The organism is Hymenobacter sp. FMD4 (assembly GCF_058932745.1).
Window position 1 is genome coordinate 1 of sequence record NZ_JBZYWH010000006.1, and the last position, 230686, is coordinate 230686.

A 230686-nucleotide genomic window follows, 5' to 3' on the forward strand; every position below is an offset into this window, starting at 1 on the left:
ACCTTAATCACCAACCATGGCTTCGTTTAGGAAGCGTATGAGAGGCTGAGTGGCCTGCCACGCTGCAGTGACGCGGTCAGGAAAATCGGGGCGGAGTACTTCTTTGTCGGGAATGCTGCGCCATACGAAGAAGCTCTTGAGGCGCAGCCATTCGATGTCAGGGTCGTTGCGGTCGTAGCCTTTGGGAGCGGTGCGCAACGCTTGGCTCATGTCGAGCCCCTGCGGGAATTCCTGCAGCAGGGCCGGGTCCTGGCGTACGGCGTGAAATGCATCAGCATTGTAATGAATTTCCTGCCGGATGCGGGCCAGCTGCTGGGGCTCGGGTTGCCAGCGGCCAGCTCCTACGTAGGACTCGCCATTGGGCTCAATGGCAACAAAAAAGCCGGCCCATGGGCTCTGACGGCCGTCGCGTTTAAGGCCGGCACCCATGTGGCGCTTGTAAGGCTCGTCGCTCTGCTGAAACCGGTCGTTCTTGTTGATGCGGTACATCACGTCGGAAGGCGTAAGCGGGAGCAGGGCGGGCTCGAACTGTTGTGCCCGCTGCAATAGCTCGGCTACCAGTGCGGTGTAGGTTTTGCGGGCGCGTTGGTATTCGGCGCGGTGCGCGTCCATCCAGGGCTTGTTGTTGTTCTGGCCCAGTTGGCGCAGAAACTCGAGCAGAGACGTTAGGTCGGTCACGAGGGCAAGAAGAGTGCGGTGAAACGGCTTGGCAAAAATGGCCGAAAAACAAAACAGCCGCTTCGGGCGAAGCGGCTGTCGGGTTCTACGTGTTAGCGGCGGCGTTCGGCCATCACGCCTGGTCCGCGTGAGTCGTTCAGCGTCCAGTCGTAGGGCACGTACGTTATGGTGGCCGCTGGCGCAATGGGCTTCTGCGCGTAGCGGTTCAGAAACTCAATCAGCTTGGCTTTCTCTCCAAACTCTGCCGCATACCAGTCGAAGATGCTGGAAAGCTGCAGGGCTTCGGTGGAAACCTGGTTGCGCAGCGGATCGTTGATGAAACGGCGCGTCTGAAGTTCAAGCTGAGTCCCGAGGCTGGAGCCGCTATAGGCCTCAGGCAGCAGGGAAGGGCTGGAAACGGCGGCGCAGTGCAACGCCAAGTAGCGCCGTGGGTCGCCGGGCAACAGGCGAGGCAGGATTTCACGCTCAATCTGCTTCAGCGAGTAGACTTTGCCGCCTACCTGTACCTCGGGTGCATCCCATGCCGACAGGTTGCCGCCCACAGTTTTAATCTTGATGTCGCTCATGCGCTGCACCGGGTAGTATTGTACTACTAGGTACGCTGTGTACGCATTGTAGGTATTGATCCAGAAGGCTGCCTGGTCGGCGTTGCTCCAGGTGTAGGAAGGCGTGGTGCGTCGTAGCACCTGCAGGTAACTAAGCAACTGGTTTTCGTCCTCGGCCAACCCCTCGTAGTTCACCGACCCATTGGGTTGCACGTGCCGCTTCAACAACTCATCCCAGGGGCGGTGCAGGGAATCATTTCCTTGAGCCTGGGCGGTAGTGGCTAGTAGCACCAGCCAGAGCAGAAAATACGTGAAGGTGTTGTTACGGTGCATGTAGGTGCGGGGTCGGGTCGGGAGTCGGAAGGTGCGGAGCTGAGCACTGAGAACAGGATGCTCAGTGCTTAGCACTATTTCCGGAGGGCTTGGATTATCAAAAATAGTAGGCGCGCAGCATTTATCAAGAATTATTGTCTTTTTCTCTAAAAATTTTGAATGTATAAGCCTTTGAAATTACGTTTCTTGAAACTCAACCATTGGCCAGCGGTGCAGGCCGAAGCGCTTCCAAACCTGTTCCACCAATCCCGCCCGCACAACTAGCACTAAGTTTAGAGGAGTCGGTGCGTTGGCTAGGATGGCTTCCAAAGCGGGTGCCAAGCCTTCCCCACGCAGCTCAAGTGGTCCGACTTCATCCAGCACCACATACGGTTTGCCATCCTGTATAGCACCTAGCAGGGCGGTACGGGCCCAGTAAAAAGCAGCCGGTGAAAATCGAAACCGGCCTACTTGCAAGGCTCGCCAATCGGCGAAATGAGCAGTGGCGGGCCACTGCAGTCCCGTGCGCAAATCCAGGAAGTGCCGCAGCTGATGCATATCTGCCAGCATCAACACGCCGCCCACATCGGGGCGGTGCTCGCCCCATTGGCGCAGTCGGGTGGTTTTGCCGCTGCGCACGGGGCCGGTAAGCAGATGAATCAGCACGTTAACCTCACTGAGTGGGAGCCTCAGCAAACATATTCACGGCCAAAGCCCGCCCAAACCAGCGCAACCGGCGCCGGCCCCGGTGCCCGGCCGATAAGCGCCAGCACTGCGTCACCAATTGGCGCGTGGCCGGCAGCAGGGTTAAGGTATGCTGCAGGTCGGTGGCCCAGCGGCCACGCGGACGAGTCAGCCACTGACGGAGCCATTGACTAAGCACTGGAGCTACCACCATCAGCCAAGCTCCATATACCAGCACTGAGCGCAACAGCAGTCCGCCAAGCCTGTGTTCGTTAGCTGCCACGGCAGGGCCCCAGCCCCACTGGGCCGCCAGCCATAAGAACACACCCAGTGCCCACGGCCACAGCAGCACCTGATTGATGCGGCGTCGGCCGCCCCGATGAGCCGACACAGGAGCCAACTTGTCCTCGACCTCTTCCTCATCGGGCCAGATGCGTAGCCAGGCATACTGCTGTGCAATGCGCGGGAGGCGAGCCGGCAAGCCGCCAACCCACCAGCCCAAGGCCGCCCCAACCAAGGCATGAGCCGCGAAGTAGGCAGCCACTAACCACAGCGCGTAATCGGGCCCGCTCTTGGCAGCCGACTGACCGACCAAGCCCTGCACGAAGGCATTGAAAGCAGCGGGCAGGGCCTTGCCGCCCAGCAGCCACAGAGTGAGTACACGCTGGCCTGCCGATTCCACCATGGTCAGGATACCAAGCAGCATGCCCCGCCAGCGTGGAAATGCTTTGGTCCAGCTCAACAGCTCGCCCACCAAGCCCTGAAACGCTACGGCCACGTAGGCATTGGGCGATGTATGCGGGCTGAGCAGCGCCTTGATGGTGAGTACTACCAGCAAGCCGCGGAGTACGGTGCCTCGCTGCCGGCTGTAGTGTCCCAGTAGGTGCACTACTACTACGGCCGCTCCGCCCACCAGCAAACCCGTAACCGGCAGCTTGAAAGCGTGTAGCACGCCGCCCAATAGCGCCTCGCTCAGTGCCCAAAGGGCCACCAAACGGGCCAGCAGCAACGGTGGCGCCGATACGGGTGCTACGGTAGTGGCGGAAGCCGACATGATGGCGCCTAACAGTTAATGCGAAGCGCGGTGCCCCAGTACCTGTACCGCGTCGCCTACGCGGATCAGGCCCTGCTCCGGCCCGATGGTGTTCAGGCCAAACATTACTTTGTTGCCGATGGCGCGGTAGCCTGATAACGTGCGCAGCGGTTCGGCATTGCGCTCGGCCGTCTGCTGATCCGTGGTGATAAGCACGCAGCGGGCGCAGGTTTTGATGCCGGTAAAGGCTACCTCTCCAATGCGGAAATCCTGCCATGTATCTTCCGCATAAGGCTGGGCGCCGCTTACCACGAGGTTGGGCCGAAAGCGGTTCATGGGCACGGGTTGGGCAAGGCGCTGGTTCAGGTCGTCGAGCGAAGACTGGCCGATGAGCAGGAAGGGATAGGCATCGGCAAAGCTGACGAGGCTGGGTGCTTCGCCGCCGTCGGCGGAGCGCAGGGCGGCTTCGGGCATGTGCACCAGGCGGCAAGGCTGCTCCAGGGCTTCCGACAACCACTCATCGTGCTCTTTCAGGCCGCGGAACGCAAACACCATGTCGTCCCAGACGGTCACGAACTGCGTGCCTTTGTGCTCGGCTTCGAAGGGCACGAACAGGGGGCGCAGCTCGGGGCGCTGAATGTGGCGGATAATGAAGCCGTTGTGGGCGTATTCAAGGTGCAGCAGCGCCATCTTGGGCAAGGTACGCTGCGTCATAAAGCGGCCGCTTTGGTCCACGATCAGCCAGCGGCGGTCGTAGCGCAAGCCGCGGGAGGTAATCTGCCCTTCGGGGATGCGCACGCCGCCGAGGGACTTGATGGGGTAGAGGTAAAGGTCGGTAAGCGTGAGCGGGGCAAAGGTGTCAGCCATAAGACGAAGGTAGTGCTTGCGCGGGAGTCAGAAAGCAGGCCAAATGCATAGGTGGTGCCTAATATTCCAGACTTCCGGTATGTCCTCCTTCAGCCTATCTTCCCAGGCCCTCGCGGCCGTGCACAGCGCGGCGGCATACGTTGCGCCGTTCAGATTATACTGATTGCGGCGTTGCTGGGCTAGTTCTTGCTCCTCAAGCGTGAGCCGGGCAGTACCACCGCGCTCTTGCCAGTGTGTATCTAGGGTGTGTGGATAGTAAGCCAAAAGAACGTCATGCTGAGCTTGTCGAAGCATCTCTACGGAACAATTTCGCCTAAGCGAAGCGGTAGAGATGCTTCGACAAGCTCAGCATGACGTTCTAAAAGGCTCAGAAAGGCCTTCTTCGGTTGCTGTCCATGCAGCCTGTTGTACTTTGTTTGAATAGGCCGGCAAGGGCTGACGCTGACTTGGGCAGGGGCCCTGCTGCGGGCGCTGCTCATTATGCTGCTAGCCGGTGGCTTGAACGTTGGGATGAACATGCTGACTTTTCGCTGGTACGTGTGTGGATTGTAGCACACAAATCCGCCGTCTCTAGTGCAGCGGCCGTTTTTTGATCAGCCCGCCGTGCGTGTCCTTGATGCTGTGCATCAGAATAAAGGCTTGGTGGTCGATGGCTTCCACCTCGCTTTTCAGCCGGGTGACTTCCAGGCGCGTCACGGCCGCAAACACGATGTCGATGGAGTGGCGCTGGGAGCCATAGCCGGTACGGCCGGTATAGAGGGTTACACCGTGGCCCAGCTTCTCGGTAATCATCTGCCGGATAGCCTCGCTACGCTTCGATATGATGGTGACGCCGGTATACTCCTCGATGCCGTCGATCATGAAATCCACGGTTTTGGCCGCGGCCAGGTAAGCCAGGATGGAGTACATGGCCGATTCTACAGACAGCACCAAGGCCGCCACGGCGAAAATCAGGATGTTGATAATCAGAATGACGTCGCCGACGCTCAATGGACTTTTGCGGCTGATGGATACCGACAGGATTTCAGTGCCATCGAGCACGCCGCCGCCCCGGATGGTGAGGCCGATGCCCGCCCCGAGGAAAAAGCCGCCGAATACCGAAATCAGCAGCTTGTCGTGCGTCATGACCGGGAAGGTGACCAGCCACAGTACTGTGGCCAGGCCCAGAATGGCTAGTAGGGTTTTCAAGGCTACCACGCGGTCGAGCTGGAAATAAGCCAGCACCACGAAGGGAGCATTTATCACGATAATCAGCACCGATAGCGGCCAGCCCGTGACGTGTGCCGTGAGCAGCGACATGCCCGTCACGCCGCCATCGATAAAGCCATTGGGCAGCAAAAAGCCTTTCAGTCCTAGCGCCGCCGAAAAAATGCCCGCCACAATCAATGCGGCATTGATCAGCTGGCGCCGCAGCAGCCGTAGCGCAAAGTGCCATACTGGCCCGCCGCTGTGGCCGGGAGGTAAGCCTTGGGGATACTTGTTACGCAGAACATTGCGAATGATTAGTTGCTGGATCAGCATGTAAGCGGCGCGAAGTGAGCAAGTGAAGGAAGGATCGTACCGGAGCCCGGCCAGCTGCCAGCTCTTGCGTACGGAACCCCCGGCAAGGGTATAAATAGACAGTTATAAAGCAAACGGGCAACGACTTTCGTCGTTGCCCGTGGCGTTGGGTTTTGTTGTCGCTGCTTAGCGGCCCGAGGCCGACGACGAGCCGCCGCCCGAGCCCTGCTGCTCGGCCAGCTGCACTGCGCGGTATAGGTTTACCACGCCGCCCGTGCTCGAAAGCGTAGTAAAGTCTACCGTGCCTTTGCCGCCGGGTTTGCGCACCTTCGTGCGCACCGGCTCGGCCGATTGCATGATAATGCGCTTCAAGTCGGCAGCTGAAAGCTGAGGATAATACGATTTGAGCACGGCCGCTACGCCGGCTACCGTGGGCGCCGCCATGCTCGTACCACTTTCGTTGCCGTATTTGCTGCCGGGCAGCGTGTTGTAGATGTTAACGCCGGGCGCAAATACATCCACGCGCTTGCCGTAGTTGGAAAACTCAGCGGCGAGCTTCTCGTCGTTGGTGCTGCCCGAGGCACCCACGGTCAGCAAGTTGGGGTAAGCCGCTTTGGCCTTCTCCGCCACTGCCGAGGGAAAGTGCGTCATGTTGTCGATGTTGTTCGACTCGTTGCCGGCTGCATGAATCAGCAGCACACCCTTCTGACCAGCGTAGCGGATGGCATCCTCCACCGCTTCGCGGTCCGGCGAGTAGTACTTGCCGAAGCTCATGTTGATGATCTGCGCACCGTTGTCCACGGCATAGCGAATGGCGTTGGCCACGTCTTTGTCGTGCTCGTCGCCGTTGGGCACGGCGCGCACAGCCATGATGCGTACCGACGGCCCGGCTACGCCCAGCACACCAAGGTTATTTAGGCGGTCGGCGGCAATAATGCCCGAAACGTGCGTGCCGTGCGTAGGGTCGGGGCCCATCACGTCGGGGTTGCCGTAGCCGCGCTCCTTCAGGTTATCCGGGTTGTCCTGTACGATTTCAGCCCGCGGGTTGAAGTCGAGGTTGAGCGAATATTTCACGCGCTTCTCGGCATCCTGGGCCGCGTCGCGCATCTGCACCACCACTGACTCCATGTCGGGCGAGCCGGAGGCTATCAGGCTTTGGTAGAGCTGGGCGGTCATCTGCTTGAGCTGGGCGTCCTGCGTGGGCGGGCGGCGCAGCACAGCCGTATCAAGGCGCTCCACGGCCAAAATCTGCTTGAGCTGTGCTGTAATACCTTCCAGCTGCGTGGCCAGTGGACCGAGTTCCTGGTACTGCTGCGAGTCGTCCTTCAGCTTCTTGTCATAGTCTTTCTTGACGCGCTGGTAGAGGTCGTACTCGGCCTGCTTCTTTTTGGGAAGCGACGAGCGGGACTTGCCCTCGTACAGGGGCTTGAGGCGGGCCATCAGGCGCGTCTCCTCGTAGGTGTCCACGTCCACGTTGCGGCCGTCTTTGCCGCCGAGGAAGTTCCAGCCGTACACATCGTCGACGTAGCCGTTGCCGTCGTCGTCCTTGCCGTTGCCGGCTATTTCCTTGGGGTTGCGCCACAGTACGCTTTTCAGGTCGGCGTGGGCCGTATCTATGCCCGAATCAATCACGGCTACCAGCACCGGCGCGGCCGTGCGGCTTTTCAGCAGCTCATCGTAGGTGCGCTGGGTGCTGATGCCCATCACGTTGTTGGCCTTCGGGTCGAGGTGCATCCATTGCTGCTCCAGCGGCGCCACCACTGGGGCAGGGGCGGGGCTCTGGGCAAGCGTAGCGGCTGGCAGCAGCAGCGTCAGACCTAATGCGGATAGCCAGGGACGGGGGAATAGGCTCATGCAGAAAAAGCAAGGTTGGAATGACCGCATACGCGAAATGCGGCGGAAGATATGGTACCGACGGCCGCGAGTAGGCAACCGTTGCGGCGCGGGCGGGTTTTTATCCCGCCTTCCTAAACCGATACCTTTACGCTCCTCGTTCCAATAGCCGCTTTCGAATGCCGCTAAATAGCCTACTTCGCGCCGCCTTTGCGGCCTTGCTCATTCTTTCTGCTACTTTCCTCGTTGGCAAAGCTCACGCCCAGGCGCCCAAAACGTATTCCTCCTCGGAAATCCTGCTGGGCCTGAAAAAGCTCAATGTGCTGGGCTCGGTGCTCTACATCGCCGCCCACCCCGACGATGAAAACACCCGCCTCATCGCCTACATGGCCAACGGCCGCCTCGTAGAAACCGGCTACTTCAGCTGCACCCGCGGCGACGGCGGCCAGAACCTCATCGGACCCGAGCTGCGCGAGCAGCTGGGCGTTATCCGCACTCAGGAGCTGCTGGCCGCCCGCCGCATCGACGGCGGCCGGCAGTTTTTCAGCCGCGCCAACGACTTTGGCTTCTCTAAAACGCCCGAAGAAACCTTTACCCTCTGGGACCGGGAGCAGGTGCTGGCCGACATGGTGTGGGTTATCCGCCAGCGCCGCCCCGACGTGCTCATCACCCGCTTCCCGCCCGATGCCCGCGCCGGCCACGGCCACCACACCGCCTCCGCCATGCTGGCCATCGATGCCTTCGACGCGGCCGGCGACCCGAAGCGCTTCCCGGAGCAGCTGAAGTACGTGCAGCCTTGGCAGCCCAAGCGCCTGTTCTGGAACACGGGCTCGTTTTTCGTCAAGCCCGGTGAGGACATGAGCGGCTACTTGAAGATTGACGCCGGCGGCTACAATGCGCTGCTGGGCCAGAGTTACGGTGAAATAGCTGCCCGCAGCCGCTCGCAGCACCGCTCGCAGGGATTCGGCTCGGCCGCCACTCGCGGCGAGGCTATCGAGTATTTGCAGCTGATGAAAGGGGAGAAGGCTACGAAGGACCCACTGGAAGGGGTAGATATGACGTGGAGCCGGGTGAAGGGTGGGGCCGTGGTAGGGAAGCTGGTGGATGAGATAATTCGGAAGTATGACCCGAGCAAGCCAGAGGCGTCAGTGGCGGGGTTGCTGAAGGTCCGGACAGCATTAGAAAAAGTTGTTACCGATGCTGTAGCAGGAGAAGGAACAGTAAAAGGAGTTAGTTACTTCTGGTATAATGAGAAGCGGCTCGAAATAGAAAAGCTTATTCAAGCGTGCTTAGGATTGCATATAGAGGCCGTAGGAACAAGTCCCACGGTAACGAAAGAGGAGCTTTTTCAAGGGAAAAAATCAACTGCCACTTACATCCTTTATGAAATAATAAACCGTTCAACACTACCTGTACAACTTATCGATGATAAGGTCTATCCCTACTCGCTAGAAAATGATGCGAGCTTCGCAAGGGGTGGAATGACAGGTATGCACGGGTATGGCTCCCGCCGAATCGAATTGCCATCTGGAAGGCGTTATACTGACACAGCCATGGTTACCGAAGGCGTACAAGCCTTGGACGCTTCTCAGCCTTATTGGCTAGCAGATAAAACAACCGTTGGTATGTATAGCATCAAAGAGCAACTTGAGCGTAGCAAGGCAGAAAGTGAGCCAGTATTAAAAGCTCGTTTTGCATTTTATGTTCTTGGACATAGAGTGATGTTTACCGTCCCCGTCCAATACAAGCGCGTCGACCCCGCCTACGGCGAGATATACCGCCCATTGGCCGTGGTGCCGCCCGTGGCCGTGAACGTCATCGGCCAAGCCTACGTCTTCGCCGACAATCAGCCCAAGACTGTGCCTGTGACCGTAAAAGCTGGTCGCGCCGATGCCCGCGGTACCTTGGCGCTGCAGGTGCCCGCCGGCTGGAAAGTGGAGCCGGCCAGCATTGCTTTCGACATCAAAAACAAGGACGAGGAGCGCACCGTCCTGTTTCAGGTGCAGCCGCAGGGCAACCAGGAAAGCAGCGGCCAGCTGCGCGCCGTGGCCACCATGGACGGCCAGCAGTACACGCGCGGCATCCAGCAGATCAGCTACGAACACATTCCCACCCAAACGCTTTTCCCCGAAGCCGTAGTGCCGCTGGTGCGCCTCGACCTGAAGCGCCGCAAGCAGGAAATAGGCTACCTCATGGGCGCCGGCGACGAGGTGCCCGACGCCTTGCGCCAGATCGGCTACAACGTAACCCTGCTCAAGTCCGAGGACCTGAACGCCAACAAGCTCAAGCGCTACGACGCCGTAGTGCTCGGCGTACGCGCCTACAACACCATCGAGCGGCTGAAGTATCAGCAGAAAGAACTGCTGGAATACGTGGAGCGCGGCGGCAACCTGGTGGTGCAGTACACCGTGAGCCGCGGCACCGTGCTGCCCGAAATCGGGCCGTACCCGATGAAGCTTTCCAACGACCGCGTGACCGTGGAAACCGCCCCAGTGAAGTTCCTGAAGCCCCAGCATCCGCTGCTGAACGTGCCCAACAAAATCACGGAGCGTGACTTCCAGGGCTGGGTGCAGGAGCAAGGCCTGTACTACCCCAGCTCCTGGGATGCCAAGTATCAGCCCATCATCAGCAGCAACGACCCCGGCGAAACACCCAAGGAAAGCGCCATTCTGGTAGCTGAGTACGGCAAGGGACACTACATCTACACCGGCCTGTCGTTCTTCCGCGAACTGCCGGCTGGCGTGCCCGGCGCCTACCGCTTGTTTACTAACCTGATCGAGCTAAGCAAGCAGAAAGCCAACTAGCACGATCAAACCTCCCTAACGGCGAACAAACCCGCTGCTTAGCTTCTGCAAAAAGCGCGGAGCTGGTTCATGCAGCGTTGCGCTGGCTTCTACGTTCTTGCATTACATCTTTTCTCCCCATGCCCCATACTCCCGACGTTCCCGAAACCGACAAGTACCCGCCGCTGCTGCCTACGTGGCGGGCGTGGTACGTGCTGGTGCTGGCCGCGCTGGCCGCTGAAATCGGGCTATTTGTGTGGCTTAGCCGTTATTTCGCTGCGTGAGTGGGTTGGATTGGGCGGTGCTCACGGGCACCTTGGCATTTATTATCGGCTATGGTACCTGGCGTACCCGCAAGGCTGGCAGCTCGCTCGATGGCTACCTGCTGGGCGGGCGCCAGACGCGGTGGTGGGGCGTAGGCCTGAGCATCATTGCCACCCAGGCTTCGGCCATCACATTTCTCAGTACCCCCGGCCAAGCCTTTGCCGATGGGATGCGCTTTATTCAGTTCTACTTTGGCTTGCCGGTAGCCATGGTGCTCATTGCCATCGTGGCGGTGCCCATCTACCAGCGGCTGCGGGTATACACCGCTTACGAGTACCTGCAGAGTCGCTTCGATCGGCGCACGCGCACGTTGGCGGCCAGTTTGTTTCTGCTGCAGCGAGGACTGAGCAACGGATTGTCGCTGTACGCGCCGGCGCTGGTGCTATCAGCCATTTTGGGCTGGAATACCACCGTCACGGTGTGTCTGCTCGGGGCGGCTATCATCGGCTACACCGTGAGCGGCGGTACACGGGCCGTTACGGTTACGCAGCAGGGCCAGGTGGCCGTGATATTCAGCGGCATGGCCATAGCGGGCTATTTACTGGTACATTACCTGCCTCCGCAAGTTGGTTTCGGCGATGCCATGCACGTAGCTGGCCACCTCGGCAAGCTCAATCTCGTCGATTTCAACTTCAACTGGCAAGACCGCTACAACTTCTGGACCGGCATGACCGGTGGCTTGTTCCTGGCCCTCTCGTACTTCGGCACTGATCAGAGCCAGGTGCAGCGCTACCTCTCGGGGCAGAGCGTAACCGAAAGCCGCCTGGGCCTGCTCATGAATGGCCTGATTAAGGTGCCCATGCAATTCGGCATTCTGCTGATCGGTGTGCTGCTGTTCGTATTCTACCTGTTTCAGCCCGCTCCGCTCACATTTAACCGGCCCATTTACGAGCAGGTGATGAACAACCCCGTGGTGGCCGCCGAAGCCCGAAAGCTGGAGCAACAGCACGCCAATGTGCAGCTCGCCCAGCAGCAGGCCACTACTGACTTGGTGGCGGCCCGCCGCAGCGGTAGTCCCGAGGCTCAGACCGCAGCCCGGCTGCGCCTCCAAACCACCCAGGCTGCCGCTGAGGGCGTACGAGCCTCCTGGAAAAAGCTGGCACAGCAAGCCGCGCCCACCGCCGATGCCAAGGATACCGATTACGTGTTCATCTCCTTCGTACTGCGCTACTTACCGCGCGGGCTGGTGGGCCTGCTGGTGGCAGTGGTGCTGAGTGCGGCCATGAGCTCGGCGGCTGGCGGGCTAAACTCGCTTGGCTCTACCACGCTCGTGGACTTGTATCGGCCGTTTACCAAGCGCGTTATCTGCACCGAAGAGCATTTGGTGCGGGTGTCGCGTTGGGCCACCATCGGCTGGGGCGTTTTGGGTATCGGCTTCGCGCTGTTTGCCGCTCGAATGGAGAATTTGATTCAGGCTGTGAACATCCTCGGCTCCCTCTTTTACGGTACCATTCTGGGCATTTTTGCCGTGGCGTTTTTCCAAAAGCACGTGCATGGCCGGGCCGTATTCTGGGCAGCGGTGATTACGCAGCTACTGACATTCGCCCTGTTTATCGGCACCGACATTGCTTACCTGTGGTACAACATCCTGGGTTGCGCGATGGTGATGCTGCTAGCAGAGGTCTTGCAGCGTTTCAGGCCGGTCAAGGCTCACCCGGCGGCTCCTTTGCTGGCTACTCCTGCTGGTGGGGCCTCACCGCCCAGCCTCGGCTCCTAATAGGGGGAAGCCAGAAGTCAACAACGATTCCGTTTAACGTTGCACCGTCAAGCGCCGTCGTTCAAACCTGCCTTTCAGTAATGGGAGAAAAGCCAAGCGGGGCCGCCGAACTAAGTTCGGCGGCCCCGCTGTCGTTGCTGCTATCAAACTTTCCTCTCCATGGAAAAGGAGAACTTGATAAGGCACTTTAGCTCTTCTTTGCGTCGGCTTTCTTGGTTTCTTCAGCCTTTTTCGGCTCCGAGCCACCTTTCTTAGCCTCAGCAATCAGGTCTTCGTTCATCTTCACGTAGTCAGCATTCTTAGCGTCGAGGGCCAGTTTGCGCGACTGTTCAGCCGTGGTAGTGGCACCAGCGTAGTCCTTAAGCTTCATCTGGATTTTGGCCTGCGTGTGCAAGTTCCAGAACTTCGGCTCGTTGGCGTTGGCCTTCTGAATCCACTCCAGGGCCTGCTTGGGGTCCTTGTTGGTGTCGAAGTAATACACAGCGGCGGCAGCCAGGTCGTTGGCGCTGGGGCTGGCGTTCTTGATTACTTTCTCTTCGATCTGGGCCATCACCTTGGGCTCCACGTCCGAGGTGATTTTGAACTTAGCACCGGTCATTTCCCACTGCATGTCTACGTTGGCCGTAGCGGGGGTCAGGTCGGTGAAGTTGATGGTAAAGGCTTCGGCCTTGGTAGCCAGTTTGTAGGGCTTGATGGAGAAGCGGGCTACATCCTCATCGTCCTTGAAACCGTCGACGTTGGCACCCTGCTTGGTGTTTTTATTTAGTACCACCATCCATTCGGCCTTGTTCGGGATGGTGTAGATGCCGTACTCACCGGCGGGCACTTTCTTGCCCTCCACCGTTACGTCGTCCGAAAACTTGATGGTCGTGGTCTGGTTGGCACCAGTGCGCCACCGCTTGCCATAGGGCACCAGCGTACCGAATACGGCACGGCCTTTGGCGCTCGGGCGCGAATAAGTGACGGTGACGTCGGTCAGGCCCACGCGCTGCTGCACAGTGCTTTTGGGGCTGGCGGCCGGCGTATTGAGCTGGGCTTGGGCGGCCGGAGCCGAGAAAAGGATTGCGCCTGCCAATGCAGTGCCGGCAAGCAGCGAAGTCCGGTTCTTTAGCAACATGGAAATGGGTAAAAAGGGTTGATTAGCTGGAGTAAAAGTACGCTTTTTGAGCAAAGCGCGCGGGAAAAGAATGCTAAAAAAATTGGCCTGATTGCTAGTTCGTTTAGACCCTGTACAACTGGCCGTCTACCAGCAGCCGGGCAAAAGGGTCGTGCTGGTGCAGGAGCCGGTAGAAGCGCAGCAGCGAAAGCTCGGTGCACAAGCCGTAGATGACGAATGACACGCATGTGGGCGAATTGCCCCAGCCGCGCCCGATGCGCACTCGGGCATCCATGCACTCGTAAAACATGGCCCGCACTGTGGGAGCATCCAGGTAGTTTTCGCTGAAATGGGCGCTTACGCGGGTTTGCATAAGGCAGCAGAGGCCGTGTTATTTAAGCTCAAAGCCTTTGGCCCGAACCAGTTCCAGCAGCACGGCTTCGGTAGCCGGCGCCTGCACCCGCCGCAAGTCTACGATGTGCGTGGCCGGCACCTGCGTGATCAGCAGCAGCCAGTGCCCGTGGCGCTGCGCTTCCGTCACTGCGCCCCAGGGTACATCCAAAGCAGGCGCCGAGGGGCTGCTCACCGTGAAACGGCGCTGGTCGAATTGGTAATCCATCGATTCCGAAGCCAGCGGCGACGCCTGATAGCCGCTTTGGATGCGGTTCAGGTAATACACGAAGCCGGCCGCCACCGAAGCCAATACCAACAACAGCGGCGGACCGTAAAACCAAGGCGTAGCCAGAAGCTCGACAGTACTTAGCGCGTAGATCAGCCCCACAATGATTGCCACCGGCAACACGAGCCAGACCAGGGAGCGGGAGGTCAGCCGGAAGTAAAGCTGGCGGTAGTCAGCAAGGGAAACGCGGACCTGGGAAACAAGAATCGGCTGCATGCGGCGAAGGTAGCCACAGGCAGCCGATTTGAACTTCTCAGTGAACGGGTGAGGTGCTGACTACTGACTGCTGCTCTCTACCTGTACGCCTTTGGCGCGCAGCAATTGGAGCAGATCGGGCACCTGATGAGGCGGCATCAGTCGGTTCATATCCAGATACAATGCGTTATTGTTAGGAAGAAACACCAGTATCCAATTTTTGAAGGGCCATACCCGTTGCACCGCCGGCCATTCAAATTCAGTGCGAGCGGCCTCGTTTACGCCAATAATTCCAGCGTTTGATAACTGATAAGTTGTAGGGAATTGCAAAGTAGGGAGAACGGCGTGCTGCTTACGCAGTGTGCCTCGCAGCCTACGAAGTATCAGCCAAGGCATGGCTATCATTCCTAGCAATAGCACCGTTAAAAAAATTGGTGGATCCGCCTCACCTATGGTGTACTTCTGCCACGTTATTACTAGCTGAATAATGAGTAACACGATAAGCACAAGGAATATGGCAATCTGCCCGCGAGACTTGGACAACTGCTGTCGAAGCAGGGCAGTATTGATTTGAACGTAGTCGTCAATAGAAATTCGAATGTCTTTTACCTCTACCATGACTGCAAAGTAACGTACTCTGCAAAAACGAAAACGGGGCCGCAAGCCCCGTTTTAGTCTTACGTCAGCTCAAATTGCAGCTTTAGCAGGTTGGCGTACAGGCCGTTTTCGTTGTCGCTGAGCTCCTCGTGAGAGCCTTGTTCCACGATGCGGCCGCCGTCGATGACGAGGATCTTGTCGACTTTGCGGATGGTGCTCAGGCGGTGCGCGATGATGATGCTGGTGCGGTTCTGCATAAGCTCGTCCATGGCCTGCTGCACCAGCTTCTCGCTTTCGGAGTCGAGGGCTGAAGTGGCTTCGTCGAGCAGCAGGATGGCCGGGTTTTTCAGGATGGCGCGGGCAATGGCAATGCGTTGGCGCTGTCCGCCGGAGAGCTTGATGCCCCGCTCGCCCACCACCGTATCCAGGCCCTCGGGGAAGCTCTGGACGAACTGCCAGGCATTGGCCCGGCGGGCCGCGTCGATGACATCAGCTTCCGGCGCACCGGGGCGGCCGTACAGAATGTTCTCGCGGATGGTGCCGCCAAACAGCAGTGTTTCTTGCGGCACGATGCCGATGTGTTGGCGCAGTTCCGTCAGGTCCAGGTTGTTGATGTCGTGCCCGTCGATGCTGATGCGGCCGCCGCTGAGCTCGTAGACGTGCATGAGTAGCTGCACAATGGTGCTTTTGCCGGAGCCCGAGGGACCTACCAAGGCCACCTTCTCACCCGCCTCAATGCTGAAGTTGATATCCTTGAGCACCGTAAGGTCGGGGCGGGTGGGGTAGTGAAACTCCACGTGCTGGTACTCGATGTCGCCGCGCAGCCGCAGCGGAAGGGTGCCAGCGGGCCGGGCCCGGTGTACTGGCTCCGATTCCTCATTGAGGATTTCCAGGATGCGTTCCGAAGCGCCCAAGGTGCTCTGGACTTTGCCGTATAGCTCGCCTAAACCGCCCACCGAAGCACCGATGAAAATGGTGTAGAGCGCAAAAGACGTAAGGTCACCAATGGTCATCTGGCCAGCGGCCACCAAGGTTGCGGCTCGCCACAGCACCAGAATAATACCCCCGAACAAGCCGATGATAACAAAAGAGACAAAGCCGCCGCGGTACATATTGCTGCGCAGCGCGGCCTGTACCGTCCGGGTCAGTGAGCCAGTGTAGCGCTGGGTTTCGTACAGCTCATTGGTGTAGGCCTTCACGGAGTGGATGCCCTGCAGGGTTTCCTCCACGATGACGTTTGTTTTGGCCAGCTCATCCTGGGTGGCTTTGGCCAGTACCCGAATCTTGCGGCCAAATAGCATGGCTACCAGTACGATGGGCGGAAAGGTGAGCAGCATAAACAACGACAACTTCACCGACACCATCATGATGAAGAACACGCCTACCACCAGCGTCATTACCTGCCGGAATAGCTCGGCCAGGGTCAGGGAAAACGAGTCCTGAATCTGGGCCACATCAGAGGTGATGCGCGAAGTGATGGCCCCAACGCGGTTTTTTTCGAAAAACGGAATCGGCAACGATACGAACTTGGCGTAAAGCGCCTGCCGGATGTCGCGCACGGTAAATTCGCTGACCTGGGTAAAAAACCAGATGCGCCCAAATGAAAACAAGCCTTGCAACACAATCACCCCAAACAAGCCCACGGCAATGTCGTTGATGCTCAGTTGCTGGCCGGTGGCCAGTGTAAAGGGCTTGCCAGTGGCCGTATCTGCCAGTTTACCGATAACCCACGGAAAGCACATGACCGTAGCGCTGGATAAGGCCAGCAGCACCATGCCGATAATAAAACGCCCGCGGTAAGGCAATACGAAGCGGAAGATCCGCAGCGCGTGCCGAAATGTTTCTTTGGTAAGCTTGACTTTGGCCGCGTCGCCATCGACGCTGCCGCTGGTATTCAATCCGCTTCTGGCTGCCATTTATATCTGATGCGAAGAATATGCTGTCACATGGCGTCGGCCCGAGGCCACTGAAAGGTGGTGAAATCGGGCTAACGGTAATTGTAGCGCTTATCTCTTCAGTCGTCGTTACTCGAATTTTACTTTACTCTTTTCCACCTTCAGATTCGAAGAACTGCCGAAAGGTATCGGTACCTGTACCTGCACGGGTACCGGCTGGCCCTTGCGCGTGGCCGGTTTCCAAGCGGGCATAGCGGCCAGCACGCGCAGAGCTTCCGCGTCGCACTCCGGGGAGAGGCCCTGAGTCACTTTGGGCTCGGTCACACGGCCGTCGGCAGCCACAGTGAATGTGGTAAGCACCGAACCGCTGATTTGTTTGCTTTTGGCAGCCTCGGGATACTGGGCGTTTGTCTGAATAAACTCACTCAACGCCTGCGGACCGCCCGGAAACTGCGGGGCCACGTCGGGCCGGTTTGCGGCAGGCTTGGCCTGCGGCTGCATGCGGCCAGGACGGAGCACCATGGGCTCTTTGGAAGAAGCCGCCGGGGCCGTTTGGGCCGGGGCGGCGAAAGCCAAGAGCAGCAGGGCGAAAAGTAAATGGTATTTCACGGGCTAGGGCAATAGGCGACGAGGGGTAGCCATGTGTGGCGCAGACTTCAGCCCGCATCCGCAGACAGCGCTTTAACCGTTGAATGCCTTCACGATTAAAGAGTACTATCCAAGGACACGGGCCGAAGTCCGCGCTACAGCGGGCGCAAAGGTACGCCCTAGCTAACCATTTCGCGGGCGGCGGGGTTCATCTCGGTGCTTACTTCCGCCGAGCGCGAAATAGTCAGCAAACCAATGAAGGTAATCAGCCCGTTGAGGATAAGTTTTTCGAAGCCGATTTCGTAGCCGCCGAACCACTCTTTGGAGTTCATCACCAGCACATAGGTAAGGATGGGTGCTAGTACGCACACCAGCGGTACCCACCGATCGGCGGGGCGGCGGCTGGTGTACAGGCCGAAGGCGTAAAGGCCCAGCAGCGGCCCGTAGGTGTACCCGGCGGCATCAAACACCGCGGCCACCACGCTTTGGCTATTGATGGCTCGGAACAGCAGAATAATCACAATCAGCACGACCGTAAAGGCCAGGTGCGTGTTGCGGCGCATGGTGTTCTGCTGCGCTTCGGGGTAGCGGCTGATGCCGATGAAATCCACGCAGAAGGAGGTGGTCAGGGCCGTAAGGGCCGAGTCGGCGGAGGCGTAGGTGACGGCAATAATGCCGAGAATGAATACGATGCCGGCAAACAGGCTAAACTGGGTGGTAGCCAGATAAGGGAACACGCGGTCGGTGACCAGCTTGCCGTTGTTGAGCAGCTCGGGTAGTTCGGTGAGCTGTACGCCGCGGGCAGCAGCGAACTGATAGAGCAACACGCCCAGGGCCAGGAACAGCAGGTTTACAAACACCAGCACGATGGAAAACCAGAACATGTTTTTCTGGGCGTCGCGCAGGTTGCGGCAGCTCAGGTTTTTCTGCATAAGGTCCTGATCGAGGCCAGTCATGGTGATGGTGATGAACATGCCCGCCGCGAACAGCTTCCAGAAGTACTTCTTGTCGTTGGGGTCGTCGAAGAACAGCAACTCCGACATCGGGCTGGTACGCACCGTGTCGATCAGCCCGCCCATGCTCAGCTTTAGCTCTTGGCCGATCAGCAGTATGCTCACCACCACGCACAGCAGCATGGCCATGGTCTGGAAAGTGTCGGTCCAGATAATAGTTTTCAGGCCGCCCTTAAAGGTGTAGAGGTAGATCAGCAAAATGCTGACAATCACTGTGACAGAAAACGGTACGCCCAAAGCGTTGAACACGGCTAGCTGCATCACCTCGGCTACGAGGTACAAGCGGAAGCCGGCCCCGATAGCGCGGGACAGCAGGAAGAAAAAGGCGCCGGTTTTGTAACTCCAGTACCCGAAACGCTGCTCCAGGTACGTGTAAATGGAAACCAGATTGAGCCGGTAATACAGCGGCATCAGCACCGTAGCAATGACCACATAGCCGGCCAGATAGCCCGCTACCATGCCCATGTAGCTCCATTGGGCCGTGAGCACCTGCCCCGGAATGGAAATGAACGTGACCCCCGACAGCGAGGTGCCGATCATGCCAAACGCCACCAGATACCATGGCGCGTTGCGGTTGGCAATAAAGAAACTCTCGCTGGTGGCTTTGCGCGAGGTGAGTACCGAAATGATGATCAGAACGGTAAAGTAGCCGGCAATCAGGCTCAGGACGAGCGTGGGGGACATAGGCAGGAAATAAGACGGTAAAGATAATGGTTATGTGAAGCGCAAGAGCCCAAACTTCAGTCCTCAGCATGCCGCTTCCATTCTTATTCCATGCCTGCCAAATCCAGTGGTTGACCCACGGCAGGCACGTGGAGCTGAGCGCTCAGCCAGCCCTCGGCGGCAACCTGCTCCAGCGTGCGAATGGGTTCCGAGGCTGGCTCGTCGGACAGGTCGAAAGTGCCGTAGTGCATTGGGATGAAGTGCCCCGCCCGAAGCTGGTTGCTGACTTTGGCTGCCTCGTTGGGGTTCATGTGGCTGCGGTACATCATGAAGCTAGGCTTGTACGCCCCGATGGGCAGCAGCACGATGTCGAGCGGGCCAAACTGCTCTTCGATCTGGTAGAAGTGCGGCCCCTCGGCCGAATCGCCGCCGAAGTATAGGGTGCGGCCCGTGGCTACTTCGCGCAACAGGAAAGAGCCCCAGAGCACAGTGTTCAGATCACCTACGCCGCGGCGGTGCCAGTGCGCGGCGGGCAGGTAGAAGATTTCCAGCGCGGCATCGGGGCCGAGGTGGAACTGCTGCCACCAGCCGGCTTCCTGGGTGGGCGGCAGCAGGCCGGCCGTGCGCTTAAGCAGGCCGGCCACGCGCAGCGGGCCGAGTACCTGCATCTTGGGGTTTTGCTGAGCCAGTAGTCGGATGGAATCGTCGTCGAGATGGTCGCGGTGACCGTGAGAGAGCAGCAGGTAGTCAATGCCGGTGAGGTCTTGGGGGGCACAGGGGAGGGGGTGACGGCGCTTGATCAGCGGCAAGCTGAACAGGACGGGGTCGAACAAGATGGTGTGGCCGGCCCAGCGCAGCCAGAACGTGGCGTGGCCTAGCCAAATCAGCGTATCGGGGCGGCGCTGAGCCATTACGTCGGTGCAGGGCTGCACGGCGGGCGCCCAGGTGTCCTGCTTTTTTTCCTGCGCCTGCGGGTTCTTTGTCAGCAACTTCCAGCGCAGCACGTCCGAGAACTGGGGCGTGTACAGTTCCTCATTGACGTTGGCAAACTGATTGCCGATCATCAGGTTGCCGGGGTAGTTTTTGCGGATGGTACGGAGCTTATCGTTGCGGACGTGGCGCGAAGCGGGCATAAGAAAGTAGTCAGAAACAGCAGCGGTAAGCCATTACCCAAGCGGGACTTACCTTGTCGGCACAAATAACAACTATCCCCGGCCAATGGCTAAAGCCGAATTTCAAACCTACCAGCAATTTCCCTCCAACGAGGCCGCCCTACCGCTGCTGGCGCTGCTGAACGAGCACGGCATTCCGTACGAAACCAAGTCCGACCGTCCGGCCATCGACCCCAGCTTCGCCTTCAATGCCGTGCACAGTGCTTTTTTGGTGAAGATTCGGCCCGAAGACAAAGTCCGCGTCGACGCTTTGCAGGAAGCCGAAGACCAGCGCCTCGTGGCTGAAATCGATTCGGATCATTACCTCTTCTCCTTCACCGATGCCGAACTGATGGATGTGCTGGTGAAGCGGCAGGAATGGAGCCGCCTGGATGTGCTGCTGGCCGAAAAGCTGCTGCAGGAGCGTGGCCACGCCACCGATGCCGCGGCCATGGCCCAACTGCAGGATTACCAGGAAGCCCAACCGCCCGCGCCGGAAAAAAGTCATACCGGCTGGATTATCGCCGGCTATATCATGGCCTTACTGGGCGGCATAGCCGGCATCCTGATCGGGCTGCACCTGTACGCGCACCGTCGCACCCTGCCCGACGGCCGCCGCGCCCCCGCCTTCTCCGCCTCCGACCGCGTGCACGGCCTCTGGATAGTAGGCCTGGGTACGCTAGCTCTGCTGGGTTGGACGGCCGTGCGCGTGTGGCAGTAGGCAGACATAAGGGAAGAATTATAGCGGATTCACGAACAGTGTAGCCTGTAGCGCGGGCTTCAGCCCGCGTCCACCCGCGCCACTTGGGCATCGTTCAATGCAATCGTCCTGACAAACGCGGGCTGAAGCCCGCGCTACACCGTTCGCGAAACTGCTATAGTATGCCAGCCTATTGTTCGGTAAGCCAACTAATAATTTGTTTATTTGTGAGTTCTAGTTGCTTGTGGTGCATTGCAAATGCAACCTCTGTTTTTTATAGAATCTAATGCAAAGTGATTTAAATGAAAATAATGTTTGATATTTTAGTATGGATTAATTTTTATATCTATGCAGTTTATAAGTTTAGAGATGATTACCCTGAAGTATATTCATTGATGGGTAGTGCAGCGTTGCTGACTTTTAATTTGCTTATGAGCTTAATATTTCTGGAGTATTTCAGTGAGGCTACTATACCAGTATCTTTTATTTCACTTCTCTTCTTTGTGTGTATAGTGGTAGTAATGTATTTATCGATCTATAGAAATCAGAGATATTTGACATTGTTTCAAGCTTGTGAAGCTAGACACAAAACAAATTATATTTATATTTTTGTATCGTATTTTGTTCTTAGCTTGTTGTATATAATATTAGGTATAATTTGGATTAGGTTCAAAAAATTTGGTTGGGGAAATATTTGATATAATTGTTTGTGGTATTATTAAGCGTGGTATATAAAGTGTTTATCGATTTTTGACCTTGGCCCTATACCTGCGCACCAGCCATGCCACGCCCGCAAGGCACAGTGTAAACCACGCCCACGGCAGCCGCAAATCCAGTACTGATAACGCCCCGAAAATGATAGTCGAAGTAAAGCTGGCCAAGCCTTGCACGGCTTGGTTTAGGCCGAATATCTCGCCGCGGTCTTCATCGGTGGTGCGCTGGGCGAGCAGGCCTTCCAGCAAGCCCGGAATTAGGGAAAGCGTGAGGCAGTCGAATACTACGATAATGAACAGCGCCGTGCGGGAACTGCCCACCAAACCGTAAGCGGCCAGCACCGGCAAACCTAGCAGCGAGAGCCAGAAGATGGCGCGGCGCTGGTTGATGCGGTCGGCTAGGAATGTGAAAAACAAGTAGTTGATGCCGATGCTCAGCGTGCCGAAAAACATAAAGAAATAGGCAATGCCACGCGCGTCCATCTGCAGCTCGCTTAGGCTGGCATAGGGCACAAAATAGAAGTAGTAGCCGGTGCTGAGCGTGAGCAGGGCCTGCGTCCGAACGAGCTGAAGCAGGCCGGGATGAGTCTGGTTTTTGGCTTGGAGCCGACGCCAGATGGTGGGCAGATTTAGCGCTTCGCGCACGGAACTGCGTAGCTCCATAGGCGTTACGCCGGTGCGCTGCCCATGCGTTTCGCGCAGCAGCAGGCTCAGGCCGATGTTGGCTGCTGCCAGCGCTACGCCCATGCCCACCACGTAGCGTACCTGCAAGTGCGGCGGCACATTGGCGAAGGTGAGCAGCAAGCCGGCCGCCATCGGCCCGATGACAAAGCCCAACGACACGATGGCCCCCTCCAAGCCCAGGTTGCGAAACAGCCGTTCGGGCGGGGAAAGGTCGGTAATGGCCGAGCGGATGGTAGAGTACATGCCGTTGGTCAGACCATCAGAAGTCCGGTTGGCGAAGTACAACCCGGCCCGCACCGGCAGCAGCAGGCAGTTGGCCAGCAAAGTGCCCACGGCCGACAGGATGAGGATGGGCCGCCGGCCGTAGCCATCGGAAAGCTTGCCAAGCAGCGGCGCCGAAAACAGCTGCACCCCCAGAAACAGCCCCGTACCCACCGATAGCCACAACTGCGGCTGCCGCAGCCCGCGCACAAACTCCGGCATGACCGGCCCGATGGCCGAGCCCGCAATGACATCAATCAGAATGATGGCATATACCAGCAGCAGGCGACGATCGAGCGGGGGCATGGGTGCTAAAGGACAAATAAATAAGAGGATTATCAGCAAGTACGGCTCGCGGTAGGCCGTGCGGGTGTTCAAGGTGCAGGGTAACGATACTAACTCCTTAAAAAGGACCGTCTTGTGCAGCGGCAGCTGGCAGTAGTACTACGCTGACCTTGGCGTGTTAAAGGTATTCGCCGATTTGACTTGCTTTACACGTTAACACCACGACGGGCGCCTACTACTGCAGTAGGCGCCCGTCGTGGTGTTGAATGCTATTCAAACAACTGCTTTGCCAGGTACATGGTGACGGTACGGTACAGCAGCCAAGCCAAAACCCCCATGAGCCACGGCCACCGAACCAGAAGCTTACCCAATGCATAAAACCCCTGAATTGGCCAAAGAAAGAGAGCTTCTATTATCCGTTGTTTGATGTTCGGTTTAATGTGCGGCCATGCGCGGCCCAACGTCAATAACTCCTGGCGCGTAGCTTCATCCGCAGAGTACAGCAAGATCTTCTCATGAATTTGCTTGGCTGTGTCAGGCGGTACTTGGTCTCGCACTACCAGTGAAACGTCCTGCACAAGACTATCTATCAGCTGCCAGTCAGCCCCGTCGATGGCGTCGGTCTGACGAGGGTAGTTATAGCGCACCCATAAGTCAGAGTCGCCCGAGTAAAACCGGTAAACCTTGAGCTTATCTAGCGTAATCATAAGCAAAAGAGGTCGACAAAATTATGTTTCGGTTCACCTGTGGCCACACTGGTGGGTTGACGGCAGCAAGTCAACACTACTTGACCTTCGAACCCAGCCAAGCTGCCCGAAACGCGAGCTGTTCGGGTGCGGGCTGCTGGCCGGCCTGCTCAGCGGGTACTACCTCCAGCGTGGGCGCAGCCGAGAGGGCTACCTGTACGGTACGCACCTGGCCGCGCGAACGGAATTCCAGCGGCACCGTGTCGCCGGGCTTGTGCTTTTTGAGGATGCCGGCCAGGGTTTTCTCGTTCTTCAGCTCCTTGCCGTCCAGCTTCAGAATCTGGTCGTCGCGGTCGAGGCCGGCTTGGTAAAGCGGCGTGCCGATGAGCGTGTTGTAGCTTACCACGAAGCGCCCATCCACAAAAGCCACCTGACCTGGCATGCCTAGCGTGGGTGCGTTGGGGCGGGCCGGTCGTACCACGAAGCCGGCCGGGGCTAGTAGGGCGGCGTAATCGTGGGGTGTCGCATTGTAGATGTGCTGGCGGAAAAATTGCCCGGCAAAGGCCGTGTCGCCGCTTACCTGGCCCAGCACGCGCTGCAGCTCCGCTACCGTGTAAGGGCGCTCCGGGGCGAAGTTGGCCTGAGCCTTGCCGTGCTGTGCCCACACGGCGCGCATGTACGCATCGAGGTCGGTGCGGAACCGGTGGCGCAGCATCAGGTCCAGCGCCAGGGCATTGGCGCCGCCCACGTAGTAGTAGGACTGGTAAGTATTGGGCCGGTTGGAGGGGTCGATGGACTTGGCCGCATCCACGAACGGCGCCTGCTGGCTCATGTACACCGCGCCGTAGCGCTGGGCACCCGGCGCCTGCATGGAGTTGACGAGCCCGTTCAAAGCCTCCTGGCAGTACTGCGCATCGGTGGCGTAAGCACCGGAGCGGCGCAGCAGCAGCTCGCCGTAATACTGGGTGAAGCCCTCGGCAAACCACAGTCCTTCGCTCATATTGGCCCGCTCGAAGTCAAACGGCTCCAAATCCCGCGGGCGGATGCGCTCCACGTTCCAGGCGTGGAAAAACTCGTGTGAAACGGTGCCCAAGTTGTCCAGCATGCCCGGGCCGCTCAACGAACGGGGAGCGGTGAGGGAGGTGGAGTTGCGGTGCTCCATACCGTCGCCACTGGCCTGGGGTAGGTAGTTGGCAATGAAGGTATAGCGGCCGAAGTCGTACTGCGGTAAGCCGCCAAACACGGCGGCGGCTTCCTTCACCACTTTTTTTGTCAGGTCGGTGTAGCGGTCCAGGTCGGCCACCGAGCCGTTGTGGAGCACCTGCAGCTCAATGGTGCGGTCGGCTTCCTGCCAGCGACGTACCTGGTGCGCGCCGAGCGAGGTGGGGCTGTCCATGAAGTACTGCAAGTGCGGCGCCCGCCACACTCCGCGCACCGAATCCTGCTGCAGCTGCGAGGCCACGCGCCAACCCGGCCGCAGCTCGAAGCGCACTTCCACCGGCCGCTGATCGAGGCCGCGGGCGAAGGCAAACGTGGCCGGAATGTTCAGGTGCGCATGCTGCTCATCGATGCCCGCGTAGGTGCCGTCGGTTCGGTCGCCGTAAAGCGTATAGCTGAAGCGCACCGTGCCATCGGGACCGGGCGTCACGTCCCAGCCGTAAGGATCGGGGCGAGTGATGGGCAGTGGCTTGCCCTGGCCGTTGGTAGCGCGCACGTCGTACACGTTCTTGGCAAATTCGTGCAGGGCATAGCGGCCCGGTGAGGAGCGAGCCATGCGCACGCGCAGCGGCTGGTCCGTTGGCACCTGGCTGAAAATAGCCACCACCTGGGCCTCGTGGTGCACGGCATTGGGGAAGCTGATGGAGTAGCGCACGGGCTCCTGAGCCTGGGCGGCCAGCGGAGCCGACAGCAGCACAAGGCCCAGCGCCGACTGGGCAATAAATGAACGCAGCATAAAGTAGAGTAGGGGAAGGCTCGAAAGTACGCAGCCGCCGCCCAATGTGCGGCAAAGCCGAGACACAGCTTTTGAGCTAGAGCTATATCTAGTTTCCCACCTCAAATGAGGAGGGCATGAGGGGTTGACTACCCCTCATGCCCTCCGCTCAACAAAAATCTAACTGCCATCCTTGCGAGACAAAGCACCCTTTGGTGCTACCTCGGGCGGACGGCAATACACGGCTGCTTCCACTAGCCCGCTGGCCCATTGCTGCTGCCATTCGGGCTGCTTGCCCACCTTCGCCAAGGCCGCCGGAATATTGGGTAGGCGCCGGCCAGTCACGCCGGAGGTCAGCCGGAAGAAGAAGTACATCAGCCAGTGCAGCAGGCGCTGCCACTGGCGGCGCGGCGGAGCAAAGTCTGCCACCAGCCAGCGGGTGTCGGGCGAAGTGTTACGGTTGAGCTTGTTGACCAGGTCCGCCAGTTCGCCGTCCGTAAAAAGGTCGAACAGAAAAAATGCCACCACCGCGTCGAACTGCTCGTTGGCCCGCAACGAGCTTTCGGTGCCGTGCCGGAACGTGATGCGCCGCCCCGAGCCGGGCAGTTGCTCCCGCACTAGCTCCTGCGCGTGCTCCAGCATATGGGCCGATGCTTCCAGGTACAACACCTCAGCCGTGGGCCGCAGCCGCAGCAGTTCGGGCAGCACCTGCCCCGTGCCGCCGCCGATAAACAGCACCCGCGGGGAGCCCGGCGGCAGGCCCGCCGCCAGCGTCGCATGCTGAGCCCGCAGCAGCCGTCGGCCAAACACCAACCGGGCCAACGAATCGTAAAATCCAGCTACGTTATCAAAATTGGGGGCTGACACGGCGGCATCGGGCTAAATCTTCGCAACATACGCAACCGGTTGCGCTTGGGGCCATATCCTTAGCCCGGCCGTTTGCGTTTTGTCAGCAGCCACCATCCCTGCGCCTTGCATGACCAGTCAATTGCGCCGCCTCATTGCCGGGGCCGCTCTCTTCATCACCGAATTTGCCCTGATTCTGCTCATCGGCACCGTCGGGGTGGTGGTGTTCCTGCTCTTGGGGCGGCAAGTACTGGGCGATGGGCAGCTTGATTTTGATGAATCGGCTTTCGCTTGGTCGCACGATTTTCTGGGCAAAGACAACATCGACTTCGTCAACGTGATGACGTTTATGGCCTCGCGTAACTTCATCGTGGTGGCGGCCCTTGGCCTGATTGGCTACTTTCTGCTGGTGCGGCAGCACCGCTGGTACTCACTCAAGGTGCCAGTAGTAGCCTTGGGCAGCATCAGCCTGAATCTACTGCTGAAAGCGTTCTACAACCGGCCCCGCCCGGTGCTGCCGCTTACCTCGGCTTCGGGCCTGAGCTTTCCCAGCGGGCACGCCATGATTTCGGCCTCCTTCTACGGCCTGCTGATTTATCTGGTGTGGCGGCACGTGCCCAGCCGCGGGGGGCGCTGGCTACTCACAGCCCTGCTTTCAATGCTTATCTTGCTCATCGGACTGACGCGGGTATATCTGCGCGTGCACTATGCTTCCGATGTATTGGCAGGCTTCGCGGCCGGGTTTCTATGGCTGCTCCTAGCCATTCCGCTGCTGAATAGGCTCGAGGAACTCATCAAAGTCCGCGTGCGCAGCACCCCGTCCAGCCAAACCATCTTGCCGGAGTGAAATTTTTACGGCTGATACTCAGTGGTGAATTACCGCTGGGTTAACTTTTTTTAGCCCTGGACTTGACAACTTCCCCCGGCTTGCCCTACTTTTGTACCACGTTTCGCTTCTGACCTACCAGCGGAGGCAAATTAGAAACGACAAGTTGCGCTTGTGGCGAAATTGGTAGACGCGCTGTCTTCAGGCGGCAGTTCCGAAAGGTGTGAGAGTTCGAGTCTCTCCGAGCGCACCACTAGAAAGCCGGTTCCGAAAGGGCCGGCTTTCTTATTTCCAGCCCGTACAGTAAAACCAATCGGAAGCCCAAGCCGCAATCATTTTGAGCATTGACTTTTGATAGTGATGCGTTTCGGCTAGGCAGCAACCGTATCGGAAACGGTAGCTTACTAGCCCCTTAGCTGCTTTGCATGAATCGACTTGCGCGCTTTTTTGTCCGCCTTATCGGACAGCTGTCGGCTGAGTTACTGCTGCTTGGCGGCGCCTTTGCCCTGTCGTTTCTGACGTTTCTGTACCTGACCAAACTGGTCTTTCTCGACGGCCCGGAACGCTTCGATGAAGCAGCTTTTGCGGCCTGCGACGCCCTGCGGGCCGCCGTGCCGGGCCTCACCGCTTGGGTGCTGCGCATTACATTGTTTGGCTCGGCGCTGTGGTTTGTCATTGCCGGGCTGTCGTTGCCGGGGTTGCTGTGGTGGCGTGGGGGGCGGCGCGAAGCAGTGGAAGTGTTTGCCACGGTGGGTGGAGCTGCGCTTCTGAATCAGGCCTTGAAAGGGGCGTTTGGGCGGGTAAGGCCGCTTACCTCGCTTATTTATCAGCCCGGATTGAGCTTTCCCAGCGGCCACGCCATGATCGGGCTGGCGCTGTACGGCATGCTGGCATGGCAGCTGTGGCGCCACGGGCGGCATCAGTTCTGGGCGGCGGCGCTGCTGCTCTGGGCATTGCTGATCGGTGCTACGCGCGTGTATCTGCACGTACACTACGCCACCGATGTGCTGGCCGGCTTTGCTGCGGCCATTGTGTGGGTGGTGCTGGTACACCTGACGGTGCGGCACCGGCTCAAGCGGGATTAAAAGCGCCGGGGTTAGAATAGAATTCCAGCCCCGGCGCTTAATAGGTTGAGAGTTTGCTTGCTAATTCAGTTTCACCTTCACCCGCAGGGCTAGCAGGCCTTTTACACCTTGTAGCTCCTCTAGTTCCAACTCTTCCACTTCCTGCTCCAGCAGGCCGCGGTCTTGCAAGTAATCTACGTACTCGTGGTATTCGGTGGCTTCGCGGGTTTGGGCGTACACCAAGGCAATGTGCCCAGGCTGCGTCAGCCGTTCACCCGTGCCCAGTACTGTGGCTTTATCAATGCGCTTCTTGATGATTTCGTAGCGGATATTGTAGGCTCCGTCCACGTCGAACTGGCGCTCATCGGTGCGGAAACGAATGCTCAGCGGCTGGCTGTGAATCAGCACGAGCTGGGTGGTTTCCAGGGGTACAGGGAGGGTAGGCTTGAGCCGGTGCGTGAGGCGGGCCACTTCGCAGCTTACCAGCAACTGCCACAGCCGCAGGTTTTTCAGGAAAATGAGGTCGAATGGCTTTTCGTGTACCAGCGAAGCGCCAATGTAGATGTTGTACTCCACGCCATCGGTTTTGAAGCGCTGGAAGTAGTGCGGAAACATCTGCTGCGCCCGCCGATTTTCCTCATCCAGGTAGTCGCCCACAGCGTCGTTTAGCAGGGTGAGGCTCTGCTCGAAGTTGCGGCGGCGTTTGTACAGAATGCCCAACTCGGGGTCGATATTCGACCAGTACTCACTGATGACGGCCCGCAGCTCCGGCGTGTGCTGCGCCAGGTACTCAAACAGCGGCTCCACCTCGGTTTTGAGCGACTCCAAAATGCTTACCTCGTCACCAGACAAAATCCCCTGGCGCAAGCGGCGCAGGTTTTTGCTGACGTAGAACTTCAGCTCGTCCAGAATGGGCAGCGCCTGGTACTCGGTAGCTTTTTTGAGCACGCGGTTGGCCAGCGTCAGGTGCTCCACTAGGTCGCCCTGGATAGCTTGGTTACGAGCCGTACTGGAGCCGCGCACATCGGAAGAGCCGTAGAGCGGGTACACATCGTGAAACACGATGGGCTCCATTTCCGCGTTTTTATTGCCCTCATCGATTTTCTCCAGCAGGTTCAGGGCGGCGTCGGTAAAGCGCCACTCCAGGCTAGGATGGATGGCCGTGAATTTCTCCTTGACGATGGCCTGCACACGGGTCTGAATTTCCTCGGCGTTGCGCTTTACGGCCACCGCAAACAGTGGCAAAAACGCGTTGACGTTGTCGAGGGCAAACTCATCTAGGTCGCCGGGATTGGGCGAGCCAAGCTCCAAGAGGCCCACGGCATCATCGCCATAGGGAAGTAGGGCCAGAATGGCTGAGCGAATACCGATGCTGGTTAGCTGCTCGCGTAGGTCCTCGGGAATATCGGCCGTGGTGACGTCTTCCAGCACCAGCGGGCGGCGCTGCTGCGTCACTTGCGCGTACACGCGGCGGAACCCCGAGCTGGCATCCTGGCGCTGCAACTGCTTCATCAGAAAGCTGTGGTTGATCTTCCGCCCGAAGTCCACAAAAGCTTTTTTCTTGTCGTCGTAGGCCGCGATGCCGAGCTGCAGAAACGGCCGCTCGAAAAGCACGCGCAGTTTCTCCTGAATCTGCTCCAAGCGGTCGGAGGCTTGTAGCACGTCGCGCTCCAGCAGGTCGTACTTCAGCTCCGACAGGATTTCCTGGCGCGTCACGTCGGTGAGCTGCAGCAGGTGAAAGCCTTCGAGTACAAAGTTTTCGGGCGGCAGCAGCTCCCGCCACAGCTCGATCTGGGAGGGGCGCCGGCGCAGGTCGGCCAGTTGTTCGGCCGTGAGGTCGGGCCGCTCGCCTACCACCCGGATGTTTAAGAATTCTGAGTTAAACACCACATTGTAGTGCCGGTACAGCCCGATGCGGTAGTCAGGTACGGTAAAGACGATGGTACCGGCATCGGGCAATTCCACGCCGTAGAGCTTCTCCAGAATCTGGGCGTACACCATTTGCACCATGTAGAGCTCCATGGTAACCGAGCTGATGTTCAGCGGCTGCTTGATGCGCTGATCGGAAGTCAGCAGCACCCCGGCAAAGCCTGGGGTATGGTAGAAGCTCTGGCGCTGAAATGGAGGAATGGCACCGATAATGTCTGTTTCGAAAGACGCGGGCGGAAACACGGCCACCATAAGGGCCTGCACCAGTTTCTGGTGAGCCTCCAGCACGGTGGGGTCGGCTAAAGGCTCGCGCAGTTCGGGCACGCGCTCCACTTCGCGCATGATGCCACGGGCCAACAGGGCCAAGCCGGGATTGGCGTCGTCGATACGCTGCTGCCACCACGCAATGATGGGAGCGAGGCTAAGAGTGGTTTGAAAAAAGAAGACGGGCGCAGGCGCCGTAGAAACGTCGGAAGGAGTAGGCATAGAAACGAGGCCGTGGCAGCAGGACTGCTTGGTGCTGCATTTGCCTAAATACGCAGTTTAGGCTCGTGCGGACGTATCTGATGCCGCCGGCCCGTTACCGCCGCAACGTCGTCACTTTCAGCGAATCGGCACCGGACGCGTCCCTGGCATCGATGCGGGTATTGTCGAGGTAAAAAATCTTGCTGAGGTTCTGGTAGCACACGCAGCAAGCGTCGCTTTCCAAGGTGCCCCGAACATCAATGGCGCCGATGTAGTAGCGCCGCAGCGGCGGCTGGCCACGCCGGTTGCCGGGCACGATGATGGCGTAGCGGTAACCGCCGAGCTTGCGGCCGCCGCGCGCAGCAAAAGGTTCGGTGTTGTCGATGACGACGGGCGTCGTAAACAAAACGTCGCGCGGCCGCGTGGGGCGCGCTACGCGCACGGTGTCGGGCCGGCGGCCCGCCGAATTGACTGCGGCCGCAATAGAGTCTTCGCGGTTGGGGTAACGAACGAGGATGATTGTATCGATCTGTGATGCCCGAAAGCCTGTACCACCAGTGGAATCAGAGCTAAAGCGGAAAGCCAGCGCATCGGCCCGGTAATCCCGGCAGTCGCAGATATTGGAGCCGCAGCAGCCTGTTAGGAGTACAGCCGACAGCAGCGGCACCAGAAGCATTAGTAGCGGACGTAGCATAGTGCGAAGGTAACGCCTGAGGCGTGGCTGCTAGTACCCGCCACGTATATCTGGCCACAAAGCAAAAAGGCCGGCCACAGGGGCCGGCCTTTAAGGCAGCAGTGCCTACTGTCTTATTCCTTCACAAAGCGGCGGGTTTCGGTGTTGCCCTTGCTGGTGATTTTGTAGAAGTAAGTACCACGGTTAAGGTCCGACAAGTTTACCTCGAGTGCCTGGCCACCTTTGTCCTGCTTGGCTTCAAAGATGGTACGCAGGGTTTTGCCGCGTTCGTCGAGCAGCTCCACTTTCACGTTGCCTTCCTTTTTTACCTCGTATTCGAGGCGCTGTGTGCTGCTGGCGGGGTTGGGGTACATGGCGGCGCGGCTGCCACGGTCGGCGCGGTCAGCTTGTGCGGGGGCGTCAGGGTCCATCAGTAGGAAACGTGCCGGGGCGAAGTACTTGTGCCGCTTGGCACCGGCAAAAGCAGATTTGCCCTGCTGGCCGCGCTTCTGCTGCCACTGTTGCATGCGCTGCTTTTGCTCGGGGGAGTCGTTTTTCTCGGCCAACGCCTGCAGGTCAGCCGCCCATTGTTCGCGCTGAGGCTTCACTTCGTCGGCCAGGCTAGTGATTTGAGCATCGTACTTCTGAGCCAACTGCTTTACGTTTTGCATGATGGCCTGGCGCTCGGTGCGCAGTTGCTGCATCTGCTGCTTTTGGGCATCCGTCAGCTCGGGGCGCTGGCCTTGCGGGGTGCCCTCGGGGTGGAAGCTTTGGCGCATGGTCTTGCCCTTTTCACGCAAGGCTTTAAGCTGAGCACGGTAGGTGTTGAGTTGGGCCTTGTCAGCGGTGCTGAGCTGGGCTTCCAGCTTCTGGCGCTGCTGGCGCACCACGGGCAACACATTTTGCTGCAGGTAGGCACGTACTTCGGGGTTGCCTTTGTGGCCGCGGCCGCGGTGGCCACCGTGCTGGTCAGCCGCGAAGGCATCCGGGCCTTGAAGCAGCGCCGAAGCAAAGCTCGGGGCAAGCGGCATCAAAGCAAACGAAAATGCCATGGCTTTGAGGATGGGGCTGGTTTTCATCTTGTTTATGTGAGCAGGTTGGAAGTTTACTTTCTGCTCTCATAGATGAGGGCTGCGGGTAGTGGTTTAATCTAGCTCTTTGGTTTTTTAATAGCTGCTGCTAGCTAAGATAGATGCACTCGTAGCTCCAGTGCCGCAGTTTGGATGCGCCTCTACTTTTGCGCTACATGGCAAGTATGTTGCTCGGCCTTCCCTTTTTCTATACTGAGGCCTGTATAGCTAGCGCCGACTGCTGCACGGAGTAGCTCGTAGCCTTTTCTATTTAGGCCGGAGGGTCATCAAGCGCCAGTATCCTTGCGACACCATGGAAGCCATGCTGTTTGTCATCGCGCCGAGATTCTCTAAAGCGGAATTAAGCATCGTGGATTTATCGGGGTGTTTGTTAACTACACATTCACAGGTAATTGATTTTGCGAAAGGCCGTTGTGTCTGTTGATATGGGTATGTAGAATAAAGCCGCCCCCACTGCATGATGCAGTGGGGGCGGTTACTAAAAGCTACCTAGTAATTTGATAAGGCGGCTTATCTGAATGTGTCCTTCGTGTCGACAATCTTCACCTCGGTCACGTTCACCTTGAACTTGGCCACTTCATCGTCCTCAGCCAGCACTTCCTTGGGCAGGCCTTCGCGCACCACTTTGGCGTAGCTCATGGGCGAGGGCGTGTTGTTCTTGAGTACGTCGGCTAGGGGCTGGGCTTCGCTGTCGTCGGTAACAATGGTGACGTACATGTTTTGCGTCTGCCAATGCTTTTTAATGGCCTTGTTCACGTCAGCGAGGGTGAGCTTGGCGAGTTGGGCGTCCACTTCCTGCAGCCAGTCTTTGCGGCCGTAGAACTTGGAGTCGAGCAGGAAGCCGAGCTGCTTGGCGGGCGTCATGCCGTAGAGCTTGGTGTAGGAGCGCAGGAAGGTGCGCGTTAGTTCGAAGTCTTCCTTGCTCATGCCCTTGTTCACCAGCTGATCCATCTCGCGCAGGGCCAGGCGGAAGGCGAAGGGTGCGTGGCCCACTTTCAGGTCGCCCAGCTCGGTAGGGTACTGCTTGCGCAGGCCTTCGGCAATCTGTACCGGCCGAATCCAAAGGCTGGCATAGTTGGCCTGGCGCGGCACGCCGGGTACGGGCAGCATATTGGAGCCACCGGCCTCGTACCACTCGATGTAGCTGTAGTCGCCGTAGTTCATCGAGCGTGTAGTGCGGATCTTATCGTAGAGCTTACCGTAGCTCTTGCGGTGCTCCCCGAGGTAGGAATTGGCTACCATCAGGGCTGCGAAGTCGTCTTTGGCGCGGGTGGTTTGGATGGGAAAACCGGCATACACGGCCGAACCAAGCGCATCTGACTTGGTCACGATTTCAACCTGGACGCCTTTGGGCTTGGTCACTTTAGGCACAGCAGGCTTCACAGTTGCTTGCGGCAGCGTATTCATGTCCTTCTGCAACTGTTGCACAAAGGCGGCGGGGTAGTTGCCGGCCAGCCCGATGGTCAAGTTGTTGTTGCCGTACGCCCGGGCATAGTGCTGCTTCACATCATCGAGTGTGATGCTCTTCACACCAGCCGCCGTGCCGCGCGTCATGTGCTGGTAGCGGGTGCTGCGGAACAGCTGGTCTTCCAGCGCAAACTTACTGTAGTCTTCATCGGAAGAAGCCCGGATAACCTGCTCCACGTAGTTGAGCTGGTTGGACTTGAGGCGGTTGAAGTCGGCTTCAGTAAACGAGGGCGTCTGGATCAGGCCTTTCAAGACAGGGTAAAACTTGTCCAGATGGTCGCGGTGCACCTCAAAGGAGAAGGTGGTTACTTCTTTATCGGTGCTGGCACCGTAGCGTGCGGCCATGGGGTAGATCAGATCCTTGATCTGGGCCGAAGTGAGGGCTTTGGTGCCGCCTTCGGTCATGAGTTGGGCCGTAAGGTAGCTTAGGCCTTCCTTGCCTTTGGGGTCGGAGGCCGAGCCGTTGTTGAAGCGCAACATCACCACCACTTTGGCAGAGTTGGGCTGGCGCAGCTCGACCACATCGAGGGCGGAGGCGGGCAGGATTGGAAGCGTAGCCGCGCCAAGCAGCAGAAAGGAGGCGCGGAGAAGTATATGTTTCATTAGAGAAGTCGAAGGATGAAGCGCGCAGTAGCGCGGCCTTTGTAGGCCGCGTCCCCGGAACGGGAACGTGCGGACGAATGAGTTACTATTGGAGGACGCGGACTTGCAGAGTCGGCGCTACAGTTGGGCTGCTACTGAACGCCGCCGTTTTCTTTCGGGCCGATGGTGCCCACCGTCAGCTTTTCAGGCACGAAGTATTTTTTGGCCACGGCCTGAATGTCGGCGGGTGTTACCTGGTCATAGAGGGCCATGTAGCGGTTGATGGACTGCACGTCGCCGGTCAGCCAGATAAACTGCGACAGGGTGTTGGCGATGTTGTCGGGCGAGTCGAGACTCATCAGGTTGCCGTACTTCAGTGCCGATTTGGTGTCAGCCAAGCGTTTCGCATCGGCGGGCTTGGTTTTCATTTCCTCTAGGGCCTGCGTGATGCGCTGCTTCACGTACGGAATGTCGTCGGCCTTCACCACCGAGGCACGCACGCCTATGAGCTGCGGGTCGCGGGTGTAATTGGGCGAGCCGCCCACGAAACGCACTTTCTGTTCCTTTACCACCAGTTGCTGGTAGAGGTCGGAATTTTCGGCGAAGAGCATGGTCAGCAGCACGTCCAGGGCGGGCAGGTCCTTGCTTTGGTCCGAAAAGGCAGGGCCTTTGTAGCTTAGGCTGAGGTAGGGCGGGAAATTCGGGTTCTGGATGTGCACGAAGCGAGGGGCCGTCTGCTCGGGCTCGGGCGTCATGTTGGGCACATAAGAGCCGCGCTTCCAGTTGGCGAAATACTTCTGCGCCAGCTGATTTACCTCGGCGGCTTTTACGTCGCCTACTACCAGCAGAGTGGTATACTCGGGGCGGTAGAACCGGTCGAAAAACACTTTCGAGTAGTCATACTGGTTGGGCATGTCCACCACGTCTTTGAAGAAGCCCATGGTGGTGTGCTCGTAAGTGTGCTTGTCGAAGGCGGCGTCCAGGGTCTTCTCGTACAGCTGGGTGTAGAGCGAGGCCGAGTTCTTGGTGTACTCGCCTTTCACGGCACCGGCTTCGGTTTTGAAGTCGTGCTCGGAGTACTTCAAGTTTTGAAAGCGGTCGGCTTCCACCTCAAACATCTTTTCCAGCATGCGGGCGTTGCCGGTCATGTGGTAGATGGTGCGGTCTAGGGAAGTGTTGGCGTTGGCAGCGGCGCCGAGGCTTTTCAGCACCTCGTCGTACTTCTCCTTGGAGTACTTCTCGGTGCCACGGAACATTACGTGCTCGAAGAAGTGCGCGAAGCCGGTTTTGCCGGCCTCTACCTCATCGCGCGAGCCGGCTCGAACTACTAGAAAGAACGAAGCCAAACCAGGCGAATCATAAGGCACGGTCACCACTTTGAGGCCGTTGGGCAGCTGGCTTTGCTCGATGGGGTAGGGGAAAGCAGTGGCCGAGGAAGTTGCCGCCGCGGCTTGCTGCGCTACGGCAGTCGGCGCGGCGGCTCCGAGCAGCATGGCTGCCATGAGCAGCGCCCGAAACGTGTGTTTCATGTGGAAAACAAAGGGTAAGAAAATGAAGAACGCGCCGCCTCGTTGCCGGGGCGGCGCGCCTAAAGAAACGGCAGCGCAATGAAAGTTGCAGTGTACTTTAACCGGCCAGCACAGTTGGCTTAGGCTACGCAAGCAGACTGCTGCGCCAATAATGATGTGTGTTTGCCACTGAGCGGGATGGTATGATGGTGGACAAGTCCAGCGGAATTATGCGGGCAGACTTTTTCTTGAGCGAAGTAAAGGCTGCAGATGTCACATGAAGCCGTAGGCATTCCCTTAGGTCTCTGAATGCAAGGGCCACAGCTAAAGTTACCGAGGGCTAAGTTGCGCCGTTCGCAGGCTGTGCTTCGGTATCAGGCGGGAATAATCCTTAACGGCACCCGTCCTTAGCAACTCTTCCCGTAGGCGCACCGCATCGGCATCCAATTGCGGCTTTATGTGTGCCAGGGCTTGGCGGAGCGCCGCTACATCGGCCAGGCGTGGCGCTTCGGCCTGCGAATAGCCGTGATACAGCGCCACCCGGATACGCGAAGAGCCTTTGCCCATGTAAGTAGCCAGTTGCTGGCCGTTTGCATCCAGAATGCGCACCTGAGCGGTGAGCTCCGTTTCGTACCATTCCAACGGCACCCCGAGCAACGAGGGCGTCATCATCGTAACCAACTGCAGTAACTGCAGGCCACGACCAGTGCGTTTGGTATTGCTTTCCTGAATCCGCAGCGTGGCAAAGCCGTAACGGGCGGTGTCTTCAGGATCGGAGAGGTTCATGCGTACTTCGCGCTCGAATAGCTTTTCTACGTCGTCGGGTAGCGCATCATCTTCCGAGTTGAGCGCACCCGGGTCTACCACTAGCTCCATCGAGGGCAGTCGATTGGCTAGGGAAGCGCGCGTGGGTTGCGCCAGGATTTTGTCCATTGACTGACAGCTGCTCAGCCCCGCTGCAGAACCCAAGCAAATCAAAAAAATGCAGAGTAAGTGTCGCATTGGGGTGAACTGATACAGGTACTATCTGGCAGGGCCGGGCAGGGAGCAGTTGATTTGAGTAAATGTAGGATAAATATTAAATATTATAGTAATGGTCATATGTTTTCGAATGAAAAATAAAATTTGCTCGATTTTACTGTACGTAGACAAGTTTTGGAGGCTGGGCATACCGCGGCAGGTGAATAGGTAAGCTCAATAGCTTTGTCTAAATCATAACTAGTGATAACCTGTAAAAAGAAGCCGCCCGGACTTTGCTAAAAGTCCGGGCGGCACAGGGCAGAGGTAACAGCACTGGGCTACGGCAACTGACCGTGGGTGGCAGCTACGGCGGCGGAGTCCTCTTCGAACAAATCATCGATGGGCTCACCGTGGTAATCGTCGATGAACTCACCTTCCCAGCGGGCAATAACCGCCGATGCCAGGCAGTTGCCGATTACGTTCACAGCCGTGCGGGCCATGTCCATCAGCGCATCAATGCCCAGGATGATGAACACTGGCCAGGAAGGCAGGTTGAACGAAGCCACCGTGGCCAGCAAAATGACCAAAGAAGCGCGGGGTACGCCAGCTACTCCTTTGGAAGTCAGCATCAGCGTAAACACCATCACCAATTGCTGGCCCAGCGTCAGCTCGATGCCAGCGGCCTGCGCAACAAACACCGCCGCCAACGACAGGTACAGCGTGGTACCATCGAGGTTAAACGAATAGCCCGTAGGCATCACGAAGGCTACCACACGGCGCGGCACCCCAATGCTTTCCATGGCCTCCATGGCCCGGGGCAGCGCTGCTTCCGAAGAAGTGGTAGCGAAGGCAATGCTTACCGGTTCGGCAATGGCCTTCACAAACCGCTTCAGCGGGATGCGCGCCAGCAGGGCCACGGGCAGCAGAATGACAATCAGGAAGGCAATCAGCGCCGCGTACAGCGTCAGCAGCAGCTGGGCTGCGTTGATCAGCGGGGCAAAGCCCATCTTGCCCACGGTGTAGGCAATGGCGCCGCCCACGCCCAGCGGCGCGAAAAACATCACCACGTTGGTGAACTTGAACATAACCTCCGACAGGCTCTCCGACCACTCCACCATGGGCTTGCGGTGCTTCTCCGATACCATGGCCAGGCCGATGGCGAAGATGATGGCAAACACCACCACCTGTAGTACCTGTCCCTCAGCGATGGATTTGGCGATGTTGTCGGGGAAGATGTGCAGAATGATATCCGCCACGCTTTGCTTGGGCGCTGCCGCAATGGTTTCGTTCACGTTATTGCCGGCCCGCGCAGCGGCCAGCACGTCGGGGTCGAGGCGACCGGCCTTCGTGAGGTTGATAGCCGCCAGGCCGATAAACAGGGCAAACGTGGTAACTATCTCAAAGTAGATGAGGGCCTTTACGCCCATGCGGCCTACTTTCTTTAGGTCGGCGTGGCCGGCAATGCCCACCACCAGCGTGGCAAATACCAGCGGCGCAATAATAGTCTTGACGAGGCGCAGGAAGACGTCGGAAAGTACCTTCAGGTTTTGGGCAGGACCCGGAAAGTCAGCCCCCGCCTCGGCCCCTACGAGCATGCTCACCACTATCCAGAAAGTAAGGGAGCGGCGGGCGGCGGCCCAGGTAACAAGAGCCAGCAGGGCAATCCAGCGGGCAGCCAGAGGAACTGCCGATGGCAGGGCTACCAGTCCGTAGTGGGACAGAGCAGTTAGCAAAGCAGCTAGCAGCAGCAGGGCCAGCGCCGGCACGGCAAAGCGCGTCAACTTCATAAGAGCAGGAATGGCAGAAAAAGCTTCGGATGGGATGGACGAAGCTCAGCAAAGATAGCCGATTGAGCCGCAGTGGCCCCGCCAGCCCGCCGCCAATTATGAATTACTGATTAGGACGTGTTAATTTCCCCCGATGCTATCCTGGTCTATTCAACCGCTTGAGCTTCCACTACGCTATACGTGGAAGATTTCCCGCAGTGCTTCTACCCTTAAAACCAACCTATTGGTACGCGTTGCCAAGGGCGCACTGGTAGGGTGGGGGGAAGCGGCACCCAATCTGCGCTACGGCGAAACGCCGGAGCTGCTGCTCACGCAGTTTTACGCCCTGGAGCAAGCCGGGCTGGGCAAGGTAAAAGACCTGGACGACCTCACCGCCGTGCTCGATGCCGCCCAGCCAGCACACGCGCTGCGGTTTGCGCTAGAATCAGCATACGTGCATTTGCAAGCCCTGAGCGAAGGGAAAACGGTACCGCAACTGCTGCAGCTGCCGCCGCCTGCCCCGGTGGTGCCCACGGCATTTTCGTTGCCCATCATGGAGGTCGGCGCCGTAGCGTGTTTTGTGCGGGAGCAAGGCATGGTTCGTTTCCCACTGCTGAAAGTGAAGGTCGACCGCGAAAGCGGCGTGGAGCTGCTGCGTGAGATGACGCGCCTGCTGCCCGGCCACCCGCTCCTAGTAGATGGTAACGAAGCCTGGTCCGATGCCGATAGCCTGCTGCGCTTCACCGAAGCGGTGCAGCAGCTACCGGGCAGCAACGTGAAGCTACTGGAGCAGCCGCTGCCCGCGGCCTGCACCGACGACTACCGCTATCTGCACAACCGCAGCCCTTGGCCGCTTATCGCCGACGAATCGGTAACGGACTCCGCTGATTTTAACGACATCGCCCAGCAGTTCCATGTGCTCAACATGAAACTGATGAAGGCAGGGGGCTACCTGAATGGTCTCCGCTTGTTGCGCGAAGCACAAGCCCACGGCCTCGATACCATGATTGGCTGCATGGTGGAGACAACGTTGGGCATCTGGTCGGCAGTGCAGATCAGCTCACTAGCCAGCGTTTGCGACTTGGATGGGTTTCTCATCGTGCGCGACGAGGCATTTGGGCTGGTGCGGGAAGTGGAAGGCCACTTGGCGGCGCAATTGCAGTTGCCCCAGTTGCGTCTGAACTAGGTATACACCTGCGCTAAAAAAGACACCCGGCTTGAGTAGGGTTCAGGCCGGGTGTCTTTCTATCATTCAAAACGAACGTCTATTTTACTTGTCGGAGCTGCTCGTCCAAGGCCTTTATCTGGCCGTCGAGCTGGCTGGTATCGGTTGGTTTGGCGCTGCCTTGGCTCAGCAAGGATATTTTCTGGTTGAGCAACTGAATTTTTTGCGCCATCAGATCCACGCGGCGGTTGAGGTCGGCTAAGCGTTGGTCTACATCGGCGGTGCTCACGGTAGTGCCGCGGTCTACTACTTCGCCAAAACGGGCATCGGCTGGGGCCGTCTCGCCGCGAGCCGCGGCAGCACTCTGGGGCGTGGCGTACACGATGCTGCCGTCGGCCTTCACGTAGTCGCCTTCTTTGAGCGTGGTGATTTTGCCGCCGGGCAGCTCCACAATGCCGCTTTTCACGTTCACCTTAGTGCCGTTGGATAGGCGCACGTTCTGCGTGAGGCCGGAAGCTTGGGAGCCACGCCGGCGAACTACAGCTCCGTTTTGCATGACAAATTGGTCGTTGGGCTGCAGCTCTATCTGGGCATTTGCGGCATTATTCGTTTTGGCGGTGCCGGTGCGTGCCTGAGCTTGGGCATCAGGAGTCAGTAGCAATAAAGTACCAAACACAAAAAGGACGGATAGCTGTTTCATAGGGAAGATGGTCTGATTTATGCAGACAACGCTTCGCATACGGGAATGAGCAGAGGAAAGACTATCGAGGCATAATGAAAAAAAACACGGAACTGTGTTGCAACATATAATGTATGTACATATATTTGCATCATAATTGGTTCCCCGATGAAGATCGAAGAAGAAATTCAGCAGCGTGCCTTTAAGGATGCCTACCAGAAGGCCTATCTGAATATAGTCTTCACGGCAGGCTGGCTTCAGCAGCGCATGGCTGCCAAGCTCAAGCCTTATGGCCTTACGCTTCCTCAGTATAACGTTTTGCGCATTCTGCGTGGGCAGCATCCCAAGCCTGCCACCGTTAACCTGCTGATTGAGCGCATGCTGGACAAAACCAGCAACGCCTCGCGCATCGTGGATAAACTCGAAGCCAAAAGCTTGGTGACGCGCCAGATATGCCCCAGCAACCGCCGCGCCGTGGACATTCGCATCACCGAATCCGGCCTCGATTTGCTGTACCGTACCGATGATATAGTAAACGAGCAGGACATGAACGGCCTGCGCAAGCTTACCGCCGAAGAAGCCGCTCTGCTGAGCGACTTGCTCGATAAAATCCGCGACTGACGGCCGCATCAGTCAAACTCTCTCAGAACCCATTTTACTCTCATCATGAAAAAGTTAGTTCTTTCCCTGTTCGTAGCTGGTGCTCTGTTTGCTGCTCCGGCCCACGCTCAGAAATTCGGTGCCAAGAGCACCAACCCCGGCACCGCTAAGGCTGCCAGCAACGCCTACCAGGTACAGCCGCAGCTGAGCACTCTCGGCTGGGTAGGCAAGAAAGTAGGTGGTCAGCACAACGGCAGCGTAGCCTTGAAAGACGGCCAAATACAGGTGCGCGGCAATCAGGTAGTAGGTGGTACGTTCACCTTCGACATGAACGCCATCAAGGTTGACGACATCAAGGATGCCGATTACAACGGCAAACTGGTAGGTCACCTCAAGAACGATGACTTCTTCGGCTCGGAGAAGTACCCCACGGCTACCTTTGTCATCACCAACCTGAAGTCCATCAAGGCCGACGCCAATGGCAATAACGCCGAAGTGACGGGCAACCTGACCATCAAGGGCAAAACCCACAGCATCACCTTCCCGGCCAAAGTGGGCGTGAAAGACGGTGTGGCTGCTGCCTCAGGCACGGCTACGGTCGACCGCACCAAGTATGACGTGAAGTACGGCTCGACGCTGTTCGGCGCCGCGGCTGACAAAGCCATCGACGACAACTTCACGCTGAGCTTCAACGTGATTGCCAAGCAGCAGGCACAGTAATCGAGCTCGTCTCAGTCCGAACAAAAGCGAAACGGCCCTTCCCGCACAGTGCGGGAAGGGCCGTTTCGCTTTTGATTCAGCAGGGCAATTATAACCCCGATTGGCTACTGGTTTGAGGAAGCTAAACCTACTGGCCGCCGTTGCTGGTTGGGGCTGGCGCCGGCTGCGTTGGCACAGTCGAGGGCATGGGCGTAGCCGGCACGGTCTGAACGGCAGTGCCGTTACGCAACGTTAGGCGCAACGGAGCCACGTTCATTTCGCGCAAGCTGATGATGCCGTACACCGTTTCACCGGGGCGCAATACCTTGTTGGTCATTTCAAACGAAGCAAACTCATTGCGCATGTTGGTGTTGGCGGTGCCAGCGCCAATCATGTTGCCAGCAGCGATAAACGGGCCCGTGGGTATAAATGTACCTCCTGAGGTTTGGCCTGTCATAGGATTGTAAGTGCCACCCACACGGAAATTTAACAGCACATACAGAAGGTAAATGGCCACACCTTGCTTCATGTCGTTGGTGGCTTGCACCGCTGGCACGGGCATAACGGGTCGGTCGCCGAAATACAACTCCAGGTCGCGGGAGAAGTTGAGCTCAGTGGCCGTGTTGTTTTTGATGCGGACGGCAACGGTCTGGTAGCCGCGTTTACGCTCTTTTTTTGAATATTTCTTGTTAGCTCCGTTGGTAAGCAGGGCGCCGTAAGTGTAGCTGAATTCTACCGGAGCATTGGCAGCAGTGACCGACTGATAAGTAGCTATGCGAGCCGGACGGATGGGCGAGTAGCTGCCGGCACAGCTGCTAAGAGCTAGGGTCGAAGCAATTGTCAGAAAGCGGGTAGCGTTCAAGGACATAGATAGTGGAATGGTAGACAAGGAAATGGGAAAACCAACCTTCAAATTTATCCTGTCCGTTACCACACTACCATGTTATGTTTACAACATGTTGAATAATTTATAAAGAATATTAGTAGCCTTACCTAGTGTGGCAACTCCAGCTCCTGTGGCAGTGCGTAGCGCAGTTGCCGGTGCTTGTCGTGCGCCCGCAGCGTGGCTAGGGCCTCATCGATTTCAGGCTTGTATTCCAGCCATAGATCCTCGTGTAGCTTCGGAACAAGCTTAGCGGTGCGCAGCACGAGGCGCACTGTGGCTACATAGAACGTTTGGAAATAACCGTCGAAGAACTGGCGGTAGTCATCCAGCACCAAGCGTAGCGTGTATAGGTTCAACTCTACTTCCAGGCGCTTGTCTTTGGTGATGCGCTTGGCGCGAGCTATTTCCTTAGCGGCTTTGCCGAGGGCACGAGACAGGGCTCGGTTCATCACACGGCCATTGGCGTTTTGGAGCAAAGCTGTAATGCGCTCAGCATGCTCGTCCTGCACCGTACGCAGGTCCACTTCCGGCAGTATTTCATAGCGCAGCAAGTCGTAGAGCTCCGCGTCGCGGCGCACAGCCTTGAGCAGCAGGTCTTCTTTCTCTTTATCGGAAAGTTGCTTGAGGGCGCGCTTGAAATCAGTGGAAGGAGCGGGCATTTTCAATTATGAATTGATAATCAAAAAGTAAAAATAGGCAGGCGGATGTAGTTTCGTTTGTCATCCTGACGAAGGAAGGACCTTGCCACGCCAGAACAGAAGTTATTGTAACTACTCGTTCAGCGGTGATAAGGTCCTTCCTTCGTCAGGATGACAATTCCGAATTACTGCCCGCTGGCCCCGGCACCAGCGGCTGGCGCTTCCGGCTTCAGGTACATGTCCAGGTAGTTGGTAATTTTAGTGTAGAGGTGCACCCGGTCCTTGCCGCCTACGTTGTGCGGATGGCCGGGGTACATGAAGTAATCGAGCTGTACACCTTTGTCCACAGCGTTCTTCACGTAGTTGAGGCTGTGCTGCCACACCACCACATCGTCCACGGTGCCGTGAATCATTAGCAGCGGGGCCTTCAGGTTCTCGACGTAGTTCAGCAGGTTGGCCTTCTGGTAGCCCTCGGGGTTTTCTTGGGGCGTATCCATGTAGCGCTCGGTATACATCACTTCGTACAGGCGCCAGTCGATAACGGGGCCGCCGGCCACGCCTACTTTAAAGGTGCCTTGCGGCGCGCGGGTAAGCATGGTGGTGGTCATGAAGCCCCCGTAGCTCCAGCCGTGTACGCCAATGCGCGCCTGATCCACGTAGGGCAAGGACTTGAGGTAATCCACTCCTTTGAGCTGGTCGGCCATTTCCTGGGTGCCCAGCTGTCGGAAAGTGGCCTGCTCAAACGGCAAGCCGCGGTTGCCGGAGCCGCGTGAATCGACGGTAAACACTACGTAGCCTTTTTCGGCCATCATCTGCATCCAGAGGTTGCCGCCGCCCAGCCACGAGTCAGTCACGAGCTGCACGTGCGGGCCACCGTACACATAAATCACTGCCGGGTACTTCTTGGTGGGGTCGAAGTTAGGAGGAGTGATGAGGCGGGCATAGAGGTCCGTTTGTCCATCGGCCGCTTTGATTGGGAAGAGCTTGGTCTGCCCCAGGCTATAAGCTGTGAGCGGATTGGGTGCATTGAGCAGTTGCTGCTGGCTCTTGCCATCCTTAGTGCTGATGATGCTCACCACCCGCGGGGTAGTTTGGCTCGAGTACGAATCGAGCAACAGCTCGCCCGAGGGGCTTAGCGTGCCGGTGTGCGTGCCCGCGCCGGTCGTAAGCTTACGCGGCTTGCCGCCGTTGAGGCTCACGGAGTACAGCTGGCGCTGCAATGGACTGTCAGCATTGCTGGAGAAGTAAGCGGTTTTGCCTTTCGGATCGAAGCCCAGCAAATCAGCCACGAGCCAGGAGCCGCTGGTAAGCTGACGCAGCAGCTTGCCGCTGGTATTGTAGAGGTAAAGGTGGTTGTAGCCGTCGCGCTGGCTTTGCCAGATGAACTGATCGGGGCGGCCGGGCACGAAAGCCAGCGGGTGCTGCGGCTCCACGTACTCGTTGTCGGTTTCCTCAAACAGCGTCTTAACCAATGCGCCGGTACCGGCATCGTACTGACGCAGCCACATGTGGTTCTGCTCGCGGTTGAGCACAGCCACGTAGATGGATTTTTCGTCGGGGCTCCAGGAAACGTTGGTCAGGTACTGCTCTTTTGGCTCGCCGGTTTGTAGAAATACCGTTTTACCAGTGGCCACATCGTACACGCCCACAGTCACCTCGTGGCTTTTGTCGCCGGCCATGGGGTACCGGATAGGATCGGGCTTGGCGGGCACCGCGGCCACCGTCACCAGTGGGTATTCGGTCACCATGGACTGATCCATGCGGTAATAGGCCAGCTTGTTGCCCTTGGGGCTCCAGAAGGTGCCTTTGGTGATGCCAAACTCGGAGCGATGCGCCGCCTGCCCATTCACGATGGCCGGGTTGCTCTCGTTGGTTATGGCTACGTTTTCCTTGCCGGCGAGGCTGATAAACAGGTTTTGATCCTGCGTGAAGGCCACCCGCGACTTGGTGGGGTCGAAATCGACGTTGTCGGCGCCCGCGGCGTAAGCAAATAGCTTGGCAGCCTTGCCATCGGCAGTAGAATAGCGAAATACCTCGCGGCTGGGCATGGTCACCAGGAAGGCATCGGGACCGGTCCACTGCACAGCGGGGAAAGCCGATGCCTTAACGGCCGGAGCCCCTGCGGCTTGCAGCGCTTGGCTGAGCGACGCAAGCGACACCACCGGTTGCTGCTGACCGGTTGCACGGCCACGCACCAACTCGTCTTGCCCGTTTTGGGTGCGCACATAACTGAACTCATCTTTCGAGCCCGGAATCCAAGTGAGTTGCTTGAGCGAAGCGGGGTTGAGCGCCGGGTTGCGGAAGGCGTCTTCCACGGTGAGCATTTTCTGCTGGGCCTGCAGGGCCGTAGGGGCGCCGGCCAGCGTCAGTATCACCAGGGGCAGCGAGAGCCGCCGGAACGTCAGAGACATACGATAGAAAGAAGGAGTGGGGCAGTGCAACAAGGCCCGTAAATTACAGCGGAAACAACAGACGAGCGGCATCACAAATTCCGCTGCATCAGCAACTATCCCCCTTTGGGGCGTGTTATGCAGTATCCTTACCCCACTTCACAACCTACCACCTGAATCTGTACTTTTACGTCATGAATACAAAACCGCAGATTGCACACGACGAAGAGGTTCTGCTGCTGGAGGAGACCACCGACCTGCGCGACCTGATAGTCTACAACGACGACGTCAATACGTTCGACCACGTCATCAAAACGCTCATCGATGTATGCGGCCACGAGCCCATGCAAGCCGAGCAGTGCACGCTGCTGATTCATTATAAAGGTCAGTGCACCGTGCGCATCGGTGCCTACGAGGAGTTGGAGCCCATGTGCACCGCTATCCACGACCGCGGCATTTCGGCCGACGTTGTTTGAGCTTGTGCTGATGTGATTGAATGTGGCAAATGTGCTGATGCTTGGAACGCTCCAGCGGTGCATTTCCTCCGTCGGCACGTTAGCACGTCTGATCTTATTTGCACATTAGTTCTGAATGGAATTTCCCTCGAAACTCATCGAAAACGCCGTTGGCGAGTTGTCGAAGCTGCCCGGAATCGGGCGCAAGACGGCGCTGCGCCTGGCGTTGCACTTGCTGAAAGCCGAAACCGAAACGACCAGTTCTCTGGCCGAGGCGCTGGCCAAAATGCGCTTCGACATCCGTTACTGCAACACCTGCTTTAATATCTCCGATACGGAGCAGTGCTCCATCTGTGCCAACCCTCTGCGCGACCACAGCACGCTGTGCGTGGTATCGGACATCCGCGACGTTATTGCTATTGAAAACACGGGCCAGTACCAGGGCGTGTACCACGTGCTGGGCGGCGTCATCTCGCCCATCGAAGGCATCGGCCCAGCCGATCTGCACATTGAGCCGCTCGTGGACCGCATGAAAGGGGATGAGAGCGAGGTAAAAGAAGTTATCCTAGCCATCAGCCCTACAATGGAAGGCGACACCACAGCCTTTTACCTTACACGCCGCCTGCGCGAGTTTCCGGAGGTGCACATCAGCAGTATTGCCCGCGGTATTCCGGTGGGCGGTGAACTGGAGTATGCCGACGAAATCACGCTGGGACGCTCGATTGTGGAGCGGCAGCGGCAGGCGCGGTAAAGAGCCTCTTTCTGGGGCTATAGCCTCGAAAAGAGCGAAAGCCAGTAACTACAGCGGGGCCGCCGAACTTAGGTTCGGCGGCCCCGCTTGATTTAAGGCGGGGTAATTTGCTTCCATCGCGGATGGGCAGCGTTGCAGGTGCCGGTTTCCTTTTGCCTGGGCTTCTGAGGTACTTGTTATTCCTTTGTGAAGGGGCGAGGTAATAAGGTGGCGTGATACTCCAATTCCGTAACTTTCGCGGCCCACACCCGCCCCGCCGTGCCCGCGCCCGTCAAGCTTTCCGTCGTCATCGTTAACTACAACGTCTGCTACTTTCTAGAGCAGACGCTGCTATCGGTGCGGCGGGCAGCTCGGAAAATGGCTCAGCCGGTGGAGGTGTTTGTGGTCGACAACAATTCCGTGGACCGCTCGGTGTTCATGGTGCGGCAGCGCTTCCCGGAAGTAATCCTGATCGAGAACAAGGATAACCCGGGCTTCTCGAAGGCCAACAACCAAGCCCTTCGGCGCGCGACCGGCGAGTACGTGCTTCTGCTCAATCCCGATACGGTGGTGGAAGAAGACACCTTCCACTTGTGCTGCGAGTTCATGGACACGCACCCGGAGGGCGGCGGCTTGGGCGTGAAAATGCTGGATGGCCAGGGGAAGTTTCTGCCCGAGAGCAAACGGGGTTTGCCCACACCGTGGGTGGCGTTTTACAAGATATTCGGCTTGGCCGCGCTGTTTCCGAAGTCGCGTACTTTTGGTCGTTACCACCTTGGGTTTCTCGATAAGGACCAGACGCACGAAGTGGAAGTGCTGAGTGGCGCCTTTATGCTGATGCGCCGCAAGGCCCTGGAGCACGTGGGCCTGCTCGACGAAGACTATTTCATGTACGGTGAGGACATCGACCTTTCGTACCGGCTGATGCAGGGCGGTTGGAAGAATTACTACTTCGCCGATACTCAAATCATTCACTACAAAGGCGAAAGCACCAAGCGCACATCGGTGAACTACGTGTTCGTGTTCTACCGTGCCATGGTCATATTTGCCCGCAAGCATTTTGCGCCGGAGCGGGCGGGTACGTTTTCGCTGCTGATCAATTTCGCCATCTGGTTTCGGGCCGGCGTGGCGGTGGCGCGGCGCTTTTGGGACCAAGCCTGGCCCATCCTGCTCGATGCCCTGATCATCTTCGTGGGCATGTACTTCCTCAAGACGTACTGGGAGCGAAACCACAAGTTTGTGCCCACGCCATACCCCGTGCAATACATGCTGGTGGCCGTGCCGGCGTACATCATTATCTGGCTGAGCTCGGCTTACCTCAGCGGTGCTTACGACGAACCAGCCAAAACCTCGCGCATTGCGCGCGGCGTGTTTTTCGGGACCATCATCATTTCGGCCGTGTCCAATTATTTGGATGCCTGGCGTTTCTCCAAGGCCCTCATCGTGTTGGGGGGCGTATGGGCCGTGGCGGCCATGGTCGGGCGGCGCATCGCGCAGCACTTGGTTCAGTACCGTGACCTGCGCTTGTCGGAGCGGCGACAGAAGAACATCGCCATCGTGGGTTCGGAGGTGGAAAGTCGCCGGGTGCGCCAGCTGCTCGAGGCTGCGGGCGTTCAGGCGCGCATCATCGGCTTCGTCAGTTCCGCCGACGACAGCTCCGCCCCAGATGCCCCCGACGACCTGCTAGGGTCTCTGCGCCAGCTCGATGAGGTACTGCGCATTTACGCCATCGATGAGCTGATCTTCTGCGGCAAAGACCTTTCAGCCCGCCAGATAATGGGCCGCATGGTACAGCTGCAGCACACGCACAAGGATGTGGCATTCAAGATTTTGCCCGAAGACAGCGAGTACATTATCGGCTCTTCGTCCAAGGACTCGCCCGGTGACTATTACGCCCTTGATATCGAGCTGAATCTTTACAAACCCCAGCAGCGCCGTGCCAAACGGCTGGTAGATATTCTGCTGAGTCTTGGCTTACTGATTGTGGCCCCCATCTTATTCTGGCTACAGCGCCAAGCCGGCGGCTTTCTGCGCAATTCCGTACGTGTGCTACTCGGCCGGCGTACCTGGGTGGGGCTGCGGTACATGGCCCCTCGTCGCGGCACGCCCAGTGCCGTGCTTTCGCCCGCCGATGGCGCTGCCGACGCTTCCTTGCCGCTTAGTGACGCCACGAGGCGCCGCTTAGAGTTGCTTTATGCCCGTGATTACTCGCCCGCCGACGACGTGCGGCTGGTGCTGCGCAACCTGCGCGGGCTGGGGCAGGAATAGCCCAACGACGCTGAATTAGCCTTACCTTTTAGAAACCGAACGCTCGTTCGCCACGAGGCTGCCGATCTGCGTACCTTTGTAGTCTTTCCCCATCTCCCATTCTCCTACCCCAGCTTCCCACATTCCCCTATGTCTACCGCTGACGTTATGCTTGCTCCCTCGTACCTGTCCGACCGCATCAACGCGCTACAGGAGTCTCAGACCATCGGCATGGCCAAAAAAGCCCGGGAGCTGGCAGCCCAGGGGGTAGATGTCATCAGCCTGAGTTTTGGCGAGCCGGACTTCCAGACGCCGCAATACATTAAGGATGCGGCCAAGCAGGCCATTCAGGACGGTTATACCTTCTACACCCCTGTCCCTGGCTACCCCGAGTTGCGTCAGGCCATCGTGGAGAAGTTTAAGCGCGACAACCAGCTCGACTACAAGCCCGAAAACATTGTGGTAAGCACCGGCGCCAAGCAGAGCATTGCCAATGCGGTACTGAGCCTGGTAAACCCCGGCGACGAGGTAATCATCTTCTCGCCTTACTGGGTAAGCTATGAGGAGATAGTGAAGCTGTCGGAAGGCACACCAGTCAATCTCGTGGGCACGCTCGAGAACGATTACAAAGTGACGGCCGCGCAACTGGCCGAGGCCATCACGCCGCGCACCAAGCTCATCATGTACTCCTCGCCCTGCAACCCCACCGGGTCGGTGTTTTCGCGTGAAGAGTTGGCGGCCATTGCCGAGGTAGTGGCCCGCCACCCGCAGGTGTTCGTTATTGCCGATGAGATTTACGAGTATATCAACTTCGTAGGGGAGCACGTGAGCCTGGCGCAGTTTGACGAGGTAAAAGACCAGGTAATCACCATCAATGGCTTCTCGAAGGGCTACGCCATGACAGGCTGGCGCATTGGTTACCTAGCGGCTCGTAAGGAAGTGGCTGCTGCCTGCGAGAAGATGCAGAGCCAGATTACTTCCGGAACCTGCTCCATTGCCCAGCGCGCCGCCTTGGCCGCTCTGCAAGGAGGTCGCAGCTCTGCCGATGAGATGGTGGATGCCTACCGCCGCCGCCGCGACCTGGTGCTCGATATTGTGAAAGACATTCCGGGCATGAAGACGCCCACGCCCAGCGGAGCATTTTACGTTTTCCCGGAGGTGTCGTCGTTTTTTGGCAAGACCACGCCCGATGGCCAGGTTATCGAAAACGCCTGCGACCTAGCCATCTACCTGCTCAACGACGGCCACGTGGCCACGGTAGACGGTGGCGCCTTCGGGGCGCCGCAGTGCCTCCGGATGAGTACCGCTGCCGCCGATGAAAAGCTGCAGGAAGCGTTCCGCCGCATCAAGGTCAGTCTGGCTAAGCTTCAGTAAACGGCCTTACGCCGTTTCTGGCAGCCGCTTTCCCACCCGGAAAGCGGCTTTTTTTGTTAAACTGCCTGCTCATCTGTTCTCGATAGCCGCTATGAGCCAACCTACCGCAGCACCGCTACTCGATGAGCACCTACGCTATCCGGTTGGGCGCGTGGTGCTGCCCGAAACCCCGCTCACTTCCGCCGAGCGCCTTACATACATCCAGCAGATTGCCGATCTGTCGCCCCAGTTGACGGCTGCGGGCAAAGCGGCCGGTGGCGTGCGGCTGGAGCAACCCTACCGGCCCGGTGGCTGGAATGGGCGGCAAGTCATTCACCACTTGGCGGATGCCCACCTGCACAACTATCTGCGCTTCCACCTAGCCTTAACCGAAGACCATCCTACCATTCCGGCGTGGAACCCTAATAGCTGGATAGAGCTGCCTGATGTGGCTGCCACGCCCGTAACCGTGTCGCTGGGCATTCTGGAGCACGTGCACGCCCGTTGGGTAGTACTTCTTCACCACCTAACCGAAGCTGATTGGCAGCGCACTTTTTACCATCCGGTGTTCGACCGCGTGTACACGCTGGAGCAGGCACTGGTGCAATACGCCTGGCACGGCCGGCACCACCTGGGACATCTGCAACTGCTCGGGGAGCAGCAAATGGGAAGCGCGAGGTAGTAATGCCTTGAGCGAAATAGGCACCGAAGTGCGTTTTGAACAGCGCGGCTTGACTGCGGCTTTAACTGCCCACGAAGCGACATACCGCGTCCATATGCAGTCCTTTGAAAGTATGGGGGCGGCCTGTTCTGCGCCGTAGCCGGTTCACAAGTTATCTTTGCCGCTTCATTTGCTTCTCCGCTTGCCAATGCCTGCTGCCGCGCCGTCGTCACCTGCCACGCTTACTGATCTTTTTACTGCCTTCAGCGACCTGACCGTACTCATCGTGGGCGATGTGATGGTGGACGCCTACGTGTGGGGCAAAGCTGGCCGCCTCTCGCCCGAAGCCCCAGTGCCCATTGTGAATGTGACGCGTACCGAGCAGCGCCTCGGCGGCGCCGCCAACGTGGCCCTGAACGTGCAAGCCATGGGCGCTACGCCGTTGCTCTGCGCCGTAATCGGCGATGATGCGGGCGGCGACCAGATGCTGCGCCTGATGCACGAGCGTCAGCTACCGGCTGATGGCCTCGTGCGCAGCGCCGAGCGCCCCACTACGGTTAAGCAGCGCATTCTGGCCCAAGGGCAGCATCTGCTTCGTATCGACTCCGAAGTAGAAACTGACCTTTCCACTACGGAAGACGCTGGCCTTTCGGAAGCCTACGAGCAACTACTTGACCGCGCCGATGTGGTCATCTTCGAGGATTACGACAAGGGAGTGCTCAATGCTGAGCGCATTGCTCGTTTCATTGCCCTGGCCCGCACAAAAGGTGTTCCAACGGTAGTTGACCCGAAGAAGCGCAACTTCTTGGCCTATCAAGGTTGCACGCTTTTTAAGCCCAACTTGAAAGAACTACGTGAAGGCCTCAAGCTGGAGTTTGCCGACGGTGACAACGCCGGACTGGAAAACGCCGTGAATGTGCTGCGTCAACACCTCGCACCCGAAATGGTGCTGGTGACTCTGTCCGAGCGCGGCGTCTTCTGCGACGCACCCAGCGGCCCGGTGTACCTGCCAGCCCACGTGCGCGCCATTTCGGACGTATCTGGCGCCGGTGACACGGTTATCAGCATAGCGGCGCTGTGCGTGGCACTGGGCACTAGCCCGACCACGATGGCAGCACTCGCCAACTTGGGTGGGGGTTTGGTGTGCGAGCAGGTAGGAGTGGTGCCGGTGGAGAAAGCAAGGCTATTGGAAGAGGCTGAAGCAGCAGAGGTGCTGTAGAGGCCTGACCTCTCTGGCTTTTTACCTTCTCAACGAGCTACGTCAAGGAGATAGAAAGCCAGCCATCAGCAACGACAGCGGGGCCGCCGAACTCACGTTCGGCGGCCCCGCTAGCTTTTAAAGTCAAAGCATGCGTAGGGCTGAAGCAGGGGCGCAGGTGCAGCAATCGTTGCACGGAAAAATGCTGACGCCTCGCTGCCCTTTGCAAGGGAAGGGGCCTTACGCCAGATCTTGGCGCATACGCAGGCTATGCTCCTTCACCGTCTCCACGAACACGCGCACGCGGTCGGGGTTGGTGTCGGGGTACACGCCGTGGCCGAGATTGGCAATGTGGCGCTGCGGGCCAAACTGCTCCAGCATGGCGATGGTGGCGGCGCGCACCTGCTCCGGCGAGCCATAAAGGGCACAGGGGTCTAGGTTACCTTGCAGCGTTTTGTCGCCGACGAGCTGGCGGACAACCTGCGGGTTCTCATTCCAGTCCAGTCCGATGGTGCGGCAGGGCATCTGGGCAAAGTCCTGGTGGGCAAAGAAGGCACCCTTGGCAAACACCGTCACGGGCACGTTGGCGGGCATGGCGGCGCAGATTTCGCCAATGTAGCTGGCCGAAAACTCGTGGTAGTGTTGCGGATTCAAGATGCCGGCCCACGAGTCAAACACCTGCAGCATGTTGGCGCCGGCTTCTACCTGAGCCTGCAAGTAAGCAATGGTGGTATCGGTGATTTTGCGCAGCAGGCGGTGCGCTAGTTCCGGGTCTTGGAACAGCATGCGGCGGGCCTTGCTGAAGGTTTTAGAGCCGTGGCCTTCCACCATGTAGGCTAGGATAGTCCACGGAGCACCGGCAAAACCGATGAGCGGTACCCGTCCGTTCAGGGCCTTTTTGGTGACGCGCAGCGCATCGAGCACGTAGCCCAGGTGTTCGTGCGGATCGGCCACACGCAACCGGTCTACATCAGCCGCTGATTTTACTGTTTCGGGAAACAACGGGCCGCGGGCTTCTACCATTTCGTAGGTCAGGCCCATGGCTTCGGGCACCACCAGAATATCGGAAAAGATGATGGCCGCGTCGACATCCAGCGCGTCGATGGGCTGAATAGTGACTTCGGCGGCTAGATCCGGCGTCTCAACCAATTCCTTGAACCCGCTCAGGCGGCCGCGCAGCGCGCGGTATTCGGGCAAGATGCGGCCGGCTTGGCGCATCAGCCAGACGGGCGTACGTTCGGTTTGTTCGCCGCGGGCGGCGCGCAGGATCAGGTCGTTCTTCAGCATGAGCAGCAGTGTGGGCCGCAAAGGTACAGCCCGAAGTGCTTTCAAGCAGAATGACACTTGTCATTCTGTACAATTCGGAGTCAGGAGCCAGCTTGCAAGCACTACACTTCCTTGGCAGATTGCGCCACTACTCTTGGCAGCAGGCAGCTACCCCTGAAACAGCGCCTTGATGGCCGACATGATGAAATTTACGCCCAGGGCTAGGGTGATAAAACCCATGATGCGCGCCAGCGCGGCCATGCCCGGCCGGCCCAGGAAGCGCGTCAGTCGCAGCGAGAAGAGCAGGATGAGGTAACTGGCGGCCGCTACCAGCACAAAGCCCAGGAAAATCAGGGCCATGTCGGGGTAGCTTAGCTTTTCAGTGAACAGGCCGATACATACGGCAATGGAGCCCGGGCCCGAAAGCATGGGCATGGCCAGGGGCGTAAACGAAATGTCGTCCTTATGCATGCTTTCTTCCAGCGCGGCTTGGCCGACTCGGTCGCGGTTGCCGCCTGGCGTGAGCAAGTCAAAGGCTGAGCGCATCAGCAGAATGCCCCCCGCAATGCGCAAGTGGTGAATGTTGATGCCGAAAAAATTGAGCACGTACTGCCCCGCAAAGAATGACACCGACAGCACCCCCACCATGTAAATGCACGCCCGAAGGGCCGTAGCGGTGCGCTGATGGCCAGTTTCTGCTTCGGTTAGTGTCAGGAATACCGGCATGGCTCCGAAGGGATTCACGACGGAGAAAAGAGTAGTGAAGGTGGCAATCAGTATTTCCATACCAGCGGAGCAAAAGCGCACTAAAGGTAGGCGAGAAGCGCATACAGAACCGGGCAAAGTCTGAGGGTGGCGCCCGTGGAGTGCTATGCGGCTGCAAATACGGAGCTCCGACATATCAGCGTCGTCGTCTTACTAGCTGCCGTGTTGTTGCACGCAAGCCATTAGCTGATAGGTGGTTATATTGATACTTGCAAACGATTGAATAGCCCGGTTAACGCCGGGCTTCTGCAATTTTTGTGGGCCTCGCAACTTAGTTTTCGAGGTGTAGTACAAAGCTCAACCGCTCCCCTCTGCCTTTCCCGTGCTAACCTTAGTTGCAACCGTATTTATGCGCCTGCTCGACGTCCTGGTGGCGCTGCTAGGCGTGGCCGCCCTTGGGGCGACGCTCCTGCCGTTGTTTCGGCGGGAAACGTGGTGGATTCGCATGTTTGATTTTCCGCGGCTTCAAGTGGTCGGACTGGCGGCCGTGGCGCTAACGGGTGGCCTCCTGCTCGACTTTTGGCACGTCAACTGGGAAGGTAAAGCGCTACTGCTCGCATTGGCAGCGGCCATCATTTACCAGCTGGCGCGCATTCTGCCCTACACGCAGTTTATGCCCAAAAAAGCACTCAACAGTACCCGGCCCGCCGCCGATAACGACCACCACCTGAGCCTGCTGGTGACCAATGTGCTAATGACCAACCGCGACGCCTCGCGTTGCCTCGGTGTCATCCGCAACTGCAATCCCGACATCATCCTGGCCGTCGAGACCGACGAGTGGTGGCTGGAACAGCTGCGGAGCCTGGAAAAAGATTATCCCCACACGGCCTATGCGCCGCTGCCCAATACCTACGGCATGCTAGTGTTTTCGCGCCTGCCGCTGCTCAATCCCGAAATCAAGTTCTTGATCGACGACGACATTCCCTCGTTTCACAGCTTGATTGAAATGCCTAATGGGTTGAGGGTGCGTATGTACGGACTGCACCCCAAGCCACCGGCGCCGCAGGAATCCAAAACCAGCACCAAGCGCGACGCCGAGCTGTTGCTGGTAGGCCACGAAATCGAAGACCACGACGGGCCTACCATAGTGGCCGGCGACATGAACGACGTGGCCTGGTCGCACACGTCCGAGCTATTCCGCCGCATCAGCCGTCTGCTTGATCCGCGTATGGGCCGCGGCCTGCTGCCCACGTTCCACGCCGACCACCGACTGCTGCGTTGGCCTTTGGACCACGTGTTTCATTCCGGGCATTTTAAAGTAGCCGCCATTGAGCGCCTGCCGCACATCGGCTCCGACCATTTCCCAATTTTCATTCGCCTCAGCTACGAGCCCCACGCCAAGATGGAGCACCTAGCTAATATGGAGCGCCCCGACGAAAGCGACTTTGAAGAGGCAGCCGAGAAAATTAAAAAGGGTTTTGAGGAGGAAAACGAGCAGGAAAACGCCGAGGCCAAAGGCCAGTCCAAGCCAATCCCCATAGAGCTACAACGGCCAATAAAACCGGATTAGCGCAGATTCATAACAAGGAAGTGGCCTCACTCTCGGCTTTCCCATCAGGGGAAGAGCCGAAAGTGAGGCCACTAATGTGAAGGTGAAATGCACCTTCACTCAGCACCAGTAAGTTAGTCCACCACTACGCGCTGCGCGGCGGGAGCCTGATTGGGAGTTTCCACGATGAGTAGATAAGTACCCTTGGCCAAGCCCGAGGTAAGTACCGTAGTGCCAGCGCCGCTGAAACGGCGGGTGCTTACGGTGCGGCCCAGCATGTCGCGAAGCGTTACGGTGCCCGCGGCCACAGCCTTGCTAAGCAACACATTCAGCTGAGCCTGCTGCGTAGCAGGGTTAGGCCATACGGTGAATTGCAGCGCTGAGGCAGTGGGGGTAGTAGCCGTAACGGAGCCAGCCCGGCCCAATACCAGTGCGAATCGGCTTGGAACGGTACCTGCCTGTGCCAAAACAAAGGCATAAGTCGGTTGCTGCCGCAAATCGGTGTAGGTGTTCAGGTCAGCATCGTGCAGCAATACTTCCTGCATCGGAGCAAAGCCCGCCAATGTGGCCGCGCTCAGGCGGAAGCTTCCACTGGCCGCCGCGTGCAGCACAAGTGGGATACGCGTGGCTGCGTTCGAGGCTGCTATCAGGGGCAGGCCGTTGATGGTCAGCGGTTCGGCGCCTGGCATTTGCGTGGCCAGACTTACCGCTGCGCCGGGATTCGGAAGCTTGGCGGCATCGAAGTGCACATCGGTGCCGGTAGTGGTGGCACCGGCTTGCAGGTATACCACGGCTTCATCGGTAGCGCCACCGTTGGAGGCCGTTAGGCGTAGGTGCAGCTGCGGCCGCGTATCCGTGGTCGTGCCACGCAGGAAAGCCGGGTCTTGGTAGCTGCTGAGGCGGAAAGCGTTCTGGAAGGTGAAGCCATCGGGCACTGGCTGCATAGCCCGAATAAAGAAGCCCTGCATAGCCGGCAGTACGCCCGAGAAACCACCAACGCCAATACCATTGACGAACGCCCGGTAGGTGCCTCCGTACTGGCCAGTGGGCTCATAAACGTAAATGGCATTGGCCAGGCCGGTTGGCAAGGCGCCCGGCGTGTTGGTCACGCGGGCCCAGTCCAGCGGGGCGGGGTAGGGGTTGCCCAGCAAATGCCAGCCCGATTCGGTGGTAGCCCCGCGGCTGAGTGAACCAGTGTTGAGCGCGCCCGAATTGAGCTGACCGCGCATGTCTACTACCGCGCTGGCGGCTATGTTTATGGTATAGCCACGGGTGGGCGTCAGCGCATCAGCCGTAGTACCGGGGCTGCGCCAGCCAGTATCGAAGCCGGAGAAGCCGGTCGTGAGGCGTCCCTCTTCATAGTCGAACACCGTGGGGAACTGAGCAACGGGCAGTTGCGGCGTGGGCAAGGCGTTATAAGCAGCATTGACCAGCGGCGAATATTGCCCGGCCACAGCCAGATCAGCTACGGTAGTATTGCCTACTGGGGCGGCGTAGTGGTGGTAGCCCGGGCCGGCGTAATTGGTAGCGCTGATATAGCGTTGTACCACGGCCATACCACTGCCGGTATTGAGCACCCTGCCTGCTCCCGCATTGACTACCAAGGCTGTACCGGCGGCTGATGATGGCAGCGTCAAATCGAAGGAGCCCAGTGTAAGGTCTCCGACATTCAGGGTGAGCACCTGGCGCACTGTCAGGGGCTGCGACAGGCCCACGGCAGCAGTATTTGTGCTGCTCAGATTCAGTACCGAAGTTGGTAGGCCCGAGCCGGTGACCTGCGCGGTGGTGCCATCGTACACGTAGCTCGCATCGGGGCTGAACGAACGGGCCCCGCTTACCTGGATGCTACCCGTGGTGCCGGTTGTGCTGATACCTTGTGCATTACAGATATGGAGCGTAGCCCCGGCAGCCAGGCTGAAGGAGCCGGCGCCCGAAAGCACCTGGCAGCCGTCATCGAAAGTACCGCCAGTTTGCACAGTGAAGGTGCCGGCCACTGACGTAGCGCCGGTAAGCGCAGCCGAGCCGGTACCAGTCACGGTAATGTTGTTGTAAGCACCAGCAGGAATAGTGGCAGTAGTTGAAACCACCAGATCCTGCAGGGGCGCAGGCGAGACGGTGAAGGCCAACCCGTTGGTGGTGCCGTTTGGCGTAGTCACTGTCACGTTGCCGGTAGTGGCACCGGTGGGCACCGTGGCTGTGATAGTCGAGGACGAGTTTACTGTAAAGCTGGTGGCAGCAGTGCCATTGAAGCTCACTGCTGTTGCTCCCGTCAGATTGCTGCCCGTGAGGGTTACGGTAGCACCTACCAAGCCACTGCCCGGACTGATGGAGGTTAGTGCGGGAATAACCTGCGTGGTAAAGGACTGGGTGGCGGCGGTGGAAGTAGCGCCGCCGGCGCAGTTGCCCACGATGTTTACCGTGTAGTTGGTACCCGGCGTGAGCCCCGTCAGCGTGGCTGGGGAGGCGGTGACGGTTTGCGTGCTGCTGGCCGGCGTGGTCGTCACGGTGTAGCCCGTGGCCGTGGCGCTGGGCGTGAAGCCCACCGTGGCCGAGGTCTGCGTGATGCTGCCCACACTCAGGTTGGAAGGGGCATTGCAGGCGGCAGGGGCCGTGATGGTGAAGTTGGTGTTCGAAATGTCGAAGAAGTAGTTATCGGCTGCCTCCACCATGATGCGGGCCGAAGAGGTGGTCACGCTGGGCACCGTAATGCTTTGGGAGCCGTCGTTGGGCGTGCCGCTCACCAAAGTGGTGGGGTAAGTCAGCCCGCCATCGGTGGAAAGCAAGATATTGACCGTGGCGCAGTTCACGCCATTGGCTGTGGTGCCGGCCACGTCCCAGGTCACGGATTGGGTGGAGCCACCCGTCCAGTTCACGGCGGTGTTAGGGGCCGTCACCACGAACGGTCCAGCCGCGCTGGTGACGTTCAGGTTCACATCCACGCTGTGATTCACCCCGCCAATGACGCCGGCCGGGCCGTTGTGCTGGTCGCGGGCCGTGCAGCGGAATTTCATGGTGCGCGTCACCGTAGGCAGCCGCTCGCTGCTGCTGGCCGTGTTGTTGATCAGGTTGCTCAGCCGCGGGAAATACCGCATTGGGGAGGTGCTCGGCGACAAAGAGCGGAACAGCGGTACGTTGGAGCCGGCCACCTGCGCAGTGGCAAGTGTGGCGAAAGGTCCCGGGTCCATTTGCTCCCAAGAGTACGTCAGGGCGTCATTTTCCCCATCGGTGGCATTGGCCGTCAGGCGGAAGGGAGTACTGATGGGCAGCGTTTTGGAGCCCGTCACGCTTACTACCGGAGCAGTATTGCCAGTGGCCGTGGTGGTAGCGCAGGTCGTGGTGGCAATAAAGGCCTGCATTTCCTGAAAGGAGCCAGCATGGAAGTAGGCGTCGGAAAAGCTCTGGGTGTTATCGGCGCCACAGATACCGGCATAGGCCATGATGCTAGTGCCCGAGCCCGGCTCGAAGGCGGTGGCTGTGTTGCCATTGCCGGAGCAGGAGCCCGTGGGGCTGTTGAAGGTGTGGTTACCGCCGAACTGGTGCCCGATTTCGTGAGCCACGTAGTCGATGTCGTACGCGTCACCAACGGGGCTGTTGGTACCGGTTTCGCCGCGGGCCTTGTTGCCAGCGCGGCACACCACGCCCAGGCCCGCCAATCCGCCGCCCGCTGTGCTGAACACGTGGCCGATGTCGTAGTTGGCACTGCCGATAACGGCGTCGATATTGGCCTGATTCTGTGAGAGCAGCGCCGATGAGCTGTTATTGGTGTAAGGGTCAGTAGTAGCGTTGGTGTAGATCAGCTGGTTGTTGTTGGCTACCAGCACCAAGCGCACGGCTAATTCCTTTTCGTACACACCTACCACGCGGTTGATGCTCGTCACCACGGCGGCCAGTCCACTGGCTACCGTGCCGCCGTGAAAAGTGGTGTATTCGCCTGTAGTGGCTACGGCCAATCGGTAAGTGCGTAGCGTAGAGCCAGCCGAAACCTGTGTCCGTTGCTGACCGTTGCTGGCCAGCCGTTGGCGGGCCTCCGTCAGTTCGGCTGGCGTGGGCTTGAATTCGCATATTGGCACCGCGCCAGCCGCCGTGCGATTCATGTCGCGGCGGTAAAAGCTTAGGTAATGGTGCGTGTCGGTGCGTGAGGCCGGGTCCACGTAAATCGTGCCCGTGGTGGGCGACAGAATCTGGGCGTGGAAGCCTTGCGGCGTCATATCCAAGCGTACGGTAGCCGTTGGGTCATCCACGCCCACACCCCGGTACGTTTTAATCTGCGGAAACTGCGCGGCCAGCGCCGGGGCCATTACGGCCGTTTCTACCAAGGCAAATCGCCCGGTGCTGCCGTCGGGCAGAGGCAGTGCCAGTACTAAGGGTGCGGCACCGGCACGGGCCTCCGGTGGAGCGGCTGCCAGCGCAGTCCGTAGCCCGTTGGCATCCAGCGTCAGCGAACGGCTGTGCAGTAGCGTTGCGCCCAACGGGGAGCGGACCGCTGTGGCATCATCGCGAAAATAAGGCGCGGCGGCGCGGTTTTGTGCCTGCACACCATGGCTGGGCCAGCTGCCAAGTGCCAGGCTGCACGCTGCAGCCAGCACTCGGTAGTAGAGGTTTCTCATATGATAAACTTGAGGGGGAGGATTCTTAAATAAAGGCTGAAAGATAAAGACTTATGAATATTCGTTTGGCTTTATATGTTTAAGCATTGGATTATTTATTTACCGGGCTTGGTGCCGAAGTTTACCCCAAATGCTTGGGGCACGTCGTAGTTGCATGCAAGCAGAATAAAACCAACCTACAGCAGCATGGGAATGCTTAGCTGGGTGGCTGGTGAATTGGAAGGTATTTACCAGCGGCAAAAGGTCCTTGGCAAAGCCGGCTTTACTCGGCATACAGAAAAGCCATTTGCCGGGTATTCACCCATTCGGGCACGCGCCGCATCACGGCGTTGCGCAGGCTTACCAGCAGCGGGCTCTGCCATTGTGCCACCTTGCCCAGCTGCCACGACTGATTGACAATGCGCGTGGTGCGCGGCCGGCGGCGCTGGTCGAAAAGCCGGAAGGCGGCCGTTACATCGGGTTGTTCTTGCAGGCAGCGCGCCAGCATGGCGGCATCTTCCACGGCCTGCCCGGCGCCCTGGCCCATGTTGGGAGTGGTGGCGTGGGCTGCATCACCTAGCAGCAGCACCCGGTCGTAGGCAAACTGCCGAATGGGTTTCAGGTCAATGATGTCTCCCCAGATGACCTGCTCGTTGGAGGTGAGGGCCAGCAGTTCGGGAATGGGTGAGTGAAAATCGGAAAAGTGGCGCTGCAAGTCAGCCAAGCTTAGGCTTCGAAGCTGCGGGTCCTGGGGCTTGTCGCTGTTCAGGCAAGCAAACCAGTACACCTGCCCATTGCCCAGCGGCACCATGCCAAAGCGACCAGCCGCTCCCCACGACTCGGTGCTACGCCCGGCCGGCAGGTTCAGCGACGAGCCATCGATGACGCCACGCCAGCAGGTATAGCCCGCAAAGCGCGGCTGCGACCCGGGCAGCAGTTGCTGGCGCACCCGCGAGCGAATGCCATCGGCCCCGATCAGGGCATCGGCCGTTGCTTGGCTGCCGTCAGCGAAGTACGCCGTAACCTGTTGCCCGCGCGGCTCGAATCGCTCCAGGACTTTGCCTAGGTGTAAGGTGCCTTCCGCCAGATGCTCCAGCAAAACCCGTTGCAGGCTAGCGCGGTGAATGGCCAGGTTATCGTAGCCGAGGCGGCTGGTAAAGGGACGTGTGTCTACTTCATTAAGTACGCGGCCGCGCTGGTCGAGCAAGTTGACGCTGGTAACCGCAAAACCCGCTGCGTGTACTGCTGCGTGCACGCCCACGCGGTCGAGGGCCCGCATGGCATTGGCACCCAGTACTACGCCTGCTCCTATTTCGCGCAGTTCCGCTGCTGCTTCAAACACCTGTACGGTGTGGCCTTGTTGCTGCAGTGCCAGCGCCGTGGCCAAGCCGCCGATACCGCCGCCAATAATTAAGAATGTCATGAGTAATTGGTTGAGCTGCGCGCTGCTGCCTGCTTATGCAGGGCTTGGCCAGCAATACTTCGGCAACTTAGCCGCTGCTGGCCGGATGCGTGCCACATAATGATGTGATGCCTATTGCTTAGGCTGGCTCTGCGGGCTAAATTGAGAATGTAGGGAGCGTGAAGCGGCTCAAATTGGGAAGGCAGAAATTGAACTTAAGCCTCAGAGTTGCCCGTTGGGGCCGATGAACAGGGCTTGTTTACGCTTCCGAATATGACTATTTTATTTACTGCTTGGGTTGTTGGATTAACCGGCCTGTGGGCAACTCCTCCCGACAATATCTCGGCCTTCAAACCCGAATTACTCCCCGTCAAAGCGGCCCGTACTGCCGCCTTTGTGCCTACCGGCTGGCTGTTGGAGCGCCAAGTAGCCGGTGACCTCAACGGCGACAATCGCCCCGACCCGGTGTTGATGCTGATTGAGCGCCCATCTCCCACGGCACCGGAAGCCCAGCGCGAGCGGGCCTTGGTAGTGTTACTAGCCGACAACACCGGCCAGTTGCGCCGCGTGGCAGCTTCCAGCGGGGTGCTGTACTGCACCGGCTGCTTCGAGTCGGCCCGGGATGCCAGCGGAGCGCCGCAGGTCACCATCTCCAAAGGTGTGCTGAGCATTCGTCATATCTCCGGCAATAACCAGACGCTGGAACTCACCCAGCGTTTTCGCTTCGAGCCGGCCGACAACCGCATGCGCTTCATCAGCGAAGACCAGTCGCGCAGTGAGCGGGGAACAATCAACACTACGCTCCGGCGCACCGATTACCTCTCCGGCCAGCAGCAAACCGAGCGCATTTACGCCGACCCCAACGATAAAAGCGGGACGCGCCAGCTTACCTCGCGGAATAGCGCCAAGGTGCCCACGGCGCCTCGCTACTTGGAGGATGTTCGCGTGAGCGAGGCCAGCAAGTAAGAAGCAAAAAGGTCAGGAGTGACCCTGGCCTTTTTGTAGCTATCAACCCATTTTAAGCGCAAAAGAGGCTGGGGCATGACTTGCAAAATTTATATTTGCAGTCCTTCTCATCTCGTCTCGTGCGTATCGCCCAAATTTTACTTCAATTTTTCCTGTTTGCGCTGATCCTGCCCGGGACGCTGCTTGCCCAGTCCGTCGGTAGCGGTATCGATGCCCAGCAATTACCCGCTACAGCCCGCCAGCCAGCCGCCTTCGTGCCCAAAGGCTGGAAGGTGGAGCAGGAGCTTTCGGCCGACCTCAACGCCGATAAGCTGCCAGATCGAACCATGGTGCTCATCGAGCAAAACGCTGCCGGCCAAGTGCCCGCTGATGCGCGCCGGAGCTTGCTGGTGCTACTAGCTGCCGCCGATGGGCAATGGCAGCGCGTGGCGGCCGCGCCGCAGGTGCTACTGTGCAAGAGCTGCTTCGGATTGCTGGATGGAGCGCCGAAGTTGAGCATCAAACAAGGTGTCCTGCTGGTACAACAGGATGCCGGCGCCCGCTACGCCATCTTCCGCACCCAGCGTTTCCGCTACGAGCCCGAAACCAAGCGCCTGCGCTTCATCGGAGAGGAACGCCGCGTGCTAGACCGCACCGACGGCGAGCGGCAAACGGTGTACAGCACCAATCTGCTCACCGCCCGCCAAACCATCAAAGTGCTCAACCCTGGCATGTCCGACGAGCAAGCCAAACTGCTCAACCGCCAGCGCATCCTAATGCTCGGGCCGCTGTACTTGGAAGACGTCAACAACCAGGAGGACGAAGCCGACAGCTTGCCGTGGCTGCCCAGCAGCTACGATGATTATCAGTAACCGCTGAATAGCAGGAAAATAAAAAAGGCCGGGAGCAGCCCCGGCCTTTTTCACCACAGTTCGTGGCTGGCAAGCATTACTTCTTGCCGTCCACCTCTTCGTAATCTACGTCGGTCACGTTGTCGTGGCTGGCGCCTTGCGGTTGCTGGCCGTTGCCGCCGGGCTGTCCGCCCTGGAAGCCGCTGCCGTCGCCTCCGGGGTAGCCCTGGGGCTGTCCTTCAGCGCCGCCCTGGGCGTACATCTCCTGCGAAGCCGTCTGCCAAGCAGCGTTGATAGCGGCCATGGCCGAATCCACGCGGGCTACGTCCTTGCTTTCGTGCGCGCTGCGCAGCTCGGTCAGGGCCGATTCGATGGCCGATTTATTGCCGGCGCTCAGCTTGTCGCCGTACTCTTTCAGCTGCTTCTCCGTCTGGAAGATCATCGAGTCAGCCTGATTCAGCTTGTCGATCCGCTCCCGCTCGGCCTTGTCGGCATCGGCGTTGGCCTGAGCTTCCTGGCGCATCCGCTCGATATCAGCGTCCGACAGACCTGACGAAGCTTCGATGCGAATCTTCTGCTCCTTGCCAGTGCCTTTGTCCTTGGCTGTCACGTGCAGGATACCGTTGGCGTCGATGTCGAAGGTTACTTCGATCTGCGGAACGCCGCGGGGTGCCGGCGGAATGTCGCTCAGGTGGAAGCGGCCGATGGTGCGGTTCTGCGAAGCCATCGGACGTTCGCCCTGCAGTACGTGAATCTCTACCGAAGGCTGGTTGTCCGAAGCCGTCGAGAAGGTTTCCGATTTCTTGGTCGGGATGGTCGTGTTCGACTCGATGAGCTTGGTCATCACGCCGCCCATCGTCTCGATGCCGAGGCTCAGCGGAGTCACGTCGAGCAGCAGCACGTCTTTCACCTCGCCGGTAAGTACACCGCCCTGGATGGCTGCGCCCACGGCTACTACCTCGTCGGGGTTCACACCCTTCGAAGGCTTCTTGCCAAAGAACTTCTCCACTTCTTCCTGGATGCGCGGAATGCGGGTGGAGCCACCTACCAGGATTACATCGTTGATGTCGGAAGCAGACAAGCCAGCATCTTGCAGGGCCTTGCGCACCGGCTCCATCGAGCGACGGATCAGCGAATCGGCCAGCTGCTCAAACTTGGCGCGGCTGATCTTTACCACCAAGTGCTTCGGGCCGGTGGCCGTGGCAGTGATGTAGGGCAGGTTTACTTCCGTTTCGGTCGACGAGGAAAGCTCAATCTTGGCTTTCTCAGCGGCTTCCTTCAAACGCTGCAAAGCCATGGCGTCTTTGCGCAGGTCCATGCCTTCGTTTTCCGAGGCAAACTGATCGGCCAGGAAGTTGATGATAACCTGATCGAAGTCGTCGCCGCCGAGGTGGGTGTCACCGTTGGTGCTCAGTACTTCGAACACGCCGTTGTCGAGCTCGAGGATGGAAATATCAAACGTACCACCGCCGAGGTCATACACGGCTACTTTGTGGTTCGAGTGGTCTTTGTCGAGGCCGTAGGCCAGGGCAGCAGCCGTGGGCTCGTTGATGATGCGCTTTACATCGAGGCCCGCAATGGCACCGGCTTCCTTGGTAGCCTGACGCTGGGCGTCGTTGAAGTAAGCCGGCACGGTGATAACCGCTTCGGTTACGGGCTGACCGAGGTAGTCTTCGGCGGTTTGCTTCATTTTCTGAAGCACCATTGCCGAAATCTCCTGCGGGGTGTATTGACGGTCGCCAATCTTAACGCCTACGGTGTTGTTGGAACCACGCTCGAGCGAGTAGGCTACGTGCTTGGTTTCTTCGGTCACCTCGTCGAAACGACGGCCCATGAAGCGCTTGATCGACGCAATCGTATTATGCGGGTTGGTAATAGCCTGGCGTTTGGCAGGGTCGCCTACCTTACGTTCGCCTTTGCCATTATCGAGAAAGGCCACAATCGACGGCGTCGTACGGCGGCCTTCGCTATTCGGAATTACAACGGGCTCGTTGCCTTCCATTACGGCCACGCACGAGTTGGTCGTGCCGAGGTCAATACCGATAATCTTTCCCATTGGTATGGATGAGTAGAGTGAAGGTGTCTTAGTCCTGAAAACCACTCGACTGAGTGGCTGCCGGCATGGTTACAAGCAGTGTACCAAGGCCTAAAACTGCCGTTTTGGCTGTCAGATTGTCACCGGCCGGTACTGTCAGCTAGCTGCTTGCTGACGGAAGTTGCGTTACGGGAAACCCAGTCGGACAGATGTTCCGGCTCTAAACCTTGCTGCTCAGTTAATGAAAAACGGATAAAATAGCTTTTAGAATTAGCTATGATTTCTTGGGACAAGGAGCCACTAATAGTTTCTTCAACATATTCACACGAGACTCTTCAATGAAGGGTTCAACTCTATCGCCGACTGTGTAGCTGACTTCTAGAGTAGGAAGCTCAGCGTTGTTTAGAGCTCCGTATTCTTCATCGTGCAATTCTTCGTAGGAGCTAATCTCGCGGCCGTCGTGAATGACCACAAGCTCTAGCACAGATTCGTTTATTACCCGACCCTCAGCTCGAAGCCAGAGCCGGTTCTCGTAGTTCTTTACTGGTAAGTAGACATCGTATAGTGTTTCCGAATCTGCTTGCTCGGGCAGCAGCACATCCAGAAAGTAAGCTAGAATCTCAGAAAGATTTTCGGGACCACCTGAAGCCACGAACTGCTGATTTTCGATGTGCCATGACACCCAATTAGTGGGTGACCGTTCAACAGTCGGCTGCTTGGGCAGCACAGCGTTGCGCAGACAGGTTTCCTGTAAATCAATGGTAACCCACCAACCAGGATTATCCACGTTCGTGATAGACAGACTGTAAGAATGCTCCCAATCACCATTGCAGTTGATGGTGTACCAGCGCTGAATTCTTTGCAGTAGATCCATAGGTCTAAATCGAAAAGTATTGAATTAGGAGTCGCCTCCGCATCAGCTGCTGCCAACTATCCGTGCGTTTACGTTAGCAGAGCTTGAGCCCATTGTAAGCAAAATCACCTCTATGCTTCTGAGCTGGCTGCTCCACAATAGTAGCATGCGTTTCTTACCGTGTCACGTTACATTGCGGAAGCGCTGAAGCAATTGGCGCTACTCGGCACGATAATATTTTGCCCGCATGCATCCGTTACGCACTTATTTGCTCCGGTTCGTGCCCGGCCTTGCAGAGAATGAATGGACACCGCTAGCTTCTGCGTTGCGAACCGTGCAGCTAGCGCGTGGCAGTCATTTCGTGCAGGCCGGGGAATACCGGCCGCAGGTGGCGCTGGTGCTCAACGGCGCGCTACGCCTCTACTACCCGCGGCCCGACGGCGAAGAGCGCACCACCTACTTTTTCTTCGAGAATCATTTATTGGCCGATTACCCGGGCTGCCTGACTGGCCATCCCAGCCAACTCAGCATTCAAGCCCTGACCGAGGTGGAACTGGTTGTATTCGATTACGCCGTGCTGCGCGGCCTCTACGAGCAATTTCCGGTGTACGAGCGGTTTGGCCGGCTCGTGGCCGAATACCACCTGCTTGGTACTGATGCTCGTTTGGTGGAGCAGCTATTGCTCTCGCCCGAAGAGCGGTACCGGGCTCTGCTGGCCTCGGGTAAAACGAAGATTCTGGAGCGCATCCCGCAGCATTTGGTCGCCAATTACCTGGGCATTACGCCGGTGTCGCTGAGCCGCATCCGGGCGCGGGTGGCGCGGGGCGGCTAGGCGCGGCGCTTTCTTATCTTTTGTTATCGTCGGCGAGTGGCTGTTGACGAGACCTTTGGAATGTTGATGCTGTCACATCCAAAACCTGTCGAACCCATGAAAACCCTGCTGAAAACCGAAGAATTGGCCGAGCTGCTATTGGCCGTAGTCGTGTTTGCCCAGTTGCCCTACGCCTGGTGGGTGCTTCCCGCCGTGTTTCTGCTGCCCGACCTGAGCGCCTTGGGCTACCTGGCCGGACCGCGCATCGGGGCCGCGAGCTATAACTTCTTTCATCACAAAGCTGTAGCCGTAGCCTGCGGAGCCGCCGGCCTGTTGATCGGGGAGCCGATGCTGATACTGGCCGGCACTGTGCTGCTCGGCCACGCTGCCTTCGACCGGTTGATGGGCTACGGCCTGAAGTACCCGACCGGCTTCCACGACACGCATCTGGGGCGCATAGGCCGGAGTGGGGTTCCAGTAGCTTAAGCCGTATCAAGAGCATAAGGCATCAGCCCCGGCTCCTCTTTGAAGAGGAGCCGGGGCTGATGCTGTAATGGGGCGCAACGAACTGCTAAGGCCTAACGTCTAAACCTATTTGGTGCGGCGGGGTGGGCGGCCACTGGGCGAAGCGGAGCGCCCCGTAGCACCAGCTGCCCCAGCGCCACCCGGCTTGCCGCCTGAGCGTGGCCCAGCTGCGCCACGCGGCGCGGCGCCGGCCGGACGGCTGCCCCGTGAGCCGGCCCCAGGCCCGTCAGCCGGACGGCTACTGCGGCCACTGGCTTTCTGGCTCTTTGGGCCGCGCGTCGGGCCGAACTTCCCGGCTGCCGCTTTATTGGCCTGAGCAGCTTTGCGAGCCGCTACCTTCTGCTCAAAGTTGGGGTCGTATTTCTCGGTAGGCTTCTTGCGCGCCGGTTCCGAGCCGCCTACTTGTCGCGCCGTGGCCGTGAGGCGCTTAAGCTCCTGCAGCTCGGCTTCCGTCAGTTCGCGCCACTGGCCGGGTTCCAGCTTATTAAGGGTAAGCGTGGCAATGCCGGCGCGGATGAGGCGCAGGGTGGGAAAGCCCACAGCGGCCGTCATTTTGCGCACCTGCCGGTTCATGCCTTCCGAAATGGTTAGCTCGATCCAGCTCGTCGGGATGTTAGCGCGGAAGCGCACAGGTTTGCTGCGTTCCCATACCTGGGCGGGCTGCTCGGGCAGCAGACGGGCTTCGGCAGGCGCAGTGAAACCGTCTTTGATTTGTACGCCGCGGCGCAACTGCTCTATGGCTTCTTCCGTTGGGATGCCTTCTACTTGCACCCAATAAGTCTTGGGCACTTTGTAGCGCGGCTCGGCGAGGCGGAACTGCATCTGCTTGTCGTCGGTGAGCAGCATGAGGCCCTCCGAGTCGAAATCGAGGCGGCCGACAGGGTACACGTCGGGAATCTGGACAAAATTTTTGAGGGTGTCGCGGCCGGCCTCGTCGGTAAACTGGGGCAGGACTTCGAAGGGCTTGTTGACGAGGAGGTAACGCATATCAAAGCAAAGGTACAGCCTTCCGGATGCCCGTACGCCATGTAGTGGAAGTTGAGTACGTCGGCTCTTAGTCTAGCCAAGTAGCTACTTCGCGCCGAATGTCGTCGAACTCACCAGCCAATACGAAGTTCCAGCCAAGTTCGATGGCCTGCACAGCACGTTGCATTTCATGCACATCGGCCGGGGCAAAACCGGATTCTAGCTGCATCCAAGTGGCGTACTTGCGGCCAGTTGTCAGAATACTATTCACGGCGTACACGAGCGTACGGTCAAGGCTTTGGGCCTTGGTTTCGTCGGGGGCTTCGGAGGGCTTTTCGCCGTTGAGGTGCCGGTTAATTAACTCGAAACAAGCAAGAACATCGTCGGCCAACGGCTGCATCGGGCGAAAGGCTTTCTTGTCGCTGATGACGTAAAGCGTGTATTGAAAGTCCTCGGCGTTCGGTTTCTGCTTGGAGAGGCCGGCGTGGCGAAGGAGCTTTTCTAGTGCTGCAGAGTATTCCATTGTCTGGGTCAGGCTGAAGAATGTTTCGCGCAGAGGTTCGCAGAGTAAGACGCATACATACGCCGGGCCGTTCGATGACCACTGCGTGCCGCAGCGTTGCATCTGCGAACCTCTGCGCGAAATGTGGTATTAGATTAAATACTTCCCGAGTACCTACGCACCGTCCACTCGGCTACTGCCAAAGCCAGCAGCAGCGCGAACAGCCACCATTCGTCAATCAGGTCTTTTAGCTCTTCCTGCGAGTAAATGACGGGCTTAAACTTGGCTTGCAGCAATTGTTGCTCCAGCTGCGCGAGCTGCGTGGGGTAGTAAAGGCGGCCGCCACTGCGCTGGGCAAGCTGGTAGAGCGTGTTGTGGTCGGCGCGAGCGGCGGTGGCTTCCAGCTGCTGCTCCTGCACCAGCACCTCGCCGCGTTCTTCCTGCGGTTGGCCGGCAACGGTGGCGCGCGCGGTAAAGCGGTAAAGACCGGCGGGCAATACACCGAGGCGCATGGGGCCGCCGTTTTCGCGGTTGGTGTGCGAGGAAGTGCGTGGCCGGTTCTGCTCGTCGGTAAGCGTGAGCGTGACCTGCTGGCCGTACACGCGCTCAAACACGGCGTTGTAGGTTTCGACGCCGAAGGTCACTTCCTCTGTCGTGTCAAAAGCGTCCTGCGTGGGATACACGTCCAGGCGCTTGCGGCGGCTGTCCTGGGTGAGTAGCTGCAAAAGGCGCGTCATCAGGCCGTCGTAAGCAGTGGCGCGGTCGTCGTGGGTAGCGGCTTCCTGAAGGCGCCACTGCCAGCTGCCGTCGGTGAGCAAGGTGGCTTGGCGCTGGCCGGCCTGGCCCGCAACCACCAGCAGCGGGCGCGTGGTACGCGTGCGACCCGCCTGCTGACGCAGAATTACCTCGGTCCCGCCGCCCAATTGGGCATTGCCGCCTACCACCGATACGGGCGGATAGTCGGCGATGCGCGCAGCCGCATCAGCATCGAGAGCAAAGCGGGTAAAGTTGGGGTTTATAAGGGGTGAGGCTTCATTGCCCGCGCCGCCGCTTATGCGCAGGCCGGTATTGCCGAGGCCGTTGTAGCCCGCCACATCGGTTTGGGCACCGATTACGTGCAGGGCCGGCAGACGGCGAGTGCGCACGTACTGCACAATGTCGCGGCCCTCGCCGGTGCGGCTGGGTAGCTGGTGCAGCACAGCCACGTCGTAGTCCTGATCGGCGCGGAAAGGCGTGATGCCGGGCAAGGCCAGCGTCACGTCGAAGTTGTCGTTTTGGATAAGCGCAGCGCGCAGGGCTTTGAGGTCGGGGTGGGGCACGGCGCCGGCCAACAGCACGCGCAGGCGGCCTTTTACCACTTCCACGTAAGCATTTCGGGTGTTGTTGAGCACGGTGAACTCGCCGGTTTGCTGCTCTACCACCACTTCGTAGCGGTGCTTGCCAGGGGCAGTCGCCGTGAGCAGGAACTGCGCACGCTGCAGGCGGCTGTTGGGATTGAGACGCACTTGCTGGCGGGCCAGCACGCGGCCGTTTTCGCGCAGCAGCACGTTGGCAGTGCCGCCCGTCGGGAAGCCGTCGTAGCCGATTTCAGCTTCCACGGGAAAGCGGTTGCCAGAGAAAGCCACGCGGTTGTAGCGCAGGTCGGTTACGCGCAGGTCACGGCGCGGCACGGTGTCGCCGAGGGCCAGCGGGTAGATGGGGTAGGTGATGTCGGCGTACACGGGCGGGCGGCCCTGGTTGGCAAGGCCATCGGAAGCCAGCACCACGGCGGCGAGGTTGCGCCCCTCGTAGTCTTCCTGCAGGCGCGTAAGCAGCTGGTCCAGATTGGTGGCCGACTGGCGGAAGCGCAATTGGGCAACCCGGGCTGGTGCGGCGGTGTCGAGGGTGCGCAGCTGCACCTCGTAGCCGGCGTCGCGCAGGCGCTGGGCGGTGGCATCGAGGCCGGAAAGCGTGCGGCGCAGGGAGCTGGAATCGGCGGTGTACAGCGGGACGGAACGCGAATCATCAACGGCCAGCACCACGGTGGGGGCTTCTTCGGTGGTGGTGTTGCGGCGCAGGATGGGCCCGAGCAACAGCCAGCACAGCAGGCTCACAAGGGCAAAGCGCAGAAATGCCAAACCGTAATTGATAGCTCGGCTCCACGGCGCACGTTTGGAATACAGCAGCGCCGCGTAGCCCGCCCCGACGGCCAGGCACAGCAGAATAAACCAGGGGGAATAAGCAGTCGTCAGCAAGGACAGGAGTCAGCAGATGGAGTACCAAGAACTCCGCCCGTAGCTAAACAGTTGCGTGGGGCAGAGCAGTACGAGGCGCAAATAACGCCCAATGCGCTAAGTTAGGTCGGATGAATTACGTCGGGCTAATGAATACTGAGTTACACCAAGCCATAGAAAAGCTGTATCAAGTGTTTGCGCGATACCCGCTAAACCCCGCAATGGATGGTAGTCCACTGTATGCTGAGTTGGATGAATGGAATCAGCAGCTTACCGCTAAAGAGTTAAGGGAGTTATCGGAAGATGACTTGCATATCTTCCACTTCAAAGCCATGACAACCTGGGGGAGTGTAGCTGACTTCAAACACTTCCTGCCTAGAATTTTCGAGGTGCTAACCCAGTTCCCGCTGGATTTTGAGGTATGGGTAGCTCTTGACAAACTCAACTACGGTAAATGGAATACTTGGCCCGAGCAGGAACGAGTCGCTGTAGCAGAATACTTGCTGGCATTTTGGAGTGAAATATTGACGACTACCGACGAAAGGGCTGATGCATTCTGCAACGACTACTTCGGGGCTATTGCCAACGTGTACCCAGATTTAAATGAGTTGTTGCGCCGCTGGGAACAGGCACCATTAACTGGTCTGATTCGTCTGGGGCTGTTCGTAGACTTTGAATTTGACTTTCTGCGGAGAAAACGGCGATTATCCGAGTATGATCAGCGGCCTGATCTTGCGCCAGCTGTTTTGGAGTGGTTGGCAACAGACGCAACAGTAGCCCGGTTGGAAGAAGGTTTCTTTGCCACATCGAACCCGTATTTGGCAGAGCGTATATCAGTAGCAGTACAAATTCTGGAGAATTACCGCCGGGAGCAGGCTAAGAATCCCTAGTGCTGCACCACTGTCACCAGCTCCGGGCTGTCGAACATGCGCACTGGCGAAATCACTTGCTCGTCCAACGGAATGCGCCGGCCGTACCGCTCGCGCATCTTCTGTTGCACGGCCGGGTGGGAAAGGTCAAATTCGCGCAGGCGCTGCAGCTTCCCGATTTCCCGGCCGGTGGCCTGCTTGTACATCTTCCAAAGCAACTCCGAGCAGTAGATCCGGTCGTCGGACCATTCAAAATACAGGTCGTAGCCCTTGCCGCGGAACTGCTGGCCGGCTTGCTTGAGGCGTTGCAGCGCGGCAGGCGTCAGCACTTGGTCTGCATCGCGCAGACGCTTTACTACGAAGTGGCCGCCTGCACCGCGGGCAATCCAGCGAGTGAGCGGCGTGCTGCTGACGGGCTGCACGGCTTCGAATACTTGCCATTCATTGCCTTGCCGATACAGGATGCCGCAATGGCTGTATTTGGAATGCGTAGCCAGCTGAATGGCCTTGCTTTGGGCTGATAAAGAGGTGTGGAAGATCAGGTCGCCTTCGCGGAACTGGTCGGCTCCGGTCGTTTTGGCGGTTTCAGCGCGGCGTAAGCGTTGGTCGCGGAGTAGGCGGTGTGTGACGCTCGGGTAGGCGAGGACAGCAATCAGGGCTAGTAAGGGCAGCAGAAGGAGTACTCGACCTGACATAAGAAAGCGGATAGAAAAACAGTGCGGGCTTCAGTCCGCGTCTGCTGGAACGACACCGTTGTACATCCATTGTTCAACGACTATCGTCCCAGCAGACGCGGACTAAAGCCCGCGCTACATGGTAGTTCTAAAATGTTACGTCAGCATGCCGCCGTCCACCTGCAGCACCTGGCCGGTGATGTAGGCCGAGTCGTTGGAGGCGAGGAAGGCGGTGGCTTTGGCCACGTCGTCGGGGGTGCCGCCGCGCTTGAGCGGAATGGCCTTGCGCCACTCGTCCACCACTTTCTGGTCCAGCTCACCGGTCATTTCGGTTTCAATGAAGCCCGGCGCAATGGCGTTGCAGCGGATGTTGCGCGAGCCCAGCTCCAGGGCTACCGACTTGGTGAAGCCGATGATGCCCGACTTAGAAGCCGCATAGTTGGCCTGGCCGGCGTTGCCTTTGATGCCTACCACCGAAGTCATGTTGATGATGGAGCCGGCTTTGGCGCGCATCATGGGCTTGGTAGCGGCCTTGGTCAGGTTGAATACCGACTTCAGGTTCACGTTCAGCACTTGGTCCCATTGCTCTTCGCTCATGCGCATGAGCAGGCCATCTTTGGTGATGCCCGCGTTGTTCACGAGCACGTCGAGCTTGCCGAATTCGGCCACTACGTCGTCGATCAGCTTTTCGGCCTGCTGGTAGTCCGAGGCGTCGGAGCGGTAGCCTTTTACTTTGGTGCCGTGCTGGGCCAGCTCCTGTTCGAGCTGCTGGCCTTTCTCCACGCTGGAGAGGTAGGTGAAGGCCACCTGAGCGCCCAACTGGGCAAAATGCTGGGCAATAGCCCGGCCAATTCCTTTCGATGCGCCCGTAATCAGCGCTACTTTTCCGTCGAGCAGTTTGGTCATGAAGGCAAAGCTAAACGACGGATGCGACGGATTAGTCGGATTGCGCCGATTTTGTGGGCTGTAGTCGAATGTTCGTGATGGCTCGGCGCCTGGAAGAGGGGTTCACACAGCCGAGCCACCCTGGGGTGTACTGCCGTTGGGCCTCAGCGACACCATGCTTTGGCCTACGGGGCAGCGAAGCCGGAGTTATGTAAGTCCAGCCGTTGAATGTTATACGTCAGCGGCCTGCTTGGTTCTACACCTTTGCGGCGCTAGGTTGGCTGTACGTGTAGCCGACTGTGCAACCTACCACCGGAGAAACGACTTTCTCTGCAAACAATCTGACTTGCAGCGGCGTTAGCCTCAGGCTTGTTGCCGACCTTTGCGCCGGATTTTGTGCCGCCCATGCTTTATACTACCCCCATTCGAATAGTTCTTACCCTGCTATTGTTGCTAGCCGCGCCGGCGTCGCTTCTGGCCCAAGCCACCTACGTGCTGCGTGGCACCATTCGCGGCACTGACGGCAGCGGCCTGCCGGGTGCCAACGTGGCCGTGCCGCGCCTCGGTCTGGGTACCGCCGCCGCCGCCGATGGCAGCTACGAGCTGGCCCTGCCTGCGGGGCGTCATAGCTTGGTGGCGTCGTTTATCGGCTACCAAACGGTGACTGAGGAAATTACGCTGCGCGCCAATCAGCGCCTCGACCTAGTGTTGCCCGCCGCCGGGACCGAGCTGCAGGAAGTTGTAATCCAAGGCTCTGGTACGCTGGAGCAAAAGCTCCAAACCACCCAAATGGGCGTGGAGCGCCTCTCGGCCCGCGAAGCCAAGCTGCTGCCAGCCCTGTTCGGTGAAGTCGACATTTTAAAAACCCTGCAGCTAAAGCCCGGCGTGCAAAACGGCGGCGAGGGCACCAGCGGCCTGTTTGTGCGCGGCGGTTCGGCCGACCAGAACCTGTTTCTCGTCGACGATGCGGTGGTGTATAATCCCAACCACCTGTTCGGCCTGTTCAGCACCTTCAACTCCGACGTGGTGCAGTCCGTGGACTTGTACAAGTCGGGCTTTCCAGCCCAGTACGGCGGGCGTCTCTCGTCGGTGGTGGATGTGAAGCTGCGCGAGGGCAGCCGCGACTCGGCCGGTGTAGCCGGTGGCATCGGGCTGATTTCCTCGCGCCTGGCCGTAGAAGCCCCCATCAAGAAGGGGCGGGGCTCCATTCTGGTGGCGGGGCGGCGCACATACTTCGACATCTTCACCCGTCAGATCAACAAGCTGATGGAGGATGACCCGGACTACAACCCGATTCCGGACTACTACTTCTACGACCTCAACCTGAAGGCTAACTACCAGCTCACTGACAAAGACCAGGTATTCCTGAGCGGCTACTTCGGCAACGACGTGTTCGGTTTCAGTTCCACCCGCGGCTTCAACTTCGACTTTCGCTGGGGCAACCGCTCGGCCACGGCCCGCTGGAGCCACGTGTTTACGCCGCGCCTGTACACCAATACCACGGCCACGTGGTCGTACTATACCTACAACATCTCCAACCGGCTCGACCAGTTCAGCTTCAACCTCGGCAGCACCATCCGCGACTGGAACCTGCGCTCCGACTGGGAGTGGCGGCCTTTGGGCGACAAACACATCGTTCGATTTGGCGGCAGTGGCACCTTACACAAGTTCGGGGTGGGACGCCTGCAGGCTGGTGCCAACGACGGGACCTTCAACATCGGCCAGAACGTGGAGTACGACGGGCTGGAAGGCGGCCTGTACGCGGCCGACAACTTCACCATTACCGACAAGCTGGCCCTGGATTACGGCCTGCGCCTGACGGGCTTTCGCTCCGGCACCAACGACTTCGGTGGCCTCGAGCCGCGCGCGGCCGCTCGCTACATTCTTACACCCAAAACCACGCTGAAGGCCAGCTACGCCATGATGTACCAGTACGTGCACTTGGTCACGAACTCTGGCGCTTCGCTGCCGACTGACATCTGGTACCCGTCGCGCCTGTCGGTGAAGCCGCAACGCTCGCAGCAGGTATCGGCGGGGGCGAGCTTTCTGCTCTTCGGCGGTAAGCTGCTGCTCACCGATGAGGTGTACTACAAGTGGGCGCAGCGTCAGATCGACTTTCGCGACGGTGCCCAGCTGTTCGTGAATCCGGAGCTGGATCAGGAGTTCCTCTTCGGCCGCGGCTGGGCCTACGGCAACGAGATTTACCTCGAAAAGAAAGAAGGCAAAACCACCGGCTGGCTGGGCTACACGCTGGCCTGGACGCAGCGGCAGTTTGACCCTCAGCGTGGCACCAACGGCATCAACGGCGGCCGGACGTTTTTTCCTACCTATGACCGTCGGCACAACCTCACCCTGGTGCTACTGCACCAGCTCAACCGGCGCATCAACCTGACCAGCTCCTTTGTGTACACCTCTGGCAACCCCACCACGCTGCCCACCGGCCGCATTGCCATTCAGGACGTGTACGGCGGCGAGCTGCAGGTAGTGCCCATTTACCCCGACCGCAACTCCTTCCGCTTGCCCAGCTACCACCGCCTCGATCTGGGCGTGGTGTACAAACTCAAGCCCTGGCGGCGCCTCGGCGGCGAATCGGACCTGACCCTGAGCATCTACAACGCCTATAACCGTCGCAACCCCTACTTCATTTACATCGACGAGGTGCGGGACCCGGAAACCCGGCTGCCCACGCGCTACCGGGCGCGGCAGGTGTCGCTGTTCCCGGTGATTCCCTCGCTCACGTACAACTTCAAATTCTAATCCCGGATTTATGTTGATTCGACGGATTTTGGCTGATTACTTCCTGCGGTTGGCGCCGATTGGCGCGGCGGCCCGCGGCGTAGCGGCCTGCTTGGTGCTGCTGACGGGCGTGCTCACTGCCAGCTGCGACTTGCAGAAGGACGTGGACGTGGAGTTGCCCGTATTGCCGCCGCAGCTGGTAGTGGAGTGCTACCTCGAAAACGGCAAGGTGCCGGAAATGACCGTTTCCGAGACCGTGCCTTACCTGAGCGCGCCCACGCCCACCCTCCTCACCGATGTATCCGTGACGCTGACCAGCCCCACGGGCCGCGTCGAGACGCTGCGCTTCTTTCCCGGCCAAAACCGTACTACCGGCAAGCTCTACACGCACCGCGGCCTGCGCCCGCTCAGCATTCAGCCCGGCGACACCTGGCGCCTGACCGTGCGCGACACCAAAGGCCGCGAGGTAACCGGTACGGCCACCATGCCCGCCACGGTGCCCATCGACAGCATCGAGTGGCGCTTCAACGACCGGCCCGTGGATCAACGCCGTGCCCTGGTGCTGGTGAAGTTTCAGGACCCGCCCGGGGTGCCTAACTTCTACCGCTTTCAGATCCACAACGACAGCATTTCCGACGATGTGGATGTGGAGTACTTCCCCGAGGACCGCCTGCTCGATGGGCAGCAGTTTACCTTGGGCACCAGCTTCGAGTTCCGCGTCGACGATACGCTCATCGTGTCGCTGTTTCACCTGGATCGGCCCTACTACAACTTCCTGCGCTCCGTCGACGACGCCCAATCGGCCAACGGCAACCCCTTCGGCCAGCCAGCCGCCGTGCAGAGCACCGTGGAGGGCGGAATTGGGGTATTTACCATCCTGAATTACCAGCGCCGAACGATAATTATTCGGTAATGAGCGGGCGCTTGGCGTTGCACTTCCCGGAACAATGAATAGCAAGCGGGGCCGCCGAACCTAAGTTTGACGGCCCCGTTCCGTTGTCGTGGTTGCTGGTGCCCGACTATTCCCACCTAGGAGATAGAGGACCTTACTGCTGCTCCACCACGCGCTTGAGCAGAGCAGTCAGGCGCGGCTCGGCATCGGCGGCGGCAGCCAGAATGTGCTGGATATCTACCGGCTTCAGGTGCTGCGGGCTGCACAAATCGGTGATGACCGATACGGCCAGCACCGGCAGGCCCATGTGGCGGGCGGCAATAACCTCGGGCACCGTGCTCATGCCCACGGCATCGGACCCAATGGTGCGTAGGTAGCGGTACTCGGCCGGCGTTTCGAGCATGGGACCGGGCAAAGAGGCGTACACCCCGCGCCGCACGCGCTCGGCAAAGCCCAAGGCCTGCGCGGCGGCTTCGGCCTGAGTTATCAGCTCCGCATCGTAAGGCGCAAACATATCCGGGAAGCGCGGCCCTAGCTCGTCGAGGTTTGGGCCCACGAGCGGGTTGGTGGGCTGCAGGTTGATGTGGTCGTCGATGAGCATCAGGTCGCTGATGCGGAACTCGGGGTGCAGCCCACCAGCGGCGTTACTCACAAACAACTTCTGAATACCCAGCAGCTTCAGCACTCGCACCGAAAACACCACTTGCGGCATCGAATAGCCTTCGTAGTAGTGAAAGCGGCCCTGCAGCACGGCCACGCGGCGGCCGCCCAAGGTGCCCAGCAGCAGCCGGCCGGCGTGGCTTTCCACCGTCGAAACGGGGAAGTGCGGAATGTCGGCGTAGCTCAGGCTGAAAGCTACTTCTACTTCTTTCGCCAGGGCCCCGAGGCCGGTGCCTAGGATGATGCCGAATTCGGGCTGGAAGGTGGCGGTTTGCTGCTGAATGTAGGCGGCGGCTTCGCGGAGCTGCTGAAGCTGTTGGGTGGCAGGTAGGATCATAAAAAAAGCGCCGTCGACATGTGCCGACGGCGCGCAAAAGTAGGATGAAGTTTTGCGTAGCGAGGGGCGGAGTTGGCTGATTTTTGTCAACCGACTTTCCTACAACTGCGCAGCTACGAAGCAGGTTTTACTGAATTGTCAGCTCGTAGGGCAGGCGGGCCTGTACTCCCTGCATCTGCAGCACCGAGCGGTACTGCTGGTAGATGGGGAACAGCGGGCCCAGCTGGGCTTTCATTGCTTTGGCCTGGGCGTCCTCGGAGTCGTCGCTAAACATGGAGAGCAGCTTCTCAATCGACGATTTGCGGCCGGGTAGGCTCTGCACGCGGTAATCACCCTCTTTCAGGCCAGCGCGGCGGGCCGCAATAGCCAGGGCATCTTCGTAGCTGCCGAGCACGTCCACGAGGCCGCGCTGCTTGGCTTCGGTGCCCGACCACACCCGGCCCGAGGCCAGGCGGCGCAGGCGCTCCACCGGCATGCGGCGGCCAGCGGCGGCTTTGGTAGTGAAGTCGGTGTAGATGCGCTCCACCTCGCGCTGCATCATTTGCTGCTCAAAGGGGGAGAGGCGGCGCGTCACCGTCGGGATGTCCGAGAACTTGCCGGTGGTTACGCGGTCGACGGTGATGCCGAGCTTATCGGCGAGCAGCGGGCCCAGGTTGGGCAGCACGCCAAATACGCCAATGGAGCCGGTAATCGTGTTGGGGTGTGCCACGATGGTGTCGCAGCCCATGGCAATGTAGTAGCCGCCCGAAGCCGCCACGTCCGACATGGACGCAATAACCGGCTTCACTTTCTTGGCCAGCATCACCTCGCGGTACATTACATCGGAAGCCAGGGCCGAGCCGCCCGGTGAGTTGATGCGCAGCACGATGGCCTTCACCTTATCGTTCAGGCGCGCTTTGCGGATGGCCTCGGCGAACTTGGTGCCGCCGATGTTATCGTCGGAGCCTTTGCCGCCTACGATTTCGCCCTCGGCGTAAATCACCGCAATGCGGTTGCCGCTTACTTTTTCGTCGTCTTTTTCAACCTTGCTGTAAGTGCTCAGGCTCACGAGGCTGGGCTTCTTGTCTTTCTCAAGCTTCAGCTTGCCGCGCACGTAGTCCAGCACTTCGTCGTAGTAACCAAGGCGCGTCACGAGGCCGTAGCGCTTGGCGTCTTCGGCGTTGTGCACCAGCATAGAGTCCTGCACCGTCTTGACGCGCTGCACCGGCATCTTGCGGGCGGCGGCAATCTGGGCCACAGTGTGGTCGTTGATGGAATTCAGGAAGGAAACCGTCTGGTAACGGGCCGAATCCGAGAAACTCTCGCGCATGTAGGGCTCCACGGCGCTCTTGAACGAGCCCACGCGGAAGATGTACGGCTCCACGCCGAGCTTATCAAACAGGCGCTTGTAGAAAAACACCTCCGACGACAGCCCGTTGAACTCCAGCAGGCCCTGGGGGTGCAGGTACACCTCATCGGCCACGGAGGAGAGGTAGTAGCCTTTCTCCGAGCCGGTCTCGTGGTAAGCCACGATGAACTTGCCCGACTTCTTGAAGTCGATCAGCGTGTTGCGCACTTCTTCAAGCGAAGCCATGCCGCCCTGCACGATGTCCAGGTTCAGCAGAATGCCGCGAATGTCGTCGTCGGTTTTGGCCCGCCGAATGGCCTCCTTCAGGTTTACTAGGCCGATGGAAGAATTGCCGGAGCCGAAAGGCGTGAACGTAGCTTCCTCCTTGCGTTCGGTAATGGGCTTGTCGAGCTTGAGCTCTAGCACGGAGTCGCTGGCTACCGTCACCTCATCCGACGAGCTGCCGATGGCCGCCACGATGGCAGCAAACAGCAGGAATCCGACGAGGGAAAATAACACCAGCCCCACGACGGAGGCCAGTACATACTTCAAAAAACTTCTCATTGGTACAGGAAAAGAGGATCAGCGAAGAATGAACAAAGGAAGGAGGGTTTTGGTGGCAGGTAGTCCACCGGAGCAGCCGCAGCGGCTGCCCCGGCGGTGTTTCAACCTCACCACTGCCCCAAATAACGGAGGCGCTGATGTTCGGTCAGTCGCTAATCGACAACCGGGCATTTCGGCGGGGTGAAAGCCGATCGGGCGGGTGGAATACCGGGAGATAAGAGCGTCTAGGCGGCCCATTGAGCCAACGTTGAAGTACTCATCCGATAAGGCAGGCGAGCGGCACCCAGACCGTCATGTCGAGCTTGTCGAGACATCTCGCGTGCTGATGCCGGATACTAGCCTCTGCCTACAACGAAAAGATTACTATCGGGCGAGATTCCTCGGCAAGCTCGGAATGACGTTCTGTTTGGTCGTTCAGCCTTTAGTGCGCGAGATGTCTCGACAAGCTCGACATGACGGTCTGGGTACTCGGCCCGCTGGCTATCCAGCCGGGGTCAAATACAGTTAACCACGCCCTCGGCCGGCTTCACCTCCCGCAAGAGCACCTCAATACCCATACTTCTCGCCCCACCAGTAGCGCAGGCGCTCCTGAATCTTCTGCTCGGCGGCGTTGTCGCCGGGGGTGTACAAACGGTGGCCGCTTAGCGCCTCGGGCATGAATTCCTGGTAGGCGAAGTTGCCGGGCGAGTCGTGCGAGTACTGGTACTCATCGCCGTAGCCGAGCTGCTTCATCAGGCGGGTAGGGGCGTTGCGCAACGGAATGGGCACCGGCTGCACGCCTTGCTGCTTCACCAGCGCGCGGGCTTCGCGAATGGCTTTGTACGAGGCGTTGCTTTTGGGCGAAGTGGCCAGGTACACCACGCACTGACCCAAAATAATGTCGGACTCGGGCATGCCGATGACCGTCACGGCCTGAAAGGTGCTCTGCGCCAGCAACAGGGCGTTGGGGTTGGCATTGCCCACGTCTTCGGAGGCCAGGATGAGCAGGCGGCGGGCAATGAACTTGGGGTCTTCGCCGCCTTCCAGCATCACGGCCAGGTAGTAGAGCGCCGCGTTGGGGTCGGAGCCGCGGATGCTTTTGATAAAGGCCGAAATGACGTCGTAGTGCATTTCGCCGCCTTTGTCGTAGCGGGCGAGGTTTTGCTGGGCCAGCTGTTGCACTAAGTCATCGGTGATGGTAACCTGGCCGGTCGCGGGGTCAGCTTTGGCCGATTCCACTACGATTTCGAGCAGGTTGAGCAGCTTGCGCGCATCGCCACCCGAGATGCGCAGCAGCGCGTCGTAGCTCTGCACCTGCACAGGGCGGCGGCGCAGGGCGTCGTCGGTAGCCAAGGCGCGGTCGACGAGGCCGGTGAGGTCGTCTTTGCTCAAAGGTTCCAGCACGTACACCTGCGCCCGGCTCAGAATGGCCGGAATTACCTCAAACGACGGATTCTCGGTGGTAGCCCCGATGAGCGTGACGATGCCCTGCTCCACGGCGCCCAGCAGCGCATCCTGCTGCGATTTGCTAAAGCGGTGAATCTCGTCGATAAACAGCAGGGTGCCGCGCCGCGACTTAGCTTGCTGAATCACATCGCGCACGTCTTTCACGCCCGCATTGATGGCCGACAAAGCCACAAACGGCATTTTTAGCTGCGCCGACAGCAGGTGCGCCAGGGTGGTTTTGCCTACGCCAGGCGGCCCCCACAAAATCAGCGACGGCAGCCGACCGGCCTCCAGGTACCGGCGCAGCACGCCGCCCTCGCCGATGAGGTGCTGCTGGCCCACGTACTCGCTGAGGGTACGCGGGCGCAGGCGTTCGGCCAATGGAGCGCCGGGGCGGGGCTGGTCGGCGGGCGGATCGAAAAGGGAAGCCATGGAAGCGGGAAAGCGGGAAAGCGAAAAAACGGAAGGGAGGTGGGCAGCAGTCAGCTTACCCGAACGATTGCGGCGTGTCAGGGTTACCCAACCACCAGCGCGGTGCTGCGTACCCCAACGGCTCCCAAAGGTCGGCGGAGTCGCCGTTTGCGCAAGGCCGACGCTACCTTTGCCTGTGATGAAGAATTCCCTGCGTGTGCACGCGGCCTTGTTTCTGGTGTCGCTGATTTACGCTGCCAATTACAGCATCTCCAAAGACGTGATGCCGCACTACATCGGGCCCTACGGCATTGTGGTGCTGCGCATCGTGGGGGCCACGCTGGTGTTTGAGCTGCTGCGTCGCCGCTACGCCGGCGGGCAGGCCATCGTCGGCCGCGCCGACAACGTGCGGGCTGTATTATGCGGCATTACCGGCATCGGGGTGAATCAACTGCTGTTTTTCGGCGGCCTGAACCTGACCACGCCCATCAACGCCTCGCTTATCCAGACCATCGCGCCCGTGGTGGTGGTATTGGCCTCGGTGGCCCTGCTGGGCGACCGGGTGACGCTGCGCCGCGCCCTGGGCATCCTGCTGGCCGGGGCCGGGGCGGCGCTTATCATTCTGGGCCGAGGCAGCACGCCCGGCGTGGGCGGCGAAAACATCACACTGGGCAACATCATGATCCTGCTCAACGCCACGTTTTTCGGGGTGTACTTGGTGCTGGTGATGCCGCTGATGCGCAAATACCATCCATTCACGGTACTGGCGCGCATCTTCTTGGTCGGGACCGTCATTGCGGTGCCCTTCGGCTGGCGGCAGGTGCTGGCTGCCGACTACGCCAGCTTTCCGCCGCTGATCTGGGTGGCCATTGCCTACATGGTCATCATGCTGACCATCGTGGCGTACCTACTGAATAACTGGGCTTTAAAGTATGCTTCACCGGCCTTGCTGGGCGCCTACATCTACCTGCAGCCCGCGCTGGCCGTGCTCATTGCTGTAAGCCTGGGCAAGGATATGCTCACCTGGGGCAAGGCTTTGCAGGCGTGTTTGATTTTTAGCGGGGTGTTTTTGGTAAGCCGCAAGCCGAAAGCGGTGATAGCCGCGCCGGATGCGGTGCCGCTAAAGCCGGTAATAGATTGAATTTAAACAGCGCTTTATATCAACTTGTATCTGGTGAGTTAGCGAAATCAATAGCTTATTGGCCTATGTTTAGTTTTTACCAATCACGCATTACCGGCTGGTGCTTTATATGCCTGCTCCTTGTCACTCTTGCGTTTCCGGCAGTTGCTCAGGAAGAATGGGTGCGGTTTGAAGGTCGGAAAAGAGGGCTGTATGGTTACAAAGACGCCACTGGCAAAGTGCGAGTCAAACCGAGGTTTTTGGGCTTGCCAGCTTCTCCTGCCAAGCGTTTTATTGATATAGCTGCCGTGCGCGACGCAAACGGTTCTCACTATCATTTGCTCAAGGACGGGCGCCGCGTTGGGCACGACAGCGTCTTCGTATTCGATTATACATTTGATTGTGAAAGTGAAGGCAAAATCATATTTAAAAGCCCCAAGAACAAACGAGTCGGATACCTTGACCAGCACGGGAAAGCCATCATTCCGGCAGTATACAATAGCGCCCGCTCTTTCCACAACGGCATGGCGGTGGTATTACAAGGGGCACGGCGTGCCTGCCGGGACGGAGTCGATACGCTAAAATGTGAACACCCAAGCTGGAAGGGCGGTAAACTGATGCTGATCAATGAGCAAAATGAAGTGCTTATTGACAGTTTATCACGGCAGGAATTGTATACCATTAATTGGTATTCGGCCAAACTAAACGCGTCGGCTACTGATACTCTTGACCGGGTACGAATTTCAGGAGTAGGCGGTAATACTTACTCGTTCATTGATTACGAGAAGGAATTCAGGCGTTGGTTTTACGCTGATTTTCTGCAAGCCGTCAGCAGTAATAATCAGGAACGCGTAGGTGAAGCCTGTTTCTCTGTCATCCGAGTGGCACAAAGACCATTTAAGGGCTGGATACCGTACCAGCGGCAAGAATTCTTGGCAGCGTACCAGCGGCTGTTAGCCGAACACCTGACTGTAAGCAAGCCGGGACTACAAAATATGGGTATAGGTAGCGACCTTCTAAATGGGCTTATCCATGAGGAATCTATCTTCGATACCTTCTACACACTTTGCGGCGAACATGATTCTGCCCGGTATCCAATATTCAGCGTTGTCATAACTAACGAGCCCACTGGGCCAGGCGCCGATGAGTACCAAGAGCACTTTACTTTTATCCGGACGGCGGGTGGATACAAGCTCATATCGGTATCCTTATAAAGGCAGGTAGACGCTAACTGCCGCTAGCCTGAGGAGTAGGGAGCAACTGCCCAGTAGCTGGCTCGGGTCACTTCAAGCCCAGTTCGTGCGTAACTTCGTTCTTCCCCGTGCGTACCCCGCCCGAACCGCAACTGCATGAAACTACTCCTCGTCGAAGACGAACCCAAACTGGCCTCTTTCATCAAGAAAGGCTTCGAAAACGAGGCCTACGAGCTGGATGTGGCCTACGACGGCCAGATGGGCAAGTCGCTGGCGGAGCAAAGCCATTACGACGTCATCATTCTCGACGTCAACCTGCCCTATATCAATGGCTTTGAGCTTTGCCGCATGATTCGGGAGGAAAACAAGCAGGTGCCGGTGCTGATGCTTACGGCTCTGGATTCGCTGGATAATAAAGTAACTGGCTTTGAGGCTGGAGCCGATGATTACCTGGTGAAGCCCTTCGAATTCAAGGAACTGCTGCTACGCACCCGCGCCCTGCACAAGCGCAGCTCTGAAGCGGCCAACGTGAAGCGCATCTTGCGCATGGCCGACCTGGAGCTGAACCTCGACGCCAAAACCGTAGCCCGCGCCGGCAAGCGCATCGTGCTGACCACCCGCGAATATTCGTTGCTGGAGTACCTGATGCTAAACCGCGGCAAAACCGTGTCGCGCGTGGATATTGCCGAACGCGTGTGGGAGCTGAATTTCGATACCAACACCAACGTCATCGACGTGTACGTAAGCTACCTGCGTAAGAAAATCGACAAGGACTTCACGCCGAAGCTCATCCACACGGTGGTGGGCATGGGCTACGTAATGCGGGAGGGATGAAAGGTGAAATTGTGAGTTGGTGAACTTGTGAAATGACGTGCCGCCTGCACGGAAGGAACAACTGATTCACTACTTCACCACCCTGCCATTATGCTCATTCGGAACAAGCTCATCTTGCGCTTTACCCTGCTGGTGCTAGCCATTCAGCTGAGCTTGTCCCTGTTTGTCTACTATTTCCACGCTGCTACCAGGGAGCAGAAATTTCAGAACCGCTTGGCGGGTAAGGTGGAGTTAACCGGGCGTATTTTGCTGCAGCGCAACAACCTGCGCAGCGGCATTCTGCGCACTTTTCGTCGGCGAGACTTGCTGACCTTGCCGCAGGAGCAAATCAGCATATATAGCCCGAACGGCCGGCTGATTTACGCCAGCGACGACCTCATTGATCAAGCCGGCAACCTGGCCCACATGTCGCAGATCAAGGCTGGCGAACCAGTACGTTTTCGGTACGGGGCGCGCGAGGCGCTGGGCGTGCAATACGAGCACCAGGGGCAAGGCTACCGCATCTTTGCGGCGGGTTACGACGAAGTCGGCTTTCAGCAGCTGGATAAATTGAGGCTGATTCTGCTGATCGGTAACATAGGAGCCTTGTCGCTCATTGTGGTGGCCGGCTGGTACTTCGCGGAGGAGTCGTTGAAACCCATAGCCCGTATTGTGCAGCAGGTCCGGCGCATCACGGCCTCCAACCTAAGCCAACGCGTGCATGAGGGAAATCAGAAAGATGAAATTGCTCAGCTGGCCATTACGTTCAACCAGATGCTGGCGGGACTGGAGCAGGCATTTGAAAGCCACCGCAGCTTTGTGGCGCACGCCTCCCACGAGCTGCGTACGCCCCTGGCCAATGCGCTAGGCGTGCTGGAAACTTCCGTGTTGTACGATACCGACCTGGCAGAAGCTAAACTGAGCATGCAGTCGGCTATGGAAGAAATGCGCCGCCTGATTGGGCTGACCAACAGCTTACTGGACCTCGCCCGCGCCGACGAAACAGCCTTCAGCCGCGTGCCCGTGCGCCTGGATGAATGCCTGACTCAAGCCCTGGACTACTGCTGCGTCAAGTACCCCAGCCGAGCCGTGAAACTGTCTTTCGGCGACGTCCCCACAGCCCTGGACGAGCCTTTTATGGTCAGCGGCAACGCCCACCTACTTACCACGGCTATGTTCAATCTGCTCGATAACGCCTGTAAGTATTCTGATGCGCCCGTGGACGTGGAACTGGGCTACCTCAATGCTCGTACGCTGTGCGTAACCGTGCGCGACGCGGGAATCGGTATTGAGCCCGCAGCGCTGCAACGCATTTACGAGCCTTTGTTTCGGGCCGAGGGCGGGCGCCACAAAGGAGGGCACGGACTGGGGCTGCCCATCACGCTCCGCATTGTTACGCTGCACGGCGGCGAGCTGAGCGTAGACTCGGCTGTGAGCGTGGGCACCACCGCCACGGTGTGTCTACCAGCAGTTTTCTAATATTTTCTAATCCCGTTCTCACCCGGCTTTAATGAGTGATTCGCTGTTTTGCGGCTGAATCATGAATCATGCCCATGGATAAGGACGAACGCATGCCGCTGCCAGCACTGCTTTTGCTGCTGGCATTGCTGTTCTCGGCTGGGCTGAACTGTTACTTGCTGTTTGCGGCCGACGAAAAGCTGCCCGCTAGCCCCGATCCAACGGCTGACGCCCGAGTAACCGAATCGGAGCTGGAGCTACGCCTGGCGCAAACGCAACTGGCCCGCTGTCAAGCCGAGCAGCTCCGCAAAGACAGTGTGCTGGTACACCTGCTCAGCCAAGCACGGCCAGTGAAGCTCTAGTGCGATTTTAATGTTTTTTAATACCAGCCTAATGTGGCTCTAATGCTAGCAGGGAAGCTTTGCCTATCAAATTTCGCTGAACTGTACCCCTGAAGGGGCTGCGCTTATGTCAACTGAACTTCCCCGATTACTTTCCCGGCCGCTCACCGCGCTTGCCCTTGGTGGCTTGCTGGTAGGGTGTACTGCTAAAGGCGAAACTGAACAGTCGCCGGAAACGGCTCAGGTACAACCGACGCTTCCCGTCACCGAGCTCATGGTGCGCGACACGGTGCTGTACCGTAAATACGTAGCCGACATTCAGGCCGTACGAAACGTGGAGCTGCGTGGTCGAGTGACTGGTTTTCTGGATAAAATCCACGTCGACGAAGGCCAGGAAGTAAAGCAAGGTCAGCTGCTGTTCAGCATCAACGATGCTCCGTTCCGGGCCCAGATAACCAAGGCCAAAGCGGCCCTGGCCAGTGCCCAGGCCGAAACGCGTGTGGCCGAGCTGGAAGTAAAGCAGGTAAAGCTGCTGGTCGACAAAAACATTGTTTCGAAAACCGAGCTGGAAGTGGCCCAAGCCAAGCTGAAGGCTGCCCAATCCCAAGTGGCCCAAGCCCAGTCTGCCCTCACCGATACCCAGCTAAATCTGTCTTACACCCAGATGCGGGCACCCTTTGATGGCATCATCGACCGTATTCCGCTGAAGGTAGGAAGCCTGATTGACGATGGCACGCTGCTTACCACCGTCTCCGACATCCAGGCCGTGTACGCCTATTTCACCGTGTCGGAAGGGGAGTACCTGGAGTACATGAAGCGCCGGAAGCAGCAGCCCGCCAGCCCGGCCGAAGTACATCTGCTGCTGGCCGATGGCAGCAATTACCCGCATCCCGGTAAGATTGAAACGGTGGAAAGCGAAATCGACGCCAACACCGGCTCTATAGCCTTTCGGGCACGCTTCCGAAACCCCGATAAGCTGCTAAAGCACGGGGCCAGCGGCCGGGTGCGCCTGGCCAGCCAAGTAGACGATGCCTTGCTGCTGCCGCAAAAGGCCGTGTTTGAGCTGCAGGATAAGAACTACGTCTTCATCGTCGATAAGAACAACCGCCTACGGCAGCAAAACTTTGTTCCCAAGACGCGTTTGGCCCATTTCTACGTGGTAGAATCGGGCCTGAAACCCGGCGACCGGGTAGTATACGAAGGCGTGCAGGACGCCCGCGACGGCATGCGCATTCAGCCGCGCCTGATTGCCATGGATAGCTTGCTGGCGCCCATTCCTATGCAGAGCCGCGGAGGACGCAGCGGTATGGCCGCCGTGCACGCCCCCTAATTTCCAGCTCCGACGTTGCATCACTCCACCCATCGGGTGCAACGTCCGCTTGCCGAAGCCGTGCCGTATTTGTGCCGAGACCGTTTTTCCCAGGATGAATGGTTATTGGTGTGATTTCCGGCAACAGCGGCACGGCTTCCGGCAGGCGTTAGGTAGTGGCTTATTTCCATTTGTGTCGCTGAGAGCAGCCTGCTCTCAGTTGAGTACCACCCTATTGCCTCCATGCTCGCGCTATTCATCAAACGACCAGTTCTTTCGCTGGTCATTTCCCTGATTTTCGTGCTACTGGGCGGGCTGGCGTTTTTTTCGCTGCCCATCACGCAGTTTCCCGAAATCGTACCACCCTCGGTTATCGTGACGGCCAAGTACACCGGCGCCAATGCCGAAGTGTGCGCCAAGGCTGTGGCTACGCCGCTGGAGCGCGCCATCAACGGCGTACCGGGTATGACGTACATGTCGACGGTAACCTCCAACAATGGCATCACGGCCATTCAGGTGTTCTTCGAAGTCGGCACCGACCCCGACCTGGCAGCCGTGAACGTGCAGAACCGCGTCACGACCATCATCGACGAGATGCCGGAAGAGGTTATCAAGGCCGGGGTGACCACCGAAAAGGAGGTGAACAGCATGCTGCTCTACCTCAACGTGCTGAGCGACGACCCCGCGGCCGATGAGGAGTTCATTTACAACTTCGCCGACATCAATATCCTGCAGGAGCTCAAGCGCATCGAGGGTGTGGGCCGCGCCGAAATCATGGGCTCCCGCGAGTACTCCATGCGCGTGTGGCTGAAGCCCGACCGCCTGCTGGCCTACGACGTTTCGGCCGACGAAATCGTGGACGCCATTCGGGCCCAGAACGTGGAAGCGGCCCCCGGCCAGACCGGCGAAAGCTCTGGCCAAACCGCCCAAATGCTGCAGTACGTGCTGCGCTACACCGGTAAGTTTTTTGAGCCCGAGCAGTACAAAAACATAGTAGTGCGCGCTAACTCCGACGGCTCCATCCTGCGCCTGAAGGACGTGGCCGAAGTAGAGTTCGGCACCCTGAGCTACGGCATGGCCTCCAAAACCGATGGCCGCGCCTCGGCCGCTATCATGCTGAAGCAGCGCCCGGGCTCCAACGCCCGCGAGGTTATCGAAAACGTGAAAACGCGCATGGCCGAGCTGAAAGGCACGTCGTTTCCGCCCGGCATGACTTACAACATCAGCTACGACGTGTCGCGTTTCCTTGACGCCTCTATTCACGAGGTGATGCGGACGCTGTTTGAGGCCTTCCTGCTGGTGTTTGTGGTGGTGTACCTGTTTTTGCAGGACTGGCGTTCCACGCTTATCCCAGCCCTGGCCGTGCCCGTCGCCCTGATCGGTACGCTGGCCTTCATGCAGGTCTTCGGCTTCTCCATCAACCTGCTCACGCTCTTTGCCTTGGTGCTGGCCATCGGTATCGTGGTCGACAACGCCATTGTGGTGGTGGAAGCCGTGCACGTGAAGATGCACGAGGAGCATTTGTCGGCGCGAAAAGCGACGCTGGCGGCGATGAGCGAAATCGGCGGAGCCATCGTGGCCATCACGCTGGTCATGACGGCCGTGTTCGTGCCGGTAGCCTTTATGTCGGGCCCGGTAGGCGTATTCTACCGGCAGTTTTCGCTGACGCTGGCTATATCCATCGTCATTTCCGGCATCAACGCCCTCACGCTAACGCCGGCCCTGTGTGCCCTGATGCTGAAGCCCACGCACGCCATTGAGGGCGATACGCCGGATGCCCCCGACAGCAAGCGCCCCGGGCTGATGGCTCGGTTCTTCGCCGGCTTCAACCGCTACTACGATGCCCTGGCCCGCAAATACGAAGGCCTGCTGCGCCACATCGCGCCGCGCCGCGGCGTCACGCTGGGTTTGTTCGCGGTGTTCTGCCTCGCTACCTGGGGCCTGAGCCTCATCCTGCCTTCGGGCTTCATCCCGACGGAAGACCAGGGCATGATCTACGTGAACGTAACGGCCCCGCCCGGTGCCACCGTGGAGCGCACCGAAGAAGTACTGGATCAGATTCAGCAGCAAGCCGCCAAGCTAAAACCCGTGGAATCGGTAACGACGCTGGCCGGCTACAGTCTGCTGAACGAAGTGGCCGGTGCCTCTTACGGCATGGGCATGATCAACCTCAAAGCCTGGGATAAGCGCGAAGAGTCGGTCGACGAGCTGATTGCCGAGCTGCGCAAGCGCACGGCTGGCATCCGCGACGCCCGTATCGAGTATTTCTCGCCGCCCACCGTGCCTGGCTTCGGCAACAGCAGCGGTTTCGAGCTGCGCGTGCTTGACAAAACCGGCCGCGGCGACCTGCAGCAGACCGCTGCTGCCACCAACAAGTTCATCACCGCCCTGGCCCGCACGCCCGAAATCGGCTCGGCCTTCACCACCTTCGACGCCAGCTTTCCGCAGTACCTCATTCACGTGGATCAGGAAATGGCGGCCAAGCGCGGCGTGACCGTGGACCGCGCCATGAGCACGCTCCAAACGCTGCTGGGCTCGTTCTATGCCTCCAACTTCATCCGCTTCGGGCAGATGTACAAGGTGATGGTGCAGGCCGCCCCGAACTACCGCGCCACTCCCGAAGACGTGCTGAAGCTCTACGTCAAGAACGACCGCGGCGAGATGGTGCCGTACTCGACTTTCCTGACCATGGAGCGCGTGTACGGCCCCGAGCAGCTCACGCGCTACAACATGTACACCTCGGCCATGCTCAACGGCGACGCCGCGCCCGGTTTCTCGTCCGGCGAAGCCATTGCGGCCGCTGAGCGCGTGGCCACCAAAGAGCTACCGCGCGGCTACAGCTACGAATGGTCGGGCATGACGCGGGAACAAATTCTCTCCGGCAACCAGGCCGTGTACGTGTTCCTGATGGTAATCGTGTTTGTGTACCTGCTGCTGGCCGCCCAGTATGAAAGCTTCCTGCTGCCGCTGCCGGTGCTGCTTTCGCTGCCCACGGGCGTATTCGGGGCTTTCCTGTCGCTGAAGCTACTGGGACTGGAAAACAACATTTACGCCCAAGTGGCGCTGGTAATGCTGGTGGGGCTGCTCGGAAAGAATGCTATCCTCATCATCGAAGTGGCCAATCAACGCCGTCAAGAAGGTGCTTCGGTGCTGGAATCGGCTATCGAAGGAGCAGTGTCGCGTTTGCGGCCTATTCTGATGACTTCCTTCGCCTTCATTGCCGGTCTGATTCCGCTTTGCATTGCCTCGGGCGCGGGGGCGCTCGGCAACCGCTCCATCGGTACGGCGGCGGCAGGTGGCATGCTCATCGGTACGCTGTTTGGCGTGGTGGTGATTCCGGGCCTCTACGTGCTCTTTGCCTCCATGAGTAAGCCAGCTATTGACGAGGATGAAGCTGATGCCGAGCACGCGGAACACATGATGCGGCACCTCAAGCCCACGCAGGCATAGGCACGCCCAGAGTTTTATACTGCTGACGAACACACAAGTGCTTAACTGCCGCTTCGTCTTTATCGGACGGAGAGGCGCTCGAAAGGCGCGAATTACCACCATGGCTTACGCACGCTTCTATATTTTCCTGTTTCTGCTCACCGGGGCTTTGCTCAGTGGCTGCAAAGTAGTTGAGCCCACGCCGCCACGCGTCAGCGCCGCGCTGCCGGCCTCTTTTGGGCCCGTAGCTGCCACCGACTCCGTTAGCATCGCCGAGCGGCCCTGGCGGGCGTTCTTCAATGACCAGCAGCTAGTCGGGCTCATTGATACGGCTTTGCAGAACAGCCCCGATCTGCAGATAGCGGTGCAGCGCATAGAGCAGGCGCGGGCGTCGGTTATTGCGGCCCGCGGAGCCCTGCTGCCCAGCGTAAATGGGGTGGCCGCCGCGGGCGTGGACCGCTGGGGCGACTACACCCTAAACGGTGTCGGCAACTTCGACACCAACCTTTCGCCCAACATCGACCAACAGCGGCGCATTCCTACGCCCGTCACGCCCGATTATTTTCTGGGCCTGCGCAGCTCCTGGGAAATCGACCTGTGGGGCAAGCTGCGCCAACGCCGGCGGGCTGCTTCCGCCAGGCTGCTGGCCACGGAGCAAGCCCGTCACTTAGTCGTTACCTCGCTGGTGGCGCAAGTGGCTAGCCTGTATTACGATCTGCTGGCCCTCGACAACGAGCTGGATGTACTTCGGCGCAACGCTGAGTACCAGCAGCGCGCCCTGGAAATCATTCGGGTGCAAAAGCAAGCCGGCCGCGCTACCGAGCTAGCGGTACAGCAGTTCAGCGCTCAGTTGCTGCGCACCCAGGTTCTGGAGCTGCAAGCGCAGCAGCGCATTGTGCAAGCCGAAAACCAGCTCAATCAGCTGCTTGGTCGCTACCCGCGCCGGATAGCTCGCGGTAAACCTATTCGGCAGCAGCCGCTACCCGACACCGTTTCGGCGGGCATTCCAGCGCGGGCTCTGCTGCGCCGGCCCGACATCCGGCAGGCCGAGCTGGAGTTGGCCGCTACCCGGGCCGATGTATCGGCGGCGCGGGCTGCGTTTCTGCCCTCACTCACCATTACACCTTACGCGGGCCTAAATGCTTTTAGCGGCTCGCTGTTGTTCAAGCCGGAGTCGGTGGCCTTCGGTCTCCTGAGCGGTTTAACGGCTCCGGTGGTTAACCGAACCGGGCTGAAAGCCGATTACCGCCGCGCCACCGCCGCCGACCGGGAGGCCTTTTTCGCCTATCAGCGTGCCCTGCAAGCGGGTTTCCGCGAGGTGCACACCAATATTCGCGGCTTGGCTTATTACCGCCGTGCCTATGCGCTGAAACAGCAGGAGGTTGCCTCGCTTACCCGAGCCGTGGACGCAGCCAACGACCTGTACGTGGCTGGGCGGGCCAATTACTTGGAAGTCATCACCGCGCAGCGCAGCGTGCTCGATGCCGAGCTGGAAGCCACCAGCCTGCGCAAGGAACAATTCCAACTGCTTATTGATCTGTACCGTGCCTTGGGCGGAGGCTGGAATGAGGTGCCTAATCAGTGAGGTGCCTAATCAGTAAGGACGGCTCCAGGAGGCCAATAACTAACGAAACCCGTCCGGCTACACGCCAATGCCCATGCACGTAGCTGGACGGGTCGAGAGACGGGTGCGTCAAACGATTGGGCTTAGTTAATGTTTTTTAATGCGTGGCTAATACTGCTTTAACGTGGCAGGGACACCTTTATAAGTTGGACCTCGTCCAATACCCTGCATTCCGCGTAAGTATTCATAAGTCCTAATGTTACTGCGGGCCTTAGGCTGCTCATGCAAAAGCCTTCAGAACCTGGAACTCTGTTCCGGGCATGTTTCACCTAATCCTCAAGCATGTCACGAACTATAATCGTCTCCAACCGTCTTCCGACCAAAGTCCAGCGCACCGACGAGGGTCTTACTTTTCAGCCCAGCGAAGGCGGCCTGGCCACCGGTCTGGGCTCCATTTACCGCGCCGGCGACAACGTGTGGGTGGGCTGGCCGGGCTTGTTTGTGGAGGATGTGGCGGAGCAGGAGTTCGTGACCGATCAGCTGCGCGCCAACAGCATGGCGCCGGTATTCCTTACCGAAACCGAAATCCGGGATTACTACGAAGGCTTCAGCAACGAGCTGCTGTGGCCCACGTTCCACTACTTCGCCCAGTACGCCGTGTACGACGACGCGCTGTGGGAAGCCTACGTAGCCGTAAACGAGAAATTCTGCCGCGCCGTGCTGGAGCTGGCCGGTCCCGAAGACACCATTTGGGTGCACGATTACCAGCTATTGCTGCTGCCCCAGATGCTGCGCAAAGTGCGGCCGCAGGCCACTATCGGCTTCTTCCTGCACATTCCGTTTCCCTCGCAGGAGCTCATTCGGGTGCTGCCCTGGCGCACGCAGCTGCTGGAAGGTCTGCTCGGGGCTGATCTGATCGGTTTTCACACCTTCGGCTACATGCGGCACTTCCTCAGCTCGGTGTCGCAGCTGCTGGGCCTGCCCACCCAAAACGGCCAGATCGAGACGCCCACCCGCACCGTCACCGTCGATGCGTTTCCCATGGGCATTGACTACGGCCGTTATTCTAAGGCCGCCGATTCGGAAGCCGTCATCGAGTACGAACATACCTACCGCGAAGTATTACGCGACACGCGCGTCATTCTCTCCATCGACCGGCTCGATTACACCAAGGGCATTGCTCAGCGCCTGCGCGCCTTCGAGCTGCTGCTGCAGCGCTACCCCGAGTGGCGCGGGCAGGTATGTCTGCTGATGGTAGTGGTGCCCTCACGCGACCAGGTAGCGCAGTACAAGGAGTTGAAGGAGGAAATCGACGAGCTGGTAGGCCGCATCAACTCCCAATACCGCACCATCGGCTGGAATCCCATTCATTACTTCTACCGCTCCTTTCCCTTCGACGAGCTGGTGGCGCTTTATCGCCTGGCTGAAGTGGGCCTCGTTACGCCCATGCGCGACGGCATGAATCTGGTAGCCAAGGAGTTTGTTGCCTGCAAAACCAATGGCCGCGGCGTACTCATTCTAAGCGAGCGGGCCGGCGCCGCCCGCGAACTGTCCGATGCGCTCATCATCAACCCCACCGACACCGGCCAGCTAGCCGAAGCCATGCAGGAGGCGCTGATAATGCACGAAGAAGACCAGGAGCAGCGCTTAGCCGCCATGCAAGCCTTGGTGCGCCAGTACGATGTATTTGAGTGGACCAAGCTGTTTATGGCCCGTCTGGAGTACGCCAAGCAGCGGCAGCTCACCCTGGCTACCACTCTGCTCGACCCCGCCACCAGCCGCGGGGTGGTGGAGCATTACGACAAGACCAAGCAGCGCCTGTTGCTGCTCGATTACGACGGTACGCTGGCGCCGTTTCATCCCAATCCGCAGCGTGCCCAGCCCGACCAAGAACTGCGCCTGCTGCTGCGCGCCCTCACCGACGACGCGCGCAATCGGGTGGTAATTATCTCGGGCCGCGACCGGAACACCCTGGAAAGCTGGCTCGGCCACCTGCCGCTCAATTTTATTGCCGAGCACGGCGTGTGGCTGCGCGCAGTGGGGGAGGAGTGGACCCTTTTTCAGGAGCTACGCGCCGACTGGAAGCAGGAAATCCGGCCCGTGCTGGAGCTGTACGTGCGCCGCACCGCTGGCTCCTTTATCGAGGAGAAAGACTTTTCCCTGGTGTGGCATTTCCGCCGCGCAGACCCCGAACTGGGCCAGCAGCGCGCCCGGGAGCTGATGAGCCACCTCACCTTCCTCGCTTCCAATACCGAGTTGCAGGTACTTGAGGGCAATAAAGTGGTCGAAATCAAAAACTCAGGCATCAACAAGGGCGCCGCCGCCTCGCGCTGGATTGCGTCCCTGCAACCCGACTTTATCCTTACCATTGGCGACGACCGCACGGACGAGGATACTTTCCGGGCCATGCCAGCGGAGGCCTACACCGTGAAAGTAGGCGGGGCGCCCCGCTCCCTGGCCCGCTACCACGTAACCAGTGTGGCGGAGGTGCGCAATCTGCTGCGGCGGTTATTGTAGCCTAATCAAGGCTGATACCAGGAAAATTAGGGGCTAACGCCATCATAAAGGGCGTTTTAATCTTTTCTAATGTGGTTCTAATAAGGTTTTAACCCCTAGCGTACTTATTGGGGTTAGAAAGAGCTGATTTACAGCAAGCGTGAACAGGATGAATGTGCATGGAGGTACTACTTTATAGCAATAGGCTTCGCCACCGACTTCATGCGCATTCATTCCGTTCAGTTGCCGCACAGCAGTCTATTGATTTTGAGTGGCACCCCGCTCAAAGAAGATGCCGGTGCGCTACTTGCCAAGATCAAGCATGCTTCGGCCGATCGGTGCCCCAGCATCTGGATCGATGGCAGCAACTTGGTGGCACTGCCCGAGGCCATGGTGCGCTTGCTGTTGCGTTGTGGCCGTTTGCTGCACCAGCAAGGCCAACGGTTGGTGCTCTGCCATCTATCGCCCGAGGTGCGCCGCAGCTTTCCGCCTGAAAGACGCTCCTTGATGCCGAACAACTCTCTCTGCTGCCCCGCCAATAAGCTGCCCGCAAGCCACTGCCCCCATTGCTCCTGACCTTTTCCCCACCTGCTGCACCGACAGCGGGAACAAGCGTGATGCTTGCTATTGCCTGCAATGACCCGCGAACAACTTTCCCAGATTGGCTTCCTGCGTTCGGACTGGATTCCGAGCGGCACCCGTTATCAGCAAGGCGAATTGTACGTTCGCATGACCGAGCAGGGCAGTTTGCGCCTGTTTTTCCCAAAGGGTTTCGGCGGCGAGCTGGAAATATCGTCGGGCAACCTGTACGAGCCCATCATTCACTTTTCCGGCCGCCTGGCCGATACCACCGCTATCCTCGCCTTGCTGGAGCCGTTACTCTGATTTCGGCTCGGCGTTCTACAGCGGTTCCAGTTGCCGGTTGACGCGCCGTGCCCAACGCACAAACTGCAGTACCAGCAGCACCTTGGCCAGCAAAGTGCTGCCCAGTCCTACGAGCAGAGTGCCATCGGCGAGCCCCGGTGCTAGTTGCAGAAGCTTAAAGCAGACGCCTAAGCCCAGCAGTACCAGCCCACCCAGCAGCAGCAAGAGTAATTTCCAGAAAGTCATAGGCTGAGTTATGAAGCGTGGTAGTGACTGGGGTTAATGTGACATTTTATTACAACGAACGCAATAGCGAGGTAGTGTTTCTACTAAATATTAGGTGTAGTGAATAGACCTTAATCCTATACCGCATAGGCTTATGAAAGTAACTCGGCAATAACAAACTGTTTGTTAGTCAGGTATCAAAGTGAAATTTATCGAGATAAACCCATGAATACATTTCGTCAATTTCTAACTGGCAGTGTGCTCGTTGTGCTGGCCTCCGCTTGCTCTGTTTTTGACTCTGGCTCGAGTACCAGTGCTTCGTCGACTTCGGGCTCCATGATAGTTAATCAGAGCCAACAGCAGGTAGAAACGCTGCGCGCCGAAATTCGCGAGCAAGAACGCCTTACGGAAGAAGCTAAACTGCGCGCCAAAAGCGAAGAAGAAAGGCTGGCAGCCAAAAAGCACCAGCTCAAGGCGGCAGAGCGCGAGTTGAAAGCCGACCGCCTCCGGAGCGGCAACTAACAGACAGTTTAGGCAAAGGCTGGAGAAGGGAAGCTGAGCCCGCAGCGCGGGGGCTGTACCAGTGCCATCTTAGCGGATGGCCGGTATGGCCCCCGCGCTTGGTTTGGAGCCTTCGTGGTTACATCAGCTCGTTTCATGCTATGAATCTTCGAAAAGAGGGCTTATTGGGATGAGGATGTAGTTTCACAGGATGAAATACCACCAGCTGATTATAAACTTTGAGGATAGCGCCGCAACTCATGAAGCTGTAACCGAATTGCTCGGCGTCATGCCTGAGCCCAATGTTTACAGCACCTGGATGTACATGGTATCGGTGGATGAAGAGAAGCAATACTTCGATTTTGTCAACATCTTCTTAGACTTGCTGGAGGGTAAATACGAAGCGCTGGCCCGACTTGGCATTCAACGAGACGATATTCTCTTCTGGCTGGTATATGAGTACCATGAGCAATGTAGCCTGTCATTCTCGGCACAGGAAATGAAAAGGCTGGGCGAAAGTGGCATAGCCTTGAACATTGATTGCCATAAAAAACAGAGCACCGAGTAGCCAATTATTAAAACCAAACCGCCCCGCCGGAGATAAGCTCCAGCGGGGCGGTTTCGCTAATTAACGTCGACTCGAAAGCCTACAAGTGAATTACCTCACCGTAAGCTGCGGCGGCAGCTTCCATCACCGCTTCCGACATCGTGGGGTGGGGGTGAATGGCCTTGATGATTTCGTGGCCGGTGGTTTCGAGCTTGCGCGCCACTACGGCTTCGGCAATCATATCCGTTACGCCCGCGCCGATCATGTGGGCGCCCAGCCACTCGCCGTACTTCTTGTCGAAGATGACTTTTACGAAGCCGTCCTTAGCACCCGAGGCCGAAGCCTTACCGGAAGCCGAGAAGGGGAATTTGCCCACCAGCACGTCGTAGCCCTGCTTGCGAGCTTCCTCTTCGGTGAGGCCCACCGAGGCAATTTCGGGGTAGCAGTAGGTGCAGCCGGGAATGTTGCCGTAGTTGATGGGCTCGGGGTGATGTCCCGCAATGGCTTCTACGCAGGTAATACCCTCGGCCGAGGCCACGTGCGCCAGCGCCGGACCGGGCACGATGTCGCCGATGGCGTAGATGCCGGGCACGTTGGTGCGGTAGTACTCGTCCACCTTGATGCGGCCTTTCTCCACCGTGATGCCCAACTCTTCCAGGCCCAGGTTTTCGAGGTTCGGCTGAATGCCCACGGCGCTGAGCACCACGTCGGCTTCCATCTGCTGTTCGCCCTTGGCGGTTTTGATGGTCACTTTGCAGCCTGCGCCGCTGGTGTCCACCTTCTCCACCGAAGCGTTGGTCATGATGTCGATGCCCGACTTCTTAAACGAACGCTCCAGCTGCTTCGATACCTCTTCGTCTTCCACCGGCACGATGCGCGGCATGAACTCCACGATGGTCACCTTGGTACCCATGGTGGCATAGAAGTAAGCAAACTCGACGCCGATAGCGCCCGAGCCTACCACTACCATTGACTTGGGCTGCTCGGGCAAGACCATGGCTTGGCGGTAACCGATGATTTTTTTGCCATCGATGGGCAGGTTCGGCAGCTCCCGGGCGCGGGCGCCGGTGGCCAGAATGATGTGCTTAGCCTGTACCGTTTCGCTGCCGCCGTCGGCTTTGGTCACGGCCACTTCGCCGGACTTGGTCACCTTGGCCGTGCCGCTGATGACGTCTACCTTGTTCTTCTTCAGCAGGAAGGTCACGCCCTTGCTCATGCCATCGGCCACGCCGCGGCTGCGCTTTACCACGGCCGCGAAGTCGTAGCCCACGTTGTCGGCCGAGAGACCGTAATCCTGCGGGTGTTTCAGGTAATCAAATACTTGGGCCGACTTCAGCAGGGCTTTCGTCGGGATGCAGCCCCAGTTGAGGCAGATGCCGCCGAGCGATTCGCGCTCTATCACGCCTACTTTCAAGCCAAGCTGGGAAGCGCGAATGGCCGCTACGTAGCCGCCGGGGCCCGAGCCAATCACGACTACGTCGTATTGCAATGCCATAAAGATTGTCTGATGGGGAAAAGTGGCAAAAGAAGCCCGGCCCTGCCGAGCCGGACGGGCAAAGATAGCCACCCCGCTCATACGGCCCCAATAAGTGGTACCTATCGGCCGGGCAGCCGTATACAGAACAGGAAAGCCGCCAATTGAGCTTTCCCGTTTTTACTTTCTTTTTTCCTGACCTCCATGAACATCTCTATACATTCTTGGCGAATAATGAGCGGCGCGCTCTTTGTGCTGCTAACGGCACAATGTTCTGCCACCCGCGAAAACGAGTCGCCGACCATGGCGGCCCGTGCCCGCATGGACGAGGCCCAAGTGGCCGCCGCCGTCGATTCTAGCCGAATGGGCACTACGAGCCCGATGGCCGCACTCAGTAGCACCGGCCTTGCTGAGCCCGCGGCGCCCGCTACCGCGGCAGCCACTGCATACGTAGCCCCCGCTGCACCAGCCAAGCGCACCAACGCCGACTTTCGCGCCGACCTCCGTACCGCCGATGCGGCTCTGAAATCGAATCCGCGGAACGCCGATGCCTTGCTAGCCCGCGGCCGGGCCAAGGCTCAGTTCAAGGATTACCGCAATGCCCTGACGGATTTTAATGCGGCGCTGCGCATCAAAGCCGCTAACCCCGACGCTTTGTATAACCGGGGCCTGACGCGCATCCGGTTGCGCGAGTACAACCCCGCCATCAGCGACTTCACCAAGGTGCTACGCTACCGCCCCGACGATAAGGAAGCCTTGTTTGGGCGTGGAGTGGCCAAAATGGAATTAGGGAACTTCAAAGGAGCACTGCCTGATTTTACGAAAGCCATCGAGCAGGATGGCAGTTATGCCGACGCCTATGAGTACCGGGGTATTTGCTACTCGTCGCTCAACAAACCGGAGCAAGCCCGGCAAGACCTCGAACGCGCGGCACAGCTCAATCCGGATGCTACCAAGTCGCTGCGGCGCTACGTCGGTCGATAATCAATCGATATAAATCACCGGGCCGCCGGCCCTGCTGTTTAGCAGGAGCCGGCGGCCCGGTGATTTATTTGTCCACGTATGGGGCTAGTGCTTGAGTCAGTTGCGGGCCCGGCACCACACCGGACTGCCGCCACACGGGCTGACCTTTGTGAAACAATATCAGCGTGGGAATGCCCTGTACCCGGAACTGCTGCGCCGCGGCCGGATTGCGGTCCACATCTACTTTGATGACTTTGATCTTGCCTTGGTGCTGCTCCGCCACCTGCTGCAGAATGGGCGCCATGGCTTTGCATGGGCCGCACCAGTCGGCGTAAAAGTCGACCAGCACGGGCATGCCAGGACTGTTGATAAGCTCAGCAAAAGATTTCTTGGCCATAAGTCAGACAAATCGTTGATGGTCGCGAAAGTATACGGCGCAGCGTGGCTCAAGTCGACCCCAACGAAAAAGCCCGGTCCTCAGGACCGGGCTTTTTCGTTGGGTGGTTAAAGGGGGGGTTATTTGCGGTCTACTACCGTAACATCATTGGCTACGGTGGGCAGCACAAACCGGCCGCCACCTACTTTCTTGCCCGATACTTCGCAGTGCCACACGTAGTTGCCCGGCGAGCTGTTGGCCGCGATGCCGGCATCGGTCTGAAAGTAATCAGCTTCGGTGGCAGGCGAAGGGAATACTACATCTACCCCGTTCTGGCCTTTTTCTACGGATTTTACCAGCGAGTATTGCTTACCAGTAGTTTGGTTCAGAACCACAAACTTGGCCGAGTAAGAACCTAGCTGGCCAAACTTGTCAGATATGCCAATCTTCACGTAGGCATCGGTGGATACGAGCCAAGTCTGGGCTTGAGCGCGCGGCGCACAGAGCAAAAGCACGAGCAACAACCCAGCAAGGCTGCTCAAGCGCTTCCACATGGTGAAAGTAGATTTGTTCATAGGGCGGAAGTAAAGGAGGATGAAAAATTTCGGAGTGAAAAAGCGGGGAAACAAACAAAAGCCGGAAGCTATTGGCTGATATGGAAGTCAGGTGCACCACAAGAGAGCAACTGATTTGGTGGTTAAGAGCACAAAGCCACGATGCTGCAACACCGCACTTTATATCAAATATATAAATCTGGTAAGCGTCCTGTAAAGTACAAGGTCCTTTTTTTTAATCAAATATTTTTGGCAGGGGTGGGGGCATCCCAGGCTTAGGTCACTACGTAGCTTCATTTTGTGGCTCGACGTCGTATAATGAATTGGCAAAACGCCCAGCCCTCGTCGGAGCTGGTGTGCCAGCTTTGCGAGCGGCAGGTGGCGCACGTGTCGCGTCACCACTTGATACCACGCGAGGAAGGTGGCCGGTATGGGCCTACTATCGATCTGTGTCAGCCCTGCCATAGTTCGGTTCATTTGTTTTTGAGCAACAAAGAGCTGGCCAAGCAATACCATTCCGTGGAAGCCCTGCGCGAGGCCGAAGAGCTGCAGAAGTATCTGCACTGGATCAGACGCAGCCGCGTGGAGCGCATTTCCAACCGTCGGCGCCGGCGCTGAGTGACCTGGTTGCCGTTACTTTGCCGTTGCATGCCTGATTTCACTTTCTTGCCCTTTGCGCAAGCCCGCCGCGTGGCGGCCGAGACGGTAGTGGTCGATAGCCTGCTGCCGCGGGCAGCTCTTACGCTGGCGCACTGGCGTGGTGCCCCCACGCCCGACGCCTTTCGCGATGATACCAGCGCCGGCTCGGTGCTTCGGACCCTCCACTCACCGCCCGAGGCCCTGGCCAAGTGCCGGTTTGTTACCACGAATCATTTTGACGTCGATGGGTTCGTTGGCGTATGGTCATTATTGCATCCGGAGCAAGCCCGACAGTACCGGCAGCTGTTGCGCCTTATGGCAGTGCTGGGCGACTTCCGGGAACTGGACTGGCAGGATCCGCTGGCCGATCAAGCCTTGAAGCTCGTGTGTTGGCTAAATGCTAAGGAGAAGGAGCTGTTTTACCCGCCCTTTGGTGCCCCCGAACTTCGGCGCCGTGAAGACGAGGCTTCGGCGGAGAAATTTGCGTGGTTTCTGCCTGCGTTCGGCGAGGTGCTGCACGACCCCGATCGGGACCGTGCCGTCTGGGAGCCTGAGTACAATCGGATAACTGCTGCCACGACCATTATGCAGAGCCCGGCAACGCAGTTGCACCGCTACCCCGGCATTGGCCTGCTGGTGGTACACACGCCCGAACCGTTGCCGTACTATGCCTTATTTGGGCCCACCACTGGCTACGACATCGTACTCAGCTGCTACAGTGGGCAGCGTTACGAGCTGGAATACAAGTACACCACGTGGATTGATCTGGAATCGCGCCCGACGCGGCCGCGCCTGCCACTGCTACCGCTAGCCGAGCGCCTGAACTCCTTGGAAACCACCGCCCACCCATGGGCCTGCGACGCCATCACCGATACCGGCCCGCTGCTGCGCCTCTTGGGCCGCACCTTAAGCAAAGTACAGCGCTACGCCGACCCCGATCAGCGGCCCATCTACGCTTCATCGATTGAAGCCGCCACGCTAGAGCAGGAAGTAGTACAGTTTTTTCGGCTGCAGTACGCGGGCATCGAGCCGCGGCGCTATTGGACGTGGGAAGATGTCAGGACCGTCGGCGCGGCAGTTACTCCGTAGTGGCTAAGTCGCGAATAACAGGCACATCCCTGCTTACGCAGCGGTAAGAGCCACTGACATCAACGCCGTAACCAAAGCCGCAGCTAAACGGATCGGCAGCAACCAGCGGTAGTTGATGCACTATCAGTCGTCCGGGTTCAAAGGTGAATGTGAGGCGGCAGGTCGTAAAATCGGGGTGCGTATATACCGCGGTTCGTCCGTCGAAGGTAAGGGTGTCGACGAAGCTGCCAGAGTTGTGGCTGCCGGCTCCTACGTCGTAATACAAGCACAGCGCAAGCCGGTTGGCGCGCAACCGCTTTACCCGAATCTCACCCCTCGGCCCGTGCCGTTCGCCCCGGCGCTGATCGACAGGCGCGTTTAGCCGATATGTACCGGTAGGATCAACGGACGTCAGCCCTACCACTGTCGATAGCACTAAAGCGAGTACCGGAAGCAGCATTAGATCTAGACCTCCGTACCGAAGCCAACCACCCGCAGCGTGCTCATGCCGCCGGCGCCTTTGCGCACGTGAATCTGTGTGCTCACGCGCTCCTTCAGCGCTTCCACGTGCGAGATGATGCCAATCATCTTACCCGAGCCCTGCAGCATTTCCAAGGCCGATAGTGCTACCTCCAGCGTGTCCGGATCGAGGGTGCCGAAGCCTTCGTCGATGAAGAGCGTGTCGATCTGCGTTTTGTGCCCGGCCAGTTCCGACAGGCCCAATGCCAGAGCTAGGCTCACCAGGAAGCTTTCCCCACCCGAAAGGGAGTTCATGGAGCGAGTGCTGCCGGCTTGGTACTCATCCACGATCAGAAGATCCAAGTGCTCCTGCGGATTGCGCGTAATGCGGTACCGGTCGTTAAGGCGCAGCAGATGGCGGTTGGCCAGCTCTACGAGGCGTGCCAATGTGAGGCCCTGGGCAAATTCGCTGAACTTCTTGCCGTCGGCCGAGCCGATGAGCTCGGCAAGGCGGCGCCAGCGGCGAGCTTCCTGCTGCTGGCGCTCCAGTTCGGCAGCCAGTTGAGCGTGACGCTCCTGTCCGGCTTGGTGGTCGCGCAGGCGCTGCTGCCGCTGGCCAAGCTGCTGATTAAGCTGGGCGAGGTGGTCATTGGCGGCGGCGAGCTGCCGACTCACCGCGGCAGCCTCCTCAGTGGTGAGGGCACGGGCCTGCTCGGTCTGGTGCTGGTGCGTAAGCTCAGTAAGGCTGTGCTGGGCAGTGGCCACAGCACGCTCGTGCGTTTGCAATTGCTCGGCAAGGCGGTGCACCTCGTGTTCGGGAAGGAGGCGGGCGGCCAGGGCGCTGCCGTCGGTGGGCAGGCCAGCGGCCTGCAGGTCGGCCAGCAGGGCCGCGTGGTGCTGGTCGCGCTGCTGCTGCTGCCGGCTGATTTCTTCGCTCAGGTGCTTGGAGCGCTCGTCGTGGCGAGCCAAGGCCGCTTCCTGCTCGCAGAAAGCTTTGTCGTGCTGCTCGTAAGTGGCAGCAGCCAAGCGCACGGCTTCAGCTAGCTGTGCGCGGGCAGCCGCTACGTCGGTGCCGGCGTAAAATTCCTGGCGTTGTTTGCGCAACTGCTCAATAGCCGCAAACTGCTGCACGAGCACATCCTTGCGCGCCGACAGCCACTGCTGACTTTCGGTCCGCGTTTTCTCTAGCTCTTCTGCGCGGGCTTGCACAGCGCTGAGCTGCTTTTCGGTCTCGTTGCGCGTTTGCTTTTTCTGCTCAAAGTCGTTGCCCAGGCGCTTGAGCTGTTCCACCAGCGTAGCGCCATTTTCGCCGGTGAAGGCCATGCCAAACGTGCTCAGCAAGCTTGAAATGGTAGTGCGTACCAGCGGCACGCGCTCCTCGGCGTCCGTCAGGCGGGCACGCAGCGCGGTAAGGTCCTGAGTTAGCTGGCGCTGTTGCGTAGCGGCTTGCTGTTGCTGCCCTTGGGCTTTGGTGAAAGCTACTTCCAGTTCGTGCCGCTGCTGCTCCAGCTCGCGCAGCTGCTGGCCAATGGCCCGCACCAGCTTAGGGGCGGCATCTTCGTCCGTTTCGGAAAGCTGCAGGGCCAGGGTGGAAGGCGCCGCTGCGGCGGCTTGGCCACCGGCGTGCTCCAGCAGGCCGGTGAGGCTCTGCATGCGGTTCAGACGGGCGTTCAGCGTACGCACGTGCTGGCCGAGCTCTTCTTCGCGCTCCTTATCACGCTGCAACGATTCCTGGCTGATGCCCAACACACCAGCCGCATACGGATGCTCGGTGGCGCCGCACAGCGGGCAAGGCTCACCCGCAACGAGGTGCTGACGGGCTTCTTCGTGCGTCAGAATCAGCTGATGGGCCTGCGTCAAGCGGCGCAGGTCGTCCCAGCGCTGCTCTTGCTCGGCGTGCTCGCGCTGCAAAGCGGCCACGTGGTGGAGCAGGCGGCGCAGCCACTCGTCGCGCTCGGTGGCGGCGGCTTGCTGCTGTTGCTGCACAGCCGCGAGCCGCTGCTGCGAGGAAGTAGTTTCAGCTTGGCCACGCTGCAAAGCCGTTTCGGCCGCCCCGAGGCGAATTTTCAAGTCGGCTTCGGCCTTGCGCAGTTCGCCCAACTCGTCTTGCAGATTGGTCCACACGCGCAGCTCGCCCACCAGATCGGGCAGGGCTTCCGATAGCTCCGTGAGGCGTAGGTTTTGCTGCAGCCAAGCCTCCAGCTCACGCAGCTGCTCCCCAAAGGTGCGTGCCTGTCCGGCGGCCTGTTCCTGCTCGGTTACGATGTGCTTGTGCTGCTCGCGGCGTTGGTCATATTCCTGCCGCTCCTTGCGCAGCTGGGCTTCGGCCTGCCCAATGAGGCTATCCAGCTTATCGGCCTCGATGAGCTTCGGCTCCTGTTCCTGCTGCGTGTGCTGGGTTTGCGTATGCTGTTGCTTGGCAGCGGTGCGCTGCTGCCGGGCCGATTCCAGCGTGGTGTGCAGCAGCGGACGGCGCAATTGCAGTTGCTCCTGCTCGTGGCGCAGGCGCTGCAGCTGGTCGTCGGTTTGCTGCACTAGGGCCCAAGGCGTACGGAAGGGCAGAGCCTCTTGGTGGGCCGTCAGGCGCTGGCGCATGGGCGTAAGGCTGGCCGTTTGAGCCGATAGCTGCTCCAGCGTAGCTACGGCACGCTGGCGACGCAGGCCCAGGTCTTCGAGCTGCCGCAGCCATGAAAGCGCCTCGGTGAGCCGCTGGCGCGTGCTGGTGGCCGCGGCGGCTTGCTCTTGCAGGGCCGTGGTTTCGGAAGTTAAAGTCGCCAGCTCTTCCTCGGATAGGAACGTGACGCCTGCCAATCCTGCCCGCAGTGCCTCGCTGCGCTTGTCTTCCTCCTTGGCTTTCTCGAATGCGAAGCGCGAAATGTCGGAGTAGCGGCGCGTGTCGGTAATCTTTTCCAGCAGCTGCGCCCGTTCGCCGGGGTTCGACTTCAGAAAGCGCGTAAACTCGCCCTGCGCCAGCAGTACCGAGCGCAGAAACTGCCGGTACTCCAGCCCACTTAGCTCCGCCACCCGCGCTGGCACCCGCGACTTGTAGCTTTCCAGAATTACGCCTTCCTCGGAGTCCTGCTTCAGCTCGCTGAGGCTCATTGAAGCGTCCTGCAATTGGCCATCGGCCTTTTTGCGGGCGCGGTGCTGGCCCCAGCGCGAGCGGTACTGCTTGCCGTTGACGCTGAACTCCACTTCGGCCCAACTCTCGCCCGTGCCTTGGCTCATCACTTGGGCTACCTCGCCGTCGTGGCGGGGCACTTGCCCGTAGAGGGCCAGCGTAATGGCATCGAGAATGGTGGTCTTGCCCGCGCCGGTGGGGCCGGTAATGGCAAACAAGCCCGCGTCGGAAAGCGGGGCATTGCTGAAGTCAATCTCGTGCTGCCCACGCAGCGAATTGAGGTTGAAAAATCGGACGCGGAGAATTTTCATTACTCTTTTAGTGCTGAGGAGCTTGAGATATAAAGTAACCGGTTAATAACTCGAAGCATAAGGTATTAAATGACCTGAAGATTAGTAGCTAGTTCAGAGCAGCCCGTGGGCTTAACGTTGTTGCATCAACTCCATCAGCTCATCAAAGGTGCGCAGCAGCTCTGGGCGGCCTTCTTCCGCTTCGCCCTCCAAGCGCCGCTCAAACACTTCCCGTTCCGAGAAGTCGTGCAGGCTGCGGGTGAGCGGTTCGGCTTCGGCCTCACCTAAGGGACGTAGCGCAATGATGCGGAAGTGCCGCCGCGCCAGCACCTCAATCTGTTTCCGGTCCAGCGTCTCGATAACTTTCAGCAGCTGCTCGGCCACTTCCAACTGGCCCAGTTCCGAGCGCACTTCCACATCGGCCCAGGCGGGGAGGGGCAGGGCGGCGTTGTCGTAAGCAGTGAGCTGCGCTACCACTTCCTCCAGCGGGCCATGGAAGCGCACCAGCCGGCGGGCAGTAGGAACCTCAATGGTTTCGATGCTGGGGCAGCCGGCTCCCTTAAACTCCAGCAGTAGCACCTGCTTGGGGTCGTGGATTTCGGAAAACGACAGCGGAATGGGCGAGCCGCTGTAGCGGATATGCTCGCGGCCGCCCACGCGCTGCGGGCGGTGCAAGTGGCCCAAGGCAACGTAGTCGAAGCACTCGGGGAAGTGGTCGGCGGTGATTTGGCCGAGGTTGCCGACGTGAATGGTACGCTCCGAATCCGAAGCCGCGCCGCCGGCCGCGTACAGATGGCCGGTAGCCAATACGGGCAGGCCGCCCGCTTTGTATTGCCACACTTGGTCGCAAGCGGCCACACGGGCGTAATGGTCGGCTATGCCTTGCTTGATGCGGGCTTCGCGTGCCTCCACGGTTTCGCCGGGCAGGGACAGGCGCACATCCCGGTCACGCAGGAAGGGTACGGCGCACACCACCAGGGCCGGCTCGCCGTCAGCATCATCCAGCACCAGCACCTGATCATCGAAGCACTCGGGCACGCAGCCTACCACGTGCACGCGCAGGTGCCGCAGCAGGCGGGCCGGAGCATTTAGCGTAGCCGGTGAGTCGTGATTGCCACCCACAATGACTACCTCACGGCAGTCGGTTTGGCGCAGCTGCACCAAGAAAGAATAGTAGAGTTCCAGCGCCGCGCTGCTGGGCGAACCGGTGTCGAATACATCTCCGGCCAGCACCAGCACTTCCACGTGCTGCTCTCGCACGGTGCGCACCAACCAATCCAAGAAATGGCGGTGCTCCTCAGTGCGCTCGTGGCCGCTGATGAAGCGTTGGCCCAAGTGCCAGTCGGCGGTGTGTAGAACTCTCATGCAGGGGAGGGGTGGCGATGCAACTTCAAAATTAACGTTTCTGGCTCCGATTTTCTCTGCAACTTGGCGGCACCAACACATAGTTCATTCATAGTAAGATAGTTTACAATAGTAATTATGTAAACTTGTTTACATTAAAGGGCTGATTCGTTTGAAGGTGTATCATTCGCGGTTGCCAGCTACAGAGTATTAATGTTTTTGCCTTTCGATTAGGTCGATATGCCCGATACCTTGCCCATCATTTCCTTGCCGCTTGCCTCGTTGCGGGTAGGGCGGCCGCAGCTGCTGGGTTCTCCTGAAGCCAAGGAACCGCTGGCTCGCACGTGGACTTCGTCCATTATAAAAGAGCCAGTCACCGAGCCAATCTGGCTGGCGCCTACCAACCTGGCCGGCGACGAGCAAGCCGATCTGCGCAACCACGGTGGCCCCGATCAAGCCCTTTGTGCTTATCCCGGCGCGCATTACATCTATTGGTCGGCGCGGCTGGGCCGGGAACTGGGACCGGGAAGCTTTGGCGAAAACCTGACCATCGGTGGCGATTGGACCGAGGCCGACCTGTGCCTGGGCGACGTATTTGCTTTCGGCCAAGCCTTGGTGCAAATATCGCAGCCCCGGTCGCCCTGCTGGAAAATTGCGCGGCGTTGGCAGGAGCCGTTGTTCTCGCAGTGGCTGCAGGAAACGGGCTTTACCGGTTGGTACATGCGCGTGTTGCAGGCCGGCCGCGTAGCGCCCTCCGATGAACTGCTACTCCAAGCCCGACCCCACCCGGAGTGGCCCCTTACCCGTGTAAACGCCGCCAAGTACGAGCAACGCCACGACTTACAACTGGTAGCCGAGTTAGCCGCCTGTCCGGCGTTGGGCGAACAATGGCGCCGCAAAATGCAGGGCCGCCTCAGCAGAGCATTGCCGCTGAATGACGATGCAAACCGGCTGGTGGGTCCCAACGCGGATTAAGTGAAGTCAATTACGTGGTAGCTTCGTCTGGCTGCTTTGCAATACCAAATGAAAAGGCCCCAGCTGCAGCAGCCGGGGCCTTTATAACTATAAATATCGGCGAGGCTTAGTGCACTGCCTGCTTCTGAAACTCAGTAATGGCTTCACCTAGGTCATACACCTCGGCGCCGGACAGGGCAGCCTGTAGAATGCTGGCTCCCGCGGCTGAGCGGTAGCCACCAGCACAGTGCACCAGCACGGGCTTATTGGCAGGTACTTCGGCAGCCCGCTCGCGCAATTCAGGCAACGGAATAAGCAGGGCGTTGTCAAATACCGGTTGCTTGGCCTCGGTGCGGTTGCGGATGTCCACGATGGTAAACTGATCCGGATGCTGCCGCACCTGTTCCACACTTACTTCGGGCGACGTAGCCGGCAGCTCACGTGGGGCTAGCAGAGCGCCTTTGATGTTGGTCTCGTAGCCGATTTTAGCCGACTTACGAATTACCGTATCCAAAGCAATTTGGGAGTCGGCGACCAAATAAAATGACTCTTTCGGACCAATGATGGAGCCCAACCACGTTTCAAACTTACCGCCGTCCATCAGGTTGATGGCGCCAGGCAGGTGGCCTTGGCGAAACTGTGCTGCTGGCCGCGTATCAATAATAGGTATGCCTGCTTCCAATGTGGTGGCACTGTGCAAATGGGGCACGGCGCGCACAGAATCCTCAAACGCCGGTGCGCCCTGCTTGTTTAGCTGTACGTCGCGGCCGAAGTACTTGGGTGCGAAAGGCTGATCTTCCAATAGCACGCGCACAAACTCGTCGCGGTCCATGGGCTGCAGGGCGTAATTGGTTTTAAGCTCCTTACCGATGGTGCTATCCAGATCGGTAGAGGTGGTTTTGCCGCACAAAGAGCCGGGGCCGTGTGCCGGGTACACCTTGGTGGTGGGCGGCAAGGTCATCAGCTTTTCGCGGGTGCTATCGTACATCATAGCGGCCAGTTCTTCGCGCTTGTGGCCGCCCACGGCCTCGTCCTCGCGCAAGTCGGGGCGGCCTACGTCGCCCACGAAAAGTGTGTCGCCGGTAAATACGGCGCGGGTGCTACCGAGCTCATCCACGAGCAGAATGCAGATGGAGTCGGGCGAGTGACCGGGCGTGTTAATGGCGTGCAATTCTATAAGGCCCACCGTAATCCGGTCGCCCTCGTCAAAGGGTTTGTGGGGGTAACTGGCCTTCACCAGCTTGCTCACGTAAATAGTGGCACCGGTTTCCTCCGCAATTTCCAGGTGCGACGAGACGAAGTCGGCATGCGGGTGCGTCTCGATGACGGCCACGATGCGAGCATCCTGCTCATCGGCAAAATCGTAATACTGCTGCGGGTCGCGGGCCGGATCAATGACGGCCATTTGGCGGTTGCTCAAGATGGCGTACGAAGCGTGCGCCAGACCCTTATCGTAGAACTGATGTATCCTGAAGGGTTGGGAGGAAGGCAGGGGACTCATGGAGGTAACGTGAAGTGACTACTACCGGGCTGCTACTAGCGGCTCGGCGGCCATCGGGCAGCGGGCTATCAGGCACAAGCACCGCGCCGTTCGGTCGTAAGCTGACAGTTTGGCGGCTACAGAGTAGCAGCAAGCCGTCTTTTTCAAATATAACAATACAAGCTTCCCTACGTCGGACGCGGGTCCTATTTCTCCTTTGAATACTGCCTAATGCGCCGTCTGCTAAGTATTTGCCAAATCGTCTTGCGTGTTTGCAACACTGACTAAATACGGCGTTTGGCAAGCAGCAACAACAAGTGTAATTTCCTTCGGTGCTATAGTCCTAAATGAAGGCTTCACTATTTGTGGCAGAACACTCAACAAAGAAGCCTGGGCAGGCCTAATTACACATAGCAAAAAAGCCGATCCGTTAAAGGAGCGGCTTTTTAGAAAGGCAAAGCCAAGGTGAATTAGCTGGCTTTCGCCTTGGCATTGTTTGACTACATTCTATTCTTAGCACCTCTTTTCATGTTCTGGCGCTGGTCCTCGCGGAGCTGGGTGTATTTGGTGTACTGCTCAGCCGTTAGGGCGCCTTTCAACTGCTCGTCGGTGCGGGCGCGGGCGGCTTGCATTTGCTGCCCCTTAGCCTGCCGGTCGCCCGAGCCGGGTGTCATCTGGCCGCGCATGCTTTCCATTTCGTTGGCCTGAGCCAGGAAGATAGCGCGCACTTTGGTTTGCTGATCAGCCGAGAGGCTCAGTTGCTGCGCCAGGCGCTGGGTTTGCCTGTCAGCGCGCTGTTCGGGAGTACGCTGGCCCTGGCCTCGCTGCGGGCCCATACGGCCCTGATTTTTGATTACAGGAGCAGCAGTGGCCGTTTGGGCTTGGGCAGTGGCGAAGCTGAGGGTGCACGCCATCAGTACTAGAAGCATCTTTTTCATGAGAGCTGAGTCTGTGGAAAAATCCTGCCCCTTGGAGGGGAACCCGGCGGTGGGGTTTAATCAAGGGCAGGGAATGATAACGTCCCCTCAGGCTTTCACAAGCCGGATTCTGCCTATATTCGGGCCCCGTCGTCTACAGTATCCTTCACTGACGCCTTTCCACGACCAACTTCTCTACTTCACTCTCCCTCCCTTAAATTCCTAATGGCAAATATTTTCGCCAAAAAACCGCTTGCCTTGCTTTTGGGCGAGGCTAACTCCACCGGCGCCGGTTCGCTTAAGCGGACCTTGGGTGCGGCCAATCTGGTTGCCTTGGGCGTCGGAGCCATCATCGGGGCTGGCTTGTTTGTGCGCACGGCGGCCGCGGCGGCCCAGGCCTCCGGACCTGGCGTGACGCTCGCCTTCATTGTGGCAGCTATCGGCTGCGCCTTCGCCGGGCTGTGCTACGCCGAGTTTGCGGCCATGATTCCAATTGCCGGTTCAGCCTACACCTATGCCTACACCACCATGGGCGAGTTTGTAGCCTGGGTTATCGGCTGGGCGCTGATCATGGAATACGCCCTGGGAGCAGCTACTGTGTCTATTGCGTGGAGCGAATACCTCAATAAGCTCTTGGAGGTCTTTGGGTATCATCTACCCTACAGCCTTACCCACTCGCCCTGGGACGCCGGCGAAGGCGGCCTGATCAATCTGCCTGCCCTGCTGATCATCGTGGCCCTGAGCCTACTGCTGATCAAAGGTACCCAGGAGTCGGCCACGTTCAACGCCGTCATTGTAGTCGTTAAGGTGGCTATTGTATTGGTTTTCATTGCTGTAGGCTGGCAGTTTATTGATCCTGCCAACCACACTCCGTACCTGATTCCGGAAAATGCCGAGCCGGTGAAGAACGCGGCGGGCGATATAGTGCGGGAGTACTCCGGCTGGAACAAGCACGGCCTCGGTGGCGTGCTAGGTGGTGCGGCCATTGTATTCTTTGCTTTCATCGGTTTCGATGCCGTGAGCACGGCCGCGCAGGAAGCCAAAAACCCCAAGCGCGACATGCCCATCGGTATTCTTGGTTCGCTGGCGGTCTGCACCATCCTGTACATCTTGTTTGGACACGTACTCACGGGCGTAGCCAACTGGCGCGAATTTGCTGACCCAGCAAGGGGCGGCGAGGCTTCGGTGGCTTACGCTATCAAAGAGCACATGCCCGGTTTTGAATGGCTGAGCACGGCCGTTACCATCGCCATTCTGGCCGGTTTCTCGTCCGTTATCTTGGTTATGCTGATGGGCCAGAGCCGCGTATTCTTCTCGATGGCCAACGACGGCCTGATGCCCAAGGCTTTTTCGGAACTACACCCCAAGTACCGCACGCCTTATAAGTCAAACCTGGCCTTGCTGGTGTTCGTGGGGCTGTTCGCTGCCTTCGTGCCCGGCTCACTGGCCGGTGACCTTACCTCGTTTGGAACCTTGCTGGCCTTCGTGCTGGTGTCGGCCGGCGTTTGGATCATGCGCCGCTCAGACCCGGATCAGCACCGGCCGTTCCGCTCTCCGCTTTCATCGCCCTCCTTCCCACTGGTTCCCATCATGGGTATGGTGGTCTGCCTGGGCATGATTGCCGCCCTCGATGAGTTTACGCTCAAGGTGGCTATGGGCTGGATGCTGCTGGGCTTTGTAGTGTACTTCCTCTACGGCAAGCGCAACTCCAAGCTACAGAAGGGTGTTGTGGTAGTGCCCAAGGAAATGGACGAGCAGGCTTTCATCGAGCCTGACCCCAACAACCTCTAGTTCGCTCAACCATAATATTGTTCTTAAAAAAGCCTTCCAGACTGGTTCTGGAAGGCTTTTTTACGGCTATTAAAGTAGAGCCCCTGCGGCAGCTACTCCACCCGGCTAACTTCGCTTTTGAGCTTGAGCACCCGGTCGCCGTTGTCCTGCACAATAAGAAAGGCCGGGTTACCAGGGGTGCCGTTGCGCGTGATTTCCGAACCCTGCAGCTTGCGGGTTACACTTTCCTTGAAGGTTTGCTCAATTTTGCCGTTGGCCGTGCCAGTGCCGTATTTCCAGTTGACGCGAGTTCCTTTGCGCATAAAACGTATTGCTGAACGGAGTTGAAGCTAGTTTGATCTACGAGCACCCGGGTAGAAAGGTGTGCGCAAGCTTGGCGAAGCCGAACTGCGACCTTCCAGTTGGCTTTTAAGAAGCAGAGCTACCCACATTTTTTCGCCATCGGATACAAGGTTCCTGATTTTATCCGCTATTGAAGCAAGCTTAATGTTGTCCTTGAGCATCAGATGGCTAGCTTACAAGACCGAGAATCCAGCCGCCAATTATGTTCTTCTCTATATAGCTACGGGAAAGTTTTTGCGAGTACCGAGCACACCAAAAAGGCGTTTCCTGCGTTGTTGAGGCAGTTGTATGCAGCTTTTGGCAGGTAATTTGCGTACTTATCCCGCTTGCCGTTGCGTGTTCATACGGTTCGTTGGTTTGTTTCTGCCAGTGCCCGCCGGGTTGCGGGATTAGACTTGTTGCTTACCCAACTCCGTCTGAAGGCCCCAAACTCGTAATGCGATTTGCCTTCAGATGTAATTCCGGCCTACTACTTTCGTGATGTCCGGTCTTAGCCCAAGTGGCGCTCTTATGAATCATAACTCCGGCGCTATGAGCGAATCAGTACCCGAACCATTACAAGTGTTGTTGGTCGACGACCACCCGTTGGTGATTGAGGGCATCAAAGTGCTGCTTAGGGATACCCCTGATATTGAAGTAACGGCTACTGCCACCAGCGGTACCGATGCGCTGATGCGTTTGCAGGAACAGCCCAGTATTCGCATAGCAATTGTAGACCTGAGCATGCCGGGCATGACGGGTGTTGAGCTTATGCGCGCTATTCGGTCCGCTCACGCCCATGTGCGTACCCTGGCCCTGTCGGTCTTCCACGACCATAGTTCCGTAACGGATGTGCTGGAAGCTGGTGGCTCAGGCTACTTGTTAAAGAATACGACCAAGAAAGAACTCACCGATGCTATTCGGCAGATAGCTTTAGGGCATACCTTTTTTAGTCAGGAAGTAGGAGCAGCCTTGCTACAAAACCTCCACCGCAACGGGGCAGGAGGAGCCGAGGTACGTGAGGAGCGCCCGGTGGAGTTGACGGTTCGCGAAATGGAGATTCTGAAACTGATTGCGCGGGAGTTTTCCAACGCCGCCATTGCCGAGAAACTGTTCATTAGTGAGCGGACAGTAGAAACGCACCGGAAGAATATCCTCACCAAAACCAACTCAAAGTCGGTAATCGGATTAATTCAGTACGCTCTACGGCATAAGTTAATTCCGTAAGCGGCTTTATTTCAGGTATTTATATGCCGCGTGGTGCCGTGAGGTGCCACGCGGTATTATTTTGTTATCGGAGTACATAAACCTGAATAACTGGTACTCCGTAAAGGGCCCAGTCGACTAAAGCGCCACAGTCGATACCGAACCTCTTAGGGCAGTAGACGAACGCTGAAAAACTGATTTCTGATTTGTCATGGCACCTAAGTTATATAAAATAGAAAAATTACGTGCTTATACGGATATGGATAAACCCTGATATTGTTATACCTTAGCAGTGTTCAAAAAAATAAAGGTTACATCATACGCTTAGCCTGCTTCTCTTCTTAAAACACCGCTTTACAAGCAACGAAAATCTCTTCCACCAACCCTCTTACTGAAAACGAATATGGCATCAAAGATCCTCTCCTTCATCTGCCATGTGCCAAGCGCTATTCCGGGTGGTTACCCAGCCATGCCGACAACCAACGCACCTGCCAAAGTAACCGCTGAACGTCGTACCGAATCCGTACCGAGCGGGCATTTTACCGCCATTTACGAGAACGATAAGTTCGTGCGGTTCAAGTACATCAGCAATGGCTGATATGGCCTAAACTGCTACTTGACTACTACACTGTACCGCCCGGCTTGCCCTGCAAGCCGGGCGGTGCTGCGTTAAGAGGAAGTGGCAAGAGTAGATTCGGCTAACTTGCGCACCGGATCAAGTGCGTTGAACAAGCTTATGCCCATTGCTTCTTTCTTGTTGCGTCGTTGCGTGTGGTTGGTATGGATGATTGGATTGCTCGGCCAGCATGCAGTCACTGCGCAAAATGCTCCTGTGCCCGATGCTAGTACGTGGTACGGCGTAGTGGCCAGGGGCAGCGGCCGCGCATTGGAAATAAAAGGAGCCTCGTCTGAGGCTGGGGCTACGGCAGTACAGTGGGAGTTTACCCAAGCCAACAGCCAGCAGTGGCGCTTTGTGCGCATTACGCCTAGTGGCGAGTGGTACCGCATAGAAGCGCGCCACAGCGGCAAGTGCCTGACTGTGGAACGCCCCGACGAAAATGCAGCGGTGGTGCAGCGGCTATACACGGGGAGTCTGTACCAGCAATGGAAGTTAGTGCCCGCCGGGCCCATCGGCAGCGTGCAGCTTATCAGCCGCGGCAATGATTTCTGCCTGGGCGTACTCGGCTCCGATAAGCTGAACGGTACGGGCGTGGTAGCACAGCGCTATGCGGCGCGGGCGACTCAGCAGTGGCGCCTGTTTCCATTGCGCCTAAAACTGGCCGAATCAGCCCAAACTTTCGGCAAGCCGGCACCGCTCGGGGCGGCCATCAACACGCCGGCCAATGAACTCCATCCGGTACTCTCCTCCGACGGCAAGACGATGTATTTCGTACGGACGCGCTACGCCGGCAATACTGAGGGGGCCACCGAATCGGGTGACATTTGGGTAAGCCAGACAACCAACGACGGGCAGTCGTGGAGCCAAGCTACACGCCTTGATGCGCTTAATACGCCGCAGCACAACGGCGTGCAGGCCGTGCTGGCGGGCGGCGAGGCCTTGCTCGTGCGCGGCTGGTACCAGCCGCGTGAAGGCGGCTCGCGCGACGAGGGCGTGTCGCGAGCCCGGCGCGTGGGCAGCAGTTGGGGCAAAATCGAAAGCCTGGAAATCAGCAATTACTACTCTACCGGCACCTCTTCGACGTTCTTTATGACCGCCGATCAGAAAGTGCTACTTATGAGCCTGGAGCGTGCCGATGGACAGGGAGCTAACGACCTATATGTGAGTTTTCCCGGTGGCGGTGTCGGCTGGCGCGAGCCGCAAAGCCTGGGTGCCATAGTCAACTCGCCAGGCTTCGACTTTGCCCCCTGGTTGACGCCCGATGGCAAGCACCTCTACTTCTCCTCGTATGGGCATGCCGGCTATGGCAGCGCCGATATCTTCGTGACTGAGCGTCTTGACGATACCTGGACGCGATGGAGCGAACCGCGCAACCTGGGGCCCACGGTGAACAGCCCGGGTTTCGACGCTTATTTCCTGCTCGGGCCCGATGGCAAATCAGCATACTGGGCGGCAGCCCGGACCACCAATGGCCCCGCCGATATCGTGCGGGCAGCGGCAGGCCTCACTCCGGCTGCCGATACCGCCCAGCCTGCACCATTAGTGGCGGAAGTGCCTACCAACCGCCCGCCGGCTCGGGGCTTCGTCACGGGACGGGTGCTGGATGCGCGCACACGCAAGCCCATCGTGGCGCAGGTGAAAGCCCAGCGCCTCGGCAACGACTTGGTTTTCAACGCTACCGGTAATACCGAAAGCAGCGGGGGCTTTCAGTTCACGCTGCCGATGGGCCGCTACCGCATAATGGCCACCTCGGGCGGCTTCCTTACCGCTACGGACACCATCAATGTTACCAGCAATATGAATCTGGAGTTGCTGGTGCTGCCGGCCGCCGTGGGCTCACGGCTGGAACTGCCCACTATCATTTTCGCGCAGGGAAAAGCCAGTCTGCTCGCTGCGTCGTACGGCGAACTGAACCGCCTGGCCCGTACCCTAGTCGACAACCCGTCGGTGCAGATTCGGCTGGAAGGCCACACTGACAACCAAGGCGACGCGCAGAAAAACAAAGTGCTTTCGGAAGAGCGGGTGGCTGAAGTGAAGCGTTACTTGGCCAGCCGCGGGGTGGGGGAAGAGCGCATCAGCACCATCGGTTACGGCGGCTCCATGCCCCGGGCCAGCAATGAGCGGGAGGAAACACGCCGCCTCAACCGTCGCGTAGAATTCACCATTACCAAGCAATAAGCCGGGCCACCGCCGAGCCGGCCGTTACCGTATGAGGCGTATGCAAGCTACCATTCAGCGCGAACTGTCTTTGCCGAATCTGCCCTCGGCGTCGGGCATTGAAGTAATCGGCGACACAGCCTACATCATAGGTGACGACTCTCCGTTTCTGTACCGCTTCGATGCCCGCAACCTCACGCCAGACCAGCCGCTAACCTTATTTGAAACGGCGCATTTCAGCACGGGGCGCATTCCGAAGACTCTGAAGCCCGACTTGGAATGCCTCACCGCCGTGCCCAGCGACCAAGGCGGCACCGCCCTGCTGGCTATGGGCTCGGGCGCTACACAGGAGCGCGAAATTGGCTTTTGGGTGGAGCTGACGGCCGGGGCACAGCAGCCCGCGGTATATCCCTTGTCGCTCACACCGCTGTATCAGCAGCTTAAAGGGTTGCTGCCCAAAGGGATTCAGTTGAATCTGGAGGCCGCTGCTGCCACGCCCGATTCGCTGCTGCTCATGCAGCGCAGCGTGGGCACGACCCTCGGCAACCTCGTGTTTCGCTGCCCGCTGCTGCCTACGTTGGACTTTATACGGCACCGCACGGCGCAAGCGCCCCGCGTAGAGGTGCAGCTGTACGCGTTACCAGCCATCGACGGGCGCCCGGCGGGATTTTCCGGAGCCTCCGTGTTTGGCAACGAGCTATTTATCACCGCTTCGGTTGAAGACACGCTCGACCCCGTGGCCGATGGCGAAGTACTGGGCAGCTTTGTAGGCTTACTCGATCCACGGCCGAAGTCTGCGAAGGCCTTGCCAGTACGCCTAGCGCTGCTGGTGCGCCCCGACGGCAAGCCTTACCGCGGCAAAGTGGAAAGCCTGACGGTGCGCCGGGCTTTGGGCCGGGGGCGCTACGAATTGCTGCTCGTCACCGACGATGACCAAGGCGGCTCCACCGCCGTGGTGGTGGAGCTATCCACCTAGAAAGCCGGCGCTTATGGCTGACCTGTATGGAAACTGCTCAATGGAACGAGCCTGCTAACCATTGGCCACGCGTAGGCGAATGAATCGGCTTGGAAGTTCGACTAGCGGTATCTTCATTCCTGCATATTTCGGTAGTTTGTGAGCGGCTTTTGTATCTGCACAACACTAGCCGGTAGGGCTTCCGAAGAATCCAGCGGGGTGTGCTCCACCGGATCAGCGGGTGCTACTTTGCGCAGCTGCCGACCCAATACCACGGCCCGGCCCGTGGCAAACTCCACGAGCATAGACCCATTGCGGCCCCGAACGCATTTGCCGCGGGCATCACGCACGGCCCGGCAGTGCTGCCCCACTAAGGCCGAGCCGGCAAGTCGGCTTAGCCGGTCGCCAAGGTAACGGTAGGTCGGTGGCTCGTCAACGGCTTTTGACATCCTGCTAAAAGATTGATGTTGAGTGGTAAGCCAAAAAACATTGGTTATTCATCGAACAAGCCAAACACAAGTTCCCAATCAGTAGTTGATTAACCCGGCCGTTGCATGGCGGCCATTCCCTTCATTTTAATCAGACATCATGTCTTCTACTCCCAAGCATTGGTTTATTACCGGTGTAAGCACCGGTTTTGGGGCTGCCCTGGCCGATTTGCTGCTACAACAAGGTGATAAAGTAGCTGCCACGTTCCGCAAGCAGGAGCAAGCCGACGAGTTTACCCAAAAAGCTGGATCCGATGGCCGGGGCCTCGTGTGCGACGTAACCAACGAAGCTCAGGTAAAGCAGGCTATTGCCGATGCCATCCAGGCCCTGGGCCATCTTGATGTGGTGGTGAATAATGCCGGCTACGGCTCGTTGGGGAGCATCGAAGAAATTGACGCGGCCGAGGTACAGCGCCAGTTCGACGTTAATGTGTTTGGGCCCTTGCACGTGCTGCGGGCCGTGCTACCCCACTTGCGCGAGCGACGTAGCGGCCACGTCATCAATATTACCAGCATCGGGGGGCTCAAAACTTTTCCCGGCGTGGGCGTGTACAATGCCAGTAAATTTGCCCTCGAAGCCATTGGGGAAAGCCTGGCGCAGCAGGTCGGCCCGTTAGGCATCAAAGTAACCAACATCGAGCCCAGCGGCTTCCGTACAGAGTGGGCCGGCCGTTCTGCCAGCTACGTCGACACGCAAATAGAGGACTACCGCGCCACCGTGGGCGAAAACCTGAAAGGCATTCAGGGCTACAGCGGCCGCCAGCCCGGCGACCCGCAGCGCGCCGCTCAGATTATGTACGACTTGGTGCGCCAAGAAAATCCGCCGTTGCATCTGCCTATCGGTAAAGCGGCGGTGAAAGGAGCACGCGAAAAGTTTACAGGCCTGATCAAGGAACTGGAAAGCGTAGCCGAACTAGGCGATTCAGCCGACTTTCCCGCGTAACCAACCTCTTTTTAAATCTGAAAAGCCCTGCGGCAGTTTTGCCGCAGGGCTTTTCAGTATGGGAGCTGGCTGAGGATTAATCCCAGCCCTAGTAGGAACAGTGCGTGGAGGTGCTACTTACTCTTCACCACTTCGGGCAAGCGTAGGCCATTATCCTGGGTAGATAACTCAAAGCAAACCGAGATGAAAGGATTGTCAGACATATGCCTTTTGTCCTCGTCCTTCGCCGCTATCGTATAAGCTTAGGCTGTAATGGCGGTGCGTAATGTCCCGCAGTGGCGGCAAGCCAGCAGCTGTTCTACGCCACCACCAGCGAAGTACATTAGCACTTCGCGGGCTTCGTGAGGCGTCCGCCTTTGGTTGCACGTGTCACAAGCTAAGAGCTCTGTCGTGTTAGCCCACTCTTGCAATATCAGGTCCATTGTGCCTGCGCTTAAATTAGTAAAATGCAAATGTAATAATTGCCTCCTGAATTCTACAGCGCATTCAGACAGAAATATCGATAAGCGGGTTAACTCGGTAAACCTAGTTGATATGTGGTTTAATGTTGGTTATTGACTGATATATAGTTTTTTATATAAAAATTGGAAATTTTGGACTGGGGTAGATACCTGTTCCTTGAAAATATGATCTACAATGTTGTAACTATGCTAAATACAATTTAAGTATGCCGGGCAGTTCTGCCTGAACAGGCAATACACCAGTGCGCGCAAACTCAGCCCACATATTGCGCACCTGCTTGCCGGCGTGGTCCACTTCTTCCCAAGAAGCCTCGCCAAGCAAGGGTACAGCTGACCAAATTTCCCGCGTACCAAGGAGTAAAGGAAGGTCAATGGTGTGGGCCGCTCCGAATGCGCTACCATGGGGACGGTACGTGACGGTAAACAAGTAGGCGCGGCCACCTGCCTGCGCATGTCGGCGGGCAAAAGCCGCTGCTGGATCTACGTAGATGCGGCGTGAGCCAACAGCTACCAGCTTGCGGGTCAGTGCTGGGCCTAATAACGGTAGGCGCTCCAGCCAACGAAACTTGGGGTCGATGACGGCAAAAAAGCGCAGTTCCTCAGCCGTGGTGCCAATGAGAACATCGATGGTGGGTGCTACTTTTTGCCAGGCTTGTTCAGCAGCGGCTTCGGTAGGTAAAGGAAAAGCACCGTATTGAGTACCGAACGGCATACCGCTTTTTAGCCCAGACCAGCGAGCGGCGCGCCAAGCGTGGGATTCGAAAGCTAGTACCTCATCGGGACTGGTAGCGTCCGAAAGAGAGCCTACCGCTGCCGACATAGCCTGCGTCATACGACCTCGGTTTGGGGCTAGGCCGAGTGGAGCACTGTGTAATATTACGCGCCGAAACAAGCCTGCAGCGCCCTCTGAGACTAGCAAATGCGCAGCAGCATCGCCCCCGGAAGAGTGTCCCAATAAAGTTACGCATGCTGGGTCACCGCCGAAGTGGGCAATATTGCGCTGCACCCAGCGTAAAGCTGCCAGCAGATCGAGCAAGCCCAGATTGGCTGGGGCATTGGAGTGACCCAGAAATCCGAAAAGCCCAAGCCGGTAGGTAACGGCTACCGCCACTACTCGCTGCTCAGTAACTAGCAATGCCGGGTCGTAGAAGGGCAAGTCACCAGCCCCGCTCACGTAGGAGCCGCCGTGTATCCACACTATAACGGGCAACCGATCTGAGGGCTGCGTGTCAGCCGGTGCCGTTACGGTCAGCCGCAAGCAGTCCTCGTCATACCGCAAATTGGTCAGGGCTGGCCCCAATACCTGACTCAGCAGTGAATCGACCACTTGCGGACACGCCGGTCCAGGAGCGGTGGCTTGAATAGGTACATCAGAAGCGGGCTCCTCCACTGGGGGCTGAAATCGCGCAGCCTGAGCATACCGAACGCCGCTGGCTCGTACTACCGTGCCGTCGCGCCAGCCAATGATGGTGCCTGCAGGCGTGTGAAATTCAGGCGGAGCCGTGGGCATACCGGAAAATGACAATGTAAAGTAAGCCACGTCTTGACAAAATCGGGCTCAGAAGATGCCCTAAACGCGTGGGTGGCTTAAGTCGTTGGGAAAAAAACAAGCTGGCCATTGTTGCGGCTTACTACAAAGCGGAGGTTGGGAGCTTTGTCTTAAGAGGTGGCATAACTATCTGAATAAACCCGTTGGTAGAACCCGACCGGCCTAAACGCAAAAAGGCCCTAAAACCTGCATTTGCGAACAAATCAGCAGCTTTTAGGGCCTTCCGGCAGTAATTCCTAGTACCCAGAGCCGGGGTCGAACCGGCACACCTTGCGGTATTGGTGTTTGAGACCAACGCGTCTACCGATTCCGCCATCTGGGCAAGTCAAGCATTCGTGTCGGTAATTCACGAATGGGTTGCAAACTTAGAGAGAGTTTCGCGAATGCGCAAGAGGTAGCGCCGTTTCAAATAATAAGTGCGCACTTGCTGGCGGGCTTCTGCTTGAGCTGTTTCGCCGAGGGAGGCGTAATGCTCCAAGGTCGATTGGATGCCCGCTTGAAGCTCATTTTCAATCAGATCGACCTCCTTCGTTACGCGGCTCGCAATGGCAGGGTCAGGCTCAAATTCCAACTCCATCAGCTGCTCGTTGAGCTCCATCATTTCCATCAAAAAATCAGCAGGTAGATCCTGTTTGCCTTCTTCCAGCAGGCCATGACGTTGCAGAATGTACTGCAGGCGCAGATCGAAGCTGGAGAGTGTGCGATAAGCATTCGTGTTCTGGGTGGAAAGCTCCAGCATGCGCTGCTGCTGCTCGGGTACGGCTGTAGCGTGAAAATCGGGATGATACTCGCGGCTAAGGGCGTAGTACCTACTTTTGAGGACTTTCTCATCGAGAAGGAAGCTCTCAGGCAGGCCGTAGAAGGTGAAGTAGTCGGGGTGCATAGAAGAGAAGAACCACTAAGCGACAAAATCGATTAGTGGAAATTGAGGTACGCAGGGTTAGTCCGAACTAACCGCTAGCGGGAGCTGAAAGTTGCGCTAGAGCACCGAATCGGTTGGGGGAAGCTGAGCGGTATCGGCGGTAACTTGGTTCACAGAAAAGGCAATGGGCGGGGCCGCAAACAGCCTTTTGGTAGCTGGCCATACTTCGCCAAACAATGCCGAGCGGCGGTAGGTATCTAGGTCGTCGGCGGAGTCCCAATGGCTGTGCGTGCAGAAGACGTTGGGAGCCTCGGCATCCTGCCAAAGCTCCATATGACGGCAGCCGGGCTGCTGCCGAATGCGGTCTTCAGAAGCTCGAAACACGCGTAAAAACTCCGTTACCGCCTCGGGCCGAAACGTCATGCGGACGATGCGAATGAGCATGGTTGTTAAACTTTTATTGTTGAATGGCGGGCTATCTAAAGCCATTCAACGATTTCAGCCTTCCACCACAAATCGCACATCTACTTGCGAATCGTAGTGCAGGCCCAGCAACTCGGAGGCATGGCCTTGGTTTACGCCGATGCACAGTTGGCCTTCGCTGTTGTATATGCAAACGGCGTCGCCTGGGTCGGCGGCCTGGAAGTGCGTCGCGACGCCGCGTACCGCTTCCCGGGCGAAGTGAATGGTACACGGTCGGCCGTGACCTACCGCCTCGATGGCCGCACGGGTGATGTTGGTAATGAGGTTGCCGTAATGGTCCACGTGCACCACGTGACCAGTGATGCGGTGGTCCTGCAGGCGAAGTTGACGGTTCAGCAGCTGCAGCATTTCCGTGGTGAGCAGACCAAGGTCGGTGAGCTTGCCGCCCTTGGCCAGGTGCGCGGCGGCAGCGGCCAGCACGTCGCGGGTAGGGGAGGCGGGCCACTCGGCAGGCATGGGCAGTTGCACGAGGTCGTCGGGGCGGCCATCGGTGAGCAATGTCAGGATGCCGTTGTCGGCGGCGGCGAAGTAGTGGCCGCGCCACGCAGCCACAAGCCAGCCACGACGGCCTGCCCCGTGGTCGTCTACTCCGATCAGGTGTACCGTACCTTTCGGGAAATCAGCGAAAACCGCCCCTAGCACGTGCACGGCCTGAGCCACGTTGTGTGGCTCGATAGCGTGCGTTATATCCAGTACCGGTACGGTGGGGGCCAGCTGCAGGAGCCGGGCCTTCACCGCTGCCACGTAATGGTCGCGGTAGCCGAAGTCCGAAAGGAACGTTATAAGGCCCATTGACCGTTTTTGAGAAGAATGCGTACTATTGTTCGAGCCCACTGCAGAGGCGGCAAAAGTAGGCATTAGGGCCGGACTGACCGCTCAGCAAGTTGGCCGCTTTTCTTCTCTCCACTGCGCCCCGGCGTTTATTCTCTCTTTAGCTTGGTCGAAAAAGTCATTACGCTCGAGAACGTTTCGCTCGTCGACTTCTTGGGTCCCGATAATCAGAATATCCGCCAGCTGGCGGCTGCCTTCCCCGGCAGTAAAATCATTTCGCGCGGAAACGAAATCAAGATTCAAGGCCAGACGGCCGTTATCCAGCGCATCAACGACATTCTGTCTTCGCTCATCGAGCATTACCACCAGTACGGGCAGGTCACCGATAAGACTGTGGCCCAGTATGTGGGCTCATCCGATGAGGAGCTGGAGGATGCCCGGCTGGCATCGTCGCCCGACGTAATTCTGTTCGGGGCAAAAGGCGGCGTCATCAAAGCCAAGACGGCTAACCAGCAGCGCTTGGTAGATGCCGTCAACAAAAACGACTTGGTGTTTGCGCTGGGGCCGGCCGGTACCGGCAAAACATACATTTCGGTGGCTCTGGCCGTGCGTGCCCTTAAGAATAAGGAGGTCAAGAAAATCATCATTTCGCGTCCCGTAGTGGAGGCTGGCGAAAGCCTTGGCTTCCTGCCCGGCGATATGAAAGAGAAGGTTGACCCTTACCTGCGCCCGATTTACGACGCGCTGGAGGACATGCTGCCGCCCGAGAAGTTCAAGTTCTACTTGGAGAACAAGACCATCGAGATTGCGCCGCTGGCTTACATGCGTGGCCGTACCCTGAACCACGCCTTTGTGCTGCTCGACGAGGCGCAGAACACCACGCCGTCGCAGCTGAAGATGTTCCTGACCCGTATGGGCCCGAACGCCAAAGTGATGGTGAACGGCGACCGGAGCCAGGTGGACTTGCCCACAAAAATCAAATCAGGCTTGTTCCAGGCGCTTGATATCCTGCAGGACGTACCCGGCATTGGCTTTGTAGAAATGACGGCTGAAGACGTGGTGCGTCACCGCCTGGTGAAGCAGATCGTGATGGCCTACGACAAGCATGACGCCGATCAGCAACGCGCCCAGGCCGAGCGCCCCGTGCGCCCGGCGCGCTACTACCCGCCCGGCCAGCGCCCCGCTGCCGGCGACGACCTGCCGACGACGGATCTGCCGGTAAACCAAGAGCAGGCTTAGCGTTTCTCTTTCGCTGCTTTTTTTACGACGGCGCGGTAGCTTTGCTGCCGCGCCGTCGTGCTTTACCGTTTACCCTGTTCGCCATGATTACCGCCAACCGAATCACCGCCCCTGAAGACCTGCAATCGGCTTTTGCCATCCGCGAAACGGTATTTGTGGAAGGCCAGGGGGTACCCCGGGAGCTGGAAAACGACGCCTTCGATCGGCAAGGCGCTACGCATTACCTCGCGTACGCCGCCGACGGCACGCCGTGCGGCGCCGCCCGCTGGCGCGTGACGGACAAGGGCGTGAAGCTGGAGCGCTTCGCCGTGCTAGAGGCTTACCGCAATCAGCAGGTGGGGGCGGCCTTGCTAGCAGCCGTGCTGCGCGACGTGCAGGCCGCACATCCCGAAGCCACGGTATACCTGAATGCTCAGCTGCGAGCCGTACCGTTTTACGAGCGGCACTGCTTTGTGAAAGAAGGAGAGGAGTTTACGGAGGCCGCTATTCAGCACTATAAAATGGTGTGGCAGCGGCCCGCGGCCCAGTAGCGCCCTAAGAAACCTCTGCTTTGGCGGCTCCGGAAATTTTGCCTAACTCGTAAGCTCCTGCTTTAGCAGTGGTTACCGATTAGGACAAATTATACCCTCTCGATTCGTCAATGGCTATCCGTTCGACCACCATTCCGTGGGCCACTCATCCGGCCGTGCGGCTGGTATTGGGCCTGATTCTGGGCATTATTATCTGGTTTTATTGGGGCCCGTCACTGCCGGAACTGCTGCCAGGGCTGACCGGCGCCGTGGTGCTGTACATCGCCGCTCATTTGTGGGCTGCCCGCCGGAATGAGCCCAGTCTGAACGATGCCGTAGGCATCCTGGGGTTGCTGGTCGTGGTGCTGCTAGGAACCACTGCCGCACAGCGCGCTACCGAAAGCCGGCAACCCGACCATCTGTATCATCAGGGCGAAATCGAGTTTTACCGGGCCGTAGTCGACGATTATACCGTGGAGCGGCCCAATACCTATGCCACCACGTTGCGCGTATCGGCAGTGCGGGTGGCAGGGGAGTGGCGGCCGGCCCGCGGGGGAGTGCGCGTATCGGTGCCGCGCTACGAAGCGGGCGTGAAGGAACCGCACTACGGAGAGGTGTGGCTAGTGCGCGGAGCGCCGGCCCCGGCCAAGGCGCCGCTCAATCCCGGGGAGTTTGATTACCGCCGCTACCTCAGCTACCACCAGATCTACCATCAGCAGTTCATCCACCCCGATCAGTACCGCCTGCTGACCATGGCCCCGCCGAGCCGACTGCGCTACCACAGCATGCAGGCGGCAGATGTGCTCGACGGCGTATTCAAGCACTACGTGAAGGCCCGGCGCGAATACGCCATTGCCGATGCCTTGGTGCTTGGCATGAAAGACGACGTGGACGAGGAAACCAAGAAAGCCTACGCCAGCACCGGCACCACGCACATCATGGCCGTGTCGGGCCTGCAGGTGGGGCTGCTGTTTACCATTCTGCAGCTGATTCTGAAGTACTTTTTCGGCCATACTCGTGGCTTTCGGTATTGGTCGGCGGCCCTGGGGCTGTTGGTCATCTGGTCGTACACTTTCTTGACGGGGCTCTCGGCTTCGGTACTACGGGCCGCCGTGATGTTCAGCTTTGTGGCAGTGGCCCGAGCCGTGGGCCGGCAGAGCAATATGTACAATACGCTGGCGGTGGCCGCTTTCTGCCTGCTGCTCTACGACCCGTATCTGATTGTCGACGTCGGCTTTCAGCTCTCCTTTCTGGCCGTGCTGAGCATTGTGTACCTGCAGCCGCGCATCTCGGCTTGGTTGGATGTGCAGGAATGGATGGCCAAAAAGAAACGGCCCTGGCAATCGAAAGCTCAGCACAAACTCATGGGCTGGACGGCTTGGTCACTCGATTGGCTGTGGCAGGCCGTAGCGCTGTCGTTGGCCGCGCAGGTGGCCACTTTCCCACTCGGGCTGTTTTACTTCCATCAGTTTCCCATGAATTTTCTGCTGTCGAATCTGGTGGCCGTTCCGCTGTCGTCGGGTGCGCTGTATGTGGGCTTGGGCTTGCAGGTGGTGGCCGGCATTGCCGCTGCGGGGCAGTGGCTGACGGGATGGGCCGCCTGGGATTGGCTGCCTCAGGGTGTGGGCTGGGTGTTCGAGAAGCTCATCTGGTGTTTCAATGAGTACATCCTGCTCGTGGGACGGGCGCTGCCTGGGGCTTTGATTCAGGAAATACGCCTTTCTCCGGTTCAAACGTGGCTGCTGTACCTGCTCATTGCCGTACTGCTGGCGTTTGTGGCTTGGCGCCGGTTGGCTTGGCTTGGCGCGGCCACGCTGGTTGTACTGGCCTTTTCCAGCAGCCGCGTGGCCGATGCCCGCGAAGTAGCTGCCGATCAGCGCCTCATTATCTACAGCATTCCGCGTCGCTCCGCCGTGGGCTTGCACGATGGTGCGTCGGCACTGATTATGACGCCCGACTCGATGCCGCTCAATAACACCGAGCAAACCTATCGGGTACTGCCCGGCCTGATCGAGCGAGGCAACGAGATGGTGCGCTACGTAGCTGGCTGGCCGGCTCAGGAAGTAGCCGTGCAAGCTTTATCGGCTAAAGGACCGGTGCTGCTCACGTGGCGCGGCCAGCGCGTAGCCTGGGTGAGCGACCGGCTGTGGAAAGCGCCGCACCCAGTGCCCGTTGATATCGTAGTGCTGCGCCGCAATGCCCGGGTATGGCCCGATCAGCTGCGCGCTACCTTCGGCCCGCATGCCCGGATCATTTTTGATTCTTCGTGCCGCACCTGGTACGTTGAGAAACTCACGCCCCAGCTGCAAGCCGCAGGATTTAAAGTGCACGATGTAACAATGCAAGGTGCTTGGACACAGTCCATAACGCCAAGTATGGGCAAGCTCTAAGCCGCCACGTACGAGTAATTTCGAGTGGCACCCCGACCAACTTCGCTATTACTTCGTACATTCTTCACGATCTGTGGTCGCGTGCGACGCGCGTTTTATTGTCGCATCATTTTTGTTAGGTTTGACCTGAGCCCTTTCGGGCGCTGCCACGCACCGGGCCGTTTCGGCTCCAATTCTCCGTTGCTAGGGGAACAACGCGTCGCGGGGCCCTCCACCATACCGCCCACGCAACGACTCATGGAAGATATGGCTACCCAGGAGCTAGAAGCGTTACAGTACATACGCTACGATGTGAATGAAGCTATCGGCTACATCACGCTCAACCGTCCCGAAAAACGCAACGCCCTAAGCTCGGAGCTGGTGACCGAGCTTAAGCAAGCGTTTGAATACGCCGAAAACGACTCCGACTGCAAAGTCATCGTTTTGCGCGCCGAAGGCCCTGCTTTCTGCGCTGGCGCTGATCTGGCTTACATCCAAGAGCTGCAGAGCTTCGGCTACACCGATAACCTGGCCGATTCCACGCATCTGATGCAGCTCTTTCACCAGATCTACACACTCAAGAAGGTGGTGATTGCGCAGGTGCAAGGCCACGCCTTGGCTGGTGGCTGCGGCTTGGCTACGCTCTGCGACTTTGCTTTTGCCGTACCTGAAGCCAAATTCGGGTACACAGAAGTAAAAATTGGCTTTCTGCCGGCCATCGTAAGTGTGTTCCTATTGCGCAAAATCGGTGAAGCCCGTACCAAGCAGTTGCTCCTCACAGGTGACGTAATTCCGGCCGAAAAAGCCGTGAGCTACAACCTCATCAACGAGGTAGTGCCTGCCGAGCAGCTGGCCGAGCATGTGTACCGCTTTGCGCGCCGTTTGTGCGTGGAGAACTCCGGCCAGAGCATGGAAATCACGAAGGAGATGCTGGCGCGGATTCCGGAACTGCCCCTGGAAGAGAGCCTGCGCTATGCTGCCCGCCTCAACGCCGAGGCACGCGGCTCGGAGGATTGCCGGCGCGGCATATCGGCTTTTCTAAATAAGGAAAAGCTCACTTGGAATTAGGCTACTGCTGCCTTTCCTGACGCGAAGAATTTAGCCGTAGGCTGGGCTTTCCTTTCGGATACCCTGGCCCGCAGCCAAATTCTTCGCGTCGGCCTTTTATAGGGCTGATAAAGGGCCTAATTTTCACCTTTGCGCGCTATCTTTTTCTTCACACCACCGGCATTTGCAAACATCAGGCAGTCGGTACTGGTTTGCTCACCATGACTCCCTTAGCTGGCGCGGCCCTTGTGGTCGGAACCTTTCTGGGTATGGAATTCGTGGCGTGGTTCATGCACAAATTCGTGCTGCATGGCCCGCTGTGGTTTCTACATCGCTCGCACCACGTGCGCCACCCACACCACTTCGAGCGCAACGACCTGTTCTTCCTGTTTTATGGCGGCTTGTCGATGCTGTTTATGGTGTATGGCGGCCCCGACAAGGACTGGCGTTATTGGGTAGGCATGGGCATTGCCATCTATGGCTCGCTGTATTTCCTGGTGCACGATGTGCTTATCCACCGGCGACTACCTTTCTGGAAACGCACCCACAATGCTTACCTGCGGGCTTTGAATATGGCTCACAAAATGCACCACAAAACCACAGGCCGCGACGGTAGTGAGGAATTCGGGCTGCTGTGGGTGTCGCCAAAATACTTCAGGCTGGCTCGTCGCAAGGCGGCTGCCCCCGCCCGCAAAACCTTTATCCAACAGTAGTACTTTCTTAACGTGGGGCAGTTTTCGATTAAGGACCTGGAGAGCTTATCCGGTATCAAGGCGCATACCATCCGGATGTGGGAGCAGCGCTACGGTATTTTGTGCCCGGAGCGCACCCCTACCAATATCCGCACGTACTGCGACACCGATTTACGCCGTCTGCTTAATGTAGCCACGCTGTGTGAGCGTGGACACCGCATTTCGCACGTAGCCAGCTTATCGGAACAAGACCTGTGCAAAGCGGTAGCTGACTGCTGCAACGACCCTCATCAGTACAACCCCCAAATTACTGCGCTGCTCACCGCTACTTTGGATATGGACGAGCCCCGGCTAAGCCAAGTATTGGCGCGGTCGGCGCAGGAAATAGGGTTTGAGGAAACGATGATGAACGTCGTATATCCTTTCCTGTATCGGGTAGGAGTATTGTGGCAGACCGGCAGCCTTAACCCGGCGCAGGAACACCTGGCCACGCATCTGTTGCGGCAGAAGCTGTTGTCGGCGGTCAATGCTTTGCCCACACTGGACGCCGCTACCAATACCAGGTGGGTGCTGTTTTTGCCCGAAGGGGAGCTGCACGAGTTGGCGCTGCTTTTCATGAATTACTTATTGCGCGCCCGGGGCCACCATGTACTGTATTTGGGGCAGAATCTGCCGGTGAAAGAGTTGGCTGCAGTGTGTGCATGCTACCATCCTCATTATGTCTGTTCGGTACTGACCACCGTGCCGGAGCGCGACCGGCTTCCTCAGTTCTTAGCTGAATTGGGGCAGTTATGCCCTGATAACGATTTTCTTCTCTACGGGCCTGTTACACAACAGCCGGGTTTACAACTGCCCCCCCGCTTTGAGCGGGTCCAGCGTATGACGGACTTTATCAGTTTTGTAGAGCAATTGCAAGTAGGCGAGGCCACGCTCAAGTAGTAAAAATGCTCACCTTGAAAAAGGCTTGAAACGCTGTATTAAAAATTGATTAACAGGTAGTTGGCTTAAGTCGATGAGTAGATGTTTACGCTGCTGACTTTGAGTGATTGATAAGAAAGTTTATCGGCTACTTCGGCCAGTTTAACGACCAATCGGGCCAGTTTGCCGAAACAACGAAAAAAAGGACGGGCATCTGCGTATGCTTATCGAGAGCTTTCGTATGTTTGTTTAGCTTTTGGTCATTAAATGTTAAACAGGCGTATGACTTCCCTGGAATTCACAGACCAAGTACAGAAGATTTCCTACTCACTTCGGCCCGTGGCAATGAACCTGACCCGCGATGCTGATGATGCCAAAGACTTGGTGCAAGAAACGCTGCTCAAGGCCCTCCTGAACAAAGAGAAGTTCAAGGCTGGGACCAACCTGAAGGCGTGGCTTTACACCATCATGCGCAACACGTTTATCAACAATTACAACAAGATAACGAAGCGCAACAGTCACATTGACACCACTGAGTACTTCCAGTACTTCAACACCGACGAAAATTACATCACGCACAACGGTGCGCAATCGGATTTCGTCGTAACAGATATCAACGAGGCCATCGCGCATCTCGGGCACGAGTACCGCACGCCTTTCATGATGTACTACATTGGCTACAAGTACCAGGAAATTGCGGAGAAGCTGCAAATCCCCATTGGTACCGTCAAAAACCGCATCCACATTGCCCGCAAGGAGCTAAAGGATGCGCTTAAGGTCTACGCACCCGGCGCGTAGGGGGAAGGAGTAATCGAGTCGGGTGCGTAATCGGGCCGCAAGCTGCAACCTCATTGAAGGGCGTGGCTTGCGGCCTTTTTGTCCCGCGTATGATACTGCCAAGCGTCGGGCCTAGGTGCTGCCAAACAAAGTCCGAGGCCAATTGGTAGCTTGCTACCGTCCATTCATCTTTTTGCATCTGTTGACTACTTCTGCCCAAGCATCGAGAGTTATTGTCATTGGAGCTGGTTTTGCCGGTCTGGCTGCTGCCGCTTCGCTAGCTCAGCGCGGTTACCAAGTCACCGTCTTGGAGAAAAACGATGGCCCCGGCGGCCGGGCTCGGGTGTTTCAGGCCCATGGCTTCACTTTCGATATGGGGCCTAGCTGGTACTGGATGCCGGATGTGTTTGAGCAGTTCTTTGCCCGTTTCGGAAATACCCCCGCCGACTTCTACAACCTCGTGCGCCTCGACCCTTCGTACCGGGTAGTGTTTGGGACCAATGACGTTATGGACGTGCCGGCCGATATGGAAGCGCTGCGCCATATGTTTGAGCAGTTGGAGCCCGGCGCCGGCCGCCGCTTAGATGAGTTCCTCCGGCAGGCGGGCTATAAGTATCAAGTGGGGATGAGCAAATTCGTGAACAAGCCCGGCCGCTCGGTTCTGGAGTTTGCCGATCCGCGTTTGCTCGTTGATGCTGTACGGCTCGACCTGCTGCAAAACATGCACACCCACGTGAAGCGCTTCTTTCAGCATCCCAAACTGGTGAAGCTGATGGAGTTTCCGGTGCTGTTTCTAGGCGCTACGCCGCAGAATACTCCCGCGCTGTACTCACTCATGAATTACGCCGACCTCGCCTTAGGTACTTGGTACCCCATGGGCGGTATGCACCAGATTGTGCAGGGTATGGTGCGGGTGGCAGAAGCGCAAGGTGTCCGCATTGAGTACAATCAGGAAGTGCAACAAATACCGGTGCTCAACGGTCGGGCTACCGGTGTGCTCACTTCTTCGGGCCTGCACGAAGCCGACGTGGTAGTAGCCGGTGCTGATTATCACCACGTGGAGCAACAATTGCTGGCTCCTGAGCATCGGCATTATTCCCCTAAGTACTGGGACACGCGCACCATGGCGCCTTCGTCGCTGCTGTTTTACGTGGGCCTGAACAAGCGCCTGCAGAACGTGCGCCACCACAATTTGTTCTTCGACGAAGACTTCAATCACCACGCTCACGAGATTTACGAGGCGCCCCGCTGGCCTACCAAGCCGTTGTTTTACGCTTCCGTGCCCAGCGTCACCGATCCATCGGTGGCACCAGAAGGCTGCGAGAACCTGTTTCTGCTGATTCCAGTGGCCCCGGGTATTGGCGGCGACGATGAGGCTACGCGTCAACGGTACTACAACATTATCATGGAGCGCCTGGAGCGCCACACTGGCCAGAGCATCCGCGACGCTGTGGTATACTGCCGCAGTTACGCTCACCGCGACTTTCAGGACGACTACCACGCTTTCAAAGGCAATGCTTACGGGCTGGCCAACACCCTGCGGCAAACAGCCATTTTGAAGCCCACGCTCAAGAGCCCCAAAGTCGATAACCTCTATTTCACCGGTCAACTCACGGTGCCAGGGCCGGGTGTGCCACCTTCGCTTATTTCGGGGCAGGTGGTAGCCGGCGAAGTGGAAAAGGAATATCCTGTGATGGTGTGATAATGAGTATATTATGATGACGTAGGTCGGGCCCACAAACAATGGACGACTATTCCGCATTTTTCTGACGTAGACCCAATCTGTACTTTCTCCCACCATGGCCACTCTTCCACCCGCCGTTTCCCCCTCGCCCGTTGTGGACCACGTGGCCTTGTTCGACCAAGCCAGCTTAGGGTGCAGCAAGCTCATCACGCAGCGCTATAGCACTTCGTTCACACTCGGCATTCGCACGTTGGATCCTAGGTTTCACGAAGCCATTTATGCCGTGTATGGCTTTGTGCGCTGGGCCGATGAAATTGTAGATACTTTTCACGACCGCGACAAAACGGCGCTGTTGCGCGAATTTCAGGACGAAACGTTCCGCGCCCTCGATGAGCAGTTCAGCATGAATCCCGTGCTGCACGCCTTTCAGCTGGCCGTGCACCGCTATAGCATCGACCGGGAGTTTATCAAAGCCTTTCTGCACAGCATGGCCATGGACCTGGAGGATATCTGCTACGATCAGCAGCTCTACGACGAGTACATCTACGGCTCGGCGGAAGTGGTCGGGCTAATGTGTCTGCGCGTATTCTGTGAAGGCGACGATACCATGTTTGAGCGCCTGCGCTACCCGGCGCGCCGCCTTGGGGCTGCTTTTCAGAAGATAAACTTTCTGCGCGACTTGCGTTCGGACTATGAAGAGCGCGGCCGGGTCTACTTTCCCGGCGTTTGCTACGAACAGTTCGATGACAAAACCAAGCGCGAAATCGAGGACGATATCCGGGCCGATTTTGAATCCGGTTACGCGGGAATCTGCGAGCTACCACGTTCAGCCCGCTTGGGCGTGTACCTCGCTTATGTTTATTACCTAAAGCTTTTCGACAAAATCCGGCAGCAGCCCGCAGCCCGTATTTTAAGCGGCCGGGTGCGGGTGCCCGACAATACGAAACTATTACTCTTGGTAGGCTCGTACTTCCGATACCGTCTCCGCGCTATCTAAGTATTTGCTCCCCAACGTGAAACTGCTGATTCTCCTGTTCTCCCTGTTCGTCTCTGTGCTGACCACCGAAACCACCTCTTCCTACGACCTGCCGGCCCTGCGCCGCCTTTACCGCGAAGCCGCCGACGATGCGGCGGCCAGCCGCCGCCTACATCAGCTGATGAACGCCTATACCGGACGCGACGCTACGGTGCTGGCTTACAAGGCTGCCTCAGAAGCACTTATGGCCAAGCATACCGGCGGCATGTTCGATAAGCTCGATCGGGTAAAGGTTGCCAGCAAGCAGTTTGACGAAGCCGTGGCGCTGAAACCGCAGCAGGCCGAAGTACGCTTTTTGCGCTTCAGTGTGGAAAGTAACCTGCCAAGGTTCCTGGGAGCCAGCAAACACCTAGACGAAGACCGCACCTTCTTGCTACAGGCCCTGCTGCGCCACCCCAAATCAGGAATGGATGCGGAGTCGTTCCGAAACGTGCGCGAGTTCATGCTGGCCAACAACCACATTACCGGCGCCGATGCCGACCGCTTGCGCAAGCTACCGGAGTGACCTGCGCTGCTCGCCAAGCAAAATAAGTCCCGGGGTATATTTTGTATCTTCTGGCGGTAGCGCCGTCGCAACCTTCTACCCGGATTAATGGTTACCGAGTCAGATATGCCGCTCAACCTAAGTGTCCGCATCGATCCGCATTCCGGCTTTTGCTTCGGGGTAATCTACGCCATTCAAATGGCAGAGGATATCCTTGACGAGCAGGGCTACCTGTATTGCCTCGGCGACATCGTGCACAACGATGAGGAGGTCGAGCGACTGGAAAAGCGTGGCCTGCGCATCATCGACTACGATACGCTGGCCGGCTTGCGTGACGAGAAAGTGCTGATCCGGGCGCACGGCGAACCGCCCAGCACGTATCAGATGGCGCTACAGAACAACCTCACGCTGATCGACGCCTCGTGCCCGGTAGTACTGAAGTTGCAAAACCGCATCAAGAGCAGCTACGACCGGAAGGAGCGCATTTTCATCTACGGCAAGCACGGTCACGCGGAGGTGCGCGGCCTGCTCGGCCAAACCCGCGGTGACGCCGTCGTTTTTGAGAACCTTGACGAGTTGCTGCGCCACGAGTTGCCTTCCAACATCACGCTCTATAGCCAGACCACGAAAAGCACCGATAGCTTTTACCGCATCAAGGGCGAGTTGGAAGGCCGGGGCTACCAGCTGACCGCCAACGACACCATTTGCCGCCAGGTGTCCAACCGGGACCAGGAACTACGTCGCTTCGCCGCCGAATACGACCAAATCGTGTTTGTGTCGGGTACGAAAAGCTCCAATGGTAAAGTCCTGTACCAGGTGTGCAAAGACACCAACTCCAACACGCACTTCATATCCAAAGTGGAAGAGATTTGCGCAGCTTGGTTTGAGCCTGGCCAAACAGTAGGAATCTGTGGCGCTACCAGTACGCCCATGTGGCTGATGGAAGATGTGCGCGATGCACTAATGGCCCTTTGACGCGCATGAGTGGCCTTTCCCAGTCAGGAGCTTCTTCCTCAGCGGCCAATCCGATATTGAGTCAGCCGCCCCCCCTAAGTAGGGTACGCCCAGAGCCGCTGGGTTATAAAGGCGTAGCCATGGCCGTGCTGATCATTACTTGCTGGGCAGCGCTGTTGGTGTACCTGCTGGGGTATTACACGCCCAATTGGCGTACCCCATGGCCTTATCTGCTGGCCTTGGTTCAGACACATTTGTACACTGGCCTGTTCATTACGGCCCACGATGCTATGCACGGCGTGGTGAGTCCTAACCGGCGGCTCAACCACGGCTTGGGAGGCTTGGCGGCTTTTCTGTTTGCCTTCAACTGGTATCCTCGTCTGCTGCCCCGCCACCATGCCCACCACCAGCACGTAGCCACTCCTGAGGACCCGGATTACCACGACGGCCAGCACGAAGGATTTCTGCGCTGGTTGTTGCGCTTTGCCCGGAACTACATCACCTTCTGGCAAGTGCTTTTGATGGCTGCTACCTTCAACGTGCTAAAGCTGCTTTTGCCTACCGGCAATATCATAGCCTTCTGGATGCTGCCTTCGGTGCTAGCGACGGTGCAATTGTTTTATTTCGGAACCTATTTACCGCACCGGGGTGAGCACGCCCCCGATAACGCTCATAAGTCACGGAGTCAGCTACCGCATCACGCGTGGGCCTTTGTCAGCTGCTACTTTTTCGGGTACCATTATGAACACCATGATCAGCCTTATTTGCCGTGGTGGCGCCTTTGGCGTACGAAACAAGCCGCATAACAGCACGCAAGTCCGGCTTTTTATGGAGTTTTTTCTTAATTTTAATTAGATGGGGGCATACCCCTATCGGTGCGTACTCGCCATTCTATCACCGTTTTATCTTGGTTCTGACGCGAACATTGCGCCATTGTTCTACCCACTGCTTGGCTTTGCTGGCCATGGTGTGGGCTATGACTGTGAGCACGCGTGCAGAAGCCCTAGCGCGGCCCGATGAGGAGTTGGGCTTACCTGGTAGCCTGCGCTACGCTCCCCTGCAGACAAACGAGCCTCACCTAGAGGAATCGTTACGGAAAGCTAAAGAACAGTTAAACCGCGTATCGCGAGAACAACCGGCTCGGGCGGCAGTGGCGCATACGGCCATGGCGAAGGCGCTACTGGGACTGCATCGCTACAACCAAGCTGTCCGGCACTCCAAACAAGCCCTGCAGCTGTACCGACTAGCTGCCCGTCCAGCCGATGTTGCCGGTGCCTTTCAGTTAATGGGGCAGGTGCAGTTTGCGCAAGGCGACACGGGGCAGGCCCGCAATAGCTATCAGCAAGCATTGCGGCAGTTAAAGAGCTTACGCCCGCCTGATGAGGCTGCCCAGGCCCGGGTGCATGAGCATTTGGGGGATGTGTACGCCAGCCAACATGCCTGGGCTCAGGCGCTGAATAACTACGAGCGGGCCTACAACATCTGGAGCCGTATTGGCAACCTTCGCAGCGCCGCTATGGCGTTGCATGCAGTTGGCCGCATGCACTTGGAGCAGCAGCACTTCAGTCGGGCGCTGTATTACTTAGGTTTGGGAGTACAGCGCGCCGCCGAGCTTCAGGATAGCGCAGGGGTGGGCTACGCGCTGCATAGCACGGGGGAGGTGTACGTGGCGCTGGGCAATTACGAAGTGGCTCAGAGCTTCTACAACCGTGCTTTGGATCGATTACCGCGCCGCCGTACGCCGCCGGACCTGCAGGCTACCCTGTACGAGTCGCTCGCCATGACCAGCGACTCTATCGGAAATTTGCCAGCAGCTGAGCGCTATCTGGCGAAAGCCTTACCACTTGTGCGGCAAAGCCGCAGCACGGTGCGCTTGAGCGAGGCTTACCGCGACTTAGCCAGCATCTACCGCCGCCAAGGCAAGTTTGAGTCGGCTGTAGCGGCCTTGCTGCGCTATGTAAGCCTGCAGGATAGCGCTGCCGCCGAAAAACGGGCGGTGCAAGTAGCCGAGCTACGTGCCCGCTACGAAGCCGAAAAGAAGGAGCGTGAAATTCAGCTATTGACCAAGAAGCGCGAAGTGCAGGAGGCCAATCTGCGCCGTCAGAAGCTAGCCCGCAATGTGCTAGCTGTTGGCACTGTGCTACTACTACTGACGGTAATTGCTCTGTACCGGGGCCGGCAGGAGCAGCACCGTATCAACCGATTGTTGCGACAAAAGAACGCCGCCATCAGCCGGCAAAAGGAAGAGCTCGACCGGCTAAACCGGACCAAAGACACGCTCTTTTCGGTTATATCGCACGATTTGCGCAGCCCGCTCAGTTCATTGTATTCGTTATTGTCGTTGCTGGCCATGGGCAAGCTTCCCCCGGAAAAGCTCTCGGCCCATTCGGAGCGGCTGACACGGACGTTGTCCACTACTTTGGGCTTGCTCGACAACATGCTCAACTGGGCAGCTACGCAAATGCAAGGCCGTGGGCCGCGCCCCGAGGTGTTTCAACTCGATGAGGTGGTAGAGGAATGCCTCTCGCTGCTGGACGGCGACGCTGAGCGGAAAGAAATCATCCTTCAAAGCGAAGTGTGTGAACCGCATGATGTGCGCGCCGATGTGAACATGACGCGGCTGGTGCTGCGCAACCTGCTCAGTAACGCGATAAAGTACACGCCAACCGGAGGCCACGTAACAGTGTCGGCGCAGCGCTTGGGTACTTTCTGGGAAGTCGCCGTTCAGGATACGGGCATCGGGATGACCGAGGCAGAACAAGACTTGCTCTTCAGTGGAGCAGGACCACATACTACCCTGGGCACTGCCCGCGAAAAGGGAACCGGCCTAGGGCTGATTCTGTGCAAGGAATTTGTAGAGCGTAACGGTGGCCAACTCCTCTGCGAAAGCGAATTGGGCAAAGGGTCGATATTCCGTTTTACTTTGCCCACCGCTGAATCGGGTGGTGCCGCAGCACCTGAAGCGGTAGTGAGGGTAGACGTTCGGCCTAGTGCTGTCGCCGAATAAGAGCGTGGTTCACGATGCGCTCCGTCACCTTTTCCCTATAGGTTTGGCCCAATGGTAGGGCCCGACCACCCACGCGTATTTCTTGATTGCTCACCGAATCGATGCGCGCTGCGTTGACGAGATAAGAGCGGTGCGTCCGCACAAACAGGCCCGTCGGTAGCTGCTCTTCGAGGTTCTTGAGATTGACCAGCGTTAGGTGGGTGCGCCCATCCACCGTGTTGATTTTGGTAAAGTCTTTCAGCGCCTCGATGTAAAGTACTTCGCGGTAATGTAGGCGTACAAACTGAGAATCAGTGCGGATAAAAAAGGAGCCCCAGCCGGAAAGCAGGTCACCGTGGTCGGGAGCAAGGGCCGGAGCCGAGGTGCGCAATAGGCCTGCTACTTTGTTGACGGCTTTCAGAAAGCGGTCCAGCGAAATAGGCTTTAGCAGGAAATCACATACGTCTAGGTTGAACCCCTCCATTGCATACTGTGGATGCGCTGTCATGAGCACTACCAATGGCGGCTCGTGCAAAGAGCGCACTAGGTCCAGACCCGATAGGTGCGGCATGGTGACGTCGGAAAAGAGCACCTGCACTTCGTTTTGTAACAGATAACTATGCGCTTCCAGTGGATCTGTAAAAGTGGCTTTTACGTCCAGTACATCCGTCATAGCTATATAAGCCTGTAGCAGATCTAGTACCAGCGGATCGTCATCGAGAAGCAAACAAGTAATCTTCATGACCAGGGTCGCAGCGAGAATGGGGGTGAATATAATAGGTTTGTCGAATACCCTTACTACTCACCGGAAGTATAAACTAGGGTTCAGCGACTGTATAAAACAGTTCATCGACTCAGGTCTGTCGGTTCCTCTACTAATTCTCAGCATGACACAATTAAAACATGAATAATTAATGACTGAAATAAGTGAGTTTGATAAATAGTATATATAATTGATTTTAAGAGGGTTGTGTTGTGTAAAAAAGTTGAAGGTGTATGTGTGCGGGTGGTGAATGCAGTAGAATTCTACCGATGCTGTTGAATATTAAGCAGCACGCAATAATAACTTTACTTACAAGTCAGTGGCCTTATAACCGCCGACAGCGCGGCCGTACTGCTGAGTATTGGCCGCGCTGTCGAAGGGTGTTGGGATGGCCAACCAGATTACTCTTTGGTGTGGATGCTGTTAGTTTTCTGGCAACACTCGGGTAGGCGCTCATACGCTTTGGCATTGGCCGTCAGCTGGTCGGCGTCGTAGCCGGTGGCTGTGACGGCGGTGCGCAACGCCTCCGGAGTAGTCTTGTCAGCCCGGTAGGTAACGGTAAGCATTTGGGTAGGTACGTTCAGCACGGCCGCTTGCACCCCCTTTTCGTAAGCCATGGCTTTTTCGAGGCGGGTTTTGCACATGTCGCACACCGCGGAAGTCTTGATTTGAATCTGTTCCGTACCGGATTTCTGCTTGGGCTTGCTGCCGCCGTTTTGAGCCATTACGGCTTCGGAAGCAAAAAGCGAAACGAGGCTAAAAAGCAGAGCTTGAATGGTTTTCATGAAGGTCGAATTAGAGAAGTGAGAGTCTTAATGCAAATGCTATTCCAAACGGAAGCGCATGCCCAGGTAAGTTAAGCGGCCGTAGATAGGACCCCAGTTCATAGCGGCATCGAATGCCGGGCTGAAAGGCTGGTCCGCAGCGTCAATCGGGTTGCGCTGCCGGTAGTTCGTCAGGTTTTCGACGCCGACATACACATCCATGCGTTTGAAAGCCCGGGTAACCTGGGCGTTGAACATGGCAAAACGTGGCGAATAGCGCAGCACGGGCGTGTCGCCACTGGCATCGTGCTGGTGCTCGGGACCGTGAGCGTAAGGTCGGCGGCCGTACCACTGGGCGGTAAAGTCGGCGCGCCACTTATCGTAGGCACTGGCATAGGACAGGTTGCCAAACAAGCGGTGCTGCGGTGTAAGCGGCTTGGGCAAGAGCTGATTGCCGTAGCTGGTCTGCACGTCCAGCCACTTATAGGCGGCCTTGGCTTGCAAGCCTTTTACAGGCTCTACCTGTACTTCGGTCTGGAAGCTGCGCGAGAACGAGCGCCCACCCGGACCCAGATTGCGGATAATCAGCAGCGAGGGCAGGGTGTAAGGATCGGTTACCACTTGGTTCTGAAACACCGTGTGATAGTAATCAGTCACGAAAGTCGCCTGTCGGCCCGCCACCGTGAAGTATTGGGAGAAACTGCCGCCCACGTTCCAGGCGCGTTCGGGCTGTAGGTCGGTAGCCACGTTGAAAATGCGGCTGCTGGCCAGCATGCCGGTGTTCTCGGCAATGGGGTTGGCCACCCGGTAACCCCGCCCGGCTGCCAAGCGCAGCACGGTGCTGCTGGTAGCATCGTACTTCACATTGAGGCGCGGGGTCAGAAACCAACCGAATAAGTTGTGATAATCGGCGCGGCCGCCCGCTACCAGGGTCAGGTTGCGCGAGTTCTGGTAAGTGTATTCCCCAAACACTCCCGGTACCCGCTCGGTGCGGGCCCGCCGTTCGCGCTGGCGGGCTTGCTCAGGCGTCAGGCCCGTTTCTCCAGTGCGCAGGTGTTCCACGAAAGCGTCGTATAGGTAGCTGGCGCCGAGGCGGTAAACGTGCGACGTATTACCGATGGCGCTCTGAAACAGCAACGTAGCCAGCCCGGTACGCTGGGTGCCATCGTAGGTGCGCTGAGGACGGTAATGAGCGCCGTGGCCGTGATGAACCTGTTCAAAGCTGGAGCCATATACGCTGCCGCCGTATGCCGAGTTGAATGCGTGGCTAGTGCCCGTCAGCAACAGGCCTAAGCTCTGATAGGGCTTAGTTGGCCAGGTATAGGAAGTCTTGCCGTAAGCGGTGTAGCGGTTGGTTTCTTGTGTGATGCCGTAGTATGGGTTATTAGCATCGCCCTCCCGGAAGCCTACCTGACCTCCCTGGCGGGTTTCGCGCAGGGCGCCGATGCCTAGTTCGCTCACCACAGCCTTGCCCGACTTGTACTTCCACTTATTCAGTACGTTGTACTGCGTAGCCAGCGGCAGATCCAGAAAACCATCTTTATTACGGTCGACGCGGCGGCCCAGGTGGTCAGCGTGCAACAGCAGCGCGGTGCTGAGCTTGGGGCTGATGCGAGCAGAAGTATTTAGGTTCAGGTCGTACTTGCCGAAGTCGTTGACGTAGGCATTAAACAACAGTCGATCGGTCTTGTCGGGCTCTTTCAGGCGCACGTTTACCTGTCCCGAAATCGACTCGTAACCATTAACTACTGAGCCCATGCCCTTAATAATATCGATACTCTCGATCCAAGGGCCCGCCAAGTAGTTGAGACGATACGGCGACGACAGCCCGCGCAGAGCCGGCAGGTTGTCGACGGTCAGCAACGAGTAAGAGCCGTCCAGGCCCAGCATCTGAATCTGCTTGGCCCCCGATACCGCATCGGTGGTCGATACCTCCACCGACGCGTTGGTTTCAAAGCTCTCGGCCAAGTTGCAGCAGGCCGACTTGGTCAGATCCTGGCTGCTGATTACCTGCGTGTTGGTGGGGGTAAGCGAGGAGTAGCTCGGGGCACGGTCGGTGATGACGACCTCCTGTAGCTCCGCGCTGTTTTTCAGGGCGATGCGCACGTAAGCGGCTGCCTGTACAGTGTCGGCACGGTAGCCGAGCGCGTTGATAACGAGCCGGTCGGAAGTGGCTTTAGTAGAGTAGGGCAGCGCAAACAGGCCTTTGGCGTCGGTAGTAGTGGCCTGATCGGTACCGAGCCAGCGCACAATGGCGCCCGGCAGCGCGGCGCGCGTGGCGCCGTCGGTTACTTCTCCCCGTACGGGCTGTAGGGGGGTAGAGGACTGGGCAAAGGCCGCAGGCACACCGCTCAGTAACAAGAGCGGCAGTAAGCGCAGGATGCGGTTTCGCAGCGCAGTATTCATATGATCAATGAGTTAGAAGTCTTCCAGCGGCTGCTATAGGTCACGGCGTAACTAGCAGCCGAAACGTGCCCGACGTGCGGGCGTAACGGTAGGGAAGAATTCTAAACTAAACGACCAACGTGCACACGAAAGTCAGCAATTCGCGTCCGGCCCGCAGGGGAGGAGACGAGTCGCTGCCGTGCCAGATTAGCTGCGGGGCCACCGAGGCTGCAGTTGGCGCTTGCGGATACCAAGCCGCAGCGGGGAGTACTGCCAGCAGCGCCGGAGCTACGATCTTGGTCAGGTCCAGATGAACCGTGGCGTCGACTTTGTGATGTTCCGCGCTGAAGGCACAACAGGCATCCTTAACTAATTCCTTTGCCTGAGCCAACTCGGGGTTCTGGCAACCCAAGTCGGCTTGCTGCGGGGCACAGGCGTGATGCGGAGTAAGCACCACGGTTCGCTGAGTCTGGCCGCTCATGTGGCAGGTATGCTGCTGCACGGTCAGACCCACCGAAGAGGTGAGGACCAGCAGAGCCATCCACAGGCTGGTAAAGCGTAGAATCAACGAGCGTTGTTTCACGAAGCAAAGATACGCACTTATCAGCGGCCGATGCAGTACAGAATAAGGCAGCGGAAGTGCAGGATTACAGCGGCTGTGGGGACGGCCGAACACGGACTGCCATTGTGGCAATCGTCCATCAAGTACTACCACTTTTTACCCCGAATCATTCCCGCGAGCTTCAAAAAGTGCTTTAACGGCGTCTGAAGGGCTTTTTTGAAGGTGGTAGAAAATGGAAAAAGGTGGTGACCTTTTGAGTGGGCTTGTGTACTTTTGCTTACCGACCCCGTGCCCCTACCTAGCCATTTCACCATGCACCTGCTCTCCGGCGAATATGAATGCAAGCTTGACCCGAAAGGGCGGCTCGTGTTGCCGGCAAAGGTAAAGGCCAATCTACCGGAGTCGTCGGGCAGCCAGCTGGTGCTGGTACGCGGCTTCGAGCCCTGCCTGGTGCTGTACCCACGCTCCGCTTGGCGTGTTATTCACGAGAAGGTAATGGCGCTGGATGAGTTCAATGAGGAGTACCGGCAGTTTCAGCGCAATTTCTTTCGCGGCATGACAGAAGTGGAACTCGATAACATCGGCCGCTTCGGTTTGCCGCGCACCATGCTGCGCTACGCAGGCATCGAGAAGGAAGCTATCATCGTGGGCCTCGGCAACCGCTGTGAAATCTGGGACCCGAACCGCTACGACGAGTTCCTGATCAAAGACCAGCAAAGCTTCTCCAAGCTCGCTCAAAAATTTCTCACCTCTGAAACGTCGCCGGCGGGCGGACTGGCCGCATGAGCACCCCCAACGCGACCTACCACCGGCCCGTGATGCTGCAGGAATGCCTCGACGGCCTAGCCCTGCGCCCCAATGGGCTGTATGTGGACGTTACCTTCGGGGGGGGCGGCCACTCCTGGGCTATTCTGGAACAGCTCGGCCCCCAAGGTCACCTGTACTCATTTGACCAGGACGCCGATGCCGAGCGCCAGGCGCAGCAGCTGCTCGGCGGCCCACGCGGCGACCGGTTTACGTTTATCCGCGCCAATTTTGGGGACCTGCACGCCGCTCTGGCCGACCTCGGCGTGGATCAGGTCGATGGCTTGCTGGCCGATCTGGGCGTGTCGTCGTACCAGTTTGATACGCCGGAGCGCGGTTTCAGCACCCGTTTCGATGGGCCGCTGGACATGCGCATGAACCCCGACGAGGGCCCCACGGCCGCCGATGTGGTGAATGAATATGCCGAAGGTGAGCTGCATCGCATCTTTGGTATGTACGGCGAAGTGACCAATGCCCGTACCCTGGCCAAAGCCGTGGTGCAAAACCGCAGCGGCCGGGGCATCGAGACCATTGCTGACCTCAAACGAGCTATTGCCAGCTGCACGCCGCGCGGCAAGGAAAACAAGTATCTGGCGCAGGTATTCCAAGCCTTGCGCATCGAAGTCAACAACGAAATGGCTGTGTTGCAGGCCATGCTGGAGCAGTCGGCACGGGTGCTGCGGCCGGGCGGGCGGCTGGTGGTCATGTCCTATCACTCCCTCGAAGACCGCCTGGTGAAGAACTACCTCGCGGCGGGAAAATTCTTTGGGGAGGTCGAAAAAGACTTTTTCGGCAATCCGCAGAAGCCATTCGACGTGCTCACGCGCAAACCCGTCACGGCATCGGAAGAAGAATTGCAGCTGAACAACCGGGCGCGGAGCGCTAAATTGCGAGTTGGGGAAAGGAATCAACTCAAAGCCAAGAATGAAAAATGAAGAACTGGCCGCCTATACATAACGCCACTTTTTCGGCTGCCAGCTGCAGGCAGTTGGTACCGCAGGCTACCCGCTGGGCCGAGGCTTTTGCTGCTAAAGCGTTATCCTACATTCCTCATTTTTAATTTTTTAATTGAAAATGGCCGTTAATACCGCTCGTCCACCTGCCTCTCAGCCGCGTCAGAATGTGCCGCGGGCAATAGTGCCGCCTCCGGCACCCGAGCCGGTGCATGTGCCCGAGCCGGAGGAAGCGCCCGAACCTGAACCCAAAGCACCGCGCGTTGAAAAGAAAGCACGCTCGACGTGGAGCATCTTTACCCTGGTTGAGAAGATACTGAACGTCGACGGGTTGTTCCGTGATGGGGTGCCCGTGCGCTTTCTGCCGCACATACTCTTCGTGATGCTGCTGATCCTGGTTTACATCGGCAACACGCACTACGCTACGCGCATGAACCGGGGCATTCAGAAGCTGAAAGTGGAAACGGAAGATCTGCGGGCTGACTATACCACGCTGAAGTCGGACTACATGGAAGCCAGCAAGCAAAGCGAAGTGGCGCGCAAAGTAGCCGCCTACGGGCTGGTAGAAAGCTCGTCGCCACCCTTCCGCATCACGGTACCAGCTGGCGGCCTGGAAGAAGCCGAACTAGACCGCGTAACGGTGAGTGAGGCCGACTCGCTAGCTGTGCGGGCCGCGCAGGATTCGGTAGCAGCGGCGGCTGCAAAGCCCACAACGGCCTCTACGGCCTCCACAGCAGCGCCTAAACCAACCCCGAAACCGGCAGCTAAGCCAGCCAAGAAACCGACTCCTACCACCGCTAAGCCAGCAGGCAAGAAGCAGCAGAAGCACTAGTTGAGGTATGAGCAAGCAGGGCAGCGTTAAGAAGTCTATTGTTACGCGGGTGCGGCTCGCCTTCTTGGGCGTGCTGTTGTTTTCGGGTGCTATCGTCTGGAAGATTCAGCACATCCAGTACCAGGAAGGGGAGAAGTGGCGCGCCTTAGAGCAGCAGCGCCGCATCGTGTACCAGCCGGTATTTGCCACCCGAGGCAGTATCCTGTCGGATAACGAAAGCATCATGGCTACCTCGCTGCCCTTTTTTCGGGTGGCTTGGGACCCGTCGGTGGTGAACGAGGCGCTGTTTAAGAGCAACGTCGACTCACTGGCTATTGCCCTGTCGCGCTTTTTCGGCGACCGATCAGTACAGGATTACAAGCGCAAGCTGAAAAACGCGTACTACGCCAAGCCGCAAGTGCGCTACCTGCGCCTGAACTCGCGCCAGATCAACTACCAAGAAAAGAAGCTGCTGGCTACCTGGCCCATCTTCCGGACCGGTAAAAACAAGGGCGGCGTCATCTTCGAAAAGGTCGACAAGCGTTTCCGTCCCTTTGGCGGCTTGGCGCAGCGTACCATTGGCTTTGTGAACGAAGAAAAGCATGGCGCTGGCTTGGAATATACCTTCAATAAGCAGCTAGCTGGCAAAGACGGCGAAGCCTTGTTTGAACGCCTGCCCGGTGGCCTCAAGCCCGTGTACGACGGCACCGAAATCAAGCCTCAAGCTGGCTATGATATCAAAACCACGCTCGACATCAACCTGCAGGACGTGGCCGAAAACGCTCTGCTGCGCAGCCTGATCGACAACAATGCGCAGTACGGCACGGTCATTCTGATGGAGGTGAAGACCGGCGAAATCAAGGCCGTGGCCAACCTCGGCAAGGTAGCCGATGGTGTGTACCGTGAAGACTACAATTACGCGCTGGCCGACCAAGGCCGTACCGAGCCGGGCTCCACGTTCAAGCTGGCCTCAATGATGGCTTTGTTTGAAGACAACCCCAGCTTGTCGCTCGACGACACGGTGAATACCGGCCGCACTGGCTCCATGAAAATTGCCGGCGCCGTTAAGACCGACTCCCACCCTTACGGCAAGATTTCGGTGCAGCAGGTATTTGAGAAGTCATCGAACATAGGCGTGGCTAAGCTGGTAAACGACCACTTCGCCCCTGATCCTAACAAATACACCGACTACCTCAAGAAATTTGGCCTGCACCAGCCGCTGGGCATCCAGATGGCGGGCGAGGCGCGTCCCTATGTGAAAGACCCCAAGGACCGCTCCTGGAGCCGCACGTCGCTTTCGACGATGAGCATCGGTTACGAACTTAAGCTGGCGCCCCTGCAGACGCTGGCTTTCTACAATGCCGTGGCTAACGACGGTGTGAAAGTGCAGCCCCTCATTGTAAAGGAAATCAAGCAGGCCGATCAGGTGCTGGAGCGTTTTGAAACCCGGGTACTGAACCCGAAGATCTGCTCCGATGCTACACTGGCCAAGGTACGCGCCATGATGGAAGGCGTGGTAGAGCACGGCACGGCCCGCGGCATTCGCACCGAAGACTATAAGATTGCCGGCAAGACCGGCACGGCCTGGAAATTCAAAAACGGCCGCTACACCAAGACGTATTCTACTTCCTTTTGCGGCTATTTCCCGGCCGATAAGCCGAAGTATTCCTGCATTGTAGTGGTCGATTCGCCCAAGAACGGCCGCATCTACGGCGCCGATGTAGCTGCGCCGGTGTTCCGCGAAGTAGCCGATAAGGCCATGGCCCGCGACCAAGCCAGCCAGCGGCCCTTGCTGGCCCGCGCCCCGCTACGCAAGGCTGTGGTGCCAGCAGCCCACGCCGGCCTGCAGGACGAATTGCAGCTGGTGTGCAGCCGCATGGGCGTGAGTAACCATCCCGCCGGCTCCGCGGCCGATGACTGGGTGCGAGCCGAAACCCGCGAGGGTATCACGGCTTTGCAGTGGGAATCCCTACCCGTACGCCGCGGCCGCATGCCCGACGTAACTGGCCTTACGCGCCGTGACGCCCTGTTTTTACTTGAAAACCGTGGACTGCGCATCCGCTCCATCGGGACCGGCCGTGTGACGCGCCAGTCAGTGCCAGCTGGCACACCCTTGACTCGGGGTGCCTCCGTAGTGCTGGAGCTGAAAGATCCATCGTTGGTGGCGAAGGCCGCCGTGCCGGCGCTGCCTTACGCGCATCCAAAGCCTTCCGTGGCTCCCGAGCCAACGGTAATTCCTGAGCCCGTTTCGCCAACCGGGCAGCCCATAGCCCGACCAGATGATCCGGGGGCATTGTTCCCGGGGCAAAAGCCGGCCCGGCCAAGGCCATCGGCAGCCCAGCCGGTGGGCGGCAAGTCGGCCCGCCGCTCGTAATAATCCTTCCTTGAATTCTACGCTGCATTTTACTCTTGACTTCACCTCAACCTGAATCTTCGCACTTGCTCTCCGCGCTCCTCGCCGATGTTACTGTGCTAGACAAGCGCGGTGCTGGTGACGTAGCCATCACCAGCCTCACGCTCGATTCGCGGCAGGCTACGGCCGGGGCTGCGTTTTTCGCACTGCGCGGCGTACAAACCGATGGACACCAGTTTATTCTCAAAGCCGTAGCGCAAGGCGCGGCCGTGGTGGTGTGCGAAGAACTGCCAGCCGAGCTAAGCGAGCAGGTAGCATTTGTATTGGTAAAAGACAGCGCCGAGGCTATGGGCCATATGGCGGCTGCGTTCTATGGGCACCCTTCCAAACAGCTGAAATTGGTGGGGGTAACCGGTACCAACGGCAAAACCACTACTGTTACCCTGCTGCATAAGTTATTTTCTGCCCGCGGCTACAAAGCCGGAATGCTCTCCACGGTGCAAAACCAGATCGGGCACGAAGTGGTGCCGGCCACGCACACCACGCCCGATGCCATCCGCCTCAACGAGCTACTGGCACAGATGGTGGTGGCCCGCTGCACGCACGCTTTTATGGAAGTCAGCTCGCACGCTGTGGTGCAGCACCGCGTAACGGGGCTGCATTTCGCCGGGGGCGTCTTCACCAACCTGACCCACGACCACCTTGATTACCACGGCACGTTCGATAACTACTTGAAAGCCAAGAAAGGCTTTTTCGACATGCTGCCGGTTTCAGCCTTTGCCCTTACCAACGCCGATGATAAGCGCGGCATGGTGATGCTGCAAAACACCAAAGCCAAGAAATCGACTTACTCCATGCGGGGCTTGGCCACCGTGCGGGGCCGACTGATTGAGAACGGCGTCGATGGCCTGCAAATGGAAGTAGATAGCCATGAGGTGCAATTCCGCCTCATCGGTGTCTTCAATGCCTACAACCTACTAGCCGTGTACGGCGCCGCCACACTGCTGGGCGAAGAGCCCGATGATGCACTGACGGTGCTTTCGGGTCTGACTTCGGCGCCGGGGCGTTTCGAGCCGGTGGTGTCGCCGCGCAAGCGCGTGGTGGGCATCGTGGATTACGCCCACACGCCCGACGCGCTGGAGAACGTACTGGAGACCATTGCCGAAATCCGCCGACCCGATCAGGCCGTGATTACGGTGGTAGGCTGCGGCGGCAACCGCGACGGCGCCAAACGCCCTATCATGGCTGAGTTGGCCTGCCGGCTGTCCGACCGAGCCGTGCTCACCTCGGACAATCCGCGCTTCGAAGACCCCGACGAAATCCTTCGCCAGATGCAATCCGGCGTGCGCCCTACCGATGCGGGCAAGTACCTCACCGTGCCCGACCGCCGCGAAGCTATCAAAACTGCCTGCGCCTTGGCCCGCCCCGGCGACATCGTGCTGGTAGCGGGCAAAGGCCACGAAACTTACCAGGAAGTCCAAGGCCAGCGCAGCGCCTTCGACGACCGTGAAGTGCTGCGCGAAGCTTATGAACTGCTGAGTTTATAATAGGTGTAGCAAGCTGCGCTACATTAAAATCTTCTAATTCGCAACGTTTGACCGCACCCGAAAAAGCCGAATTTTTGCTGCTTCACCGCGCCTGAATTGGCTAGCGCACCTGCCTTGACTAATGCTTTACTACCTTTTCGATTACCTCCACCGCTATTACAACGTGCCCGGCACTGGGGTATTTCAGTACACCTCGTTCCGCGCCGCTATGGCAGTGGTTACGTCGCTCATCATCGCGCAGCTGTTTGGTAAGCAGTTGATTGCTATTCTGCGACGCAAGCAGATCGGGGAAACGGTGCGCGACCTGGGCCTGCAGGGGCAGCTGGAGAAAAAGGGTACGCCTACGATGGGCGGCCTGATCATACTGCTGGCTATTCTGGTGCCCACACTGCTTTTTGCCAAGCTCGATAACACCTATATCATCCTGATGCTGCTTAGCACGGTTTGGTTAGGCTTGGTTGGCTTCGTCGATGACTACATCAAAGTAGTAAAGAAGGATAAAGAAGGCCTGCCGGGCCGACTCAAGATTTTGGGGCAGCTTGGACTGGGCATTACCGTGGGATGGGTGCTGTTCTTCAGCCACGACGTAACGGTACGCCAATATTTACTACCCAATGGCCAGTTTTCGGCCGTAGACGCCAGCAAGGTGTATCAGGACGTGAAGCTGATGATTACCACCATCCCCTTCGCCAAAAACAACGAGCTGAACTACGGCGACTTGTTCGCTACCGCGGGAGACTTCTTCAACGAATACTACGCCTTCTTCTACGTTCCCATCGTCATTATCATCATTACGGCGGTGTCGAACGGGGCCAACATCACCGACGGGCTCGACGGACTGGCGGCTGGTACTTCAGCCATCATCGGGACTACTCTGGGCGTGTTTGCCTTCGTGTCCGGTAACGCTGTCCTGGCCGATTACCTCGACATCATGTTCATTCCGAACGTGGGCGAGCTAACGATTTTCTGCACGGCCTTCGTAGGAGCCTGTGTGGGATTTTTGTGGTACAACTCGTACCCGGCGCAGGTATTCATGGGCGACACCGGCTCGTTGGCCATCGGCGGCATTATCGCAGTGCTGGCCCTCATCGTACGCAAGGAGCTACTGATTCCAGTGCTCTGCGGTATATTCCTGATCGAGAACCTGTCGGTAATCGTGCAGGTGAGCTACTTCAAGTACACCCGACGCAAGTACGGCGAAGGTCGTCGCCTGCTGCGCATGTCGCCCTTGCACCACCACTACCAGAAGCTGGGCTACCACGAATCCAAAATCGTATCGCGGTTCTGGATTGTGGGCATTATGCTGGCCGTGCTTACTCTCGTAACCCTCAAACTGCGTTAAGCCATGCAGCATTCAGGTGAAGGCAAAACCTTGGTAGTACTCGGCTCCGGCGAAAGCGGGGTAGGGGCCGCGCTGCTCGCGCAGGCCAAAGGCTACGCCGTCTTCGTCTCCGATGGCGGGCCGCTGAAGCCTGTGTACCGCGAAAAGCTGACGGCCGCCGGCATCCGCTTTGAGGAGGGTACGCACACACTGGAAGAAATTCTGGTGGCCGACGAAATCGTGAAGAGCCCCGGCATTCCGGAAAAGGCGCCGGTAATGAAAGCCGTGCGGGAAAAAGGCATTAAAGTCATTTCCGAAATCGACTTGGCCAGCCGCTACACCAAGGCGCAAAGCATTGGCATTACCGGTACCAACGGCAAGACGACCACCACGCTGCTGACGTACCACTTGTTGAAAGAGGCGGGCTTCAAAGTCGGCCTGGCCGGCAACGTCGGTCACTCGTTTGCCGAGCAGGTCATCGACGATAAGTTCGACTGGTACGTGCTGGAGTTGAGTTCCTTTCAGCTCGACGATACCTATGACTACACGCCTACCGTGGCTGTGCTGCTCAACATCACGCCCGACCACCTCGACCGCTACGATTACTCACTAGAGAAATACGCCCAGGCCAAGCTGCGCATCACCCGCAACCTGGACAGCAGCAGCTATTTCGTTTACAACGCCGACGACCGCGTAATCGAGCAGGAGTACCAATCGGTGTTCGTCGATACCAACGACCTGCCCTTCAGCCTGCAGCCGCATCCCGATGCCGATTGTGCGGCCCATTATCTGTCAGATACCACGTTGCGCATTCGCATTCCGCAAGCGCAGACTGAGGGAGCGGAGGAAGTGAGCATTGCTCGCTCGCCGCTTATCGGGCAGCACAACCGCCAGAACATGGCCGCGGCCATTCTGGCGGCTCGCGTCGCTGGGGTATCCGTACCACAAATTGAAGCCGCTTTGCCCACCTTCAGCAACGCCGACCACCGCCTGCAACCTGTGGGTGAAATTAACGGTGCCCGCTTCATCAACGATTCCAAAGCCACCAATGTGGAAGCCGCGTGGTACGCGCTGGACGGTGTGAAAGCGCCGCTGATCTGGATTGCGGGTGGTACCGATAAAGGCAACGACTATTCCACGCTGCTGCCACTGGCCAAGGACAAAGTAAAAGCCCTGATCTGCCTCGGCGTCGATAATGCCAAACTGCAAGCCGCTTTTGGTGCAGTGATACCGGTGTTGGAAGAAACCCAAGATGTGCGCGATGCCGTGCGCCGTGCCGCCGAGCTGGCCCAGCCCGGCGACGTGGTGCTGCTCTCGCCCGCCTGCGCATCTTTCGATTTATTCAAGAACTACGAAGACCGCGGCCGGCAATTTGCCCAAGCGGTAGAACAACTGACGCAGGAAAGAGCCTTGTCATCCTAATGCCCTGGCTGGAGACTTTATCACGCCAACGAGCCCTCTGGATCTGGTGCTTGCCATCAGCGGTGATGAGGTCTTCAGCAGCCGGTATTTTGACAAGCGAAAAAGCAGTGAATCAAGCATAAACAGCACTTATGGAACCCATTAAAAACTGGCTGGAGAAGAACCTTAAGGGTGACCCTGTCCTGTGGGGCATCGTTCTGCTGTTCTCGTTTATCTCGATTGCGGTGGTGTACTCGGCTACTGGTACACTGGCTTATAAGAAGATGGGCGGCAACACCGAGTACTTCCTCATCAAGCATGCAGGCCTAATCTTCGTTGGGCTCTTTTTCGCTTGGTTGGCGCACCTTATCGATTACCGTCATTATTCACGCCTGTCGCTATACGCGCTGCTGGTGTCGGTGCCGCTGCTGATTTTTACCTACTTCATGGGGGGGACCACCGTGAATGAGGCCTCGCGCTGGCTCACGATTCCGGTCATCAACCAGACCTTTCAGCCTTCTGACTTGGCCAAGCTGGCGCTGATTTCGCACCTGGCCAGCATGCTTTCCCGTCGTCAGCAGTACGTGGAAAACTTTAAGACCACACTGCTACCCGTAATGATCTGGGTAGGCGTTATCTGTGGCATTATTGTGCTTTCGAACGCCTCCACAGCGCTTTTGCTGTTTTTTACCTGCCTGTTGCTGATGTTTATTGGGCGGGTACCGCTGAAGCAAATGATGGTGATGGTGCTCATCGGAGCGGTTTTGGGTGGCATTGGTTTGGCTACCGGCCAGCGAGGTAAGACGGTAATGTCCCGTATCGAAAACTTCACCGATAAGTCGAAACCGGTGCCTTTCCAGCTGGAGCACAGCTACATTGCTATTGCTACAGGTGGGCTGACCGGCAAAGGGCCAGGCAACAGTACCGAGCGTAACATCCTGCCGCACCCTTATTCTGACTTTATCTACGCCGTCATCATTGAGGAGTACGGTCTGATGGGCGGGGTAGGAGTGCTGTTTCTCTATCTGGCTTTCCTGTACCGAGGCTTGCTTACCGTGATGCGCAGTTACGGCGCATTCGGCGGACTGCTTTCAGCGGGACTGAGTTTCAGCTTGGTGCTGCAAGCCATGGTCAACATGGGCGTAGCCGTGGGCCTCGGGCCGATTACGGGTCTGCCGTTGCCGTTGCTGAGCATGGGTGGTACCTCGCTCATCTTCACCGGGATAAGCATTGGTATTATCTTGAGCGTAAGCCGCGGGGAGCGGGAAATTCGTCCGATGGTGGGTGAACCCGAAGATGCTCCCCGCATTCCAAAACAAACGGCAATGGCCTGATGCCGAACAGTCTCTTCGCCCGACATAACGGCTTGACCTTCCGCATTGAAGCGGACTTGCCTGAATTGGGCTGGTATCTGAATGTATACGACGAGCAGGGCAGGAACATTGCTGACTACCTGCAAGACAGTGCAGAAATAGCCAAAAGCTTCGCGGATGAAGAATTTGGAGTGCCTTCCACAGCCTGGGAAAAAGTTGAATTAGCAAACTGATGGCAGCAGCCCAACATATCGAGCCAAACCTCAATGCCTCTTGCCGCGTCATCATCAGCGGCGGAGGCACAGGTGGGCATATATTCCCAGCTGTGGCTATTGCCAACGAATTGCGCCGGCGGCGGCCCGATGCCGACATCCTGTTTGTGGGCGCCAACGGCCGTATGGAGATGACGCGCGTGCCCGAAGCCGGCTACCGTATCGTGGGGCTCGATATTGCGGGGCTGCAGCGTCGGCTTACGCCGCAGAACCTGCTTTTTCCGGTGAAAGTGTTCCGGGCCGTGCGCAAAGCGGGCAAGTTGCTCGAACGCTTCCGTCCCGATGCCGTGGTGGGAGTAGGTGGCTACGCCTCGGCCCCGGTACTGCTGGCTGCTACCTCACGGGCCATTCCGGCGCTGATTCAAGAGCAGAATTCGTACGCCGGTCTCGTAAATAAGCTGCTCGCCAAGCGCGTTGATAAAATCTGCGTCGCCTACGAAGGCATGGAACGGTTTTTCCCAGCGGAGCGGCTGCTACTGACCGGCAACCCTGTGCGCAGCGAAATTGCGGGCGGCGACCGTGCTGAGGCGCTGAAGTTCTTTAACCTGGATCCTGACCGCCCAGTGCTGTTGGTGGTAGGCGGTAGCCTAGGGGCCCGCACCCTTAACCAAGCCACGGCCGCTGCCCTGCCACGCCTGTGCGAAGCCGGCGTACAGTTGCTGTGGCAAACGGGTAAACTGTACTTCCCCGATGCGCAGCAGCAATCGGCTCCCTTTGCAGCAGCAGGCCTGCATGCCTTGGAATTCATCAAGCGCATGGATCTGGCTTATGCCGCCGCGGATGTGGTCATCAGCCGCGCCGGTGCTTTATCAGTCTCTGAATTGTGCCTTACCGATAAGCCTTGCGTACTGGTGCCTTCTCCCAATGTGGCCGAAGACCATCAGACCAAAAACGCCCAAGCCTTGTCGTCGCGCAATGCCGCTCTGCTCGTGACCGATGCCGAGGCTTCGCAGCAACTTTATTCGGTGGCTCTGGATTTGCTACGCGACCCAGCCCGCCAAGCCGAGCTACGCCGCAACATTCAGCCCCTAGCGCGTCCCGATGCTACCCTTGCCATCGTTGACGAGCTGGAAATCCTAATCGAACGCCAACGCGCATTAATCGCCCGATGAATCCTGTAGCCCAGTTTCCTTACGTCTACTTTCTCGGCATTGGCGGCATTGGCATGTCGGCGCTGGCGCGCTGGTTCCGGGCCAATGGTCATATCGTGTGGGGGTACGACAAGACCCGTACGCCGCTTACCGAGGCCCTGCTGGCCGAAGGCATCCACATCCACTTCGAGGACGACCCACGGCATATACCCACGGAGGTGCGCGAAAATCCGGAAAAGACTTTGGTGGTGCTGACGCCGGCCATTCCTAAGGATCATCAGGAATGGGCGTGGCTGCGCGAAAATGGCTTCGACATTCGCAAACGTAGCCAAGTGCTGGGGCTGCTCACTGCTGACCGCCGCACCATCGCCGTGGCCGGTACGCACGGCAAAACCACTACCAGCAGCATGGTGGCTCACCTGTTGCACCACGCTGGTATTCCGGCCGGCGCATTTTTGGGCGGCATCAGCGTCAATCTGGAATCGAACCTGCTGTTGCCCCCCGCCGATGCCGGGGCTGAAGTACCGGTGGTGGTGGAGGCCGACGAGTACGACCGCAGCTTCCTGACCCTGCACCCCGACGTGGCCATCGTAACCAGCACCGACGCCGACCACCTCGACATCTATGGCGAGCAAGCCGCTCTGATCGACTCGTTTCGGCAGTTTGTCAGCCAGATTAAGCCCGGCGGCACCTTGCTGTTGAATCACACCGCCGACCCCAGCTTGGCTGAGGCCGTGCCATCTGGCGTACGCGTACTCCGCTACGGCCTTACACCTAGCCAAGGGCCTGAAGTACATACGGGGCACATTCATGCCCACGGTCATGCGTTTCGGTTCGAACTGTTGGCACCTGGTCTGAGCGATGCACGCGTGACCGGCTTGGAACTCCATGTTCCCGGCTTTCACAACGCGGAAAATATGATTGCAGCTGCCGCTGCGGCCCACCTGATGGGATTGGGATGGGACCAGCTGCCTAGCGCAGTAGCTGCCTACCGGGGTGTGCACCGTCGTTTTGAATTTGTGCTGACGAAGGGAACAGAGCGGGCTTACATCGATGACTACGCTCACCATCCGCGCGAGATAGAAGCGTTTCTGCGCTCAGTGCGAGAATTGTATCCTGGGAAGAAACTGCGGGTCATATTTCAACCGCACTTGTACTCCCGGACTCGCGACTTTGTTGACGGATTTGCCCAAAGCCTTAGCCTCGCCGATGAGGTGATTCTGTTGCCTATTTACCCCGCCCGCGAACAACCAATCGAAGGCGTTTCGTCGGATATAATTTACGAAAAGATCAAAGGCCCTCGCAAAGCTTTGCTTTCCAAGGAGCGGGTGCTGCAGGCCGAGGCCGCTTACAGCGACGAAGACTTTGAGGTGCTGGCAACCGTAGGAGCCGGCGACATTGACCAGCTCGTGCCGGAATTGAAAAAAATCTTGCAGAAGAAGTGGTATGGCTCTGAAGCGTAAGGCAAAAAATGTACTTTTCATTATTGGCAGTCTGCTCTTGCTGACCGTCTTAACTGTCTTTGCCTCTGTGCGTCAGCACAACCGACCAGTGGGCTCGGTTGTCGTGACAATCAGTAACGAGTTTAACAATTTCTTCATCAGCGAACAGCAAGTGACGGCTCTGCTCACGCGTAATGGAAATCAGCGGCTGGAAGGGTCCGAGCCGCAGGACTTGGATCTGCGGGCTCTGGAAGGTCGCCTGAAAACCCATCCGTTTGTGAAAGACGCACAAGTATACCGCGACCTGGGTGGCAACCTTCACGCCGAGGTGCGCCAAAACCGCCCCATTGCTCGCCTCGTGCATGCTGATGCCAGCCAAGATCAATACCTCGATGCTGATGGCCAGACCTTGCCATTATCGGCGCTTTATTCCGCCCGAGTATTACCTATCGCACGGGTAGGGGGAGCCGCATTGGACGAGCAATTTTTCCAAGATTCGACTGGTACAAGGTATCTTGATTTTTTGCGCTACGTAGATGAGCATCCCTTCTGGCGGGCTCAAATCGCCGAAGTATTTTTGTCGCCCAATGGCAAAATAATTTTCACCCAACAAGTCGGCGACCAGCGCGTGGAATTTGGATATCCCGAGAATATTTCGGAAAAATTTGCGAAACTCATGGTATTTTACCGCCAAATTCCGCCAGCTTTAGGATGGGATACCTATCACCGCGTCAATGTGGAATTCCAGAACCAAATAATTTGCGAATAGGTCGGGCGTTTAAAGCCCTTGATCTTCCGGCATTTCGACCTCTCCAGACCCTGAACACCGCTTTCACCCGCCAGCTTAACCTCCATGCAGCACGATAAAATTGTAGTCGGTCTCGACATTGGCACCACCAAAATCTGCGCCTTGGTGGGCCGCAAAAATGAGTTTGGTAAACTCGAAATTCTGGGCATGGGGAAGGCCGTGTCGGAGGGCGTCGTGCGCGGTATCGTGTCGAATATCGACAAAACGGTAGACGCTATTAAGCGTGCTATCCGGCAGGCAGAGGAACAATCAGGAATTAATATCGGCATTGTTAATGTAGGCATTGCCGGTCAGCATATTAAGTCGTTGCAGCACAACGGCTCAATTACGCGCGCATCGGCTGACAACGAAATCACGCAGGAAGATGTGATGCGCCTTACCAACGATATGTATCGTTTGGTGACACCGCCCGGCTCGGAAATTATTCACGTAATGCCCCAAGACTACAAGGTGGATTACGAGGAAAATATCATGGATCCGGTGGGTATGTCGGGGGTACGTTTGGAGGGCAACTTTCACATCATCACGGCCCAAAGCACGGCCATCAACAACATCAACAAGTGCGTGACCAAGGCGGGTCTCGAAATCGACAACCTGATTTTGGAGCCGCTGGCATCCTCCATGTCGGTGCTGTCGGATGAGGAGAAAGAGGCCGGCGTCGCGCTGATTGATATTGGCGGTGGAACCACTGACCTGGCTATTTTCAAGGACGGCATCATTCGTCACGCAGCGGTGCTGCCGTTCGGCGGTAACATCATTACCTCCGATATCAAGCAGGGCTGCCTGGTAATGCAGAACCAGGCAGAGCAACTGAAGGTGAAATTCGGCAAGGCCATTGCTGAGGAGGCATCGGAATACGAAATCGTGAGCATTCCTGGCTTGCGTGACCGGGCACCCAAGGAAATCAGCCTGAAGAATCTAGCTTACATCATCGAGGCCCGCATGGAGGAGATTCTCGAACTGGTGTACGCCGAGATTCAGCGCACCGGCTTCGAGAAGAGCCTGGCAGCTGGTATTGTGCTGACGGGTGGCGGCTCGCAGTTGCAGAATCTGGTACAGCTGACGGAGTACATCACCGGGATGGACACCCGCATCGGCTATCCCAATGAGCATTTAGGCAAGTCGCGCATCGAGGCCGTAAAGTCGCCGATGTACGCTACCACAGTAGGCCTGGTGTTATCAGGATACCGCTCGCTCGATGAGCGTGGCTCGCGTCAGCAATACGACGAGTACACCATGACGCGCCCCCACGAAGCGCCGACTCGTCAGAATGCCCAGCCAACGGCTCAACAACCGCAGGCGCAGCCCCAGCAGGCTAAGCCTGAGCATCCCAAGCAGCCTAGCAAGGCCGCCGGCTTCTTCCGCGACATCCTGAGCCGCACGAAAGGGCTGCTCATTGACGACTTTGACGATAAACAGTACTAAGTCAATGAACAATGACCAATTGACAATGAGCAATGTGCACTGCCAGCTTGCGAAAGAAGCTGACTTCGTGCGTAAATTCGTTCTCCGCTCAATTGCTCATTGATCATTGTTGATTGATCATTGACCCAACACTGCCATGGATTTTAAATTTGATATCACGCCCCAGGGTAAGTCCATCATCAAGGTGATTGGCGTGGGTGGCGGCGGCTCCAACGCCGTCAACCACATGTTCTCGCAAGGCATCAAGGACGTAGAGTTCATTATCTGCAACACCGATAAGCAGGCGTTGCAGAGCAGCACCGTGCCCAACCGGCTTCAGATCGGGGTGGACCTAACCGAGGGTCTCGGCGCTGGTGCCAACCCTGAGCGGGGCAAGCAGGCCGCCATCGAGAGCCGCGAACAGATTCGGGAACTGCTCAGCAACGGGACCAAAATGGTGTTTATCACGGCCGGTATGGGCGGTGGTACAGGCACCGGTGCGGCCCCGGTAATTGCTAAAGTGGCCAAAGAGCTGGGCATTTTGACTGTGGGCATCGTGACGGCGCCTTTCATGTTTGAGGGCCGCCGCAAGCGCCAGCAGGCTGAGCAAGGCATTCGTGACCTTAGTGAGAACTGCGACACGGTGCTGGTGATTCTCAACGATAAGCTGCGCGAGATGTACGGCAACCTGCCCATCCGTTCTGCTTTTGCCAAGGCTGATAATGTGCTGAGCACGGCCGCCAAATCCATTGCCGAAATCATCACGGTGACGGCCGATGTGAACGTGGACTTTGAAGACGTGAAAACCGTCATGAAGGACTCGGGTGCCGCCGTAATGGGCAGCAGCATTACCGAAGGCGAAAACCGCGCCCGCCGCGCCGCCGAGGAGGCGTTAGCTTCGCCGTTGCTGAACAACACTGATATTCATGGCGCGCAGAAGATTCTGCTTTCCATCATGTCGGGCGACCAGGCCGAACTGGAGATGGATGAGCTGACAGAAATCACGGAGTACATTCAGGCCAAAGCCGGTCAGGATGCGGAGGTGATTTTCGGTCACGGCATCGACGGTACGCTGGGGCAGAGCATCCGGGTGACGGTAATTGCTACCGGTTTCGCCCGCGACGCGCACGACATTTCCATCATGGGTGGTATGGCCAGCCGTGAGCTGGAGCCCAAGTCGGAGCCCGTAGCAGCCGTAGTTCCCGACCCGCAAATCAACCTGTTCGATAAAGACCGCCACGAGCCTGTGGGCATGCGGCCGGCGGCCGTTAACCCGGTAGTCGCTGCGCCTGCGCCCCCTGTGGTAGTTAGCCCGGTAGCCAGCACAGATTTTCCCCCGGTGACAGCGGCACCCACTCCGGAACAGCCTCAAGCTCGCTTTGACCTGGATCAGTCGCCGTCGCCATTTGTACCTCCGGTGGTGTTCCCGGTGTCGCCTGCTCCTGAGCCTTCCGTAGTACAGCAGACATCAGCGGCACCAGCAGTGCCCATGGCGCCGCAGGTACAAGCCGTGCCCGCTCGCCCGTCGTTGGATGCGCGCGCCGAGGAGCGCCGCCGTCGTCTGATGGAACTCAGCAACGGCCTGTCGAACGACGCGGTGAAGGAGCAGTTGGAGGTTCCTGCTTACCTACGCCGCCAAGTGAAGTTGGAGCCGGTGCAGCCCTCATCCGAGCGCAATATTTCCCGCTTCAATCTGTCAGACGACAATGAATTGCTGGGCGACAACCGTTTCTTGCATGACAACGTCGACTAGTTCGATTTAGTAAGTCAAACAAAAAGGCCGCTGGTTTACCAGCGGCCTTTTTGTTTGGCCTGTCAGCAAAAACAGTAATTAGTTTGGGTCAGCGAAATCAGGGTTTGTAATAAATGTATTGTCCGTCAGAGTATTGAGAAAGGCAATAATCTGTCGCTTTTCAGCTGAACTGAGAATCATTCGTCCTGAAGGCGTATGGGGACTGTTGGCCAAGTTGGGGTCTAGATTAGGGCTGTTCAGCTTAACATGGTCGCTGTAATGGTCGAGAACCTGCTCCAAGGTCTGGAAACGGCCGTCGTGCATGTAGGGAGCCGTGAGGGCAATGTTGCGCAGGGTAGGCGCTTTGAACATACCCATGTCGAAGGGTTGGTTGGTAATTGCACCCCGTCCGCGGTCAGTGAAGGTATCATCTAGGCCGTTGTTGAAGAAGGTATTGTAGGGCCCAGAGAAAGTGCCTAGAGTGTGGCAGTGAAAGCATTCGGCCCCACGCGTGTTGCCCACAGCGTGGGTGCGAAACAGCACGAAGCCCTGCAACTCGTCGCTGGTAAACACGCTTGGATTATTGGTGGCGGCAAACTGGTCGTACTTCGAATCAGCCGAAATCAGTGTGCGTTGAAACTGACTTAGTGCCTTCAATAAGTTCTCCTCCGTGATTTTCGCTGAGCCAAAAGCCCTACGGAACAGGGGCGGGTAGGCACTGTTCTGCTGCAGCTTGCGCACCGCCTCTGATAAAGACTGATGCATCTCCACCGGATTTTCGAGGGGCATGCGGGCTTGCTCCTCCAAAGTGCTGGCGGCACCGTCCCACATCAGGTTTCTTTCCCAAGCCATGTTGGCCAGAGTCATGCTGCTGCGTGGGTTGCGCTGCCCCCGAATGCCTACCGAAAAAGCGCGTCCATCGGTAAATGCTTTGCTTTGCTGGTGGCACGAACCGCAGGATATGGTGTTGTCGCCAGAGAGCTGCTTTTCATAGAACAGTTTTCGGCCCAAAGCTACGCCTTCCATGGTGAGCGGATTGTCGGGCGTGGGCGGAAAGGCTGGAAAGCCGCGTGGGCGTATAAGCTCCAAAGGGGTAGGAGCGGGGGCAGGGCCCTCTACGTCCTTGTCGGGCTCACAGGCAATGGCCAGAAATACTAAACCGGCCGGGACAACCAGTTTCCAAAAACGAGATGTAGCAGTCGAGTTCAAGGACAACCAGCTGAATGTGTGGAAGCTGAAAATACGCGTTTTCAGCTGAATAACCACTGGAGCTTATTGGCGGTTCGCTCTAGTTGTTACAAGAACTCAGCATGTGCTGTAGTCCCTATGAGTGGCAGATGCAGCCAACTGATAACGGCAAGCACCCGGTGTGGGCAAGTTCGTTAGAGTTCCGAGTGCACACAAGGAGGTATAAGTTGGTGCAAATGGGGCTAGCGTGGCTCTGACAATTGCGGGTTGTTGATGAACTGCTCGTCGGTGAGCGTGAGTAGAAAAGCCCGTAAATCGTTTTTCTCCTGTGCGCTTAGCGGTATGCCCAGCCGACCGCCTTGAAGCCGCAACTGCGGATCCAGGGTTGGGGATTCTACCACACCCTGGTCATAATGCTCCAGTACTTCGCTCACGGTTTGAAAACGGCCGTCATGCATGTAGGGGGCTGTGAGGGCGACATTGCGCAGACTGGGTACCTTGAACAACCCTACCTCCCCGCGCCGCCCGGTAATGTGCGCCCGGCCCGAATCCAGCGGGAAGCTACGGTCGAGGCCGTTGTTGCGGAACGATTCGTCTGTAAACAGGTCGGTGGCGTGGCAACTGCCACATTTGCTCTGAAATATCGAGCGGCCACGCAACTCTGCATCCGTCATGTGCCCGCCAGCTTCGCCGCGCACGTAGCGGTCATAGCGCGAATGGGCAGAGGTAAAGCCCGCCATGAACTGGGCCATAGCCTTTAGAAACTGCTGCGACGTGATAGGCCCTGCTCCGTACACCTGCTCAAAGCGGCGCCGGTAATCACCATCGGTATTGAGCTTGCGCAAAACGTTTTCCAACGTCTCATCCATTTCCACTGGATTGGAGAGTGGAGCTAGCGTCAGTACTTCCAAGTTGGCAACGCCGCCATCCCACATTAAGCCACGGCGCCAGCGCAAGTTCTGCAGCGGGGGCGCATTTCGAGTGCCCAATCGGTTATCGACTCCGGGGCTAACTACATGACCGGTGTGTGCAAAAGCTACGGACTGCTGATGGCAAGAGCCGCACGAGATGGTGTTGTCGCGGGAAAGCCGCGGGTCGTAGAACAGCTTGCGCCCCAGTTCGAAAGCCGCCCGGTTGGGCATGTTTTGGTCCAGAGCATACACCGGTGCCGGAAAATTATTGGGCATGGTGCTGCCAGGCACCTCTTCTAATGGGTGTATGTCGGCATCGGGGTGGCAAGCTACCGTGAGCAGCCCCGCCAGCAATGCCGCAAGTGAGGCTGTTCGGGTTCGTTTCATGGCCGGCCGGCGAAAGCCCGTTAGTGAATATGGTCGATGCGGAACATACCGGCCGCGTAGTTGTCCGCAATGCGCACCGAATTGGGATCGGAGCTATGGCCCGTGGAAGCCAACTGAGCAAAGCGGATTTCATTTGCCCCAGTGAACATCTTAAGTACATCAGTTTTGAGGTACAGTTCAGGCGTGCGTTCAGTCCGCACCTGCAATGCTGCAGTACCCACTGGCAGGGCCGGCGTGATGGTGCGGATGGTGCTGTTGGGGCGGCGGAACCCTCCGATATGGTATGACAAGCGACCAGTGCCGGATTGCGGGGAGGTCCCTTCCATTTTTACAAAAATATACCCCGAGCTCCAGCTCCAATACATATCGTTGCCCACGTCCAGGGCACCGGTTTGAGCGCCCGAGGTATTACGTGCGCTGTCTACCCCAATGGTAAAAGTTACTTTCGTGTAGTCACCGGTGGGTATATCCTTCAAGGTGAACTTCTGCGACGCTGGTTCGGCGTGCTTTACCAAATAGTAACTTTCCGGTTCGGCCCATTCCGTGCCGTCGGCTTGGGTGAGCTTGATATTGGAAATGATGTAATTGAATTTGCTAACGGTAAACTGGTCGCCGGCAGCGCTGGTATAAGTTTGGCCGAAGGTCAAGGCTTGGTTGCCCACCACATTTTCAAACGCAAAGCTGAGTTGACCTTGGCTGGGAACTGGGTTTTTCTTTTTCTCGCAGGAAAAGAGGAAAAAAGAGGCAGCGCTAAACAGCAGCGCAAAAAAGCTAGTGGAGCGAGTACGCTGTGACATTGAAGGAGGCGGCTGAAGATTGATGATGTCAGGCAATAGAAAGCCCATTGCGTGCATAGAAGCTAAAAAATCTGCTGAATAAGCACACTGTTACAACAGCATTAACCTAGCAATGGTGGATGGAAAATACCATTGCCCCATTCAAATGCATATAGCACATTTATCTCTAATAGAGGCGTAGATGCTGAATGAAAAGTAAGCTGACAGGCCAGTGCAAGTTGGGGCAGCGGCAACAAGGCGTCGTACTTGATTTTGCCTGCGTCCGCGTTGGGCGACCTGTTGTCTTCAGCGCTTTTCGCCAGCTGCTTTTTCAGGTGGCATTGGCCATGGCAGCGCAGTTGGGGCTTGTCTTTATTGAGGCAGAAAAGCTCCGTGATACGGGCCTTGTGTAGGGCATAGTCCAACACGATTACTTCCCGGCTGAACGATTGCAGCAGGATAAGCAACGTGAGTAAAATGGCTAGGCCCTTTTGCATTGAAGCCGCGGTGAATGCCTAAATATAGGCATACAGTCTTTCCCGAAAAGAGCAGTCTAATCAGGCCATTAGTTGACCTCTGCTTCTAGAACCGTAGCAGTTGGGCTGCCTGTTCCCGCAACAGTTGTTCAAACAGGTGGTGGGTCAGCTTATCGTCGGTAGTCAGGTATTGTTCGATGCCAGGCAGGCGCACGCGCGTTGGAAGCACTGCAGTACCCAGATACATCAGCACGTCGCTGAGGTGGCTCAGAGCTAACAGGCCGCCTTGGCTGCCCGACGATAAGCCTACCAAAGCAGCCTTCTTATTCCTGATTCCACCGGGATAGGGAAGGCCATCGATAAATGCTTTCAGCACGCCTGGAAAGGAGCAGTTGTATTCAGGCACTACAAATACCAGCTTTTCGGCGGCACTGGCTTTGGCGGCCAAGCTGTTGAATTCGGAATTCTGACCAGCTTTTTCATAAAGAGCTGACACTATAAAATCAGCTGGCAACTCGGCCAAATCCAGAATATCAGCAGTAGCACCCAGCTCTTGAAGCAGCGCCGCGTATAATTTGCTGATGCGGAGTGCGCGCGAATGAGGCCGGTTGGTACCGGCTACGATGGTTATCATTAGGAGGCTGAAGCAGACGCCGTAACAATTTTAAGGGCCAGCCAGAATGCGAGGTCCGTTGTTTCGGCGACGGGTAGGTACAAAAGAAAAGCGAAACGGAGGGCCGTTTCGCTTTTCCGCTTTCGCAGATCTTAACTACGAAGCCCTACACAAGGTTATTGGAAGTAGCCTTGGCCGTGAGGAATTCGCGGTTCAAGATGGCAATGTTTTCCAGCGAGATACCTACCGGGCATTCGGCTGCGCACGAACCGATGTTGGAACAGGCACCAAAGCCTTCTTTGTCCATCTGAGCGACCATGTTTTCTACGCGGGTTTTGCGCTCCACCTGGCCCTGCGGCAATAGTGCCAACTGCGACACCTTCGCCGAAACGAACAGCATTGCAGAAGAGTTTTTGCAAGCCGCAACGCAAGCGCCACAAGCAATACAGGTTGCGGCGTCAAAGGCCCGGTCCGCAATGTTCTTGGGAATCGGAATTTCGTTAGCGTCGGGAACACCGCCGGTGTTGATCGACACGTAACCTCCGGCCTGAATGATGCGGTCGAAAGCCGAGCGGTCTACGCTCAGGTCTTTGTTGACAGGGAAAGCAGCGGAGCGCCAGGGTTCGATAACGATGGTATCACCGTCGTTGAACTTGCGCATGTGCAGCTGGCAGGTGGTCGTGCCCGGCTCCGGGCCGTGGGCACGGCCGTTGATAAACAGGTTGCACGAGCCGCAGATACCTTCGCGGCAGTCGTGGTCGAAGGCTACCGGCTCTTCTCCTTTGTGGAGCAGGTCCTCGTTGAGCACATCAAGCATTTCCAGGAAAGACATTTCGGGTGAAATATCTTTCACTTGGTAATCTACCAGATTACCTGCGTTCTGACGGTTTCGTTGCCGCCACACGCGCAGGGTGAGGTTCATGGGTTTGGCGTTCGGGTTACTTCCGGCCATTTTCTTGTAGAGAAGTTAGACTGAAGGCACGAGCAGTGAGCGTCGTAAGGTTGCTCCGGTAAAGGAAGCCGTTGCACGGCTCTCACTACTCGTGTCTTGCGTCTGAGGTCTTAAGATTATTTGTAGCTGCGCTGCGTGAGCTTCACGTTCTCGAACGAGAGGTCCTCTCTGTGGAGTGCTTCGGCGGTGTTGTCGCCGAGGTATTCCCAAGCGGCTACGTACGCAAAGTTCTCGTCGTCACGGAGGGCTTCGTTTTCGGGCGTTTGGTATTCTTCGCGGAAGTGACCACCGCAGCTTTCGTTGCGGTTCAGGGCGTCGTCTACCATCAGCTCGCCCAGCTCCAGGAAGTCAGCCACGCGGCCGGCAGCTTCCAGGGTCTGGTTCAACTCCTCATTAACACCAACCACGCGCAAATCAGTCCAGAACTCCGAACGAAGTTGCTGAATAGCCTGCTTGGCGAAGCGCAGGCCCTCAGCGTTGCGCGACATACCACAGTAATCCCACATGATCTTGCCGAGAGCTTTGTGGAACTCGGTAGGGGTGCGGGTGCCATTGATGTTCATGAACTTCGCAATCCGCTCACGCACCTGCGTTTCTGCCTCCTGGAAAGCCGGGTGCTCCGTCGTGACGGGCTTGGACGGCGTTTGGGCCAGGTAGTCCCCAAGGGTATAGGGAATTACGAAGTAGCCATCGGCCAATCCTTGCATCAGGGCCGATGCCCCGAGGCGGTTGGCACCGTGGTCAGAGAAGTTGCACTCGCCTAGCGCATATAGGCCCGGTACGGTGGTCATCAGGTTGTAATCAACCCACAGACCGCCCATGGTATAGTGTACCGCCGGGTAAATGCGCATCGGTAGCTCATACGGGTTTTCGCCGGTGATTTTCTCGTACATGGCAAACAGGTTGCCGTACTTTTGGCTCACCTTGTCGAGGCCGTCACGATTGATGGCATCAGCGAAATCTAGGTACACAGCCAGGCCCGTTGAGCCCACGCCGCGACCTTCGTCGCACATCATCTTGGCATTACGCGAAGCTACGTCGCGCGGTACGAGGTTACCGAAAGCGGGATACTTGCGTTCCAAGAAGTAGTCCCGGTCATCTTCAGCAATATCGGCTACGCGAATCTCGCCGCGGCGCAGGCGCTCGGCCATTTCCACCGTCTTGGGCACCCACACGCGGCCGTCGTTACGCAGCGACTCTGACATCAGCGTCAGCTTCGACTGGTAGTCGCCCGATACGGGGATACAGGTCGGGTGAATCTGCGTGAAGCAGGGGTTGGCGAAGTAAGCTCCCTTTTTGTGCGCGCGCCAAGCAGCGGTAGCGTTGGAGTACTTAGCGTTGGTGCTTAGGTAGAATACGTTGCCATAACCACCGGTGCAGAGCAGCACAGCGTGGGCCGCGTGCGTCTGAATTTCGCCGGTGATAAGGTTACGCGTCACGATGCCGCGGGCCTGGCCATCCACAATGACCAGATCGAGCATTTCGGTGCGGGTGTACATCTTCACCTTTCCGTAAGCAATCTGGCGCGAGAGGGCCGAGTAGGCACCCAGCAACAACTGCTGTCCGGTTTGGCCGCGGGCGTAGAACGTGCGGCTTACCTGCGCGCCACCGAAAGAACGGTTGGCTAGCAATCCGCCGTACTCACGGGCAAAGGGTACGCCTTGAGCTACGCACTGGTCGATGATGTTCACCGATACCTGCGCGAGGCGGTATACGTTGGCTTCGCGGGCGCGGTAGTCACCACCTTTAACGGTGTCGTAGAACAGACGGAAAACGGAGTCGCCGTCGTTCTGGTAGTTCTTAGCCGCGTTGATACCGCCTTGAGCAGCGATAGAGTGCGCACGGCGGGGTGAATCGTGGAAGGTGAATGCCTTCACGTTGTAACCCAGCTCAGCCAACGAAGCGGCAGCAGAAGCACCAGCCAAGCCGGTGCCCACCACGATTACGTCATACTTACGCTTGTTGGCCGGGTTTACCAGCTTGACGTTGAACTTGTGTTTCTCCCACTTCTCGGCCAAAGAGCCTTCGGGAATTTTCGCTTCCAGCTTCATAAGGTGCAAACTGGTTAGGGTTACTTAAAGAAGAAGAAGTACAACGGCATCGCAGCAAAACCAGCGCAAACGATAATCGAGAAGGCGTAGCCGAAGTACGTAATGAAGGGCGTGTACTTGCGGTGGGTGAGACCCAACGTCTGGAACGCGCTCTTGAAACCGTGGATAAGGTGATAGGCCAAGGCAACCTGGGCCAACACGTACAGCAGTACGTACCACCACTGCTTGAAGGAACTGGCTACCAAGGTGTACAGGTCATCGTTGTTGTTGATGTCCGGATCCAAATCACCAAAGCGCGCGCGCCAAAAGAAGTTGTACAAGTGTACCAACAAGAAAATCAGAATGATGGTGCCTAGTAGGCCCATATTGCGTGACTGCCAAGGGCTGTTCTGCTCATTGTGATTCACCACGTAGCCCTGGTTGCCCCGAGCCGCCTTATTGCGACGGATGAGCATAATGGACTCATAGATGTGAAACACAAATCCCGCCACAAGCACCCATTCGATGGTGCGGATGACGGGATTGGTACCCATAAAATGGGAGTAGATATTAAAAGCAACCCCTCCGTCGTTCTTAAACAACTGGAGGTTGCCAATCAGGTGAATTACCAGAAACGAACACAAGAACAGGCCCGTGATGGCCATGATGATCTTGCGACCGATGCTGCTGGAAAGCGTGTTGCTAAGCCAACTCATAGGGAACGGAAGGGTGAGAAAAATGGTCGGTTGTATCGGTCAAAGGTACGTTCCGACCTGTAACGAAACAATGCAATTGTAATCTGGCTTCAAGTGACATATTACAAGGTGAACCAGCCCGTGCTACTTGCCGTTACAGAGTTTGTGCTGCCTTATCAACCCTTTCAGTACGGTTTTTGTTAGGTTGTTAAAAGGTTTTTGCTGACTTTCTGGTGTTTTCTTCAGCGTCTCTAACTGACTCTTGATATGATGCTTCCACTACTCCGCTGCCGGGTCGGGCGTGGCCTTGTTAGCTTGCTGTTATTCTTGGGCTTGTGGTTAGTAGGGGCTGAAGCACAGGCTACTCACATTCGCGCCGGGGATATCCAAGCCAAAAGCGACACCACGGCTAACCCCAATCCGTTTCGCATCTTTTTCAAGATGGTCGTCTACACGGATGTAGGGTCACCAGCAACGGCTGACGAAACGGAAACCATCTTTTTTGGAGACGGTACTAGTACGCCGATTAACGGCTTGGTGCGCTCAAGCCGGACTAACATCGGCAACAACATTTACCGGGACGTCTTTTTCTTCGAGCATATTTACAATGCTCCAGGGAGGTATAAAGTCAGCTTTATCGGTGAAAACCGTGACTCGGGCATTCTAAACATGTGCTGCTCAGATCAGCTTAACTTTTACATCTTTACTGATATTACCATCAATCCGCTGATCGGCATAAACCGCTCCCCCATTCTTTATGCTCCAGCGGTAGACCGGGCAGCTCGCTCGCAGGTATTCTTGCACAACCCAGCTGCTTTTGACCCTGACGGGGACTCGCTCGCTTTCAAGTTGAGCACTCCGCAACGGGAGGTGCGTTCCGTGCAAGCTATCTGGAATGGCACCAAGCGCCCAGTACCTACTACGGTTCCCAACTACGTGCTGCCTAACCAACTGACAGGGGTAAACGCAGTTCAAGTACCTTATGCCGGCCCGCCAGCAAGCCAGGATGGCCAAGCTGCTATTATTACCATGGATGTGCGTACCGGACAACTTGTGTGGAATGCACCGCTGCAGCTTGGCAAATACAACATCGCCTTTGTGGTTGAAGAATGGCGGCGTACCGCGAATGGCGCCCGGATCTTGGCGGGGGAAGTACATCGGGATATGCAGATTCGAGTGGAAGCCTCGAACAATATCCGTCCCACCGTATTTGTGCCGCGCGATACCTGCGTAGTGGCTGGTACCAACATTACCCGTACCATTACGGCTACCGACCCGGATAACAATCCCATCCTGTTGGAAGCTTTCGGTGGGGTGTTCCCACCTGCCACTTTTGTGCGAACCGTTAACCGGCCCGGTTACGCGGCCGGCGTGTTTAGCTGGACGACTAGCTGCACCGACGTTGCTTCCGATCCAAAAATCATTCTCTTTAAGGCCACCGACCAACCAACCGGCGGCAATCCCAATTTGATCGACGAGCGGCCGTGGCGTGTAACGGTGGTCGGCCCGCCGCCTACTAACCTGCGCGGCACAGCGGCGGGTGGCACCATTCAGCTGAACTGGGACCGATACTTCTGCCAAAACGCTTCGCAGATTCTGATTTTCCGTAAGGAAAATCCTTCAACCTGGAACCCCAGCGACTGCGAAACGGGTATTCCGGCCAGTGCTGGTTACACGCAGGTAGGAGCGGTAGGGGCCAACCTTCAGACTTTCAACGACGACAATGGTGGCCGGGGGCTGGATCGGGGCAAGACGTATTGCTACCGCATCTACGCAGTGTTTCCGCGGCCGGCGGGTGGGGCCAGTATTGCTTCGCAAGAATTTTGCGTGACGCTGCAAGGTCGCGCCGCCTTGTTTACCAACGTGACGGTAGACCGCACCGACGCTACCAATGGCCAAATCACTGTGAAGTGGACCAAGCCAGTTAGCTCGTCGGGCTTTTTCCCGCCGGTAGGTTACCGCCTGTTCCGTTACGAGGGCCAGACGCCGCCCACGGGTGGTACGCCCATCCGCACGATCAGCAACCTAAATGATACGGTGCACGTGGACGCGGGCCTGGATACTGAGAACCGTGCCTACAGCTACCGTCTGGAGTTCTTTAGCAACGTTTCGAGCCAACCCAACTCGGCCGTGCTGACGGAAACGGCTGGGCCAGCTAGTAGCGTGCGGCTCAACGGCGTGGCCAACCCTACTGCCAATAGTATCAAGCTCAACTGGACCTACAATGTACCTTGGGACAACAGCCCGCAACGGACCCGCATCTTCCGTCGTGAGTTGAACTCGACCAACTTCGTGCTAGTGGGCGACACTATCGTGACGCGGACGGGCGGCACCTATACTGACCGTGGAACCACGGCTCAGCCGCTGCGGAAAAATCAGGTGTACTGCTACTACGTGGAGACCAACGGCACGTATGGTGCGGCTAATCTGCCCAGCAACCTCGTGAACCTGAGTCAGGTGCGGTGCATTACGCTGGCTTCGATTCCGTGCACGCCTGTTCTCCGGCTACGGCCCACCAACTGCGACAGCGTAGCTGCTACCTTGCCGCGCGGCGGACAGGGCTTGTACAACAACTACCTGACTTGGACCCTGAGCAATACGCCAGCCGATTGCGGCCGTAACATTGCCTACTACCGCGTGTTGTTCCGGCCCACCCAAGAAGGTGACTTCAATGAAATCGGCCGTTCGCCGGTACCCAGCTTCGTGCACCGTAATCTGACTTCGGCAGCGGGTTGCTATGCGGTGGTGGCAGTGGACTCGGCTGGGCTTAGCAGTGCTCAGAGCAACATCGAGTGCCAGGACAACTGCCAGATCTTTGTGTTGCCGAACATCTTTACGCCTAATGGTGACGGGAAAAACGACACGTTCCGTCCGATCTTTGCCTCGCCTGTCAATCAGGTGAAGGTGCAGATATTCAACCGCTGGGGAGTGAAAGTGTATCAAGGTAATGCGTCCGCTGACCTGACCCTGTGGGATGGTGGCGGTGCCCGCGGCGGGGAAGGCCGCGATAATGGAGCCCGCGCTTCGTCGGGCACTTACTACTACCTGATCGAGGTGGAGTTTGGCGACCTGAATCGTACCAAGCGCAGCTACAAAGGCTGGGTTGAGATAATGCGCGAATAATTGGTCCTTGGCTAACTCTAAACACACCGGGCAGCTCCTAGCGGGGCTGCCCGGTGTGTTTGCAGGAATTGGAAGAATCATTGGCCCTACTCGACAAAACTCTTAGTGAGCTGTCAAGCAGCTAAAGCAGGAAGTTTCGATAAAGGAGTAGAGCATATAAGCACAGTTTTTTGCGCAGCAAAGCCCGATTGCGCACCTTGCGCCCCCAAAGCCCGGATGGAGGCCCGCTGATCAAATCGGTGCCTATATCCGCATTGATTCCCTCAATCCGCACTGATCTGTGACCAAAGCAATTGTTTTTCCTGGCCAAGGCAGCCAGTTTACCGGCATGGGCCGCGAGCTGTACGAGCAACATTCGGAGGCCAAGCGCCTAATGACGCTGGCTAATGAAATCCTGGGTTTCTCGCTCACCGACATCATGTTTACGGGCTCCGATGAGGATCTGCGTCGCACCGATGTAACCCAGCCAGCCATCTTCCTACACTCCATCGCGCAGTTTGCCGCCACGCCCGGCTTGCAGCCCGATATGGTCGCAGGTCACTCCCTCGGCGAGTTTTCGGCGCTGGTAGCAGCCGGCGTGCTGCGCTTTGAAGATGCGCTGCCATTGGTGGCCCGCCGTGCTCAGGCCATGCAAGCCGCCTGCGAGGAGCAGCCCGGCACCATGGCCGCCATCCTGGGCCTCGACGACGCAGTGGTGGAGCGCATCTGCCAGGAAATTACGCAGGGCGGCAACGTAGTGGTAGCTGCCAATTACAACTGCCCCGGCCAACTTGTTATCAGCGGCTCACGGGCTGGTATTGATCAGGCCTGCGAAGCCCTAAAGGCGGCTGGTGCTAAGCGTGCGTTGCCGCTGCCAGTTGGCGGTGCATTTCACTCGCCGCTGATGCAGTCGGCGGAGGCCGCATTGGCTGAGGCCATTGCCCGCACTACGTTCAGCGCTGGCCGGTGTGCTGTGTACCAGAACGTGGATGCCGCTCCGCACACCGACCCCGATGAAATCCGCCAGAACCTCATTCGGCAGTTGACGGCCCCCGTACGCTGGACGCAATCGGTGCAGCGCATGGCCCAGGACGGTGCTACTGACTTTGTGGAGTGCGGCCCGGGCAAGGTGTTACAAGGCTTGGTAAAAAAAATCGCGCCGCAAGCCGCTACGGCCTCGGCTCAGTAAGGCTGAATACTCAAGAGCCGGCTGCTAGGCCGGCTCTTTCATTTGCTGAATGATACAAGCTGAGTTTTCTCCCCGGCGCGGATACTGGTGGCGTACCTTACTAGGTACGAGCCTGCTGCTGATCGGGCTGTATCTGTATGCATTCGACGCGGGCCCAGCGGTTACTTCTGATTCGGCTTTCTACCTATCGGCGGCAAAGAGTTTGGCGCAGATAGGCGAACTGCAAAATCCTGACGGTACGCCCTATACCTCTTGGGGACCTTTGTACCCTGTGCTACTGGCCGCTGGCTTGTCGTCGGCAAGTGTATGGGTGGGAGTGCTGCACGGGCTGAGCTTACTGGGGGCACTAGCAGCCTGGAGCTGGCTAGCCGGGCAGTTGCTGCCTGGGCGCTACCTGCCGGCTGGGGTTACGGCTGCGTTGGGGGCAGCAGCTCCGTGGCTGGTTACGGCCAAATTCGTGTGGTCGGAGCCGGTGTTTATCTTCTTGTTTGCCGCGTACGCCGCTAGCCTGTACGCATACCTGTGCAGTCAGCAAAGCGCATGGCTGCTGGGGGCCACAGTGGCGGGCATGTTGCTGCCACTTCAGCGTACGTCGGGCCTGTTTCTGCTGATTGGCTCCGCCGCGGGCATGCTGCTGGCTTATCCTGAATTGAGGCTACGCCGGTTGTGGTGGCTACACATCGTAAGCAGCATAAGTGGCGTGGTGGCGTGGCTGATATATGCCCAACAGGTGGCGCTGCAGCCGGAAGTGTACCACAGCCGGGGCTGGCAGGGCCTGCGCGAAACCTGTGGCGACTTTGGCTACGTGCTGCTGCGTTGGTTGGTGCCGGTGCACCAGGAAGGGTGGCCCAAGCACTGGCTTTTTGAGTTGATATTGCCGCTGATGCTGGCTGCGCTGTCCTACTTGGCCTGGACCAATAGCCGGGCACTGCGCTGGCTGAGCGTGACCGTTCTTACTTACTTGCTCTTTCACATTGGCACCACCGTCATGAGCCGAAGCGGGGGCAACGTGTACGACGTGGAGCGGTACGCCGCAGTGATTTATGCCCCGTTTTTGCTGCTGGCGGCAGCCGCATTTAGGCATTGGGTCGGCGCGCGTAGCTTGGCTTTGGTGCTGCTAGCTGTCTGGTTGGCGTATTCCGTGGTACGCGGCGGTCGGGTAGCCCACTTTTGCCGACAGATTCCACTGGAAAGACTGCTGTCAGTCCCGCGCTAAATCATCGGTCCGTGACTTACGTATGCATGCTGAGCTCCCTTTAGGAGCCAGCCACCTTACTGCTGCGTGCTTATGTCCCGCCTCCAGCGCATAGGAAGTTTAGATATCGACCAAGACCTGCAGGTTCAGGACCGCACGTGGCGGGTGCAGCGCATCAGCTGGGTGGTGCTGGCGTTGGTGGTGCTAGCAGCGCTGGCGGGCTTATTCGGTGCCGGCCCACTGTCCAATGCTACTGCCGGCAATTCGCAGGGCACCTTGTGGGTAGAGTACCAGCGTTACTGGCGCGAAGGCTCGTCGTATACTTTGCGCCTGCACTTGCAGCCACGTCCCGGCAGCCAGAGCGTGCGGGTATGGATCAGCAATAATTACCTGCGCAAAACCAAGCTGGAAAGTATCACTCCGCAGCCCATTCGGGCCGAAGCGGGCGAGTCACGTACTTACTTCGAGGTGGCCCTGGTCCCGGGACAGCGCACCGCCGAGCTGACGCTGCAGCTGCAGGCTAAAGGCCCTGGGCAGCTAACCGCCGAAATAGGTGCCGATGGGCTAGGCGCGCCCTTGCAAGCCAAGCAGTTTATCTACCCTTGATTTGTCTGTTCCTTTATGGATAGTGTACTGCGCGGTCTAGCCATTTATATCTTTTTGCTGGTAATATTTCGCATCACCGGCCGTCGCTCACTGGCCAAGATTACCACCTTCGATTTTGTGCTGTTGCTGATCATCGGGGAGGCTACGCAACAAGCCCTGCTGGGCGAGGACTTTTCGGTTACCAACGCTTTCCTGGTAATTATGACCATTGTGGGCGCCGATGTGGCGCTGTCGCTGTGGAAGAACCGCTCCAAAAAGATTGACACGCTGGTGGAAGGCCTGCCTCTGGTGGTGGTGGAAGATGGCCACCCGCTGCATGACCGCCTGCGCAAAGCCCGCATCGATGAAGCCGATATCATGGCCGCAGCGCGGGAAATGCAAGGCTTGGAACGTATGGAACAGATCAAATACGCCGTGTTGGAAAGCGGCGGCAGCATCAGTATTATTCCCAAAAAGGAAGAATAAGGCTAGGCTACATATCGCCCATCCAGGCTTCTACCGGCAGTTTGTCGGGGCAGTCGGCCAGCAAATCGGCCACGCTTTGCTGCAGCTTCGGATGCACGAAGGAAGTAGCAATATCTGATAGGGGCACCAGGGCAAACATGCGCTCGGCCAAGCGTGGGTGAGGAATCGTGAGGCGTTCCGATTCAAGCACCAAGTCGTCATAAAACAGGATGTCCACGTCGAGCGTGCGCGGGCCCCACGGTTCCCGTCGCTCCCGGCCTAGCTCATGCTCCACTTGCTGACACGCGGCCAGCAACTGTTCCGGTGTGAGGTCGGTGCCGAGCTGCACGGCCTGATTCAGGAAGGCCGGTTGGCCCTGATTGCCCCAGGCTGCCGTTTCGTACACCGCCGATACGGCAATGATTTTACCGGCCTGTTCGGCCAGCGCCACTAGCGCGCGGTGCAGCGTCGCCACCCGGTCGCCGAGGTTGGAGCCGAGCAACAGGTAAACAGTATGAGCAGCGGGAGACTTGTGGTGCGGCATGTGGCTGGCGATGAAGCTGACGGGAAAGCAGGAGCGGAGCAATCCGCCACAAAAGTATACGAGCGACCCTCGCAGAAGGTCAACCGTGGACGGGGAGCTTCATGAGTTTGGTTTAAGCGCGTCGCGAAGCTTGGTGCTGCTGGAAAAACGCGATGGTGCGCTCGGCTACTTCGCGAGCCGGCTCGGGCAGCTCCTTTGGCTCCCACGGATGCGCGCCGCCGAACATGTGGCCGGCACCGGGGAGGATGTGCAATTGCGTGTCGGGCTTCCAGCGGGGCAGGTGGTGGGCGTTCTGAACGGGCAGCGTTTCGTCGGAATCGCCGTGAATTACCAGCAGCGGTTGGCGCAGCTTGCGGCGCACGTTGTGGGCAATGTCGAGGCGCAGGCGGTTGGTGTGGTAGTCCTCTACGATCTGAAAATACAGTGGCAACTGCTGCTTGGTGCGCGCATTTTCCACGTGCATCACGCCTTGCTGCTGCCACTGCTGCATCAGGGGCTCAGGCCAGCCGGGATTTACGCTGGTGATGGGTGCCCACGCCGCCACGGCCCGTACGCGTACGTCCTCGGCCCCTTTAAGCATCACTAGGCCGCCGCCGCGGCTGTGACCGGCTAAGTACAGATGGCCGAGGTCCATTTCGGCGGCCGGCACGGGCGTAGCGCCGGGCCGGTGCAGGGCATCGAGCAAACAGCCGATATCGTCGAGCTCAATGCTGAAGTTGTTGCGGCCGAACGCGTCGAGGTCCTCCAGGTCGCCGGTACCGCCTATCACCACCCCGTTGTGTGACAAATCCAGCTTCACGAACACGTAGCCGTGTCGGGCAAAGTAATCGGCCAATACGTTAAAGTGGCCCCAGTCCTTGAAGCCCTTAAAGCCGTGCACAAACACGACGACCGGTTTGGGCTGGCCCGATGGCGCAAAGTGGGCATCAGCCGCGAAGGCCCGGCCGTGATGAGCGGGCATCAGGGTAAAATCCAGGCGGGTGAGGGGGGCGGTGGTGGTTTGCATGCAAAGTAGAGGGCTAGCCCGCAATCGGGTGGTGAGGGGAGAAGGTACGCAACGAAGGCCAGAAATGCTGGTGCCTTTGCCATCAACAAGTTGCCAGATTCGCGTGTTTGCGCTATTCTGATCCGGGATTCGCACCGAAAAACCCTGCCGTGTGCGTATCATTGCGCGCCCAACTACTGCATGAAATATTCGCTGGACGACATACAGGCGCCTATTGCGGCCGAAATGAAGGAATTTGAAGGCAAATTCCGGGAGTCCATGCAGACGCGGGTGATGTTGCTCGATAAAATCATGGGCTACATCATCAAGCGCAAAGGCAAGCAGTTGCGGCCAATGTTTGTTTTTTTGACGGCGCACACGGTCAGCTCCGACCCCACCGCTGCCTTGCCGGATGCCACGTACCGCGGCGCCGCTCTCATTGAGCTGCTGCACACGGCCACCCTGGTGCACGACGACGTGGTGGATGAATCCAATTACCGCCGCGGGTTCTTTTCCATCAATGCGCTCTGGAAAAATAAGATTGCCGTGCTGGTGGGCGACTACCTGCTTTCGCGCGGCATGGCTCTGGCCCTGGAGCACGACGATTTCGACCTGCTCAAAATCGTGAACAACGCCGTGCGCGAGCTAAGCGAGGGGGAACTGCTGCAAATCGAGAAGGCCCGCCGCCTCGACATTACCGAGGACGTGTACTTTGATATCATCCGGCAGAAAACGGCGTCGCTCATTGCTTCCTGCACGGCTGTGGGCGCGGCCTCGGCCGGCGCCGATAAGCCAACAATAGAGCGCGCCCGGCTTTTCGGGGAGAAAGTAGGCATGGCGTTTCAGATCAAAGACGACTTGTTTGACTTCGGTACCGACGAAATCGGCAAGCCGGTGGGCATCGATATCAAGGAGAAGAAGATGACGCTGCCGTTAATTCATGCCCTGCGCGAAGCCCCCTGGCTGACCAAGCGGCGCATGATTTACAACGTGCAGAACAACGACGGCCGCTCCGACCGGGTGCAGGCTGTTATTGAGTTTGTGAAGAAGTCGGGCGGGCTTGATTATGCCATTCAGCGCATGCAACAGTTTCGCGACGAGGCGCTGGCCATTCTCAATACCTTTCCCCCGTCGCCGGCCCGCACCTCGCTGGCACAGTTGATCGATTATACCATCGAGCGAGAAAAATAGCCTGTTCAGCGAGTTTGCTGCAAAACCTTCAACAATTGGCGCATAGTTTTGCAAGATAGGCGGGCTGCGGATAACCATTTTACGGTTCATCGCACTGCTTTGCTTTACTAGCTTGTATGAAACATCGCCACTTGCGGTTATTGCTGGTATTACTGGTTGTGCTGGACCTAGGCTACACCTTCTTCCAGAACTATCAGTTGCCGCTAGAAGGCGACATGCCCGATATTGTGCTGCCTGGTCCCGGCAGCCGCCAAGTGCTGCAAGACCCGTTCGGCTGGGCCGCCCTCACGCGCCAAGAAGTGTATGTAGCTCCCAACCGCTTCTTTGCGCACGCGGCCATGTATGGCTATTTCCGCCACGTGCCACTTTGGCTGCAGCATTTCGTGGACCCCATCAGCAGCCTTTACGCTGCCTGCGCCCTGTTTAATACCTGCGTACAAGCCCTGATGCTCTACATGCTGGGCATGTATGCCAGCGGTACGACGCGTCTCAGCAGTCTGCGGCTGTGGATTATGGTGGCCTTGCTGGTGCCGTTATTTCAGACGGGTGGCTACCACGGGCAGATGGGCATTATCGACAATTCCATCACGTACACATTCTTCTACGCCTTTCCAATGGCGTTGCTGCTGCTATTGCTGCGGCCGTTTTTTAAGGCCGGTTGGCACCAGCGGCAGTTCCATGTTACGTGGCTGCAGTGGGTAGGGATGGTGCTGCTGATGGTGGTGCTAGCCTTCAATGGCGCCATTATTCCAGCTACCATGGCAGTATTGGGGTTCGGCATAGCGGTCCATTGGTGCTGGCGGCAGTGGCGCGCCGCCCGACAGCAGGCTGAGGGCTGGACTTGGGCTGGCTTCATCAGCCAGGTACCGTGGCAGGCCTTTTTGCTGTTGGCCATCTTCGGCGTGCTGTGTTTATACTCGCTTTACATTGGGCGCTTCGAAGCCGAGGAACTTACCAGTATGCTGCCTTTGTGGGAGCGGTACAAGCGCATTCCGGCCGGCCTGAACTGGCAGCTTCGCCAACCTGGTCTGCCGGTAATGGTGGGGGCGGGCCTGCTCAATGCAGCGCTCATCCGCTGGCTGGCGCCGCCCACACCCGAAGGCCGCCGGCTGTTGCGCATTTATGGCTGGATCTGGCTGTTTGCATTGGTTTTTATCCTGCTTCTGCCGCTGGGTGGGTACCGCAATTATCGCCCTCTCATCCTGCGCCGCGACTCCATCATGCCCATCCTGTTGGCGTTGCTGTACTTCTACGCGGTATCCACCTATTACCTCTGCCAACACTTGCCGCAAGTGCCTCGTCGTCGTTACCTGGGTTGGATAGGCGTTCTGGTGGCTTTCTACATGATTTCTGATCGGCCTGGCACGTACAACTCCAACACCTGTGAACGGCTAGCACTAGCCAAGGTGGCGCAAACCGATGCCTCAATCGTGCAGCTTGAGAATGACTGCACCGTGATGGCCTGGACGAAACTAACGGAGCCCGGTATGTCCGACACGCAGGCGCAACTGCTGGAGTACTGGCGCGTCACGCCAAGCAAGCGTTTGTACTTCCAGCCGGCGGCTGAATAGGCTGCCGGTTTTAAAACTAAACCGCGAGGCCCCGGCTACACGTCGGGGCCTCGCGGTTTATATGCTGACGGTAGTTCACCAGGCTTACGGACCGAAGGCGGGCGTAACCTCAACCAACGGTGCCTGTGGGTTATGCTTGTTCGGCTGGTGGAATCTGGTAGCTCACCTTATCCGGGGCCACATCCGATACATCAAAACGTACGCCGTCGAAAGTGCTCTTCACGGTGATTTCGTGGGTCATGTCGCAGCCAGGGCATTTGATTTCTTCTTTTTCAAACTGCCCGTCGTCTTCCATGGAATTGGCCAAGTGGTCGGGCGCGGGTACTCCAATCAGGTCGGTGAAAACTTCGGTGTGACACTCGTTGCACTCAAACTTGAGCCCCACGGTGTGCCCTTGCAATTCGGTGATGGGTGCCGGTTCGTTGGCTTTCTGCTGAATCCACATAGGGGTGATGGTTGGTTAGTAGAAAAGGAAAAGGAGCGGTGGGATTGGGCTGAACGCAACCCAGCCGTGTGCTAGTGGTACGCAGACAACCGCAAAAAGGTCACTGCCGCAGGCGGGCAGCTGGTCAGAAAACCCACCGGCTGCCTAGGTCGATGGGCATCCGTAGCGTACCTTTTCGCCGCGTACTTTATGCTGTTTGCCCGATGGATTCTGCCCTTACTACTGCCTCCTCGCTGCCCCGCGTACCGCGACTGCGCGCTTTTCGCAACTCCATAGCCCTGGCCGATAATCCCATTCCCGTCATTACCCAATACCTCGACGAGTACGGCGACACCATCGGGCTACACCTCGGCGGCATCCGACCCACCATGCTCACCCGCGACCCAGGCCTAGTGCAGCACATTCTGCAGCGCAACCACCGCAACTACCCCAAGTCGGAAATGTCGCACGGGGTGGCGCGCTACCTCGGGCAGGGCTTGCTGACTTCGGAAGGCAGTTACTGGCTGCAGCAGCGTCGGCTTATTCAGCCCGGGTTTCACCGCCAGCGCCTGGGCGCCCTCACCGAGCTGATGCTGGAAGTAATCGACGACTGCCTGCAGCCGCTTATGGCACGCGCTCAGCAGCAAGGCGGAAGCGCCGAGGTAGCTGTGCACGAACTGATGACCACCACCGCGTTCCGCATTATCGCGCGCTCGGTGTTCAGCACCAGCATGACGGAGGCCGAGCTGCAGCATCTGGCGCAGCTGCTCACCGACATTCAGGCCTTCTACGTGCGCACCTTGCGTCAGCCTTACCTAAAACCGTGGCTAGCCCTGAAAGGCCAGTTTCGCCATCACGATGAGCTTTCGGCCGAAATGCGCCGCCTCATTTTGGGTTATATCCAGCGCCGGAAAGAGGAGGGAGGCGCCGGCAAAGATGACTTACTGCAAATGCTGCTCGATGCTCGCTACGAAGACAACGGCGAGCCAATGACCGAAGAGCAAGTCCTCGACGAAGCAGCTATCCTGCTCGTGGCCGGCCACGAAACCTCCGCCAACGCCCTCTCCTGGCTGTGGTACTTGCTGGCCCAGCACCCCGCCGAAGTCACGAAGCTGCGCGCCGAAATGCAGGCCGTGCTAGGCAACCGGCGCCCCACATTTCAGGACTTGTCGAATCTACCGTACTCGCTGCAAGTCATTCAGGAGACAATGCGCTTGTACCCACCCGCTTGGATAGTGGACCGCCAAGCCCTGGAAGACGACGAATACAACGGGCTGCCACTGCCCAAGGGTACGCTTATTTCCGCCTTCATCTACGGCCTGCACCACTCACCCAAGCTCTGGGACGAGCCTGAGGCTTTTCGCCCTGACCGCTTTGGCAAGGAGCAGCAGCGGCAGCAACCGGCTTACGCTTACGTTCCATTTGGCGGCGGGCCGCGGCTGTGCATCGGCAATCAGTTCGCCCTGACCGAAATGCAGCTCGTGCTGCTCGAAACCCTGCGCCGTTTCGAAGTGGAGTGGGTGGAGCAGCCTGCAGCGCAGCTACGCCCGCTTATCACGTTGCGGCCGCGGGCCGAAATCACGTTGCAGTTTCGAGCACGATAAGGGCCTGCCTCTGGGGAGGGAAAGCCAGAAATCAGCAACGATTGCCTTCAATGATAGTGGTGCAGGTTAGCGCGTCAGGCAATAGTAAAAAAACAAAGCGGGGCCGCCGAACGAGAGTTCGGCGGCCCCGCTGTCGTTGCTGAGGTTGCTGACTTCTGGCTCTCCCGCTCCCTTAAGAGAGAATGCCGGGAGGCTCCGGTGAGGCCCTTATAAGTGAAACGTCAGCACCGGCGGGAAGGCGTGCGTAGCCACCTTTTCCGCAACGCTGCCCTGGAACAAGCGGCTGAGGCCGGAACGGGCGTGCGTCGGAATTACAATTAGGTCGGCTCCGATCTGCTGGGCAAATTCCCCGATGCCTAGGCTGGTGCTGCTGGCATCAAACAAGGTCGGCCGGGCTCGGGGCAAGCCGTGGCGTTCGGCAAAGTTTTGCATCTGCACCCGCGCCGTCTGCTGGTTGTCATCGGTGGTGACGTGGAGCAAGTGCAGCGTCGCGTCGGGGAAGAGCGACAGCACGCGCTGCAAGGCAGGCGCCGCGTTGTCGACTTCGGCCGCGAAATCGGATGGAAATACGATGTTGCGCACCTCAAACGGCGTTTGCTTATGCTTCACGGCCAGTACAGGGCAAGGCGCCGCACGCACCATGCGCTCAGTATTGGAAGTGGTAAACAGCTGTTCCATGGTGTCGTGCTCTTGCGCGCCCATCACCACCAGGTCGATGTTACGTTCACTGACTACCCGCAGGATGGCGTCATCGAGTTGCACCGTGTCGGCGGCATCGTGTACGGGTACATCGGGGGCCCGCTGCGCCGCCTCGGCCATGAGCGCCTGCATGCGCTGTTTGGTGGCGGCCAGCAGCTGAATGGTGTACAGGCTGTCGGAGGTACCGTCGCTGTTGGGCAGCTCCGAGCTTCTGACGGGGCCGCCGTAGGCGCTGAAGTTGGGCGAATTCTGTCCTGGCAGGTCGAGCACGTGCAGCAGCGTAACCGTGCCGCCGGTGCGCTGAGCCAGCTGCAAGGCAACTTCAAAGGCGTGGTGCGATTCGGGCGAGAAATCAGTCGGGACGAGAATGTTCTTCATGGTGTGGTGTGGATGAAGGTGGCTGCTCGAGCAGAAAGGTCAGCTTTTCCATACGCAAGCTCCTGAATAAAGGCGGTACCAGGGGTTAGGCGCCAAACCAAGACCTATTATGAGGCTGCCGCTATATTTTGTTAGTTTACTGCATGAGCCAGCCCCTTATCCTTGCATCCGTTGCCCAAAATCTGGTCCCGCGCCTGGAAACGCCCGACTTGATCCTGCGCAGCGTCAGCCCCGCTGACCTGCCCGAAGCCGCTGCCATGCACACCGACCCCGCCTTCTACCGCTTCCTGGGCAATAAGCCCCAAACCGAGGAAGAAGTATGGCGGCGTCTGCTCGGCCAATTGGGCCAATGGGCGCTGTTGGGCTACGGCTCCTGGGCGGTGGAAGAAAAAGCAACCGGCCTCTTTGTTGGGGCTGTGGGTTTCTTTGACTTCCAACGTGACCTGACTCCCTCCATCAGCGGGGTACCGGAAGCCGGCTGGGTATTCACGCCGCGCGTCCACGGCCGCGGCTACGCCAGCCAAGCTGTAGGGGCTATGATGGCATGGGGCGATGCGCACTTCCCCGCCACGCGCACCGTCTGCATCATCGACCCGGATAACGAGGCCTCGCTGCGCCTGGCGCGCAAGTTTGGCTACCAGGAATTTGCCCGCACCACTTACCACGATGGGCCCATTGTGCTGCTGGAGCGGCCGCCCAAGCCCCATCAATCAGTGCCTGCGGAGCAGGATAGCCACATTATTTCGCTCTAACGACAAACAAGACAAAAAAACGGGGCCGCTGAACTAGAGTTCGGCGGCCCCGTTGTCGTTATACTGAGGTCAGGCTCCCTTTTCCCGTTGAAGAGAAACTGGGGAGCGAGGCCTTATTCCGCTAACAGCTGATCAATCGTCTTATTGAATTCTGCCGTCTGCTCCTCGTAATACTTGCCGGTACCCGGGCCCGAGAAGCCCGTATGAATCTTCCGCACTTCGCCCTTTTTGTCTAGGAAGATGGTCGTTGGGAAGGCCAGCACCTTCGAAAGCTGCGGCAGTGCGGCGCTGGCGGAATCTTTGTTGGCCATGCCAGCCACGGCCAAGTCGTAACCCACGTTCAGACGTTCCTTCATCTTCAGCAGTTTCTGGGCCGCAGCCTTCTGATCGGGTGCACGCTCAAAGCCCAGGCCAATGATTTCCACGCCACGCTGCTTGTTCTTCTCGTACCACGGCGCCAGGAAGTTGGTCTCGTCCATGCAGTTGGGGCACCACGAGCCAAGCACCTGCACCACCACCACTTTGCCCTTGTATTTGGGGTCGGTGGGGGAGATGGAGCCGCCTTCGTAGATGTTCGGGAATTTGAAATCGAGGCGCTTCTGGCCGGGCTTCATGTTCGTTAGAGCACTGGCGTCGGGCAGCTTGGCGCTTGGGTCGAGCTTGGCCGTCCAGGTTTCGTGGCCGCTTTTGCCGCTATAGAAGTGGCCTTTTAAGGTTCCATCGGGCTGCTTTTCAGCTGTGAACAGCCAACCGTGGTTGCCATCGAAGGTACTAAGAGTCAACTTTTCTTGACCCAACGTTTTGCCACTTAAGTAGCGGTAATCACCCGTGGTGGTCAGGAAGGTGCCGGTAAGATTATTGTTTTCGACAGAAGGAGGATTGGCTCTGGAAGCTTCCTTCAGAATGCCTACTGCCGGGTAGCTGTTTCCCTCTTGATCGGTAAAGGTGACATTCCATGTGCCGCTGATTCCCATCAGTGGCATTTGCTTGTATACCTCTTTCGTAGATTCAGCCGGTGCGTTGGTCGCCTCCAGTGGAATCCGGTACGGCTCTGGTGTATCGTACTTTACCCAAGTACCGGTGAGTTTGCCCTCACCCGCCGGCCGCACTACCAGCGCCGCATCAAATACGTGCAGCTTGATAGTAGTAGAGTCACCCGCCGAGCTGATTTCATCCAGCTTCAAACGCTCCTCGCCGTTGATGCCTTTGTTGATCAAGTAAACGACCTGTTTACCGCCTTCCTCGGTTACCTCAAACAAGAAGGGAATTTCTTGGCCCTGGGTCTTGAGTACCCCGCGCCACGGGCCGGTTTTAAGCGGTGAGGCCGCATTGGTTTGTTCCACGCTATCAGCAGAAGTTTTATCCGGACCTGAGTTGCAGGCGGTCAGCACCGACGCCAGCAGGACGGCGCTGCCCAAAAGCAGGCGGCCTGAAACGAAACGAAATGTCATTTGTTAAGAAAGAGAATGGGCGCAATAGACCCCGAAAAAGTACACTTGGCTGCTCAACGTAGCTGCCAAACCCGCGTACAACCGGAGGGCGAATATAAAGTTTGTCCGCCCCGCGGTGGGGCCTATATTTGCGCTTTGCCAATTCTGGCTTGGTTTTGTCACCCTTTTCCCGCTGATATCCCATGGCGTTTGACCTGGACATGATCAAGACCGTGTACAACGGTCTGGGCGAGCGAGTAGAAGCTGCCCGCCGCGTGGTGGGCCGCCCCCTCACGCTGGCCGAAAAAATCCTATACGCCCACCTTTACAACGGCACCCCGACGCAAGGTTTCGAGCGTGGCGTTTCCTACGTAGACTTCGCTCCCGACCGCGTAGCCATGCAGGACGCTACCGCCCAGATGGCCCTGCTGCAGTTCATGCAAGCCGGCCGCGACAAGACAGCCGTGCCCAGCACCGTACACTGCGACCACCTCATCCAGGCCCGCGACGGTGCCGAGGAGGACTTGGCCGTGGCCAACGACGAGAACAAAGAAGTATACGACTTCCTCGCCTCGGTTTCCAATAAGTACGGCATCGGCTTCTGGAAGCCCGGCGCCGGTATTATTCACCAAGTGGTGCTCGAGAACTACGCCTTCCCCGGCGGTATGATGATCGGTACCGACTCGCACACGCCGAACGCCGGCGGTCTGGGCATGATTGCCATCGGTGTCGGTGGTGCCGATGCCGTGGACGTAATGGCTGGCATGGCATGGGAGCTGAAGTTCCCGAAGCTGATCGGTGTAAAGCTGACTGGCAAGCTCTCGGGCTGGACGGCTCCCAAGGACGTAATCCTGAAAGTGGCTGGTATCCTGACCGTGAAAGGCGGCACCGGTGCTATCGTGGAGTACTTCGGCGAAGGTGCCGAGAACATGTCGTGCACCGGTAAGGCTACCATCTGCAACATGGGCGCCGAAATCGGAGCTACCACTTCGGTATTTGCCTACGATGAGTCGATGGCTACCTACCTGCGTGGCACCGAGCGCGCCGAAATTGCCGACCTTGCCAACGGCGTAGCGCAGCACCTGCGCCCCGACGACGAAGTACTGGCCGACCCGGCTAAGTTCTACGACCAACTCATCGAAATCAACCTCTCCGAACTGGAGCCGCACGTGAACGGTCCCTTCACGCCGGACGCCGCTTGGCCGATTTCGCAGTTTGCTGCTGCCGTAAAGGAGCACAACTGGCCCGCCAAGCTGGAAGTAGGTCTGATTGGTTCATGCACCAACTCGTCGTACGAAGACATCACCCGCGCGGCTTCTATTGCCGAGCAGGCTGTGTCCAAAGGCCTGACCGTAAACGCTGAGTTCACCGTAACGCCTGGCTCGGAGCTGGTGCGCTACACCGTACAGCGCGACGGTCTGCTGGACACCTTCGCCCAGATGGGCGGCGTGGTGCTGGCCAACGCCTGCGGTCCGTGCATCGGCCAGTGGGCCCGTCACACCGACGACCCCAAGCGCAAGAACTCCATCATCACCTCGTTCAACCGCAACTTCGCCAAGCGTAACGACGGCAACCCGAACACGCACGCGTTCGTGGCCTCGCCCGAAATCGTAACCGCTTTCGCCATTGCCGGTGACCTGACCTTCAACCCGTTGACGGACAAGCTCACCAACAAAAACGGCGAAGCCGTGATGCTGGACGAGCCCCGCGGCCTCGAAATGCCCCCACAGGGCTACGCCGTGGAAGATGCTGGTTACCAAGCGCCCGCCGAAAATGGCATGGGCGTAGAGGTGCTCGTGGATCCAACCTCCGACCGTCTCGAACTGCTCGAGCCCTTCAAGCCCTGGGAAGGCATCGACCTGATGGGTCTGCGCCTGCTCATCAAGGCTCAAGGCAAGTGCACCACCGACCACATCTCCATGGCCGGTCCGTGGCTGAAGTACCGTGGCCACCTCGACAACATCTCGAACAACATGCTCATCGGAGCCACCAACGCCTTCAATGGCGAGGCCAACAAGGTGCGTGACTTCGTGGTGCAGGGTGAGACGTACAACTCGGTACCGCAGGTAGCCCGCAACTACAAGTCGATGGGCATCGGCACGGTGGTAGTAGGCGACGAGAACTACGGTGAAGGCTCTTCGCGTGAGCACGCCGCCATGGAGCCCCGCCACTTGGGCGTGCGCGCCATCCTGGTGAAGTCGTTCGCACGTATTCACGAGACCAACCTGAAGAAGCAGGGCATGCTGGCCCTGACCTTCGCCAACAAGGCTGACTACGACCTGATCGAGGAGGGCGACACCATCGACATCATCGGCCTGACGGAGTTTGCCCCCGGCAAGCCGCTGAAAGTGCGCCTGCACCACGCCGACGGCGACACGGACCTCATTACGGTGAACCACACCTACAATCAGGGCCAGATCGAGTGGTTCAAAGCCGGCTCGGCCTTGAACCTGATCCGTCAGCAGCAGGCTATAGGTAGCGCTATGTCGCAGAAGTAATCCTGGGCCATACTAGCTGGTTAACAAACCGGCCGCTTCCTCTAGGGGAGCGGCCGGTTTTGTTTTGGGGCCACTGTCAACCGATTGAGCATACTTGGGCATCTTTGAAGCATGAAATATTGGTTTACACTATCTATAGCTCTACTGGGTACTGCCACTACGTACGGTCAAGTGCGTATCGAAGCCGGACCGCACCTGGGCCTGAGCGCAGCTAGTGCGGTCTACAATGCGTCGGGGCGAGATTTGGACACCAAGTCTACCTTGCGGGGCGAAATTGGCGGTACGGTCAGCGCGGGGTGGCGAAATTGGGGCCTGCAAGCCTCGGGGCTCTTTGCGCAGAAGGGCCTCCGCATCGACGATGAATATTACGGTGGGAGAGGCACTGTCAATTTGCTTTACATGCGTACGCGGCAAAACTATCGACTTGACTACCTCACGGTGCCCATCAACCTGACATACCAGCTAAGACCGGACGGGCAAGGCTTTCAGATGTTCGCGGGTGGCTACGTGGGACGCTTGCTTGGCGGCCGTTTTAGCTACAACGATGTAGTCGAGCTGGAGTGGGAAGGCGAGCCGCTGCGGCTAGATTACAAGGGCAACAGTAAAGTGGAAACCACCAACGTGTATAGCGAAGACAAAGGCCTTCGCGCGGGCGGGCCGGCCTACTTACGTCCCTGGGATGTAGGCATGCAGGCCGGAATGGGCTATCGTCAGGAGCGCCTGCTGCTGCAGTTGAGCTACAGCCGTAGCTTACGCGACTTGGGACCCGAATATCCGCCAACGGGCATTCCAAACTTCTCCAGGATAGGGCCCTCTTACAAACTGCGGGGCGTACAACTTACCGCGACTTACTTCTTGCTGAAAAAAGGTAACTAAGAGCATGTTGGGGTTTTGAGGTGGCGGAGCTAACGAGAGTAGTGCCAGGTGATAACCTTGGTCAAGTTGCCATCTTTGAACTGCCATCTAATGCGCAGACGATGCTCGGTAAGCTTATCTATCTTCCATCTGAACGGCCGGTACCCACCCCCCGGGTCAATGATGAGGCTGTCTCCTTGCAATTCATAAGAATTTGCCTGTTGCTCGACGCCTAAACTCCAAATCCAGGCTTTATCGGTCACCTCCAGTCGCGCAGGAAGTTCCTCTCGGTCGTTCAACCAACACTCGGTCTTCTCCTTCGCATGATTTAGGTAGACCTCCATCCTAGAGGAATCCTGTTGCCAACGCCCTTGAAGGAGCGTACGCTCAACATCTTCACGCCTTATGGTTGCATCACACGCTATAAACAGAGAAACAATTAGACCGACAAAGACGCAGCGCGAAAGGTGAGATTGGTATTTCTGGTGCATCGACTTAAAATTCGAATCAAATTCCCAACACGCTCTTACAGGCTCAACATATAAACTGAGGATGTTGGAATTAAATGCATCTTACTTTTTGACTAAAGTGCGATAAAACGTGAGCATACAAGCTCGGCCTTCTTCGCTCGCTGGATTTGCAGGGGGCTATCAGAGCTCTGTTTTTTTGTACCGAGCTTTGCGCGCATGGAGTTTCTGCGCGTCTCATCAATTACCTTTCAAGAAGCCGGCAACTTCGGCCTGCACGACATCAGCTTCAACCAGGAGCGGTTCCAGAAGCTGGCCATTGCGGGCGAAACCGGCTCGGGTAAGAGTACGCTGCTCCAAACCATTGCCGGGTTGGTAGAGCCGGCCTCGGGTAAGGTCTATTTTGAAGGCGAGCGGGTATGGGGACCGCGCGAAAAGCTGGTTCCTGGCCATCCGGGCATTGCTTACCTCTCGCAGCAGTTTGAGTTGCCGAAATTTCTGCGGGTGGAACAGGCGCTGAGCTACGCCGATAAGCTCCCGGCCGGTGAAGCCGCCAAGCTGTACCAACTGTGCCAAATCGACCATCTACTGCAGCGCAAAACCAACCAGTTATCGGGTGGGGAGCGGCAGCGCACGGCGCTGGCGCGGCTACTGCTTTCGTCGCCCAAATTATTGCTGCTCGACGAGCCTTTTTCCAACCTCGATAGCGCCCACAAGAAGACGCTAAAGGCCGTAATTCGCGACGTGAGCGAGCAGCTGCGCATTACGTGCATACTCATCTCGCACGATCCACTGGACAGCCTATCCTGGGCCGATGAAATCCTGGTGATGCAGGCGGGGCGCATCGTGCAGCGCGGCTCGCCTGAGCAGGTGTACCGGCAGCCGGTGAGCGAGTACGTAGCCGGACTTTTCGGCGACTACAACCTGCTCACCGGAGCCGCAGCCAAAGCCTTGGCACCAACCAGGGCCTTGCCGCGGGGCAAACGCTTTCTCGTGCGGCCGGAAAGCCTGCACTTGCAGGCCACGGGCGGAGTGACGGGCACCGTAGAGGCTACGACTTTTGGTGGCAGCTTCACCGAGTTGATTATCAAACTGTATGGCGAAACTCGTCTAAGCGTAAAGACTACCGAGCGCAGGCACGCCCCCGGCGACCGAGTGCACCTGCTGGTAGCGCCCGAGGACGTTTGGGTTATCTGATACTCGCTTTCTTAGGGAAAGGCAAGTCGCTGGGCAGCGGTTGTGGCCTGCTAGGGTCAAGCCGGCACTAACCGGCTTTACAGCGTTGCAACTTGGGCCGCGCGTGTTTCCCGCGGCTTCTGCACCAAGTAGTAGTAAGCCAGTACCAGTACCCCGGCCGTGAAGGGTAGCATGGCCATGTGCTTGCCGGTGACACCGTGCCACACCAGCACCTCATCGAAATGCAGGAATTCGCTGATCATCCAGTAGGAGTTAGCCGAAATCCAGAGCACGATGGCCAGGTTGTGCGCCAGTTCGGACTTCAGGTGCCGCGTACGCCAAGCAATGACCACCGCAATGGCCACCGTAGGCACAATCATGGCCAGTCCCAGCGGCTTCCAGAACATGCACCAGCCGATGTCCTTCAGCAGCCAGAAGATGATGTGCATGTTTTCCATGCGGCGAAACGAAGCCGGAATAGTGTAAATCGGGTCGTTGGCAGCGGGTTCCATGGAGAGGAAAAGTAAGAAAAAGACAAAGGTACAGTGCCGTTATCAGTGGTGCCTAAAGAAGGTGCCGGGCACGGTTTCAGTTGGGAGAATGTCGGTGGGTCAAACCTCCGCTGCGTCCCGGCGTACAGATTTAAACAAGGCCGTTCCTGTGGCGGTCCGTACCCTCTATTCTGCTTGCTATGACTCCCGACCAACACCCATCCGAAGCCACTCCCAACGAACAGGACGTAAACCAAGGCCGTACCGGCGAGCCGCAGAAAGCCGGAAGCGGCTCCAGCGCCCATACCCCCGATCAAGCTACCCCGCACATCACGCAGGGCAATATGAATGACGGCAGCGGCCAGCGCGGCGGCTATGGCGACAGCGACCAAACCAATGGCATGGAAGGCGGCGCTAACGAAGATCAACGCCAGGACGCTCAGCAGCAGGACCAATAGCCTGCCTGCATCACCCCGCGCAACGCCCGCAGCTCAGCAGCTGTGGGCGTTGCTCATTTATGACCTGTTCATCGCCTGGCCGAAAAGAAAGCTGCCCCGTGGACCTTTGCTCAGATTCGCAACGTCAACCGCGACCTGGGTATCCTGTATTACCTTACCGGAAATCGGGTGGCGCTACGTGTCTTTCCTTTTTCGGCCCACGAAGTGCGCCAGATTGGCAATGGCTGCTACTACCGCACCCGCCGCCAATACCCAGGTATGGGCTTGGCCCAATGCGGCGCACGCCCGCGCCTACTTGCCCGACGACGAGCAGGCCAGCATCGTGCTTGTGCAGCCGACCGTGCCACTAAGTGACTCCTCTGGTATGCACAAATTCTGGCAAGATGGCCTACTGCAGGGCTACTGGCTGCAGCAGACTATGGACCCTGCCACGGCCCCTGCCCACCGTATTTCAGCCGTCCAAGCGAGCTTTCGTTCGGGGATTATAACGCCCCAGGCCTCGTACTTAGCGCTTGAAAATGAAGCCCAAAAAGCCGCCCTGCGCCGTAAGCAGGAAGAAACGCTCAATGCCAACGCTGCCTTGGATGCCGATGAGCAGCAGGCCCCGCCTACTGGCGTGCCAATCGACGATGGTGCTGCCTTGCTACTGGTAGCCGGGGCTTTGCTGGCTGCTTGGCAACTACGGCAGCATCGCCTGAGCAAAGCAGCTTCTTGAGGGGAGGCCCTGCTTGGCCGGACGGCAAATGGCAGCATCCTGAAACCACAAACGGCCGCCTCCTTGCAGAAGCGGCCGTTTGTACTGGTCAGGTAATCTTGTTTATGTGGCCTGTGAAGGCAGTCCCGCTGACCGGCGGGCAGAAGAAAAGCCAGAAGACAAGTAGGGCCCTGACTAAGTGCGTGTTGACAATAGGCTTGTCGCTGCAAAGATCAGCCGGCTCCAGGCGCCAGTACAATACCTACTTGCAGGTATTTTTTATTGAAACCGGCTTCTTTAAAAAATAAGTGCCCGCAAGGCTAGCTCTGGTACTACAGGTTCCTTATTGCCTTCCCTCACGCCATCCTGCCAATATCAAGTGGCAAAGGGGCGAACCGAAGAACCTCGCAGCTACAGTGGTATGCTCCTGCGCTGACAAAAAAAACGGCCGCACGAGGCGGCCGGAACATGAAACAGAATCGTGGGCAGGCTAATTAAGCCACACCTCGGCTACGGGCTCAAAGCGCCGCACGGCAAAAGCGCCGTAGGGTCGCTCCGCATAGAAGCCAAGCACGTGTACCTGCGGCTCGCCGGAGCGAACATTGGTACGGTACTCGACCGGGTACACTGCCCCGCGCTCAGGCCAGTCGCCAATGTGGTCATGCGGACGACGGCTGGCATCTACACAACGGGCATACTGCTGGACGGGAAGGGGGATAGGAAGCTGTATCTTCTTCGTTCTGCGCATATGTAAAAATAAGAATATTCGTCAATAACTAAAAATATTAGGTAGAAAATAATAGAGAAATTAGTGCCTTTATTCGACTGGAAATTGCATTGTGCTTCTAATAAGTTATTGATGAGGTTAAAAAATATTGTTAGCTAGGAACTAATTTTAAGTCCTGTAAAAACTAATTGCTAAAAAAGTTAGTAAATAGCAGCGTCGGCCAACGGACTTGTGGGGGCTGACCTGCTCTATGACGCGTGTAACTACTTTTTCCATTGGGTCCGATTGGGCCGGGCTCACCCTGCCGCTGTTTGCCTGCGCCATCCCGGCCGGCTTTCCATCACCGGCCGATGACCACCTCGATGCGCCGCTGAACTTGCACGAGTTGCTCTTTACGCATCCGGCTTCCACCTTCTTGGCCCGGGTGTCAGGCGACTCGATGATTGGGGCCGGCATTCGGCACGACGACATTATCGCCGTCGACCGGGCGCTGGAGCCGCTAGATGGGTCCATAGTGGTGGCCGTGCTGGATGGCGAGCATACCGTGAAGCGCCTGCGCCGGCAGGGGCAGCAAGCCTGGCTGGAGCCCGACAACCCGCGTTACCCCATCATCCGGCTTAGTGAGGGCAATAGCCTAGTGGTGTTCGGGGTGGTAACGCACGTCATCCACTCGTTCCGAGAAAGGAAAGGCCGCACACTTGGGCAAGTGGCCAAACCGCGCAAGCGCGCCTAGCAGTCAGCAGTCATGTTTGCCCTGGTCGATTGCAACAACTTCTACGTGTCCTGCGAACGGGTTTTTCAGCCGCGGCTCGAAGCACTGCCTGTCGTGGTGCTCAGTAACAACGACGGCTGCCTGATTTCGCGCTCCGACGAAGCCAAGCACCTCGGCTTCAAAATGGGTGAACCGTATCACCTCGCGCTGCCGCGCCTGCGGGAGCACCACGTGCAGGTATTCTCGTCAAACTACGCTCTCTACGGCGACATGTCGCGCCGGGTACTGCGGGTGCTCAGCGACTTTACGCCCGAAGTCGACGTGTATTCCATTGACGAAGCTTTTCTGAACCTGAGCGGCATGAATTACTGGGCTGATCAAGGTTTGGAGGCCTACGCCCACCATATCCGACAAACCGTGCTTGACCACGTCGGTATTCCCACTGCCGTGGGGGTGGCGCCTACCAAAACGCTAGCCAAACTGGCCAACCGGCTGGCACGCAAGCGGCCGCTACCAGAGCGGGTGTGGGTGCTGACCACGCCCGAGCAGTGCCAGCAAGCTCTGCAGCAGACTGCCGTAGGCGACGTGTGGGGCATTGGGCGGCGCTATGCAAGCAAGCTGACCGCCGCAGGCCTGCAGACTGCCGCCGACCTCGCTGCTATGCCCGAAGGCTGGGTACGCCGTCACCTGGGCGGAGTAGTGGGTTCTAGGTTGTGGCATGAGCTGCACGGCCGGCCCTGTCTGGAATTTGATCCGGCAGCCCTGGAAGACGAGGCCAGCCACCAGACCAGCCGTCGGCGCAGCGTGGCCTGCACGCGCTCCTTTGGGCGGCCGCTGTGCGACCCCGCCACGCTGAGCCAAGCCGTGGCCTCCTTCACGACGCGGGCCGCGGAGAAGCTGCGCCAACAGGGGCTAGCAGCCCATGTAATTACCTTATTGCTCGGCACGGACCGTTTTGCCCCCATTGCCGGGCCCAAAACGCATACAGCTGTGGTTACACTACCTAGCGCCACCAACCACACCGGCGAGCTAATCACGGCCGCCTTGCACCGCTTACGGCAACTTATGCGCGCAGGCACGGCATACCACCGCGCCGGTGTGGTACTGAGTGGGTTGGAGCCGGCTGGGCAAACGCAATTGCAACTGTTTACACCTTCCGCCGAGCAGCACGCCCGCAACCAAGCTCTGATGGAGCGTCTCGACGCGCTGAACACTCGCTTCGGCCGGAACGCCGTGCGTTACGCTGCCGCTGGTACCGACGCCACCGCATGGAGCGGGCGGTGCGCCCACCGTTCACAGCCCTACACCACCGACTGGCACAACCTGTGGACGATATCCGGAGCGTAGCTAATCAGCCAGTAGATCAACGGACCTCTTGGCGGCGGAGAAATTGTTATGGCGCTCTAAAAGCAGCGCAAAACCAGAGCGGATACTGAGTTGTCAACTTGCTGAGACAGGGGGGAAGCTCAACTTACGAGGCAACTTCTCCAGTTCTTTTCCTTAAAATTGGAGCAGCCGGGATGATTATTTGTAAGAGCGACAAATGCAAAGTGCTCTGTCGAGCTTGTCGGGGCAATTCGCCGGATAATACTAAACCAACCCATCCTTATCTGAAGTGGGGCGTTAGCCTGAGCCCAACTTTGGGGCTTGAATTATTGATGGCTAGGCACCTAAGAAATATTAGCCCAAGCACCGGATTGGTGCTTGGGCTGTGCATCGTTGAGGAATCGTCGTTGCTACCCTACTGATGAATCACAACGCGGCGCGTTGTTACTTCTCCTTGGGCGGTCTGCCAGTGCAGCAGGTACACACCGTTAGGTACCCACGGCACGTCCAGTATTGTGGTTGGTTGAGTAACTGACCAGGTCTGCACCCATTGCCCCAAGATGTTGACTAACTTCAGTGAAGAACCGGCTACCAAGTTGGCGGGTAGCTGCACTTGCAGGCGGGCCTGGGCCGGATTGGGATACACCGACCAGCTCGTAGCGCTCAGGGCGGTGCGCGTCGGGAGCACCTGCGCGTAGCGGATCTGGGCGGCATCGGCGGCGGCTTGGAGCTGCGCCAGCGTGGGCGCGGCCAGCACGGCAAAGGCTACGGTTATTGAATCGTTGGGGGCCAGCCGGTTTAGCGCGGCACCCACCACGTGCGATACGTCGGCGCCGGAAGTGCCGCCGGCCGTGCGCTGCCGGGTGCCGGAGCTAAGCGTCAGAAACTTTTCGGCTGAGGAAAACCCGTCGCGGAACACCACGGCGGCGGGGGCGGAAGCATTGTTGTTGATGGCATAGTAAGAGGCTTGGCCGGTGCCGGGGCGCAGCAGCTTTACGCCGGCGTACAACACAGGGCGTTGGGCATCGTGTATGTAGCCGAGGGCGCGGGTAGAGTCCCAAGCGGCGCGGTTGCGGCCCGATTCAGCGGGGATGTCCCAATCCATGAACAAGCCGGCGTGCAGCGGCTTCAGCGTATCAGCCGTGAGGTTGCGCAGGGTGTATTCCACAATGGCGTAGTCGCGGTCGGCGGGGGCGGCCCAGGCCAGGGCCCGCTGCCGTACGCGCACGCCCAAAGTGCGGCCTTGCGTCTGGCTCGGCAATGAATCTTGGAATACGCCAGCAGCTTGTTGGGTAGCCGCCGTGGAAGTGAGCATCCGGATGGCTTGCTGGGTGAAGAAGTCGGCGTCGCTGCGGTTGGCGGGCACGCCGCGCAAGCGGTCGGCTACTTTGGTAGGGCCGGTGGCCACCATCAGGCCGCCTTCGGAGAGCAGCACGGGCGAGTTGCGGTACGTCACGCTGGCCCCGATTTCGTACGACAGGCCTTCGTAGCCGAGGTTGCTGCGGCTGGTTACGGTCAGGTGCAGGTCGTTGGCAGTCAGTACCACATAATCGGGGTTCAGCTCCAGCAGCACGAAGTGGTCTTCCTGATAGCCGCCAGCGGCGGTAAGGCGGCAGCGGAGCACGCCGCGGCTATTGGGCGGCGTATTGGCGGCTACGCTGAGCTGCACCGGCGCTACGGCCGTGGCACTGGTAGCCAAGGCGCCCAAGGTGGCTGGGCCACTGCTCACCGTAAGCTGCGGCGTGAGTGAGGTGACGGTGAGCGTAAGTCCCTGCACCGGCTGCAGCAGATTTTGGAGTGTGAGCGTGAGGTGGGCCGTGTCGCCGGCCAGCAGGCGCGGGCGACTGAGTTGCTGGCTCAGCACGCGCACAGCCGTCTGATTGGGCCCGGCGGCCAGGGCGCGGTGCACGTTCAGGCGGCCCGAACCAAGTTGCCCGACGCGGTTCACATTGCCCGGTAGGGCATAGATATCATCGGCGCTGCGGCGCAGCACGGCGGTTACCTGGGCTGCCGAGAGCTGCGGAAACCGGCTGCGCACCAGGCCGGCGGCCCCGGCTACAATGGGGCTGGCAAATGACGAGCCGCCAACCGAAGCGTAAGCGCTGTCGGAATCGTAGAGCGTGGTCAGGATAAAGTCGCCGGGGGCCGCAATGCCCACGCGGTAACTGTAGGTGAGGCCCTGCTGGTCATTCGGCATCACGCTGGCTACCGACAGCACGTGGTCGTAGCTGGCAGGGTAGAAATACAGCTCGGCATTGGTATTGCCGGCAGCCGCCACCAGCACCGCGTCGCGGTTGACGGCGGCGTAGGTGCACACATCCTGTTCGAACTGCGACTTGCCGCCCACGCCGCCCCACGACATGTTGATGATCTTGCAGCCGTGGTCGGCGGCGTACACGATGGCCTCGTAGCCACCGAAGGCGCCTTGGGCCGTTTGGGGGTAGATTTTGATGGGTAGGTAGCGGCACTTGAAGCCCACGCCCGCCGTGCCCTTGCCGTTGTCGGCGCTGGCGGAGGAGCAGCCGGTTACCAGTGTGCCGTGCGAGAACACGCCGTTATTCGGCACCGAAGAGGAAGGGTCGTTGTCGTTGTCGGCCGTATCCCAGCCGCGGAAGTTGTCGATATAGCCGTCGCCGTCGTCGTCGATGCCGTTTATCGGGTCGGCGTAGTTCAGCTTTTCCTGGCCGCGCAAATCCTGGTGCGAAAAGCGCGTGCCGCTATCCGTAATGCCGATAACAACCGTGGTGTCGCCCTTGCTCAGGTTCCAGCCGGCGTAGGCGCGAATGGTTTTCAGGTAGTACTGTCCGCTGGTATTCGTGGAGTCGGCCAGCGGATCATTGGGTTGGTACAGCGGGGCGCGCTGGTAGAGCGGCTCCACGTATTCCACGGCACCGGTAGCTAGCAATACCTGGCGCACCTTGTTAAAGGCTAGTGAAGTAGGGTAGCGAAATTGATAAATGGTGCGCAACTCCACGCTGCCGGGCTTCTCCTTGCTGGGTGGCACTGCCCGCGGAAATTTTTGCTGCAGGTTGCCAGCTTCGAGTTGGTTCAGGGCCGCTTCCAACTGGCGCAGGCTGGCTTGTGGGCGCAGCTTGAGCACAGCCGTGCCGGGCAGGGTAGGCGAGGGAGCCGGCATGGCCGCCGGAGAAACCTGAGCCAAGGCAGGTGCGCAAGAACCGAAGCAGCAAACAGCAGCAAACAGCAGGGGTAAAAGCTGTTTCATGAGTGCAAAAGATGTGATAAGGCGGATGCACCTTAGCTACGTAAATTTAGACCCTCGGCGGCGTACCGCCGAGCTTTTTCGTTCAACGTCGCTTCACATTCCCCTAAGCTTAATTATGACCGATGCCATCCTGAAGCACCAGGCTACGCTGGAGCAGGCGGTGCAGGCCCTGCACGACCGGACGTTCTTTACCCTTTATCCCGAAAACCCGTCGCCGGAAGTGTACGGCGCCGAGGCCGATGCCCAGGGCCGTGCAGCCTTCAACGCCCGCCGCGGCCAGCCTTTTCCCGAGTTGCAACAAGGCGAGCCGGAAGCTTGGGCAGGGCAGGAAGAGTCGCCGTACGAGCAGGCTGCACTCGGCATTCAATACCCGTACTACGCCCCCGAAACGCTAATACACCACGCCCAAGAAGCTTTTGCTGTGTGGCGCAAGCTGAAGCCTGCTGAGCGTGCCGCGCTGCTCATCGACAGCCTGGACGGCATCCGGCAGCGCTTCTTTGAAATTGCGTACGCCACCATGCACACCACGGGGCAGGCCTACATGATGTCGTTTCAGGCCTCGGGGCCTCACGCCGCCGACCGCGCCCTAGAAGCTATTGCCGCCGGCTACGAGGAGCAAACGCGTTTCCCCGAACAAGTGCAATGGGACAAGCCCATGGGCAAGCACACCGTCAGCCTGCGCAAAACCTGGCGCCCGGTGCCCAAAGGCGTAGCCCTGGTTATCGGCTGCTCTACTTTTCCCACCTGGAATACCGTGCCCGGCATGTACGCCTCGCTGGTGACCGGCAACCCCGTCATCATCAAGCCCCACCCCAAGGCCGTGCTGCCCATCGCCATTGTGGTGGCCGAAGTGCAGAAGGTGCTGGTGGCTGCCGGCCTGCCGGCCTCTATTTGCCAGCTGGCTGTGGATGCCGATGATCGTCTCATCACCAAAGACTTGGCCGAGCATCCCGCCGTGAGGCTCATTGACTATACTGGCGGCACCGAGTTCGGTAACTACATCGAAAGCCTGCAGGTGAAGGGCAAAACCGTCTTCACCGAGAAAACCGGCGCCAACAGTGTTATCCTCGACAGTTGCGACGACCTCGACAAGGTGGCCCAGAACCTGGCCTTTTCCGCCAGTCTATACTCGGGGCAGATGTGTACCGCTCCGCAGAACTTTTTCATTCCTGAGCAGGGCATAAAAGTGGCCGGCACGCTGGTGCCTTACGAGGAAGTCGTGCAGAAGCTAGCCGCCGCCGTGCAGGGCCTCGCCGCCAACCCCAAGGCTGGCCCGCACGTGCTGGGCACGATTCAGAACCCGGCTACGCAGCAGCGCGTGGAACAGCTGGCCAACAACGGCCACCGCAGCCTGCTGGCGCACGGCAAAGTGCAGCACCCCGTCTTCCAGAATGCCCGCACTTGTTCGCCCGCACTATACGAGGTGGCTGCCGACCAGAAAGAGCAGTTCAGCCGCGAGCTGTTCGGGCCGATTATGCTGGCCATCAAAACAAAAAATTCCTATGAGAGCTTAAAGCTGGCCGCCGAACTGGCCCGTGAGTACGGCGCCATAAGCTGCGCGGCATACACCACCGATGCCGCTCTGAAAGAGGAAATAATGGATCAGATGAGCCTGGCCGGTACCGCCGTGAGCTTCAACCTGACCGGCGCCTTCTACGTGAACCAGAACGCCGCCTTCTCCGACTTTCATGTGACCGGCGGCAACCCCGCCGGCAACGCTTCCTTCACCAACCCCGAGTTTGTAATCAAGCGCTTTACTTGGGTTGGTTTTCGTGAGCCGGTGAGCTAATTGATAGGCATACACCACAATGCAAAAGCCCCGCTACCGTGTGGTAGCGGGGCTTTTGTAAAAACGGCTTACTCCTCAACGAAGTCTCGGTTCTAAAAGCTCAGGCCTCAGCACTCAATTGCTGGCAGTGCTAATGCCACCACCCGAGCGTGACGCCTGTTGGGTTTTGGCTTTGTTCTTAGTCGGCTTGGGGGCCTTGGTATACTTGTAAGGCTTGGCGGCTTTCACCGTCCGGAATTTGTACGGGTTGTTGGCATTCATATCGAGGCCGGTACCGATGGTGCGGGGCTGTGAGCTGCCTCGGAACTGGGATTTATCGTTGTGCCTTCGCTCAGATTTGGTAGAAGCGTTTCGGTAGCCTTTGTTGGGTTGCTGTTGAACGACGTTATCTTGAGAGCATGACGCCCCGGCGAAAGCAATGCCGAGCGTGAGCAGCAGTATGGAAAATTTCATGGCGGGTGGTATAAAAAGTGCTTACCCTACGGCCCAGGGTCAACCGGACAACTATACCGTGTACTAGGTTAGCACTCAAAAGGATGCGTTTGAAGCCGCATCAGTTTAATACCGCATTTTTGGAATATTCATAAGTCATGAGCATCTAATAGGCTGTTATAGTGGTGAATTTAAGGCCACCGATGCCGCATTTAGGTGGCTGGCTAAGGCTGTGCCGAAACCACGGACGTCCCAACCGCTGCCACAGGTCTACAAGCTCATTGCCTCTCGAAACCGCGCCGATTGCTGCCGCGATACTTCCACTTCCAGCCCACCGCGCAGCTGAATTTTAAGCGTGCTGCTGAACCACGGCTCGATGTGCTCAATCCACTTCAGATTGATGATTTGCTGGCGGTTGGCCCGGAAAAACACCGTTGGGTCGAGGCGGGCCTCTAGGTGCTGCAGCGAGCGGGAAATCAGCGGGTGCACGTCGTGAAAATGCACGCGGGTGTAGTTGTCGGCCACTTCCAGCAGCTTCACATCGGCGAGGCGCACAAACCAGCACCGCTCGCCGTCCTTCACAAACACCTGATCCGACTCGCGCAGTAGCTCACGCACCGGGGCGGCGGCTGGGGTTTCGTCAGCGGGTTCGGCTACCAGGGCGGCGCGGGCTTTGGCCAGAGCGGCGGCCAGGCGTTGCTCATCCACGGGCTTGAGCAGATAATCCAGCGCGTTGACTTCGAAAGCCTGCACGGCGTATTGGTCGTAGGCAGTGGTGAATACCACCTGCGGCGCGGCCGAGTCCAGGCTTTCGAGCAGTTCAAAGCCCGTGCGACCGGGCATGTGAATGTCGAGCAGCAGCAAGTCGGGGTTCAGCTCCGCGATGCGGGTCACGGCCTCGTCGGCGTGCGCGGCTTCGCCTACCACCGTGACATCGGGGTGGCGCTGCAGCAAGCGGCGCAGCTCCTGGCGGGCCAGGCGCGAATCGTCAACCAGCAGGACGTTCATGGGGCAATCAGCAGTATAAATGGGTAATTGATAGCGAGTGGCCGGCGGCTTAGGCCGCTGATGAATTGGCAGAAGGTCCGGGTGGCATTGCTGCCCGCTCACTGGCGATGGTTAGCTGCTCGCTGGCTAAGGGCAGCCGTACGCGGGCCGCTACGGTTTCAGGCGTAGCCTGCTCCAGGCGCAGCTCGGCTCGGCCGTTGAAAAGCAAGCGCAACCGCTCGCGCACATTATGCAGGCCGGTGCCAGTACCTTCTACTTTGGTAGGGCCGGGCGTAAGCTGGCCCGTATTTTCTACGGTCAGCAGCAGTTCGCCGTGTTCACAGCGGGCCTGCACCAGCAGCTCGCCGCCTGCGGGAAGCGGCGCTAGGCCGTGCTTAATGGCATTCTCGACCAATACCTGCACCAGCATGGGTGGCACCTGCACCGCCAGGCAATCCGGCGATACATCGATGGTGTAGCGCAGGCGCTCCTCCAACTGCAGTGATTCCAGCTGCAGGTAATCTTGCACCACAGCTAGCTCACGGCTGAGCGGTACCTGCTCGGTGCGGTTCAGCTGGATGGCGTAGCGCAGCAGCTCCGAGAGGTGCGTGAGCATGTGCCGGGCGCGGTCGGGGTCTTCGCCGATGAGCGAGCGGATGTTGTTCAGCCCATTGAAGAGAAAGTGCGGGTTGATCTGGGCTTTCAGCGTTTGCATTTCGGCCTCGCGCACGGCAGCGGCCAGCTTCCACTTGTCTATCTCCGATTGGCGGTAGCTGCGCAGGTAATGCAGGCTGAAGTACGCCGCCGACCATAGCCAAAGCACAAAATTGACGTTGATGGAGTAGCCGATAAACTGGGCTACGCCCTGCGGCTGCTCGTTGCCGCCTCCCGTGGGCCTGATGGCGAAGGTGATAACCGTCCAGATGATAACCTGGCTCAGGACGGCCAGCGAAGCATTGGTCAACAGCAGGCGCCATAGCACGCCAAGCAGCGGCTGCTGCACCCAATCGTAGCGCTTGATGAGGTAGCGCAAGCCGTGCGACAGTACAAACAGCGTAACCACGATGGTCAGCTGAATCAGGGCCAGCGTGGTGCCGAAGTTTTTCGAAAACGCGGAAAACAGCACCATCCCAAACACGCCGTACAGCCCCCAACCAAGGAACTGCAGGCGCCAGTACAGGCGGCCGGGCGGCGGAACGGCAATAGAAGAGTTCATAGGAGCCAAACGAAGGTCGTGTGGTGGGAGGCGCTGCCGCACCTAGGCCACGGTAGCGGCAAGGGAAGCCGGGGCAGGAGCGGCGGCCAGTCGAGCTTTAGCCCGGTAGTCGGCGTAGATCCACACGGCTAGCAGCGCCATCGAGCCTGCCACAAAGGCTGGAATCAGATACAATTGGGCAACCGGCAGGTACAGACCCAATAGGAAGCACCCGAGCGCCAGCACCCCGGCCGCCACAGCAAAGGCCGCCGTGCGGTAAAACCAAGCGTAGGGAAAGAAGTGCGCCCCCGTGATGATGCCGTAGCTCATAATAAAATACTCGGGGTGGCGGATGTACATGAAGACCAGAAACGGGAAGTAGAACAGCTGGGCGAAGTTCAGCCACAAACCCAGGGGACCCAGCGGATTGTGCTTCAGCGTCCAGGTGGTGCTGAGCAGCCCCGAAAACAACCGGGCCAGCGGCAGCATCGCGCCACCAGCCATAAAGGTGTAGAGGCTGTGCTGGGCGGCAGTACCCGGCAGGGCCCACAATACCGCAATACCCGACCACAGCAAGGTGGCGGCTACAATGAAGTCGATTCCGTTTTTGGCTTTGACTGACAGCTCGGTACGGAGGGCGTCGAAATCTTCCTGGCGAATCATGGCTGGTTGGGAAAGTAGAGATTGATAAATAAGGTGCCGGGGCTAGTGAGGGGTAATGTAGAGGGCGGCACTGGGCCGCCCTCCGAAACTTAGCTGTTTTTTGGACGAGCCGCTCCTTTGCCCTTGGCCGGCGCATGCTGGGCCAGGAAGGCATCAACCTCGGCGAAAAACCACTGCGTGTCGTCCCACATCAGAAAGTGCTTGCCGGTTTCGGATAGGGCGATGCGCTTCTGCGGCAGCTGAGCAAATTGCAACTCAAAGGTTTGCTGCACGCTGGCCTTGGTGCTGCCATACTGCTTGTAGCCGGCCCAAGCACCGAGCACCAGCGTGGGAGCGGTAATGCGGGCTACGTCTTGGCGCAGGTCGGTGGTGTACATTTCGTACATGCTCTGGGCCGTGGTGGCCGGGTCAGACGTTTGGCCCCAGCCAGCGGCTTTGCTGATATTGGCCGAGTCGGTAATCAGGTTTTGCAGCATCTGTTTCTGCACGGCCAAGGGCATGCGACCCTTGCCCATTTGCTGGCGCATCGCTTCGGCCTGTGGCCGTACCATCTCCACCGTAGCCACCGGGTTCTGGATAGCGCCGATGAAAGGCAGCCCATCCACTACCACTACCGGCCCAGCCAGCTCGGGGGCCTTGCTGCTTACGGCCAGCACCGTGAAGCCGCCCAAGGAGTGACCCACCAGCACCGGCTTCTGCAGGTGCTGATCCTTGATGTATTGAATTACCTCGTCGCGTACCGTGGCGAGGTAGTGGTCGGTGGGGCCACCGGGCAGGGCAGGGGTGCCTGCGAAACCGGCCAACGACAGCACGTGGCATTGGTAGCGGCTTTGGTAACGGGCTACAGTTTGTTCCCAGACTTCGCCAGGGCAAGTCAGGCCCGGAATCAAAATCATGGGCCGGCCTTTACCGGTTACCTGCACCTTAAAAGAAGCAGGCGCGGCTGCCTGGCCGAGGTGAGCGATGAAGAGCAGCAGGGCCAACAGGCTGTAGCGGAGGGTAGAAGTGAAGCGTTTCATGGTCATCTAGGGTTTGAGTTTCCGTGGTTGATGACCCAAAACTGGCGTATTCCGCGGCCGAGCGGAAGCAAAAGCTAGGCGAATGGTAGCGCCGTCAGCTGAGTGGAAAAAAAGCCAGGGCGAATGGAAAGCCCAAACCTCATCCTAGCGTCGGATACCCGGCCCGAAGTCTTTACATAGACATTCAGGATGGGCTCAACGATGAAGCTGCTTGATGTCCGCCGAGGTGGTTGTGCTGCGCTAAGGCAAAAGAAAAAGCGGCTCCCTTGGGGAAGCCGCTTTCTTGAAGAATCCAGCAGTAGAGCTACTGCTGGTTGTTGTCGTCGCTGTCGGGGCGTTTGTCGCCTTGGGCCTGCGGAGCGCATTGCTTGTCAGTAACGCGGCCATCGGCACCGAAGATGATCTTGATGGGCTGCGTGTCGGTAGCGCTGCCGAAAAGGTAGGACCACGTCTTGCCACCGTCGGTTGCAGCGTCTTCGCCGGTCGGCGCCCCCATCAGGTGGCGCACCTGTTCCTGCGACATGCCCATTTGGATTTCGGTGCAGGCTACGGCATTCTGATAGCTTTCCTGGGCGGTACAAGCGTACAGCGAGAAGGCTGCGGCTGCGGCTACGGATAGGCGTTTGAGCATAAAGGCGAGAGTTAGATCAGCTTGCTGATGTCGTCGCGCAGCGAATCGATGCCGCGTTTAATTTCCGTCCAGACGCTGCCTTGCCGGTCGGCATTGCTGGCATCGGGCGAGCCGAGCTGGGTGGCCAACTGACCGCGCTTCACTTCCAGCGCAGCAATGTGCTCGTGGTAGTGGTGCGGGGAATTGGCTGTGGTGGCATTGGCACGTGCGTGCAGCGTCTTGATTTTGGAATCGAGCTCGTCCAGGGCCTGCCGCAGCTCGTTTTCGCTGAGGTGGCTGGGCGCGCGCATGTGGTCGGGGTTGGGCGTGTAGCTCATGGCAATAAGTAGGATCGGGGAGGGTACACCGTGCCACCGGTGCGGCACTATGCATTGTACTGTGCCGAGGCCGGAAAGGATGCTACGAATGTTACCAACACAAGCACAACAGAAGCGTAATTCGGCCGTAACCACCCGGCGGCGGCCCGAAACTAGGTTTGTAGCAGCCTTCCGATGAGGCCGTTATCAGCCATGCCGCGCTTTACCTTATTATTGTTTTTGCTGCTGACCACTGCTTCGGCAGTTGGGCAGGAACTTCGGACACTAGCCGCCAGCTCCTCGGGCACCGACTCGGCCACACAATCAGCCGATGCGGGCCCAGCCGCCCCGGTTATTTACCACACCGCCGATACAATGCCTGCTTTCCCCGGCGGCAACGAAGCCTTCGGTAAGTTTCTGCGCGACAAGATGAAGTACCCCGACGAGGCCCTGCGCCGCAGCGTGTCGGGCAAAGTCTACGTGCAATTCGTGGTGGACGAGCGTGGCCACCTCATCGACCCCAAAGTGGTAAAAGGCCTCGGCCACGGCCTCGACGAAGAAGCCTTGCGCCTCGTGCGCATCATGCCTTGGTGGACGCCCGGCACCGTAGCTGGTCAGCCAGTGAAAGTGACCTACACGCTGCCCATCGTATTCCGGGCGCTGGAGTAAGCGGCGAGGGAGGCGGGCGAACAGTACGGTGTTAGGTAAAGCGGTTACCGCTCTCCTAAAGCTAAGTGTTGGCGTCTGGCACGTTGCTGCTGACGTGGCGCCGCTACGCGACTGGCACCGGGTGTGAGCATTACCATTTAACCATTCCACCCCACTGTTTGGGCAAGCCCAGGTCGCGGGCCAGAGGGGCGGCACCAGTGCCCCAGAGGTTGGTCAGCAGCTCGTTCACGGCGTCGGCTAGCTCCAGGTGATAGTCAGCCTCCAGCTTGTCGGCCTGGCGCAGAGCGGTATCGGCGCGGCGCACAAGGTGGCTGAGCAGGGGTTGGGTAATGCCGGTGAGGCGGGCCACCGAAGTAGGCTGAAAGCGAAATACGTTATTAAGCAGGCGCACCGTCAGCTCCACTTCGCCGAAGGTGTCGCCGGTGATTTTGCTGTGGTAGCTGATCTGGTTTTGCAACTGCCGCAGAATCAGCAGCAAGTCGTTGGGCGTCTGGTGGTAGCCGCGCACCGGGTCGTCGATCCGCTCGCGCAGCCGCTCACGCCGGTCCTCCAGCGCCTCCGGACCTTCGAGCAGGCGGAATTGCAGTTGCTCGGTGAGCACCTTGTCCTGGCAGACGAGGCGCACGAGCATCTGATCCTTTTCCTTTTGCGGCAGGTTCAGGAGGGCTTTGCGCAGATCGGGCGGTAAAGAAGGCATGCAGTCAATTGGATATAGGCACAGAACACCGCTGCGGCCGTTTTTGCTTCCGAAAGTGCATTTTTTTCTAGGTACGGCGCCAAAGCAGTTCGCGTTCGGGGCAGCTCGCTTGATCTGGCACCGCGTCAGCGTGAGAAGGCGCGGTTCCCACGCAGGGCTTAGGCTTCTATTGAATGTTCGGGGCGTTCGGCTGCTACCTCGCTTTCGGGCGGCACGTAGCCGGCCAGGGCTTGAAGGTGGCGCGTTTCGTCGAACTCGTTTTCGCTTTTGGCAATGACTACAGCCGCCACAGCATTGCCGATGATGTTTGTAATGGCTCGCGCTTCCGACATAAACCGGTCGACGCCCAGGAGCAGCGCCATGCCTTCCACCGGAATTACCTTGGTGGCCGCCAACGTAGAGGCCAGCACTACGAAGCCCGAGCCCGTGACGCCCGCTGCGCCCTTGCTGGTCACCATCAGAATACCGATGATGGTAAGCTGCTGGCCAAGTGTAAGCGAGATATTAAACGCCTGCGCCAGAAAAATGCTGGCCATGGAAAGGTAAATGGTGGTGCCGTCGAGGTTGAACGAATAGCCCGTCGGAATTACCAGCCCCGCTACCGAGCGGGAGCAGCCGTAGGCCGTTAGCTTATCAATGAGCCGTGGCAGCGCCGACTCCGACGACGAGGTGCCCAGCACAATCAGCAACTCTTCCTTGATAAAGCCCAGCAGCCGCCACAAGCTGAAGCGGTAATAGCGCGCTACCAATCCCAGCACCCCAAAAATGAACACGAACATGGTGACGTACACCGAAGCCATGAGCTTGGCCAGCGGCAGCAACGTGCGCAGCCCGTACGTGCCGATGGTGTAAGCCATGCCGCCAAATGCCCCCAGCGGCGCGAGCTTCATCACCATGCCCAGCACGCCAAAAAACACGTGACTGAGCCGGTCAAAAGTCTGAATGAGCGGCTGGGCCACGCCCGCGGGCATGCGCGTGAGGGCCAGCCCGAAAAGCACGGCCACCAGCAGCACTTGCAGCACATCGCCCTGCGCGAAGGCACCGACGAAGTTTTCGGGGACGATGTGAGTGAAGAAGGCTACCCAATCCATGCCAGCGGCCTGGTCGGCGTACTTCTGCGTCTCGGCAGCTTTGGCAGTGGCGGCGGAGGTGTCCACGCCCACGCCGGGTTTCACCAGGTTGGCCGCCGTCACGCCGATGAGCAGCGCCAGCGTGGTGATTATCTCGAAGTACAGCAGCGCCTTGCCGCCCACGCGTCCTACCTTCTTCAGGCTGCCGATGCTCCCAATGCCCAGCACCACCGTCAGGAAGATGATGGGCCCGATGAGCATTTTGATGAGCCGGATAAACGTGTCGCCCAACGGCTTCAGCGCCGCCCCGACCTCGGGGTACAAAGCCCCGAGCAGGATGCCTAAGGCAATGGCGGTGAGGACTTGGAAGGTGAGGTTGCGGGCGAGGCGTTTCATGCGGGGCAGCGTAGGCAAAGCGCAAAATAGCCAAACGCGGCGGCAAGCTTGCAGGCGTATAAAAGGTATTAGCGACGGCTCAGGGTGCGTAGTTGTAGCAGGGCCGCTAGTACCATGAGCATAAGCAGTAGGGTGGAGTAGCGCCAAGTAGGGGTAAGCCAAAGTTTCCACGTTGCCGAGTTGAATACCGATGACAGCCATTGGCGAATCGTATCTGTCCAGGGCACTGGCGGTGAAGGTAGACGTACTGTGCCTCCGCATTCCATCGGTACCATGTCATTGCACAGCAAACAGTCCGATGGCTTTCGGGAATAGGCATAAAGTGTCGGAATCGGGCGGAATGACAACCAATACTGCTTGATTCCCAACTGTGACGGCATATCCAGCATCGCCACCAAGCTGCGGTAGGATGACTGCGCGCTGAATTTTACCCTGACGCCCCATTCATCATTCGGCGATAATGCCAATTCGTTCAGGTAAGCGCGAACCCGCCGAAGGGTTACCGTGTCAGCTGCTGATTGACCTGATAGCTCTACGGTGCGCCAGCGTCGAAATTGTTCTGTTTGCCGCGCCGAATAATAGGGTAAGAGCCCATTCCAAACAGGATTATCCGCGGCGTATTTGGGCAAGGGCGGAAATGTAATCTGCATAGCCCGGCGCGTTACGGCCCGGTCGTCAGCTTGAATCAGCGTACACCCCAGCCACAGCAGCCATGCCAGGGCTAAGAGACCAGTCGGGAAAAACAGTTTGCGCTGGTGGCGACGCACGACGTACATAAGAGAAACCTAAATGAATGCCTGGGTAAGCAAGGCGGACAGCTTAGAACCTGAGCACAAGCTTAAGCTTGGGAATAAATGATTGTAATAATAAAACACTGCCTTAGCAAGACTGAAAGTAGCCAAACGCGGCGGCAAGCTAGCAGGCAATCTATGCCTGCTAACGACGTGGAAGACGGTAAAGCGGGCTGCTGGCCCGGTTACTCACGCACACCAGGGTGGTGCCTACCAGCAAATATTTTTTGGCGTTTTCCTGGTGGCAGATATCCAGCGCTTCTATCAAAGACGCGTAGCGAGCCGAGGCTTGGAACGTCAGGGCCAGCGCGCCGTAGGGACTTTCCTGTGCCACCAGGGCGCGCAGCTGCTCCCGAAACTGCTGCAGCGCGTGCCGGTCGTGTAAAGTGCTGCCGATAATATTGTCGCGCCAGGGCCGCAGGCATTCTATCTCGGCAGCGCTGGGCGCCTGAAGCGTAGGCACTGGGTAAGGGCCACGCGCTTGATGCCCAGGCTCCGGCAGCGACGGCATAGTTAGTTGAATCACGACTTGGCGGCGGCCTTCCGTGCGCTGGATAAACTGTTCGGCTGCTAGTGGTGGTAGCAGCGCTGCACTACACAAACCGATGGGCAATAGACGCAACAGCTTGGAACGGCGGCAGAGCATCGAGGCAAAAGTTAGCCCGCTAGCACCGAAGCCGGCTCCACCGGCGCGGGCGCATCGTCGGGAGCATGACGAGTAACTAATCGGTCTTCAAAACGAGTCATGCGCCGCAATAGTATGATGTTCACGAAGGCATAGGCAAGGTTTAGCACGTCAAGCTCCATTTCCATGAAAGTGGCATTGAGCAGCTGTTGCTGAAGCTGATCCTCCTTTTGGCTTGGGCGTGGTAGCAACTGTGTGGCAAACCTGGCGGGTGCCTTTCGCGTTCGGGAGGCAAGGCTTACTCCGTTTTCATGATTCGACTTTGTGCGGCGCTCACTCCGCTGTTGCTGCCGCTGGGCTTGCACGCCCAAACCGTCACCCCCGATACCACTCGCCGCGCCCCCGTCGCCCTACCCGAGGCCACTGTAATCGGCTATGGTCAAAACTTACCGCTGCGGCGTACCGCTGCTGGCGTAGGTGTGGTGGATGCCAGGGTCATCACGCGCTTCAACGAGACCTCGCTGACGCAGGCCGTCAATACGCTGCCTGGTGTGCGGCTGGAGGAGCGGGCCACGGCCAGCTACCGGTTGAGCGTGCGCGGCAGCACGCTCCGCTCACCTTTCGGTGTGCGCAATGTAAAGGTGTATTACCATGACATTCCCTTCACTGAAGCTAGCGGTAGCACCCCGCTCAATTTACTTGATCCAGCCACGCTGGGCCGCATCGAGGTTATCAAAGGGCCGGCTGCCAGCGTGTACGGCGCCGGTACGGGTGGCGCGGTGCTGCTAAGCAACCGGCGCCCCTGGCCGGGCCAAACCCGGACGCAGGCTGGCTTCACAGCGGGTAGCTTCGGGCTACGGCGCTACTCGGCCGTGGCCGAAACCAGCACCGCCAGCGGCCTGCTGCGGGCTCAGTACGCGCGACAGGAACTAAGTGGCTACCGCCAGAACAGCGCCCAGCGCCGCGACGTGATAACCCTCGATGGCGAGTTGGCGGCCTCGGAAAAGCAGACGCTAGCTCTGCACGCGCTTTACACCGATCTGGACTACCAATTGCCCGGTAGCCTCACCCGGGCGCAATATGAGCAAGACCCGCGTCAGGCTCGTCCGCGCAGCGCCACTGGGCCGGGCACGGCGGAGCAGCAGGCCGCCTACCGCTCGCGCACGACCTTGCTCGGGGCCACGCACGAGTACCGGTTTACAGCGGGCTTGTCCAACAAAACCACGCTTTACACTACCGCCACGGCCATTCGTACGCCGTTTCTGGTTGACTACGAACGCAATACGTTGCTGGGCTGGGGCGGGCGCACGGCCTTTAACTACCGCACACTGCTGGCTGGCCGGCCCCTGCGCCTCACGGCGGGCGCGGAGCTCCAAAACGGCTTCGAAAGCTCACGCAATTACCAGAACCGCGGCGGCAGTACCGGCTTGCTACGCTACGACGACGAAATCCGGACTGTTACCGGCTTTGGGTTCGCGCAGGCCGATTGGGAGCTGCCGGCGGGCTTTTTGGCTACGGTGGGCGCTAGCTACAACCGCCTGCGCTACCGCATCGAGCGGCTGCAGGACAACCTGAACACGCCTGCGCAGACGTACGCCTACTCACGCACTTTCCGGCCGGAAGTGTCGCCGCGGGTGGCCCTGCTCAAGGAGCTAACGCCGCTGATTTCCGCCTACGCCAGTGTTAGCACCGGCTTTTCGCCGCCCACGGAGGAAGAAATCCGGCCTTCGGATGGCTCCCTGAACCGTGACCTGCAGGCCGAACGCGGTACCAACTACGAGCTTGGCACCCGCGGCCAACTCTTCGGCAACCGCCTGACTTTTGACGTGTCGGCCTATGATTTTCGGCTGCGCCAGACCATCGTGACGCGCGTGACGGATCAGGGCGTGAGCTTGTTTTCGAACTCAGGTAGCACCCGGCAGCGCGGCGTGGAAGTGGCCCTGAGCGGCTGGCTGTGGCAGCTGCCTGCTAGCGCAGTGGGTAGTAAAGCCACTGAAACCGCATCGTCCGGCGTCGGGCCCATGGGCCTGCGGGCTTTCGTGAGCTACGCGTACAACCACTACCGCTTCGGGCGCTACGAAAGCGGCGGCAACGACTTCAGCGGCAACCGCCTCACCGGCGCCGCGCCGCACACGCTAACGAGCGGCCTTGATTTCAGCCAGCAACTCGGCTTTTATGTCAGCCCCACGGTGAATCATCAGGCCCGTATTCCGCTGAACGATGCCAACACCGAATACGCCACTGGCTACTGGGTTTTTGCAGCCCGGGCAGGCTGGCGTCGCACGCTCATCGGCCGGCTCGAAGCGGACCTGTACGCCGGGGTGGAAAATGCTACGGACCGCCGCTATTCGCTTGGCAATGACTTGAATGCTTTCGGAGGGCGCTATTTTCAACCAGCGCCTGGCCGTAACTACTACGGTGGTCTGACTTTGGGCTGGCGCTGGTAAGCGCAAAACCACCAAAAGCACAACGCCTTCCAATTTTGGAAGGCGTTGTGCTTTTGGGGAGCATGTTCTGGTCAGCGCTAAATGCAGCGCAGGTAGCCGCGATTGACGGTGCCTCCGGCAAAGTTCTCGTTGATGGCTTTGGTGGCCTCGTAGAGCTGACGCAGGGTGAAAGTGTAGGTCCGGCTGGAGCCATCGGCCAGGCGGAACGTGGCCGTACGCACTGGGTCGCCGCCGAGGGTGCGCTCGGCTAGGTGCAGCACGCGCTCAGGGTTCAGGTCCTTCAAAGGTCCATCGGCAATGGTGAGGAAGCGCAGTGGCGCTCCGGTGCGCAAGGGGGTACGGCGATGCTCGTAGTCATCGTAGTACAGGTTCATCTTCAGCACGGCTACTTCACCGGCAAAAGCGTTGTACTGGGTGCCGGCGGGCGGATTCTCAGCGCCGAGCGTGAGCGGGGCTGGCTCGCCGGTCTGGGGCAAGAACCCTTGGATAGCCGCCGCCGAGGTAAAGCGTAGGTATTCGCGGCCGGTTTCTCCCACGATGCCGATTACCAAGCCATTGGTGCCACCATTCAAAAACACGGTGGCAAAGTTCAGGTCGCGGTAAGTACCGGGGCTGGGGCCGTCGGAGGCCGGCTGGTCCCATTCCGACTGCGTGAAGGTGCGGTACGCTCCGCAGGTCAGGGGCACGAGCGGCGCTCCGCTGGATTCATCTAAAGGCAGTATTTCTTCGGTTTCTTTCTTGCCGCAGCTGCTCACCAGCGTGAGTAGGAGCAGGGCGACAAACCATTGGCGCGTAAGAGCAAGTCGTTTCATAGTTTGGTGGTCTTTCTTGTGGAGCTTCTTTTGACTGATACGGCGCAGCTTAAGCCAAGTTCAACGGTAACAGTACTTGTTGAGCATGGCCAGTTGAAACTGGATTTTGCGCGGGTCGTCGGGCTGGTATCCGCCTTCGTCAGGCAGAGGTTGGGGCAGGCTGATGGTGGCTGCACCTTTGGGCATCACCTACTCTTTCTGAGCTATGAAAACGCTGCGCTTACTTCCTGCTTTGCTAAGCCTTGCGCTTGGCATCAGTTCTTTTGGACCCGCCGACGGCCCGAAACCCGGCAAAGGCAAGCCGGCCAAAGCCCAAGTCATGATTTTGGGTTCTTACCACATGGGCAATCCTGGAGCCGACGTCGTCAACATGAAAGCCGATGACGTGCGCACGCCCAAGCGGCAACAAGAAATGGAAGAGCTCGTGCAAAAGCTGGCCCGTTTCCAGCCCACCAAAATCTGCGTGGAAGTGCCTGCCGGCACCAAGTATGATTCGCTGCTGCAGGTGTGCTATCAGAAGTACCTCAAAGGCGAATACCAGCTACGAGCCAATGAAATCGACCAGATTGGCTTCCGGCTGGCCAAGCAGCTCGGCCACCCGCGCGTGTACGCCATCGATGCCGACGGCCGTTTTGAGTTTGGGGAGTTGATGCAGTACGCGCAGCGAAACGGTCACGGTGCCGCCCTGCAGCGGCAGGTGCAGCAAGTAGACTCGGCCCTGAAAGCCGAGGAGCAGGTGCTGCGCAACAGCACGCTCTCCACGTATTTCCGCCGCATCAATCAGCCCAGCACCCACCACCAGTACCACGACTGGTACCTGCGCATGCTGCGCTACGGCAATGCCAAAGAGCAAGCTGGCGGCCGCCTGGTAGCCGATTATTACGCCCGCAACGTGAACATCGTGGCCAATCTGATGCAAGTGGCCGCGGCCCCGCAGGATCGGGCGCTGGTGATTTACGGCAACGGCCACACGTCCTTCTTTAAAAGCATTTTGTTTGGCTCGTCACAGTATCAAGTGGTCGAGGCTTCCGATTATCTTAAGTGACAACTGTGAAAGGGGCAGTTAGACCAGGCCAAGTCTGACAATCCCAAACGCCGCTTTTGCATCTTCATCCACAGCGCACCAGCTAAGAACCACCCCTTGTGCCCCAAACAAATGCTTGACCTCAACCTCACGCCGCGTCGCCTGCGCCTGCTTGGTTCGGCCCTGATCGGGCTGTGCCTCACGGCGGTGTACTATGCGGCCAGCTTTTTGGAGCCGTCGGGCTTTTCGTGGTTCATGGTCGCGTTTCTGACCGCCATCATTTACCTGATGTGGGAAGGCGTGGCATGGGTATCGGCGCGGCTGGAGGTGCGCCACCCCTGGTCGCGCAGCGTGCCCAGGCGGCTGGGGCTGCAGGTCCTGTACGGGGCCGGGCTGGCGCTGCTGATTACCAACGTGCCCTACGGCCTGCTGAAGTGGTACAGCCTCACGTATTACGAACGGCCGGGTAGTATTGACTCGCTGGGGCACGTGCTGCTGCTGGTCAACGGCATTACGCTGATACTTTACGGCATGGTGCAGGCCGCCCAGCTGGGGCTGCAGTTTATGAACCGCTGGCGGCAGGCCGAGTTACGCGCCGAGCGCCTGCAGCGCGAAAGTGCCCAAGCCCGGTTGGCCACCTTGCGTACCCAGGTGAGCCCACACTTTCTGTTCAACAACCTGAACATTCTCTCGGTACTCATCGACCGCAGCCAGCCGCTGGCCAAGGAATTTGTGGAGCACTTTGCGCAGGTGTACCGCTACGTGCTCAGCAGCCAGGAGCGGGAGCTGGTCACGCTGGCCGAGGAACTGGAAGTGGTGGAAGCCTACGTGTTTCTGCTGCGCCAGCGCTTCGCCGAGGGGCTGGTGGTGGAACTGGATATTCCTACCTGGGCGCGGCCGCAGTACCTGCCGCCACTGGTGCTGCAAATGCTGCTCGAAAACGCCATCAAGCACAACGTGGTATCGGGCAGCCGGCCGCTGGTGGTGGCCGTGACGGTGGACGAGGCCGGCCAGCTCACGGTGTGCAACAACGTACAGCCCCGCAGCAGCCAGCCCGCTAGCACCGGGCTGGGCCTGGCCAATATTCGCAAGCGCTACGAATACCTTTCCGATCGGCAACCGCAGGTAGAGCGCCACAAGGCTACTTTCACTGTGCGGCTGCCGCTGCTCCAACTAGAACCCGCATGAACATTGGCATCATCGAAGACGAGCCGCTGGCCGCCGACAAGCTCACCGAGTTGATCAGTGGCTACAACGCCAGCTACCGCGTGGTCACCCGCTTGGATTCTGTATCCGATACGGTGCAGTGGCTGCGCACTCATGCCGCGCCCGATCTGCTTTTTGTAGACATTCACCTAGCCGACGGGCTGAGCTTCGACATCTTCGGGCAGGTGCCGGTCCATTGTCCGGTCATCTTCACCACGGCCTTTGATCAGTACGCTATCCAGGCATTCCGCGTCAACAGCGTGGACTACCTGCTCAAACCCGTAACGCCCCGCGCCCTGGCCGATGCTTTTCGCAAACTCGATGAGCTAAAGCGCAGCCTCAGCTCCGAGCGACCCGCGGTAGATTTCGGGGCGCTGCTCCAGCAGTTGAAGGGCGGAGGCGAGCCGGCTTACAAGTCACGCTTTTTGGTGCGGGCCGGTCAGCGCATCAAAACCATTGCGGCCGATGAGGTGGCCTATTTCTACGCCGAAGATAAGTGCACCTACTTGGTCACCGGCACCACGCGCCACATCGTCGATTTTACCCTGGACGACTTGGAGGAGCGCCTGGACCCAGCCTTGTTCTTCCGCCTGAACCGCAAGTACCTGGCCCACCTCTCAGCCATCCGTGAGATACACACTTACTTCAAAGGCCGTCTGAAAATCACCTTGGCGCCGGATGCCGAGGCCGAAGTGGTAATCAGCAACGAGCGCGCCTCGGCTTTCAAGCAGTGGCTGGACCAATGAAAAAAGCCCTGCTTCGGGCAGGGCATTATTCATTGGGGTCGGCAGTTCACGGATTAACACTCGCCCGGCAGGGAGCAGCGGAGGAAACACATGCCCGTAGGGGCGCACTCCTCAGTTTCCGCTCCAAAGGAAGAAGGCAAGCAAAGCATCAGTGCCTAGGCAACGAGTGCAGTGGCTGGTGCCCGCGCCGATGGCGGCATGCCGCACTTTCAATAGCGCTATAAAAGTGAAGCGGGGCCGCCGAACTTGAGTTCCGGCGGCCCCGCTGTCGTTGCTAAGGGTAGGTTTTTTCCTCACCCCGATGGCACGCATGGGGTGAGGTGGAAGCAGTTGCTTACGGCCGCCAAACGATGCTCAGGCCCGTGGCTCCGGGATACATGAGCGGTGCGATGCCGTAGCGGCCGGGCAGCGGCTTGCGGCCCCAGCGGTTGCGGTGGGTAAGGTAGCCCAAGTGCGCCGACAAAATGCCCAAGCCCGCGCCGGCTACCACGTCGGATTGCCAATGCCGGTTGTTGAGCATGCGCAGGGCACCTACGCTGGTTGCAATGGCATAGGCGCCCACACCATACCACTGGCTTTTGTCGCGGAACTCAGTGTGTACGATACTGGCCGCCAAAAACGCCTGTGCTGTGTGCCCCGACGGGAAAGAGTTGCGGGTGCTGCCATCGGGGCGGAGCACCTTGGTGGTGTTCTTCAGCAGCATGGTGCTGACTCCAAAAATGGCTTCCGATTTCAGAATCACCAGCAGCGTGTTCAGCCGGTCGTTGCGCGACTCCACGCCGGCGAGGCTCACGGCCGCCAATTCGGCATACGGAGCCAGAATCAGGAAATCATCGACCCGTGTACGGAAGTTGGGAAACTGCCGCTGAATGTCGCGGCGGGCATCGTAGCTGCTGTAGAAGCCGCGGTCATTAATGGTGCTGACGCCGTAGCCGATGAGCAAGGCGGGTACGATGGTGGCCTTCACCAGCTTGCCTCGATACCAGGGTTTTTTAGTGGGAGTAGATACGCCATCAGGGTTTTCGTACTTCCGAAGCGTGGTGTCGGGAGCGGCCGGCGTAGGCAGGGGCGTTTGGGCCTGAAGGGTGGCGGGCAGCAGCCACAAGGTGAGCAGAAGCGAGGATAGAAAACGCATATAAAAGACCACTGCCCCGCATTCGGCGGGGCAGTGGCTGCGAAAATAGCGAGAAAGAGGCTAGTTGGCCAGCTCGGGCAGCACCAGGATGGGCAGGCGGGCGTCGCGGACTACCGCCGCGGTTACGCTTTGGTGAAACAAGCCACCGAGGAAGCTGCGGCGTCGGGCCACCAGCAGCAGCAAATCGGGCTGCAACATAGCAGTGGCATCAGCTATGCCCACCGCTGGTTCGGGGTGGAAAAAGCCACGCGCCTGCGTGCTGGCAAAGCCATCGGTGAGGCCTGCCCCCTGAGCATTGGCAAACGCGTAGGTGGGGTCGTCGCCCATTTCATCGGGTGCCACAAAGAGAACTGTAAGCGCGGCTTGGGCCAGCAAGGACTGCAGCTCGGAAGTGGTGCGGGTAGTGGGCAGCGGCTGATCATCCACAGCCAGCAGCACTTGCCGGGGTGGCACCTGGCCGTGGGCATTCACGGGCACTACCAGCAGCGGACAGGCTACTTCCCGCAGCACATCCATTGAAGTCGTATTGACAACGGCAGGCTGCATGTTGCTGAAATCGGGGCGCCCTACCACCACCAACGAGGCGTGGTAGCGGCGGACGGCCGCGGCCAGCTCATCTTCCACATCCCCCTTTTCGAGGGCGCAGGTAGTGCGCAGCCCCGCCGGCAAGGTGCGCAGGCGCTGTTGCAGCTGGTCATTGGCTTCCGATTCGCTTAAATCGGCTTGCGGCGTGGTGAAGGCGCGGGAGCTGAGCAGCGAGGGGCGCACGTGTAGCAGCACTAAGTGGGCACCAGCCGGCGCGGCTAAGGCAGCCGCGTAGCGCAGGGCGTGGTCGGCGACGGGCGAAAAATCAGTAAGTACGAGCAGCGTGAGCATAGCGAAGAGCGGAAGCCGGCACCGGAAGCAGTGCATTGATGCCGCAGTTTACAACCGGCGTGTTACTAGGCGGTTAAGTCTGACAAAAATCATCCTTACGGCTGCCACGCTTTTCCGGCGGCTTAGTCACGGCCAGGGTAGTACTTGCGCCGAAACCAAAAGGCCACGTTGACCAGCGCAATCAGGGCCGGTACTTCGATCAGCGGCCCCACCACGCCAGCAAAGGCTTGGCCCGAATTCAGCCCAAATACCCCGATGGCCACGGCAATGGCCAGCTCAAAGTTGTTGCCGGTGGCCGTGAAGGCAATGGACGTATTCTGGGCGTAATCAGCTCCTAGCCACTTGCCGGCCACAAAACTGAGCACGAACATGATGCCGAAGTACAGCACGAGCGGCACCGCAATGCGTACCACATCCAGCGGAATGCGCACGATCAGCTCGCCCTTTAGGCTGAACATTACCACGATGGTAAACAGCAGCGCCAGCAACGTAATGGGGCTGATGCGCGGCACAAATACCTGTTCGTACCAAGCGTCGCCGCGAAGGCGACGCAGCACCACCCGCGACAGAAAGCCCAGCGCAAACGGGATGCCCAGGTAGGTAAGCACACTCTGGGCGATGTCGCCGATACCGATGTCGACGGTGTAGCCACGCAGGCCCAGCCAAGGCGGTAGCACAGTAATAAACAGCCAAGCTAGTAGGCTGTAAAAGAACACCTGGAAGATGGAGTTCAGCGCCACTAGGCCCGCTGCGTATTCTCGGTCGCCGTCGGCTAGGTCGTTCCATACCAGTACCATGGCAATACAACGCGCTATGCCGATCAGAATCAGCCCGATCATGTACTCGGGTTTGTCGGGCAGCAGGAGCGTGGCCAGCCCAAACATCAGCAGCGGGCCCACCACCCAGTTCAGCACCAACGACAAACCGATGATGCGCACATTGCGAAAGACGTGCCCAAGCTGTTCATACTTCACTTTGGCCAGTGGCGGGTACATCATCAGAATTAGGCCAATGGCAATGGGTACGTTCACGGTGCCCACCTGGAAATAATCCAGCACTCGGGCCGTGCCGGGCGCGAAATAGCCGATGGCCACGCCCAAGCCCATGGCAAGGAATATCCACAGCGTGAGGCCACGGTCTAGGCCGGACAGCTTCTTGCGGGCTATGGCACTACTAGGCGGTATTGACGAGGTTAGTTGATTCATAATGAGTTGATTTGGGCCGGAGCCGGAACCAAGGCATCCACGCCGACCACGGCGCTGCGCCGTTCCAGCAGCACCACGCTGCGCCATTGCCCGTGCAGCTGCCCGATTCGCTCCCGGTAGCCGATGGTGCGGAAGCCCGCCTTGGCGTGCAAGGCCAGGCTGGCCGCGTTTTCCTGCATGATGCCGGCCTGCAAGGTCCAGATGCCGTTGGCTTCCGATTCCTGCACCAGCGCCTGCAGCAGCCGCAGCCCCACGCCCTGTCCGCGGGCTTCAGGAGCGATGTACACGCTCACCTCGGCCACGCCGCCGTACACGCAGCGCCCCGATACTGGGCTCAGGGCAGCCCAGCCCAGCACTTGATCAGCATCATCGAGCGCGACGAAGCGGCTGTGGCGCAGGTGGGCGGCATCCCAGGCAGGCCACTCCGGCGCCTGGGTTTCCAGTGTGGCATTGCCGGTGGCTATGCCAGCTTGATAGATGCGGCGCACTGCCGGCCAGTGCGCTTCGGTGAGGGGGTAAAGAGTCATGGCAGGGAGAGAAAAAGGCTTAGTAGGCGTTGCGGAGCATATCGGCGTACTCGTTGGGCAGGGGCGATGCTTCCACGGCTTGGGCGGCTTGCTCCACGTTGTAAGGCACACGCACCAACTCGGAGCGCACGCTCTGCGGGTCGGTGAGGCGGGTGTTTTCGTCGAGGTGCAGCAGCAGGTAAGCCGCACGCGGGTCACCGTCCTTTGGCTTGCCCACCGAGCCGATATTCAAGGCATGGCGGTAGTGCGTCTGGCCCTCGTACTCGTAGGCGAAGGTGCGGTGGAAAGGCTTGTGGGTGTGGCCGAAAAGCAGAATGTCAGCCTCGGCCTCGGCCAGCACCCGCAGAAAGCTGGCTTCGGGGCGGTCCTCAAACAAGTACTCGTTGATTTTGCGCGGCGAGCCGTGCACCATCAGCAGCTTGAGCGTGCAGGGCTCCTCCTGAAACTCCAGCCGCATGTGCTTGGGCAAGTGGCGCAGGTAGCGCCGCTCATCGGGGCCCACTACTTGGTTGGTGTAGGCAATACTCTGGGCGCCCAGGCCTTTTTCTACATCGGTTTTGTAGGCGCAGCCGCAGTTCTCACTGGCCAGTCCAATACCTTGGTCGTAGTTGCCGGCCAGGGTAGGAATGCCACGCCGGCGCACTTCCGCAATGACTTCGTTGGGCCACGGAGCGTAGCCCACCAAATCGCCCAGGCAAAAGATCATATCGGGCCGGCGCTGGTCCATGTCGGCTAGCACGGCTTGAAGAGCAGGCAGGTTGGCGTGTACGTCGGAGAAAAAAGCAATTGTCATGGTCAGGAGGTGAAATCAGACAGGTCAGACAAGCAACCGGCGCGGCTCCGTGGGGCCGCGCCGGTTAAGGATTAGCAGCAACCGCCGCCGGGAGTGCAGGCCAGCGCCGCGCCTGAAGCTGGCGTGGCATCCACCAGCGTGAAGGCCATCGGCGCGGTGGTCAGCACTTCCTCGGCTACCGGCGTTGCTTTGGCCGCCGGCGCTATGCAGCACTGGCTGGACTGGGCCTGGTCGTACTCGGCTTGGTAGCGTGGGTCATTGAATTCGGCGTCTTCGTGGAAGTAGTAGACTTCCCACTCCACGCCGTCGGGGTCATTTACCCAGAATTTGTCCTGCTTGGCGTAGCAGCAGGCAGTGCCCATTTCTTCGCGGGCTACCAAGCCGGCTTTGCGGGCTGCTTCCAGCCGCAGCTCCATTTCCTGCACCGTCGCTACCTGAAAGCCTAGGTGGCCGAAGTTGCTGGCGACGCGCTCGGGGTTTTGCACGAAGGAGATGATCAGCGAAGGTGCGTCGAGCACGTACTTGGCGTAGCCAGGCTTGATCTTAGCCGCCGGCTGCCCAAAAAAGGCTGTGTAAAAGTTGACCGTAGCGGTCAGATCCGACACGTACAGCGAGACGTGCATGCGGGGAAAAACGGGAGTTTCCATAGTCAGAAAGCAGTAGGGTAGGTGAGAAAAAGAAAAGCCAATGGGGCTAGCACCCGCAGCTGGCTGGGCCTTCGCAGCAGGTAGCCTGATCGAAAAAAGCGCGAAACTGAGCCTGTACCCGGGCCAGTAACTCGGTATCGAGGCAGTAGCACACGGTTAGCCCATCGATGTCGCCGCGGATGAGGCCCGCGGCCTTGAGCTCTTGCAGGTGCTGCGACACGGTGGTGCGCGAAAGCGGCAGCTCGGCGGCAATGTCACCCGAAATACACGTTTTCTTGGCGGCCAGCAGCTCAATGATGGCTACCCGCGCCGGATGGCTTAGTGCTTTGGCGACGCGGGCCAGCTGTTGCTGGGCCTCGGTGAACTCCGATACTTTGGCGTAAGTCATAATATTTATGAAGTATAACGTAAACATACGTCATATAAAAATGCTTCCAAACATTTTTCACCATTTTGCTTACATGAAAAACCCGGCGTAGCCACGCGGCTACCCCGGGTTTCATTGAGGTAAGACATGCCTACTTGATAAAATTTGATGCAATCGATAGTACCGTTTGCATGTCTAGGGGTTCGTCAAACGACTCCGAAGCTTCGGCCGCGGTTACGCCAAAAGTGGTCAGATCAACGCCTGCTTGGATTATGTTGGCCTCGCTAGGATATTCACTGGCTGGCTGACCGGGCCCGTACACGGGAGCCGTAATTGAGGGAGCAGGGCCACCATCGTCGTCACCCGAAATCCAACTCTTAGGATTGGAAGTAAGAGGACCTGGCAGAGCTCTTGGGCCCCCACGGCGCAGGGTGCGGATGTGGGACACATGGCGCGCTTCCACGGAATGAATATTGAGCGCTGCCTCCAGAATAGTGTTGTTTCTCATCAGCAGCGGTGCACCGCCCTTGTAAGCTCGCACGCCGGTATCTTCGAAGGCCTGAGCCAAGGCTAAGAAGGTTTCCACGTTAGTGAATACATCGGGAAGCAGTGCCGCCCGCGTACCTCCCTTAGAGCCAGTGTAGTCGAAGGCGTGAGAGCCTGGGTCAGGAATGGCAGCCCGGAGCAGGACCGAACGCAAGAAAGCGACGTGGTTGCGCTCATCAGTGCGGATGATTGCAATGGAGTTACGCACCCGGCCCGTGAGCAGGCCCGGGGTATCCAGCCCCATCTGGTAAAAGTAAAACTCGAGGTACTCCAGCTTGAGGGCAAAATTCAACACGTCCCTAATTTGCTGCCCCAAGCCCGGCGACTGCCCGTAGGCTTTCTGCATCATCGAGCCCATAGCCAGAGGTACGGCCGCTGCTGCCAACTTTTTGCCGAACCCAGCGAAGTGGCGGAACATGGTGCGGCGCTGGTCAAGTCGCTCGTAAACCTCCGGGTCTACTCGTTCGATTTCGGTAATCAGGTTTAAAATATTCATGGGTACAGGTATTGACGATTCGGAAATGATAAGATTGGGCGGGACTAGGACCGGGGCAAATCACTGACATCGAGCTTGGAGCCTCGCATCAGGAATAAGTTGGCCCTGGCCGCTACTTGCTGGGGCCGCAGCGACTTTTCCAATCCTATGCTTCTATCCACAACGTCGGGGCCCACGAAGGTGCCGAAATCAAGCACGTCCCGAATAAGGGCCGCGTGCCGGGCTTCCACCGACACAATTTTGCCTGCTAAGCCTAGATATACCGGATTACTGATTAGCGGGCCGGCGCCATTGTACGCTGCCACTCCCAGGTCTTCAAATGCCTTGGCTGCGGTCAATACACTAATGCGGCTGTTGAAGTTGATAGACGTAAAATCCGGCTCAAGGTCCATGATTGGGGTACCTCCATTAGCAGTAATGGCCGCTTTCAGGAATTCCTTGTGGATACGTTCATGCACTGCCAAATCCTGTAGAATAGCCTGTTCTCCTGGGTTGGCCGAAGCGAAGTACCTGCTATGCAATACTTGCGCATAGAAAGCTGCTTCCAACTGCTCCAGTGCGTAAGCAAAATTGAGAACCCCAAAGTCGCCGCTGCCGACGTTCACGCGATGGTGGCTGTCCTCACTCTTAGCCGCCGCGCTAAGTTCTTCGTCCAAGGCCTTGTCATCGCAGCCAGCCAAGAAGAGTCCAGCAAGGGCTAAGCCCGCCCCGGTGAAACGTAAAAAGGACCGGCGCAGAAGCAGGTTCTGTGGTTCAACCGTAGCTTCCTCGGCCGCGGTCTTCTCGTCCATGTTTTTTAACATATTCTTAGGATTTAGGATTGAAAAAAAATGATTTTATCAATTTACAAGCTCTGCTGTCAATTGGTATTGTTGAGTAACTTATTTATTTTCAAAATTTTAGCTATTAACTGCCTTTTGTGTCAACCAATTCAAGCAGGTATCGGGGAAGCAATGCGCTAACGCAGGCAGTTCTGCCGGGGTCACAAAAAAAGCCCCGGCACCAACGGCCAGGGCTTGAGTTTCAGTGGCCGAACAGCCTACTCCGAAAGCGTTGCGCGGTTTTCTTCACCGGGGGCAAGCTCGTCGTTGCCAATATGCTGCGAGGCCGGCTGGTTCAGGTCCGACGTAAAGTCTGAGGTATCGTCATCGGGCGCGGGTTGATCCAGGACCTGCCCATGGGTTTCGCGGTCGAGCAGAGAGGAGGACGTGCCTTCGTCCTGCTGGTCGCGCTGATTTTCTTCCGCCGAAACGTACTTGCGCGGCTTACCCGACTCGTCCGAAGATTGCATGGGATATTGTTGATGCATGGCGTGGAGCAGAAAGATTAATCGAGTGGGTAAAAGCTGCGGCTGGTGGGGTCCATTTGCTCCCAGTAGCGCGCACGAGGTTCCGGCTTGTCAGGCCGGACGGTAGAAAGCGTGTTGGTGGTTGTGGTTGGGGTGGGGGAATTTTGCCGAACCGTAACGGATTGCGACAACTCAGGGTGGGTAGGAGCAGTAAGGGGATTCATAGCGCGGTTAGATTAACAATGCCGTTGCAGCAGCAACGGCAGGTACTTTTTACGTAAAATACCGCCAGAAGGTCGTGGCGCTTGGCGCGCGGCCTGCGGTGGCTGATAGGCCGCGCCTTCACGCTAGTACATCCAGCTTATGCACGTCGAACACCAAACCGAAGACCAGACCTTTTATCTGACCTCCAGCGGCTACGAGGGCGAGCTTTCCTATAGCCGTCCGGAGCAGGGCATTGTCGATTTTGACCACACCTTCGTTGATGAAGGCCTGCGTGGTAAAGGCGCCGCCGATACGCTGGCCAAGCAAGCGCTGGACTGGGCCCGCAGTGAGCAGCTGCGTGTGCGCACCTCTTGTCCTTACATGGCCAAGTTCGTTCAGCGTCACCAAGCGCAATACCAGGATCTGCTGGCCGACGCCTCGGCAAGCGAATAACACCTGGGGCGGTGCCGAGCTGGCTCTGCGCCAAGCGGCATGCGAATTCACGGCCCAAATGAAAGCCGGGCAGCTCTGCGGACTCCTCGCAGAGCTGCCCGGCTAAGAAATGCCCGAATACCTCGCCACTGCTTAAACGCTTTCGGGTACTGTAGCTGACCAGTGCTGCTTGTCTCGTGCATAGCACACCCAGCACGGCGTAAAGTGGTAATCAGCTACCTACCAGACAGGCTAGAAAAAGCAAACAGCCCGGACGTATGCACGTCCGGGCTGTTCGATCACCAGTAATTTGAACCCGTTACCGCTGTACGGCTACGCGACCGGTGTACTGCAAGCCATTGGCCGTGACGCGCACGGTGTAAAGGCCTGCTGGCAACGTCTCCACTACCACAGTAACGGTTTCGGCGCCGGTCAGAAGCTGGGTGCGGTGCAGCACGCGCTTCCCTACGGCATCAAACAGCTCCACCTCGGCGGTGTGGCGCCCCGTCAACTCCTCGATGCGAACCTGAAAGCTGCCCGAAGTGGGGTTCGGGAATACCTGCAAGCCATTGTGGACGGTTTGAAGCGGGCGCGACGACGTAGGCGTGCAGGCCGTAGACGTATGCGTGCCCAGACCAGCGTAGTTGCCCACGCCCATGGCTTGCCACTCGGCGGCGGCAGTAGCCCAGCGCGTGTTGCCACGGCTCACGGTGGGCCGGCGGATCAACGTATTGTCAGCGGTGCTGCCGCCCCCGGGGATGGACCAGCTGCCGGTGGGGCGCTGCCCGATTCGCCCAATGACGTCCAGCGTATCGGAGCCCAGGAACAAAGCAATAGCATCGTCGCCGTTGTAGAAGGTAACATCGGAGGTGATATCCGATTCATCGATTACCGACTGTTCCGACTGCGCATTGGCAATAACATACACTTCGCCCGGGGCCAGTGTGCCCGTCAGGTTCAGGGTGTACATGGGAGTAGTGCCGCCGTTGGTGTACGTTTGCACACGCATCCCGCTCAGGTTGAACGGGTAAGAAGCCGGGTTGTAAATCTCAATGGCCTTGGTATTGCCCACGGCGCCCTCGATATACTGCGAGAAGAACGGCCGCGAGCAAGCCGCGCCGGCCGGCGGCAGGTCATCATCGGTGATGGTGAGCGTGTGCACGATGGTTTGGCCAAGCACTACATCGACCGAGCTAGGCTGGCCCAAGCGTAGCACCACAAATTCATCGCCCTCGGGCAGCACGTCACCGTTGATGGTAAGCGTAACGGCTTGCGTCTGGTTGGTTTGGCCAGCCTGGAAGCTCAGCGAGCTGGTGCCCAGCACGTAATCCGAGGCGCTAGCCGTGGTGCCCGATGCTACCACCGTAACTGGCACAGTGAAGCTGGCTGTTGGCGCGAGGCCGCTCAGTGCTACGTTTACTGAATACGTGCTGGTGCCCGTGTTGCCCTCCGTTATGGAGCCCGTCGCGCTGGCAAAGTTCAGGGTAGGCGGTACGCCGTCGTCGTTGGTAATGGTAAGGTCGTGGCTGATAGGCGAACCGGTAGCCAGGCCGCCGGTCGGCGTTTGCAGGGTGAAACGCACCACTTCATCGGCTTCCGGTTGGGTGTCACCATTAATCGTTACGGTTACCGTCTGTTGGGTTTGGCCGGCGGCGAAGGTCACCGTCTGGGTGCTAAACGAGTAGTCGGTTCCGGCCGTGGCCGTAGAGCTGGTGGCATCCACGGCTACCTGCACCGTGCCAGTGGCAGTGGGGGCGGGGCTCACGTTGAGCGTAAGTGTGTACGTGCTCGTGCCAGCGTTGCCTTCGGCAATGCTGCCGGATGCTGCCGCAAAGCTTACCACTGGGCCGGCTGGCTGGAAGCCCCAGGCGCGGGCGACGAGGGAAGGGTCGTTAATGTAAGGGTTGAAGTTGCCCTGGCTGGCGGCCACGCGGCGGTTGCGCTCCTGCTCCTGCGCGTCCACCGGGTCCTGCAGGTGCCACTGGTAAAGCGTGGCCGGGCTGGCCGCGGCCGAAATCAGCTCCTTGCCTGGGTCGAAGTTCTGGCCCGCGTGCACGGTGTAGAAGTAGAAGATGGCGCGGGCCAGGTTGCCCTTGTGGTCTTCGCGCGGCTCAAATTGCGAGTTGGTGTCCTCGCTGTACTCGTCGATGTTGGCGGTCGGGATAGTGGGCTGGCTGCTCAGCCCACGGATCCACTTGGTGGTCTGCGCATCCGGAATTTCGGCGAACGGGTCCGAGCCCCGGTCAGAGTTCCACTGAATCACCGTCGGAAACAGGTGGTGGATGTCGGACTGCATGCGCACCGCTTCGTCAAACCACGACTGCGGCACCGTATGCTCGCAGTTGATATTGGTAATGCTGGTGCTGGTATTGTTGTAATTCAAGGGCCGCGCCACCTGATACCCCGAGTACACGCACGTTACCGTGTTGTTGAAGTTGTCGGTGTAGTTGTACATTTTGGCGCGGGCGGCCGAGTAGCTGAGCACGGTCCGTTTGCCGTCGTACCAGTTTTGCTGCAGCCAGGTGCGCAGCGCTTGGCCCTGCAGGTTGGCGGGCGGCGCTGCCGGCACCGGCGGCACCGTTTGGGCCGTTGCCAAGCCCAGGCTTAGGCAAGCTGCCCAAAAGGCGAGTAGTAGCTGTTTCATGGGTGTGTTTGTCAGAGAAAACGCCGGCAAAGGTCGTAAAACCATCTAGTTAGCACCCCAGTATTAATAAAAAATAATAGCGGCGGCTTCGGGTTGTCTTACCCAAAGCCGCCGCTACCGACGGAGAAGTCAATCAACGACTTACATCTCCGACTTCATCTTCATCTTGTCTTTTTTCTTGGATTCTTTGCTCGGCTTCATGCGGCGGCCAACGCGCATATCATCGGCCGGAGCCGGGGCAGCCGCGTCCATGGTGGTCGTGCCCGAAGAGGAATCCATCGAGCCCGAAGTGCTGGTGCCGGTAGAAGTGCCGGTAGACGAATTCATCGTACCCGTGCTGTTCATGGTACCCGTACCATTCATCGTGCCCGATGAGTTGGTTTCGGTGCCGGTGGAAGTACCCGTAGAGGTGCCAGTAGTGCCCGTGGAAGTATTAGTGCCGGTACCAGTGCCGGTACCAGTGCTGGTGTCAGTACCTGAGCCAGTCATAGTACCCGAAGAAGAGTTGTTCATGGAGCCCGAAGAGTTGATCATCGAACCGCCAGTAGAGGTGCCCGACGAACCCGAGGTGCCGGTAGAGCCATCCATGGTGGTCCCGTTCATGGGCTTCACCTTCGATTTCATCTTATCACCAGCTTCGGTTTTGCCTTTCAGCTTCACGTTGCCGTTGTCATCATTCTTTACCTTGACAGTAGTGCCGTCGGCATCGGTCGTCTTGGTTTTCTCAGCATCCGACTTCGATTTTACGGTCTGAGCTTCGGCCACGCTGGCTACGGTACACAGGGCTAAGGCCAGGGAGAGAATAGAAACAGTTTTCTTAAACATGGTAGGTCAAAGTTGGGAATGAAGGAAACATTCAGTGGCCCTTATACGGCCAAACTGAACATTGGATAAATGATACGCTCTTTTTGCGCACCAAATCCTTGCGTGTTCCGCAGTGGGTGTTGCCCAGAAGGCCTTTCCATACGCATGGGAAAGCCTTTTTTACCAGTATTCTGAAGGCGTCGTTGGGAGGCTTAAACACCAGAATCGGCCCGGTGCTATGCCGCGTCGATACTGCATCGGTGGCCTTCAGCGCCAAAAACTGCAAGGGGTGTTCTGATGAGTTGATGGCGTTGGCGACAACCGCTTTATCAGACGTCATCAAATCATCACCTACCATCACGCCGGTGGAAGAGTCATTCATCGAACGAACCACTCCCATCATACTGCTATTGGCTGGCATTAGCTTGATAGTGGGTTCCCACTTTTTGTATTGGTCCATGGTTGACCGAGGTAGTCAATGAAAGACTAATGCTTACGGCAGTCAACGAGGCAGTAGCTGCAACAACACGTTTCAGTACCGATTCCCTGGGTAAGTTCGCCCTGAGGACTACCTAGCTTACTGTCGCCCCCAAAACAGCGCTGCCCGACCTTGGAAAAAGATCGGGCAGGGAAACATTGAAGCTAAAAATGTGGTCGCGCCAGGATTTACAAGGTGGCCAAAGGTTCGCAGCGCTTCCCGTAGAATCTGCGTTCAAGTTCCAGTTGGGGTACCGCAGCGGAAAGCCAGGGAAGGTGTGGGAACTGCAATCCAGGGAATCTGCCACCCAAATCTGCCACCCATTACGCCGCGGTGCTGCGCCGTAAGCCGGGGGATTTGCGCATAAACTCCTGCAGGAGTTTGAGGGTATCAACCCCCACGTAGTGGTTGAAAGCTTTCTCCGTGGTGTGGCCGGTTGCTTGCATGATAAGCCGGGCTGGCACGCCTTGGTAAAGCTTTAGCGTTACGAACGTTTTGCGGCCGATTTTGCTTGTCAAATCCAGGCGCTTGATGCCAGCCAGCCGCTGCACCACCTTCAGATGATCATTTAGTCGGTAACACACCGGCACGAGCAGCCCTTCGGGCGAGCGACCTTCGTACTTGTTGGCCAGCGTAACGGGCTGGAACAGGTCGTCGTCGTAGAACGGAATGTAGCAGTCTTGTTGCGTCTTGCCGGCGCGGATGCGGATGATTTGGTCGCGCACGTGCCGCCAGCTGACCAGGTCGGCGTCGCTGATGCGCAGACCGGTGTAGGCGCACAGCAGAAACTTATCCCGGGCTAGCTCCACGTGCGCAGCCCATTGCTGCACGCTCCATTGACTTGCGTCGTGGCCTTTCTGGTGGGTATCGCCGCGCAGTTCCAGCAAGCGCTGTTGCACCTCAGGCGCGGCAAAGTCCAGCGCCTGCAGGCGGCGCAATTCCTGCTCGGTTAGCGCATCAACGCCGACATATAGCGAAGGCGCTACGAACTTGCGAAAGCGCCGGTTCACGGGCAGATCCTGTTCTTCGCACCACTCCAGAAAAGTGCGCAGGCGGCTGATGTGCTTACCGAAGGTGTTTATTTCCTGACCCAGATCCTCCAGTATGTAGGCGCGGAAAGCATCGTAAAACTCAGGGGTCATGCCTTCCAAGGTAAGCGGGTAAGCCTTCGCTGCCGCGAACTGTTCAAAGCGGTGCATGGTAGAGTAGAACGCCTCAATGGTACGCTTGGGGATGGCCTTATAGGTGCGCGGGTTGACCTTTTTGCCGTAGTGTTCAATCCAGTGGTGCATCAGTTGAAAGAACTCTGCCCGGCCATTAAGCGGCTGAGCCAGCACTGGGGTTGGATTAGTCTCGGGGGCTATTCTGATGGGCTTGGTGATAGCCTCGATGACATCAAGTAGTTCCTCTTTAGGCAGCTTTCGCCGTTCGTTGTGAGCTTTCTCGGCCACACGCTGGGCAGCAGTCCTAATGCTGCTAAGCGTGTCGTTGATAGTTGAGGAATGATTGCCCGGTTTGTAGATAACTAAGCCGCCTGCTTCGTCCCAGTGCGCTTTCCGGCATGACTCGGTGGTAAATACCCGTACGCGGTTGCCTTGCCAGCAAATGGTGGCTTGAATAGGAGAGAAGCCCTGTTTGTTAGTCTTGTCATCACGAATTTGGTAAGTCACCTTCATAAAATAGCTAGGCTATTGATACGAGGAAGCAGCGTTGCAATCTTCACAACAAGGCTCCTGACCCTCGTATGTGCTTGAAGTGGCTAGTATACTTTAGAATGTCGAAAAGCATGCATCTGGATCGATCCATTACAGCGTTACTTTGCATTTCCACAATCAGAAGAAGGCGGCTTGAAGAACACAGCCGTTACCAGATCCCATGTCAGTGAAAGTTACCTTACATCAACCGGATCATCTGCCAAAGCAGCTTTCGGGAATTGGTTTTTCACTACCAGATAAGAACGGGTACGCAAAAATTAACCTAATAATAGCTGATGCTTTGGGTTGTGAAATGAGCTTAGTAGATGTGCTTGCCTGTGGCTCTGATTACGTAGCTTATTCCATATTTGATAATGAGGAAGGCGTCAACCTCTCCGCTATGGCCGAGTTGGTTAAGCTTAGCGGCCGTACGTTTGTTGGCCGAGATATTGATGAGTTACTAAGAGGTAACGTAGTTATAGTAGAATCGGTAAGTAGCTAACTGTAAGCTACCTCTTTACACGGTACCAGTTAGGTAGGGCCAGCTCATTAGCTGCTTCCTTAACTAGCAGTCTTTCGTTGTACTTATCTAAAAGCTCTACAAGCTTAATTTTTTCTAGTGCTTGTTGTGAGGTTGCAAGTTCAGTTTTGTGCTGCATTGTAGCCCAATGATTTAGGTAATGCTCAGCCAGCCATGCTACTACATCAGCGCATACGGCATCACCAAAGCCAAAAAGTGCCTGCCTGAAGCCTAAGTTAGCGTCCAGCTTGTAATCTGCTGCACCCATCAATCTAGCACACTCTCTGGCGCTAAGTAGCCTTGCTTCCGTGCTTCCTTTGCCAATGCGAACCAGTATTTGATTTGCGCTGCCGCCCTTGGGCGTTCTGAGGCAGCCAGCAACGCCATCAACTCTCAATTCTGCTGTTGATTGACTTCTCCCGTCGCGCTTACGCATCCGGCGGAAAACAGTCCCGTAGGTGTACTCGTCCCCGTGAATCTTCTCTTCTACAACTGCCCGATGACGAGGAAACATTTGATTTATCAGGTAATCAGTTCTGTCTTTGGGCCACCAGTCCTGAGAATGATCAATAATGTCTACCAGCTGTAGTTTTCTTTCTGGTAGCTCGGGTAGCTTGTGCAAGTGCCAAGCTATCTGCTGGTGCTGAAGAATGAACTTCTTCAGCTTAGGAGGGCGTGCTGATGACTGCTTGGCCAATACAGCAGCTAATTCTGGTAGATGTTGTGCTGTATAATTTAGCTTCCCAATGATGAACATTCTAATTCTGCTTTGGGGAACAAAATGAGCGGCATTGATTAACACTATGTCTACAACATATCCAAGATCGTTCAACACCATGAGCATGTCGCTGAGGTCACGCCCATCATGAGAGCTAAGTAGACCCTCAACGTTCTCTAATAAGAGTAAAGGGGGTTTCCGTTCGCCCATTTCATTGATGATGCGTGCAAAGTTCCAAAG

206 protein-coding genes and 2 tRNA genes (1 of these 208 cut by a window edge) are annotated in these 230686 nt (G+C 58.3%); 98 read left to right on the forward strand and 110 right to left on the reverse strand.

Annotation, left to right across the window (positions count from 1 at the left end):
• Window positions 1-3 precede the first annotated feature (3 nt).
• The 7 genes from AC5FXY_RS07870 to AC5FXY_RS07900 form a co-directional block, all read right to left on the reverse strand.
• Window positions 4-678, reverse strand: coding sequence for a DUF2461 domain-containing protein (locus AC5FXY_RS07870; protein ID WP_493556108.1), 675 nt, complete (start codon window positions 676-678; stop codon window positions 4-6).
• A 92-nt stretch (window positions 679-770) separates the two neighbouring features.
• Window positions 771-1556 carry a DUF547 domain-containing protein gene (locus AC5FXY_RS07875; protein ID WP_493556109.1) on the reverse strand — a complete coding sequence of 262 codons (786 nt, stop codon included), beginning with the start codon at window positions 1554-1556 and terminating at the stop codon, window positions 771-773.
• A 177-nt stretch (window positions 1557-1733) separates the two neighbouring features.
• The gene (locus AC5FXY_RS07880) at window positions 1734-2201 is read right to left on the reverse strand and encodes a hypothetical protein (protein WP_493556110.1); all 468 of its coding nucleotides are present in this window, start codon (window positions 2199-2201) and stop codon (window positions 1734-1736) included.
• Window positions 2202-2208: 7 nt separating this feature from the next.
• Window positions 2209-3273, reverse strand: coding sequence for a hypothetical protein (locus AC5FXY_RS07885; RefSeq protein ID WP_493556111.1), 1065 nt, complete (start codon window positions 3271-3273; stop codon window positions 2209-2211).
• Window positions 3274-3288: 15 nt separating this feature from the next.
• Window positions 3289-4119 (reverse strand): MOSC domain-containing protein, encoded by an 831-nt coding sequence (locus tag AC5FXY_RS07890; RefSeq protein ID WP_493556112.1) that lies wholly within the window; start codon window positions 4117-4119, stop codon window positions 3289-3291.
• A 570-nt stretch (window positions 4120-4689) separates the two neighbouring features.
• On the reverse strand, window positions 4690-5640 hold the full coding sequence (locus AC5FXY_RS07895; protein WP_493556113.1) for a YitT family protein: 951 nt from the start codon (window positions 5638-5640) through the stop codon (window positions 4690-4692).
• Between the two features lie 165 nt (window positions 5641-5805).
• A complete protein-coding gene (locus AC5FXY_RS07900; protein ID WP_493556114.1) occupies window positions 5806-7473 on the reverse strand; it encodes a S8 family peptidase in 1668 nt (555 codons plus the stop codon).
• A 197-nt stretch (window positions 7474-7670) separates the two neighbouring features.
• On the opposite strand from AC5FXY_RS07900, the gene AC5FXY_RS07905 reads away from it, so the two are divergent.
• From AC5FXY_RS07905 to AC5FXY_RS07915, 3 genes are all read left to right on the forward strand, one after another.
• Window positions 7671-10256, forward strand: coding sequence for a PIG-L family deacetylase (locus tag AC5FXY_RS07905; protein WP_493556115.1), 2586 nt, complete (start codon window positions 7671-7673; stop codon window positions 10254-10256).
• Between the two features lie 119 nt (window positions 10257-10375).
• A complete protein-coding gene (locus AC5FXY_RS07910; RefSeq protein WP_493556116.1) occupies window positions 10376-10519 on the forward strand; it encodes a hypothetical protein in 144 nt (47 codons plus the stop codon).
• On the forward strand, window positions 10516-12276 hold the full coding sequence (locus AC5FXY_RS07915) for a sodium:solute symporter family protein (protein ID WP_493556117.1): 1761 nt from the start codon (window positions 10516-10518) through the stop codon (window positions 12274-12276). Before AC5FXY_RS07910 ends, AC5FXY_RS07915 begins: the two co-directional genes overlap by 4 nt.
• Before the next feature lie 187 nt (window positions 12277-12463).
• Here the strand turns inward: AC5FXY_RS07915 and AC5FXY_RS07920 are convergent, their stop codons facing one another.
• The 8 genes from AC5FXY_RS07920 to AC5FXY_RS07955 form a co-directional block, all read right to left on the reverse strand.
• Window positions 12464-13393 (reverse strand): DUF2911 domain-containing protein, encoded by a 930-nt coding sequence (locus tag AC5FXY_RS07920; RefSeq protein WP_493556118.1) that lies wholly within the window; start codon window positions 13391-13393, stop codon window positions 12464-12466.
• Between the two features lie 103 nt (window positions 13394-13496).
• Entirely contained in the window at window positions 13497-13745 is a 249-nt protein-coding gene (locus AC5FXY_RS07925) for a hypothetical protein (RefSeq protein ID WP_493556119.1), read from the reverse strand.
• Window positions 13746-13763: 18 nt separating this feature from the next.
• Window positions 13764-14267 carry a hypothetical protein gene (locus AC5FXY_RS07930; protein ID WP_493556120.1) on the reverse strand — a complete coding sequence of 168 codons (504 nt, stop codon included), beginning with the start codon at window positions 14265-14267 and terminating at the stop codon, window positions 13764-13766.
• A gap of 60 nt (window positions 14268-14327) precedes the next feature.
• On the reverse strand, window positions 14328-14864 hold the full coding sequence (locus AC5FXY_RS07935; RefSeq protein ID WP_493556121.1) for a YcxB family protein: 537 nt from the start codon (window positions 14862-14864) through the stop codon (window positions 14328-14330).
• 59 nt (window positions 14865-14923) lie between these two features.
• Window positions 14924-16759, reverse strand: a complete 1836-nt coding sequence (locus AC5FXY_RS07940; RefSeq protein ID WP_493556122.1) for an ABC transporter ATP-binding protein — start codon at window positions 16757-16759, stop codon at window positions 14924-14926.
• Window positions 16760-16867: 108 nt separating this feature from the next.
• The gene (locus AC5FXY_RS07945; RefSeq protein WP_493556123.1) at window positions 16868-17347 is read right to left on the reverse strand and encodes an energy transducer TonB; all 480 of its coding nucleotides are present in this window, start codon (window positions 17345-17347) and stop codon (window positions 16868-16870) included.
• 158 nt (window positions 17348-17505) lie between these two features.
• Window positions 17506-19023: a sodium:solute symporter gene (locus AC5FXY_RS07950; protein WP_493556124.1), complete on the reverse strand. Its 1518-nt coding sequence runs from the start codon at window positions 19021-19023 to the stop codon at window positions 17506-17508.
• A gap of 83 nt (window positions 19024-19106) precedes the next feature.
• Window positions 19107-20135, reverse strand: a complete 1029-nt coding sequence (locus tag AC5FXY_RS07955) for an MBL fold metallo-hydrolase (RefSeq protein WP_493556125.1) — start codon at window positions 20133-20135, stop codon at window positions 19107-19109.
• Window positions 20136-20220: 85 nt separating this feature from the next.
• Between AC5FXY_RS07955 and AC5FXY_RS07960 the strand changes: the two genes are divergently transcribed.
• Entirely contained in the window at window positions 20221-20874 is a 654-nt protein-coding gene (locus tag AC5FXY_RS07960) for a hypothetical protein (protein WP_493556126.1), read from the forward strand.
• A gap of 719 nt (window positions 20875-21593) precedes the next feature.
• On the opposite strand, the gene AC5FXY_RS07965 is transcribed toward AC5FXY_RS07960, so the two are convergent.
• The 4 genes from AC5FXY_RS07965 to AC5FXY_RS07980 form a co-directional block, all read right to left on the reverse strand.
• A complete protein-coding gene (locus tag AC5FXY_RS07965; protein WP_493556127.1) occupies window positions 21594-22817 on the reverse strand; it encodes an MFS transporter in 1224 nt (407 codons plus the stop codon).
• Window positions 22818-23065: 248 nt separating this feature from the next.
• On the reverse strand, window positions 23066-23503 hold the full coding sequence (locus AC5FXY_RS07970) for a hypothetical protein (RefSeq protein ID WP_493556128.1): 438 nt from the start codon (window positions 23501-23503) through the stop codon (window positions 23066-23068).
• 76 nt (window positions 23504-23579) lie between these two features.
• Entirely contained in the window at window positions 23580-25436 is a 1857-nt protein-coding gene (locus AC5FXY_RS07975; RefSeq protein WP_493556129.1) for a M61 family metallopeptidase, read from the reverse strand.
• A gap of 159 nt (window positions 25437-25595) precedes the next feature.
• Window positions 25596-26282, reverse strand: coding sequence for a class I SAM-dependent methyltransferase (locus AC5FXY_RS07980; protein WP_493556130.1), 687 nt, complete (start codon window positions 26280-26282; stop codon window positions 25596-25598).
• Window positions 26283-26391: 109 nt separating this feature from the next.
• On the opposite strand from AC5FXY_RS07980, the gene AC5FXY_RS07985 reads away from it, so the two are divergent.
• From AC5FXY_RS07985 to AC5FXY_RS07995, 3 genes are all read left to right on the forward strand, one after another.
• Complete coding sequence (locus tag AC5FXY_RS07985; RefSeq protein WP_493556131.1) at window positions 26392-27108, forward strand: phosphatase PAP2 family protein; 717 nt, start codon at window positions 26392-26394, stop codon at window positions 27106-27108.
• Window positions 27109-27255: 147 nt separating this feature from the next.
• Window positions 27256-27340: transfer RNA gene (locus AC5FXY_RS07990), tRNA-Leu, on the forward strand.
• 172 nt (window positions 27341-27512) lie between these two features.
• Window positions 27513-28172: a phosphatase PAP2 family protein gene (locus tag AC5FXY_RS07995; RefSeq protein WP_493556132.1), complete on the forward strand. Its 660-nt coding sequence runs from the start codon at window positions 27513-27515 to the stop codon at window positions 28170-28172.
• 60 nt (window positions 28173-28232) lie between these two features.
• Here the strand turns inward: AC5FXY_RS07995 and AC5FXY_RS08000 are convergent, their stop codons facing one another.
• The 7 genes from AC5FXY_RS08000 to AC5FXY_RS08030 all read right to left on the reverse strand — a co-directional run bounded on the left by AC5FXY_RS08000 (window position 28233) and on the right by AC5FXY_RS08030 (window position 38613).
• Window positions 28233-30566 (reverse strand): GAF domain-containing protein, encoded by a 2334-nt coding sequence (locus tag AC5FXY_RS08000; RefSeq protein ID WP_493556133.1) that lies wholly within the window; start codon window positions 30564-30566, stop codon window positions 28233-28235.
• A gap of 94 nt (window positions 30567-30660) precedes the next feature.
• Complete coding sequence (locus AC5FXY_RS08005; RefSeq protein ID WP_493556134.1) at window positions 30661-31239, reverse strand: hypothetical protein; 579 nt, start codon at window positions 31237-31239, stop codon at window positions 30661-30663.
• Window positions 31240-31352: 113 nt separating this feature from the next.
• On the reverse strand, window positions 31353-32270 hold the full coding sequence (locus AC5FXY_RS08010; RefSeq protein WP_493556135.1) for a T9SS type A sorting domain-containing protein: 918 nt from the start codon (window positions 32268-32270) through the stop codon (window positions 31353-31355).
• Between the two features lie 549 nt (window positions 32271-32819).
• Window positions 32820-34379, reverse strand: a complete 1560-nt coding sequence (locus AC5FXY_RS08015) for a M16 family metallopeptidase (protein WP_493556136.1) — start codon at window positions 34377-34379, stop codon at window positions 32820-32822.
• A gap of 131 nt (window positions 34380-34510) precedes the next feature.
• Complete coding sequence (locus tag AC5FXY_RS08020; protein ID WP_493556137.1) at window positions 34511-35887, reverse strand: M16 family metallopeptidase; 1377 nt, start codon at window positions 35885-35887, stop codon at window positions 34511-34513.
• Window positions 35888-36196: 309 nt separating this feature from the next.
• On the reverse strand, window positions 36197-36799 hold the full coding sequence (locus tag AC5FXY_RS08025) for a hypothetical protein (protein ID WP_493556138.1): 603 nt from the start codon (window positions 36797-36799) through the stop codon (window positions 36197-36199).
• 365 nt (window positions 36800-37164) lie between these two features.
• Window positions 37165-38613 carry a dicarboxylate/amino acid:cation symporter gene (locus AC5FXY_RS08030; RefSeq protein WP_493556139.1) on the reverse strand — a complete coding sequence of 483 codons (1449 nt, stop codon included), beginning with the start codon at window positions 38611-38613 and terminating at the stop codon, window positions 37165-37167.
• A 223-nt stretch (window positions 38614-38836) separates the two neighbouring features.
• Between AC5FXY_RS08030 and AC5FXY_RS08035 the strand changes: the two genes are divergently transcribed.
• Window positions 38837-39778, forward strand: a complete 942-nt coding sequence (locus AC5FXY_RS08035; protein ID WP_493556140.1) for an enolase C-terminal domain-like protein — start codon at window positions 38837-38839, stop codon at window positions 39776-39778.
• 79 nt (window positions 39779-39857) lie between these two features.
• On the opposite strand, the gene AC5FXY_RS08040 is transcribed toward AC5FXY_RS08035, so the two are convergent.
• On the reverse strand, window positions 39858-40457 hold the full coding sequence (locus AC5FXY_RS08040) for a DUF6799 domain-containing protein (RefSeq protein WP_493556141.1): 600 nt from the start codon (window positions 40455-40457) through the stop codon (window positions 39858-39860).
• 147 nt (window positions 40458-40604) lie between these two features.
• Between AC5FXY_RS08040 and AC5FXY_RS08045 the strand changes: the two genes are divergently transcribed.
• Together AC5FXY_RS08045 and AC5FXY_RS08050 are read left to right on the forward strand one after the other, a co-directional pair.
• Window positions 40605-41057, forward strand: coding sequence for a MarR family winged helix-turn-helix transcriptional regulator (locus AC5FXY_RS08045; RefSeq protein WP_493556142.1), 453 nt, complete (start codon window positions 40605-40607; stop codon window positions 41055-41057).
• Between the two features lie 45 nt (window positions 41058-41102).
• The gene (locus AC5FXY_RS08050; RefSeq protein WP_493556143.1) at window positions 41103-41756 is read left to right on the forward strand and encodes a YceI family protein; all 654 of its coding nucleotides are present in this window, start codon (window positions 41103-41105) and stop codon (window positions 41754-41756) included.
• A 127-nt stretch (window positions 41757-41883) separates the two neighbouring features.
• Here AC5FXY_RS08050 and AC5FXY_RS08055 read toward each other — a convergent pair whose 3' ends face one another.
• The 3 genes from AC5FXY_RS08055 to AC5FXY_RS08065 all read right to left on the reverse strand — a co-directional run bounded on the left by AC5FXY_RS08055 (window position 41884) and on the right by AC5FXY_RS08065 (window position 45670).
• On the reverse strand, window positions 41884-42603 hold the full coding sequence (locus AC5FXY_RS08055) for a hypothetical protein (RefSeq protein WP_493556144.1): 720 nt from the start codon (window positions 42601-42603) through the stop codon (window positions 41884-41886).
• Window positions 42604-42728: 125 nt separating this feature from the next.
• Window positions 42729-43280, reverse strand: a complete 552-nt coding sequence (locus tag AC5FXY_RS08060) for a hypothetical protein (protein ID WP_493556145.1) — start codon at window positions 43278-43280, stop codon at window positions 42729-42731.
• Window positions 43281-43444: 164 nt separating this feature from the next.
• Window positions 43445-45670, reverse strand: coding sequence for a S9 family peptidase (locus AC5FXY_RS08065; RefSeq protein WP_493556146.1), 2226 nt, complete (start codon window positions 45668-45670; stop codon window positions 43445-43447).
• 173 nt (window positions 45671-45843) lie between these two features.
• Here AC5FXY_RS08065 and AC5FXY_RS08070 point away from each other — a divergent pair, with 173 nt between their 5' ends.
• From AC5FXY_RS08070 to AC5FXY_RS08095, 6 genes are all read left to right on the forward strand, one after another.
• Window positions 45844-46125, forward strand: a complete 282-nt coding sequence (locus AC5FXY_RS08070) for an ATP-dependent Clp protease adaptor ClpS (RefSeq protein ID WP_493556147.1) — start codon at window positions 45844-45846, stop codon at window positions 46123-46125.
• Between the two features lie 115 nt (window positions 46126-46240).
• Complete coding sequence (recR, locus tag AC5FXY_RS08075) at window positions 46241-46855, forward strand: recombination mediator RecR (protein ID WP_493556148.1); 615 nt, start codon at window positions 46241-46243, stop codon at window positions 46853-46855.
• A 258-nt stretch (window positions 46856-47113) separates the two neighbouring features.
• Entirely contained in the window at window positions 47114-49102 is a 1989-nt protein-coding gene (locus tag AC5FXY_RS08080) for a glycosyltransferase (RefSeq protein ID WP_493556149.1), read from the forward strand.
• 129 nt (window positions 49103-49231) lie between these two features.
• The gene (locus tag AC5FXY_RS08085; protein ID WP_493556150.1) at window positions 49232-50455 is read left to right on the forward strand and encodes a pyridoxal phosphate-dependent aminotransferase; all 1224 of its coding nucleotides are present in this window, start codon (window positions 49232-49234) and stop codon (window positions 50453-50455) included.
• A gap of 91 nt (window positions 50456-50546) precedes the next feature.
• Window positions 50547-51116, forward strand: a complete 570-nt coding sequence (locus AC5FXY_RS08090) for a YfiT family bacillithiol transferase (protein WP_493556151.1) — start codon at window positions 50547-50549, stop codon at window positions 51114-51116.
• Window positions 51117-51303: 187 nt separating this feature from the next.
• A complete protein-coding gene (locus tag AC5FXY_RS08095; RefSeq protein WP_493556152.1) occupies window positions 51304-52314 on the forward strand; it encodes a bifunctional heptose 7-phosphate kinase/heptose 1-phosphate adenyltransferase in 1011 nt (336 codons plus the stop codon).
• A gap of 219 nt (window positions 52315-52533) precedes the next feature.
• On the opposite strand, the gene hemE is transcribed toward AC5FXY_RS08095, so the two are convergent.
• Together hemE and AC5FXY_RS08105 are read right to left on the reverse strand one after the other, a co-directional pair.
• Window positions 52534-53580 carry a uroporphyrinogen decarboxylase gene (gene hemE / locus AC5FXY_RS08100; protein ID WP_493556153.1) on the reverse strand — a complete coding sequence of 349 codons (1047 nt, stop codon included), beginning with the start codon at window positions 53578-53580 and terminating at the stop codon, window positions 52534-52536.
• 147 nt (window positions 53581-53727) lie between these two features.
• Window positions 53728-54345 (reverse strand): MarC family protein, encoded by a 618-nt coding sequence (locus AC5FXY_RS08105; RefSeq protein ID WP_493556154.1) that lies wholly within the window; start codon window positions 54343-54345, stop codon window positions 53728-53730.
• A 301-nt stretch (window positions 54346-54646) separates the two neighbouring features.
• On the opposite strand from AC5FXY_RS08105, the gene AC5FXY_RS08110 reads away from it, so the two are divergent.
• Window positions 54647-55834 carry an endonuclease/exonuclease/phosphatase family protein gene (locus AC5FXY_RS08110; protein WP_493556155.1) on the forward strand — a complete coding sequence of 396 codons (1188 nt, stop codon included), beginning with the start codon at window positions 54647-54649 and terminating at the stop codon, window positions 55832-55834.
• 113 nt (window positions 55835-55947) lie between these two features.
• On the opposite strand, the gene AC5FXY_RS08115 is transcribed toward AC5FXY_RS08110, so the two are convergent.
• Window positions 55948-60420, reverse strand: a complete 4473-nt coding sequence (locus AC5FXY_RS08115) for a reprolysin-like metallopeptidase (protein ID WP_493556156.1) — start codon at window positions 60418-60420, stop codon at window positions 55948-55950.
• Window positions 60421-60682: 262 nt separating this feature from the next.
• Window positions 60683-61822 (reverse strand): FAD-dependent monooxygenase, encoded by a 1140-nt coding sequence (locus AC5FXY_RS08120; protein ID WP_493556157.1) that lies wholly within the window; start codon window positions 61820-61822, stop codon window positions 60683-60685.
• A 252-nt stretch (window positions 61823-62074) separates the two neighbouring features.
• Between AC5FXY_RS08120 and AC5FXY_RS08125 the strand changes: the two genes are divergently transcribed.
• Window positions 62075-62767, forward strand: coding sequence for a hypothetical protein (locus AC5FXY_RS08125; protein ID WP_493556158.1), 693 nt, complete (start codon window positions 62075-62077; stop codon window positions 62765-62767).
• Between the two features lie 119 nt (window positions 62768-62886).
• Window positions 62887-63618: a hypothetical protein gene (locus tag AC5FXY_RS08130; protein WP_493556159.1), complete on the forward strand. Its 732-nt coding sequence runs from the start codon at window positions 62887-62889 to the stop codon at window positions 63616-63618.
• A gap of 76 nt (window positions 63619-63694) precedes the next feature.
• Here the strand turns inward: AC5FXY_RS08130 and dnaK are convergent, their stop codons facing one another.
• Together dnaK and AC5FXY_RS08140 are read right to left on the reverse strand one after the other, a co-directional pair.
• Complete coding sequence (gene dnaK / locus AC5FXY_RS08135) at window positions 63695-65653, reverse strand: molecular chaperone DnaK (protein ID WP_493556160.1); 1959 nt, start codon at window positions 65651-65653, stop codon at window positions 63695-63697.
• Between the two features lie 253 nt (window positions 65654-65906).
• Window positions 65907-66506: an immunity 53 family protein gene (locus AC5FXY_RS08140; protein WP_493556161.1), complete on the reverse strand. Its 600-nt coding sequence runs from the start codon at window positions 66504-66506 to the stop codon at window positions 65907-65909.
• 226 nt (window positions 66507-66732) lie between these two features.
• On the opposite strand from AC5FXY_RS08140, the gene AC5FXY_RS08145 reads away from it, so the two are divergent.
• Window positions 66733-67317, forward strand: coding sequence for a Crp/Fnr family transcriptional regulator (locus AC5FXY_RS08145; protein ID WP_493556162.1), 585 nt, complete (start codon window positions 66733-66735; stop codon window positions 67315-67317).
• A gap of 96 nt (window positions 67318-67413) precedes the next feature.
• The gene (locus tag AC5FXY_RS08150) at window positions 67414-67782 is read left to right on the forward strand and encodes a DUF4260 domain-containing protein (protein ID WP_493556163.1); all 369 of its coding nucleotides are present in this window, start codon (window positions 67414-67416) and stop codon (window positions 67780-67782) included.
• Window positions 67783-67887: 105 nt separating this feature from the next.
• Here AC5FXY_RS08150 and AC5FXY_RS08155 read toward each other — a convergent pair whose 3' ends face one another.
• The 3 genes from AC5FXY_RS08155 to AC5FXY_RS08165 form a co-directional block, all read right to left on the reverse strand.
• Window positions 67888-68808 carry a pseudouridine synthase gene (locus AC5FXY_RS08155; protein ID WP_493556164.1) on the reverse strand — a complete coding sequence of 307 codons (921 nt, stop codon included), beginning with the start codon at window positions 68806-68808 and terminating at the stop codon, window positions 67888-67890.
• Between the two features lie 67 nt (window positions 68809-68875).
• The gene (locus AC5FXY_RS08160) at window positions 68876-69310 is read right to left on the reverse strand and encodes a hypothetical protein (RefSeq protein WP_493556165.1); all 435 of its coding nucleotides are present in this window, start codon (window positions 69308-69310) and stop codon (window positions 68876-68878) included.
• A gap of 134 nt (window positions 69311-69444) precedes the next feature.
• On the reverse strand, window positions 69445-71523 hold the full coding sequence (locus AC5FXY_RS08165; protein WP_493556166.1) for a VWA domain-containing protein: 2079 nt from the start codon (window positions 71521-71523) through the stop codon (window positions 69445-69447).
• A gap of 128 nt (window positions 71524-71651) precedes the next feature.
• Between AC5FXY_RS08165 and AC5FXY_RS08170 the strand changes: the two genes are divergently transcribed.
• Entirely contained in the window at window positions 71652-72392 is a 741-nt protein-coding gene (locus AC5FXY_RS08170) for a hypothetical protein (RefSeq protein ID WP_493556167.1), read from the forward strand.
• Here AC5FXY_RS08170 and AC5FXY_RS08175 read toward each other — a convergent pair.
• Both AC5FXY_RS08175 and fabG read right to left on the reverse strand, forming a co-directional pair.
• Window positions 72389-73066, reverse strand: coding sequence for a YiiX family permuted papain-like enzyme (locus AC5FXY_RS08175; protein ID WP_493556168.1), 678 nt, complete (start codon window positions 73064-73066; stop codon window positions 72389-72391). The two genes, AC5FXY_RS08170 and AC5FXY_RS08175, sit on opposite strands and share 4 nt — an antisense overlap.
• 135 nt (window positions 73067-73201) lie before the next feature.
• Entirely contained in the window at window positions 73202-73951 is a 750-nt protein-coding gene (gene fabG, locus AC5FXY_RS08180; protein WP_493556169.1) for a 3-oxoacyl-[acyl-carrier-protein] reductase, read from the reverse strand.
• 384 nt (window positions 73952-74335) lie between these two features.
• On the opposite strand from fabG, the gene AC5FXY_RS08185 reads away from it, so the two are divergent.
• Entirely contained in the window at window positions 74336-76687 is a 2352-nt protein-coding gene (locus AC5FXY_RS08185) for a TonB-dependent receptor (protein WP_493556170.1), read from the forward strand.
• Between the two features lie 10 nt (window positions 76688-76697).
• Window positions 76698-77579, forward strand: coding sequence for a DUF4249 domain-containing protein (locus AC5FXY_RS08190; protein WP_493556171.1), 882 nt, complete (start codon window positions 76698-76700; stop codon window positions 77577-77579).
• A 133-nt stretch (window positions 77580-77712) separates the two neighbouring features.
• Here the strand turns inward: AC5FXY_RS08190 and AC5FXY_RS08195 are convergent, their stop codons facing one another.
• The 3 genes from AC5FXY_RS08195 to AC5FXY_RS08205 form a co-directional block, all read right to left on the reverse strand.
• Complete coding sequence (locus AC5FXY_RS08195) at window positions 77713-78555, reverse strand: purine-nucleoside phosphorylase (RefSeq protein ID WP_493556172.1); 843 nt, start codon at window positions 78553-78555, stop codon at window positions 77713-77715.
• A gap of 127 nt (window positions 78556-78682) precedes the next feature.
• On the reverse strand, window positions 78683-80446 hold the full coding sequence (gene sppA / locus AC5FXY_RS08200) for a signal peptide peptidase SppA (RefSeq protein WP_493556173.1): 1764 nt from the start codon (window positions 80444-80446) through the stop codon (window positions 78683-78685).
• A 546-nt stretch (window positions 80447-80992) separates the two neighbouring features.
• A complete protein-coding gene (locus tag AC5FXY_RS08205) occupies window positions 80993-82303 on the reverse strand; it encodes a replication-associated recombination protein A (RefSeq protein ID WP_493556174.1) in 1311 nt (436 codons plus the stop codon).
• A 178-nt stretch (window positions 82304-82481) separates the two neighbouring features.
• On the opposite strand from AC5FXY_RS08205, the gene AC5FXY_RS08210 reads away from it, so the two are divergent.
• From AC5FXY_RS08210 to AC5FXY_RS08260, 11 genes are all read left to right on the forward strand, one after another.
• Complete coding sequence (locus AC5FXY_RS08210; RefSeq protein ID WP_493556316.1) at window positions 82482-83423, forward strand: DMT family transporter; 942 nt, start codon at window positions 82482-82484, stop codon at window positions 83421-83423.
• A gap of 65 nt (window positions 83424-83488) precedes the next feature.
• The gene (locus AC5FXY_RS08215; RefSeq protein ID WP_493556175.1) at window positions 83489-84616 is read left to right on the forward strand and encodes a WG repeat-containing protein; all 1128 of its coding nucleotides are present in this window, start codon (window positions 83489-83491) and stop codon (window positions 84614-84616) included.
• Window positions 84617-84751: 135 nt separating this feature from the next.
• Entirely contained in the window at window positions 84752-85429 is a 678-nt protein-coding gene (locus tag AC5FXY_RS08220) for a response regulator (RefSeq protein ID WP_493556176.1), read from the forward strand.
• Window positions 85430-85519: 90 nt separating this feature from the next.
• Window positions 85520-86887: a sensor histidine kinase gene (locus AC5FXY_RS08225; protein ID WP_493556177.1), complete on the forward strand. Its 1368-nt coding sequence runs from the start codon at window positions 85520-85522 to the stop codon at window positions 86885-86887.
• A gap of 74 nt (window positions 86888-86961) precedes the next feature.
• Entirely contained in the window at window positions 86962-87228 is a 267-nt protein-coding gene (locus tag AC5FXY_RS08230; protein ID WP_493556178.1) for a hypothetical protein, read from the forward strand.
• Window positions 87229-87334: 106 nt separating this feature from the next.
• On the forward strand, window positions 87335-88537 hold the full coding sequence (locus AC5FXY_RS08235) for an efflux RND transporter periplasmic adaptor subunit (RefSeq protein ID WP_493556179.1): 1203 nt from the start codon (window positions 87335-87337) through the stop codon (window positions 88535-88537).
• Between the two features lie 222 nt (window positions 88538-88759).
• The gene (locus tag AC5FXY_RS08240; protein WP_493556180.1) at window positions 88760-91966 is read left to right on the forward strand and encodes an efflux RND transporter permease subunit; all 3207 of its coding nucleotides are present in this window, start codon (window positions 88760-88762) and stop codon (window positions 91964-91966) included.
• Between the two features lie 100 nt (window positions 91967-92066).
• Window positions 92067-93530 (forward strand): efflux transporter outer membrane subunit, encoded by a 1464-nt coding sequence (locus AC5FXY_RS08245; RefSeq protein ID WP_493556181.1) that lies wholly within the window; start codon window positions 92067-92069, stop codon window positions 93528-93530.
• Window positions 93531-93851: 321 nt separating this feature from the next.
• Window positions 93852-96026 carry a bifunctional alpha,alpha-trehalose-phosphate synthase (UDP-forming)/trehalose-phosphatase gene (locus tag AC5FXY_RS08250; protein WP_493556182.1) on the forward strand — a complete coding sequence of 725 codons (2175 nt, stop codon included), beginning with the start codon at window positions 93852-93854 and terminating at the stop codon, window positions 96024-96026.
• A 201-nt stretch (window positions 96027-96227) separates the two neighbouring features.
• Window positions 96228-96581: a hypothetical protein gene (locus tag AC5FXY_RS08255; RefSeq protein ID WP_493556183.1), complete on the forward strand. Its 354-nt coding sequence runs from the start codon at window positions 96228-96230 to the stop codon at window positions 96579-96581.
• A 60-nt stretch (window positions 96582-96641) separates the two neighbouring features.
• On the forward strand, window positions 96642-96890 hold the full coding sequence (locus tag AC5FXY_RS08260; protein WP_493556184.1) for a hypothetical protein: 249 nt from the start codon (window positions 96642-96644) through the stop codon (window positions 96888-96890).
• A 15-nt stretch (window positions 96891-96905) separates the two neighbouring features.
• Here the strand turns inward: AC5FXY_RS08260 and AC5FXY_RS08265 are convergent, their stop codons facing one another.
• A complete protein-coding gene (locus AC5FXY_RS08265) occupies window positions 96906-97115 on the reverse strand; it encodes a hypothetical protein (RefSeq protein ID WP_493556185.1) in 210 nt (69 codons plus the stop codon).
• Between the two features lie 204 nt (window positions 97116-97319).
• Here AC5FXY_RS08265 and AC5FXY_RS08270 point away from each other — a divergent pair, with 204 nt between their 5' ends.
• Both AC5FXY_RS08270 and AC5FXY_RS08275 read left to right on the forward strand, forming a co-directional pair.
• Window positions 97320-97616, forward strand: a complete 297-nt coding sequence (locus tag AC5FXY_RS08270) for a hypothetical protein (protein WP_493556186.1) — start codon at window positions 97320-97322, stop codon at window positions 97614-97616.
• A 190-nt stretch (window positions 97617-97806) separates the two neighbouring features.
• On the forward strand, window positions 97807-98163 hold the full coding sequence (locus tag AC5FXY_RS08275) for a hypothetical protein (RefSeq protein ID WP_493556187.1): 357 nt from the start codon (window positions 97807-97809) through the stop codon (window positions 98161-98163).
• 79 nt (window positions 98164-98242) lie between these two features.
• On the opposite strand, the gene lpdA is transcribed toward AC5FXY_RS08275, so the two are convergent.
• A complete protein-coding gene (gene lpdA, locus AC5FXY_RS08280; protein WP_493556188.1) occupies window positions 98243-99637 on the reverse strand; it encodes a dihydrolipoyl dehydrogenase in 1395 nt (464 codons plus the stop codon).
• Window positions 99638-99820: 183 nt separating this feature from the next.
• Between lpdA and AC5FXY_RS08285 the strand changes: the two genes are divergently transcribed.
• On the forward strand, window positions 99821-100600 hold the full coding sequence (locus AC5FXY_RS08285) for a tetratricopeptide repeat protein (RefSeq protein ID WP_493556189.1): 780 nt from the start codon (window positions 99821-99823) through the stop codon (window positions 100598-100600).
• 64 nt (window positions 100601-100664) lie between these two features.
• Here the strand turns inward: AC5FXY_RS08285 and trxA are convergent, their stop codons facing one another.
• A complete protein-coding gene (gene trxA / locus AC5FXY_RS08290; protein WP_493556190.1) occupies window positions 100665-100976 on the reverse strand; it encodes a thioredoxin in 312 nt (103 codons plus the stop codon).
• 119 nt (window positions 100977-101095) lie between these two features.
• Window positions 101096-101530: a hypothetical protein gene (locus tag AC5FXY_RS08295; protein ID WP_493556191.1), complete on the reverse strand. Its 435-nt coding sequence runs from the start codon at window positions 101528-101530 to the stop codon at window positions 101096-101098.
• 279 nt (window positions 101531-101809) lie between these two features.
• Here AC5FXY_RS08295 and AC5FXY_RS08300 point away from each other — a divergent pair, with 279 nt between their 5' ends.
• Entirely contained in the window at window positions 101810-102127 is a 318-nt protein-coding gene (locus AC5FXY_RS08300) for an HNH endonuclease (RefSeq protein WP_493556192.1), read from the forward strand.
• 30 nt (window positions 102128-102157) lie between these two features.
• Window positions 102158-103237, forward strand: coding sequence for a DUF6687 family protein (locus tag AC5FXY_RS08305; protein ID WP_493556193.1), 1080 nt, complete (start codon window positions 102158-102160; stop codon window positions 103235-103237).
• Here the strand turns inward: AC5FXY_RS08305 and AC5FXY_RS08310 are convergent.
• The 3 genes from AC5FXY_RS08310 to AC5FXY_RS08320 form a co-directional block, all read right to left on the reverse strand.
• Window positions 103227-103676: a hypothetical protein gene (locus AC5FXY_RS08310; protein WP_493556194.1), complete on the reverse strand. Its 450-nt coding sequence runs from the start codon at window positions 103674-103676 to the stop codon at window positions 103227-103229. The two genes, AC5FXY_RS08305 and AC5FXY_RS08310, sit on opposite strands and share 11 nt — an antisense overlap.
• A gap of 5 nt (window positions 103677-103681) precedes the next feature.
• Window positions 103682-107107: an SbcC/MukB-like Walker B domain-containing protein gene (locus tag AC5FXY_RS08315; protein ID WP_493556195.1), complete on the reverse strand. Its 3426-nt coding sequence runs from the start codon at window positions 107105-107107 to the stop codon at window positions 103682-103684.
• A 111-nt stretch (window positions 107108-107218) separates the two neighbouring features.
• Window positions 107219-108451: an exonuclease SbcCD subunit D C-terminal domain-containing protein gene (locus AC5FXY_RS08320; RefSeq protein WP_493556196.1), complete on the reverse strand. Its 1233-nt coding sequence runs from the start codon at window positions 108449-108451 to the stop codon at window positions 107219-107221.
• A 219-nt stretch (window positions 108452-108670) separates the two neighbouring features.
• Here AC5FXY_RS08320 and AC5FXY_RS08325 point away from each other — a divergent pair, with 219 nt between their 5' ends.
• A complete protein-coding gene (locus tag AC5FXY_RS08325; protein ID WP_493556197.1) occupies window positions 108671-109405 on the forward strand; it encodes an MOSC domain-containing protein in 735 nt (244 codons plus the stop codon).
• A gap of 106 nt (window positions 109406-109511) precedes the next feature.
• Here the strand turns inward: AC5FXY_RS08325 and AC5FXY_RS08330 are convergent, their stop codons facing one another.
• On the reverse strand, window positions 109512-110885 hold the full coding sequence (locus AC5FXY_RS08330) for an MBL fold metallo-hydrolase (protein WP_493556198.1): 1374 nt from the start codon (window positions 110883-110885) through the stop codon (window positions 109512-109514).
• A 479-nt stretch (window positions 110886-111364) separates the two neighbouring features.
• Entirely contained in the window at window positions 111365-111802 is a 438-nt protein-coding gene (locus AC5FXY_RS08335; protein WP_493556199.1) for a DUF4890 domain-containing protein, read from the reverse strand.
• A gap of 204 nt (window positions 111803-112006) precedes the next feature.
• Between AC5FXY_RS08335 and AC5FXY_RS08340 the strand changes: the two genes are divergently transcribed.
• Window positions 112007-113572 carry an amino acid permease gene (locus AC5FXY_RS08340; RefSeq protein WP_493556200.1) on the forward strand — a complete coding sequence of 522 codons (1566 nt, stop codon included), beginning with the start codon at window positions 112007-112009 and terminating at the stop codon, window positions 113570-113572.
• A 92-nt stretch (window positions 113573-113664) separates the two neighbouring features.
• Here the strand turns inward: AC5FXY_RS08340 and AC5FXY_RS08345 are convergent, their stop codons facing one another.
• Complete coding sequence (locus AC5FXY_RS08345; RefSeq protein WP_493556201.1) at window positions 113665-113874, reverse strand: hypervirulence associated TUDOR domain-containing protein; 210 nt, start codon at window positions 113872-113874, stop codon at window positions 113665-113667.
• Between the two features lie 571 nt (window positions 113875-114445).
• Between AC5FXY_RS08345 and AC5FXY_RS08350 the strand changes: the two genes are divergently transcribed.
• The 4 genes from AC5FXY_RS08350 to AC5FXY_RS08365 all read left to right on the forward strand — a co-directional run bounded on the left by AC5FXY_RS08350 (window position 114446) and on the right by AC5FXY_RS08365 (window position 118851).
• Window positions 114446-115120: a response regulator gene (locus tag AC5FXY_RS08350; RefSeq protein ID WP_493556202.1), complete on the forward strand. Its 675-nt coding sequence runs from the start codon at window positions 114446-114448 to the stop codon at window positions 115118-115120.
• A gap of 382 nt (window positions 115121-115502) precedes the next feature.
• Entirely contained in the window at window positions 115503-115697 is a 195-nt protein-coding gene (locus AC5FXY_RS08355) for a hypothetical protein (RefSeq protein WP_493556203.1), read from the forward strand.
• A gap of 138 nt (window positions 115698-115835) precedes the next feature.
• Window positions 115836-117896, forward strand: coding sequence for an RICIN domain-containing protein (locus AC5FXY_RS08360; RefSeq protein WP_493556204.1), 2061 nt, complete (start codon window positions 115836-115838; stop codon window positions 117894-117896).
• Between the two features lie 40 nt (window positions 117897-117936).
• Entirely contained in the window at window positions 117937-118851 is a 915-nt protein-coding gene (locus AC5FXY_RS08365) for a DUF6929 family protein (RefSeq protein WP_493556205.1), read from the forward strand.
• Between the two features lie 113 nt (window positions 118852-118964).
• On the opposite strand, the gene AC5FXY_RS08370 is transcribed toward AC5FXY_RS08365, so the two are convergent.
• On the reverse strand, window positions 118965-119279 hold the full coding sequence (locus tag AC5FXY_RS08370; RefSeq protein ID WP_493556206.1) for a hypothetical protein: 315 nt from the start codon (window positions 119277-119279) through the stop codon (window positions 118965-118967).
• A 139-nt stretch (window positions 119280-119418) separates the two neighbouring features.
• On the opposite strand from AC5FXY_RS08370, the gene AC5FXY_RS08375 reads away from it, so the two are divergent.
• Window positions 119419-120261 (forward strand): oxidoreductase, encoded by an 843-nt coding sequence (locus AC5FXY_RS08375; protein WP_493556207.1) that lies wholly within the window; start codon window positions 119419-119421, stop codon window positions 120259-120261.
• A gap of 645 nt (window positions 120262-120906) precedes the next feature.
• On the opposite strand, the gene AC5FXY_RS08380 is transcribed toward AC5FXY_RS08375, so the two are convergent.
• From AC5FXY_RS08380 to AC5FXY_RS08400, 5 genes are all read right to left on the reverse strand, one after another.
• Entirely contained in the window at window positions 120907-122232 is a 1326-nt protein-coding gene (locus tag AC5FXY_RS08380) for a carboxylesterase family protein (protein ID WP_493556208.1), read from the reverse strand.
• A gap of 279 nt (window positions 122233-122511) precedes the next feature.
• A tRNA-Leu gene (locus AC5FXY_RS08385) sits at window positions 122512-122593 on the reverse strand.
• A gap of 24 nt (window positions 122594-122617) precedes the next feature.
• Entirely contained in the window at window positions 122618-123154 is a 537-nt protein-coding gene (gene hscB / locus AC5FXY_RS08390; RefSeq protein ID WP_493556209.1) for a Fe-S protein assembly co-chaperone HscB, read from the reverse strand.
• A 96-nt stretch (window positions 123155-123250) separates the two neighbouring features.
• A complete protein-coding gene (locus AC5FXY_RS08395; RefSeq protein ID WP_493556210.1) occupies window positions 123251-123577 on the reverse strand; it encodes a putative quinol monooxygenase in 327 nt (108 codons plus the stop codon).
• 54 nt (window positions 123578-123631) lie between these two features.
• Window positions 123632-124408, reverse strand: coding sequence for an SAM hydrolase/SAM-dependent halogenase family protein (locus tag AC5FXY_RS08400; protein WP_493556211.1), 777 nt, complete (start codon window positions 124406-124408; stop codon window positions 123632-123634).
• A 144-nt stretch (window positions 124409-124552) separates the two neighbouring features.
• Here AC5FXY_RS08400 and AC5FXY_RS08405 point away from each other — a divergent pair, with 144 nt between their 5' ends.
• From AC5FXY_RS08405 to AC5FXY_RS08465, 13 genes are all read left to right on the forward strand, one after another.
• Window positions 124553-125626: a PhoH family protein gene (locus tag AC5FXY_RS08405; protein WP_493556212.1), complete on the forward strand. Its 1074-nt coding sequence runs from the start codon at window positions 124553-124555 to the stop codon at window positions 125624-125626.
• 83 nt (window positions 125627-125709) lie between these two features.
• Entirely contained in the window at window positions 125710-126156 is a 447-nt protein-coding gene (locus AC5FXY_RS08410) for a GNAT family N-acetyltransferase (RefSeq protein WP_493556213.1), read from the forward strand.
• A 110-nt stretch (window positions 126157-126266) separates the two neighbouring features.
• Window positions 126267-128525, forward strand: a complete 2259-nt coding sequence (locus AC5FXY_RS08415) for a ComEC/Rec2 family competence protein (RefSeq protein WP_493556214.1) — start codon at window positions 126267-126269, stop codon at window positions 128523-128525.
• 237 nt (window positions 128526-128762) lie between these two features.
• Window positions 128763-129572 (forward strand): enoyl-CoA hydratase/isomerase family protein, encoded by an 810-nt coding sequence (locus tag AC5FXY_RS08420; RefSeq protein WP_493556215.1) that lies wholly within the window; start codon window positions 128763-128765, stop codon window positions 129570-129572.
• Window positions 129573-129772: 200 nt separating this feature from the next.
• Window positions 129773-130264, forward strand: a complete 492-nt coding sequence (locus AC5FXY_RS08425) for a sterol desaturase family protein (protein ID WP_493556216.1) — start codon at window positions 129773-129775, stop codon at window positions 130262-130264.
• A gap of 12 nt (window positions 130265-130276) precedes the next feature.
• Window positions 130277-131182, forward strand: a complete 906-nt coding sequence (locus AC5FXY_RS08430; RefSeq protein WP_493556217.1) for a MerR family transcriptional regulator — start codon at window positions 130277-130279, stop codon at window positions 131180-131182.
• A gap of 261 nt (window positions 131183-131443) precedes the next feature.
• Entirely contained in the window at window positions 131444-131959 is a 516-nt protein-coding gene (locus AC5FXY_RS08435) for an RNA polymerase sigma factor (RefSeq protein ID WP_493556218.1), read from the forward strand.
• Between the two features lie 181 nt (window positions 131960-132140).
• Window positions 132141-133640: a bifunctional phytoene desaturase/3,4-desaturase gene (gene crtID, locus AC5FXY_RS08440; protein WP_493556219.1), complete on the forward strand. Its 1500-nt coding sequence runs from the start codon at window positions 132141-132143 to the stop codon at window positions 133638-133640.
• A 97-nt stretch (window positions 133641-133737) separates the two neighbouring features.
• Complete coding sequence (locus AC5FXY_RS08445; RefSeq protein WP_493556220.1) at window positions 133738-134619, forward strand: phytoene/squalene synthase family protein; 882 nt, start codon at window positions 133738-133740, stop codon at window positions 134617-134619.
• Window positions 134620-134635: 16 nt separating this feature from the next.
• Complete coding sequence (locus AC5FXY_RS08450; protein WP_493556221.1) at window positions 134636-135163, forward strand: hypothetical protein; 528 nt, start codon at window positions 134636-134638, stop codon at window positions 135161-135163.
• Window positions 135164-135250: 87 nt separating this feature from the next.
• Window positions 135251-136117 (forward strand): 4-hydroxy-3-methylbut-2-enyl diphosphate reductase, encoded by an 867-nt coding sequence (locus tag AC5FXY_RS08455; protein WP_493556222.1) that lies wholly within the window; start codon window positions 135251-135253, stop codon window positions 136115-136117.
• A gap of 119 nt (window positions 136118-136236) precedes the next feature.
• Complete coding sequence (locus AC5FXY_RS08460; RefSeq protein WP_493556317.1) at window positions 136237-136902, forward strand: fatty acid desaturase; 666 nt, start codon at window positions 136237-136239, stop codon at window positions 136900-136902.
• A gap of 143 nt (window positions 136903-137045) precedes the next feature.
• Window positions 137046-139103: a sensor histidine kinase gene (locus AC5FXY_RS08465; protein ID WP_493556223.1), complete on the forward strand. Its 2058-nt coding sequence runs from the start codon at window positions 137046-137048 to the stop codon at window positions 139101-139103.
• Here the strand turns inward: AC5FXY_RS08465 and AC5FXY_RS08470 are convergent.
• The 4 genes from AC5FXY_RS08470 to AC5FXY_RS08485 form a co-directional block, all read right to left on the reverse strand.
• Window positions 139084-139824: a LytR/AlgR family response regulator transcription factor gene (locus AC5FXY_RS08470; RefSeq protein WP_493556224.1), complete on the reverse strand. Its 741-nt coding sequence runs from the start codon at window positions 139822-139824 to the stop codon at window positions 139084-139086. The two genes, AC5FXY_RS08465 and AC5FXY_RS08470, sit on opposite strands and share 20 nt — an antisense overlap.
• Before the next feature lie 422 nt (window positions 139825-140246).
• Window positions 140247-140630, reverse strand: coding sequence for a heavy-metal-associated domain-containing protein (locus AC5FXY_RS08475; protein WP_493556225.1), 384 nt, complete (start codon window positions 140628-140630; stop codon window positions 140247-140249).
• A gap of 39 nt (window positions 140631-140669) precedes the next feature.
• Window positions 140670-143015, reverse strand: a complete 2346-nt coding sequence (locus AC5FXY_RS08480; RefSeq protein WP_493556226.1) for a TonB-dependent receptor — start codon at window positions 143013-143015, stop codon at window positions 140670-140672.
• A gap of 106 nt (window positions 143016-143121) precedes the next feature.
• Window positions 143122-143577 carry an HYC_CC_PP family protein gene (locus tag AC5FXY_RS08485; protein ID WP_493556227.1) on the reverse strand — a complete coding sequence of 152 codons (456 nt, stop codon included), beginning with the start codon at window positions 143575-143577 and terminating at the stop codon, window positions 143122-143124.
• Window positions 143578-143868: 291 nt separating this feature from the next.
• Here AC5FXY_RS08485 and mraZ point away from each other — a divergent pair, with 291 nt between their 5' ends.
• The 14 genes from mraZ (at window position 143869) to ftsZ (ending at window position 160829) form a co-directional block, all read left to right on the forward strand.
• A complete protein-coding gene (mraZ, locus tag AC5FXY_RS08490; protein ID WP_493556318.1) occupies window positions 143869-144342 on the forward strand; it encodes a division/cell wall cluster transcriptional repressor MraZ in 474 nt (157 codons plus the stop codon).
• Window positions 144339-145295, forward strand: a complete 957-nt coding sequence (gene rsmH, locus AC5FXY_RS08495; RefSeq protein ID WP_493556228.1) for a 16S rRNA (cytosine(1402)-N(4))-methyltransferase RsmH — start codon at window positions 144339-144341, stop codon at window positions 145293-145295. The genes mraZ and rsmH overlap by 4 nt, the downstream gene beginning before the upstream one ends.
• Before the next feature lie 139 nt (window positions 145296-145434).
• On the forward strand, window positions 145435-146145 hold the full coding sequence (locus tag AC5FXY_RS08500) for an FtsL-like putative cell division protein (RefSeq protein ID WP_493556229.1): 711 nt from the start codon (window positions 145435-145437) through the stop codon (window positions 146143-146145).
• Between the two features lie 7 nt (window positions 146146-146152).
• Window positions 146153-148498: a penicillin-binding protein gene (locus tag AC5FXY_RS08505; protein ID WP_493556230.1), complete on the forward strand. Its 2346-nt coding sequence runs from the start codon at window positions 146153-146155 to the stop codon at window positions 148496-148498.
• Window positions 148499-148563: 65 nt separating this feature from the next.
• Window positions 148564-150024 carry a UDP-N-acetylmuramoyl-L-alanyl-D-glutamate--2,6-diaminopimelate ligase gene (locus AC5FXY_RS08510; RefSeq protein ID WP_493556231.1) on the forward strand — a complete coding sequence of 487 codons (1461 nt, stop codon included), beginning with the start codon at window positions 148564-148566 and terminating at the stop codon, window positions 150022-150024.
• Between the two features lie 121 nt (window positions 150025-150145).
• On the forward strand, window positions 150146-151366 hold the full coding sequence (mraY, locus tag AC5FXY_RS08515) for a phospho-N-acetylmuramoyl-pentapeptide-transferase (RefSeq protein ID WP_493556232.1): 1221 nt from the start codon (window positions 150146-150148) through the stop codon (window positions 151364-151366).
• Window positions 151367-151369: 3 nt separating this feature from the next.
• Window positions 151370-152767, forward strand: coding sequence for a UDP-N-acetylmuramoyl-L-alanine--D-glutamate ligase (gene murD / locus AC5FXY_RS08520; RefSeq protein ID WP_493556233.1), 1398 nt, complete (start codon window positions 151370-151372; stop codon window positions 152765-152767).
• A gap of 131 nt (window positions 152768-152898) precedes the next feature.
• Window positions 152899-154080: an FtsW/RodA/SpoVE family cell cycle protein gene (locus tag AC5FXY_RS08525; protein ID WP_493556234.1), complete on the forward strand. Its 1182-nt coding sequence runs from the start codon at window positions 152899-152901 to the stop codon at window positions 154078-154080.
• Window positions 154081-154112: 32 nt separating this feature from the next.
• A complete protein-coding gene (locus tag AC5FXY_RS08530; protein WP_493556235.1) occupies window positions 154113-154292 on the forward strand; it encodes a hypothetical protein in 180 nt (59 codons plus the stop codon).
• The gene (gene murG, locus AC5FXY_RS08535; RefSeq protein WP_493556236.1) at window positions 154292-155443 is read left to right on the forward strand and encodes an undecaprenyldiphospho-muramoylpentapeptide beta-N-acetylglucosaminyltransferase; all 1152 of its coding nucleotides are present in this window, start codon (window positions 154292-154294) and stop codon (window positions 155441-155443) included. Before AC5FXY_RS08530 ends, murG begins: the two co-directional genes overlap by 1 nt.
• Window positions 155440-156885, forward strand: a complete 1446-nt coding sequence (murC, locus tag AC5FXY_RS08540; protein WP_493556237.1) for a UDP-N-acetylmuramate--L-alanine ligase — start codon at window positions 155440-155442, stop codon at window positions 156883-156885. Before murG ends, murC begins: the two co-directional genes overlap by 4 nt.
• On the forward strand, window positions 156869-157633 hold the full coding sequence (locus tag AC5FXY_RS08545) for a cell division protein FtsQ/DivIB (protein ID WP_493556238.1): 765 nt from the start codon (window positions 156869-156871) through the stop codon (window positions 157631-157633). The genes murC and AC5FXY_RS08545 overlap by 17 nt, the downstream gene beginning before the upstream one ends.
• Window positions 157634-157717: 84 nt before the next feature.
• Window positions 157718-159097 (forward strand): cell division protein FtsA, encoded by a 1380-nt coding sequence (gene ftsA, locus AC5FXY_RS08550; RefSeq protein WP_493556239.1) that lies wholly within the window; start codon window positions 157718-157720, stop codon window positions 159095-159097.
• Window positions 159098-159233: 136 nt separating this feature from the next.
• Window positions 159234-160829, forward strand: coding sequence for a cell division protein FtsZ (ftsZ, locus tag AC5FXY_RS08555; protein WP_493556240.1), 1596 nt, complete (start codon window positions 159234-159236; stop codon window positions 160827-160829).
• A gap of 78 nt (window positions 160830-160907) precedes the next feature.
• On the opposite strand, the gene AC5FXY_RS08560 is transcribed toward ftsZ, so the two are convergent.
• The 8 genes from AC5FXY_RS08560 to AC5FXY_RS08595 form a co-directional block, all read right to left on the reverse strand.
• Window positions 160908-161897: a cytochrome-c peroxidase gene (locus AC5FXY_RS08560; RefSeq protein WP_493556241.1), complete on the reverse strand. Its 990-nt coding sequence runs from the start codon at window positions 161895-161897 to the stop codon at window positions 160908-160910.
• A gap of 341 nt (window positions 161898-162238) precedes the next feature.
• Entirely contained in the window at window positions 162239-163294 is a 1056-nt protein-coding gene (locus AC5FXY_RS08565; RefSeq protein ID WP_493556242.1) for a cytochrome-c peroxidase, read from the reverse strand.
• A 20-nt stretch (window positions 163295-163314) separates the two neighbouring features.
• Window positions 163315-164091: an MbnP family protein gene (locus AC5FXY_RS08570; RefSeq protein ID WP_493556243.1), complete on the reverse strand. Its 777-nt coding sequence runs from the start codon at window positions 164089-164091 to the stop codon at window positions 163315-163317.
• Window positions 164092-164192: 101 nt separating this feature from the next.
• Window positions 164193-164567, reverse strand: a complete 375-nt coding sequence (locus tag AC5FXY_RS08575) for a hypothetical protein (RefSeq protein ID WP_493556244.1) — start codon at window positions 164565-164567, stop codon at window positions 164193-164195.
• A gap of 85 nt (window positions 164568-164652) precedes the next feature.
• Window positions 164653-165180, reverse strand: coding sequence for an NADPH-dependent FMN reductase (locus AC5FXY_RS08580; protein ID WP_493556245.1), 528 nt, complete (start codon window positions 165178-165180; stop codon window positions 164653-164655).
• Between the two features lie 145 nt (window positions 165181-165325).
• Entirely contained in the window at window positions 165326-166081 is a 756-nt protein-coding gene (locus AC5FXY_RS08585; RefSeq protein ID WP_493556246.1) for a succinate dehydrogenase/fumarate reductase iron-sulfur subunit, read from the reverse strand.
• A gap of 146 nt (window positions 166082-166227) precedes the next feature.
• A complete protein-coding gene (locus tag AC5FXY_RS08590) occupies window positions 166228-168162 on the reverse strand; it encodes a fumarate reductase/succinate dehydrogenase flavoprotein subunit (protein WP_493556247.1) in 1935 nt (644 codons plus the stop codon).
• A 20-nt stretch (window positions 168163-168182) separates the two neighbouring features.
• Window positions 168183-168857, reverse strand: a complete 675-nt coding sequence (locus AC5FXY_RS08595) for a succinate dehydrogenase cytochrome b subunit (protein WP_493556248.1) — start codon at window positions 168855-168857, stop codon at window positions 168183-168185.
• Window positions 168858-169103: 246 nt separating this feature from the next.
• On the opposite strand from AC5FXY_RS08595, the gene AC5FXY_RS08600 reads away from it, so the two are divergent.
• The 5 genes from AC5FXY_RS08600 to AC5FXY_RS08620 all read left to right on the forward strand — a co-directional run bounded on the left by AC5FXY_RS08600 (window position 169104) and on the right by AC5FXY_RS08620 (window position 175393).
• Entirely contained in the window at window positions 169104-171959 is a 2856-nt protein-coding gene (locus AC5FXY_RS08600) for a T9SS type B sorting domain-containing protein (RefSeq protein ID WP_493556249.1), read from the forward strand.
• A gap of 280 nt (window positions 171960-172239) precedes the next feature.
• Window positions 172240-173127, forward strand: coding sequence for an ACP S-malonyltransferase (fabD, locus tag AC5FXY_RS08605; RefSeq protein WP_493556250.1), 888 nt, complete (start codon window positions 172240-172242; stop codon window positions 173125-173127).
• A 49-nt stretch (window positions 173128-173176) separates the two neighbouring features.
• The gene (locus AC5FXY_RS08610) at window positions 173177-174343 is read left to right on the forward strand and encodes a hypothetical protein (RefSeq protein WP_493556251.1); all 1167 of its coding nucleotides are present in this window, start codon (window positions 173177-173179) and stop codon (window positions 174341-174343) included.
• A 72-nt stretch (window positions 174344-174415) separates the two neighbouring features.
• Window positions 174416-174928, forward strand: coding sequence for a hypothetical protein (locus AC5FXY_RS08615; RefSeq protein WP_493556252.1), 513 nt, complete (start codon window positions 174416-174418; stop codon window positions 174926-174928).
• 15 nt (window positions 174929-174943) lie between these two features.
• Window positions 174944-175393, forward strand: coding sequence for a DUF421 domain-containing protein (locus tag AC5FXY_RS08620; protein ID WP_493556253.1), 450 nt, complete (start codon window positions 174944-174946; stop codon window positions 175391-175393).
• Between the two features lie 7 nt (window positions 175394-175400).
• Here AC5FXY_RS08620 and folK read toward each other — a convergent pair whose 3' ends face one another.
• Window positions 175401-175916, reverse strand: a complete 516-nt coding sequence (folK, locus tag AC5FXY_RS08625) for a 2-amino-4-hydroxy-6-hydroxymethyldihydropteridine diphosphokinase (protein WP_493556254.1) — start codon at window positions 175914-175916, stop codon at window positions 175401-175403.
• A gap of 112 nt (window positions 175917-176028) precedes the next feature.
• Entirely contained in the window at window positions 176029-176922 is an 894-nt protein-coding gene (locus tag AC5FXY_RS08630) for an alpha/beta hydrolase family protein (protein WP_493556255.1), read from the reverse strand.
• Window positions 176923-177102: 180 nt separating this feature from the next.
• Between AC5FXY_RS08630 and AC5FXY_RS08635 the strand changes: the two genes are divergently transcribed.
• Window positions 177103-178092 carry a polyprenyl synthetase family protein gene (locus tag AC5FXY_RS08635; protein WP_493556256.1) on the forward strand — a complete coding sequence of 330 codons (990 nt, stop codon included), beginning with the start codon at window positions 177103-177105 and terminating at the stop codon, window positions 178090-178092.
• Between the two features lie 116 nt (window positions 178093-178208).
• Window positions 178209-179663 (forward strand): hypothetical protein, encoded by a 1455-nt coding sequence (locus tag AC5FXY_RS08640; RefSeq protein WP_493556257.1) that lies wholly within the window; start codon window positions 178209-178211, stop codon window positions 179661-179663.
• Between the two features lie 130 nt (window positions 179664-179793).
• On the opposite strand, the gene AC5FXY_RS08645 is transcribed toward AC5FXY_RS08640, so the two are convergent.
• The gene (locus AC5FXY_RS08645; RefSeq protein ID WP_493556258.1) at window positions 179794-180108 is read right to left on the reverse strand and encodes a hypothetical protein; all 315 of its coding nucleotides are present in this window, start codon (window positions 180106-180108) and stop codon (window positions 179794-179796) included.
• 203 nt (window positions 180109-180311) lie between these two features.
• Here AC5FXY_RS08645 and AC5FXY_RS08650 point away from each other — a divergent pair, with 203 nt between their 5' ends.
• Window positions 180312-181691 carry a cytochrome P450 gene (locus AC5FXY_RS08650; RefSeq protein ID WP_493556259.1) on the forward strand — a complete coding sequence of 460 codons (1380 nt, stop codon included), beginning with the start codon at window positions 180312-180314 and terminating at the stop codon, window positions 181689-181691.
• Between the two features lie 207 nt (window positions 181692-181898).
• On the opposite strand, the gene AC5FXY_RS08655 is transcribed toward AC5FXY_RS08650, so the two are convergent.
• Window positions 181899-182768 carry a universal stress protein gene (locus tag AC5FXY_RS08655; protein ID WP_493556260.1) on the reverse strand — a complete coding sequence of 290 codons (870 nt, stop codon included), beginning with the start codon at window positions 182766-182768 and terminating at the stop codon, window positions 181899-181901.
• Window positions 182769-182911: 143 nt separating this feature from the next.
• On the opposite strand from AC5FXY_RS08655, the gene AC5FXY_RS08660 reads away from it, so the two are divergent.
• Window positions 182912-183520, forward strand: coding sequence for a GNAT family N-acetyltransferase (locus tag AC5FXY_RS08660; RefSeq protein WP_493556261.1), 609 nt, complete (start codon window positions 182912-182914; stop codon window positions 183518-183520).
• Between the two features lie 113 nt (window positions 183521-183633).
• On the opposite strand, the gene AC5FXY_RS08665 is transcribed toward AC5FXY_RS08660, so the two are convergent.
• On the reverse strand, window positions 183634-184971 hold the full coding sequence (locus AC5FXY_RS08665; RefSeq protein WP_493556262.1) for a peroxiredoxin family protein: 1338 nt from the start codon (window positions 184969-184971) through the stop codon (window positions 183634-183636).
• A 182-nt stretch (window positions 184972-185153) separates the two neighbouring features.
• Between AC5FXY_RS08665 and AC5FXY_RS08670 the strand changes: the two genes are divergently transcribed.
• From AC5FXY_RS08670 to AC5FXY_RS08680, 3 genes are all read left to right on the forward strand, one after another.
• A complete protein-coding gene (locus AC5FXY_RS08670; protein WP_493556263.1) occupies window positions 185154-187448 on the forward strand; it encodes an aconitate hydratase in 2295 nt (764 codons plus the stop codon).
• A gap of 111 nt (window positions 187449-187559) precedes the next feature.
• Window positions 187560-188324, forward strand: a complete 765-nt coding sequence (locus AC5FXY_RS08675; RefSeq protein WP_493556264.1) for a porin family protein — start codon at window positions 187560-187562, stop codon at window positions 188322-188324.
• A gap of 665 nt (window positions 188325-188989) precedes the next feature.
• Window positions 188990-189967 carry an ABC transporter ATP-binding protein gene (locus tag AC5FXY_RS08680; RefSeq protein ID WP_493556265.1) on the forward strand — a complete coding sequence of 326 codons (978 nt, stop codon included), beginning with the start codon at window positions 188990-188992 and terminating at the stop codon, window positions 189965-189967.
• A 77-nt stretch (window positions 189968-190044) separates the two neighbouring features.
• On the opposite strand, the gene AC5FXY_RS08685 is transcribed toward AC5FXY_RS08680, so the two are convergent.
• A complete protein-coding gene (locus AC5FXY_RS08685) occupies window positions 190045-190458 on the reverse strand; it encodes a hypothetical protein (RefSeq protein ID WP_493556266.1) in 414 nt (137 codons plus the stop codon).
• 179 nt (window positions 190459-190637) lie between these two features.
• Here AC5FXY_RS08685 and AC5FXY_RS08690 point away from each other — a divergent pair, with 179 nt between their 5' ends.
• Window positions 190638-190895, forward strand: coding sequence for a hypothetical protein (locus tag AC5FXY_RS08690; protein ID WP_493556267.1), 258 nt, complete (start codon window positions 190638-190640; stop codon window positions 190893-190895).
• A 220-nt stretch (window positions 190896-191115) separates the two neighbouring features.
• On the forward strand, window positions 191116-191610 hold the full coding sequence (locus AC5FXY_RS08695; RefSeq protein WP_493556268.1) for a PID-CTERM protein-sorting domain-containing protein: 495 nt from the start codon (window positions 191116-191118) through the stop codon (window positions 191608-191610).
• 469 nt (window positions 191611-192079) lie between these two features.
• Here the strand turns inward: AC5FXY_RS08695 and AC5FXY_RS08700 are convergent, their stop codons facing one another.
• Complete coding sequence (locus AC5FXY_RS08700) at window positions 192080-192337, reverse strand: hypothetical protein (RefSeq protein WP_493556269.1); 258 nt, start codon at window positions 192335-192337, stop codon at window positions 192080-192082.
• Window positions 192338-192566: 229 nt separating this feature from the next.
• On the opposite strand from AC5FXY_RS08700, the gene AC5FXY_RS08705 reads away from it, so the two are divergent.
• Together AC5FXY_RS08705 and AC5FXY_RS08710 are read left to right on the forward strand one after the other, a co-directional pair.
• The gene (locus tag AC5FXY_RS08705; protein ID WP_493556270.1) at window positions 192567-193049 is read left to right on the forward strand and encodes a LexA family protein; all 483 of its coding nucleotides are present in this window, start codon (window positions 192567-192569) and stop codon (window positions 193047-193049) included.
• 12 nt (window positions 193050-193061) lie between these two features.
• The gene (locus AC5FXY_RS08710; protein ID WP_493556271.1) at window positions 193062-194375 is read left to right on the forward strand and encodes a Y-family DNA polymerase; all 1314 of its coding nucleotides are present in this window, start codon (window positions 193062-193064) and stop codon (window positions 194373-194375) included.
• Window positions 194376-194769: 394 nt separating this feature from the next.
• Here AC5FXY_RS08710 and AC5FXY_RS08715 read toward each other — a convergent pair whose 3' ends face one another.
• The gene (locus AC5FXY_RS08715; RefSeq protein WP_493556272.1) at window positions 194770-197577 is read right to left on the reverse strand and encodes a S8 family peptidase; all 2808 of its coding nucleotides are present in this window, start codon (window positions 197575-197577) and stop codon (window positions 194770-194772) included.
• Window positions 197578-197692: 115 nt separating this feature from the next.
• On the opposite strand from AC5FXY_RS08715, the gene paaN reads away from it, so the two are divergent.
• The gene (gene paaN, locus AC5FXY_RS08720) at window positions 197693-199366 is read left to right on the forward strand and encodes a phenylacetic acid degradation protein PaaN (protein WP_493556273.1); all 1674 of its coding nucleotides are present in this window, start codon (window positions 197693-197695) and stop codon (window positions 199364-199366) included.
• 114 nt (window positions 199367-199480) lie between these two features.
• Here the strand turns inward: paaN and AC5FXY_RS08725 are convergent, their stop codons facing one another.
• The 7 genes from AC5FXY_RS08725 to AC5FXY_RS08755 all read right to left on the reverse strand — a co-directional run bounded on the left by AC5FXY_RS08725 (window position 199481) and on the right by AC5FXY_RS08755 (window position 204610).
• Window positions 199481-199819: a hypothetical protein gene (locus tag AC5FXY_RS08725; protein WP_493556274.1), complete on the reverse strand. Its 339-nt coding sequence runs from the start codon at window positions 199817-199819 to the stop codon at window positions 199481-199483.
• Window positions 199820-200068: 249 nt separating this feature from the next.
• A complete protein-coding gene (locus AC5FXY_RS08730; RefSeq protein ID WP_493556275.1) occupies window positions 200069-200806 on the reverse strand; it encodes a LytR/AlgR family response regulator transcription factor in 738 nt (245 codons plus the stop codon).
• Window positions 200807-200855: 49 nt separating this feature from the next.
• Window positions 200856-202001 (reverse strand): sensor histidine kinase, encoded by a 1146-nt coding sequence (locus tag AC5FXY_RS08735; protein WP_493556276.1) that lies wholly within the window; start codon window positions 201999-202001, stop codon window positions 200856-200858.
• A gap of 42 nt (window positions 202002-202043) precedes the next feature.
• The gene (locus tag AC5FXY_RS08740) at window positions 202044-202643 is read right to left on the reverse strand and encodes a DUF7010 family protein (protein ID WP_493556277.1); all 600 of its coding nucleotides are present in this window, start codon (window positions 202641-202643) and stop codon (window positions 202044-202046) included.
• Between the two features lie 89 nt (window positions 202644-202732).
• Window positions 202733-203662 (reverse strand): alpha/beta fold hydrolase, encoded by a 930-nt coding sequence (locus AC5FXY_RS08745; RefSeq protein ID WP_493556278.1) that lies wholly within the window; start codon window positions 203660-203662, stop codon window positions 202733-202735.
• 304 nt (window positions 203663-203966) lie between these two features.
• Window positions 203967-204293: an outer membrane protein assembly factor BamE domain-containing protein gene (bamE, locus tag AC5FXY_RS08750; RefSeq protein WP_493556279.1), complete on the reverse strand. Its 327-nt coding sequence runs from the start codon at window positions 204291-204293 to the stop codon at window positions 203967-203969.
• 11 nt (window positions 204294-204304) lie between these two features.
• A complete protein-coding gene (locus tag AC5FXY_RS08755; protein WP_493556280.1) occupies window positions 204305-204610 on the reverse strand; it encodes a sll1863 family stress response protein in 306 nt (101 codons plus the stop codon).
• A 192-nt stretch (window positions 204611-204802) separates the two neighbouring features.
• On the opposite strand from AC5FXY_RS08755, the gene AC5FXY_RS08760 reads away from it, so the two are divergent.
• The gene (locus AC5FXY_RS08760; RefSeq protein ID WP_493556281.1) at window positions 204803-205258 is read left to right on the forward strand and encodes an energy transducer TonB; all 456 of its coding nucleotides are present in this window, start codon (window positions 204803-204805) and stop codon (window positions 205256-205258) included.
• 130 nt (window positions 205259-205388) lie between these two features.
• Here AC5FXY_RS08760 and AC5FXY_RS08765 read toward each other — a convergent pair whose 3' ends face one another.
• The 5 genes from AC5FXY_RS08765 to AC5FXY_RS08785 all read right to left on the reverse strand — a co-directional run bounded on the left by AC5FXY_RS08765 (window position 205389) and on the right by AC5FXY_RS08785 (window position 209025).
• Window positions 205389-205955: a hypothetical protein gene (locus AC5FXY_RS08765; protein ID WP_493556282.1), complete on the reverse strand. Its 567-nt coding sequence runs from the start codon at window positions 205953-205955 to the stop codon at window positions 205389-205391.
• A 158-nt stretch (window positions 205956-206113) separates the two neighbouring features.
• Window positions 206114-207421 (reverse strand): dicarboxylate/amino acid:cation symporter, encoded by a 1308-nt coding sequence (locus tag AC5FXY_RS08770; protein ID WP_493556283.1) that lies wholly within the window; start codon window positions 207419-207421, stop codon window positions 206114-206116.
• A 68-nt stretch (window positions 207422-207489) separates the two neighbouring features.
• On the reverse strand, window positions 207490-208197 hold the full coding sequence (locus tag AC5FXY_RS08775) for a hypothetical protein (RefSeq protein WP_493556284.1): 708 nt from the start codon (window positions 208195-208197) through the stop codon (window positions 207490-207492).
• Between the two features lie 160 nt (window positions 208198-208357).
• On the reverse strand, window positions 208358-208858 hold the full coding sequence (locus AC5FXY_RS08780; RefSeq protein WP_493556285.1) for a hypothetical protein: 501 nt from the start codon (window positions 208856-208858) through the stop codon (window positions 208358-208360).
• Between the two features lie 11 nt (window positions 208859-208869).
• Window positions 208870-209025, reverse strand: a complete 156-nt coding sequence (locus AC5FXY_RS08785; RefSeq protein ID WP_493556286.1) for a hypothetical protein — start codon at window positions 209023-209025, stop codon at window positions 208870-208872.
• A 123-nt stretch (window positions 209026-209148) separates the two neighbouring features.
• Here AC5FXY_RS08785 and AC5FXY_RS08790 point away from each other — a divergent pair, with 123 nt between their 5' ends.
• Window positions 209149-211284 carry a TonB-dependent receptor family protein gene (locus AC5FXY_RS08790; protein WP_493556287.1) on the forward strand — a complete coding sequence of 712 codons (2136 nt, stop codon included), beginning with the start codon at window positions 209149-209151 and terminating at the stop codon, window positions 211282-211284.
• 77 nt (window positions 211285-211361) lie between these two features.
• Here the strand turns inward: AC5FXY_RS08790 and AC5FXY_RS08795 are convergent, their stop codons facing one another.
• Together AC5FXY_RS08795 and AC5FXY_RS08800 are read right to left on the reverse strand one after the other, a co-directional pair.
• Window positions 211362-212096, reverse strand: coding sequence for a hypothetical protein (locus AC5FXY_RS08795; protein WP_493556288.1), 735 nt, complete (start codon window positions 212094-212096; stop codon window positions 211362-211364).
• A gap of 60 nt (window positions 212097-212156) precedes the next feature.
• Window positions 212157-212285 carry a hypothetical protein gene (locus tag AC5FXY_RS08800; RefSeq protein ID WP_493556289.1) on the reverse strand — a complete coding sequence of 43 codons (129 nt, stop codon included), beginning with the start codon at window positions 212283-212285 and terminating at the stop codon, window positions 212157-212159.
• A 16-nt stretch (window positions 212286-212301) separates the two neighbouring features.
• On the opposite strand from AC5FXY_RS08800, the gene AC5FXY_RS08805 reads away from it, so the two are divergent.
• The 3 genes from AC5FXY_RS08805 to AC5FXY_RS08815 all read left to right on the forward strand — a co-directional run bounded on the left by AC5FXY_RS08805 (window position 212302) and on the right by AC5FXY_RS08815 (window position 215072).
• Window positions 212302-213141: a DUF5694 domain-containing protein gene (locus AC5FXY_RS08805; protein WP_493556290.1), complete on the forward strand. Its 840-nt coding sequence runs from the start codon at window positions 212302-212304 to the stop codon at window positions 213139-213141.
• Window positions 213142-213252: 111 nt separating this feature from the next.
• On the forward strand, window positions 213253-214308 hold the full coding sequence (locus AC5FXY_RS08810) for a sensor histidine kinase (RefSeq protein ID WP_493556291.1): 1056 nt from the start codon (window positions 213253-213255) through the stop codon (window positions 214306-214308).
• On the forward strand, window positions 214305-215072 hold the full coding sequence (locus AC5FXY_RS08815; RefSeq protein WP_493556292.1) for a LytR/AlgR family response regulator transcription factor: 768 nt from the start codon (window positions 214305-214307) through the stop codon (window positions 215070-215072). Before AC5FXY_RS08810 ends, AC5FXY_RS08815 begins: the two co-directional genes overlap by 4 nt.
• A gap of 334 nt (window positions 215073-215406) precedes the next feature.
• On the opposite strand, the gene AC5FXY_RS08820 is transcribed toward AC5FXY_RS08815, so the two are convergent.
• The 11 genes from AC5FXY_RS08820 to AC5FXY_RS08870 form a co-directional block, all read right to left on the reverse strand.
• Window positions 215407-216207 carry a phosphatase PAP2 family protein gene (locus tag AC5FXY_RS08820; protein ID WP_493556293.1) on the reverse strand — a complete coding sequence of 267 codons (801 nt, stop codon included), beginning with the start codon at window positions 216205-216207 and terminating at the stop codon, window positions 215407-215409.
• Window positions 216208-216267: 60 nt separating this feature from the next.
• Window positions 216268-217083, reverse strand: a complete 816-nt coding sequence (locus AC5FXY_RS08825; protein WP_493556294.1) for a universal stress protein — start codon at window positions 217081-217083, stop codon at window positions 216268-216270.
• A 122-nt stretch (window positions 217084-217205) separates the two neighbouring features.
• Window positions 217206-218288 carry an ACR3 family arsenite efflux transporter gene (arsB, locus tag AC5FXY_RS08830; RefSeq protein WP_493556295.1) on the reverse strand — a complete coding sequence of 361 codons (1083 nt, stop codon included), beginning with the start codon at window positions 218286-218288 and terminating at the stop codon, window positions 217206-217208.
• A complete protein-coding gene (locus AC5FXY_RS08835) occupies window positions 218285-218815 on the reverse strand; it encodes a GNAT family N-acetyltransferase (RefSeq protein ID WP_493556296.1) in 531 nt (176 codons plus the stop codon). The genes arsB and AC5FXY_RS08835 overlap by 4 nt, the downstream gene beginning before the upstream one ends.
• A gap of 19 nt (window positions 218816-218834) precedes the next feature.
• Window positions 218835-219608 carry a metallophosphoesterase family protein gene (locus tag AC5FXY_RS08840; protein WP_493556297.1) on the reverse strand — a complete coding sequence of 258 codons (774 nt, stop codon included), beginning with the start codon at window positions 219606-219608 and terminating at the stop codon, window positions 218835-218837.
• 71 nt (window positions 219609-219679) lie between these two features.
• Entirely contained in the window at window positions 219680-220255 is a 576-nt protein-coding gene (locus AC5FXY_RS08845) for an ArsI/CadI family heavy metal resistance metalloenzyme (protein WP_493556298.1), read from the reverse strand.
• Window positions 220256-220301: 46 nt separating this feature from the next.
• Entirely contained in the window at window positions 220302-220643 is a 342-nt protein-coding gene (locus AC5FXY_RS08850; RefSeq protein ID WP_493556299.1) for an ArsR/SmtB family transcription factor, read from the reverse strand.
• A gap of 130 nt (window positions 220644-220773) precedes the next feature.
• Window positions 220774-221664, reverse strand: coding sequence for a ferritin-like domain-containing protein (locus AC5FXY_RS08855; RefSeq protein ID WP_493556300.1), 891 nt, complete (start codon window positions 221662-221664; stop codon window positions 220774-220776).
• Between the two features lie 44 nt (window positions 221665-221708).
• A complete protein-coding gene (locus AC5FXY_RS08860; protein WP_493556301.1) occupies window positions 221709-222467 on the reverse strand; it encodes a ferritin-like domain-containing protein in 759 nt (252 codons plus the stop codon).
• A gap of 236 nt (window positions 222468-222703) precedes the next feature.
• Entirely contained in the window at window positions 222704-222973 is a 270-nt protein-coding gene (locus AC5FXY_RS08865; protein ID WP_493556302.1) for a hypothetical protein, read from the reverse strand.
• 17 nt (window positions 222974-222990) lie between these two features.
• On the reverse strand, window positions 222991-223176 hold the full coding sequence (locus tag AC5FXY_RS08870; protein WP_493556303.1) for a hypothetical protein: 186 nt from the start codon (window positions 223174-223176) through the stop codon (window positions 222991-222993).
• 139 nt (window positions 223177-223315) lie between these two features.
• Here AC5FXY_RS08870 and AC5FXY_RS08875 point away from each other — a divergent pair, with 139 nt between their 5' ends.
• The gene (locus AC5FXY_RS08875) at window positions 223316-223609 is read left to right on the forward strand and encodes a GNAT family N-acetyltransferase (RefSeq protein WP_493556304.1); all 294 of its coding nucleotides are present in this window, start codon (window positions 223316-223318) and stop codon (window positions 223607-223609) included.
• 298 nt (window positions 223610-223907) lie between these two features.
• Here the strand turns inward: AC5FXY_RS08875 and AC5FXY_RS08880 are convergent, their stop codons facing one another.
• From AC5FXY_RS08880 to AC5FXY_RS08895, 4 genes are all read right to left on the reverse strand, one after another.
• Complete coding sequence (locus AC5FXY_RS08880) at window positions 223908-226232, reverse strand: endonuclease (protein ID WP_493556305.1); 2325 nt, start codon at window positions 226230-226232, stop codon at window positions 223908-223910.
• Between the two features lie 141 nt (window positions 226233-226373).
• Entirely contained in the window at window positions 226374-227057 is a 684-nt protein-coding gene (locus AC5FXY_RS08885) for a hypothetical protein (protein ID WP_493556306.1), read from the reverse strand.
• Between the two features lie 31 nt (window positions 227058-227088).
• A complete protein-coding gene (locus AC5FXY_RS08890; protein WP_493556307.1) occupies window positions 227089-227496 on the reverse strand; it encodes a hypothetical protein in 408 nt (135 codons plus the stop codon).
• Window positions 227497-227837: 341 nt separating this feature from the next.
• The gene (locus tag AC5FXY_RS08895) at window positions 227838-229190 is read right to left on the reverse strand and encodes a tyrosine-type recombinase/integrase (protein WP_493556308.1); all 1353 of its coding nucleotides are present in this window, start codon (window positions 229188-229190) and stop codon (window positions 227838-227840) included.
• 205 nt (window positions 229191-229395) lie between these two features.
• On the opposite strand from AC5FXY_RS08895, the gene AC5FXY_RS08900 reads away from it, so the two are divergent.
• Window positions 229396-229710 (forward strand): hypothetical protein, encoded by a 315-nt coding sequence (locus AC5FXY_RS08900; RefSeq protein ID WP_493556309.1) that lies wholly within the window; start codon window positions 229396-229398, stop codon window positions 229708-229710.
• A 7-nt stretch (window positions 229711-229717) separates the two neighbouring features.
• Here AC5FXY_RS08900 and AC5FXY_RS08905 read toward each other — a convergent pair whose 3' ends face one another.
• A protein-coding gene (locus AC5FXY_RS08905) for a DNA cytosine methyltransferase (RefSeq protein ID WP_493556310.1) crosses the window boundary here: on the reverse strand, window positions 229718-230686 show its 3' portion. Its footprint extends 321 nt past the window's final position; 969 of the gene's 1290 nt are visible here — the last part of the coding sequence; its start codon lies beyond the right edge, outside the window — the gene reads right to left on this strand; the stop codon is at window positions 229718-229720.

Coding starts and splice junctions, on each gene's coding strand:
- AC5FXY_RS07875 (WP_493556109.1), bottom strand. CDS start 1,556: ATGCACCGTAACAACACCTTCACGTATTTTCTGCTCTGGCTGGTGCTA.
- AC5FXY_RS07885 (WP_493556111.1), bottom strand. CDS start 3,273: ATGTCGGCTTCCGCCACTACCGTAGCACCCGTATCGGCGCCACCGTTG.
- AC5FXY_RS07890 (WP_493556112.1), bottom strand. CDS start 4,119: ATGGCTGACACCTTTGCCCCGCTCACGCTTACCGACCTTTACCTCTAC.
- AC5FXY_RS07895 (WP_493556113.1), bottom strand. CDS start 5,640: ATGCTGATCCAGCAACTAATCATTCGCAATGTTCTGCGTAACAAGTAT.
- AC5FXY_RS07900 (WP_493556114.1), bottom strand. CDS start 7,473: ATGAGCCTATTCCCCCGTCCCTGGCTATCCGCATTAGGTCTGACGCTG.
- AC5FXY_RS07910 (WP_493556116.1), top strand. CDS start 10,376: ATGCCCCATACTCCCGACGTTCCCGAAACCGACAAGTACCCGCCGCTG.
- AC5FXY_RS07920 (WP_493556118.1), bottom strand. CDS start 13,393: ATGTTGCTAAAGAACCGGACTTCGCTGCTTGCCGGCACTGCATTGGCA.
- AC5FXY_RS07925 (WP_493556119.1), bottom strand. CDS start 13,745: ATGCAAACCCGCGTAAGCGCCCATTTCAGCGAAAACTACCTGGATGCT.
- AC5FXY_RS07930 (WP_493556120.1), bottom strand. CDS start 14,267: ATGCAGCCGATTCTTGTTTCCCAGGTCCGCGTTTCCCTTGCTGACTAC.
- AC5FXY_RS07935 (WP_493556121.1), bottom strand. CDS start 14,864: ATGGTAGAGGTAAAAGACATTCGAATTTCTATTGACGACTACGTTCAA.
- AC5FXY_RS07940 (WP_493556122.1), bottom strand. CDS start 16,759: ATGGCAGCCAGAAGCGGATTGAATACCAGCGGCAGCGTCGATGGCGAC.
- AC5FXY_RS07950 (WP_493556124.1), bottom strand. CDS start 19,023: ATGTCCCCCACGCTCGTCCTGAGCCTGATTGCCGGCTACTTTACCGTT.
- AC5FXY_RS07955 (WP_493556125.1), bottom strand. CDS start 20,135: ATGCCCGCTTCGCGCCACGTCCGCAACGATAAGCTCCGTACCATCCGC.
- AC5FXY_RS07960 (WP_493556126.1), top strand. CDS start 20,221: ATGGCTAAAGCCGAATTTCAAACCTACCAGCAATTTCCCTCCAACGAG.
- AC5FXY_RS07965 (WP_493556127.1), bottom strand. CDS start 22,817: ATGCCCCCGCTCGATCGTCGCCTGCTGCTGGTATATGCCATCATTCTG.
- AC5FXY_RS07970 (WP_493556128.1), bottom strand. CDS start 23,503: ATGATTACGCTAGATAAGCTCAAGGTTTACCGGTTTTACTCGGGCGAC.
- AC5FXY_RS07975 (WP_493556129.1), bottom strand. CDS start 25,436: ATGCTGCGTTCATTTATTGCCCAGTCGGCGCTGGGCCTTGTGCTGCTG.
- AC5FXY_RS07985 (WP_493556131.1), top strand. CDS start 26,392: ATGACCAGTCAATTGCGCCGCCTCATTGCCGGGGCCGCTCTCTTCATC.
- AC5FXY_RS07995 (WP_493556132.1), top strand. CDS start 27,513: ATGAATCGACTTGCGCGCTTTTTTGTCCGCCTTATCGGACAGCTGTCG.
- AC5FXY_RS08000 (WP_493556133.1), bottom strand. CDS start 30,566: ATGCCTACTCCTTCCGACGTTTCTACGGCGCCTGCGCCCGTCTTCTTT.
- AC5FXY_RS08005 (WP_493556134.1), bottom strand. CDS start 31,239: ATGCTACGTCCGCTACTAATGCTTCTGGTGCCGCTGCTGTCGGCTGTA.
- AC5FXY_RS08010 (WP_493556135.1), bottom strand. CDS start 32,270: ATGGCATTTTCGTTTGCTTTGATGCCGCTTGCCCCGAGCTTTGCTTCG.
- AC5FXY_RS08015 (WP_493556136.1), bottom strand. CDS start 34,379: ATGAAACATATACTTCTCCGCGCCTCCTTTCTGCTGCTTGGCGCGGCT.
- AC5FXY_RS08020 (WP_493556137.1), bottom strand. CDS start 35,887: ATGAAACACACGTTTCGGGCGCTGCTCATGGCAGCCATGCTGCTCGGA.
- AC5FXY_RS08025 (WP_493556138.1), bottom strand. CDS start 36,799: ATGGACAAAATCCTGGCGCAACCCACGCGCGCTTCCCTAGCCAATCGA.
- AC5FXY_RS08030 (WP_493556139.1), bottom strand. CDS start 38,613: ATGAAGTTGACGCGCTTTGCCGTGCCGGCGCTGGCCCTGCTGCTGCTA.
- AC5FXY_RS08040 (WP_493556141.1), bottom strand. CDS start 40,457: ATGAAACAGCTATCCGTCCTTTTTGTGTTTGGTACTTTATTGCTACTG.
- AC5FXY_RS08045 (WP_493556142.1), top strand. CDS start 40,605: ATGAAGATCGAAGAAGAAATTCAGCAGCGTGCCTTTAAGGATGCCTAC.
- AC5FXY_RS08050 (WP_493556143.1), top strand. CDS start 41,103: ATGAAAAAGTTAGTTCTTTCCCTGTTCGTAGCTGGTGCTCTGTTTGCT.
- AC5FXY_RS08055 (WP_493556144.1), bottom strand. CDS start 42,603: ATGTCCTTGAACGCTACCCGCTTTCTGACAATTGCTTCGACCCTAGCT.
- AC5FXY_RS08060 (WP_493556145.1), bottom strand. CDS start 43,280: ATGCCCGCTCCTTCCACTGATTTCAAGCGCGCCCTCAAGCAACTTTCC.
- AC5FXY_RS08065 (WP_493556146.1), bottom strand. CDS start 45,670: ATGTCTCTGACGTTCCGGCGGCTCTCGCTGCCCCTGGTGATACTGACG.
- AC5FXY_RS08070 (WP_493556147.1), top strand. CDS start 45,844: ATGAATACAAAACCGCAGATTGCACACGACGAAGAGGTTCTGCTGCTG.
- recR (WP_493556148.1), top strand. CDS start 46,241: ATGGAATTTCCCTCGAAACTCATCGAAAACGCCGTTGGCGAGTTGTCG.
- AC5FXY_RS08085 (WP_493556150.1), top strand. CDS start 49,232: ATGTCTACCGCTGACGTTATGCTTGCTCCCTCGTACCTGTCCGACCGC.
- AC5FXY_RS08090 (WP_493556151.1), top strand. CDS start 50,547: ATGAGCCAACCTACCGCAGCACCGCTACTCGATGAGCACCTACGCTAT.
- AC5FXY_RS08095 (WP_493556152.1), top strand. CDS start 51,304: ATGCCTGCTGCCGCGCCGTCGTCACCTGCCACGCTTACTGATCTTTTT.
- hemE (WP_493556153.1), bottom strand. CDS start 53,580: ATGCTGAAGAACGACCTGATCCTGCGCGCCGCCCGCGGCGAACAAACC.
- AC5FXY_RS08105 (WP_493556154.1), bottom strand. CDS start 54,345: ATGGAAATACTGATTGCCACCTTCACTACTCTTTTCTCCGTCGTGAAT.
- AC5FXY_RS08115 (WP_493556156.1), bottom strand. CDS start 60,420: ATGAGAAACCTCTACTACCGAGTGCTGGCTGCAGCGTGCAGCCTGGCA.
- AC5FXY_RS08120 (WP_493556157.1), bottom strand. CDS start 61,822: ATGACATTCTTAATTATTGGCGGCGGTATCGGCGGCTTGGCCACGGCG.
- AC5FXY_RS08125 (WP_493556158.1), top strand. CDS start 62,075: ATGACTATTTTATTTACTGCTTGGGTTGTTGGATTAACCGGCCTGTGG.
- dnaK (WP_493556160.1), bottom strand. CDS start 65,653: ATGGGAAAGATTATCGGTATTGACCTCGGCACGACCAACTCGTGCGTG.
- AC5FXY_RS08140 (WP_493556161.1), bottom strand. CDS start 66,506: ATGGATCTACTGCAAAGAATTCAGCGCTGGTACACCATCAACTGCAAT.
- AC5FXY_RS08145 (WP_493556162.1), top strand. CDS start 66,733: ATGCATCCGTTACGCACTTATTTGCTCCGGTTCGTGCCCGGCCTTGCA.
- AC5FXY_RS08150 (WP_493556163.1), top strand. CDS start 67,414: ATGAAAACCCTGCTGAAAACCGAAGAATTGGCCGAGCTGCTATTGGCC.
- AC5FXY_RS08155 (WP_493556164.1), bottom strand. CDS start 68,808: ATGCGTTACCTCCTCGTCAACAAGCCCTTCGAAGTCCTGCCCCAGTTT.
- AC5FXY_RS08160 (WP_493556165.1), bottom strand. CDS start 69,310: ATGGAATACTCTGCAGCACTAGAAAAGCTCCTTCGCCACGCCGGCCTC.
- AC5FXY_RS08170 (WP_493556167.1), top strand. CDS start 71,652: ATGAATACTGAGTTACACCAAGCCATAGAAAAGCTGTATCAAGTGTTT.
- AC5FXY_RS08175 (WP_493556168.1), bottom strand. CDS start 73,066: ATGTCAGGTCGAGTACTCCTTCTGCTGCCCTTACTAGCCCTGATTGCT.
- fabG (WP_493556169.1), bottom strand. CDS start 73,951: ATGACCAAACTGCTCGACGGAAAAGTAGCGCTGATTACGGGCGCATCG.
- AC5FXY_RS08185 (WP_493556170.1), top strand. CDS start 74,336: ATGCTTTATACTACCCCCATTCGAATAGTTCTTACCCTGCTATTGTTG.
- AC5FXY_RS08190 (WP_493556171.1), top strand. CDS start 76,698: ATGTTGATTCGACGGATTTTGGCTGATTACTTCCTGCGGTTGGCGCCG.
- AC5FXY_RS08195 (WP_493556172.1), bottom strand. CDS start 78,555: ATGATCCTACCTGCCACCCAACAGCTTCAGCAGCTCCGCGAAGCCGCC.
- sppA (WP_493556173.1), bottom strand. CDS start 80,446: ATGAGAAGTTTTTTGAAGTATGTACTGGCCTCCGTCGTGGGGCTGGTG.
- AC5FXY_RS08205 (WP_493556174.1), bottom strand. CDS start 82,303: ATGGCTTCCCTTTTCGATCCGCCCGCCGACCAGCCCCGCCCCGGCGCT.
- AC5FXY_RS08210 (WP_493556316.1), top strand. CDS start 82,482: ATGAAGAATTCCCTGCGTGTGCACGCGGCCTTGTTTCTGGTGTCGCTG.
- AC5FXY_RS08215 (WP_493556175.1), top strand. CDS start 83,489: ATGTTTAGTTTTTACCAATCACGCATTACCGGCTGGTGCTTTATATGC.
- AC5FXY_RS08220 (WP_493556176.1), top strand. CDS start 84,752: ATGAAACTACTCCTCGTCGAAGACGAACCCAAACTGGCCTCTTTCATC.
- AC5FXY_RS08225 (WP_493556177.1), top strand. CDS start 85,520: ATGCTCATTCGGAACAAGCTCATCTTGCGCTTTACCCTGCTGGTGCTA.
- AC5FXY_RS08230 (WP_493556178.1), top strand. CDS start 86,962: ATGGATAAGGACGAACGCATGCCGCTGCCAGCACTGCTTTTGCTGCTG.
- AC5FXY_RS08235 (WP_493556179.1), top strand. CDS start 87,335: ATGTCAACTGAACTTCCCCGATTACTTTCCCGGCCGCTCACCGCGCTT.
- AC5FXY_RS08240 (WP_493556180.1), top strand. CDS start 88,760: ATGCTCGCGCTATTCATCAAACGACCAGTTCTTTCGCTGGTCATTTCC.
- AC5FXY_RS08245 (WP_493556181.1), top strand. CDS start 92,067: ATGGCTTACGCACGCTTCTATATTTTCCTGTTTCTGCTCACCGGGGCT.
- AC5FXY_RS08250 (WP_493556182.1), top strand. CDS start 93,852: ATGTCACGAACTATAATCGTCTCCAACCGTCTTCCGACCAAAGTCCAG.
- AC5FXY_RS08255 (WP_493556183.1), top strand. CDS start 96,228: ATGCGCATTCATTCCGTTCAGTTGCCGCACAGCAGTCTATTGATTTTG.
- AC5FXY_RS08260 (WP_493556184.1), top strand. CDS start 96,642: ATGACCCGCGAACAACTTTCCCAGATTGGCTTCCTGCGTTCGGACTGG.
- AC5FXY_RS08265 (WP_493556185.1), bottom strand. CDS start 97,115: ATGACTTTCTGGAAATTACTCTTGCTGCTGCTGGGTGGGCTGGTACTG.
- AC5FXY_RS08270 (WP_493556186.1), top strand. CDS start 97,320: ATGAATACATTTCGTCAATTTCTAACTGGCAGTGTGCTCGTTGTGCTG.
- AC5FXY_RS08275 (WP_493556187.1), top strand. CDS start 97,807: ATGAAATACCACCAGCTGATTATAAACTTTGAGGATAGCGCCGCAACT.
- lpdA (WP_493556188.1), bottom strand. CDS start 99,637: ATGGCATTGCAATACGACGTAGTCGTGATTGGCTCGGGCCCCGGCGGC.
- AC5FXY_RS08285 (WP_493556189.1), top strand. CDS start 99,821: ATGAACATCTCTATACATTCTTGGCGAATAATGAGCGGCGCGCTCTTT.
- trxA (WP_493556190.1), bottom strand. CDS start 100,976: ATGGCCAAGAAATCTTTTGCTGAGCTTATCAACAGTCCTGGCATGCCC.
- AC5FXY_RS08295 (WP_493556191.1), bottom strand. CDS start 101,530: ATGAACAAATCTACTTTCACCATGTGGAAGCGCTTGAGCAGCCTTGCT.
- AC5FXY_RS08305 (WP_493556193.1), top strand. CDS start 102,158: ATGCCTGATTTCACTTTCTTGCCCTTTGCGCAAGCCCGCCGCGTGGCG.
- AC5FXY_RS08310 (WP_493556194.1), bottom strand. CDS start 103,676: ATGCTGCTTCCGGTACTCGCTTTAGTGCTATCGACAGTGGTAGGGCTG.
- AC5FXY_RS08315 (WP_493556195.1), bottom strand. CDS start 107,107: ATGAAAATTCTCCGCGTCCGATTTTTCAACCTCAATTCGCTGCGTGGG.
- AC5FXY_RS08320 (WP_493556196.1), bottom strand. CDS start 108,451: ATGAGAGTTCTACACACCGCCGACTGGCACTTGGGCCAACGCTTCATC.
- AC5FXY_RS08325 (WP_493556197.1), top strand. CDS start 108,671: ATGCCCGATACCTTGCCCATCATTTCCTTGCCGCTTGCCTCGTTGCGG.
- AC5FXY_RS08330 (WP_493556198.1), bottom strand. CDS start 110,885: ATGAGTCCCCTGCCTTCCTCCCAACCCTTCAGGATACATCAGTTCTAC.
- AC5FXY_RS08335 (WP_493556199.1), bottom strand. CDS start 111,802: ATGAAAAAGATGCTTCTAGTACTGATGGCGTGCACCCTCAGCTTCGCC.
- AC5FXY_RS08340 (WP_493556200.1), top strand. CDS start 112,007: ATGGCAAATATTTTCGCCAAAAAACCGCTTGCCTTGCTTTTGGGCGAG.
- AC5FXY_RS08345 (WP_493556201.1), bottom strand. CDS start 113,874: ATGCGCAAAGGAACTCGCGTCAACTGGAAATACGGCACTGGCACGGCC.
- AC5FXY_RS08350 (WP_493556202.1), top strand. CDS start 114,446: ATGAGCGAATCAGTACCCGAACCATTACAAGTGTTGTTGGTCGACGAC.
- AC5FXY_RS08355 (WP_493556203.1), top strand. CDS start 115,503: ATGGCATCAAAGATCCTCTCCTTCATCTGCCATGTGCCAAGCGCTATT.
- AC5FXY_RS08360 (WP_493556204.1), top strand. CDS start 115,836: ATGCCCATTGCTTCTTTCTTGTTGCGTCGTTGCGTGTGGTTGGTATGG.
- AC5FXY_RS08365 (WP_493556205.1), top strand. CDS start 117,937: ATGCAAGCTACCATTCAGCGCGAACTGTCTTTGCCGAATCTGCCCTCG.
- AC5FXY_RS08370 (WP_493556206.1), bottom strand. CDS start 119,279: ATGTCAAAAGCCGTTGACGAGCCACCGACCTACCGTTACCTTGGCGAC.
- AC5FXY_RS08375 (WP_493556207.1), top strand. CDS start 119,419: ATGTCTTCTACTCCCAAGCATTGGTTTATTACCGGTGTAAGCACCGGT.
- AC5FXY_RS08380 (WP_493556208.1), bottom strand. CDS start 122,232: ATGCCCACGGCTCCGCCTGAATTTCACACGCCTGCAGGCACCATCATT.
- hscB (WP_493556209.1), bottom strand. CDS start 123,154: ATGCACCCCGACTACTTCACCTTCTACGGCCTGCCTGAGAGCTTCCTT.
- AC5FXY_RS08395 (WP_493556210.1), bottom strand. CDS start 123,577: ATGCTCATTCGCATCGTCCGCATGACGTTTCGGCCCGAGGCGGTAACG.
- AC5FXY_RS08400 (WP_493556211.1), bottom strand. CDS start 124,408: ATGGGCCTTATAACGTTCCTTTCGGACTTCGGCTACCGCGACCATTAC.
- AC5FXY_RS08410 (WP_493556213.1), top strand. CDS start 125,710: ATGATTACCGCCAACCGAATCACCGCCCCTGAAGACCTGCAATCGGCT.
- AC5FXY_RS08415 (WP_493556214.1), top strand. CDS start 126,267: ATGGCTATCCGTTCGACCACCATTCCGTGGGCCACTCATCCGGCCGTG.
- AC5FXY_RS08420 (WP_493556215.1), top strand. CDS start 128,763: ATGGAAGATATGGCTACCCAGGAGCTAGAAGCGTTACAGTACATACGC.
- AC5FXY_RS08425 (WP_493556216.1), top strand. CDS start 129,773: ATGACTCCCTTAGCTGGCGCGGCCCTTGTGGTCGGAACCTTTCTGGGT.
- AC5FXY_RS08435 (WP_493556218.1), top strand. CDS start 131,444: ATGACTTCCCTGGAATTCACAGACCAAGTACAGAAGATTTCCTACTCA.
- AC5FXY_RS08445 (WP_493556220.1), top strand. CDS start 133,738: ATGGCCACTCTTCCACCCGCCGTTTCCCCCTCGCCCGTTGTGGACCAC.
- AC5FXY_RS08455 (WP_493556222.1), top strand. CDS start 135,251: ATGGTTACCGAGTCAGATATGCCGCTCAACCTAAGTGTCCGCATCGAT.
- AC5FXY_RS08460 (WP_493556317.1), top strand. CDS start 136,237: ATGGCCGTGCTGATCATTACTTGCTGGGCAGCGCTGTTGGTGTACCTG.
- AC5FXY_RS08470 (WP_493556224.1), bottom strand. CDS start 139,824: ATGAAGATTACTTGTTTGCTTCTCGATGACGATCCGCTGGTACTAGAT.
- AC5FXY_RS08475 (WP_493556225.1), bottom strand. CDS start 140,630: ATGAAAACCATTCAAGCTCTGCTTTTTAGCCTCGTTTCGCTTTTTGCT.
- AC5FXY_RS08480 (WP_493556226.1), bottom strand. CDS start 143,015: ATGAATACTGCGCTGCGAAACCGCATCCTGCGCTTACTGCCGCTCTTG.
- mraZ (WP_493556318.1), top strand. CDS start 143,869: ATGCACCTGCTCTCCGGCGAATATGAATGCAAGCTTGACCCGAAAGGG.
- rsmH (WP_493556228.1), top strand. CDS start 144,339: ATGAGCACCCCCAACGCGACCTACCACCGGCCCGTGATGCTGCAGGAA.
- AC5FXY_RS08500 (WP_493556229.1), top strand. CDS start 145,435: ATGGCCGTTAATACCGCTCGTCCACCTGCCTCTCAGCCGCGTCAGAAT.
- AC5FXY_RS08505 (WP_493556230.1), top strand. CDS start 146,153: ATGAGCAAGCAGGGCAGCGTTAAGAAGTCTATTGTTACGCGGGTGCGG.
- mraY (WP_493556232.1), top strand. CDS start 150,146: ATGCTTTACTACCTTTTCGATTACCTCCACCGCTATTACAACGTGCCC.
- murD (WP_493556233.1), top strand. CDS start 151,370: ATGCAGCATTCAGGTGAAGGCAAAACCTTGGTAGTACTCGGCTCCGGC.
- AC5FXY_RS08525 (WP_493556234.1), top strand. CDS start 152,899: ATGGAACCCATTAAAAACTGGCTGGAGAAGAACCTTAAGGGTGACCCT.
- murG (WP_493556236.1), top strand. CDS start 154,292: ATGGCAGCAGCCCAACATATCGAGCCAAACCTCAATGCCTCTTGCCGC.
- murC (WP_493556237.1), top strand. CDS start 155,440: ATGAATCCTGTAGCCCAGTTTCCTTACGTCTACTTTCTCGGCATTGGC.
- AC5FXY_RS08545 (WP_493556238.1), top strand. CDS start 156,869: ATGGCTCTGAAGCGTAAGGCAAAAAATGTACTTTTCATTATTGGCAGT.
- ftsA (WP_493556239.1), top strand. CDS start 157,718: ATGCAGCACGATAAAATTGTAGTCGGTCTCGACATTGGCACCACCAAA.
- ftsZ (WP_493556240.1), top strand. CDS start 159,234: ATGGATTTTAAATTTGATATCACGCCCCAGGGTAAGTCCATCATCAAG.
- AC5FXY_RS08565 (WP_493556242.1), bottom strand. CDS start 163,294: ATGAAACGAACCCGAACAGCCTCACTTGCGGCATTGCTGGCGGGGCTG.
- AC5FXY_RS08570 (WP_493556243.1), bottom strand. CDS start 164,091: ATGTCACAGCGTACTCGCTCCACTAGCTTTTTTGCGCTGCTGTTTAGC.
- AC5FXY_RS08575 (WP_493556244.1), bottom strand. CDS start 164,567: ATGCAAAAGGGCCTAGCCATTTTACTCACGTTGCTTATCCTGCTGCAA.
- AC5FXY_RS08580 (WP_493556245.1), bottom strand. CDS start 165,180: ATGATAACCATCGTAGCCGGTACCAACCGGCCTCATTCGCGCGCACTC.
- AC5FXY_RS08585 (WP_493556246.1), bottom strand. CDS start 166,081: ATGAACCTCACCCTGCGCGTGTGGCGGCAACGAAACCGTCAGAACGCA.
- AC5FXY_RS08590 (WP_493556247.1), bottom strand. CDS start 168,162: ATGAAGCTGGAAGCGAAAATTCCCGAAGGCTCTTTGGCCGAGAAGTGG.
- AC5FXY_RS08595 (WP_493556248.1), bottom strand. CDS start 168,857: ATGAGTTGGCTTAGCAACACGCTTTCCAGCAGCATCGGTCGCAAGATC.
- AC5FXY_RS08600 (WP_493556249.1), top strand. CDS start 169,104: ATGATGCTTCCACTACTCCGCTGCCGGGTCGGGCGTGGCCTTGTTAGC.
- AC5FXY_RS08610 (WP_493556251.1), top strand. CDS start 173,177: ATGATACAAGCTGAGTTTTCTCCCCGGCGCGGATACTGGTGGCGTACC.
- AC5FXY_RS08615 (WP_493556252.1), top strand. CDS start 174,416: ATGTCCCGCCTCCAGCGCATAGGAAGTTTAGATATCGACCAAGACCTG.
- AC5FXY_RS08620 (WP_493556253.1), top strand. CDS start 174,944: ATGGATAGTGTACTGCGCGGTCTAGCCATTTATATCTTTTTGCTGGTA.
- folK (WP_493556254.1), bottom strand. CDS start 175,916: ATGCCGCACCACAAGTCTCCCGCTGCTCATACTGTTTACCTGTTGCTC.
- AC5FXY_RS08630 (WP_493556255.1), bottom strand. CDS start 176,922: ATGCAAACCACCACCGCCCCCCTCACCCGCCTGGATTTTACCCTGATG.
- AC5FXY_RS08635 (WP_493556256.1), top strand. CDS start 177,103: ATGAAATATTCGCTGGACGACATACAGGCGCCTATTGCGGCCGAAATG.
- AC5FXY_RS08640 (WP_493556257.1), top strand. CDS start 178,209: ATGAAACATCGCCACTTGCGGTTATTGCTGGTATTACTGGTTGTGCTG.
- AC5FXY_RS08645 (WP_493556258.1), bottom strand. CDS start 180,108: ATGTGGATTCAGCAGAAAGCCAACGAACCGGCACCCATCACCGAATTG.
- AC5FXY_RS08650 (WP_493556259.1), top strand. CDS start 180,312: ATGGATTCTGCCCTTACTACTGCCTCCTCGCTGCCCCGCGTACCGCGA.
- AC5FXY_RS08655 (WP_493556260.1), bottom strand. CDS start 182,768: ATGAAGAACATTCTCGTCCCGACTGATTTCTCGCCCGAATCGCACCAC.
- AC5FXY_RS08660 (WP_493556261.1), top strand. CDS start 182,912: ATGAGCCAGCCCCTTATCCTTGCATCCGTTGCCCAAAATCTGGTCCCG.
- AC5FXY_RS08665 (WP_493556262.1), bottom strand. CDS start 184,971: ATGACATTTCGTTTCGTTTCAGGCCGCCTGCTTTTGGGCAGCGCCGTC.
- AC5FXY_RS08670 (WP_493556263.1), top strand. CDS start 185,154: ATGGCGTTTGACCTGGACATGATCAAGACCGTGTACAACGGTCTGGGC.
- AC5FXY_RS08675 (WP_493556264.1), top strand. CDS start 187,560: ATGAAATATTGGTTTACACTATCTATAGCTCTACTGGGTACTGCCACT.
- AC5FXY_RS08680 (WP_493556265.1), top strand. CDS start 188,990: ATGGAGTTTCTGCGCGTCTCATCAATTACCTTTCAAGAAGCCGGCAAC.
- AC5FXY_RS08685 (WP_493556266.1), bottom strand. CDS start 190,458: ATGGAACCCGCTGCCAACGACCCGATTTACACTATTCCGGCTTCGTTT.
- AC5FXY_RS08690 (WP_493556267.1), top strand. CDS start 190,638: ATGACTCCCGACCAACACCCATCCGAAGCCACTCCCAACGAACAGGAC.
- AC5FXY_RS08695 (WP_493556268.1), top strand. CDS start 191,116: ATGGCTGCTACTACCGCACCCGCCGCCAATACCCAGGTATGGGCTTGG.
- AC5FXY_RS08700 (WP_493556269.1), bottom strand. CDS start 192,337: ATGCGCAGAACGAAGAAGATACAGCTTCCTATCCCCCTTCCCGTCCAG.
- AC5FXY_RS08705 (WP_493556270.1), top strand. CDS start 192,567: ATGACGCGTGTAACTACTTTTTCCATTGGGTCCGATTGGGCCGGGCTC.
- AC5FXY_RS08710 (WP_493556271.1), top strand. CDS start 193,062: ATGTTTGCCCTGGTCGATTGCAACAACTTCTACGTGTCCTGCGAACGG.
- AC5FXY_RS08715 (WP_493556272.1), bottom strand. CDS start 197,577: ATGAAACAGCTTTTACCCCTGCTGTTTGCTGCTGTTTGCTGCTTCGGT.
- paaN (WP_493556273.1), top strand. CDS start 197,693: ATGACCGATGCCATCCTGAAGCACCAGGCTACGCTGGAGCAGGCGGTG.
- AC5FXY_RS08725 (WP_493556274.1), bottom strand. CDS start 199,819: ATGAAATTTTCCATACTGCTGCTCACGCTCGGCATTGCTTTCGCCGGG.
- AC5FXY_RS08730 (WP_493556275.1), bottom strand. CDS start 200,806: ATGAACGTCCTGCTGGTTGACGATTCGCGCCTGGCCCGCCAGGAGCTG.
- AC5FXY_RS08735 (WP_493556276.1), bottom strand. CDS start 202,001: ATGAACTCTTCTATTGCCGTTCCGCCGCCCGGCCGCCTGTACTGGCGC.
- AC5FXY_RS08740 (WP_493556277.1), bottom strand. CDS start 202,643: ATGATTCGCCAGGAAGATTTCGACGCCCTCCGTACCGAGCTGTCAGTC.
- AC5FXY_RS08745 (WP_493556278.1), bottom strand. CDS start 203,662: ATGAAACGCTTCACTTCTACCCTCCGCTACAGCCTGTTGGCCCTGCTG.
- bamE (WP_493556279.1), bottom strand. CDS start 204,293: ATGCTCAAACGCCTATCCGTAGCCGCAGCCGCAGCCTTCTCGCTGTAC.
- AC5FXY_RS08755 (WP_493556280.1), bottom strand. CDS start 204,610: ATGAGCTACACGCCCAACCCCGACCACATGCGCGCGCCCAGCCACCTC.
- AC5FXY_RS08760 (WP_493556281.1), top strand. CDS start 204,803: ATGCCGCGCTTTACCTTATTATTGTTTTTGCTGCTGACCACTGCTTCG.
- AC5FXY_RS08765 (WP_493556282.1), bottom strand. CDS start 205,955: ATGCCTTCTTTACCGCCCGATCTGCGCAAAGCCCTCCTGAACCTGCCG.
- AC5FXY_RS08770 (WP_493556283.1), bottom strand. CDS start 207,421: ATGAAACGCCTCGCCCGCAACCTCACCTTCCAAGTCCTCACCGCCATT.
- AC5FXY_RS08775 (WP_493556284.1), bottom strand. CDS start 208,197: ATGTACGTCGTGCGTCGCCACCAGCGCAAACTGTTTTTCCCGACTGGT.
- AC5FXY_RS08780 (WP_493556285.1), bottom strand. CDS start 208,858: ATGCTCTGCCGCCGTTCCAAGCTGTTGCGTCTATTGCCCATCGGTTTG.
- AC5FXY_RS08785 (WP_493556286.1), bottom strand. CDS start 209,025: ATGGAAATGGAGCTTGACGTGCTAAACCTTGCCTATGCCTTCGTGAAC.
- AC5FXY_RS08790 (WP_493556287.1), top strand. CDS start 209,149: ATGATTCGACTTTGTGCGGCGCTCACTCCGCTGTTGCTGCCGCTGGGC.
- AC5FXY_RS08795 (WP_493556288.1), bottom strand. CDS start 212,096: ATGAAACGACTTGCTCTTACGCGCCAATGGTTTGTCGCCCTGCTCCTA.
- AC5FXY_RS08805 (WP_493556290.1), top strand. CDS start 212,302: ATGAAAACGCTGCGCTTACTTCCTGCTTTGCTAAGCCTTGCGCTTGGC.
- AC5FXY_RS08810 (WP_493556291.1), top strand. CDS start 213,253: ATGCTTGACCTCAACCTCACGCCGCGTCGCCTGCGCCTGCTTGGTTCG.
- AC5FXY_RS08815 (WP_493556292.1), top strand. CDS start 214,305: ATGAACATTGGCATCATCGAAGACGAGCCGCTGGCCGCCGACAAGCTC.
- AC5FXY_RS08820 (WP_493556293.1), bottom strand. CDS start 216,207: ATGCGTTTTCTATCCTCGCTTCTGCTCACCTTGTGGCTGCTGCCCGCC.
- AC5FXY_RS08825 (WP_493556294.1), bottom strand. CDS start 217,083: ATGCTCACGCTGCTCGTACTTACTGATTTTTCGCCCGTCGCCGACCAC.
- arsB (WP_493556295.1), bottom strand. CDS start 218,288: ATGAATCAACTAACCTCGTCAATACCGCCTAGTAGTGCCATAGCCCGC.
- AC5FXY_RS08835 (WP_493556296.1), bottom strand. CDS start 218,815: ATGACTCTTTACCCCCTCACCGAAGCGCACTGGCCGGCAGTGCGCCGC.
- AC5FXY_RS08840 (WP_493556297.1), bottom strand. CDS start 219,608: ATGACAATTGCTTTTTTCTCCGACGTACACGCCAACCTGCCTGCTCTT.
- AC5FXY_RS08845 (WP_493556298.1), bottom strand. CDS start 220,255: ATGGAAACTCCCGTTTTTCCCCGCATGCACGTCTCGCTGTACGTGTCG.
- AC5FXY_RS08850 (WP_493556299.1), bottom strand. CDS start 220,643: ATGACTTACGCCAAAGTATCGGAGTTCACCGAGGCCCAGCAACAGCTG.
- AC5FXY_RS08855 (WP_493556300.1), bottom strand. CDS start 221,664: ATGAATATTTTAAACCTGATTACCGAAATCGAACGAGTAGACCCGGAG.
- AC5FXY_RS08860 (WP_493556301.1), bottom strand. CDS start 222,467: ATGTTAAAAAACATGGACGAGAAGACCGCGGCCGAGGAAGCTACGGTT.
- AC5FXY_RS08865 (WP_493556302.1), bottom strand. CDS start 222,973: ATGCATCAACAATATCCCATGCAATCTTCGGACGAGTCGGGTAAGCCG.
- AC5FXY_RS08870 (WP_493556303.1), bottom strand. CDS start 223,176: ATGAATCCCCTTACTGCTCCTACCCACCCTGAGTTGTCGCAATCCGTT.
- AC5FXY_RS08875 (WP_493556304.1), top strand. CDS start 223,316: ATGCACGTCGAACACCAAACCGAAGACCAGACCTTTTATCTGACCTCC.
- AC5FXY_RS08880 (WP_493556305.1), bottom strand. CDS start 226,232: ATGAAACAGCTACTACTCGCCTTTTGGGCAGCTTGCCTAAGCCTGGGC.
- AC5FXY_RS08885 (WP_493556306.1), bottom strand. CDS start 227,057: ATGTTTAAGAAAACTGTTTCTATTCTCTCCCTGGCCTTAGCCCTGTGT.
- AC5FXY_RS08890 (WP_493556307.1), bottom strand. CDS start 227,496: ATGGACCAATACAAAAAGTGGGAACCCACTATCAAGCTAATGCCAGCC.
- AC5FXY_RS08895 (WP_493556308.1), bottom strand. CDS start 229,190: ATGAAGGTGACTTACCAAATTCGTGATGACAAGACTAACAAACAGGGC.